194 protein-coding genes, 14 tRNA genes, 1 other RNA gene, 1 pseudogene and 1 riboswitch (2 of these 211 running past the window's edge) are annotated in these 229,592 nt (G+C 71.5%); of the genes and pseudogenes, 110 read left to right on the top strand and 100 right to left on the bottom strand.

All coding sequences use genetic code 11. The annotated features are described in order from the left end of the window. From yidC to OG904_RS14445, 6 genes are all read left to right on the top strand, one after another. Positions 1–589, top strand: the 3' portion of a protein-coding gene (gene yidC / locus OG904_RS14470; protein ID WP_405490948.1) for a membrane protein insertase YidC. 521 nt of this gene lie to the left of the window's left edge; only the last 589 of its 1,110 coding nucleotides appear in the window; its start codon lies beyond the left edge, outside the window; its stop codon occupies positions 587–589. A 15-nt stretch (positions 590–604) separates the two neighbouring features. Then, positions 605–1,114 (top strand): protein jag, encoded by a 510-nt coding sequence (locus OG904_RS14465; protein ID WP_405490946.1) that lies wholly within the window; start codon positions 605–607, stop codon positions 1,112–1,114. A 102-nt stretch (positions 1,115–1,216) separates the two neighbouring features. Next, positions 1,217–1,978, top strand: a complete 762-nt coding sequence (rsmG, locus tag OG904_RS14460) for a 16S rRNA (guanine(527)-N(7))-methyltransferase RsmG (RefSeq protein ID WP_405490944.1) — start codon at positions 1,217–1,219, stop codon at positions 1,976–1,978. Positions 1,979–2,242: 264 nt separating this feature from the next. Next, positions 2,243–3,334 (top strand): ParA family protein, encoded by a 1,092-nt coding sequence (locus OG904_RS14455; RefSeq protein ID WP_405490942.1) that lies wholly within the window; start codon positions 2,243–2,245, stop codon positions 3,332–3,334. Continuing rightward, on the top strand, positions 3,331–4,425 hold the full coding sequence (locus OG904_RS14450) for a ParB/RepB/Spo0J family partition protein (RefSeq protein WP_405490940.1): 1,095 nt from the start codon (positions 3,331–3,333) through the stop codon (positions 4,423–4,425). The genes OG904_RS14455 and OG904_RS14450 overlap by 4 nt, the downstream gene beginning before the upstream one ends. 101 nt (positions 4,426–4,526) lie before the next feature. Next, on the top strand, positions 4,527–5,144 hold the full coding sequence (locus OG904_RS14445) for a GNAT family N-acetyltransferase (RefSeq protein WP_405490938.1): 618 nt from the start codon (positions 4,527–4,529) through the stop codon (positions 5,142–5,144). A 105-nt stretch (positions 5,145–5,249) separates the two neighbouring features. Here the strand turns inward: OG904_RS14445 and trxA are convergent, their stop codons facing one another. The 7 genes from trxA to OG904_RS14410 form a co-directional block, all read right to left on the bottom strand. After that, positions 5,250–5,591 (bottom strand): thioredoxin, encoded by a 342-nt coding sequence (gene trxA / locus OG904_RS14440; RefSeq protein WP_405490936.1) that lies wholly within the window; start codon positions 5,589–5,591, stop codon positions 5,250–5,252. Between the two features lie 53 nt (positions 5,592–5,644). Next, on the bottom strand, positions 5,645–6,604 hold the full coding sequence (gene trxB / locus OG904_RS14435; protein WP_405490934.1) for a thioredoxin-disulfide reductase: 960 nt from the start codon (positions 6,602–6,604) through the stop codon (positions 5,645–5,647). A gap of 125 nt (positions 6,605–6,729) precedes the next feature. After that, a complete protein-coding gene (locus tag OG904_RS14430; protein WP_405490932.1) occupies positions 6,730–7,698 on the bottom strand; it encodes an anti-sigma factor family protein in 969 nt (322 codons plus the stop codon). Then, positions 7,695–8,396: an RNA polymerase sigma factor SigM gene (gene sigM / locus OG904_RS14425; RefSeq protein WP_405490930.1), complete on the bottom strand. Its 702-nt coding sequence runs from the start codon at positions 8,394–8,396 to the stop codon at positions 7,695–7,697. The genes OG904_RS14430 and sigM overlap by 4 nt, the downstream gene beginning before the upstream one ends. Before the next feature lie 25 nt (positions 8,397–8,421). Then, entirely contained in the window at positions 8,422–10,149 is a 1,728-nt protein-coding gene (locus OG904_RS14420) for a protein kinase family protein (RefSeq protein WP_405490928.1), read from the bottom strand. 126 nt (positions 10,150–10,275) lie between these two features. Continuing rightward, on the bottom strand, positions 10,276–12,468 hold the full coding sequence (murJ, locus tag OG904_RS14415) for a murein biosynthesis integral membrane protein MurJ (RefSeq protein WP_405490926.1): 2,193 nt from the start codon (positions 12,466–12,468) through the stop codon (positions 10,276–10,278). A gap of 46 nt (positions 12,469–12,514) precedes the next feature. After that, complete coding sequence (locus OG904_RS14410; protein WP_405490924.1) at positions 12,515–14,785, bottom strand: DUF6049 family protein; 2,271 nt, start codon at positions 14,783–14,785, stop codon at positions 12,515–12,517. A 187-nt stretch (positions 14,786–14,972) separates the two neighbouring features. On the opposite strand from OG904_RS14410, the gene OG904_RS14405 reads away from it, so the two are divergent. Further along, positions 14,973–16,415 (top strand): CCA tRNA nucleotidyltransferase, encoded by a 1,443-nt coding sequence (locus OG904_RS14405; protein ID WP_405490922.1) that lies wholly within the window; start codon positions 14,973–14,975, stop codon positions 16,413–16,415. Positions 16,416–16,459: 44 nt separating this feature from the next. On the opposite strand, the gene OG904_RS14400 is transcribed toward OG904_RS14405, so the two are convergent. From OG904_RS14400 to OG904_RS14390, 3 genes are all read right to left on the bottom strand, one after another. Continuing rightward, a complete protein-coding gene (locus tag OG904_RS14400; RefSeq protein ID WP_405490920.1) occupies positions 16,460–17,740 on the bottom strand; it encodes an MFS transporter in 1,281 nt (426 codons plus the stop codon). Between the two features lie 106 nt (positions 17,741–17,846). Continuing rightward, the gene (locus OG904_RS14395) at positions 17,847–18,929 is read right to left on the bottom strand and encodes an inositol-3-phosphate synthase (RefSeq protein ID WP_274548499.1); all 1,083 of its coding nucleotides are present in this window, start codon (positions 18,927–18,929) and stop codon (positions 17,847–17,849) included. Between the two features lie 49 nt (positions 18,930–18,978). Next, positions 18,979–19,581 carry a PadR family transcriptional regulator gene (locus OG904_RS14390; protein WP_327253820.1) on the bottom strand — a complete coding sequence of 201 codons (603 nt, stop codon included), beginning with the start codon at positions 19,579–19,581 and terminating at the stop codon, positions 18,979–18,981. A 274-nt stretch (positions 19,582–19,855) separates the two neighbouring features. On the opposite strand from OG904_RS14390, the gene OG904_RS14385 reads away from it, so the two are divergent. Beyond that, positions 19,856–22,405, top strand: coding sequence for a transglycosylase domain-containing protein (locus tag OG904_RS14385; RefSeq protein WP_405490918.1), 2,550 nt, complete (start codon positions 19,856–19,858; stop codon positions 22,403–22,405). 91 nt (positions 22,406–22,496) lie between these two features. Beyond that, the gene (locus OG904_RS14380) at positions 22,497–23,957 is read left to right on the top strand and encodes a glycosyltransferase family 87 protein (protein ID WP_405490916.1); all 1,461 of its coding nucleotides are present in this window, start codon (positions 22,497–22,499) and stop codon (positions 23,955–23,957) included. 1 nt (position 23,958) lies between these two features. Here OG904_RS14380 and OG904_RS14375 read toward each other — a convergent pair whose 3' ends face one another. The 3 genes from OG904_RS14375 to OG904_RS14365 all read right to left on the bottom strand — a co-directional run bounded on the left by OG904_RS14375 (position 23,959) and on the right by OG904_RS14365 (position 26,621). Further along, the gene (locus OG904_RS14375) at positions 23,959–24,990 is read right to left on the bottom strand and encodes an alanine racemase (RefSeq protein WP_405490914.1); all 1,032 of its coding nucleotides are present in this window, start codon (positions 24,988–24,990) and stop codon (positions 23,959–23,961) included. 67 nt (positions 24,991–25,057) lie between these two features. Then, the gene (locus OG904_RS14370; protein ID WP_405490912.1) at positions 25,058–26,176 is read right to left on the bottom strand and encodes a lipid II:glycine glycyltransferase FemX; all 1,119 of its coding nucleotides are present in this window, start codon (positions 26,174–26,176) and stop codon (positions 25,058–25,060) included. 130 nt (positions 26,177–26,306) lie between these two features. After that, a complete protein-coding gene (locus OG904_RS14365; protein WP_405490910.1) occupies positions 26,307–26,621 on the bottom strand; it encodes a hypothetical protein in 315 nt (104 codons plus the stop codon). Positions 26,622–26,872: 251 nt separating this feature from the next. On the opposite strand from OG904_RS14365, the gene rpsF reads away from it, so the two are divergent. The 4 genes from rpsF (at position 26,873) to rplI (ending at position 28,586) form a co-directional block, all read left to right on the top strand. Further along, positions 26,873–27,163, top strand: a complete 291-nt coding sequence (rpsF, locus tag OG904_RS14360; protein ID WP_015034882.1) for a 30S ribosomal protein S6 — start codon at positions 26,873–26,875, stop codon at positions 27,161–27,163. Between the two features lie 72 nt (positions 27,164–27,235). After that, positions 27,236–27,841: a single-stranded DNA-binding protein gene (locus OG904_RS14355; protein WP_328299721.1), complete on the top strand. Its 606-nt coding sequence runs from the start codon at positions 27,236–27,238 to the stop codon at positions 27,839–27,841. A 43-nt stretch (positions 27,842–27,884) separates the two neighbouring features. After that, the gene (gene rpsR / locus OG904_RS14350) at positions 27,885–28,121 is read left to right on the top strand and encodes a 30S ribosomal protein S18 (protein WP_003956534.1); all 237 of its coding nucleotides are present in this window, start codon (positions 27,885–27,887) and stop codon (positions 28,119–28,121) included. A gap of 18 nt (positions 28,122–28,139) precedes the next feature. Then, positions 28,140–28,586: a 50S ribosomal protein L9 gene (rplI, locus tag OG904_RS14345; protein WP_243331152.1), complete on the top strand. Its 447-nt coding sequence runs from the start codon at positions 28,140–28,142 to the stop codon at positions 28,584–28,586. A gap of 113 nt (positions 28,587–28,699) precedes the next feature. On the opposite strand, the gene OG904_RS14340 is transcribed toward rplI, so the two are convergent. Further along, on the bottom strand, positions 28,700–30,037 hold the full coding sequence (locus OG904_RS14340) for an MATE family efflux transporter (protein WP_405490906.1): 1,338 nt from the start codon (positions 30,035–30,037) through the stop codon (positions 28,700–28,702). 453 nt (positions 30,038–30,490) lie between these two features. Between OG904_RS14340 and dnaB the strand changes: the two genes are divergently transcribed. Both dnaB and OG904_RS14330 read left to right on the top strand, forming a co-directional pair. Next, positions 30,491–31,954 carry a replicative DNA helicase gene (gene dnaB, locus OG904_RS14335; RefSeq protein ID WP_405498009.1) on the top strand — a complete coding sequence of 488 codons (1,464 nt, stop codon included), beginning with the start codon at positions 30,491–30,493 and terminating at the stop codon, positions 31,952–31,954. A gap of 10 nt (positions 31,955–31,964) precedes the next feature. After that, positions 31,965–33,350, top strand: coding sequence for a serine hydrolase domain-containing protein (locus tag OG904_RS14330; RefSeq protein WP_405490904.1), 1,386 nt, complete (start codon positions 31,965–31,967; stop codon positions 33,348–33,350). 9 nt (positions 33,351–33,359) lie between these two features. On the opposite strand, the gene OG904_RS14325 is transcribed toward OG904_RS14330, so the two are convergent. Genes OG904_RS14325 through OG904_RS14315 form a run of 3 tightly spaced genes read right to left on the bottom strand, consistent with a single transcriptional unit; the run spans position 33,360 to position 35,958 of the window. Next, the gene (locus OG904_RS14325) at positions 33,360–34,535 is read right to left on the bottom strand and encodes a winged helix DNA-binding domain-containing protein (RefSeq protein ID WP_405490902.1); all 1,176 of its coding nucleotides are present in this window, start codon (positions 34,533–34,535) and stop codon (positions 33,360–33,362) included. Between the two features lie 53 nt (positions 34,536–34,588). After that, positions 34,589–35,053, bottom strand: coding sequence for a GNAT family N-acetyltransferase (locus OG904_RS14320; protein ID WP_405490900.1), 465 nt, complete (start codon positions 35,051–35,053; stop codon positions 34,589–34,591). Positions 35,054–35,070: 17 nt separating this feature from the next. Continuing rightward, the gene (locus OG904_RS14315) at positions 35,071–35,958 is read right to left on the bottom strand and encodes a GNAT family N-acetyltransferase (protein WP_405490898.1); all 888 of its coding nucleotides are present in this window, start codon (positions 35,956–35,958) and stop codon (positions 35,071–35,073) included. Positions 35,959–36,091: 133 nt separating this feature from the next. Here OG904_RS14315 and OG904_RS14310 point away from each other — a divergent pair, with 133 nt between their 5' ends. Both OG904_RS14310 and OG904_RS14305 read left to right on the top strand, forming a co-directional pair. Further along, positions 36,092–36,742 carry an HAD family hydrolase gene (locus OG904_RS14310; RefSeq protein WP_405490896.1) on the top strand — a complete coding sequence of 217 codons (651 nt, stop codon included), beginning with the start codon at positions 36,092–36,094 and terminating at the stop codon, positions 36,740–36,742. Beyond that, the gene (locus OG904_RS14305; protein ID WP_405490894.1) at positions 36,729–38,075 is read left to right on the top strand and encodes a globin domain-containing protein; all 1,347 of its coding nucleotides are present in this window, start codon (positions 36,729–36,731) and stop codon (positions 38,073–38,075) included. The genes OG904_RS14310 and OG904_RS14305 overlap by 14 nt, the downstream gene beginning before the upstream one ends. A gap of 27 nt (positions 38,076–38,102) precedes the next feature. Here OG904_RS14305 and OG904_RS14300 read toward each other — a convergent pair whose 3' ends face one another. From OG904_RS14300 to OG904_RS14285, 4 genes are all read right to left on the bottom strand, one after another. Next, the gene (locus tag OG904_RS14300; protein ID WP_405490892.1) at positions 38,103–38,582 is read right to left on the bottom strand and encodes an NUDIX domain-containing protein; all 480 of its coding nucleotides are present in this window, start codon (positions 38,580–38,582) and stop codon (positions 38,103–38,105) included. Between the two features lie 118 nt (positions 38,583–38,700). Beyond that, a complete protein-coding gene (locus OG904_RS14295) occupies positions 38,701–39,939 on the bottom strand; it encodes a cystathionine gamma-lyase (protein WP_405490890.1) in 1,239 nt (412 codons plus the stop codon). Beyond that, positions 39,861–40,352: a low molecular weight protein-tyrosine-phosphatase gene (locus OG904_RS14290; RefSeq protein ID WP_405490888.1), complete on the bottom strand. Its 492-nt coding sequence runs from the start codon at positions 40,350–40,352 to the stop codon at positions 39,861–39,863. Before OG904_RS14290 ends, OG904_RS14295 begins: the two co-directional genes overlap by 79 nt. A 10-nt stretch (positions 40,353–40,362) precedes the next feature. Beyond that, positions 40,363–40,743 (bottom strand): phage holin family protein, encoded by a 381-nt coding sequence (locus OG904_RS14285; protein ID WP_405490886.1) that lies wholly within the window; start codon positions 40,741–40,743, stop codon positions 40,363–40,365. A 90-nt stretch (positions 40,744–40,833) separates the two neighbouring features. Between OG904_RS14285 and OG904_RS14280 the strand changes: the two genes are divergently transcribed. From OG904_RS14280 to OG904_RS14265, 4 genes are all read left to right on the top strand, one after another. Beyond that, the gene (locus OG904_RS14280) at positions 40,834–41,151 is read left to right on the top strand and encodes a cupin domain-containing protein (RefSeq protein ID WP_405490884.1); all 318 of its coding nucleotides are present in this window, start codon (positions 40,834–40,836) and stop codon (positions 41,149–41,151) included. Between the two features lie 146 nt (positions 41,152–41,297). Continuing rightward, the gene (locus OG904_RS14275; RefSeq protein WP_405490882.1) at positions 41,298–41,525 is read left to right on the top strand and encodes a DUF5326 family protein; all 228 of its coding nucleotides are present in this window, start codon (positions 41,298–41,300) and stop codon (positions 41,523–41,525) included. 292 nt (positions 41,526–41,817) lie between these two features. Continuing rightward, entirely contained in the window at positions 41,818–42,555 is a 738-nt protein-coding gene (locus tag OG904_RS14270) for an IclR family transcriptional regulator (protein ID WP_405498007.1), read from the top strand. 97 nt (positions 42,556–42,652) lie between these two features. Then, positions 42,653–43,102 carry an SsgA family sporulation/cell division regulator gene (locus tag OG904_RS14265; protein WP_243331178.1) on the top strand — a complete coding sequence of 150 codons (450 nt, stop codon included), beginning with the start codon at positions 42,653–42,655 and terminating at the stop codon, positions 43,100–43,102. Positions 43,103–43,232: 130 nt separating this feature from the next. On the opposite strand, the gene OG904_RS14260 is transcribed toward OG904_RS14265, so the two are convergent. Further along, entirely contained in the window at positions 43,233–44,549 is a 1,317-nt protein-coding gene (locus OG904_RS14260) for a YibE/F family protein (RefSeq protein WP_405490880.1), read from the bottom strand. A gap of 165 nt (positions 44,550–44,714) precedes the next feature. After that, positions 44,715–44,859, top strand: a riboswitch (TPP riboswitch). On the opposite strand from OG904_RS14260, the gene thiC reads away from it, so the two are divergent. Both thiC and OG904_RS14250 read left to right on the top strand, forming a co-directional pair. Beyond that, the gene (gene thiC / locus OG904_RS14255) at positions 44,854–46,641 is read left to right on the top strand and encodes a phosphomethylpyrimidine synthase ThiC (RefSeq protein WP_405490878.1); all 1,788 of its coding nucleotides are present in this window, start codon (positions 44,854–44,856) and stop codon (positions 46,639–46,641) included. (Overlaps the previous riboswitch by 6 nt.) Positions 46,642–46,837: 196 nt before the next feature. Continuing rightward, entirely contained in the window at positions 46,838–47,161 is a 324-nt protein-coding gene (locus OG904_RS14250; RefSeq protein ID WP_405490876.1) for a hypothetical protein, read from the top strand. Between the two features lie 94 nt (positions 47,162–47,255). Here the strand turns inward: OG904_RS14250 and OG904_RS14245 are convergent, their stop codons facing one another. Beyond that, complete coding sequence (locus OG904_RS14245; RefSeq protein ID WP_405490874.1) at positions 47,256–48,392, bottom strand: glycosyltransferase; 1,137 nt, start codon at positions 48,390–48,392, stop codon at positions 47,256–47,258. 233 nt (positions 48,393–48,625) lie between these two features. Here OG904_RS14245 and OG904_RS14240 point away from each other — a divergent pair, with 233 nt between their 5' ends. Next, the gene (locus OG904_RS14240) at positions 48,626–49,516 is read left to right on the top strand and encodes a collagen-like protein (RefSeq protein WP_405490872.1); all 891 of its coding nucleotides are present in this window, start codon (positions 48,626–48,628) and stop codon (positions 49,514–49,516) included. 7 nt (positions 49,517–49,523) lie between these two features. On the opposite strand, the gene OG904_RS14235 is transcribed toward OG904_RS14240, so the two are convergent. From OG904_RS14235 to OG904_RS14225, 3 genes are all read right to left on the bottom strand, one after another. Continuing rightward, complete coding sequence (locus OG904_RS14235) at positions 49,524–50,342, bottom strand: hypothetical protein (protein ID WP_405490870.1); 819 nt, start codon at positions 50,340–50,342, stop codon at positions 49,524–49,526. Between the two features lie 148 nt (positions 50,343–50,490). Next, entirely contained in the window at positions 50,491–51,714 is a 1,224-nt protein-coding gene (locus tag OG904_RS14230; protein ID WP_405490868.1) for a metallophosphoesterase, read from the bottom strand. A 230-nt stretch (positions 51,715–51,944) separates the two neighbouring features. Next, the gene (locus OG904_RS14225; protein ID WP_405490866.1) at positions 51,945–53,060 is read right to left on the bottom strand and encodes a LacI family DNA-binding transcriptional regulator; all 1,116 of its coding nucleotides are present in this window, start codon (positions 53,058–53,060) and stop codon (positions 51,945–51,947) included. A 362-nt stretch (positions 53,061–53,422) separates the two neighbouring features. Here OG904_RS14225 and hisC point away from each other — a divergent pair, with 362 nt between their 5' ends. Further along, a complete protein-coding gene (gene hisC / locus OG904_RS14220) occupies positions 53,423–54,505 on the top strand; it encodes a histidinol-phosphate transaminase (protein ID WP_405490864.1) in 1,083 nt (360 codons plus the stop codon). A 7-nt stretch (positions 54,506–54,512) separates the two neighbouring features. Here the strand turns inward: hisC and OG904_RS14215 are convergent, their stop codons facing one another. Beyond that, positions 54,513–54,881: a cyclophilin-like fold protein gene (locus tag OG904_RS14215; protein WP_405490862.1), complete on the bottom strand. Its 369-nt coding sequence runs from the start codon at positions 54,879–54,881 to the stop codon at positions 54,513–54,515. 189 nt (positions 54,882–55,070) lie between these two features. Between OG904_RS14215 and OG904_RS14210 the strand changes: the two genes are divergently transcribed. The 4 genes from OG904_RS14210 to OG904_RS14195 are packed head-to-tail and all read left to right on the top strand — an operon-like array spanning position 55,071 to position 62,983. Then, a complete protein-coding gene (locus tag OG904_RS14210) occupies positions 55,071–56,576 on the top strand; it encodes a cytochrome ubiquinol oxidase subunit I (RefSeq protein ID WP_405490860.1) in 1,506 nt (501 codons plus the stop codon). Between the two features lie 18 nt (positions 56,577–56,594). Beyond that, positions 56,595–57,596, top strand: coding sequence for a cytochrome d ubiquinol oxidase subunit II (gene cydB / locus OG904_RS14205; RefSeq protein WP_405490858.1), 1,002 nt, complete (start codon positions 56,595–56,597; stop codon positions 57,594–57,596). Positions 57,597–57,647: 51 nt separating this feature from the next. Further along, positions 57,648–61,220, top strand: coding sequence for a thiol reductant ABC exporter subunit CydD (gene cydD / locus OG904_RS14200; RefSeq protein WP_405490856.1), 3,573 nt, complete (start codon positions 57,648–57,650; stop codon positions 61,218–61,220). A 14-nt stretch (positions 61,221–61,234) separates the two neighbouring features. Beyond that, entirely contained in the window at positions 61,235–62,983 is a 1,749-nt protein-coding gene (locus OG904_RS14195) for a GAF domain-containing sensor histidine kinase (RefSeq protein ID WP_405490854.1), read from the top strand. Between the two features lie 57 nt (positions 62,984–63,040). Here the strand turns inward: OG904_RS14195 and OG904_RS14190 are convergent, their stop codons facing one another. Further along, positions 63,041–63,946: a Cof-type HAD-IIB family hydrolase gene (locus tag OG904_RS14190; RefSeq protein WP_405490852.1), complete on the bottom strand. Its 906-nt coding sequence runs from the start codon at positions 63,944–63,946 to the stop codon at positions 63,041–63,043. A 60-nt stretch (positions 63,947–64,006) separates the two neighbouring features. Between OG904_RS14190 and OG904_RS14185 the strand changes: the two genes are divergently transcribed. After that, on the top strand, positions 64,007–64,909 hold the full coding sequence (locus OG904_RS14185) for an LLM class flavin-dependent oxidoreductase (protein WP_405490850.1): 903 nt from the start codon (positions 64,007–64,009) through the stop codon (positions 64,907–64,909). Positions 64,910–64,989: 80 nt separating this feature from the next. On the opposite strand, the gene OG904_RS14180 is transcribed toward OG904_RS14185, so the two are convergent. The 3 genes from OG904_RS14180 to OG904_RS14170 all read right to left on the bottom strand — a co-directional run bounded on the left by OG904_RS14180 (position 64,990) and on the right by OG904_RS14170 (position 70,604). Next, the gene (locus tag OG904_RS14180; RefSeq protein WP_405490848.1) at positions 64,990–68,067 is read right to left on the bottom strand and encodes a tetratricopeptide repeat protein; all 3,078 of its coding nucleotides are present in this window, start codon (positions 68,065–68,067) and stop codon (positions 64,990–64,992) included. 5 nt (positions 68,068–68,072) lie between these two features. Continuing rightward, positions 68,073–69,923 (bottom strand): HSP90 family protein, encoded by a 1,851-nt coding sequence (locus tag OG904_RS14175; protein WP_405490846.1) that lies wholly within the window; start codon positions 69,921–69,923, stop codon positions 68,073–68,075. Positions 69,924–70,064: 141 nt separating this feature from the next. Next, positions 70,065–70,604: an RNA 2'-phosphotransferase gene (locus OG904_RS14170; RefSeq protein ID WP_405490844.1), complete on the bottom strand. Its 540-nt coding sequence runs from the start codon at positions 70,602–70,604 to the stop codon at positions 70,065–70,067. 135 nt (positions 70,605–70,739) lie between these two features. Here OG904_RS14170 and OG904_RS14165 point away from each other — a divergent pair, with 135 nt between their 5' ends. Further along, the gene (locus tag OG904_RS14165) at positions 70,740–71,498 is read left to right on the top strand and encodes an aquaporin (protein WP_405490842.1); all 759 of its coding nucleotides are present in this window, start codon (positions 70,740–70,742) and stop codon (positions 71,496–71,498) included. Between the two features lie 104 nt (positions 71,499–71,602). Here the strand turns inward: OG904_RS14165 and OG904_RS14160 are convergent, their stop codons facing one another. The 4 genes from OG904_RS14160 to OG904_RS14145 are packed head-to-tail and all read right to left on the bottom strand — an operon-like array spanning position 71,603 to position 76,080. Continuing rightward, positions 71,603–72,517 carry a MerR family transcriptional regulator gene (locus OG904_RS14160; RefSeq protein ID WP_405490840.1) on the bottom strand — a complete coding sequence of 305 codons (915 nt, stop codon included), beginning with the start codon at positions 72,515–72,517 and terminating at the stop codon, positions 71,603–71,605. A 10-nt stretch (positions 72,518–72,527) separates the two neighbouring features. After that, positions 72,528–73,436 carry a metal-dependent hydrolase gene (locus OG904_RS14155; RefSeq protein WP_405490838.1) on the bottom strand — a complete coding sequence of 303 codons (909 nt, stop codon included), beginning with the start codon at positions 73,434–73,436 and terminating at the stop codon, positions 72,528–72,530. Continuing rightward, complete coding sequence (locus tag OG904_RS14150; RefSeq protein ID WP_405498005.1) at positions 73,433–75,205, bottom strand: SDR family oxidoreductase; 1,773 nt, start codon at positions 75,203–75,205, stop codon at positions 73,433–73,435. Before OG904_RS14150 ends, OG904_RS14155 begins: the two co-directional genes overlap by 4 nt. 5 nt (positions 75,206–75,210) lie before the next feature. Beyond that, positions 75,211–76,080 carry a M24 family metallopeptidase gene (locus tag OG904_RS14145; protein ID WP_405490836.1) on the bottom strand — a complete coding sequence of 290 codons (870 nt, stop codon included), beginning with the start codon at positions 76,078–76,080 and terminating at the stop codon, positions 75,211–75,213. A gap of 227 nt (positions 76,081–76,307) precedes the next feature. Between OG904_RS14145 and OG904_RS14140 the strand changes: the two genes are divergently transcribed. The 5 genes from OG904_RS14140 to OG904_RS14120 all read left to right on the top strand — a co-directional run bounded on the left by OG904_RS14140 (position 76,308) and on the right by OG904_RS14120 (position 80,649). Next, the gene (locus OG904_RS14140; RefSeq protein ID WP_405490834.1) at positions 76,308–77,315 is read left to right on the top strand and encodes an ABC transporter ATP-binding protein; all 1,008 of its coding nucleotides are present in this window, start codon (positions 76,308–76,310) and stop codon (positions 77,313–77,315) included. Further along, complete coding sequence (locus OG904_RS14135; RefSeq protein WP_405490832.1) at positions 77,305–78,192, top strand: ABC transporter permease subunit; 888 nt, start codon at positions 77,305–77,307, stop codon at positions 78,190–78,192. The genes OG904_RS14140 and OG904_RS14135 overlap by 11 nt, the downstream gene beginning before the upstream one ends. Continuing rightward, on the top strand, positions 78,189–79,100 hold the full coding sequence (locus OG904_RS14130; RefSeq protein WP_405490830.1) for an ABC transporter ATP-binding protein: 912 nt from the start codon (positions 78,189–78,191) through the stop codon (positions 79,098–79,100). The genes OG904_RS14135 and OG904_RS14130 overlap by 4 nt, the downstream gene beginning before the upstream one ends. A 14-nt stretch (positions 79,101–79,114) precedes the next feature. Further along, positions 79,115–79,834 (top strand): ABC transporter permease, encoded by a 720-nt coding sequence (locus tag OG904_RS14125; RefSeq protein ID WP_405490828.1) that lies wholly within the window; start codon positions 79,115–79,117, stop codon positions 79,832–79,834. 113 nt (positions 79,835–79,947) lie between these two features. Next, positions 79,948–80,649, top strand: coding sequence for a rhomboid-like protein (locus OG904_RS14120; protein ID WP_405490826.1), 702 nt, complete (start codon positions 79,948–79,950; stop codon positions 80,647–80,649). Between the two features lie 95 nt (positions 80,650–80,744). Here OG904_RS14120 and OG904_RS14115 read toward each other — a convergent pair whose 3' ends face one another. The 9 genes from OG904_RS14115 to OG904_RS14075 form a co-directional block, all read right to left on the bottom strand. Continuing rightward, a complete protein-coding gene (locus OG904_RS14115; protein ID WP_405490824.1) occupies positions 80,745–81,557 on the bottom strand; it encodes an HAD family hydrolase in 813 nt (270 codons plus the stop codon). Continuing rightward, a complete protein-coding gene (gene serS / locus OG904_RS14110) occupies positions 81,554–82,831 on the bottom strand; it encodes a serine--tRNA ligase (RefSeq protein WP_405490821.1) in 1,278 nt (425 codons plus the stop codon). Before serS ends, OG904_RS14115 begins: the two co-directional genes overlap by 4 nt. A 527-nt stretch (positions 82,832–83,358) precedes the next feature. Next, positions 83,359–84,294 carry a prephenate dehydratase gene (pheA, locus tag OG904_RS14105; RefSeq protein ID WP_405490819.1) on the bottom strand — a complete coding sequence of 312 codons (936 nt, stop codon included), beginning with the start codon at positions 84,292–84,294 and terminating at the stop codon, positions 83,359–83,361. Between the two features lie 42 nt (positions 84,295–84,336). Further along, complete coding sequence (gene efeB / locus OG904_RS14100) at positions 84,337–85,635, bottom strand: iron uptake transporter deferrochelatase/peroxidase subunit (protein WP_405490817.1); 1,299 nt, start codon at positions 85,633–85,635, stop codon at positions 84,337–84,339. A 5-nt stretch (positions 85,636–85,640) separates the two neighbouring features. Continuing rightward, entirely contained in the window at positions 85,641–87,686 is a 2,046-nt protein-coding gene (locus OG904_RS14095) for a copper resistance CopC/CopD family protein (RefSeq protein WP_405490815.1), read from the bottom strand. 22 nt (positions 87,687–87,708) lie between these two features. After that, positions 87,709–88,200: a copper chaperone PCu(A)C gene (locus OG904_RS14090; RefSeq protein WP_405490813.1), complete on the bottom strand. Its 492-nt coding sequence runs from the start codon at positions 88,198–88,200 to the stop codon at positions 87,709–87,711. Then, positions 88,197–88,850 (bottom strand): SCO family protein, encoded by a 654-nt coding sequence (locus OG904_RS14085; protein WP_405490811.1) that lies wholly within the window; start codon positions 88,848–88,850, stop codon positions 88,197–88,199. The genes OG904_RS14090 and OG904_RS14085 overlap by 4 nt, the downstream gene beginning before the upstream one ends. 89 nt (positions 88,851–88,939) lie before the next feature. Further along, positions 88,940–89,665 (bottom strand): YcnI family protein, encoded by a 726-nt coding sequence (locus OG904_RS14080; protein WP_405490809.1) that lies wholly within the window; start codon positions 89,663–89,665, stop codon positions 88,940–88,942. Positions 89,666–89,775: 110 nt separating this feature from the next. Then, positions 89,776–90,591 (bottom strand): hypothetical protein, encoded by an 816-nt coding sequence (locus tag OG904_RS14075; protein ID WP_405490807.1) that lies wholly within the window; start codon positions 90,589–90,591, stop codon positions 89,776–89,778. 201 nt (positions 90,592–90,792) lie between these two features. On the opposite strand from OG904_RS14075, the gene OG904_RS14070 reads away from it, so the two are divergent. Continuing rightward, complete coding sequence (locus OG904_RS14070; RefSeq protein WP_405490805.1) at positions 90,793–91,266, top strand: ATP-binding protein; 474 nt, start codon at positions 90,793–90,795, stop codon at positions 91,264–91,266. 133 nt (positions 91,267–91,399) lie between these two features. On the opposite strand, the gene OG904_RS14065 is transcribed toward OG904_RS14070, so the two are convergent. Continuing rightward, positions 91,400–92,866, bottom strand: a complete 1,467-nt coding sequence (locus OG904_RS14065; protein WP_405490803.1) for an aminopeptidase P family protein — start codon at positions 92,864–92,866, stop codon at positions 91,400–91,402. Positions 92,867–93,036: 170 nt separating this feature from the next. Beyond that, positions 93,037–94,620 (bottom strand): PP2C family protein-serine/threonine phosphatase, encoded by a 1,584-nt coding sequence (locus OG904_RS14060; protein WP_405490801.1) that lies wholly within the window; start codon positions 94,618–94,620, stop codon positions 93,037–93,039. A gap of 407 nt (positions 94,621–95,027) precedes the next feature. Here OG904_RS14060 and OG904_RS14055 point away from each other — a divergent pair, with 407 nt between their 5' ends. Both OG904_RS14055 and OG904_RS14050 read left to right on the top strand, forming a co-directional pair. Then, on the top strand, positions 95,028–95,726 hold the full coding sequence (locus OG904_RS14055) for a bifunctional DNA primase/polymerase (protein ID WP_405490799.1): 699 nt from the start codon (positions 95,028–95,030) through the stop codon (positions 95,724–95,726). Positions 95,727–95,902: 176 nt separating this feature from the next. Continuing rightward, entirely contained in the window at positions 95,903–96,571 is a 669-nt protein-coding gene (locus tag OG904_RS14050) for a hypothetical protein (RefSeq protein ID WP_405490797.1), read from the top strand. Positions 96,572–96,791: 220 nt separating this feature from the next. Here OG904_RS14050 and OG904_RS14045 read toward each other — a convergent pair whose 3' ends face one another. The 3 genes from OG904_RS14045 to OG904_RS14035 form a co-directional block, all read right to left on the bottom strand. Beyond that, positions 96,792–97,766: a DUF5926 family protein gene (locus OG904_RS14045; protein ID WP_405490795.1), complete on the bottom strand. Its 975-nt coding sequence runs from the start codon at positions 97,764–97,766 to the stop codon at positions 96,792–96,794. 246 nt (positions 97,767–98,012) lie between these two features. Next, entirely contained in the window at positions 98,013–98,519 is a 507-nt protein-coding gene (locus tag OG904_RS14040; protein WP_405498003.1) for an ATP-binding protein, read from the bottom strand. A gap of 180 nt (positions 98,520–98,699) precedes the next feature. Beyond that, positions 98,700–99,500, bottom strand: coding sequence for a glycerophosphodiester phosphodiesterase (locus OG904_RS14035; RefSeq protein WP_405490793.1), 801 nt, complete (start codon positions 99,498–99,500; stop codon positions 98,700–98,702). A 236-nt stretch (positions 99,501–99,736) separates the two neighbouring features. Between OG904_RS14035 and OG904_RS14030 the strand changes: the two genes are divergently transcribed. From OG904_RS14030 to OG904_RS13995, 8 genes are all read left to right on the top strand, one after another. Beyond that, the gene (locus tag OG904_RS14030) at positions 99,737–101,251 is read left to right on the top strand and encodes a S1C family serine protease (RefSeq protein ID WP_405490791.1); all 1,515 of its coding nucleotides are present in this window, start codon (positions 99,737–99,739) and stop codon (positions 101,249–101,251) included. Between the two features lie 79 nt (positions 101,252–101,330). Next, a complete protein-coding gene (locus OG904_RS14025; protein WP_405490789.1) occupies positions 101,331–102,236 on the top strand; it encodes a LysR substrate-binding domain-containing protein in 906 nt (301 codons plus the stop codon). Positions 102,237–102,369: 133 nt separating this feature from the next. Further along, positions 102,370–102,924: a cysteine dioxygenase gene (locus OG904_RS14020; RefSeq protein ID WP_405490787.1), complete on the top strand. Its 555-nt coding sequence runs from the start codon at positions 102,370–102,372 to the stop codon at positions 102,922–102,924. Next, entirely contained in the window at positions 102,924–103,982 is a 1,059-nt protein-coding gene (locus OG904_RS14015) for a YeiH family protein (RefSeq protein ID WP_405490785.1), read from the top strand. Before OG904_RS14020 ends, OG904_RS14015 begins: the two co-directional genes overlap by 1 nt. Positions 103,983–104,102: 120 nt before the next feature. Continuing rightward, the gene (locus OG904_RS14010) at positions 104,103–105,506 is read left to right on the top strand and encodes an IS1380 family transposase (protein WP_405490783.1); all 1,404 of its coding nucleotides are present in this window, start codon (positions 104,103–104,105) and stop codon (positions 105,504–105,506) included. Between the two features lie 276 nt (positions 105,507–105,782). After that, on the top strand, positions 105,783–106,748 hold the full coding sequence (locus OG904_RS14005) for a trypsin-like serine peptidase (protein WP_405490781.1): 966 nt from the start codon (positions 105,783–105,785) through the stop codon (positions 106,746–106,748). A 57-nt stretch (positions 106,749–106,805) separates the two neighbouring features. After that, a tRNA-Ser gene (locus OG904_RS14000) sits at positions 106,806–106,892 on the top strand. A 242-nt stretch (positions 106,893–107,134) separates the two neighbouring features. Next, on the top strand, positions 107,135–108,028 hold the full coding sequence (locus OG904_RS13995) for a hypothetical protein (protein WP_405490779.1): 894 nt from the start codon (positions 107,135–107,137) through the stop codon (positions 108,026–108,028). 124 nt (positions 108,029–108,152) lie between these two features. Here OG904_RS13995 and OG904_RS13990 read toward each other — a convergent pair whose 3' ends face one another. Beyond that, positions 108,153–108,542 (bottom strand): hypothetical protein, encoded by a 390-nt coding sequence (locus tag OG904_RS13990; protein WP_405490777.1) that lies wholly within the window; start codon positions 108,540–108,542, stop codon positions 108,153–108,155. A gap of 586 nt (positions 108,543–109,128) precedes the next feature. Here OG904_RS13990 and OG904_RS13985 point away from each other — a divergent pair. From OG904_RS13985 to OG904_RS13945, 9 genes are all read left to right on the top strand, one after another. Further along, positions 109,129–109,548, top strand: coding sequence for a DUF6344 domain-containing protein (locus OG904_RS13985; protein WP_405490775.1), 420 nt, complete (start codon positions 109,129–109,131; stop codon positions 109,546–109,548). 778 nt (positions 109,549–110,326) lie between these two features. Then, on the top strand, positions 110,327–110,638 hold the full coding sequence (locus OG904_RS13980; RefSeq protein ID WP_405490773.1) for a hypothetical protein: 312 nt from the start codon (positions 110,327–110,329) through the stop codon (positions 110,636–110,638). 192 nt (positions 110,639–110,830) lie between these two features. Continuing rightward, complete coding sequence (locus OG904_RS13975) at positions 110,831–112,093, top strand: acyl-CoA dehydrogenase family protein (RefSeq protein WP_405490771.1); 1,263 nt, start codon at positions 110,831–110,833, stop codon at positions 112,091–112,093. Then, positions 112,090–113,124, top strand: coding sequence for a bifunctional MaoC family dehydratase N-terminal/OB-fold nucleic acid binding domain-containing protein (locus tag OG904_RS13970; RefSeq protein WP_405490769.1), 1,035 nt, complete (start codon positions 112,090–112,092; stop codon positions 113,122–113,124). Before OG904_RS13975 ends, OG904_RS13970 begins: the two co-directional genes overlap by 4 nt. Then, positions 113,124–114,170 (top strand): acyl-CoA dehydrogenase family protein, encoded by a 1,047-nt coding sequence (locus OG904_RS13965; RefSeq protein WP_405490767.1) that lies wholly within the window; start codon positions 113,124–113,126, stop codon positions 114,168–114,170. The genes OG904_RS13970 and OG904_RS13965 overlap by 1 nt, the downstream gene beginning before the upstream one ends. Further along, positions 114,167–114,616, top strand: a complete 450-nt coding sequence (locus OG904_RS13960) for a MaoC family dehydratase (protein ID WP_405490765.1) — start codon at positions 114,167–114,169, stop codon at positions 114,614–114,616. Before OG904_RS13965 ends, OG904_RS13960 begins: the two co-directional genes overlap by 4 nt. Continuing rightward, positions 114,613–115,779: a lipid-transfer protein gene (locus OG904_RS13955; protein WP_405490763.1), complete on the top strand. Its 1,167-nt coding sequence runs from the start codon at positions 114,613–114,615 to the stop codon at positions 115,777–115,779. Before OG904_RS13960 ends, OG904_RS13955 begins: the two co-directional genes overlap by 4 nt. 134 nt (positions 115,780–115,913) lie before the next feature. Further along, positions 115,914–116,447, top strand: coding sequence for a SigE family RNA polymerase sigma factor (locus tag OG904_RS13950; RefSeq protein ID WP_405490761.1), 534 nt, complete (start codon positions 115,914–115,916; stop codon positions 116,445–116,447). 178 nt (positions 116,448–116,625) lie between these two features. Further along, on the top strand, positions 116,626–118,275 hold the full coding sequence (locus OG904_RS13945; protein WP_405490759.1) for a long-chain fatty acid--CoA ligase: 1,650 nt from the start codon (positions 116,626–116,628) through the stop codon (positions 118,273–118,275). 62 nt (positions 118,276–118,337) lie between these two features. Here the strand turns inward: OG904_RS13945 and OG904_RS13940 are convergent, their stop codons facing one another. The 3 genes from OG904_RS13940 to OG904_RS13930 form a co-directional block, all read right to left on the bottom strand. Next, entirely contained in the window at positions 118,338–118,916 is a 579-nt protein-coding gene (locus OG904_RS13940; protein ID WP_405490757.1) for an antibiotic biosynthesis monooxygenase, read from the bottom strand. Positions 118,917–118,929: 13 nt separating this feature from the next. Further along, positions 118,930–122,331, bottom strand: a complete 3,402-nt coding sequence (locus OG904_RS13935; protein ID WP_405490755.1) for a PAS domain-containing protein — start codon at positions 122,329–122,331, stop codon at positions 118,930–118,932. Between the two features lie 119 nt (positions 122,332–122,450). Further along, the gene (locus OG904_RS13930; RefSeq protein WP_405490753.1) at positions 122,451–122,879 is read right to left on the bottom strand and encodes an SSI family serine proteinase inhibitor; all 429 of its coding nucleotides are present in this window, start codon (positions 122,877–122,879) and stop codon (positions 122,451–122,453) included. 185 nt (positions 122,880–123,064) lie between these two features. Here OG904_RS13930 and OG904_RS13925 point away from each other — a divergent pair. The 12 genes from OG904_RS13925 (at position 123,065) to OG904_RS13870 (ending at position 133,883) form a co-directional block, all read left to right on the top strand. Then, positions 123,065–123,155: transfer RNA gene (locus OG904_RS13925), tRNA-Ser, on the top strand. A 272-nt stretch (positions 123,156–123,427) separates the two neighbouring features. Beyond that, a tRNA-Arg gene (locus OG904_RS13920) sits at positions 123,428–123,500 on the top strand. Between the two features lie 343 nt (positions 123,501–123,843). Next, a complete protein-coding gene (locus tag OG904_RS13915; RefSeq protein WP_405490751.1) occupies positions 123,844–124,209 on the top strand; it encodes a PH domain-containing protein in 366 nt (121 codons plus the stop codon). Positions 124,210–124,313: 104 nt separating this feature from the next. Beyond that, positions 124,314–124,748, top strand: coding sequence for an Lrp/AsnC family transcriptional regulator (locus OG904_RS13910; protein ID WP_405490749.1), 435 nt, complete (start codon positions 124,314–124,316; stop codon positions 124,746–124,748). Continuing rightward, positions 124,745–125,638, top strand: a complete 894-nt coding sequence (locus tag OG904_RS13905) for a DUF2797 domain-containing protein (protein ID WP_405490747.1) — start codon at positions 124,745–124,747, stop codon at positions 125,636–125,638. Before OG904_RS13910 ends, OG904_RS13905 begins: the two co-directional genes overlap by 4 nt. Before the next feature lie 147 nt (positions 125,639–125,785). Then, complete coding sequence (locus OG904_RS13900) at positions 125,786–126,127, top strand: antibiotic biosynthesis monooxygenase family protein (protein ID WP_405490745.1); 342 nt, start codon at positions 125,786–125,788, stop codon at positions 126,125–126,127. Beyond that, the gene (locus tag OG904_RS13895; protein ID WP_405498001.1) at positions 126,093–126,989 is read left to right on the top strand and encodes an amidohydrolase family protein; all 897 of its coding nucleotides are present in this window, start codon (positions 126,093–126,095) and stop codon (positions 126,987–126,989) included. Before OG904_RS13900 ends, OG904_RS13895 begins: the two co-directional genes overlap by 35 nt. A gap of 90 nt (positions 126,990–127,079) precedes the next feature. Next, a complete protein-coding gene (locus OG904_RS13890; RefSeq protein ID WP_405490743.1) occupies positions 127,080–127,847 on the top strand; it encodes a response regulator transcription factor in 768 nt (255 codons plus the stop codon). Positions 127,848–128,050: 203 nt separating this feature from the next. Beyond that, positions 128,051–129,637 carry a sensor histidine kinase gene (locus tag OG904_RS13885; protein ID WP_405497999.1) on the top strand — a complete coding sequence of 529 codons (1,587 nt, stop codon included), beginning with the start codon at positions 128,051–128,053 and terminating at the stop codon, positions 129,635–129,637. A 25-nt stretch (positions 129,638–129,662) separates the two neighbouring features. Beyond that, complete coding sequence (locus OG904_RS13880; protein WP_405490741.1) at positions 129,663–130,931, top strand: glycosyltransferase; 1,269 nt, start codon at positions 129,663–129,665, stop codon at positions 130,929–130,931. Beyond that, complete coding sequence (locus OG904_RS13875; protein ID WP_405490739.1) at positions 130,928–133,153, top strand: ArnT family glycosyltransferase; 2,226 nt, start codon at positions 130,928–130,930, stop codon at positions 133,151–133,153. Before OG904_RS13880 ends, OG904_RS13875 begins: the two co-directional genes overlap by 4 nt. A 91-nt stretch (positions 133,154–133,244) precedes the next feature. After that, the gene (locus tag OG904_RS13870) at positions 133,245–133,883 is read left to right on the top strand and encodes a TetR/AcrR family transcriptional regulator (RefSeq protein ID WP_405490737.1); all 639 of its coding nucleotides are present in this window, start codon (positions 133,245–133,247) and stop codon (positions 133,881–133,883) included. Positions 133,884–133,904: 21 nt separating this feature from the next. Here the strand turns inward: OG904_RS13870 and OG904_RS13865 are convergent, their stop codons facing one another. Continuing rightward, positions 133,905–135,560: an MDR family MFS transporter gene (locus OG904_RS13865; RefSeq protein WP_405490735.1), complete on the bottom strand. Its 1,656-nt coding sequence runs from the start codon at positions 135,558–135,560 to the stop codon at positions 133,905–133,907. A 16-nt stretch (positions 135,561–135,576) separates the two neighbouring features. Further along, positions 135,577–136,017, bottom strand: coding sequence for a MarR family winged helix-turn-helix transcriptional regulator (locus OG904_RS13860; protein ID WP_405490733.1), 441 nt, complete (start codon positions 136,015–136,017; stop codon positions 135,577–135,579). A gap of 120 nt (positions 136,018–136,137) precedes the next feature. Between OG904_RS13860 and OG904_RS13855 the strand changes: the two genes are divergently transcribed. Further along, entirely contained in the window at positions 136,138–136,377 is a 240-nt protein-coding gene (locus tag OG904_RS13855; protein WP_405490731.1) for a hypothetical protein, read from the top strand. A gap of 6 nt (positions 136,378–136,383) precedes the next feature. On the opposite strand, the gene OG904_RS13850 is transcribed toward OG904_RS13855, so the two are convergent. From OG904_RS13850 to OG904_RS13805, 10 genes are all read right to left on the bottom strand, one after another. Further along, complete coding sequence (locus OG904_RS13850) at positions 136,384–137,154, bottom strand: hypothetical protein (protein ID WP_405490729.1); 771 nt, start codon at positions 137,152–137,154, stop codon at positions 136,384–136,386. 84 nt (positions 137,155–137,238) lie between these two features. Next, positions 137,239–138,093: an RNA polymerase sigma factor SigF gene (locus tag OG904_RS13845; protein WP_328299637.1), complete on the bottom strand. Its 855-nt coding sequence runs from the start codon at positions 138,091–138,093 to the stop codon at positions 137,239–137,241. Positions 138,094–138,339: 246 nt separating this feature from the next. Beyond that, positions 138,340–139,398: an RNA polymerase sigma factor SigF gene (locus OG904_RS13840; RefSeq protein WP_405490727.1), complete on the bottom strand. Its 1,059-nt coding sequence runs from the start codon at positions 139,396–139,398 to the stop codon at positions 138,340–138,342. 216 nt (positions 139,399–139,614) lie between these two features. Beyond that, positions 139,615–139,776: a hypothetical protein gene (locus OG904_RS13835; RefSeq protein ID WP_214954785.1), complete on the bottom strand. Its 162-nt coding sequence runs from the start codon at positions 139,774–139,776 to the stop codon at positions 139,615–139,617. A gap of 391 nt (positions 139,777–140,167) precedes the next feature. Beyond that, positions 140,168–140,458: a hypothetical protein gene (locus tag OG904_RS13830; RefSeq protein ID WP_405490725.1), complete on the bottom strand. Its 291-nt coding sequence runs from the start codon at positions 140,456–140,458 to the stop codon at positions 140,168–140,170. 167 nt (positions 140,459–140,625) lie between these two features. Continuing rightward, positions 140,626–140,712, bottom strand: a tRNA-Ser gene (locus tag OG904_RS13825). Between the two features lie 80 nt (positions 140,713–140,792). After that, a complete protein-coding gene (tadA, locus tag OG904_RS13820) occupies positions 140,793–141,221 on the bottom strand; it encodes a tRNA adenosine(34) deaminase TadA (protein WP_405497997.1) in 429 nt (142 codons plus the stop codon). 113 nt (positions 141,222–141,334) lie between these two features. Beyond that, positions 141,335–141,898 (bottom strand): hypothetical protein, encoded by a 564-nt coding sequence (locus OG904_RS13815; RefSeq protein WP_405490723.1) that lies wholly within the window; start codon positions 141,896–141,898, stop codon positions 141,335–141,337. A 252-nt stretch (positions 141,899–142,150) separates the two neighbouring features. Then, positions 142,151–142,324 (bottom strand): hypothetical protein, encoded by a 174-nt coding sequence (locus OG904_RS13810; protein ID WP_405490721.1) that lies wholly within the window; start codon positions 142,322–142,324, stop codon positions 142,151–142,153. 200 nt (positions 142,325–142,524) lie between these two features. Further along, on the bottom strand, positions 142,525–143,463 hold the full coding sequence (locus tag OG904_RS13805) for a universal stress protein (protein WP_405490719.1): 939 nt from the start codon (positions 143,461–143,463) through the stop codon (positions 142,525–142,527). A gap of 201 nt (positions 143,464–143,664) precedes the next feature. Between OG904_RS13805 and upp the strand changes: the two genes are divergently transcribed. Beyond that, positions 143,665–144,300 carry a uracil phosphoribosyltransferase gene (gene upp, locus OG904_RS13800; RefSeq protein WP_243341834.1) on the top strand — a complete coding sequence of 212 codons (636 nt, stop codon included), beginning with the start codon at positions 143,665–143,667 and terminating at the stop codon, positions 144,298–144,300. A gap of 63 nt (positions 144,301–144,363) precedes the next feature. Here upp and OG904_RS13795 read toward each other — a convergent pair whose 3' ends face one another. After that, the gene (locus OG904_RS13795) at positions 144,364–144,990 is read right to left on the bottom strand and encodes a LytR C-terminal domain-containing protein (protein ID WP_405497995.1); all 627 of its coding nucleotides are present in this window, start codon (positions 144,988–144,990) and stop codon (positions 144,364–144,366) included. Between the two features lie 178 nt (positions 144,991–145,168). Continuing rightward, positions 145,169–145,465, bottom strand: a complete 297-nt coding sequence (locus tag OG904_RS13790; RefSeq protein WP_112446725.1) for a type II toxin-antitoxin system VapB family antitoxin — start codon at positions 145,463–145,465, stop codon at positions 145,169–145,171. 88 nt (positions 145,466–145,553) lie between these two features. On the opposite strand from OG904_RS13790, the gene OG904_RS13785 reads away from it, so the two are divergent. Both OG904_RS13785 and opcA read left to right on the top strand, forming a co-directional pair. Then, positions 145,554–147,125, top strand: coding sequence for a helicase HerA-like domain-containing protein (locus OG904_RS13785; RefSeq protein WP_405490717.1), 1,572 nt, complete (start codon positions 145,554–145,556; stop codon positions 147,123–147,125). A gap of 129 nt (positions 147,126–147,254) precedes the next feature. Then, on the top strand, positions 147,255–148,190 hold the full coding sequence (gene opcA, locus OG904_RS13780; RefSeq protein WP_405490715.1) for a glucose-6-phosphate dehydrogenase assembly protein OpcA: 936 nt from the start codon (positions 147,255–147,257) through the stop codon (positions 148,188–148,190). Here the strand turns inward: opcA and OG904_RS13775 are convergent. Together OG904_RS13775 and OG904_RS13770 are read right to left on the bottom strand one after the other, a co-directional pair. After that, positions 148,136–148,612 (bottom strand): cupin domain-containing protein, encoded by a 477-nt coding sequence (locus OG904_RS13775; RefSeq protein ID WP_405490713.1) that lies wholly within the window; start codon positions 148,610–148,612, stop codon positions 148,136–148,138. The genes opcA and OG904_RS13775 overlap by 55 nt on opposite strands. A gap of 112 nt (positions 148,613–148,724) precedes the next feature. Next, positions 148,725–149,384 (bottom strand): HhH-GPD-type base excision DNA repair protein, encoded by a 660-nt coding sequence (locus OG904_RS13770; protein WP_405490711.1) that lies wholly within the window; start codon positions 149,382–149,384, stop codon positions 148,725–148,727. 99 nt (positions 149,385–149,483) lie between these two features. Here OG904_RS13770 and OG904_RS13765 point away from each other — a divergent pair, with 99 nt between their 5' ends. Next, on the top strand, positions 149,484–150,296 hold the full coding sequence (locus tag OG904_RS13765; RefSeq protein ID WP_405490709.1) for a VOC family protein: 813 nt from the start codon (positions 149,484–149,486) through the stop codon (positions 150,294–150,296). A gap of 97 nt (positions 150,297–150,393) precedes the next feature. Here the strand turns inward: OG904_RS13765 and OG904_RS13760 are convergent. The 4 genes and pseudogenes from OG904_RS13760 to OG904_RS13745 form a co-directional block, all read right to left on the bottom strand. Beyond that, positions 150,394–150,726: pseudogene (locus tag OG904_RS13760) on the bottom strand (DoxX family protein); the annotation flags it as partial. Between the two features lie 120 nt (positions 150,727–150,846). After that, positions 150,847–151,293 carry a molybdopterin-dependent oxidoreductase gene (locus OG904_RS13755; protein WP_405490707.1) on the bottom strand — a complete coding sequence of 149 codons (447 nt, stop codon included), beginning with the start codon at positions 151,291–151,293 and terminating at the stop codon, positions 150,847–150,849. A 120-nt stretch (positions 151,294–151,413) separates the two neighbouring features. Further along, entirely contained in the window at positions 151,414–154,185 is a 2,772-nt protein-coding gene (locus tag OG904_RS13750; RefSeq protein ID WP_405490705.1) for a molybdopterin-dependent oxidoreductase, read from the bottom strand. After that, complete coding sequence (locus OG904_RS13745) at positions 154,182–155,081, bottom strand: FAD binding domain-containing protein (protein ID WP_405490703.1); 900 nt, start codon at positions 155,079–155,081, stop codon at positions 154,182–154,184. The genes OG904_RS13750 and OG904_RS13745 overlap by 4 nt, the downstream gene beginning before the upstream one ends. A gap of 223 nt (positions 155,082–155,304) precedes the next feature. On the opposite strand from OG904_RS13745, the gene OG904_RS13740 reads away from it, so the two are divergent. Next, entirely contained in the window at positions 155,305–156,774 is a 1,470-nt protein-coding gene (locus OG904_RS13740; RefSeq protein ID WP_405490701.1) for a helix-turn-helix domain-containing protein, read from the top strand. 114 nt (positions 156,775–156,888) lie between these two features. On the opposite strand, the gene OG904_RS13735 is transcribed toward OG904_RS13740, so the two are convergent. Beyond that, the gene (locus OG904_RS13735; RefSeq protein ID WP_405490699.1) at positions 156,889–157,290 is read right to left on the bottom strand and encodes a molybdopterin-binding protein; all 402 of its coding nucleotides are present in this window, start codon (positions 157,288–157,290) and stop codon (positions 156,889–156,891) included. Between the two features lie 184 nt (positions 157,291–157,474). Here OG904_RS13735 and OG904_RS13730 point away from each other — a divergent pair, with 184 nt between their 5' ends. After that, a complete protein-coding gene (locus OG904_RS13730) occupies positions 157,475–158,344 on the top strand; it encodes a universal stress protein (protein WP_405490697.1) in 870 nt (289 codons plus the stop codon). A 34-nt stretch (positions 158,345–158,378) separates the two neighbouring features. Here OG904_RS13730 and aspT read toward each other — a convergent pair whose 3' ends face one another. Beyond that, positions 158,379–160,082, bottom strand: coding sequence for an aspartate-alanine antiporter (gene aspT / locus OG904_RS13725; RefSeq protein WP_405497993.1), 1,704 nt, complete (start codon positions 160,080–160,082; stop codon positions 158,379–158,381). A 395-nt stretch (positions 160,083–160,477) separates the two neighbouring features. After that, a complete protein-coding gene (locus OG904_RS13720; protein WP_405490695.1) occupies positions 160,478–162,904 on the bottom strand; it encodes a helicase-associated domain-containing protein in 2,427 nt (808 codons plus the stop codon). Positions 162,905–163,124: 220 nt separating this feature from the next. On the opposite strand from OG904_RS13720, the gene OG904_RS13715 reads away from it, so the two are divergent. Both OG904_RS13715 and OG904_RS13710 read left to right on the top strand, forming a co-directional pair. Continuing rightward, complete coding sequence (locus tag OG904_RS13715; RefSeq protein WP_405490693.1) at positions 163,125–163,400, top strand: hypothetical protein; 276 nt, start codon at positions 163,125–163,127, stop codon at positions 163,398–163,400. Continuing rightward, positions 163,397–163,825 carry a type II toxin-antitoxin system VapC family toxin gene (locus OG904_RS13710; protein WP_405490691.1) on the top strand — a complete coding sequence of 143 codons (429 nt, stop codon included), beginning with the start codon at positions 163,397–163,399 and terminating at the stop codon, positions 163,823–163,825. Before OG904_RS13715 ends, OG904_RS13710 begins: the two co-directional genes overlap by 4 nt. Positions 163,826–163,958: 133 nt before the next feature. On the opposite strand, the gene OG904_RS13705 is transcribed toward OG904_RS13710, so the two are convergent. Next, positions 163,959–164,046 (bottom strand) — tRNA-Ser (locus OG904_RS13705). Positions 164,047–164,197: 151 nt separating this feature from the next. Here OG904_RS13705 and ffs point away from each other — a divergent pair. From ffs to OG904_RS13675, 6 genes are all read left to right on the top strand, one after another. Beyond that, positions 164,198–164,296: signal recognition particle sRNA small type (ffs, locus tag OG904_RS13700), an RNA gene on the top strand. Positions 164,297–164,360: 64 nt separating this feature from the next. Further along, the gene (locus OG904_RS13695; RefSeq protein WP_405490689.1) at positions 164,361–166,571 is read left to right on the top strand and encodes a DNA polymerase III subunit gamma and tau; all 2,211 of its coding nucleotides are present in this window, start codon (positions 164,361–164,363) and stop codon (positions 166,569–166,571) included. A gap of 60 nt (positions 166,572–166,631) precedes the next feature. After that, the gene (purD, locus tag OG904_RS13690; protein ID WP_405490687.1) at positions 166,632–167,885 is read left to right on the top strand and encodes a phosphoribosylamine--glycine ligase; all 1,254 of its coding nucleotides are present in this window, start codon (positions 166,632–166,634) and stop codon (positions 167,883–167,885) included. Between the two features lie 299 nt (positions 167,886–168,184). After that, positions 168,185–169,807: a hypothetical protein gene (locus OG904_RS13685; protein WP_405490685.1), complete on the top strand. Its 1,623-nt coding sequence runs from the start codon at positions 168,185–168,187 to the stop codon at positions 169,805–169,807. Between the two features lie 136 nt (positions 169,808–169,943). After that, positions 169,944–171,422 carry a N,N-dimethylformamidase beta subunit family domain-containing protein gene (locus OG904_RS13680; RefSeq protein ID WP_405490683.1) on the top strand — a complete coding sequence of 493 codons (1,479 nt, stop codon included), beginning with the start codon at positions 169,944–169,946 and terminating at the stop codon, positions 171,420–171,422. A 77-nt stretch (positions 171,423–171,499) separates the two neighbouring features. Beyond that, the gene (locus OG904_RS13675; protein ID WP_405490681.1) at positions 171,500–172,402 is read left to right on the top strand and encodes a phosphoribosylaminoimidazolesuccinocarboxamide synthase; all 903 of its coding nucleotides are present in this window, start codon (positions 171,500–171,502) and stop codon (positions 172,400–172,402) included. A gap of 123 nt (positions 172,403–172,525) precedes the next feature. Here the strand turns inward: OG904_RS13675 and OG904_RS13670 are convergent. From OG904_RS13670 to OG904_RS13645, 6 genes are all read right to left on the bottom strand, one after another. Next, positions 172,526–172,598, bottom strand: a tRNA-Gly gene (locus tag OG904_RS13670). Positions 172,599–172,620: 22 nt separating this feature from the next. Then, the gene (locus OG904_RS13665; RefSeq protein ID WP_405490679.1) at positions 172,621–173,232 is read right to left on the bottom strand and encodes a response regulator; all 612 of its coding nucleotides are present in this window, start codon (positions 173,230–173,232) and stop codon (positions 172,621–172,623) included. Beyond that, entirely contained in the window at positions 173,229–174,473 is a 1,245-nt protein-coding gene (locus OG904_RS13660) for a sensor histidine kinase (protein ID WP_405490677.1), read from the bottom strand. The genes OG904_RS13665 and OG904_RS13660 overlap by 4 nt, the downstream gene beginning before the upstream one ends. Positions 174,474–174,623: 150 nt before the next feature. Further along, positions 174,624–174,696 (bottom strand) — tRNA-Gly (locus OG904_RS13655). Positions 174,697–174,775: 79 nt separating this feature from the next. Then, positions 174,776–174,847 (bottom strand) — tRNA-Gly (locus tag OG904_RS13650). An 86-nt stretch (positions 174,848–174,933) separates the two neighbouring features. Further along, positions 174,934–175,251, bottom strand: coding sequence for an Lsr2 family protein (locus OG904_RS13645; protein ID WP_405490675.1), 318 nt, complete (start codon positions 175,249–175,251; stop codon positions 174,934–174,936). A gap of 355 nt (positions 175,252–175,606) precedes the next feature. Here OG904_RS13645 and purS point away from each other — a divergent pair, with 355 nt between their 5' ends. The 6 genes from purS to OG904_RS13615 all read left to right on the top strand — a co-directional run bounded on the left by purS (position 175,607) and on the right by OG904_RS13615 (position 180,871). Then, positions 175,607–175,858 (top strand): phosphoribosylformylglycinamidine synthase subunit PurS, encoded by a 252-nt coding sequence (gene purS / locus OG904_RS13640; protein ID WP_008740952.1) that lies wholly within the window; start codon positions 175,607–175,609, stop codon positions 175,856–175,858. 2 nt (positions 175,859–175,860) lie between these two features. Then, positions 175,861–176,541 carry a phosphoribosylformylglycinamidine synthase subunit PurQ gene (gene purQ, locus OG904_RS13635; protein WP_388835379.1) on the top strand — a complete coding sequence of 227 codons (681 nt, stop codon included), beginning with the start codon at positions 175,861–175,863 and terminating at the stop codon, positions 176,539–176,541. Next, complete coding sequence (gene purL / locus OG904_RS13630) at positions 176,538–178,787, top strand: phosphoribosylformylglycinamidine synthase subunit PurL (RefSeq protein WP_405490672.1); 2,250 nt, start codon at positions 176,538–176,540, stop codon at positions 178,785–178,787. Before purQ ends, purL begins: the two co-directional genes overlap by 4 nt. A 111-nt stretch (positions 178,788–178,898) precedes the next feature. Further along, positions 178,899–179,465: a hypothetical protein gene (locus OG904_RS13625; protein WP_405490670.1), complete on the top strand. Its 567-nt coding sequence runs from the start codon at positions 178,899–178,901 to the stop codon at positions 179,463–179,465. Positions 179,466–179,508: 43 nt separating this feature from the next. Beyond that, positions 179,509–180,300 (top strand): sterol carrier family protein, encoded by a 792-nt coding sequence (locus OG904_RS13620; RefSeq protein ID WP_405490668.1) that lies wholly within the window; start codon positions 179,509–179,511, stop codon positions 180,298–180,300. A 58-nt stretch (positions 180,301–180,358) separates the two neighbouring features. Beyond that, positions 180,359–180,871, top strand: a complete 513-nt coding sequence (locus OG904_RS13615) for an META domain-containing protein (RefSeq protein ID WP_405490666.1) — start codon at positions 180,359–180,361, stop codon at positions 180,869–180,871. A 212-nt stretch (positions 180,872–181,083) separates the two neighbouring features. On the opposite strand, the gene OG904_RS13610 is transcribed toward OG904_RS13615, so the two are convergent. Both OG904_RS13610 and OG904_RS13605 read right to left on the bottom strand, forming a co-directional pair. Further along, positions 181,084–182,517, bottom strand: a complete 1,434-nt coding sequence (locus OG904_RS13610) for a sulfatase-like hydrolase/transferase (protein ID WP_405490664.1) — start codon at positions 182,515–182,517, stop codon at positions 181,084–181,086. A 139-nt stretch (positions 182,518–182,656) separates the two neighbouring features. Next, on the bottom strand, positions 182,657–182,752 hold the full coding sequence (locus OG904_RS13605; protein WP_323187867.1) for a putative leader peptide: 96 nt from the start codon (positions 182,750–182,752) through the stop codon (positions 182,657–182,659). A gap of 148 nt (positions 182,753–182,900) precedes the next feature. On the opposite strand from OG904_RS13605, the gene purF reads away from it, so the two are divergent. Both purF and purM read left to right on the top strand, forming a co-directional pair. Then, positions 182,901–184,418 carry an amidophosphoribosyltransferase gene (purF, locus tag OG904_RS13600; RefSeq protein ID WP_385339439.1) on the top strand — a complete coding sequence of 506 codons (1,518 nt, stop codon included), beginning with the start codon at positions 182,901–182,903 and terminating at the stop codon, positions 184,416–184,418. A gap of 187 nt (positions 184,419–184,605) precedes the next feature. Next, positions 184,606–185,676 carry a phosphoribosylformylglycinamidine cyclo-ligase gene (gene purM, locus OG904_RS13595; protein ID WP_405490661.1) on the top strand — a complete coding sequence of 357 codons (1,071 nt, stop codon included), beginning with the start codon at positions 184,606–184,608 and terminating at the stop codon, positions 185,674–185,676. A 155-nt stretch (positions 185,677–185,831) separates the two neighbouring features. Here the strand turns inward: purM and OG904_RS13590 are convergent, their stop codons facing one another. Together OG904_RS13590 and OG904_RS13585 are read right to left on the bottom strand one after the other, a co-directional pair. Further along, a complete protein-coding gene (locus OG904_RS13590) occupies positions 185,832–186,104 on the bottom strand; it encodes a DUF3073 domain-containing protein (RefSeq protein ID WP_214946570.1) in 273 nt (90 codons plus the stop codon). A gap of 312 nt (positions 186,105–186,416) precedes the next feature. Further along, positions 186,417–187,526 carry a Leu/Phe/Val dehydrogenase gene (locus tag OG904_RS13585; protein ID WP_405490659.1) on the bottom strand — a complete coding sequence of 370 codons (1,110 nt, stop codon included), beginning with the start codon at positions 187,524–187,526 and terminating at the stop codon, positions 186,417–186,419. A gap of 239 nt (positions 187,527–187,765) precedes the next feature. Between OG904_RS13585 and OG904_RS13580 the strand changes: the two genes are divergently transcribed. Next, on the top strand, positions 187,766–188,578 hold the full coding sequence (locus tag OG904_RS13580; RefSeq protein ID WP_405497991.1) for a hypothetical protein: 813 nt from the start codon (positions 187,766–187,768) through the stop codon (positions 188,576–188,578). A gap of 588 nt (positions 188,579–189,166) precedes the next feature. Further along, the gene (gene bldC, locus OG904_RS13575; protein WP_003949541.1) at positions 189,167–189,373 is read left to right on the top strand and encodes a developmental transcriptional regulator BldC; all 207 of its coding nucleotides are present in this window, start codon (positions 189,167–189,169) and stop codon (positions 189,371–189,373) included. A gap of 637 nt (positions 189,374–190,010) precedes the next feature. On the opposite strand, the gene OG904_RS13570 is transcribed toward bldC, so the two are convergent. Together OG904_RS13570 and hrpA are read right to left on the bottom strand one after the other, a co-directional pair. Beyond that, a tRNA-Asp gene (locus OG904_RS13570) sits at positions 190,011–190,084 on the bottom strand. Between the two features lie 69 nt (positions 190,085–190,153). Further along, on the bottom strand, positions 190,154–194,089 hold the full coding sequence (hrpA, locus tag OG904_RS13565; protein ID WP_405490657.1) for an ATP-dependent RNA helicase HrpA: 3,936 nt from the start codon (positions 194,087–194,089) through the stop codon (positions 190,154–190,156). Between the two features lie 197 nt (positions 194,090–194,286). Here hrpA and OG904_RS13560 point away from each other — a divergent pair, with 197 nt between their 5' ends. The 3 genes from OG904_RS13560 to OG904_RS13550 all read left to right on the top strand — a co-directional run bounded on the left by OG904_RS13560 (position 194,287) and on the right by OG904_RS13550 (position 196,542). Next, positions 194,287–194,859, top strand: a complete 573-nt coding sequence (locus tag OG904_RS13560) for a hypothetical protein (protein WP_405490655.1) — start codon at positions 194,287–194,289, stop codon at positions 194,857–194,859. Positions 194,860–194,926: 67 nt separating this feature from the next. Beyond that, the gene (locus tag OG904_RS13555; RefSeq protein WP_405490653.1) at positions 194,927–195,706 is read left to right on the top strand and encodes a DsbA family protein; all 780 of its coding nucleotides are present in this window, start codon (positions 194,927–194,929) and stop codon (positions 195,704–195,706) included. Continuing rightward, entirely contained in the window at positions 195,703–196,542 is an 840-nt protein-coding gene (locus OG904_RS13550; protein WP_405490651.1) for a cytochrome c biogenesis CcdA family protein, read from the top strand. The genes OG904_RS13555 and OG904_RS13550 overlap by 4 nt, the downstream gene beginning before the upstream one ends. Before the next feature lie 43 nt (positions 196,543–196,585). On the opposite strand, the gene OG904_RS13545 is transcribed toward OG904_RS13550, so the two are convergent. The 4 genes from OG904_RS13545 to OG904_RS13530 all read right to left on the bottom strand — a co-directional run bounded on the left by OG904_RS13545 (position 196,586) and on the right by OG904_RS13530 (position 197,394). Next, positions 196,586–196,659: transfer RNA gene (locus tag OG904_RS13545), tRNA-Phe, on the bottom strand. 22 nt (positions 196,660–196,681) lie between these two features. Then, positions 196,682–196,755 (bottom strand) — tRNA-Asp (locus tag OG904_RS13540). 38 nt (positions 196,756–196,793) lie between these two features. Further along, positions 196,794–196,866 (bottom strand) — tRNA-Glu (locus tag OG904_RS13535). Positions 196,867–197,043: 177 nt separating this feature from the next. Beyond that, positions 197,044–197,394 (bottom strand): metallopeptidase family protein, encoded by a 351-nt coding sequence (locus OG904_RS13530; protein ID WP_405490649.1) that lies wholly within the window; start codon positions 197,392–197,394, stop codon positions 197,044–197,046. Between the two features lie 137 nt (positions 197,395–197,531). Here OG904_RS13530 and OG904_RS13525 point away from each other — a divergent pair, with 137 nt between their 5' ends. From OG904_RS13525 to OG904_RS13485, 9 genes are all read left to right on the top strand, one after another. Then, the gene (locus tag OG904_RS13525) at positions 197,532–198,047 is read left to right on the top strand and encodes a FluC/FEX family fluoride channel (protein WP_405490647.1); all 516 of its coding nucleotides are present in this window, start codon (positions 197,532–197,534) and stop codon (positions 198,045–198,047) included. Next, positions 198,044–198,418, top strand: coding sequence for a fluoride efflux transporter CrcB (crcB, locus tag OG904_RS13520; RefSeq protein ID WP_405490645.1), 375 nt, complete (start codon positions 198,044–198,046; stop codon positions 198,416–198,418). Before OG904_RS13525 ends, crcB begins: the two co-directional genes overlap by 4 nt. Before the next feature lie 185 nt (positions 198,419–198,603). Further along, a complete protein-coding gene (locus tag OG904_RS13515; RefSeq protein WP_405490643.1) occupies positions 198,604–199,170 on the top strand; it encodes a hypothetical protein in 567 nt (188 codons plus the stop codon). 272 nt (positions 199,171–199,442) lie between these two features. Next, complete coding sequence (locus tag OG904_RS13510; protein ID WP_405490641.1) at positions 199,443–201,878, top strand: DEAD/DEAH box helicase; 2,436 nt, start codon at positions 199,443–199,445, stop codon at positions 201,876–201,878. 166 nt (positions 201,879–202,044) lie between these two features. Beyond that, a complete protein-coding gene (locus OG904_RS13505; protein WP_405490639.1) occupies positions 202,045–205,107 on the top strand; it encodes an FG-GAP-like repeat-containing protein in 3,063 nt (1,020 codons plus the stop codon). Between the two features lie 75 nt (positions 205,108–205,182). Next, a tRNA-Lys gene (locus OG904_RS13500) sits at positions 205,183–205,255 on the top strand. A gap of 226 nt (positions 205,256–205,481) precedes the next feature. Further along, positions 205,482–205,555, top strand: a tRNA-Met gene (locus tag OG904_RS13495). Between the two features lie 186 nt (positions 205,556–205,741). Continuing rightward, positions 205,742–206,914 (top strand): PP2C family protein-serine/threonine phosphatase, encoded by a 1,173-nt coding sequence (locus tag OG904_RS13490; RefSeq protein ID WP_405497989.1) that lies wholly within the window; start codon positions 205,742–205,744, stop codon positions 206,912–206,914. Positions 206,915–207,196: 282 nt separating this feature from the next. Continuing rightward, positions 207,197–208,222 carry a M23 family metallopeptidase gene (locus OG904_RS13485; RefSeq protein WP_405490637.1) on the top strand — a complete coding sequence of 342 codons (1,026 nt, stop codon included), beginning with the start codon at positions 207,197–207,199 and terminating at the stop codon, positions 208,220–208,222. Here the strand turns inward: OG904_RS13485 and OG904_RS13480 are convergent. From OG904_RS13480 to OG904_RS13465, 4 genes are all read right to left on the bottom strand, one after another. After that, entirely contained in the window at positions 208,173–209,516 is a 1,344-nt protein-coding gene (locus tag OG904_RS13480) for a PrsW family intramembrane metalloprotease (RefSeq protein ID WP_405490635.1), read from the bottom strand. The two genes, OG904_RS13485 and OG904_RS13480, sit on opposite strands and share 50 nt — an antisense overlap. A gap of 115 nt (positions 209,517–209,631) precedes the next feature. Next, the gene (gene trmB / locus OG904_RS13475; protein ID WP_405490633.1) at positions 209,632–210,465 is read right to left on the bottom strand and encodes a tRNA (guanosine(46)-N7)-methyltransferase TrmB; all 834 of its coding nucleotides are present in this window, start codon (positions 210,463–210,465) and stop codon (positions 209,632–209,634) included. Positions 210,466–210,933: 468 nt separating this feature from the next. Next, positions 210,934–212,133: an L-2-hydroxyglutarate oxidase gene (lhgO, locus tag OG904_RS13470; protein ID WP_405497987.1), complete on the bottom strand. Its 1,200-nt coding sequence runs from the start codon at positions 212,131–212,133 to the stop codon at positions 210,934–210,936. Between the two features lie 78 nt (positions 212,134–212,211). After that, positions 212,212–213,837, bottom strand: a complete 1,626-nt coding sequence (locus OG904_RS13465) for a sporulation protein (RefSeq protein WP_405490631.1) — start codon at positions 213,835–213,837, stop codon at positions 212,212–212,214. Between the two features lie 613 nt (positions 213,838–214,450). On the opposite strand from OG904_RS13465, the gene OG904_RS13460 reads away from it, so the two are divergent. Together OG904_RS13460 and OG904_RS13455 are read left to right on the top strand one after the other, a co-directional pair. Next, positions 214,451–216,742: an asparagine synthase-related protein gene (locus OG904_RS13460; RefSeq protein WP_405490629.1), complete on the top strand. Its 2,292-nt coding sequence runs from the start codon at positions 214,451–214,453 to the stop codon at positions 216,740–216,742. Between the two features lie 820 nt (positions 216,743–217,562). Beyond that, positions 217,563–221,414 (top strand): AfsR/SARP family transcriptional regulator, encoded by a 3,852-nt coding sequence (locus OG904_RS13455; RefSeq protein WP_405490627.1) that lies wholly within the window; start codon positions 217,563–217,565, stop codon positions 221,412–221,414. On the opposite strand, the gene OG904_RS13450 is transcribed toward OG904_RS13455, so the two are convergent. Then, positions 221,401–223,386, bottom strand: a complete 1,986-nt coding sequence (locus OG904_RS13450) for a sigma-70 family RNA polymerase sigma factor (protein ID WP_405490625.1) — start codon at positions 223,384–223,386, stop codon at positions 221,401–221,403. The two genes, OG904_RS13455 and OG904_RS13450, sit on opposite strands and share 14 nt — an antisense overlap. Before the next feature lie 246 nt (positions 223,387–223,632). Next, positions 223,633–224,424: a TetR/AcrR family transcriptional regulator gene (locus OG904_RS13445; protein WP_405490623.1), complete on the bottom strand. Its 792-nt coding sequence runs from the start codon at positions 224,422–224,424 to the stop codon at positions 223,633–223,635. A gap of 341 nt (positions 224,425–224,765) precedes the next feature. On the opposite strand from OG904_RS13445, the gene OG904_RS13440 reads away from it, so the two are divergent. Together OG904_RS13440 and OG904_RS13435 are read left to right on the top strand one after the other, a co-directional pair. Further along, a complete protein-coding gene (locus tag OG904_RS13440) occupies positions 224,766–226,160 on the top strand; it encodes an NAD(P)/FAD-dependent oxidoreductase (protein ID WP_405490621.1) in 1,395 nt (464 codons plus the stop codon). Between the two features lie 147 nt (positions 226,161–226,307). Further along, positions 226,308–228,101, top strand: coding sequence for a SpoIIE family protein phosphatase (locus OG904_RS13435; RefSeq protein ID WP_405497985.1), 1,794 nt, complete (start codon positions 226,308–226,310; stop codon positions 228,099–228,101). Between the two features lie 79 nt (positions 228,102–228,180). On the opposite strand, the gene OG904_RS13430 is transcribed toward OG904_RS13435, so the two are convergent. Beyond that, entirely contained in the window at positions 228,181–229,464 is a 1,284-nt protein-coding gene (locus tag OG904_RS13430) for an MFS transporter (RefSeq protein ID WP_405497983.1), read from the bottom strand. A 123-nt stretch (positions 229,465–229,587) separates the two neighbouring features. Here OG904_RS13430 and OG904_RS13425 point away from each other — a divergent pair, with 123 nt between their 5' ends. Next, positions 229,588–229,592, top strand: the start of a protein-coding gene (locus tag OG904_RS13425; protein WP_405490619.1) for a MarR family winged helix-turn-helix transcriptional regulator. The gene runs 532 nt beyond the window's last position; only the first 5 of its 537 coding nucleotides appear in the window; it begins with the start codon at positions 229,588–229,590; its stop codon lies beyond the right edge, outside the window.

Raw genomic sequence — 229,592 nt, 5'->3', positions numbered from 1 at the left:
CGTGCGTGTGGTCACCGCCGTCATGATCGTCATGATGTCGCTGTCGCAGTTCTACACCCAGCGTCAGCTGATGCAGAAGAACGTGGACCTCTCGGTCAAGACCCCGTTCATGCAGCAGCAGAAGATGCTGATGTACGTCTTCCCCCTGATCTTCGCGGTCATGGGCATCAACTTCCCCGTCGGTGTCCTCGTCTACTGGCTGACCACGAACCTGTGGACCATGGGTCAGCAGATGTACGTGATCAACCAGAACCCGACCCCGGGAAGCAAGGCCCAGGACCAGTACCTGACGCGCCTGCTGAAGCACGTCAGCTCGCACGGTGAGCTCAAGGGCCGCGGCAAGAAGAAGATCGTCGCGGCGATCGTGGCCAAGGGACCCGACCGCAACGACAACGAGCGCAAGTTCATCACCTCGCTCACCAAGCAGGGCCTGGCCGCTCAGACGGACGGCTCCGTGACGAAGAGCGTGGAAGCGACCGTCGACGCCGACGCGGCCGGCGGTGGCGGTGCCCCGAAGCGGCAGCAGCCCAAGCGGCAGTCGAAGTCGCAGCGCCAGACTCCCCCCAGCAAGCCCTCTCCCAAGAAGTAAGAAGGAGTCCCTCCCGTGACGGAAGGCACCACCACCGCCGCCGCTGAGAGTGGCGACACCCTGACCCGCCTCGAGCAGGAGGGTGAGATCGCGGCCGACTACCTTGAGGGTCTGCTGGACATCACCGACCTGGACGGCGACATCGACATGGACGTCGAGGCGGACCGCGCCTCGGTCTCCATCGTCAGTGAGTCCGCGCGCGACCTGCAGAAGCTCGTGGGCCGTGACGGAGAGGTGCTGGAGGCTCTGCAGGAGCTGACCCGCCTCGCCGTGCACCGCGAGACCGGGGACCGCAGCCGGCTGATGCTGGACATCGGCGGTTTCCGTGCGAAGAAGCGCGAGGAGCTGACGGTGCTCGGCGCCAAGGCCTCGGCGGACGTGAAGTCGTCCGGTGAGCCCCTGAAGCTGGCTCCGATGACCCCCTTCGAGCGGAAGGTCGTCCACGACGCCGTGGCGGCCGCCGGTCTGCGGAGCGAGTCCGAGGGCGAGGAGCCGCAGCGCTTCGTCGTCGTGCTCCCGGCCTGACCGGAAGCCTGAGTGTTCGGCCCCGTCTGTCTCGCAGGCGGGGCCGATGTTTGTCAGCCTGGCAGTGAACAACGTGGCCCGCGGGACGGCAAGGCCACAACCATGCGGTACGGAAGGACGGTCCCCGTGACGGAGGCAGCTGAGCTTCCCCCGATTCCTGAAGAAGCGCCCCCGGCACCTGAAGAGGCGCGCGCGGTGTTCGGGCAGTATTTCCCGGAAGCGGTGCGGTACGCGGAGCTGCTGGCGGACGCGGGGGTCAAGCGGGGCCTGATCGGGCCGCGCGAGGTGCCACGACTGTGGGAGAGGCACCTGCTGAACTGCGCCGTGCTCTCTGAGGTGGTGCCCGAGGGTGTCACCGTGTGCGACGTGGGTTCGGGCGCCGGTCTCCCCGGTATCCCGCTGGCCCTGGTGCGCCGGGACCTGAAGATCACGCTGCTGGAGCCGCTGCTGCGCCGCACGAACTTCCTTCAGGAGGTCGTGGAACTGCTGGGGCTCGACCATGTGACGGTGGTGCGCGGGCGGGCCGAGGAAGTCCTCGGCAAGCTCCAGCCGGTGCACGTGGTGACGGCCCGCGCGGTGGCCCCACTGGACCGGCTCGCCGGGTGGGGAGTGCCCCTGCTGCGTCCGTACGGAGAGATGCTGGCGCTGAAGGGCGACACCGCCGACGAGGAGCTGGTGGCGGCGAAGGCCGCGCTGACCAAGCTCGGTGTGGTGAAGACCTCGGTGCTGCACGTCGGTGAGGGTGTCGTGGACCCTCTGTCGACGGTGGTGCGGGTCGAGGTCGGCGAGAGCCCCGGAGGGGTGCGGTTCGCGGCCAAGCGGGCCAAGGCCGCCCGGGTGAGCCGTACCCGCCGCCGCCGCTGAACCCTTGTTCGGCGGTGCTCGTGGGCGTGACGTAGGTGCATTGAGCCCTATAGGTATGGATTTCGGAGTGTCGTAGCAGCCGGATGACTCCGTCCGGGCATCGTGTTTCACGTGAAACGTCGCTCTCTGCTCCACGGAATCATCAGCCGCGGTCGTGCGGCTACGTCCCCCCGTCTCCGCAAGGACGAAGGGGGGACGGAGTTGTCCACATCGGTGGATTCATCCACAGGAGTACGGGCCCCGCTGGTTCGCAACCCCGGTGACATGGCAGGCTCTGTTCATCGCGAGCCTGATGCCGAGGAGAGTGACACCGTGCGGTCAGACGCCAACCTCGCGGGGCCGATGGCCGATCCGGTCCCCGGTCCCCGCTCTGAATCGCCGGGTGAGGATGTTTCACGTGAAACATCGGCCCCGCCGCTAGTGGACAACGAAGACACACCCATCGGTCGCGCCGCCCAGATCGCGGTCGAGGCCCTGGGCCGTGCGGGTGAGGGCCTGCCCAGGCCACCCGAGACGCGGATCATGGTGGTGGCCAACCAGAAGGGCGGCGTGGGCAAGACCACGTCGACCGTGAACCTGGCCGCCTCCCTGGCCCTGCACGGTGCGCGCGTCCTGGTGGTCGACCTCGACCCGCAGGGCAACGCCTCCACGGCGCTGGGCATCGACCACCACGCGGACGTGCCGTCCATCTACGACGTGCTCGTGGACAGCCGCCCCCTGATGGAGGTCGTCCAGCCGGTGGTCGATGTGGAGGGGCTGTTCTGTGCTCCGGCCACGATCGACCTGGCCGGCGCGGAGATCGAGCTGGTCTCCCTCGTGGCGCGGGAGAGCCGCCTCCAGCGGGCCATCCAGGCCTACGAGCAGCCGCTCGACTACATCCTGATCGACTGCCCGCCCTCGTTGGGCCTGCTGACGGTGAACGCCCTGGTCGCAGGTGCTGAGGTGCTGATCCCGATCCAGTGCGAGTACTACGCGCTGGAGGGGCTGGGCCAGCTGCTGCGCAATGTCGACCTGGTGCGGGCCCACCTGAACCCCACCCTGCACGTGTCCACGATCCTGCTGACGATGTACGACGGCAGGACCCGGCTGGCCTCGCAGGTGGCGGAGGAGGTGCGCACCCACTTCGGCAAGGAGGTGCTGCGCACGAGCATCCCGCGGTCGGTCCGCATCTCCGAGGCCCCGAGCTACGGGCAGACGGTGCTGACCTATGACCCGGGTTCCAGCGGTTCCCTCTCCTATCTGGAGGCGGCGCGGGAGATCGCGCTGCGCGGGGCCGGAATCCAGTACGACGCCCAGCACTCTCATCTGAGTGCGGGCATGAACAACACGCAGAGTGTGGCGGAGGGGATCCAGTGAGTGAGCGACGTAGGGGTCTGGGGCGGGGGCTCGGCGCGCTGATTCCCGCGGCTCCTCAGGAGAAGACGCCGCCGGTGATCGGGGCCGGGTCGACGTCTCCGTCGGCGGTACCGGTACTGCCCTCGGAGCGCGGTATCGCGGCGGCGCGGCTGGCTTCGCTGGCGCAGGCCGATGTTTCACGTGAAACATCGCCGGTGCCCGAGCCGGTGAGAGAGCCGGATCCGGTGGTGGCTCCGGAGGCCGGCGAGGTGGCGGGGGCCACGTTCGCGGAGCTCCCGATGGACTCCATCACGCCGAACCCGCGTCAGCCGCGTGAGGTGTTCGACGAGGACGCGCTGGCCGAGCTGGTGACCTCCATCCAGGAGGTGGGTCTGCTCCAGCCGGTGGTGGTGCGGCAGTCGGGTCCCGGCCGCTATGAGCTGATCATGGGTGAGCGGCGCTGGCGGGCGTGCCGGGAGGCCGGCCTGGACCGTATCCCGGCGATCATCCGCGCCACGGATGACGAGAAGTTGCTGCTGGACGCGCTGCTGGAGAACCTGCACCGGGCTCAGCTGAACCCGCTGGAGGAGGCAGCCGCGTACGACCAGCTGCTCCAGGACTTCAACTGCACGCACGACCAGCTGGCGGACCGGATCGGGCGTTCGCGTCCTCAGGTCTCGAACACGCTGCGCCTGCTGAAGCTGTCTCCGCCCGTGCAGCGGCGGGTGGCGGCGGGTGTGCTGTCGGCGGGCCATGCCCGGGCACTGCTCTCGGTGGACAGCTCCGAAGAGCAGGACCGGCTTGCGCACCGGATCGTGGCCGAGGGGCTCTCGGTGCGTGCGGTCGAGGAGATCGTGGCGCTGATGGGGTCGGAGTCGCCGAGCGCGGTGAAGCCGAAGGGTCCACGGGCAGGCGCGCGGGTCTCCCCCGCGCTGAACGAACTGGCGACGCGGCTGTCGGACCGGTTCGAGACGCGGGTGAAGGTGGACCTGGGCCAGAAGAGGGGCAAGATCACCGTCGAGTTCGCTTCGATGGAGGACCTCGAGCGGATTCTGGGGACGCTCGCACCGGGCGAGGGCCGGGTGCTGGACCAGGGCGCTTCCGCGGAGTAGTCCACGGATCGGGGGCGGGTCGTGCCGGTGTGAGCCGGCAAGATCCGCCCCTTTGCCTTGTTGCGGTTTCGGGTGATTCGAGCTGTGGATACGATGCGGTCATGGGTCGTCGGCTGGTACCGCTCACGCTGGACAACCTTCAAGACCTGCCCCGGCGTTGCCGGTCCTGCGTCTTCTGGGAGCTGGATCCCGTCAGCGGTGAGGCTTCCGTGAAGGCGGGGACTCCTGCGCAGGAGAAGGAGGCGTGGATCTCCGCCGTCCTGCTGGAGTGGGGCTCGTGCGGCAGGGTGGTCTACGTGGACGAGGTCCCCGTGGGGTTCGTCCTGTACGCGCCGCCGGCGTACGTACCGCGCGCGACCGCGTTCCCCACCAGTCCGGTGTCGCCGGACGCCGTCCAGCTCATCACTGCGTGGATCATGCCGGGGTATCAGGGGCAGGGTCTGGGGCGGGTGATGGTCCAGACGGTGGCGAAGGACCTGCTGCGCAGGGGGTTCAGGGCGATCGAGGCGTTCGGTGACGCCCGGTGGGAAGGCCCGGCCTGTCTGCTGCCGGCGGACCATCTGCTGGCCGTGGGCTTCAAGACCGTACGCCCGCATCCGGCGCGGCCTCGGCTGCGGTTGGAGCTGCGGTCCACCCTGTCGTGGAAGGAAGACGTGGAGCTGGCCCTGGACCGGCTGCTGGGTGCCGCCCGGAAGGAACCCGCGCTGCGTCCGCTGTGACGGGGCAACGGTTCGGAACGAGCGTGTCAGCACATGAGAACGGGGCCGCCCCGGCAGGGGGTGGCCCCGTTCTCATGTCTGCGTCCGCTCCGGGACGCGTTCGCGTCAGACGCTCTTGGCCGTGATGAAACCGTCGAGGTCACGCAGGATGGCGGCCTTCGGCTTGGCCCCGACGATGGTCTTGACGACCTCGCCGCCCTGGTAGACGTTCAGGGTCGGGATGGACATGACGCCGTACTTGGCGGCCGTGCCCGGGTTCTCGTCGATGTTCAGCTTGACGATCTCGATCTCGTCGCCGTACTCGGCGGCGATGGCCTCGAGGGAGGGGGCGATCTGGCGGCACGGACCGCACCAGGCGGCCCAGAAGTCCACCAGGACCGGCTTGTCGCTGCTGAGGACCTCGGTGTCGAAGTCTGCATCGGTCACGTTCTTGAGGGTGCCGGCCACAACGGCCTCCTTCTTTTCCTGCGGGGAGTGGGGTGTGGTGCTGCTTGAGGGTGTCAGACCGACGCGTGTGCCTTCTCGGCGTCCGCGAGGGCGGCGAGGAAGCGTTCGGCGTCGAGGGCCGCGGAACAACCGGTGCCCGCGGCGGTGATGGCCTGACGGTAGGTGTGGTCGACGACGTCGCCGGCACCGAACACACCGGTGAGGCTGGTGCGGGTGGAGGGGGCGTCGACCTTGAGGTAGCCCTCCGCGTCGAGGTCGAGCTGGTCCTTGAACAGCTCGGTGCGCGGGTCGTGGCCGACGGCGATGAAGAGGCCGGTCACGGGCAGTTCGGAGGTCTCACCGGTCTTGGTGTTGCGCAGGGTGAGGCCCGTCAGCTTCTGCTCGCCGTGGATCTCGGCGACCTCGCTGTCCCAGGCGAACTTGATCTTCGGGTCGGCGAAGGCGCGGTCCTGCATGGCCTTGGAGGCGCGCAGGGAGTCGCGGCGGTGGACGATCGTGACGGACTTGGCGAACCGGGAGAGGAAGGTGGCTTCCTCGATCGCGGTGTCGCCGCCGCCGACGACGACGATGTCGTGGTCCTTGAAGAAGAAGCCGTCGCAGGTGGCGCACCAGGAGACGCCGCGGCCGGAGAGGGCGTCCTCGTTGGGCAGGCCGAGCTTGCGGTGCTGGGAGCCGGTGGTCACGATCACGGCCTTGGCACGGTGCACGGTGCCGGCGGTGTCGGTGACGGTCTTGATCTCACCGGTGAGGTCCACGGCCACGATGTCGTCCGGAATGAGCTCGGCGCCGAAGCGCTCGGCCTGGCCGCGCATGTTGTCCATGAGGTCCGGCCCCATGATGCCGTCCTGGAAGCCGGGGAAGTTCTCGACCTCGGTGGTGTTCATCAGAGCACCACCAGCGGTGACGGCGCCTTCGAAGACCAGGGGCTTGAGCGAAGCGCGTGCGGTGTACAGGGCGGCGGTGTACCCGGCCGGCCCGGAGCCGATGATGATCACGTTTCGTACGTCGCTCACGGGTTACTTCCTCGTCTCTGCGGACTGCCTGCTGCCTACCGGGGGGCCGGTGTGGACTCTCACCCCACCCAACGGATCCTACGGCGCATGCATTCCCGAGCTTTCACCCCGAGCCCGGTGCTCCCTCAGCTGCGGGGGTAGCTGCTGGTCAGCAGGGGCTTCCCGGGAGGGGCCGAGGGGTCGGTGAGGCAGTTGGAGCCGACCAGATAGGCGTCCACCACGGCTGTGTCGCCGGCGTGCGGCAGGACCACGAGGAAGACGTCCCTCCCCTCGTACGTGCCGCGTTCGAAGGCCAGGGGGCTCTCGGTGCGGCCGGTGGCCTGCTGGACGCAGGCCGGGGGCCGGGCTGCCTCGCCGTCGGCCGGGGCGACGCCGGGGGCGGCCGCAGTGGTGTTGTCCACTCCGAGGGTCTCGTTCCCGGCCCTTGCTGCCTTGTCCCCCTTATCCGCCTTGTCTCCGTTGACCGTGGGCGCGAGGAGCTCCCGTACGGTGCCCGGGAGTCCCTGGGCGGTGTAGGCGTGCCCGCCGGGCCGGCTCAGGGCCGTGACGGGGTCCTTTCCGGCGGACATGTCCTGCCCGGGGCGGGTTCCGGACATCAGGCCGGTGACCAGGATGCCGACGCCGACGGCGCATGCCGCGAGCAGTCCGCCCGCGACGGCGATCCGGCGGCGGGCACGACGCCGGCCGGGGCCCGTTGGGCCGGCCGGGTGACCGGAGGGCCGCAGTGCGCCGGTTTCGGTGAGCGGGGCGGGCGGTGTTTCACGTGAAACACCGGGTCCGGGTCCCCCGTCGGCCGTCCGGGAGCGTCGGGTTGGCCCGGCCTGCCCGGGCGGGGTGGTGGAGTCGAGGAGGGCTTCGGCGGCGAGGGCCGCGTCGATCCGGCCGGAGATGTCGGCGGGCATCCGGGCGGGGCCGGGAAGGGTGCCGAGCAGGGCCCGGATCTCCTCCAGGGAGGCGCGGACGTCGGCGCACAGGGGGCAGGCTCCGAGATGGCTGCGGACCTCCGCCGTGCGCGACGGGGAGAGGAGGCCCTCCGTCAGCTCGGAGATCTCCGAGACGTCGGGGTGCCCGATCGTGCCGGTCGTGGGGCTCACGCTCGTCCACCTCCGCCCTTCACTGCGTTGGTATCCGGGGTTGTCGCCCCGTGGTCTGCCGCCGGTGGGACGGTTGTCCCCGGTGTCCGGTTCCTTCCCCGCTCGGTGTCGGTGTTATCCCCGGTATGTGTGCGCAGATGAGTGAGGAGTGGGGCGAGCTTCGCTCTGCCGCGGGCGCAGCGGCTCTTCACGGTGCCGGTGGGTACGTCGAGCATGCGGGCGGCCTCGGCCACGGGGTAGCCCTGCATGTCGACGAGGACGAGGGCCGCCCGCTGTTCGGCCGGAAGGGTGCTCAGGGCCGCCAGCAGCTGCCTGTGGAGGTCCTGGCGCTCCGCGGGGGCCTCGGCGGACTCGTGGGGCTCCAGGAGGCGCTCCAGGCGGTCCGTGTCATTCAGGGGGGAGGTCCTGCGGGAGGCGGCCTTGCGGGCGCGGTCCAGGCAGGCGTTCACGGTGATGCGGTGGAGCCAGGTGGTGACGGCGGACTCGCCGCGGAAGGTGTGCGCGGCCCGGTAGGCGGAGACGAGGGCGTCCTGCACGGCGTCGGCCGCTTCCTCCCGGTCGCCGAGGGTGCGCAGGGCCACGGCCCACAGGCGGTCGCGGTGCCGGCGGACGAGCTCGCCGAAGGCATCCGGATCTCCGGCGGCGTGCAGCGACAGGAGTTCCTGGTCGCTGCGGCCGCCGGGTGTGGCTTCGTCCAACGGTGAGCCCCTCCCCTGCTGTCCGTCAGCCCGTGAACTTCACATCCGTGATGGCCTGCTTGAACCCGGGCCCGCTGAACGCGTCGGTGCCCGATTCCGGCATCGCGGTGATCCACACGAGGACGTAGCGAGTGGTGGCCGGAGTCTCGGAGCTGAGTTCGAGACTGCTGTCCGAGGTCGTCTTGGTGGCGATCTTCCGCATCGAGGCGACCGGGGTCGACGAGGACATGGAAGGTGCCGCGTAGAGCGTGGCGGTGGTGTGGTCACCCGCGTACTTCAGCGCTATCGAGCCTCCGCTGACCGCCTGCTCCGAGCCGAGATCGTAGATGATGCCGACGCCCGCCTTGAACTCTTCCTTCATGTCGGGGCCGTCCAGGTAGGACTTGGTGTGCCAGTAGGTGGTCACGTCCTTGTCGAAGGTGCTCTTGGCGCCTTCGAGGTCCTGCGGCGTGCCGTCGGGGTAGTACTCGCGGGCGTCCGTGATGGTCAGAAAGGCCGGTTCCTTCTTCTCCGGAGCGTCGTCGGCCTTCGGGTGGGTGCTCTGGCTGCCACCGTTGCTGCCCTGGTGGCGCCGGTCCAGCAGGTTGTCGGCGAGCTGCCAGCTGCCCAGGCCGAGGGCGGCGATCAACAGGGCCGCGACGCCCCACTTGAGGGCGCGGCCGGTACGGCTCTGCAGGGGTGCCGGCGGAGGGACGACGGTCAGCACCTGCGCGGTGGGCAGGCCGGGAGACGGGGGCCTGCCGTAGCTGCCCTGCTGGTAGGTGGTGTGCTGGTACTCCGGAGGCGCCGTGAACGTGGGCTCCGGCGGCCGGATGCGGGGCATCGCGGCCACGGCCTTGGAGAGCTCCTCGGGGGTGGTGCAGGCGGGCTCCTGCCGCGAGGCGGTGGCCCCGTCGTTGGCCAGGGCGCGCATCGCGAGCTCGCCCAGGCCCCGGTGCACGCCGGCGCGGACCTGGTCGGGAGCGATCAGGCCGACGCCCTTGGGCAGGCCCGTGAGGCCGTAGGCGTCGTTCTCGTAGGGCCAGCGCTGGGTCAGCGAGGCGTACAGGAGGGCACCGATGGCCTCGGTGTCCGCGCGCTGCGGGGTCTCGCTGGTGATGCCGCGCAGGGCGGCGTTCACGGCGAGGCCCCGGATGCGGTACTGGCCCGTGGAGGTGCGCAGTATCGCGCTGGGGGTCAGCCTCAGGTGTGCCAGGCCCTCACGGTGCGCTGCGGCCATGGCCTGGGAGACCTGGCTGACGAGCTGGTAGGCCTCGTGCGGCTCCATGGGACCCGCTGCGAGGACCGCGGTGAGCTCCGTGGCGTCGGGGAGCCATTCGTGGACGACGTAGACGAGGTCGTTCTCTTCCACGGCGTCGAGGACCTGGACGAACCGGGGGTCGCCGAGCAGGGCCGAGGAGCGGGCGGCGGCCAGGACGGAGCGGGCCCGGGCGTGGTCGGCGGGCAGCAGGTGCACGCCCACGGCCCGGCGCAGCTTCTCGTCCATCGCACGCCAGCTGCTGAATCCGTCCACACGGGTGACGCACTCTTCGAGCCGGTAGCGTCTGGCCAGCTTGTGGCCGCTGTGCAGCTCGGGTGCGGCCGCCGGGGCCGCTTTCCTGCGATCGGCGTCCTTCTCGGGCATCGTCCCGTCCGAGGCTTGTCCGTTCTGGGTGTCCACCCCGTCGGCCGTTGCCTGGGCCGTCTCCGCGGCCAGTGGCTCGTCGCCACTGTTGTCGGCCACGTCGACGGCAGCCGTGCTACGTTCCGCCACCGTCGTCCCCGCCTCCCCATCCGTTGCGCACTGTCGGCCAGTCTGCGAAGCCATGCCAATTGTGCCCACAGTCCACCGATCTGCACGACACGCCCTTGGCGGTGGATTGCTCCGCGGGTGCGGGCATCAGCGTCCCAGGCGTCCGCGGACCATCCCGACCATGGCGTTGAGTTCTTCGATGCGCATCCGCTTGGCGGCGATCAGGAACACGGCCGCCAGGGCGATGCCACCGGCCACCAGCGCAGTGAGGGAACCGGCCGCTCCGCTGCCGAGGTAGTGCAGGACCGCGTAGGCGACGGCGCCGGCCACGGCGGCGGCCGGGACGCAGGCACCGATGAGCCGGGTGTAGGTGCGCATCACGTGCGCCCCGTCCAGGTCGCCGCCGAGGCGGGTGCGCAGTCGGCGCCAGGCGACGCCGACGCCGACCGCGTAGCCGAGGCCGTAGGCGGCGGCCATGCCGACGACGGCCCAGCGGGCGGGGAGGACGAAGAAGGCGACCGCGGAGATGCCCGCGTTGACGGCGGCGACGATGACCGTGTTGTAGAAGGGCGTCCGGGTGTCCTCGTAGGCGTAGAACCCGCGCAGGACCACGTACTGGACGGAGTACGGGATCAGCCCGAGGCCGAAGGCCATCAGGATGAATCCGATGTTCTGGGCGCTCTGGGCGCCGGAACCGGCGTAGAGCAGGCCGGCCATGGGGACGCCCAGCGCGAGGAACGCGAAGGCGCAGGGCACGATCGCCACGGCCGACGTGCGCAGTCCGTAGGAGATGTCGTCACGGACCGCGGCGGCGTCGCCGTCGTGGGCGGAGCGGGAGATGCGCGGCAGGACCGCGGTCATGACGGAGACGGTGATGATCGCCTGCGGCATCTGCCAGAGGAGCAGGGCGTAGTTGTAGCCGGTGATGCCGGTACCGCCGTGGCCCTGCTTGTCGGCGACCTCGCCGGCCCAGGTGGCGAGCTGGGTGACGACGATCAGGCCGAGCTGGTTGGCGAGGACGAAGAAGAACGTCCACTTGGCCAGACCGGCGGCCTTGCCGAGGCCGTGGCCCTTCCAGTCGAACCGCAGGCGCGGCTTGAAGCCGGCCTCGCGCAGGTAGGGAATCATCGCCAGGGACTGGACGACGAGGCCGAGCAGGGTGCCCAGGCCCAGCAGGCGGACGCCTTCGGGGGTGATGCCGGCCTCGGTGACGCCGGTGGTGGTGAAGCCGCCGAACGCCCAGATGAAGGCGCCGAAGGTGGTGATGACGACGATGTTGTTCAGGACCGGGGTCCACATCATGGCGCCGAACCGGCCGCGGGCGTTGAGGATCTGACCGAGGACCACGTGCACGCCCATGAAGAACATGGTGGGCAGGCAGTAGTGGGCGAAGGCGACGGCGACGTCCAGTCGCTGCGGGTCATTGGCGATCTTCTGCGACATCATGCCGATGAACAGCGGGGCCGCGAGCACGCAGATGGTGGTGACGGCGCCGAGCAGGACCATGACGAGGGTCAGCAGACGGTTGGCGTAGGCCTCTCCGCCGTCCTCGTCGTTCTTCATCGCGCGCACCAGCTGCGGGATGAAGACCGCGTTGAGGGCGCCGCCGCCGACCAGGACGTAGATCATCGTGGGCAGGGTGTTGGCGACCTGGTAGCTGTCGTTGAGGGTGGCGACGCCGATGGCACCGGCGATCACCAGGGTCCGCATGAAGCCGGTGATGCGGGAGACGATCGTGCCGGCGGCCATCAGGGCGCTGGACTTGAGCAGGCTGGATGCGCGCCCGGCGGGCTTGCTCGGAGCCGGGGCGGCCACGGGGGCGTCCTCGGCCGGGGTACGGGGCGCCGCGTCCTGGTCCCGGTAGAGGTGGGCGAAGGCGTCGGGCCGGGGCTCCTCGTCGGTGGCCTTGGTGACGAGGGAGTCCACGCCGACGAACTGGGTGGTGGTCGCGTGGTCTCCGTACGGCAGGTGCCGGGAGGGTCCGTCCGGCTCCGGCGGCGGGGTCTGGGCCCAGACCCGCGGATCCGGGGCGTAGGAGGGGGCCGCCGGGGCCGCGTACAGCGGGCCGGGCTCCTGGAAGGTGCCGGGAGGCGGCGGCGGATGCGAGGCCCGGTCGTAGAGGACCTCCGCCACCGGGTCCTGGGCGGACAGGTCCTGCGACCGGTAAGGGTCGTGGTCGTAGGCGTCCTGGACATAGGGATCGTGGAGATAGGGGTCGTGGTCCGGTGCGGGTGCGGGCGCGGGAACCTGCCCCGGCACCGGGGCGCCGGGGGCAGTGCCCTGGGAGGGCGTGGGCCCGCCAGTGCTCTGCGCCCGGTCACCTTCGTACGGCGCGTTCATCGAAACCCCACCTCATCGTCCCCAGGCCGACCGGCCACGGCATCGCTCAACGGTCCACTGTCTCACCCGTGCCGGACGCGTCCGCGCTTTGCGGTCCGGTGTCCGGGGACTCGTCACTCTGCTGCGTGCTCTCCTCGGCGGCGGCGCGTGCCGCGACGCGCTTGCGGCTGGCGTACATCTTGATGCCGGCCAGGACCAGGAGGAGGACGCCGCCCGCGATGACGAGCATGACGGTGGGGGTCACTTCGGTGGCTTCGACGGTGAACTTGCGTGCCTTGCCGTAGGGCACGCCGTCGGCGGTGAAGAGCTGAGCGGTCACTTCGACCGGGCCGCTCGCGGTGGCGTTGGCGGGGAACTTCACGGTCTGGCTGTGCCCGCCCTGGATCGCGACCTCCTGCTGGGCCTCTCCGCTGTCGCCGAACATCAGGCGGGTCGGGTTGGCGGACTTCAGGCGGAGGACCAGGTTGTGGGTGTCCTGGACCAGGCTGTTCTGGACGCTGACGGGGATGGTCGCGCTGTGTCCGGACAGTGTGGCGTCGGACTTGGGGATGATCTTGACCTTGTCGGTGAGGCCGACCAGGTACTGCTGCACCTGGTCCCGGTAACTCCGTGCCGCGTCGGAGCGGCCGCGCCAGGAGGTGGACATCTCCCGGTTGGTGGTGTTGCCGAAGGGGATCTCGACACGGTCGGGCGCGCTCAGGATCACCTTGAAGTGGTCCAGGGTGGTCTCGGTGGTGCGGATCTTCTCGAAGGCGGAGACCGGCATCTCCTGCTTGCTCAGCGCTTCGGGGTACTGGCCGGCTCCCGGTACCTGGGTCGCGGCCCGCGGGTCGGGCGTCGCGGCGGCCGCGGCCTCCAGGTCGGCGGGCTGGGTCCAGCGGCCCGACTGCAGGCCCCGTACGGCGGCGGCCATCGTCTGGGCCTGGCTGGAGGTGGGCATCCGCTGCGGAGCGACGACGAAGCTGCGCTGGTCTTCGGTCTTCTGCAGGCTCAGGGCCAGGGTGTGGGCGAGGAACTGCTGCACCGCGAGGGTGGAGTTCTCCGCGCTGAGCATGTCGCCCTGGAAGGCGGTGGAGAGCTCGGCGTCGGCGACGACGGCCGTGGTGCCCGCGCCGATCGGCCGGGCGGCCGACGGGGTGTAGCCGAGGGTCCCGTTCTCCTGGAGGCTGTCGCTGCGTGTGAGGACGTTGTGGGCACCGGCCGACGTCGCGACGTTGACGATCGAAGGGTCGATCGCCCCGTCCACGGGCCAGGAGAAGTCGGTGCTCGCGGGGACGTGCAGGACCGTCTCGACTGCCTGCTTCGCCTTGTCGGTGGCCGGCCGGAGCTGTCCGAGCGTGCCGGAGACGTCCTTGCCCCGGTGCGCGAGCGAGGCGATGTCAGGATCCGCGAAGGGCAGCGCGACGACCTTCTTGCCCTGGACGGCGCTCTCGAGCGAGCTCAGCCACTGCTCGGCGATGGCCTTGTTCTTGCCCTGGACCGTCCGCCCGTCGGGGGTGCGGATCCGGTAGCCCTTGGTCATGGCGTCGACGGTGTAGAGCAGATCCGGGTCGATGACCCAGGTGATGGGCAGCTCCTTGCCGAGCGTGACCATCTGCTCCAGGCGCCCGCCGGGCCTCAGCTCGTCGGCGAGGCTGTCGTCGAGGAAGACGGGGGTCTGCAGCTCGTCCGACCCCGTCTCGGCGGTCAGGTGCGTGGTGGAGATCAGCGGCCATGCGTAGGCCAGCTGGGAACGCTTGGCCGCGGCTTCCGGCTGCCAGGGCAGGAAGGTCCGGGTGATGCCGAGGACCTGCTCGTACTGGCGGGCTTCGGTCTCCCCGGACACGGAGACGCCGAGCTGGTAGACCCCGTCCTTGCCCAGGTCCAGCTTGTTCACCGGAACCTTGAGAGTGAAGGGCTGGGCAGCTTTCGAGGGCAGCGAAGCGATCTTGAAGGCGAACTCGTCGCCGACCTCCGCCGGGTCGGTCCCGGCGCGGAAAGCTCCGCGCTCGGCCGCCTCGTCGATGGAGCTCCGGTCCGCCAGAGCGGGGCCGACCCGCAGGCCCACGTGTGCGTCGGTGATCTTCTCGCGGCCGTTGTTGACCACCGTGCCGGAGATGGTGAGGGTGTCGCCCTTGACCGGGGAGGTCGGCGTGAGGCCGTCGAGCTGGACGTCGACGGCCGCGGCCGCCGAGTCGGCGGCCTGGGCTTCGGGGGCGGGCGTGTAGACCAGGCCGGCGAGCACCGGCGTCCCGGCGAGCAGGACGACTGCGCGGCGCAGCCAGCGTCGCCGGGCAGGGGCGACGGGTGCCCCCTGGATGTCTGCCGCCTCGGCCAACGCGCTCGCCCGTCCCTCGAAGTGTCAGTGGTCGTCGTTTGTGCGTCCACGAATGGTAACGAGGCCCGCTGTGCGCGAGTGCCGCGCCTTGCTCCACATGATCGGGTCAGCCCCGGAGCGGCCGTGGGCCGGGGTGCCCGCAAAACACGGGAGCTCCCGGCGGGCTGGGCACGTACCCTTTTCTGTTGTGCCGAACGCCAACGAAGACAGCCCCAGTGTCCTGAATCACGGGCAGACCCGAGCAGTGAGTGAACTGCTGCGGGTCGCCCCTGTCGCCGACGAGCTCGGCCGCCGTTTCCAGGAGGCGGGTTTCCGGCTCGCCCTGGTCGGCGGGTCCGTCCGCGACGCGCTGCTCGGGCGCCTCGGCAACGATCTCGACTTCACCACCGATGCCCGCCCCGAGGAAGTACTCAAGATCGTCAGGCCCTGGGCCGACTCGGTCTGGGACGTCGGTATCGCCTTCGGCACGGTCGGAGCGCAGAAACTGGGCTTCCAGATCGAGGTGACCACGTACCGCTCGGAGTCCTACGACCGGACCTCGCGCAAGCCGGAGGTCTCCTACGGCGACTCGATCGAGGAGGACCTCGTCCGTCGCGACTTCACGGTCAACGCGATGGCCGTCGCGCTCCCCGAGAAGACGTTCGTGGACCCGCACGGCGGCCTGGAGGACCTCAGGGCAGGCGTGCTGCGCACCCCCGGCACCCCGGAGGACTCCTTCTCCGACGACCCGCTGCGGATGCTTCGGGCGGCGCGGTTCGCCGCCCAGCTCGACTTCGAGGTCGCCCCCGAGGTGGTGGCGGCCATGACGGAGATGTCCGGCCGCATCGAGATCGTCTCGGCGGAGCGGGTGCAGGGCGAGCTGAACAAGCTGCTGCTGTCCGCGCACCCGCGCAAGGGCCTGGGCCTCCTCGTGGACACGGGGCTGGCCGACCACGTGCTGCCGGAGCTGCCGGCACTGCGGCTGGAGAGCGATGAGCACCACCGGCACAAGGACGTCTACGACCACTCGCTGATCGTGCTGGAGCAGGCGATCGCGCTGGAGGAGGACGGCCCGGACCTGGTGCTGCGGCTCGCGGCCCTGCTCCACGACATCGGCAAGCCGCGCACCCGCCGGTTCGAGAGCGACGGACGGGTCTCCTTCCACCACCACGAGATGGTGGGCGCGAAGATGACCAAGAAGCGCATGACTGCGTTGAAGTACTCCAACGACATGGTCAAGGACGTGTCCCGGCTGGTGGAGCTGCACCTGCGCTTCCACGGCTACGGGGACGGGGAGTGGACCGACTCGGCCGTGCGGCGCTATGTCCGCGACGCCGGGCCGCTGCTGGAGCGCTTGCACAAGCTGACCCGTTCGGACTGCACCACGCGCAACAAGCGCAAGGCCAACGCGCTCTCCCGCACCTACGACGGGCTGGAGGAGCGCATCGCCCAGCTGCAGGAGAGGGAGGAGCTGGACGCGATCCGGCCCGACCTGGACGGCAACGAGATCATGCAGGTGCTCGACGTGGGCCCCGGCCCGGTGATCGGCAAGGCCTACGCCTTCCTGCTGGAGCTGCGGCTGGAGAACGGTCCGATGGAGCGGGACGCGGCGGTCGCCGCTCTCAAGGAGTGGTGGGCCGCACAGGCCTGATGTTTCACGTGAAACATCAGGGTGGGTAACCGGGCGTGCTCGGGTCAGGGCGATGTTTCACGTGAAACATCGCCCTGACGCATGAGGAGGGCCGCCGTCGCGGCGTAGAGCGCGGCCACGCCGAGGACCAGCGGTACGGAGTGCCCGTCCAGGGGGAGCACGAGCGCCGCCACCCCGGCGGCGCCGACGAAGGCGGCGTTGAAGAGCACGTCGTAGACGGAGAAGACGCGGCCGCGGAAGGCGTCGTCCACCTGGGACTGCACGACGGTGTCGGTGGAGATCTTGGCGCCCTGAGTGGCCAAGCCCAGCACGAAGGCGGCGGCCAGCATTGGTCCGGGAGCGAAGAACAGGCCGAGCGAGGGGACCAGCACCGCGGCGCCGCCCGCGCACAGGGTGATGGTGCCGAGGGCGCCCAGCCGGCCCACCAGCCAGGGCGTGACGACGGCAGCCGCGAAGAACCCCGCCCCGGAGACGCCGACCGTGATCCCGAGCAGGGCCAGACCGTCGGCCTCGTTGTCCGACCAGGCGTAGCGGCAGAGCATGAGCAGCGTGACGAAAAGGGCTCCGTAGCAGAACCGCATGAGGGTCATGGCCGTGAGCGCCCGGGCAGCCTCGCGCCGGGAGGAGAGGTGGCGCAGGCCGTCTGCCATGCCCCGCACGGCCAGCAGGGCTCCCTCGAGGACCGTCGGGTTGATCCGGCCGGGAGGGTGGTCGGGCCCGAGGAGGCTCAGGGCCAGCCGCAGGGAGGCCAGGGCCGCGCACAGGTAGAGGCCGGCACCGAGGAGCACGACGAGGGCGTTGGAGTCGGCGGCCAGCACCCGGACGAGGAAGGCCAGTCCCCCGCCGGCGACCGCGGCGAGCGTTCCGGCGGTCGGTGAGAGCGCGTTCGCGGTGACCAGTTGGCCGGGGGCGACCACGCGCGGCAGGGAGGCGGCGAGCCCGGCCAGGACGAAGCGGTTGACCGCGGTCACGGACAGGGCCGAGGCGTAGAAGAGCCAGTCGGGGACGTGCGCGACGATCAGCATGCCGGTGACGCAGGCGAGGAAGGCCCGCAGCAGGTTCCCGTAGAGGAAGACCTGACGGCGGCGCCAGCGGTCCAGCAGCACTCCGGCGAAGGGGCCGATGACCGAGTAGGGCAGCAGGAGCACCGCCATGGCGGAGGCGATGGCCGCGGGCGAGGCCTGCTTCTCCGGTGAGAAGACGACATACGTGGCCAGTGCGACCTGGTAGACGCCGTCGGCGGCCTGGGAGAGGAGCCGTACGGCGAGCAGGTTGCGGAAGTCCCGCAGACGCAGGAGTACGCGCAGATCACGTACGACACCCATGAGGGAAAGGGTCACATACGCGGAGGGTCCCCGGGCACATTGCCCGGGGACCCTCCGCGAAAGAACAGCCGAAGTCCAGGTGTCGTGAACGACCCCAGGGGTTCGACTAGCGCTCGACCTCGCCCTTGATGAACTTCTCGACGTTCGCGTAGGCCTCGTCGTCGAAGTACTGCACCGGCGGGGACTTCATGAAGTAGCTCGAAGCCGACAGGATCGGGCCACCGATGCCGCGGTCCTTGGCGATCTTCGCGGCGCGCAGGGCGTCGATGATGACACCGGCGGAGTTCGGGGAGTCCCACACCTCGAGCTTGTACTCGAGGTTCAGGGGGACGTCGCCGAACGCGCGGCCCTCGAGGCGGACGTAGGCCCACTTGCGGTCGTCGAGCCACGCGACGTAGTCGGACGGGCCGATGTGGACGTTCTTCTCGCCGAGCTCACGGTCGGGGATCTGCGAGGTGACGGCCTGCGTCTTGGAGATCTTCTTCGACTCGAGGCGGTCACGCTCGAGCATGTTCTTGAAGTCCATGTTGCCGCCGACGTTGAGCTGCATGGTGCGCTCAAGACGGACGCCGCGGTCTTCGAACAGCTTCGCCATCACGCGGTGCGTGATGGTGGCGCCGACCTGGGACTTGATGTCGTCGCCGACGATCGGGACGCCGGCCTCGGTGAACTTGTCGGCCCACTCCTTGGTGCCGGCGATGAAGACCGGGAGGGCGTTGACGAAGGCGACCTTGGCGTCGATGGCGCACTGGGCGTAGAACTTCGCCGCAGCCTCGGAACCGACGGGCAGGTAGCAGATCAGAACGTCGACCTGGCGGTCCTTGAGGGTCTGAACGATGTCGACCGGGGTCTCGGCCGACTCCTCAATGGTCTCGCGGTAGTACTTGCCCAGGCCGTCCAGGGTGTGGCCGCGCTGAACGGTCACACCCGCGCTCGGGACGTCGCAGATCTTGATGGTGTTGTTCTCGCTGGCGCCGATGGCGTCCGAAAGGTCGAGGCCGACCTTCTTCGCGTCGACGTCGAACGCGGCGACGAACTCGATGTCGCTCACGTGGTAGTCGCCGAACTGGACGTGCATCAGACCGGGGACCTTGGCCGCCGGGTCGGCGTCCTTGTAGTACTCGACGCCCTGCACCAGTGAGGCGGCGCAGTTGCCTACGCCGACGATGGCTACGCGAACCGAACCCATTCCGGTTGCTCCCTGTTTGTTCTCGGACGAGGCCTGCGAGATGCAGGCCTCACTTTGCAGTTTCGTCGGACGGACCGGGTCGTCTCTGATCCCGTCCCGCCCGCTCACTCTCGATGAGCTCGTTCAGCCAGCGCACTTCGCGCTCCACGGACTCCATGCCGTGGCGTTGCAGCTCGAGCGTGTAGTCGTCGAGCCGCTCGCGTGTGCGGGCGAGCGAGGCACTCATCTTCTCCAGGCGCTCCTCAAGGCGGCTGCGACGTCCTTCCAGTACCCGCATCCGTACTTCTCGTTCGGTCTGGCCGAAGAAAGCGAAGCGGGCGGCGAAAGATTCGTCCTCCCAGGCATCTGGGCCCGTGTGGGAGAGGAGCTCCTCGAAGTGCTCCTTGCCTGCTGCCGTCAACCGGTACACGATCTTGGCGCGGCGCCCTGCGAGTGAAGCGGCGAGAGCGTCTTCCGGGGCATTGCCCGGCTCTTCGATCAACCAGCCGTTGGTGACGAGCGTCTTGAGGCAGGGGTAGAGCGTCCCGTAGCTGAACGCTCTGAACACCCCCAGTGAGGTGTTGAGCCGCTTGCGCAGCTCGTACCCGTGCATGGGGGATTCGCGAAGCAGGCCGAGAACAGCGAACTCGAGGATGCCTGAGCGCCTGCTCATCCGCCTGCCCTTCCTCCGCCTCGGAGTTTTTATGTCGAGCTGATGTATCGGCTCGATACATCCAGACGATAGAACGGGCAGCCCCCGGCTACAAGTGGCGACACGGTGACCGGTGTCACATCGTGAATTCGCTCGAGGCAAGTTGCCGGTTTTGGGATGAACTTCGGCACTGATGAGCTTTTGGGCGTGCGTAGTCTGTGCGCCATGACACCGGGGGGACCGGAACTCAACTGCCGCTTCCAGGCCACTCGCCTGCCCGAGGAGTAGTCGTTCGATGAGCGAGCACCGCCGCAAACCGCAGCAGCCCCAGAGCGGCGGCCGAGCCGCCGCCCGTAAGGCTGCCCAGCAGCGCCCAGGACGGGGCGCCGGTGCCGGACGTGACGTCCCCACCTCGTCACCCAGTGGGCCGTACCAGGAGCAGCCGGGGCACGGCAGCCGGGCGGACGCCCGGAGATCCACCGGCCGGGGCTCCGCGGGACGGGGCGCCGCCGGCGCCGGACGCGGCAACGGCCGTCCGGACAAGCGGTTCATCAACTACCCGCGCTCGGACAAGGCCGGCTGGAAGCGGTTCGTCCCGTCCTGGAAGCTCGTCAGCGGCACGGCCCTGGGCTTCTTCGCGATCATCATCGCGGGTGCCGGCATCGGTATCGCCTCGGTGAACACCCCCGATGCGAACAAGACGGCCGCGGCCCAGAACAACGTCTTCTACTGGGCCGACGACACCCAGATGGTCGCGACCGGCGGATCCGTGAACCGCCAGATCGTCCCCATCGACAAGATCCCCCGGTCGATGCAGAACGCCGTGATCGCGGCGGAGAACGAGTCGTTCGAGTCGGACAAGGGCGTCGACCCGATGGGTATCGCCCGCGCCGTGTGGAACATGGCCAAGGGCGGATCCACCCAGGGCGGTTCGACGATCACCCAGCAGTACGTGAAGAACACGTACCTGGACTCCGACCAGACGCTCAAGCGCAAGGTGACCGAGCTCTTCATCTCGATAAAGCTGGGTGTGAGCGAGAAGAAGAACACGATCCTCGCGGGCTACCTGAACACCGCCTACTACGGACGCGACGCCTACGGGATCCAGGCAGCCGCCCGCGCCTACTTCGGCAAGGACTGCGACCAGCTGACGCCGTCCGAGAGCGCCTTCCTCGCCGCCGTGCTCAAGGGCCCGAACCTCTACAACCCGGACGGCGGCATCGGCACCTCGGCCACCCCCGAGCTGAACACCGAACGGGCCAAGAAGCGCTGGGCCTGGGTCCTGGACCGTGAGGTCACGGTCGGGCGCATGCAGCAGTCCGAGCGGGACCAGTTCAAGGAGTTCCCCAAGCTCGCCGAGTCCGCGCAGGCCGCCGGCATGTCCGGGCAGATCGGCTACCTGGTCGAGACGGCCAAGCTGTACATGACGAAGACCAAGGGCATCACGATCGACGATCTGGCCAAGGGCGGCTACCAGATCCACACCACCTTCAAGAAGGAAAAGGTGGACGCACTGGTCAAGGCCGTCGAGGAGACCCGTGACGGGCTGATCGACGAGAAGAAGCGGCCCGACACCGACACCTTCGTCCAGTTCGGTGCCTCTTCGGTGGACGTGAAGACCGGAGCCATCGTCGCCCTGTACGGCGGCCCGGGCATGGACAAGAAGTACTTCAACAACAACGCCAACACCTCGGGTGTCCAGGTCGGCTCGACCTGGAAGCCGTTCGTCCTCGCGGCGGCCATGCAGTACGGCACGAAGAACTCGGACGGCGAGGGGATCTCGGCCGACAGCAAGTACATGGCCAACGACCTCACGGTGATCAACAACCGTGATGGCAAGCCGCTGCGCGACGGCTCGGGGAAGCCCTTCCGGCAGAAGAACGAGAGCTCGACCGCCTACGGCTACGTGACCTTGAACGAGGCGATGGAGAAGTCCATCAACGTCCCGTTCGCCCAGCTCGTCTTCGACGTCGGTCACAGCAAGGTCAGGGAGGTCGCCAAGGCCGCGGGCATCCTGCCCGAGACGATGGACAAAGAGGACGTCGCTTCGTTCGCGCTCGGCAACTCGACCCCCAGCGCCATCCGGATGGCCGACGCCTACGCGACCTTCGCGGCCTCCGGCACGCACCACGAGCCCTACTCGGTGCGCGGCGTCCAGAAGAACGGCAAGGACGTCCCCGGGTTCGAGGCGCCCAAGGCGCAGCAGGCCATGGACAACTCCATCGCCGACAACATCACCAAGGTCCTGCGCAACGTCGTCGAGAACGGCACCGGTACCAAGGCGAAGAAGCTGGGCCGGCCCGCCGCGGGCAAGACCGGTACCACCGACGACAACATGTCGGCCTGGTTCGTCGGCTACACCCCCGAGCTGTCCACCTCCGTGACCCTGTTCCGCTCCGACCCCAACGCGGCGAAGAAGGAACTGATCTCGATGAAGGGCGTGGGCAACATCCCGTCCCTCCACGGTGGTGACATCCCGGCCGAGATCTGGACCAAGTACATGAAGGACGCGTTGAAGGGCCTTCCGGAGTCGGACTTCCCGGATCCCGGCAAGATCGGTGTCGTCGCGGACTCCTCCGGTGCCCCCTCGCCGTCGCCCTCGCCGTCCGTCACGCCCTCGCCGTCCGTCACGCCCTCGCCGTCGATCACGCCGTCCCCCTCGCCGTCCCAGTCGCGCGGCGCCAAGCCGTCCTGCAAGCCGTGGGCGATCTGCGACCCGGATCCCAGCCCCAGCGGTTCCGGATCACCGTCGGCCTCCCCCAGCAAGAGCGGCGGGAGACCAGGGGGCGTGACGAACGGCGGCGGCAACGGAGGCTTCCCGATAGGGGGCTCCACCGGAGGCTGACCGGCCGCCCCGGGACACGCGGGGAAGAGGGCCGTCGCACCAAGTGCGGCGGCCCTCTCCCATGCCCGGCGCGGTACGGCAGGATGTGCGCATGACGAAGGTGCACGAGGAAAGCCCTGTACTGCCCACCCAGCAGGACGAGGTGGCCGCGGCGGGGAGCGAGCTCATCGGCGGCCCGCTGGGCCGCTACGCGAGGCTGGGCGGCCACTGGCTGACCCCGGTGCGCGTCGTCGTGCTCGTCGCCCTGGGGATGTTCGCGCTCGGCATGGTGCAGAAGGTGCCCTGCTACGACTGGGCGTGGTTCCGCGGAGCCGGCTCCCAGTACACCCACGCCTGCTACTCGGACATCCCGCACCTCTACGTCGTACGGGGCTTCGCCGACGGCCTCACGCCCTACTTCGACCGGATCCCCGGCGACATGCAGTTCCTGGAGTACCCGGTCCTCACCGGGCTCTTCATGGAGGTCGCCTCCTGGCTGACCCCCGGCAGCGGCTCCATGCAGCACCGGGAGCAGATGTACTGGATGGTCAACGCGGGCATGCTGATGGTCTGCGCCGCCGTGATCGCCGTGTGCGTGGCCCGCACCCACCGCCGCCGGCCGTGGGACGCGCTGCTCTTCGCCCTCGCGCCCGCCTTCGCGCTCACCGCGACCATCAACTGGGACCTGCTGGCCATCGCCCTGACCGCCGCCGCGATGCTCATGTGGTCGCGTGGTCGGGCACTGGCCTTCGGCATCCTGATCGGCCTGGCCACCGCGGCCAAGCTCTACCCCGTGCTGCTCCTCGGAGCCGTGTTCGTTCTCTGCTGGCGGGCCGGGAAGTGGCGCGCGTTCGGCGCGGCGGCCGGCGGCGCCGTCGTCTCCTGGCTCGTGGTGAACCTGCCCGTGATGCTCTTCGCCTGGGAAGGCTGGCAGAAGTTCTACACCTTCAGCCAGGAGCGGCCCATCGACTTCGGTTCCGTATGGCTGCTGATCTCCCAGCGCTCCGGGAACCCGCTGGAAGACGCCAACACCTACGCGACCGGCCTGACCCTGCTGTTCTGCGCGGGCATCGGCCTGCTCGCGCTGACCGCGCCCCGCCGCCCCCGCTTCGCGCAGCTGGCCTTCCTGCTGGTGGCCGCCTTCATCCTGGTCAACAAGGTCTACTCGCCCCAGTACGTGCTGTGGCTCATCCCGCTCGCGGCGCTGGCCCGGCCGCGCTGGCGGGACTTCCTGATCTGGCAGGCCGGCGAGGTCGTCTACTTCCTGGGTATCTGGTTCTACCTCGCCTACACGACCAGCGGGGACAAGCACCAGGGCCTGCCCCTGGAGGGCTACCAGCTGGCGATCGCCGCCCACCTGCTGTGCACGCTCTACCTGTGCGCGGTCGTCGTGCGCGACATCCTGCTGCCCGAGCGGGACGTGGTGCGGCGCGACGGCTCGGACGACCCCTCCGGAGGCGTCCTCGACGGTGCCGAGGACGTCTTCACGCTGGCGCAGACGGCGAAGGCGCCGCAGGACGCGGCGCCTTCGGAGGGACAGCGGGTCGAGTGGGGCCGGGGCCCCACCGACTGACTCAGGCGTCGAGCACCCGGTCGAACTGCGTCGTGGTGTGGCGCAGGTGCGCCACCAGCTCGTCGCCGACCTTGGGTTCGGGAGAGTCCGACGGCACGAACAGGATGGATACCTGCATGTGCGGCGGCTCGGCGAACCAGCGCTGCTTGCCCGCCCATACGAACGGGGACAGGTTCCGGTTGACGGTGGCCAGTCCGGCCCGTGCGACGCCCTTGGCGCGCGGCATCACCCCGTGCAGGGCCTTGGGGGCCTCCAGGCCGACCCCGTGCGAGGTGCCGCCGGCGACGACGACCAGCCAGCCGTCGGAGGCGGCCTTCTGCTGGCGGTAGCCGAAGCGGTCGCCCTTGGCGACACGGGTGACGTCGAGCACCGCGCCGCGGTACTCGGTCGCCTCGTGGTCGCCCAGCCACAGCCGGGTGCCGATGCGGGCCCGGAAGCGGGTCTGCGGGAACTGCTGCTGCAGCCGGGCCAGCTCCGCCGCCTTGAGGTGGCTGACGAACATGGTGTGCAGCGGCAGCCTCGCCGCGCGCAGCCGGTCCATCCAGCCGATGACCTCCTCGACGGCGTCAGAGCCGTCCGGGCGGTCCAGCGGCAGGTGCAGGGCGAAGCCCTCCAGCCTGACGTCCTCGATCGCCGAATGCAGCTGTCCGAGCTCCTGCTCGGAAATGCCGTGCCGGCGCATCGAGCTCATGCACTCGATGACCACGCGCGCGCCGACCAGCCCGCGTACCCCGTCCAGCGAGGACACCGAGCGGATGACCCGGTCCGGCAGCGGCACCGGCTCCTCACCCCGCCGGAACGGGGTGAGGACGAGCAGGTCGCCGCCGAACCAGTCCTTGATGCTGGCGGCCTCGTACGTCGTACCGACGGCGAGGACGTCGGCGCCCATCCGGGTCGCCTCCTCGCAGAGCCGCTCGTGTCCGAAGCCGTAGCCGTTGCCCTTGCAGACGGGGATCATTCCGGGGAACTGGTCCTGGATCTGCTTCTGGTGCGCACGCCAGCGCGCGGTGTCGACGTAGAGCGTGAGCGCCATGCCCGTCCGGAGCCTCTCTCGAAAAGCTGCGTGGTGCAGCGGTGCGGTGTGTGTGGATGGGGCGGGATCAGCGACGCGACATGTAGATGTCGAGCGCCTTGTGCAGCAGCTTGTTGAGCGGGAAGTCCCACTCGCCGACGTACTCGACGGCCTCGCCGCCCGTGCCGACCTTGAACTGGATCAGGCCGAACAGATGGTCGTTCTCGTCCAGGGTGTCACTGATGCCGCGCAGGTCGTAGACGCTTGCGCCGAGCGCGTAGGAGTCGCGCAGCATGCGCCACTGCATCGCGTTCGAGGGGCGGACTTCGCGCTTGTGGTTGGCGGAGGCGCCGTACGAGTACCAGACGTGCTGGCCGACGGTGAGCATCGTGGCGGCGGCCAGCGGCTCCCCCTCGTGCTTGGCGATGTACAGGCGCATCCGGTTGGGGTCCTCGGAGTTGAGGGCCGTCCACTGGCGCTGGAAGTAGCTGAGCGGGCGCGGGCGGAACTTGTCGCGCTCGGCCGTCACCTCGTACAGCTGCTGCCAGACCGGCAGGTCCTCGTAACCGCCCTGGACGACCTCGACACCGGCCTTCTCGGCCTTCTTGATGTTGCGGCGCCACAGCTGGTTGAAGCCCTTGAGGACGTCGTCCAGCGAGCGGTTGGCCAGCGGTACCTGGAAGACGTACCGGGGCTGGACGTCACCGAATCCGGCGCCGCCGTCCTCGGCCTGCTGCCAGCCCATCCGGCGGAGCTTGTCGGAGACTTCGAAGGCGCGGGGCTCGATGACGGAGGCCTCCACGTCGCGCAGGCGCTTGACCTCCGGGTCCTGGATCCCGGCCTTGATGGCGGTGGAGTTCCAGCGCCGGATGACGACGGGCGGGCCCATCTTCACGGTGAAGGCGCCCTGCTGCTTGAGGTGCGCCAGCATCGGCTGGAGCCACTCCTCGAGGTTGGGGGCGTACCAGTTGATGACAGGGCCCTCGGGGAGGTACGCGAGGTACCTCTTCACCTTGGGCAGCTGCCGGTACAACACGAGTGCGGCGCCGACGAGTTCACCGGACTGGTCGAACCATCCGAGGTTCTCGGAACGCCACTCGTTCTTCACGTCGGCCCACGCCGGGACCTGGCAGTGGCTAGCCGAGGGCAGGCTCTGGAGATAGCCCAGATGCTGCTCTCGGCTGATGGTCCTCAGGGACAGGCTCATGCGGGGCGTCTCCTCCGGCGGCTTCGCTGGCTATGGCGCGAAGCCTACTGCGACGGGGGCGCCACCCATCTGGGGGACGGGCCGGGCCCGGGCCGGTGGGAGGCCGGCGCCCCGTCGCGGAGGTACCCGCTCAGCCCAGCCAGCCGCCGAAGAGACCTCCGTGCGCCATGCCGAGGAAGAAGCCGAGGGCAGAGGCACCGAGGCCGAGGATCAGCGCGAAGCGCTCGCGTGTCGTGACCGAGATGAACTGACCGTAGAGGCCGGTGACGATCCCGATCAGCCCGGTCCACGAGGTGAGCAGGTGCAGATTGTGGAAGAAGGCCGTGACGAACGCCACGGCACCGAGGACCAGAGTGATCGCCACCAGGGTGTCCTGGAGGGGATGGGGTTTGCCGTCGGTCGCGAAGAGCGAGATGGAGGACTGAGGACGCATTGCCTGTGCCATCGGAAGGCACCTCCTGGCTGCAGCAGAGCGGTGCTGCGGGGCCTCCTCCGGCAGGGGCCGGGGGCATAGCACCGAGCACACCCGATGAATACAGAGTGTGGCCTCCTGCTGCCGGATTTCAACCGGAAGGAGTCGAGGAGGTAGTCTGTACAGCTGCGCGGTGTCTGCTCTGCAGATGCCGTGCGCACGCATCACGACCCTCCTGCCACGGAACGACCGTGGCCGCTGAGTCCAAAGGAGGTGGGTTCCACATGCGTCACTACGAAGTGATGGTCATCCTCGACCCCGATCTCGAGGAGCGCGCTGTCTCCCCGCTGATCGAGAACTTCCTTTCTGTCGTCCGTGAGGGCAACGGAAAGGTCGAGAAGGTCGACACCTGGGGCCGTCGTCGTCTCGCTTACGAGATCAAGAAGAAGCCCGAGGGCATCTACTCGGTCATCGACCTTCAGGCCGAGCCTGCGGTCGTCAAGGAGCTTGACCGACAGCTGAACCTGAACGAGTCGGTTCTCCGGACCAAGGTCCTCCGCCCCGAGACCCACTGAACTTCGGTTCAGCGGTAATCGGGACCGAGTAGCACAGCAGCCCAGCAGCAATCCCCGCCGAGAGGTTCATCCATGGCAGGCGAGACCGTCATCACGGTCGTCGGCAATCTCGTCGACGACCCCGAGCTGCGCTTCACCCCCTCGGGTGCGGCGGTCGCGAAGTTCCGTGTCGCGTCCACTCCCCGCACCTTCGACAAGCAGACCAATGAGTGGAAGGACGGCGAAAGCCTGTTCCTGACCTGCTCGGTCTGGCGGCAGGCGGCGGAGAACGTCGCCGAGTCCCTTCAGCGAGGCATGCGCGTCATCGTGCAGGGCCGGCTGAAGCAGCGGTCCTACGAGGACCGTGAGGGTGTCAAGCGCACGGTCTACGAGCTGGACGTCGAGGAAGTCGGCCCCAGCCTGAAGAACGCCACGGCCAAGGTCGCCAAGACCACCGGTCGTGGTGGCCAGGGTGGATACGGCGGCGGTGGCGGCGGTCAGCAGCAGGGCGGCGGCGGTGGCAACTGGGGCGGAGCCCCCAGTGGCGGCGCTGCTCCCCAGGGCGGCGGAGCTCCCTCCGACGACCCCTGGGCGTCCAGTGCGCCGGCCGGCGGCCAGCAGCAGGGCGGCGGCGGTGGCGGTTGGGGCGGAAGCTCCGGCGGCTCCGGCGGTGGCTACTCGGACGAGCCGCCCTTCTAGGGCAGCTCGCACCCCCACTTCTTGATTTCACAGGAGAGACACAATGGCGAAGCCGCCTGTGCGCAAGCCTAAGAAGAAGGTCTGCGCGTTCTGCAAGGACAAGACCGTGTACGTGGACTACAAGGACACGAACATGCTGCGGAAGTTCATTTCCGACCGTGGCAAGATCCGTGCCCGCCGCGTAACCGGCAACTGCACGCAGCACCAGCGTGACGTCGCCACGGCAGTCAAGAACAGCCGTGAGATGGCACTGCTGCCCTACACGTCCACCGCGCGATAAGGAAAGGGTGACCGAATAATGAAGATCATCCTGACCCACGAGGTCTCTGGCCTCGGCACCGCCGGCGATGTCGTCGACGTCAAGGACGGTTACGCTCGCAACTACCTGGTCCCGCGTGGTTTCGCGATCCGCTGGACCAAGGGTGGCGAGAAGGACGTGGCGCAGATCCGCCGCGCCCGCAAGATCCACGAGATCGCGACCATCGAGCAGGCCAACGAGTTCAAGGCCAAGCTCGAGAACGTCAAGGTCCGTCTGGCCACCCGCGCGGGTGACGCCGGTCGTCTCTTCGGTTCCGTCACGCCCTCCGACATCGCCACGGCGATCGAGGCGTCCGGTGGCCCGAAGGTCGACAAGCGCCGCGTTGAGCTGGGCTCGCCGATCAAGACCCTCGGTTCGTACCAGGTCTCCGTGCGTCTGCACGCCGACGTGGCCGCGACCGTTGGCATCGAGGTCGTCGCCGCCTAAGGGCTGCGCATGAAGGGCCGCACCCCTGTGGGGGTGCGGCCCTTCGTCGTTGCCGACGGGCGATGTTTCACGTGAAACATCGCCCCGTCCCGATCGCCCTGTCCCGTACGCGTCTACCGCGTGGCTCCCGCGACCAGCCAGCGGCCCGAGCGGGAACGTAGCTGGAGGGTGACCATCCGGACCACCATCATCAGCGTCATGGCGCACCACAGGGCCGTCAGCCCGCCTCCCACGGCCGGTACGAGCAGAGCGGCCGGGGTGAAGACCGCGAGGGTCAGCAGCATGGCCCAGGCCAGGTAGCGCCCGTCCCCCGCGCCCATCAGGACACCGTCGAGGATGAAGACGATGCCGGAGACGGGCTGGGAGAGGGCGACCACGAGCAGGGCGGGCAGCAGGGCGTCTTCGACCGCCGGGTCACTGGTGAAGAGCGGGATGAAGACGGGGCGGGCCGCGATCACCAGGAGGCCCAGGACGATGCCGGAGATGATCCCCCACCGCACCATGCGGCGGCAGACGGCCTCGGCTCCCTCGGTGTCGCCCGCGCCCAGGTAGCGGCCGATGATGGCCTGCCCGGCGATCGCGAGCGCGTCGAGGGCGAAGGCGAGCAGACTCCACAGGGAGAGCAGGATCTGGTGGGCGGCGATGTCGGCGTCGCCGAGGCGCGCGGCCACGGCGGTCGCGATCAGCAGGACGGCGCGCAGGGAAAGGGTGCGGACCAGCAGGGGCGCACCGGCCTGTGCACAGGCCCGGATCCCCTCGGCGTCGGGGCGCAGCGAGGCATGGTGCCGGCGGGCGCCCCGGACGACCACGATCAGGTAGGCGGCCGCCATGGCGCACTGGGCGATCACGGTCCCCCACGCGGAGCCGGCGATGCCCAGCCCGGCGCCGTAGACCAGGGCGACGTTGAGGCCGCCGTTGAGGGCGAAGCCGCCGATCGCGACGTAGAGCGGGGTCCGGGTGTCCTGGAGGCCGCGGATGACCCCGGTGGCGGCGAGCACCACGAGCATCGCGGGGATGCCGAGGGCGGAGATCCGCAGGTAGGTGATCGCGTACGGGGCGACGGTGTCGGAGGCCCCGAAGAGGGAGACCAGGGACGGCGCCGTGGGCAGTACGACCGCGACGACGGCCGCGCCGAGCAGCAGGGCTAGCCAGATACCGTCCATGCCCTGCCGGATGGCGGCCTGGAGGTCGCCCGCGCCGACGCGTCGGGCCACCGCCGCGGTGGTGGCGTAGGCGAGGAAGACGAAGATGCTCACGGCCGTGGTGAGCAGTGCGGCCGCGATGCCGAGACCGGCCAGCTGGGGTGTGCCGAGGTGCCCCACGATGGCGCTGTCGGCCATCACGAAGAGGGGTTCGGCGACGAGGGCGCCGAAGGCGGGGACGGCGAGTGCGAAGATCTCGCGGTCGTGCCGTCTCGGGGCAGCCGTCGGTGCTGTGGGGGCCTGTCTCATGTGCTCAATCTAATCTTCCACAGGTAATAGACGCAAGGGTCTTTAGAGCCTTACGGATGCACCGATTCGAGCGTTCGTCCCACCTCGTTGGAGGCGATCTCGAGGCAGTGGCGAAGAAATTTCTCCCCCGCAGTCCGTGGGGGGAGAAATAGCAGGTCAGAATGGGTGTGTGGGTAGGGCAGGTGATTTTGTCCACAGCGCCGTCCCCCGGTCCGTGCACAGCTTCCGGGGAGTTACCCACAGCATTGGCGCCGTCATCCACAACTCATCCACACAGCCTGTGGATAACAAGATTGGCTGACGTCGCTCCCGGGCCTACCGTTGTGCGTTGGTCCGACTCGCCGAGAGCCGATTCGGGTGCCCCAAATGTCAGAGCCGTGTCGTAGAAAGAGTGACACGGCAAGGTCCGCGTTGCGGACGGGAGGAGGCGGCCCGGTGAGCATGTCCGAGCCCATGGACGACCCCTGGGCCGACAGCGGTCCAGGTGACCGTCTGCCCGCCCGCTCGCGCCGTGGCGGCGAAGGCCGCGGTCGCGGGGACGAAGACAACGACCGGGGCCGCGAGGGCGGCTCCTGGGACGGTGGTGGCGGCGGCTTCGAGCGGGTCCCGCCCCAGGACCTCGACGCCGAGCAGTCCGTCCTCGGCGGCATGCTGCTGTCCAAGGACGCCATCGCCGACGTGGTCGAGGTGCTCAAGGGGCACGACTTCTACCGCCCGTCGCACGAGACGATCTACCAGGCCATCCTCGACCTGTACGCCAAGGGCGAGCCCGCCGACCCGATCACCGTCAGCGCCGAGCTGACCCGGCGCGGCGAAATCAGCAAGGTCGGCGGCGCCCCCTACCTGCACACGCTGGTCCAGTCGGTCCCGACGGCCGCGAACGCCGAGTACTACGCGGAGATCGTCCACGAGCGGGCGGTCCTGCGCCGGCTGGTCGCCGCCGGTACGAAGATCACGCAGATGGGCTATGCCGCCGACGGTGACGTCGACGAGATCGTCAACAGCGCACAGGCCGAGATCTACGCCGTCACCGAGCAGCGCACTTCCGAGGACTACCTGCCGCTCGGCGACATCATGGAGGGCGCCCTCGACGAGATCGAGGCGATCGGCTCGCGCAGCGGCCAGATGTCGGGCGTCCCGACCGGCTTCACGGACCTGGACTCGCTGACCAACGGCCTGCACCCGGGCCAGATGATCGTCATCGCGGCCCGTCCCGCCATGGGCAAGTCCACCCTCGCGCTGGACTTCGCCCGTGCCTGTTCCATCAAGGCCAACCTGCCCAGCGTCATCTTCTCCCTCGAAATGGGGCGCAACGAGATCGCGATGCGCCTGCTCTCGGCAGAGGCCCGGGTGGCCCTGCACCACATGCGCTCCGGCACGATGACGGACGACGACTGGACCCGGCTGGCCCGCCGGATGCCGGACGTCTCCGCCGCCCCGCTCTACATCGACGACTCGCCCAACCTGTCGATGATGGAGATCCGGGCCAAATGCCGTCGGCTCAAGCAGCGCAACGACCTGTCGCTCGTCGTCATCGACTACCTCCAGCTGATGCAGTCGGGCGGCTCGCGCCGGCCCGAGAGCCGCCAGCAGGAGGTCTCGGACATGTCCCGAAACCTCAAGCTCCTGGCGAAGGAGCTGGAGGTCCCGGTGATCGCGCTGTCCCAGCTGAACCGTGGTCCCGAGCAGCGCACCGACAAGAAGCCGATGGTCTCCGACCTGCGTGAGTCCGGATCGATCGAGCAGGACGCCGACATGGTGATCCTGCTGCACCGCGAGGACGCGTACGAGAAGGAATCCCCCCGCGCGGGTGAGGCGGACCTGATCGTGGCGAAGCACCGTAACGGTCCGACGGCGACCATCACCGTGGCCTTCCAGGGCCACTATTCGCGATTCGTGGACATGGCCAACACGTAGCATCCGCCCCATGGATGCCGTATCTGAAGATCTTTCCCTCCTCCCCGCCACCAGGCGTTCGCTCGGTCACCGGATCGCGGTCGCCCAGCGCGAAGGCAGGGCTCCGTCCCTGGTGGCGGCCGTGGTGCGGGGCGGCGAGGTGGTCTGGGAAGGCTCCCGGACCATGGTCGAGGGGCACGGCCCCGACGGGAACGTGCAGTACCGGATCGGGTCGATCACCAAGACCTTCACGGCCGTTCTGGTGATGCGGCTGCGGGACGAAGGACTGCTGGGACTCGGCGACCCGGTCGAGAAGTTCCTGCCGGGCACGGGTGCCGGCGAGGTGACCGTGGGCCAGCTGCTCGCCCACACGGGCGGGTTGGCCGCGGAGACCCCTGGGGAGTGGTGGGAGCGGACCGCGGGCACGCTGCGGCCGGAGCTCTCGGACGTCCTCGGTGAGCACCCCTTCCGCTTCGAGCCCGGACGGCGCCACCACTACTCCAACCCGGGTTACACCCTGCTCGGTTCGATCGTGGAGGCCGTGCGGCAAAGGCCGTGGGAAGAGGTCCTGCGGGCCGAGGTGCTGGAGCCGCTGGGTCTGGAGCGGACGACGGCGCAGCCGCTGGCCCCGCACGCGGGAGGCTGGGCGGTGCACCCGTGGGCGGACGTGATGATGCCGGAACCCCTGGAGGACCTCGGGCTCATGGCCCCGGCCGGACAGCTGTGGTCCACCACCGGCGATCTGGCGAAGTTCGCCGCCTTCCTCGTACGGGGCGACGCGCGCGTGCTCAGCGCCGGGTCCGTACGGGAGATGAGGACGTCCGCCACTCCCCCGGAGCCGGGCCTCGCCGATCTCGGCTACGGGCTCGGGATGCAGCTGACGCAGAGCGGCGGGCGCCGGCTCGCGGGGCACAGCGGATCGCTGCCGGGCTTCGTCGCCGGCCTGTGGCTGAGCGAGGAGGAGGACCTGGCCGCGGTGGTGCTGGCGAACTGCACCTCGGGCCTGCCGGCCTCGACGCTGGCGGCCGACCTGGTGGGCATCGTCGCGGAGGCCGAGCCGCGGATCCCCGAACCGTGGCGGCCGTTGCGCGAGGCCGATCCGGTCGCGCTGGAGCTGTGCGGCCCCTGGTACTGGGGGACGTCGGCCCAGGCCGTACGGCTGACCTACGACGGGTTCCTGGAGCTGGGCCCGGTGGGCGGGAGCGGACGGTCCGCCCGGTTCCGGCCGGAGCCGGACGGCAGTTGGACCGGCCTGAGCGGGTACTACGCGGGCGAGTCGCTCCGGTCGGTACGCCGGCCGGACGGGTCGGTGAGCCACCTCGACCTCGGCTCGTTCGTATTCACCCGTGAACCGTACGAACCCGAGGCCCCGGTGCCGGGCGGGGTCGACCCGCAGGGCTGGCGCGGCATCGGCTAGCGAACCGCTTCACCCCGCCACGAGTTCACGCTCCAGCGGGGTACGGAAGCGCGGGGTGACCCGGGCCTCCCCCAACCAGGTGGCGAGCCGGACCGCCTCGGCGGCGACGGCGCTTCCGGCTTCGCTGCCGGGGTCGCCCAGCAGCCGGTGGACGATCTCGCCGTCGGCCCGCTGGGCCCATCCGCCGACGATCTCTCCGTTCCACCACACGGTGGGGCCGATGTTGCCGGAGTGGTCGAAGAGGGCCGGCCGGTGGGCGGGATCGAGGTGGAAGCCCCGGTCCACCCAGCCCATGGCGCTCGGGTCGAGGGCGGGAAGCAGGGCGGCCCAGGGTTCCTGCTCGGGTTCGGGCCCGGTGTCCGCGGGGTGGACGAGCGCGGTGGAGCCGTCGTCGAGCCGGACCTCGTCAGGGCCGACGACCGCGAGGGCCTTGCGGACGTCGGAGAGCGTCCAGCCGGTCCACCATTTGAAGTCGGCCTCGGTGGCCGGACCGTAGGAGCGGAGCCAGCGCCGGGCGATCTCGGCTCGAGCCTCGGCCGGGGGCACGGCGGGCCAGGGCTCGGTGTGGACCCAGCGGTACTGGCTGGAGGTCCACGATCCCCGGGGCCGGTCCCGGCGGATCCTGCCGTCGGCGGCCAGCAGGCGGATGACACGGGTGGCGACACCGGTCTCGGTCTCGTACTTCTTGCCCCGTCCGTAGACGAACTTCTGGCGCAGGGCGGGGACGGCCGTGGAGAGTTGGGTGCCGGTGGAGGGGCCGTGGGCGTCGAGCGCGTCCAGTACTGCGCTCTCCACCCGGGCCAGCCAGTCCGCGTCGAGGCCCTGACCGTCCTCGTCGAGGTGCTTGAGGAAGGCGCGGCGCTCCTTCAGCGCGATCCCCCGGGCGGTGGAGGAGTCGACGTACGGGGCGAGTTCCGTGGAGACGGCGAAGAGCGTGTTGCGCATGCTGAGCAGCCGTACGAGGCTCACGTCCTCGTACAGGGCCCGCTCGATCGCGACCGGCCCTCCTTCGTTCAGCCGGGCGCGGGCAGAGAGGAAGACGGTCGCGGCGTCGGTTGCGTGCAGGCCGATCACGGCGTCCGCCACCTGGGGCACGTCCGAGGCCCGGGCCGACGGTGCGAGTCGGTGGCGCCGGCCGAGACGGTGGCGACGCTCCGCGGTGGTGATCAGGGGAAGGCTGCTCATCCTCCCGATCGTAGGCCGGGGCGCCGACAGCGACCCGGCCCACGCACGGGGGCTCAGAGCTGGAGTTTGAACCCGACGTGGGAAGCGGTGAAGCCGAGCCGCTCGTAGAAGCGGTGGGCATCGGTACGGGTCGCGTCCGAGGTGAGCTGGACGAGCCGGCAGTTCTCGGTGCGGGACTTCTCGATCGCCCATTCGATGAACTGGGTGCCCAGTCCGCTGCCGCGTTCGTCCGCGTGGACGCGGACACCTTCGATGATCGAGCGCGTGGCCCCCTTGCGGGAGAGCCCGTGGACGATCGTCAGCTGGAGGGTCCCCACGACACGGCCCTCGCGCTCGGCGACGACCACGTGCTGGTGGGGGTCGTCCGTGAGCCGCTTGAGCGCCACCGTGTAGGGGGTGAGGTCGTCCGTGGATTCGCGGGCCGCGCCGAGCGGGTCGTCGGCGAGCATGGCGACGATCGCCGGCAGGTCTCCCTCGACGGCCGGACGGATGAGCAGGTCAGAGCTGGTTTCGATCATGGTCTGAGGTTCCTCGTTCAGCCGGCCGCCACGGTGAGCGGGGCCCAGCGACGGGTCCAGTCACCGGGCAGACCGGGGATGGCTCGGGTCATCACGGCATTGAAGGCCACGGAATCGAGGCCGCGCTCCTTGAGCCAGCCGAGCAGTTCTTCGTGGCGTACGTCGACATCGGTGCGCAGGGGCCGGTCGGTGGCCGCGGCGAGGGCGGCGACGAGGGCCTGGGCCGCGGCTGTGTCCCGGGCCACGAGTGGCCCGATGACATGGGTCTCCATGTTCGGCCAGATGGCTCCGTAGCCGATCAGGCCGCCGGCGGAGTCCTCGGCGACGAGCAGCCGGTCCGTGAAGGCGGGCAGCCGGGTGATCAGGTGCGTCCGGTCGGCGCCGAAGACCTCGGAGTCCAGCCGGAGGATCCCCGCGATGTCCTCGGCGGTTGAGGGCCGGACCCGGACGGAGTCCGGAGCAGCTGCCGCGGCATCCGGGCGGAAGACGCCCCGGAGCATCTCGGCGCGGCCGGTGGTCTCGAAGCCGAGCTCCTCGTAGAGGGGGCGGCCGTACGGGGTGGCGTGCAGGGTGAGCGGGATGCCCTTGAGGACCTCATCGCAGATGTACGCCATCAGCCGTCGGCCCAGGCCCTGGCGGGCATAGCGCTCGGCGACGAGGACCATGCCGATGGCGGCGAGTTCGGGCTCGGCCAGGGGAGGCCCGTACCGGGTGACCACGCAGGCCGTGGCAAGTCCCCGGCCGTCAGGGGCGTCGATGCCGTAACCGTGTCCGGCGGCGAGCAGCAGCCCCCACTTGTGGTCTTCGCGGGGCCAGCCGCGGTCTTCGGAGAGATCGGCGCAGTGGCGGAGGTCGTCCACGGTCAGCGCGCGGATCGGGAGGGCGGTGAGGTGTGGTGGTGTCACGGCCCCAGACTGGTTCATCGGCCGGGGCCCGGTCCAGGGGATTCCGGGTGGATGTTTCACGTGAAACATCCGCTTGCTCCTGCTGGGAGCCCCCACTGTTTCACGTAAAACGAACGTACTAGCCTCGGTGGTTATGACTCTGCTGCACCTCTTCGACCTCGACGGGACCCTGATGTACGGCTCGGCCGCGCCGGTCGAGATCTCCCGGCAGCTCGGGCTGAGCGAGGAGATCGCCGAGCTCGAGCGAGCCTTCGCCGCACGGCAGCTCGAGCCCCACCAGTTCTCGCTGGCGGCCCAGCAGCTCTGGACGGAGCTGACTCCGGATCATGTCCGGGCGGCATTCGACGGGGCTCCGTGGCTGTCGGGAATCCGGGAGGTCTGGCAGGAGATCAGGGAGCGCGGGGACTACTGCGCGGTGATCTCGCTGTCGCCGTCCTTCTTCGTGGAGCTCCTGCTGGAGTGGGGCGCGCACGCCGCGCACGGCTCGGTCTTCCCGGAAGTGCCCTTCACCCGGCTGGTGGACGTGGCGGGGATCCTGACGCCGGAAGGCAAGGTGACGGTCGCCGACCAGCTGTGCGCGCGGTTCGGCGTGACCCGGGCCGACTGTGTCGCGTACGGGGATTCCAGCACCGATGTGGCGCTCTTCGACGCGGTGCCGCTCTCGGTCGCGGTGAACGCACGGCCGTATCTGGTGGAGCGGGCGACGCACGTCTACGAGGGACGCGACCTGCGTGAGGCATACCAGCTGACAGGGGTGGCACGCATGGGAGTTGAGGCATCTTAAGGGGAAAGGGGGTTCGAAACGCGGATTTCCCGCATTTCCCCGCAAGCTCTGGGGCGGACTGGCACGCTGTGAAACCCGGAACCACGGATTCGAAGGCCGTGGCGCGTGCAGACCTACCGAGATGCTCGAAGCGAGGCACCGCATGGACGCTCCGCCCACCAGATCGGCAAGACGGGGAACATCCCGGATACCGTCCGGGGACGGTGCGCCCGAGCCCTCCCCCGATGCCGTGCTCATCCGCCGGACCCTCGCGGAGATCGCACCTGTCGCCGACAAGGTGACCTCCTATTTCTACGCCCTGGTGTTCACGGCGCACCCGGATCTGCGGGGGATGTTCCCGGCCGCGATGGACGTACAGCGCGACCGGTTGCTGAAGGCCCTGCTGACGGCCGCCGAGCACATCGACGATCCGGAGGTGCTCACCGCGTACCTGCGCCGACTGGGCGCCGGGCACCGCAAGTACGGGACCCAGTCCGGGCACTATCCGCCGGTGGGCGAGGCCCTGCTCGGGGCACTGGCCCGGTACGCGCAGGACACCTGGGGGCCCGAGACCGAGGCCGCCTGGGTGCGGACGTACACCGCGATCTCCCAGATCATGATCGACGCCGCGTCCGAGGCCGAGACCAAGGCGCCGCCGTGGTGGCACGCCGAGGTGGTCTCCCACGATCTGCGCACCTCCGACATCGCGGTGCTCACGGTCCGCCCCGACCAGCCGTACCCGTTCCTGGCGGGTCAGTACACGAGCCTGGAGACCCCCTGGTGGCCGCGGGTGTGGCGGCACTACTCGTTCGCCTCGGCCCCGCGTGCGGACGGGCTGCTCTCCTTCCACGTCAAGGCCGTTCCCGCGGGATGGGTGTCCAACGCGCTGGTACGGCACGCCCGGCCCGGTGACGTGCTCCGGCTCGGGCCGCCCGCGGGATCGATGGTGGTCGACCACAGCACCGACAACGGCATGCTGTGTCTGGGCGGCGGTACCGGCATCGCCCCCATCAAGGCGCTGATCGAGGATGTGGCCGAGCACGGCGAACGGCGGCCGGTGGAAGTGTTCTTCGGTGCCCGCAGCGACGACGACCTGTACGACAAGGACACCCTGCTGGGGCTGCAGCGCTCGCACCCCTGGCTGTCGGTGCGCCCGGTGGTCTGCGACGAGGGACTGGCCGGACAGCTGCCGCAGGCCGTCGGCACCCACGGGCCCTGGAGCTCGTACGACGCGTTCGTCTCGGGGCCGGCCGCGATGATCCGCAGCGGGGTGGACGCGCTGAAGAGGATCGGGATCCCCGGGGAACGCATCCGCCACGACGAGGTGGAGGAGCTGGCGGGCGTCGCCGGCTGATCCCGGCCGGCGCCCGCGTCCGGCGGGTCAGCCCAGGTCGGGGGCGTGCATCGCGCGCACGCCCTCGATGTTGCCGTCGAGGTAGTGGCGCAGCGACAGCGGTACGAGGTGCACGGCGGCGATGCCGACGCGGTTGAAGGGCACGCGGACGATCTCGTACTCGCCCAGCGGCTCGTCGATTTCGGGGCCGTGCCGCTGGTTGGGGTCCATGGATTCGAGGCGGCAGACGAAGAAGTGCTGGACCTTGACGCCCGTCACCCCCTTGTCGGCGATGTGCTCGACGGTGTCGACGAAGCAGGGCACGACATCGGTGATCTTCGCGCCGAGTTCTTCGTGGAGCTCTCGGTGGAGGGCGTCGACGACGGTGAGGTCCGAGGACTCCACACCGCCGCCGGGGGTGAGCCAGTACGGGTCGACGCCTGGCTTGGTGCGCTTGATGAGGATCAGGTCGCCACCGTCGAGCAGGATCGCGCGGGCGGTGCGTTTGACCACTGGACGTTCGGTCATGGGAGAAGAGTGGCCCAGACTTCCGCTTCTGAAACGCGTGCCCGCGAAACCCGCGGGGCCGGGCTCCGGGCGGTCCGAGCCGCCGGACAGGGGACTCGGACCGACTCCGGAGCGTGGTTCAGGCGTGTGCGGCCGCCAGGTCGAGGGCCCGCAGTACGTCCGTGACCAGGTCCTCCGTGTCCTCGGCGCCGGCGGAGAAGCGGATGAAGCCCTCCGGGACGGCGTCCCCGCCCCAGCGCCGGCGGCGCTCCGCGGTGGACCGTACTCCGCCGAAACTGGTGGCGTCCTCGACCAGGCGCAGGGCGGCCATGAACCGTTCCGCGTGCGCGCGGTCGGCCAGGGTGAAGGAGACCACCGAGCCGAAGCCCCGCATCTGACGTGCGGCCGTCTTGTGGGAGGGGTCGGCCGGCAGGCCGGGGTAGCGCAGCGCGGTGACGTCGGCGCGGTCGGCGAGCGCCTCGGCGACGGCGAGCGCGTTGGCCCACTGGCGCTGGGCCCGCAGCTGCATGGTGGACAGGGAACGATGGGCGAGCCAGGCCTCCATGGGGCCGGGGATGGCGCCGACCACCTTGCGCCAGCGGCGGATGCCCGCGGCGAGCTCCGCGTCGCGGCAGACGACGTAGCCGAGCAGGAGGTCTCCGTGGCCGGTGAGGCCCTTGGTGCCGCTGGCCACCGAGAAGTCGGCGCCCAGTTCGATGGGGCGTTGGCCGAGCGGGGTCGCGAGGGTGTTGTCGACGGCGACCAGGGCTCCGCCGGCGTGCGCGGCCTCCACGAGGCGGCGCACGTCGCAGACGTCGAGCCCGGGGTTGGAGGGGGTTTCCAGCCACAGCAGCCGGGCCCCGTCGAGAACGGAGAGCTGGGCGTCCTCGCCGGTGGGAGCGGTGCGCACGTGGACCCCGTACGCCTCCAGCTGTTCCCGCACCAGCGGCAGGACCTGGTAGCCGTCGTCGGGCAGGACGACGGTGTCGCCGGCGCGTGCCTGGGAGAGCAGGACGGCGGACACGGCGGCCATGCCGGAGGCGAAGACGACGGTGTCCACCCCCTCCAGGCCGGGGGCCTCCAACTCCCCGATGGCCCGCTCGAGCAGCGTCCAGGTGGGGTTGGTGTCGCGGCCGTAGGCGTACGGCCCTTCGACGTCGCCGGGGAGGTGGAAGTGCGCGGCGAAGACGGGGCCGGGCAGCGGTGGTTCGTTCTTGACGGGATCGGGCAGACCGGCGCGGACGGCGACGGTGCCGTCGCCGAGCCGCTCGGCCCCCGGGGCCGCGTTGTCGGGTGCGCTCACGGGGTGTGCTCCTTCAGGGCTTCGCGTACGGCGTCCAGCAGGCCGGGGCTCGCCGCCTCGACCAGGTCCAGGCATTCCTCGAATCCCTCGAAGGGGCCGTAGTAGGGATCGGGTACGTCGGTCTCCGCGGTGGTGGCCGCCGGGTCGTAGGACCGCAGCAGCCGGACCTTGGCGGCGTCCTCGGAGGTGGGGGCGAGCGCCCTCAGATCGCGGAGGTGACCGGCGTCGAGCGCGATGACCAGGTCGAGACCGGCGAACCAGGAGGCCCGGAACCGGCGGGCCCGGTGGTCCGGGTCGTAGCCGGCGGCCTCCAGGACTGCGACGGTGCGCGGGTCCGCCCCGTCACCCTCGTGCCAGCCGCCGGTCCCGGCGCTGTCGACCGAGACCAGCTCCGCGAGCCCGGCGCCGGCCACGTGGGACCGGAAGACGGACTCGGCCATGGGCGAGCGGCAGATGTTGCCGGTGCAGACGAAGCACACGCGGTACATGGGCGCCGGTTCAGTTCTTGTCGGGCAGGACCATGTTCACGGCCCAGGAGACGATGGAGATGATCAGGGCGCCGACGACGGCGGTCCAGAAGTTGTCGACGTGGAAGCTGAGGTCGAACTGCTTCGCCAGCCACGAGGTCAGCAGCAGCATCAGCGCGTTCACCACGAGGGTGAACAGACCGAGGGTCAGGATGAACAGGGGCAGCGAGAACAGCTTCACCACGGGCTTGACGATGAAGTTGACCAGGCCGAAGATCAGCGCGACCAGGATCAGCGTGAGCGTGCGGCGGCCCATGCTGCTGCCGTCGTCGAGGGTGATGCCCGCGAGGAGCCAGATGGCGACGGCCAGGGCCGCCGCGTTGGCGAGAGTCTTGACTACGAAATTCGTCATGTGTCCGATCGTTGCAGAGATGATCCCGGTGGAACATCAGCTGATCTGCGGATGCTCGCGGCACGAGAGAGCACAAGGGGTACAAAGACGATGAAGGCCTTCAGGCTGGACGAGCTCGAGGCCGAGCGGGCCGAGAACGAGGGTGCGTACCTGCAGTTCCTGCGCGAGCGGAACATGTCGGTCGGCTTGTACGCGCTGGACGCGGGGCAGAGCGACCCCCAGCAGCCGCACGGCCAGGACGAGGTGTACTTCGTCGTGAGCGGCCGGGCCTCGATCACCGTCGGGGAGGAGACGACGATGGTCGCGAACGGGAGCGTCGTCTACGTGCCGGCCGGGGTGCCGCACAAGTTCCACCACATCACCGAGAACCTCAAGGTGATGGTGGTCTTCTCTCCGCCGGAAGGGTGAAGGGACCGGGCGGCTGAGGGTTCGGGGCCCGCTCCCCCTAGGGGTCGGATCAGGGGACTCCGGGGGCTCACGGGCCCCCGCCGGGGGCCGTGGCCTCCTAGCATCGAGAGCAGGAAGTCACGGACTAGGAAGAAGAGGTCGAGGACATGGAAGGCATCCGAGGGATATTCGAGGGCATGCCGTGGTGGGTCAAGTGGGTCGCCGTTCCGCTGCTGGTGCTCCTCGTCTTCGGCGGTGTGATCACCAGCATCCTGGCCGCACTGATCGGCTTCGTCTTCAAGGCGTTGCTCCTCGTGGCCCTCGTCGGTGGCCTGATCTTCATCGTCAAGAAGTTCACCGGCCGCGGGTCGAAGTCCTCCGCCGGAGAGTGGTAGAACTGGCGCAACCCGGGCAAGAGCGTGATTAACCCAGCTGAGGGAACGTGAGGCGCTAAACCGCTCACAGCCCGGGAATCGGCGGATAGAGTGGCAATCTGTGCCGTTCCCTGGGCACCGAAAGCCGGTACTGCCGCCCTGACCTGCGGTTCTCTCAAACAGCCGCCGAGCACGACCCCCAGGATTCACGGCACACGCGGGGGCGGCCCCCGCAGGGCGGGCCCCCCCAAGGCTCGCCGCCACGCCTGGGGGTGAGCTTTTGTCTTCGGTTCACAACGCCGGTGTGCCGACGCTGATCGGCTCGGTGCAGCGGGCGCTGAGGCTGCTCGAAGCGGTGGGTTCACATAGTGAGGGAGCCCCGGCGAAACAACTGGCGCGCGAGGCCGGGCTCCCGCTTCCCACCGCGTACCACCTGCTCCGCACCCTGACGCACGAGGGCTATCTGCGACGGGAGAGCGGGGTCTTCGTCCTGGGGGACGCCGCGGGCCGGCTGGCCGGTGGGGGGCTTCAGCAGAAACGTCGCAGCATGATCCTCGACTCCCTCGCGCACTTCCGCGACGCGGTCGGGGCCCCCGTCTACTTCGCCGTCTACCGCGAGGGTGAAATCGAGGTCGTGGGTGTCTCGGACACTCCGGCCAATCCGGCCTGCGAGGAGTGGGCCGATTTCCGCGAGACCGGCCACGCGCACGCCATCGGGCAGTGCCTGCTCGGCCAGCTCGACGAGAAGACGCGCAGGGACTACTACGACCGTCATCCGGTCGAGTCCATCACCGCCTACACCGTGACGGATCAGCGGGCTCTGGAGCAGCGGATCGGCTCCATGGAGCGGATGCAGCCGGTGACCGAGCGGCAGGAATACGCTCTGGGAACGGTGTGCGCGGCCATCCCCATCACCGCCGGCGACACCGCCGCGACGATGGCGATTTCTCTCCCCCTGCACCAGGAAAACCGATTGCTGTATGCGGTCGATCGGCTACGGAGTGAAGTAGGCGCGCTGTTGAGCACCCTCTCGTTCTCTATCAGTATCTGAAAACTCACTCCTTGTGATCTGCAAGCGCTTCCACCACTCTTGTCAAGAGGGCCTTGGGGGATCATTCCTGGCCACTTCCACTACAGCGGGGTAGGCAATGCGCGAGTCGGTACAGGCAGAGGTCATGATGAGCTTCCTCGTTTCCGAGGAGCTCTCGTTCCGGATCCCGGTGGAACTCCGGTACGACGCTCGTGACCCCTACGCAGTCCGCCTGACCTTCCACCTTCCCGGAGATGCGCCCGTGACCTGGGCGTTCGGCCGGGAACTCCTTCTGGACGGCATCAACAAGCCGTGCGGAGACGGTGATGTCCACATCGCCCCGACCGATCCGGAGGAGCTGTCCGATGTCCACATCCGGCTGCAAGTAGGCGCAGACCGGGCTCTCTTCCGCGCGAGCGCGGCGCCGCTCGTCGCGTTCCTCGACCGTACCGACCGGATCGTTCCGCTCGGCCAGGAGCGCAACCTCGGAGACTTCGAGGAGAACCTCGACGAGGCGCTCGACAAGATCCTCGCCGAATCGCAGCAGAACGAGCAGAACGCGGGCTGAGCGAAGTCCGGCCACCGCACCGGACGTACGCACCACGGCTCAGCGTGCCGACGCGCTGAGCGCTCCACTTTGCCCCCTTCACGACCGGCCGTGCGCGCGCCCTGACCAGTCGCGCCCGCCGGTCGGCCGTTCAGCGCTTGCGCCGCCGGCCCCGGCCGCCACGGAGCGGCCCCGCGGCCGGGGTGGCCGCCGGGGAATCCGTACGGTCGGCGGAGACCACCAGCGCGGCCAGCGCCGTCGTCACGGGTACCGAGGCGACCAGTCCGATCGATCCCACGAGGGTCCGTACGATCTCCTCCGCGACCAGCTCGCTGTTGGCCACCGAACCCATGCTGCTGTTGGCGATCGAGAACAGCAGGAGGAGCGGCAGCGCGGCGCCCGCGTAGGCCAGTACCAGGGTGTTCACCACCGAGGCGATGTGGTCGCGCCCGATGCGGATGCCCGCCCGGTACAGGCCGCGCGGTCCCATCGTCGGGTCGGCCTGGTGGAGTTCCCATACCGCTGAGGTCTGAGTGACGGTCACATCGTCGAGTACGCCCAGCGATCCGATGATCACACCTGCAAGCAGCAAACCGCTCATGTCGATGTTCGGGTAGAGCCCGTGGATCAGCCCGGTGTTGTCGTCCGTGTTGCCGCTGAGGAAGGCCCAGCCGATGAACAGCGAGCCCAGCAGGCCGATCAGCAGCAGCGAGACGAGCGTGCCGAGGACCGCGACCGAGGTGCGGGCCGTCAGCCCGTGGCACATGTAGAGGGCGATCAGCATGATCGCGCTGGCCCCGACCACGGCGACGACCAGCGGATTCGACCCCTGCAGGATGGCGGGGAGGATGAAGAGGGTCAGTACGGCGAAGCTGACGGCGAGGGCGATGAGCGCGAACAGCCCGCGCATCCGCCCGACGAGGACGACCGCGAGGGCGAAGATCCCGGCCAGCAGGGCCATCGGCAGCTTGCGGTTCACGTCGATCACGGAGTACTGGAGGTCCCGGGGCGCGTCCGGCGCGTAGGCCACCACCACTTCCTGGCCGTTCGTCAACTGCCGTGGTGCGCCCGGCTGGACGATCTCGGTGAACTTGCGGCCCTTGTCGGGTCCGGTGCCGACCTCGATGGTGGCCTTCTTGCACTCGCCGGTCTGCGAGGCCACGGCCTCGCGCCCTTCGGGCGTGGAGGTGTCGCCGGTGGCCGGCACCTGCGCGGCGTTCACGGATTTGCAGTCGACCTGCTGGAGCGCGACGACCTTTCCCTGCTGGGTCTGGCGGTCGAAGCCCACCCCGGTGCGCTCGTGGGCCGGGGCGCCACCGGGCCAGAGCACCGCCATGCCGATCACGACGGCGGCGGCGAAGGGGATCAGTACCGCCGCGATCACCTTCCGCAGGTGCTTCGAGACCGGGGCGGCCGGGCCGTGGCTGTGCGAATGCCCGTGGGAGTGCCCGGGAGACTGGCCGGGCAAGTGCTCTGGCGAGTGCCCGGGGTCCGTGTGTGCGTGGCCGGTGTGACCAGCGTGATCCGTGGGTTCGGTGGGGGGCTGCGGCGAGGACGTCACCGGCCGATCATCGCAACAGATGAGGGGGCCCACTGTTCAGCACGCCACAGATGACGCTAGCGTGGGGGCTACTTTGCACAACGCGGGAGCTCGGAGCACCGGGCTGAGAGGGCGCTGATCACCGTTCGCATTCGAATATGCGTACGGGAGGAGGCTGCGTCGACCGCCGAACCTGTTACCGGGTAATGCCGGCGTAGGGAGATTAGGTCTCATGACCATTCAGGATGCACGCACGCCTGCCGTCAGCCAGGACGCCGATGGCCAGACCGAGCGCCAGCCCGGCTGGCACAAGGGGTACGTGGCAGGCTCCCGCCCCGACATCCGGGTGCCGGTTCGCCAGGTCCACCTCACCAACGGCAAGGACGTGACGCTGTACGACACGTCCGGTCCGTACACCGACCCGCAGATCGAGACCGACGTCCGCCGGGGCCTGCCGCCGCTGCGCGAGAACTGGATCATCAGCCGCGGTGACACCGAGGAGTACGCGGGCCGTCCCGCGCGCCCCGAGGACGACGGCATCAAGCACACCTCGCCGCGCGGCGGCCTCAAGAACCTCGACGCCGTCTTCCCGGGCCGTCCGCGCCAGCCCCGCCGGGGCCGTGGCGGCGCCGCCGTCACGCAGCTCGCGTACGCCCGCCGGGGCGAGATCACCCCGGAGATGGAGTACGTCGCGATCCGCGAGAACGTCTCCCCCGAGGTCGTCCGCGAGGAGATCGCCGCAGGTCGCGCGGTCATGCCGGTGAACGTGAACCACCCCGAGATCGAGCCGATGATCATCGGCAAGCGGTTCCTGGTGAAGGTCAACGCCAACATCGGCAACTCCGCCGTCACCTCCTCGATCGAGGAGGAGGTGGACAAGATGACCTGGGCGACCAAGTGGGGTGCCGACACGGTCATGGACCTCTCGACCGGCCGCAACATCCACACCACCCGCGAGTGGGTGCTGCGCAACTCCCCCGTGCCGATCGGCACCGTGCCGCTGTACCAGGCGCTGGAGAAGGTCGACGGCCGCGCCGAGGACCTGACCTGGGAGATCTACAAGGACACGGTCATCGAGCAGGCCGAGCAGGGCGTGGACTACATGACGGTCCACGCCGGCGTGCTGCTGTCGTACGTGCCGCTGACTGCGCGCCGCAAGACGGGCATCGTCTCTCGCGGTGGCTCGATCATGGCCGCCTGGTGCCTGGCGCACCACAAGGAGAACTTCCTCTACACGAACTTCGAGGAGCTCTGCGAGATCCTCGCGACGTACGACGTCACGTACTCGCTGGGCGACGGCCTGCGCCCCGGCTCCATCGCGGACGCCAACGACGCGGCGCAGTTCGCGGAGCTGAAGACGCTGGGCGAGCTGAACACGATCGCCAAGCGGTACAACGTGCAGACGATGATCGAGGGCCCCGGGCACGTCCCGATGCACAAGATCAAGGAGAACATCGACCTCCAGCAGGAGATCTGCGAGGAGGCGCCGTTCTACACGCTCGGCCCGCTGACCACGGACGTCGCGCCCGCGTACGACCACATCACCTCGGGCATCGGCGCCGCGATGATCGCCTGGTGGGGCACCGCGATGCTCTGCTACGTCACGCCCAAGGAGCACCTGGGCCTGCCGAACCGCGACGACGTGAAGACCGGCGTCATCACGTACAAGATCGCGGCCCACGCGGCGGACCTGGCCAAGGGTCACCCCGGCGCCCAGGAGTGGGACGACGCCCTGTCGGACGCGCGCTTCGAGTTCCGCTGGGAGGACCAGTTCAACCTGGCCCTCGATCCGGACACGGCCCGTGAGTTCCACGACGAGACGCTCCCGGCCGAGCCGGCCAAGACGGCGCACTTCTGCTCGATGTGCGGTCCGAAGTTCTGCTCGATGAAGATCTCCCAGGACATCCGCCGCCAGCACGGCGGTGACCTGAAGGCGGAGGAGATCGAGGCGGGCATGGCGGAGAAGTCCGCCGAGTTCGCGGCCGCGGGCAACCGCGTGTACCTGCCGCTCGCCGACTGAGGCCGAAGTGAAGGCGTGAACGGCGACTCCCCCGTCCGGGAGCGCCGTTCACGCCGCTTTCACGCCTTCCGGGCGATTTGCGATCCGGATCGGGCGGAAAAGGCGGCAGAAATCTGCAGACAGGGTGGCGTGCGGTCAAGTACTGTGCGCGATCGGCCCCATGGCCGTTTATCTCATCCTTACGCGGGGGAACACCTTGAATCTTGACTTCAGCGCCGAGCCGCTCTTCTCGTGGTACGTCCTGCTGCTGCTCGTCAGCGGCATCCTCATGGTGGCCATCGGCGCCGTCAACTTCGGCGGGCTGAGCGGGGGCTGGCGCGCGTTCAACGTCATAGCCGGTCTGGCCTTCGTGGGCTACGGCATCTACCTCGGCTTCATCTTCGAGGGAGGCTCGTACCTCATCCTCTTCAAGGCGTTCATCCTGCCGGTGGCGATGATCTTCAACTTCGTCCGCTCCCTCGTCGGGCGCTCCCGGACGCAGCCGGCGCAGGCGCCCGCTCAGCAGAACCAGGTCGGCTGACCCCGCCCCGATTTCCTGGATGCCCGAACGCCCGGCCGCTCCCGATGGAGCGGCCGGGCGTTTGCGTGGGCGTCGCAGTACACCGGTTCGCCGGCTAGACGGGCGAGTGCTCCGATGTTTCACGTGAAACAGGGACGGACGTTTCACGTGAAACATGACTCGCCGCAAAGCCGCGGTTGGCCTCGGTCTGGCGGCGGTAGGACTCGGGCAGGTCGGGCAGGGAGAGCAGCCGGTCGCAGGCGCGCAGCGAGGCCTCCATGTCCCCTACCCAGTACGCGGTGATGGAGTGCTCGAAGAGCAGCCCCCACCGGTACACCCACGGCTGGACGAAGAGCAGGTCCTCCGGGACCGGCCGGCCCAGAACCGCACCGGTGATGGCGTGGGCGGTGTGGTGGCGTCCCAGCAGGCGGAGCCTGGCGGCGAGTTCGTAACAGGCCTCCAGGCGGCCGGGCCGGGACTCCCAGGCGCGGGAGAGCGCGTCGAGGGCTGCGGGATGGTCTCCGGACTCTCCGTTCAGGATGCCGGCTTGGAGCAGGGCGTAGTAGACCTCTTCATTCCATCCGCCCATGGACGCGCGGCGCTCGTAGAGCCGGATGGCCGCGGCCGTATCGCCCATGTCGCGCATGGTCTGCGCCAGGTAGAAGACGGTGCGGGGGTTCGAAGGGTCCCGTTGCAGTTCGGTGCCGAGCAGGCGGGCGTCCCGCTCGAACTTGTCGTGCCGGGAGCCGCCGTCGGCATAGTCCTCGATCACCAGTGCGTCCAGGTTCTCCTGGATTCCCGGGCGCTGGTCGTTCTCGTCGCGTCGGTCACAGGTGAGGTACTCGTGGGTGACGCCCTCGTATCGCCAGGGGAGATCGGCGCGGACCAGGCGTTTGATCCGGTACTCGGTCGTGCCCTCATGGCGCAGCATGTACGAATCCGCGGTGAGCGGGGGCAGTGGGCCGTTGCGGCGCAGGACGAGATCGGCGTCGAGGAGCAACAGGTAGTCGGCTTTTCCGTGGGCGTGCGCGAGGTTGAGGCTGCGGTTGTGTCCGAAGTTGATCCAGGGCTCCTCGTGGAGCTCTCCGGGGATCCCGCGCAGCGCTTCGCGGATGAGGTCCTGGGTGCCGTCGGTGGAACCCGTGTCGGAGATGACCCAGGTGTCGATGAGGTCCCGTACGGAGTCGAGGCAGCGCTCGATGACGGCGGCCTCGTTCTTCACGATCATGCAGAGGAAAATGGTCGGCTTCACGGCGGCTGACCCTAGGGACGGCCTCCGGACGGGCGGGTGCGGCACGCCGGTACGCCGACCCCTGTGGCGGCGCGGCGGACAGCCAAGTGGCGGTGCGGGCTGCGCCGTTCCGCTGACTGATGGGCGCGCCGGTCCGTCTCGTGGGGCCGGGGTCTTCAGGATGGCCCGCGGAGTCCGGTCTCGTTTTCGGACTTCGAAGTTCCATTCGATCCGGTGTGTGCGAGGAGCGGTACATGAGTTCTGAGAACAAGACCCGTGCGTACTTGGGGCCGCTGCCCCGACGGGCCGGCTGGCTGACAGGAGGCACGCTAGCCTCGGTGGCCCTGGTACTGGCGGGTATGGCGTCCCCGGTGGTCGCGCTGGCCGCGGCGCCGGGTAATCCGGACCGCTGCTCGTCCGAACACCACAGACCGGACGCCCGGACCCAGAGGGCGGCGGACCTGGTCGCGCAGACGTCCCGCGACGACGACGAGTGCAGGGTGGGTCCGACCGGCCCGCGGGGTCCGCGCGGACCCAAGGGGCATACGGGCCACACGGGCGCGACGGGGCCCACCGGCCCGCGGGGCCACACCGGCCCGACGGGTCCGCGAGGTCACACCGGCCCGACGGGTGCGACCGGTGCCACCGGAGCGACGGGTGCCCAGGGCGCCAGCGGTGCCACGGGGGCGACGGGTGCGACCGGTGCCACCGGAGCGACGGGTGCTCAGGGCGCCAGCGGTGCGTGTTACGACGTGGACGCCCACCGGCCCTCGGCGGCCCGCGAGATCAAGGCGGTGCTCTCGGCCGGAGTCACCTACGCCGCCATCCGCGACCTGCAGCCCAACGTGACCCCCTGGCGCTGGTACGACCTGTCCACCAGCGTGGCCACGTACCCCGAGGACGCGTGCGCGGTATCGATCTCCGAGCAGGCCAACATCGTCAACGTCGAGGTGCTGACCACGGGCGGGGTCGTCTACGAGACCCCGTGTGCCCTCAACCCCGGCAATCCGGACGCCCTCAACTGCACCAAGGTGTGGACGGCGTCCACCCCTCAGCCCACCCCGGGTGCGAACGGTCTGGTCAGGTTCGCACACAAGGCGCTGACCAGGCAGGACCGCTACATCAAGCCCGAGGAGACCAAGTAGCGGGTGGTCACTGCGGCTCGCTCTCCGGGCCGCCGAAGTCCGGGCTGGTGAAGTCCGGGGATGTGTATCCGGGCCTGGGCCCCTCGGCCGGGGCCCCGGGGCTGGTGAAATCGGGCCGGGTGTATCCCAGGTTGGGGATGCGCCCGGTCCCCGGCTTTCGCGGGGCCGGGAGTCCGGCCCCGGCACTGGGATCGGCCAGGGCATCCCGAAGGAACGGCATGATGCCGCGCTCCAGCAGGGCGTTGCGCCAGGCCTCCCGGGCCCGTGACACCTCGTCGGGTATCGCTTCGGTCTCGTCCGCCACCACCTCGGTGGAGCTGTTGCGGACGGCCGTCACCAGCAGTCCGATCACGGCGAAGAGCAGCGCTGCGACCGTGAGCGCGCCGAAGAGCCAGCCCGCCGTCAGCATCGTGTCGGCGAAGGCCGGTTCGGGTTCGATCATCTTCAGGATGTAGCCCACCAGCAGGAAGATCAGCATGGCGGTGCCGGCCAGGACCGGCGCGAGGACCGCGACCACGGCGCTGACACCCGCGCCGCCGCCCGCACCCTGCCCGTCGCCCTCCTCCCCCGTCGTTCCGGGGGTGGACAGGATCTCGTTCTGCCGCTCCTTGCGGATCTTCACGTAGTGGTCGTACTCGGCCGCGGCCGCGGCCGTGAGCAGCGCGGTGGCCCCCATGGCCATGGTGCGCAGCTGTTCGGCGTTCAGCCGTTCGCCGATGGTGGCGAGCTCGGGCCGGTCGTTCGCTGTGCGCAGCGCCTCGTCGAGGAGCCGATCGAACTCCGGTCGGTCTTCGGTGAGCAGGTGCGGAGCGCTGGTCATGTGCATCCCCCGATGCTCCGTAGAGGCCGGTATGCCCGCGTAGAACGGGGCACCGGCACAAACGGAGGAGAGCCTGCTACGGATAGAGCGATGGTAGAGCGCCCACGCCGTACGTCGACAGGGGCTTTCCGGAAATACCCAGCTCCGGGAAGCCTCAGTCGTTCAGCGGGAGGTGCACGACGAGCAGCTTGCCCGCCATCGTCACGCCGCCGTCCATGGCGATGGCCAGGCCTTCCGCGTAGACGTGCGGACCGACCACGGCTTCCGGGCCCCGTGAATCGTCGCCGTCCTCGGTGCCCACCTCGCCCAGCAAGTACGGGATGGGGCTGTGCCCGTGCACCACGCGGCTGCCGCCGTAGGTGCCGAGGAGTTCGCGGACGGCCTCGGGGCCGCTGCCCTCGTCACGGAAGGCGAAGCGCTTGGTGAACTTGCGGAACAGGTCCCAGGTGATGTCGGCGTCGTTGCGGTTGAGCAGCTCGTGGATGGTGTCGTTGACGTCCTCGACGGAGTCGCCGTAGTCGAGGTAGGCGGTGGTGTCGGAGTGCAGCAGCAGGTGGTCCTCCACCAGGACCGCCGCGTCCAGCCGGGACATCCACTGCAGGTGGACGTCCTGCAGGCGGTCCATGTCGGTGCGCTGGCCGCCGTTGAGGAGCCAGGCGGCCTGGAAGGTGGCGGTGCCGGCGCCGGAGGCGACGGGGGTGTCGCCGAACCGCTTGGCGCCGATGAGCAGCAGCTCGTGGTTGCCCATGAGGGCCTTGCAGTAGCCCCCCGCGGCGGCGGCCTCGGCGGAGAGCCGCATGACGAGGTCGATGACCCCGATGCCGTCGGGACCGCGGTCGGTGAAGTCGCCGAGGAACCAGAGCCGGGCGTTGCCGGCGGACCAGTTGTGCTCGGCGTCGATGAGGCCCTGGAACTGCAGTTCGGCGACGAGTTCGTCGATGTAGCCGTGGACGTCGCCGACGACGTAGAGCGGGCCGGGGCCGTCGCTCGCCGCGTCCTGGGGGACGTACTGGACCTGGACGGTGTCACCGGGTCCGCCGAGCGCACCGCGCCCGATGACGGGGAGGTCCCGCTGCGTCGGGGTGTACCCCTCGGGGTCGCTCTCCTCGGGTTCGTGGCCCATCGCGTGCGCGGGTCGGCCCGGGGAACTGCCGCCGTACGGTGCTTCGTAGCCGTACCCGTGCTGCGCGGGGACGGCGGCCGGGGGCACGTCGTAGTACACGGGGTACTCGCCGTAGACGGGAGCTTCGCCGGGAAGCGCTGCGGCTGCTGCGGCCCCGGTGGGTACGGCGTGCGAGGCGGGATCTGCGACCGGCAACCGGAAGTCCCGCTCGGTGTCCGTCCGCACCGCGGGTCCCTGACCGGCCCCCTGAGTCATCGACCCCTCCACCACCGTCGCGCTGCCGTACACCTGCGGACCCTCCAGCCTCCGGGGCGGAGGGTCCGTGATGTCGTGCGCCCATCATAGGAATGCAGCTCGCGCTCTGTGACGCACCAGGGGTGGTGAATCCTGGCCGGAGCTGTTCCTTCCTACCGGTTTCTCCCGATATCGGTGTTGCGGAAATCCTCGGCGGGTCCGATGGCCCCGCCGATGGGGCTGCGCGGTGGTCAGTCCTGCGCCGGGGACCGGGGCGGGCTGACGGTCGTACGGGGCTGCCTGCGCTGGGACGAGGTACGGATGATCAGCTCGGTCGGGACGACTTGTTCGATGGGTCCGCCCGTGTCGACGCCCTCGATGGCGTCGATGAGCAGCTGGACGACGGCGGTGCCGATGCGGCGCGGTTTGAGGGACAGGGTGGTGATGGGCGGTTCGGTGTTGGCGTAGACGGTGGATTCGCTGCAGCAGACGAGCAGCAGGTCCTCGGGGACGCGCAGGCCGTAGCGGCGCGCGGCGGCGAGCAGGTCGGTGCCGTTGGGGTCGAACAGCCCGTAGACGGCATCGGGCCGGTCGGGCCGGGCGAGCAGCCGGTCGGCCGCGACGGCTCCGGCGCACGGATCGTGGGCGGGGTAGGACTCGTAGACGGGATCCTGGCCCACGCGCTCGCACCAGCGCAGGTAGGCCGTGGTGGAGAGCCGGGTGTAGGTGTCGGTGGTGGTGCCGGTCAGCAGCCCGATGCGGCGGGCGCCGGCGGCTGCGAGGTGGTCCAGGAGGCCCAGTACGGCGGCTTCGTGATCGTTGTCGACCCAGGCGGTGACGGGGAGTGAACCGGCCGGTCGTCCGTCGGAGACGACGGGCAGGCCCTGGCGGACCAGTTCGGTGACGACGGGATCGTGGTCGGAGGGGTCGATGACGACGGTGCCGTCCAGGGCCACGTTGGACCAGACGTCGTGTCGGGAGGTGGCGGGGAGGATGACGAGGGCGTAGCCGCGGGCGAGCGCGGCGGAGGTGGCGGCCCTGGCCATCTCGGCGAAGTACGCGAATTCGGTGAAGGTGAAAGGTTCATCCCCGTACGTCGTCACGGTCAGGCCGATGAGGCCCGACTTGCCGGTACGGAGGGTGCGGGCGGCCGCGGAGGGGCGATAGCCCAGCCGGTCGGCGACCTCGCGAACGTGGCGGCGGGTGGCGTCCGGCAGCCGCCCCTTGCCATTGAGGGCGTCGGAGACGGTCGTGATCGAGACGCCCGCCGCGGCGGCCACGTCCCTGATGCCCGCGCGGCCTTGTCGGCCGGCGGCCCGCCGGGTGGTCTCGGTCCGGCTCACCTGATGCTTCCCTGCTGCTGTCATGGCGAGCCGATAGTAGGGCTCGGCGGGCCGGGTGGTCCGGGTGCATATGCAGGCGTTGACAGGCACGATTCTGCACGGTTCGCCACCCCCAATGACCTTGGAAATGAAGGTGTTTGGTCACGAAGGGTGTCCGGTGCGCTTGTCGGCGGGACCGGGCATGCCAAAACGGTGCGCTCACGGGCCGGTCTCAACTCACCTGTACGAGGGACGCGCGCCACGGCGCAGGCCACCGGCGCACGCATATATGCGTGCGCTCTCCCGCATTCCTGGCGCCCGCCGTTCTCGGATGGACGGAATCCTCATAAGGTGAGGAGTATTGAGTCGACGGCGACGTCGTACGGGATGGTCGAGGAGGACCTGCGGTGAGCGAGAAGAGCCCGAAGCTGCGCGCCGAGCTGGATGGCATCCCCACCTACAAGCCCGGGAAGCCCGCGGCCGCGGGTGGTCCCGTCGCGTTCAAGCTGTCCTCGAACGAGAACCCGTACCCGCCCCTGCCTGGGGTGCTGGAGAGCGCGGTCGCGGCGGCCGGCCACTTCAACCGGTACCCGGACATGGCATGCACGGGTCTGGTGAACGAGCTCGCCGATCGGTTCGGGGTCCCGGTCGAACACATCGCCACCGGCACCGGCTCGGTCGGGGTCGCCCAGTCGCTGATCCAGTCGACGGCGGGCCCGGGCGACGAGGTCATCTACGCCTGGCGGTCTTTCGAGGCTTATCCGATCATCGTTCAGATCTCGGGTGCGACGTCGGTTCAGGTCCCCCTGACCGATGGCGACGTGCACGACCTGGACGCGATGTTCGAGGCGATCACCGAGCGGACCCGCCTGATCTTCGTCTGCAACCCCAACAACCCCACCGGCACCGCCGTGCGCCGTGCCGAGCTGGAGCGGTTCCTGGACCGGGTGCCCTCCGACATCCTCATCGTCCTCGACGAGGCGTACAAGGAGTTCGTCCGCGACGTCGAGGTGCCGGACGGCATCGAGCTCTACCGCGACCGCCCGAACGTCGCCGTGCTGCGCACGTTCTCCAAGGCGTACGGGCTCGCGGGCCTGCGGGTCGGCTTCGCCGTGGCACACGAGCCGGTGGCGGCGGCACTGCGCAAGACCGCGGTGCCCTTCGGCGTCAGCCAGCTCGCCCAGGACGCGGCGGTCGCCTCGCTGCGGGCCGAGGACGAGCTGATGGGCCGGGTCGGGTCGCTGGTGAGCGAGCGCGCCCGGGTCTACGGGACGCTGCTGGCCCAGGGCTGGACGGTGGTGCCCGAGACGCAGGCCAACTTCGTGTGGATGCGACTCGGGGAGCGGACCGCCGACTTCGCGGCGGCCTGCGAGAAGGCCGGTGTGGTGGTCCGGCCCTTCGCGGGCGAGGGCCTGCGGGTCACGATCGGCGAGCCCGAGGCGAACGACCTCTTCCTGCACACGGCCGAGGCGTTCTTCAAGGAGTTCTAGGAACCGGCTACGCCAGTTCCACGCGGATGGAGTCGCCGTCGCGGACGGTGGCCAGCAGGCGGGGGTCGCCGTCGAACGAGCCGAGGACGTTGCACGGGCTCGCCAGGCGGCTCTCGCCCCCGCGGGAGATCGGGGTGGGGCCGTAGGGCAGCGCGAGTGCGTCGCCCTCGGTCCAGAACGCGACCGTGCCGGGCTCTACGACCTGCCGGGCATCGTGCTCCAGGGCCACGGAGACGCCGGTGTCGAAGTAGACCTCCTCGCCCCAGGTGTTCGCCGAGGCGGAGATGGGCAGCGCGGCGGCGAGGGCCTTGGCGGTGGGGGTCTCGTCGAGGGTCGCGGTGAGGTGGCCGGCGGGCCAGAGGATTCGAATCTTCATGCCCCGCATTCAACAATCTGTTGAATGTATTCGCCAGGGGGGACCCCCCTGAAACATGCCGACAGCAGTACGACATAATGCTTGTGAATGTGAACGCGTTCACAAGCGTGTCCTGCTTCCTCCCGGATTGGGTGGGATAGAACAGGCAAACTGCGGCTGTGACCACGGCGAAACGAAGGAGACGACGACGTGGACCTAGCTTTGGCGCCAGAGACCCTGGCGCGATGGCAGTTCGGTATTACCACCGTCTATCACTTCCTCTTCGTTCCCTTGACGATCTCGCTGGCCGCGCTCGTCGCGATCCTGCAGACCGCCTGGGTGCGTTCGGAAAACGAGAAGTACCTCAAGGCCACGAAGTTCTGGGGCAAGCTCTTCCTGATCAACATCGCGATGGGTGTCGTCACCGGCATCGTCCAGGAGTTCCAGTTCGGCATGAACTGGTCCGACTACTCGCGGTTCGTCGGTGACATCTTCGGAGCCCCGCTCGCCTTCGAGGCGCTCATCGCCTTCTTCTTCGAGTCCACCTTCATCGGTCTGTGGATCTTCGGCTGGGACAAGCTGCCGAAGAAGATCCACCTGGCCTGCATCTGGATGGTCTCGATCGGCACCGTCCTGTCCGCGTACTTCATCCTCGCGGCGAACTCCTGGATGCAGCACCCGGTCGGCTACCGGATGAACCCCGAGCGCGGCCGGGCCGAGCTCACCGACTTCTGGCGGGTGCTCACCCAGAACACCGCGCTGACCCAGTTCTTCCACACGATGACGGCGGCCTTCCTGGTCGGCGGCGCGTTCATGGTCGGTATCGCGGCCTTCCACCTCGCCCGCAAGAAGCACATCCCCGTCATGCGGACCTCGCTGCGGCTCGGCCTGGTCGTCATGATCATCGCCGGTCTGGGAACCGCGATCAGCGGAGACCTCCTCGGCAAGGTGATGTTCAAGCAGCAGCCGATGAAGATGGCCGCGGCCGAGGCGCTCTGGGACGGCGAGGCGCCGGCGCCCTTCTCCGTCTTCGCCTACGGAGACGTCGAGAAGGGCCACAACACGGTGGCCATAGAGATCCCGGGACTGCTGTCCTTCCTGGCGAACGACGACTTCTCCTCCTTCGTCCCGGGCATCAACGACGTCAACAAGTCCGAGCAGGAGAAGTTCGGGCCCGGTGACTACCGGCCCAACATCCCGGTCGCCTACTGGGGCTTCCGCTGGATGATCGGCTTCGGCATGGCCTCGCTCGGCGTGGGTGTGCTGGGGCTGTGGCTCACCCGCAAGAAGTTCTTGCTGCCGCCGGGGCTGCGCACGAACGAGAACGAGGTCCCGCACCTGGTCCTCTTCAAGAAGGCGCTGAGCCCGAAGTTCGCCAAGCTGTACTGGATCGTCGCGCTCTGGACGATGGGCTTCCCGCTCATCGCCAGCTCCTGGGGCTGGATCTTCACCGAGATGGGCCGCCAGCCCTGGGTGGTCTACGGCGTCCTGCGCACGCGGGACGCGGTTTCGCCGAACGTCTCCCAGGGCGAGGTGCTCACCTCGATGATCGGCTTCACGCTGCTCTACGCCGTGCTCGCCGTGATCGAGGTCAAGCTCCTCGTGAAGTACGTCAAGGCCGGCCCGACCGAGCTCACCGAGGCCGACCTCAACCCGCCCACCAAGATCGGCGGGGACGACAAGAACCCCGACCGGCCGATGGCCTTCTCGTACTGAGGCTGGGGAGACCACACCATGCAACTCCACGACGTCTGGTTCGTGCTCATCGCCGTCCTGTGGATCGGCTACTTCTTCCTCGAGGGCTTCGACTTCGGAGTCGGCGTACTGACCAAGCTGCTGGCCCGCGACCGCAAGGAGAAGCGGGTCCTGATCAACACGATCGGGCCCGTGTGGGACGGGAACGAGGTCTGGCTCCTCACGGCCGGCGGTGCGACCTTCGCGGCCTTCCCCGACTGGTACGCCACCCTCTTCTCAGGCTTCTACCTGCCGCTGCTGATCATCCTGATCTGCCTCATCGTCCGCGGAGTCGCCTTCGAGTACCGGCACAAGCGGCCCGAGGACAAGTGGCAGACGAACTGGGAACACGCGATCTTCTGGACCTCGCTGATCCCCGCGTTCCTGTGGGGCGTGGCGTTCGCCAACATCGTGCGCGGCGTGAAGATCGACCAGCACAAGGAGTACGTCGGAAACTTCTTCGACCTGCTCAACGTCTACTCGATCCTCGGTGGCCTGGTCACCCTCACCCTGTTCACCTTCCACGGCGCGGTGTTCACCTCGCTCAAGACGGTCGGTGACATCCGGGACCGCTCGCGCGCGCTGGCCTTGAAGCTCGGGGTGGTGACCGCCGTCCTGGCGCTCGCCTTCCTGATCTGGACCCAGCTCTCGCGCGGCGACGGCTGGAGCCTCATCGCGATGACCGTCGCCGTGCTCGCGCTGGTCGGGGCCCTCGGCTTCAACTTCAAGGGCCGGGAAGGCTGGGCGTTCGCCCTGTCGGGGGTCACCATCGCGGCCGCCGTCGCGATGCTCTTCCTGACGCTGTTCCCGAACGTCATGCCCTCCTCGCTGGACGACGCCTGGAACCTCACGGTCACCAACGCCTCGTCCAGCCCGTACACCCTGAAGATCATGACCTGGTGCGCGGGGGTGGCGACCCCGCTGGTCCTGCTCTACCAGGGCTGGACGTACTGGGTGTTCCGCAAGCGCATCGGCACTCAGCACATCGCCGACGCGCACTGAGCCCGATCCGTCCGTCCCGCCCCGCCTGATCCTGCCTGGGGGATGTTTCACGTGAAACCGATCGACCCGCGCCTGCTTCGGTACGCCCGTTCCACCCGCCTCTTCCTGGGAGCGGTGGTGGCCCTCGGGCTCGCCGGGGCCGGACTGGTCGTCGGCCAGGCGATGCTGATCGCCGAGATCGTGGTCGGGGCCTTCGAGGACGGACTGGACGGCGGGGCCCTGCGGACCCCCCTGCTGCTGCTCGCCGCGGTGGCGCTCGGCCGGGGTCTGGTCGCGTGGCTGACGGAGCTGGCCGCGCACCGGGCGAGCGCGGCGGTCAAGTCCGAACTGCGGGGCCGGCTCCTGGAGCGGGCCGCGGACCTCGGACCGGGGTGGCTGAGCGGTCAGCGGACGGGATCGCTGGTGGCCCTGGCCACACGGGGAGTGGACGCGCTCGACGACTACTTCTCGCGCTACCTGCCCCAGCTGGGGCTGGCGATCGTCGTACCCGTGGCCGTACTCGCCCGGATCGTCACCGAGGACTGGGTGTCGGCGGCCATCATCGTGGTCACGCTGCCGCTGATCCCGTTGTTCATGATCCTGATCGGCATGGCCACCCAGTCCAGGATGGACCGCCAGTGGCGGCTGCTGTCCCGGCTTTCGGGGCACTTCCTGGACGTGGTGGCGGGCCTGCCGACGCTCAAGGTGTTCGGCCGGGCGAAGGCGCAGGCGGAGTCCATCCGCAAGATCACCGACGACTACCGGCAGGCGACCATGCGCACGCTGCGCATCGCGTTCCTGTCGTCGTTCGCCCTCGAACTGCTCGCGACCCTGTCGGTGGCCCTGGTCGCCGTGACCATCGGCATGCGGCTGGTCCACGGAGAGCTGGACCTGTACACCGGGCTGGTCATCCTGGTCCTGGCGCCCGAGGCGTACCTGCCGCTGCGTCAGGTCGGGGCGCAGTACCACGCGGCGGCGGAGGGACTGGCCGCCGCGGAAGAGATCTTCGAAGTGCTGGAGACCCCCGTCCCCGTGTCGGGAGGAACGGCCGCCGTACCCCTCTCGGACCTGCGGATCGAGCTCGACGGGGTGGCGGTCCGGTACGAGGGCCGGGGCGAGGACTCCCCCGGGCCGGTCTCGCTGACCGTCGGACCGGGGGAATGCGTGGCTCTCACCGGGCCGAGCGGAGCGGGCAAGTCCACGCTGCTGCAGGTGCTGCTCGGCTTCGTGACGCCGAGCGCGGGGCGGGTCCGGATCGCCGGCGCGGACCTGGCCGGGCTCTCGCCCGAGCAGTGGCGGGAGCGGATCGCGTGGGTGCCGCAGCGGCCGCACCTGTTCGCCGGGACGATCGCCGAGAACGTCCGGCTGGCGCGGCCCGGCGCGGCCGACGACGAGGTGACCGCCGCGCTGCGGGACGCCGGGGCGTGGGAGTTCGTACGGACCCTGCCGCGGGGCGCGGACACCCTGCTCGGCGAGGGCGGTGTCGGACTGTCCGCCGGGCAGCGGCAGCGGCTGGCACTGGCGCGGGCGTTCCTCGCGGACCGGCCGGTGCTGCTGCTCGACGAGCCGACCGCGGCGCTGGACGGTGAGACCGAGGCGGCCGTGGTGGAGGCCGTACGCAGGCTCGCGGTCGGGCGGACCGTACTGCTGGTGGTGCACCGGCCGGCGCTGCTGGCGGTGGCCGACCGGGTCGTGCGCGTCGGGACCGGTCCCGAGGGGCTCTCCCCCGCCGGGCCCCTTCCCGGCACCGGCACCGGCACCGGCGCGCGTGCAGCGGCGGGAGCGGCCCCGCGCGATCCCGGCGAATGGATCCTCGGCGGCGCCGCGGAGCGGGCCCGCGGGACGGGCGGGGCCGACGCGGGCGGCGGCGATCCGCTCAGGCGGGTGCGCGCGGTGGCCAGGGCCTGGCAGGGGCGGTTCAGGCTCGGGCTGCTGCTCGGAGCACTGGCCGTCGGATGCAGCGTCGGGCTGATGGCCGTCTCCGGATGGCTGATCTCGCGGGCCTCCGAACAGCCGCCCGTGCTGTACCTGATGGTGGCCGTCACCGCGACGCGGGCGTTCGGCATGGGGCGGGCCGTCTTCCGTTACGCGGAGCGGCTCGTGTCCCACGACGCCGTCCTTCGGATCCTCGCCGATCTGCGCGTTTCCGTGTTCCAGAGGCTGGAGCGCATCGCACCCGCCGGGCTGCGCACGCAGCGGCGCGGTGATCTGCTGACCCGGCTGGTGGCTGACTCCGACGCCCTGCAGGACTACTGGCTGCGCTGGCTGCTGCCCGTCGGCACCGCACTGCTCGTCGGCACCGGCTCGGTGACCTTCATGGGCTGGCTGCTGCCCGGGGCCGGGGCCGTGCTCGCCGTCGGGCTGCTCGCCGCCGGGGTCGGCGTACCGCTGCTCAGCGCGGTCTGCGCCCGCCGTACGGAGCGCCGGCTCGCGCCGGCCAGGGGGGAGCTCGCCACTCGTGTGGCCGATCTGCTCACCGGAACCGCGGAGCTCACCGTCGCCGGAGCGCTGGGCGGGCGCAAGGCCGCCGCGAAGGAGGGCGACCGCACGCTGACCGGGATCGCGGCCCGCGCGGCCGCCGTCACCGGGCTCGGCAGCGGGCTGTCCGCCCTCGTGTGCGGACTGACCGTGGTGTGCGCCGCGGCCGTCGGGGCGGACGCCGTCGCCGGGGGCCGGCTGTCCGGGGTCGCGATGGCCGTGGTCGTACTGACCCCGCTCGCCGCGTTCGAGGCCGTCAGCGGGCTTCCGCAGGCCGTCCAGTACCGCCAGCGGGTCCGCCGCAGCGCCGAGCGGGTCTACGAGGTCATCGACGCGCCCGTGCCGGTCACCGAGCCGGAGCGGCCCGGAGCGCTGCCCGCCTCACCCTTCCCGCTCCGGCTGACCGGGCTCGCCGCCCGCCACCCCGGGCAGGAGGGCGACGCGCTGAGCGGGCTGGACCTGACCCTGGAGGCGGGCCGCCGGATCGCGGTCGTCGGGCACTCGGGTGCCGGCAAGACCACGCTGGCGCAGGTCCTGCTGCGCTTCCTGGACCAGCACGAAGGCTCGTACACCCTGGGCGGGACCGACGCGCGCGCGCTCGACGGCGATGAGGTGCGCCGGGTCGTGGGCCTGTGCGCCCAGGACGCGCACATCTTCGACAGTTCGGTACGGGAGAACCTTCGCCTGGCCCGCCCGGGGGCGAGCGAGGCCCAGCTGCGGGACGCGCTCGCCGCGGCCCGGCTGCTGGAGTGGGCCCAGGGACTCCCGGACGGGCTGGACACACTGGTCGGCGAGCACGGCGAGCGGATCTCCGGCGGTCAGCGCCAGCGCCTCGCCCTGGCCCGGGCGTTGCTCGCGGACTTCCCCGTGCTGGTCCTGGACGAGCCGGCCGAGCACCTGGACCTGGCGACCGCCGACGCACTGACCGCGGATCTGCTGGCCGCGACCGAGGGCCGGACCACCGTGCTGATCACGCACCGGCTGGCCGGTCTGGAAGAGGTCGACGAGGTGCTCGTACTGGACCGCGGAACGGTGGTCCAGCGCGGTGCCTACGCGGAGCTGGCCGCGACCCCGGGCCCGCTGCGGAGGCTTCTGGAACGGGAGCGGGAAGCGGACGGAACGGCGGCCGGCTTCGCAGGCTCGACTTTCCTCGCTAAAGGGGACTAACTAGGCTCAAGGGCATGTCAGCGCAGGAGTCCCAGGAATCGCCCGAGTCACTTCCGGAGCCGTCCCCGGAATCGCCCGACCCGCTGGAGGCCGCCACGGCTGCCACCCGGAGTCTCCAGGGGCTGTCCACCGAGCTCACGGCCCGGGTGCCGCAACTGCTGGAAGCCATGCGGTCGGTCGGTACCGGCCTCGAACTGCACTCCACGCTGGACCGGATCTGCGAGACGGCGGCCGAGCTCGCCGACGCCCGCTACGCGGCCATCGGCGTCGTCGACACCGAGGGCCGGGGGCTCTCGGACTTCGTCACCTTCGGGATCAGCGACGCGCTGGCGAGGAAGATCGGGCACCGCCCGGACGGGAAGCGCGGCCTGCTCGGCGCGCTGATCTCGCACCCCGACACGGTGCACCTCGCCGATCTGACCCAGGACCCGCGCTCGGCGGGCTTCCCCGTGAACCACCCGCCCATGAAGACCTTCCTCGGAGTCCCGATCCGGGTCCAGGGAGAGATCTTCGGAAACCTCTACCTCGCGGAGAAGAACGGGGGCGGAGAGTTCAACGACTACGACGTCCACATGGTCCGGGTACTGGCCACCGAGGCGGGCATCGCCATCGGCAACGCCCGCCTCTACGAAGCCGCGACGCAGCGGGAGCGCTGGATCGACGGCTCGGTCGCCGTCACCACCGCCCTGCTGTCGGGCGGGGACGCGGACGACGCGCTCGCGGTCGTCGCCGAGCAGGCCCGCCGCCTCGCCGATTCGGCCGCCGGGATCGTGATGCTTCCGGCCGAGGACGGCGGGATGGAGATCGTCGCCGTCTCCGCCGAGAACCCGGCCACCTCGCTCGGAGTCGTCATCCCGGCCGAGAGCCCGGTGGTCGCCAGGCTCCTCGAGGGCGAGCCGGTTTTCGTGGACGACGCCGCCTCGGACCCGCGCATGATCAGCCGCCTGACCAGCCAGTACGGGGCCTGCATGATGCTGCCGCTGCAGAGCGGCGGGCGGGTGCTGGGCGCGCTCGTCACGCCCCGGGCGCGCGGCAAGCGGCCGTTCAGCGAGGCCGAGCGGACCCTGGCGACGCAATTCGCCTCACAGGCGGCGCTGGCCCTGATGATGGCGGAGGCGCAGCGGGACCGGGAACGCCTCGCGGTCTTCGAGGACCGCGACCGGATCGCCCGCGACCTGCACGACCTGGTCATCCAGCGGCTCTTCGCCACCGGGATGATGCTGGAGGGGGCCCAGCGCCGGTCCATCGTGCCGGAGGTCCAGGAGGGTGTCGGCAAGGCGGTGGACGAGCTCGACGTGACGATCCAGGAGATCCGCACCGCGATCTTCGCGCTCCAGCAGGGCCCCGCGGAAGCACCCTCGGGGCTGCGCACCCGGGTACTGCGGGAGATCAACATGGCGGCCGTGCCGCTGGGCTTCAAGCCCGCGCACCGGTTCCTCGGACCGATCGACGCGGTCGTCGGCGAGCTCGTCGGCAAGAACCTGATCGCCGCCCTGCGCGAGGCGCTGTCGAACGCGTTCCGGCACGCCGAGGCGTCCCGGATCGAGGTGGTCCTCGACTCCACGGTCAGCCTGGCGGACGGGCGGCCGGGGGTCCGGCTGGAGGTGGCCGACGACGGGGTGGGCATCCCCGAGGGCGGGCGGCGCAGCGGGCTGCGGAACCTGCGCCGGCGGGCCGAGTCGCTCGGCGGCTCCAGCTCGTACGGCCCCGGCCTAGGCGACGGCGGCGGCGGGACCACCCTGGTGTGGGAGGCCCCGCTGTAGCCGTCACGGCGCCCCGCGGCTGGGTTTCCTTCGGCCGGGTTTTCCACAGCTGGGTTTCTACAGCTGGGCGCGGGCGGTCCGTTCGGCCAGGATGCGCTCGATGACGAGGGCGACGCCGTCCTCGTTGTTGGCGACCGTACGGCCCGACGCGGCCGCGATCACGTCCGGATGGGCGTTGCCCATCGCGTACGAGGTCCCGGCCCAGCCGAGCATCTCCACGTCGTTCGGCATGTCACCGAAGGCGACCACCTCTGCCGGGGAGATGCCGCGCTCCTCGCAGCACCGCGCCAGGGTGCTGGCCTTGGAGACACCGGGGCCGCTGATCTCCAGCAGGGAAGTCGGGCTGGACCGGGTGATCGAGGCGTACGCGCCGGCGGCGGAGCGGGCCAGGGCCAGGAACTCGTCCGGAGCCAGCTCGGCGTGGTGCGCGAGCACCTTCAGGACGGGGGCCGAATTTTCGTCCGTGGCCTCGTGGAGCAGCTTCTCGGCGGTGGCGACATTGGCGCCCGGGTCCTGGAAGAACGGCGGGTACGCCGGCTCGTAGTTGATGCCGGTGGTCAGCTCCACGGCGAAGGAGGTACCGGGGGCGGCGGCCCGCAGGGCGTCCACCACCTTGAGCGCGGTGATCCGGGGCAGTGGCCTGACCTGGACGAACTCCCGGCCCGTGGGCTTCGATTCGATGGCGTGCAGATCGACGACGGCGGCGCCGTTGGCGCAGATCGCCAGGCCGTGGCCCTGGACGTGGTCGCTGACCACCCCCATCCAGCGCGCTGGTCGGCCGGTCACGAAGAACACCGCGATGCCGGCCTCCTCGGCGGCGGCGAGTGCGGCGACGGTGCGCTGCGAGACGGATTTGTCGTCGCGCAGCAGGGTGCCGTCAAGGTCGGTGGCGATGAGCCGGGGTGCGGGGGTTGGCCCGTCCGGGCGCTGGGGAGCCGAGGTCACGGCTCCATCTTCGTCCATGACGCCGGTATCGATGTTTCACGTGAAACATCGCCGAGGTGACGGTCGTAGGCTCTGAGCATGACTCTGCGCCTGAGCACCGTGATCCTTCCCGTCAACCGGTGGCACGAAGGGGGCCGTGAGCGCTGGCAGCGGGCCGAGGAACTGGGCTTCCACGCCGCCTACACCTACGACCACCTGTCCTGGCGGACCTTCCGCACCGGGCCGTGGTTCGGTGCGCTGCCGACGCTCACCGCCGCGGCGACGGCGACGGAACGGCTGCGGTTGGGCACGCTCGTCACCTCACCGAACTTCCGGCACCCGGTGACGCTCGCCAAGGAGCTGATCTCCCTCGACGACATCTCGGGCGGCCGGATCACCCTCGGCATCGGCGCCGGTGGCAATGGTTTCGACGCCACCGTGCTCGGCCAGGAGCCGTGGACCCCCAAGGAGCGGGCCGACCGGTTCGGAGAGTTCCTGCCGCTGCTGGACCGGCTGCTCACGGAGGACTCCGTCTCGCAGCGCGGCACGTTCTACTCGGCGGAGGAGGCGTTCAACATCCCCGGGTGCGCACAGCGGCCCCGGCTGCCCTTCGCCGTCGCCGCGACCGGGCCGCGCGGCCTGAAGCTGGCCGCGCGCCACGGACAGGCGTGGGTGACGACCGGCGATCCGAAGATCTTCGACGAGGGCACGCCGGAGCAGTCGGTGCAGGCCCTCCGCGGCCAGGTCGAGAAGCTCGGCAAGGCGTGCGCGGAAGTCGGCCGGGAGGTGGCCGATCTGGACAAGGTCCTGCTCACGGGGTTCACGCCGGACCGGGGGCGCCCGCTGGAGTCCGTCGATGCCTTCGTCGACTTCGCCGGCCGCCACCGGGAGCTCGGTTTCACCGAGGTGGTGATCCACTGGCCGATCCCGGACTCGGACTTCGCCGCCGACCAGGGCGTCTTCGAGCAGATCGCCACCGAGGGGCTCGCCCAGCTCGGCTGACCTGGCCCCACCGGTCCAGAGTCCCCGCCCCGCCACTGCTCCGTGAAGCGGTGGCGGGGGCGGGGGCGGAGGCGCCGGTGTCAGGACGCGGCGCGCAGCAGGTGTTCCGCGGTGCGTTCGGCGCTCTGCAGCAGCCACTGCGGGGCCGTGCCCTCGGGCAGCTCACGGACCTCGTCCGCCAGCGCCGAGACCCGGGCGGCGCCGGCTTCGGGACGGCCCAGCTCGCGCTCGGTCCAGGCGGCGTTGTTCACGCACTGGTACCGGGCCTCCAGATGGTCCGGGCCGAGCTCCGCGTGGAGGGCCGCGGCCCGCTCCCAGAGCCGGACCTCCTCCAGCCGCAGCGCCTCCAGCTCCGCCGCGCTCAGCGGCTCGACGGGACCGGAGCCCGGCGTCGCCCCCGACTCCGTGCCTGCTTCCGCGTCCGGTTCCTCCTCCGCCTCCTCGTGGGCGCAGACCCGCCGGTCGAGGACCTGGGCCAGCTGGTTCCAGGTCTCGGCGAGCTCGGCGCGGGCCTCCAGGTCCCCGGGGGCATCGGCCAGTGCGGCGGTCAGTACCCCGGCCGCCGCGTCCATGCGGGCCCGGGCCCCCGCCACCGTCGCGTTGGTGACCTCCGCACGCAGCCCCAGCCAGGCCAGTGAGCGCAGGATCCGGACCTCCGCGATCGGCGCGTCCTTCGAGCGCCTGCGCAGTTCGAGGGCCCGCTCGTACGCGGCGACCGCCTCCGGCACCAGCTGCGCCTCGGAGAGCTGATCACCGGCCGCCTGGGCGAAGCCCGCCTGCGGACGCGGATCCTCCCAGCCCTCGGTCACCTCCGCCGCCAGCAGGTACTGCTCCGCCGCGCCCCGGGCGTCCTTCAGCTCGCGCAGCAGATCGCCCAGGAACTCCCGTACGGAAACGGCCTGGCCCTCGCCGTGCCCCAGCAGGTCCGGCAGCGTCGACTGCAGTACCTCGGCCGCCTCGGCGGTGTGGCCCGCGCGGGCGTGGCACCGGGCGAGCAACAGCCGGGCCTGGGCCCCGCCGTCGGAGGTGAGCCCGGCCTGGTCGAACCAGTGCGCCGCCTCCAGGGCGTGCTCGGCGGCCTCCGCGTCCGTCTCGTCGCGCCGCAGCAGGATGTCGGCCAGGGTGAGGCGTACGACGCCCTGCGCTTCGGCGTCGGTCACCTCGGCGGCGTGCAGCAGCCCCGCCCGGGCCGCCTCCTCCGCCTCCGCGGGGCGGTCCAGCGACATCAGCACACCGGCCCGCAGCACCAGCGGGTCCACGGCGAGCCACGGCCGGCCCGCCGCGACCGACCGGTCGGCGGACACGGCGAGCAGCGCCACCGCACGCTCCGGGTCGCCCTGCGACAGGGCGAGCCGGCCGAGCATCTCCTCGGCCTCCGCCGCGACATCGGGCAGGGCGGGCGCGTAGGACTCGGCGAAGGCACCCAGCTCCGCGGCCAGTTCACCGTGCCCGTGCCCGTCCTGCCGGTCGTGCCCGTGTTCCCCGGCGGCCTCGACCGAGCGCAGGTAGGACTCCACCCGGATCCCGGTCAGTTCCGCGAAGGCGATCCGCCGTACGCGGAGCGGCTCGTCCGGGTCCAGTCCCTCGGCCGCCCGCAGGGCCACGGACAGCAGCCTCCGCAGCTCCTGCGCCCCGGCCCCGGACTGCGCCGCCACGGTCGCCAGCCGCAGCTCGGACAGGGCGGCCCGCTCCGCGATCCCCAGGTCCCGGTAGCCGTCGCGTACGGCGGCCAGCAGGCGCGCGGCCTCGTCGTCCCCGGACCGTGCGGCCGCCAGTGCCCGGTGGTCCGCGACATCGGCGGCGATCAGCGGATCGGCCCCGGCCCCGGGGTGCCGCGCCACCTCGTCCCACAGCGCGTCCGCGCCGGGGTGTCCGAGGTCCCGCGCCGCCCGGGCCCGCTCGACCAGCCGCGCGAAGCTCCCGGCCGAAGCAGAAGCCGAAGCCGAAGCCGAGCCCGAAGCCGAGCCCGAAGCTGAGCCCGAAGCCGAAGCCGAGCCGGAGCCCGAAGCCGCCGTGGGCACCCCCTGCGCGGAGGCGGACGCCGCCTGCGGCAGGGCCGTGCTGCGCACGCCCAGCGGCAGCGAGCCGAGCAGCGGGGCCCGCCCGATGCGTTCCAGGAGCCGGTCGGAGACGCGGGTGGTGCCGTTGCGCTCGTCGAAGCGCCGGGCGATCGCCAGGGCGTCCTCGCGCAGGATCCCGTGGAGCTCGTCCACCGTGCGCGCGGTGCCCTCGTAGGGGACGGACGGGGCCGCCCCGTGGCCGAGTTCGCCGAGGCGGCGCAGCAGCACGAGGACGCCGCCGTAGAACTGCATCTGCGCCTCGACGTCCACGAGCGGCCCCAGGCGGGCGGCGTGGTCGGCCAGGATTTCCAGCCCGCGGGCCTCGTTGCCGGTCAGCGCGCAGAACTCGATGTGCTCACCGATGGAGCGCAGCAGGCTCTCGTTGCCGCGCGCCATGCGGTAGCCCCGCAGGTGGTGGGAGCGGGCCTCGGCGCCGCGGCCGAGCCGGACCAGGGGGAGCAGGGAGCGGGCGAGGACCCGGTGGGGTTCCTCCAGGCAGCTCTGCTTGCCCGCGAGCACGGGCTCCCAGATGCCGACGGCCTTCGCGTCGTCGCCGCGGCCGGCCCAGAACCAGCCCTGGGAGTTGGTCTCGCACGCGTGGCAGTCGCTCATCGGGTCGCGGTCGGCGGACTGCCAGAGGCTGACGGCCCGCTCCGCCCGCTCGTCGTCGCCGGTGGCGTCGGCGAGGTAGAACTCGGACTGGCGCACCGCGCGCTCGGTGTATCCGGCGAGCCGGTAGCGCCGCTCCATGTCCTCCAGCCAGCCGGTGACCGAGGACAGGGGGATCTCGGGGGAGCTGACGAGCTGGCCGGAGACCCACTTGAACCGCCAGAACAACGAGTGGGCGTCGCCGCCGTCGAAGCCGGCCGGATCGCGGTCGTACTCCTGGAGCAGCCGGGCGAAGGGGACGACCATGCGGGTCCGCTCGGAGCTGTACTCGTAGGCGTCGATCTGGTTGAGCAGCACCTTGCGGAACATGCCCCTGTCCCCGCAGCCCTCGGCGGCGTTGGCCAGTGCCTCCGCCTGCGCGTTGCGCGCGGTTCCGTTGGGGAGGCACTGGTTCTCGTAGAGCGCCTGCCGGATTTCCTCGGCGGTCATCGGGCTCACTTCTGGTCCTCCTGGGTGGCGGTGCTGTCACCGGGATGCGTTGCCCATTCCAGGAGCCCGAGGAAGGCCCGGTTGAGCAGGGTGGTGTCGGCCGCGCGCAGCGGCCGCTGGGACATCAGCAGGGCCTGGCCGTAGAGCGATTCCACGGCGGTGGCGGTCAGCGCCTCGTCGGGGAGGGCGCCGATCCGGCGGATCAGCGGGTTGTTGTGGTTGAGGACCAGGCGGGCGCGCGGAGCCGAACCGCGCAGCGAGCCGAGGATTCCGCTCCACAGGGAGTCGGCGCTGTCGAGGGCCGCGGTGCGGTCGCGTTCCTGACGGGCCTGGCGGTCGTCGAGGTAGAGCGCGGGGACGGCGACCGGCTGGAAGGCGCGCAGGACGACGTCGCAGCTCTGGGGTTCCAGCCGGGTTCGGGCCGTGGCCAGGAACGGGGCCAGGGCCAGTTCGGCGGAGGTGGGTACCGGGTCCAGGCGCTCGGTGACGGCTCCCGCGTCGAGCTCGGTGACCTTGATCTCCGGCCGTACGGAGGGCAGCAGGGCCAGCAGGTCCGCGTCGTAGGTGTAGCCGGCGTTGATGATTCCGAGGCCGTGGGCCGCCGCGATCGGCGCGATCTGGCGGAACTCCTCCACGGTGCGGGTGAAGTGGATCTCGGTGTGCGCGGACGCGAACTCCTCCAGGCTCATCGAACCATCGCTGGTCTCGAACGGCAGCCAGGGCAGCATCAGGCCGAGCAGCTCGGCGTCGTGCCGGGCCAGTGATTTCACCCCGAGGTGGTGGACGCTCAGGAAGGCGGCCAGGCGATCGGGTTCGCTCGCGGCGAGCTCGGCGAGCCAGGCGCGGACGCGGGCGCCGAGGGCCTCGCGCACGGCGGCCAGGGTCTCGTCGTCGTACAGGTTCTCGCGGGAGGCGGTGGGCCGCAGGGTGTCGGTGTCGAGCACGGCGCGGACGAAGAACGCCCAGTCGGGCAGCAGGTTGTCGGCCTTGTCGGTCAGCAGCATGCCCTTGAGGTGGACGCGGTGTCCGGACCGGTGGGCGGGGCTGGTCGGCTGGGGCAGGACGTACGCGACTCCGCGCACTCCGGCGACGGGCAGGTCGAGGTCGATGGTGTCGAGCGGGGTGAAACCGAAGAGCTGCGCGCAGTGCCCGGCGAGAGCGACTCGGCGGGCCGAGGGGGTGGGGAAGGCCCGGTCCCATACGGCGGGCCGGTCGGTGACCGGGCGGGGTCCGGAGCCGGAGCCGTCGTCGAAGGTGATGTCGTAGGGGAGCAGGGAGCCGTAGTCGCGGGCCAGCTGTTCGACCCTGGCCGGGACGATCCACTCCTCGGCGCCGGGTCGGGCCTCCAGGACGACGGTCGTACCGGGCTCCGGGCGGGCGTCGGCGGGCAGTTCGCGGACGGTGTACGAGCCGTCGTCCGTGGCCAGCCATTCGACGGGTGCGGCCAGGGGGTCGCGGGCGGATCGGGTGACCACGCGGATCTGGCGGGCCACGACGAAGCAGGCGAGCAGGCCGATGCCGAACTGGCCCAGGAACTCCTGGCGGGTGGTCTCCAGGCCGTGCGCGCCGCCGCGCTTGGAGCTGCGGCCGATGGTGGCGAGGAGGGAGTGGGCCTCGGCGGCGGTCAGGCCGATGCCGCTGTCCTCGATGGTGACGCGGTTCCCGGCGGCCGACAGGCGGATGCGGATCTCGGCGTCGGGGTCCAGGGCGTGGCGGGCGGTGACCGCGTCGACCGCGTTCTGGAGCAGCTCGCGGACGTATACGCGCGGGCTGGAGTAGAGGTGGTGGGAGAGCAGGTCGACCAGTCCGCGCAGATCGACCTGGAAGGTGTTCGGATGGGGCTCTACGGACGTCATGGGGTGTCACCTCGTGTGCTGGTACGGGTTGTTCGGCGACCGCGAGGTACCCCCCTCACAGATCCCGGAGTGAGGAACAGAGTAGGAGGATGATCTGACAATCCTCCCGTGAATTCCGTGCCTGTCGTTCCGTTTGTGTTCTCACTGGAACCGCAGGAATTGCGGGGGCACGGAGTCCGCGAGCCAGACCCCGTTGGCGCTGATCCGGAAGACGTGTCCGGCGGCGCGCATCGCCGCCGCGTCCACGCTGAGGACGACCGGCCGGCCGCGCCGTGCGCCGACGCGGGTCGCGGTCTCCCGGTCGGGGGACAGGTGTACGTGGTGGCGGGCCATCGGGCGCAGTCCCTCGGCGCGGATGGAGTCCAGGGCCGCGGCGACGGTGCCGTGGTAGAGGTACGCGGGCGGTTCGGCCTCCGGCAGGTCCAGGTCCACGGGGACGGTGTGGCCCTGGCTGGCGCGGATCCGGCTGCCGTCGACGGCGAACCGCTGCTTGTCGTTGGCGGCGACCACGTGGTCGAGCTCGGCCCGGCTGATGGGGAAGCCGTGGCCGGCCGCCGCGTTCAGAAGATCGTCGATCTCCACCCAGCCCTGCGGGTCGAGCACCAGTCCGATGCGTTCCGGCTGATGGCGGAGGTGTTTCGAGACGTATTTGGACACCTTGACGGTGCGTCTGTCATCCATTCGCCCAGCGTGCAGGGTCGGCGGGGTCCGGCGCAGCGATTTTTCGCCGTTCCTCCGAACCTGGACTCCCTCTATCGCGTTTCCAAGATACGGAATACATTTTCCGCTGAACTGCCACTCAAGGGGAAGAAAAGTATGACAAATAGTGCGTCTCTGTCGCGGCGCGCGGCCGCCGAACTCATAGGCACCGCCGCCCTCCTCGTGGTCGTCATCGGATCCGGAATCCAGGCCGCCGCGCTCACCGCGGACACGGCCGTTGCCCTCGTCGCCAACTCGCTCGCCTCCGCCATCGGCCTCGGGCTGATCATCACGCTCTTCGGGCCGCTCTCGGGCGCCCACCTCAACCCGGTGGTCACCCTCACCTCCTGGTGGGGCCGGCGAACCGGCGGCGAGGGACTCGACGGGCGCGAGGCCCTGATCTACGCCGCGGCCCAGACCGCCGGGGCGATCGGCGGCGCCGTCCTCGCGGAGACGATGTTCGGCCGAGTCCCGGGCACCTTCTCCACCCAGATCCGCGACGGCGGACACCTGCTCATCGGCGAGGTCGTGGCCACCGCCGGACTGGTCCTCGTGATCCAGGGCCTCGGCCGCATCGGCCGTCCCAAGCTGATCCCGGCCGCGGTCGCCGCTTACATCGCCGCCGCGATCTGGTTCACCTCCTCCGGCTCCTTCGCGAACCCGGCCGGCACCATCGGCCGCAGCTTCAGCGATTCCTTCACCGGCATCGCCCCGCAGTCGCTGCCGGGGTTCGTCGCCGCCCAGCTGGTCGGCGGGATCCTCGGCCTGGTCCTCGCCGCCCTGCTCTACGGAAACACCCGCGCGGCCGCTGCCGGCGCCGTCGGCCCGGTGGCCGAAAGCAGCACCGCCGAACCGGTCTACCAGACCGTCAGCTGACCCGTGGGCACGGTTCCCCACAGGGAGGCCGGAGTTGTCCACAGCCCTTTGCGCCGGTTTCGGCGGCAAAAGCGTGATCCGGCCTGTGGACTACTGATCGAGCACTACCGGCCGCCGCGACTCGCCAGATCGTTCATCGTCCGGGCCTGGAGCTCCCGCTCCGTGGCGGCCCGGACGAACTCCGCCACATGGTCGGCGCCCACCAACTCCTGCACGGCCCGCACCGTTTCGGCGGGCAGCGCCACCGGGGCCGGGCCGGACGGCTGCGGAGTTCCGACGGCCCCCAGATGCCGCTGCAGGTGCCGGGTCGCGAAGAGCCGCATCGCCCGTGCCAGCTCGGCGTCCACCGTCTGCTGCGCCAGCGGCCGCAGCCTTCGTACCATCGTCGCCGCCTCGGCCGCATCGGAGTCGGTCGGGGGAACGGCCCCCAGGTAGCGGGCGAAGACGTGCTCCGTGGTGAACTCCAGGAAACGCGAAGCGATGTACTCCACCTGGCCGCGCAACTCCCGCAGATGACCGGTGATCGCGGGCAGCGGAACGCCGGCGGCATACAGCTCGGCGGCCACCGCCAGCTCCTGCGGGGACGGGACGAGGAACTGGTCCGGTCGGCCCGGGATCCGCTCCAGCACACCCAGCTCGCAGGCCTCGCCGACCGCGTCGTCGTCCGGCTTGCCGCCGAACCGGTCGTTCAGCTCGTCCCGGCTGATCCGGGCCGCTTCCTCGTCCGTCCACGGCCCGTGCACCTCGGCGACCAGCCCCAGGACACCGCCGAGCCCGCGGCCCGCGTCCCAGGCCTCCAGCAGTTCCTTGATGGAGGCCAGGGTGTAGCCGCGGTCCAGCAGGTCGGCGATCTGGCGCAGCCGCGCCAGATGCGTGTCCCGGTAGACATTGGAACGGCCCCGCCGCTCCGGCTTCGGCAGCAGACCGCGGTCCTGGTACGCCCGGATCGTGCGGACCGTCGCACCGCTGTGGTGCGCCAGATCCTCGATCCGGTACTCGGCTACTGCCTGATCGGACAATCCCGGCTCCCTACGACATGGCGGCTCGGCCGACCGCGCCCGCCGCTGACCGGGCGGCAGGCGAAGCCGCAAGGTACTCGACCGCCCTGCGCAGCGAGCCCTCCTGCGAGGGATGGTACGACCGACGCAGGTAGCGGGGTATGGCCGTGCCGAGCTCTCTCCAAGTGGGCAGCAGACCCTTGGCCACGGCCCGGTTGTGCTCGCGCAGCGAATAGCGCAGCCGCCCGCGCAGTTCCGGGTCGTTGCGCAGGAGGTACGAGGCCCCCAGGATCCACAGCCAGCCCAGTACCGGAGCCACCACGACCATGCCCGCTACGCGGCGCGCGTAGCGGGGCAGGCCCGCGCCCCCGCAGTGCTGGTACATGTCGAAGGCGACCGAGCGGTGCTCCACCTCCTCCGCTCCGTGCCAGCGCAGCAGATCGAGCATGACCTCGTCCGCACCGGCCCGGTCCAGCCCCTCGGCGCAGAGCACCCAGTCTCCGAGGACCGCGGTGAACTGCTCGATCGCGGCGACCAGCGACAGCCGGAAGCGCAGCCACTCCTGGGCCGTCACCGGAGCCCCGAACGGCGGGCTCTCCCCCAGCAGCTTCTCGAACAGGAAGTCCACGTGCTTCGTGTACGCCTCGGTGGGAAGCCGCTGTTCGGCGAGGTGGTCCAGGACGTAGGAGTGCTGCACGCTGTGCGTGGCCTCCTGGCCCATGAACCCCTTCACCTGGCTCCGCAGCCCGGGGTCGGTGACCAGCGGCAGGCCCTCCTTGAGGACCTTCACGAACCACCGCTCACCGGCGGGCAGCAGCAGGTGCAGCACATTGATGACGTGGGTGGCGGTGGGCTCGTCCGGTATCCAGTGCAGCGGGGTGGTCTTCCAGGTGAAGGCCACCCGACGCGGGGCGATCGCGTACGGGGCCGCCCCGCTCACAGTTTGGGGTCCAGTTTCGCGAACCGCCGCAGGGTGCCCGGCGCGAACCGGGACATCCACAGGGCGCCCTTGGACTCGGGGGTCACCGGGACCACGGCCTGGTTCCTCACGACCGCGAGCAGGATCGCGTCGGCGACCTTCTCCGGCGGGAAGTTGCGCAGCCCGTAGAGCCGGGAGGACTTCTGCTGGCGCCGCTTCTCCTCGGCCTCGCCCACCCCGGCGAACCGGGAGGTGGCCGTGATGTTGGTGTTGACGATGCCCGGGCAGATCGCCGAGACCCCGATCGACTTCGACGCCAGCTCGGCCCGCAGGCACTCGCTGAGCATCAGCACCGCGGCCTTGGACGTGCTGTACGCCGGCAGCGTCTTGGACGGCAGATAGGCGGCGGCGGAGGCCGTGTTGACGATGTGCCCGCCCTGCCCGCGCTCGGCCATCTGCTTGCCGAAGAGCCGGCAGCCGTGGATGACGCCCCACAGATTGACGTCGAGGACCTTCTTCCAGTCCTCGGCGCTCGTCTCCATGAAGGGACCCGACAGACCGATGCCGGCGTTGTTGACCAGGACGTCCACGATCCCGTATTCGGCGGCGACCTTCGCGGCGAGCTTCTCCATCGCCTGCTCGTCGCTGACGTCGACGCACTCGCCCCAGGCCTGCGGCGAGCCGACCAGGCGGGCCATGTCGGCGGTGCGCGCAGCGCCGTCGGCATCCCGGTCCACGCACACCACCCGGGCTCCGGCCTCGGCGAACGCGAAGGCAGTGGCCCTGCCGATGCCGCTGGCGGCTCCGGTGACCAGGACCAGCTGACCGCCGAAGCGGTCGGCGTACTTGCCCGGCGCCTTCTGCTCGGGCGCCCGCGTGGCGGGCTCCTCCCGGGCCGTGACGAATTCGGTGATCCACGAGGCCAGCTGGTCGGGCCGGGTCCGGGGCACCCAGTGCTTGGTCGGCAGGGTGCGCCGGACCAGGTCGGGAGCCCACAGCTCCAGCTCGTCGTAGAGCCGCTCGGAGAGGAAGGCGTCCCCGGTGGGGGTGATCAGCTGGACCGGTACGTGGGCGTACGCGTCGGCGCGCGGACGGCGCAGCCGGGGCCGGACGTTGTCCCGGTAGAGCCAGGCTCCGTGCGCGGCGTCGGAAGGCAGCGAGGCCGTGGGGTAGTCCCCGGCCGGGACCTTCTCCACCCGCTGGAGGATCTTCGGCCACTGCTTGCCGAGCGGACCGCGCCAGGCGAGCTCCGGCAGCACGGGCGTGTGGAGCATGTACACGTACCAGGACTTGGCGCCCTGGTTCAGCAGCTGGGCGGCCCGGCGCGGGGTGGGCCGCGCCATCCTCTTCTTGATCCAGTGCCCGAAGTGGTCGAGGGAGGGCCCCGACATCGAGGTGAAGGAGGCGATCCGGCCCTCGGTACGTGCGACCGTCGCGAACTCCCAGCCCTGCACGGATCCCCAGTCGTGGCCGACCAGGTGGACCGGGCGGTCCGGGCTGACCGCGTCCGCGACCGCGAGGAAGTCGTCGGTCAGCTTCTCCAGGGTGAAGCCGCCGCGCAGCGGCTGCGGGGCCGTGGAGCGCCCGTGGCCCCGGACGTCGTAGAGCACCACGTGGAAGTGGGAGGCCAGCCGCTCGGCGACCTGCGACCAGACCTCCTTGCTGTCCGGGTACCCGTGCACCAGGATCACGGTCGGCCGGTCCGTGTCACCGAGCTCGACGACGCACAGCTCGACCCCGCCGGTGCTCACCCAGCGCTCGCGCCCGCTCGCCGCACCCGCGCCCGTCATTGTGCTCATGCCGCCTTCTCCTCAGCCCAGCGCCGCACGTGCGGCAGATCGTCGTCCAGCCAGTACGCGCTCTCCTCGGGGTCCCGGGAGTCGGTGACGACCAGGATCTCCTCGAACTTCGCGCCGGTGCCCCGGAAACCCAGGTGCGGCTCCACCGCCCACAGGCCGGGCTGCGGCGGATGGTCGGAGAAGCGGTAGGGGCTCCACAGCGGGGACCAGCCTTCGCGGTGGCCGCGCAGGGCGTCCGAGGCAAGCCCCTTCAGGGCCTGGGTGCCGAACCCGAACGCGGTCGGCGACCAGCTCCGCCCCTTGACCCGGTCTATCTTGTGGGCGATGACGCCGAAGGGGTAGGCGCGGTGCCGGTTCGTGTACCCCTGGCTGATCATCAGCCGTTCCACTGCCTCGTAGATGTCGCGCAGGGAGCGGCGCTCTCGCACCTGCTCCAGGATCAGCACGCGGTGCGCCTGCAGATCGGACATGAGCCGGTCCTGCACCGGATTGAGGCCGAGACTGCCCGAATACCCGATGTCGGCGGTGTGGCCCTTGTAGACCGGGGCCATGTCGAGGATGAACGGCATGCCCGGCTCCAGGGCCCGGTTCGTCGGGAAGAACTGCAGGGGGATCTTGAAGTTCGTGAAGGCGGTGCGGTCGCCGAACCACGCGAACGGCATGTGGAACCAGTCCCGCACCCCGCGCTCGCGCAGCCAGTCGCGCTGCATGCGGGCCGCCTCGCGCTCGGTCACGCCGGGGCGTAGCTGCGCCGCGACGGCCTCCGCGCACTCGTAGGAGAGGCGCTGCACTTCCCTGAACCCGCGCAGTTCGGCGGAGAGCCCGGTCGTGTGCCGCTTGGTGCGTTGCTTGGTGTCCCCAGCCATGCCAGCCGTCCGTCCATATAGCCGTACGCGCCCGTAACTTGACACTGATGAATGTGACAATGACCGGAGATCACGTCAAGGCCCGTGCACGGACCTGTGGACAAACTTGTCCGGGACGCATCAGCCAGGAGTCAGCCTCACGTCAGGGGCCGTAGTCCTGAAGGCGGAGAAAGGATCAAGCTCCAGGTCTGACGATCCGGGCGCGGCACGCCACTAACGTCGTCCACGTGACAGTCATCGCGACCGAAAGCCTGAGCAAGCGGTACCCCCGAGTGACCGCCCTCGACCGGCTCTCCCTGGACATCGGCCCCGGAGTGACCGGGCTCGTGGGCGCCAACGGAGCCGGCAAGTCCACGCTGATCAAGATTCTGCTGGGACTCTCCCCCGCCACCGAGGGCACCGCCGCGGTGCTCGGACTCGACGTCGCCACCCACGGCAGCGCGATCCGCGAACGCGTCGGCTACATGCCCGAACACGACTGCCTGCCCCCCGACGTCTCGGCCACCGAGTTCGTCGTGCACATGGCGCGCATGTCCGGGCTCCCGCCGACCGCGGCGCGCGAGCGCACCGCGGACACCCTGCGCCACGTGGGGCTGTACGAGGAGCGCTACCGCCCCATCGGCGGCTACTCCACCGGCATGAAGCAGCGCGTCAAGCTCGCCCAGGCGCTGGTCCACGACCCCCAGCTGGTCCTCCTCGACGAGCCCACCAACGGTCTCGACCCGGTCGGCCGCGACGAGATGCTGGGCCTGATCCGCCGCGTCTACACCGACTTCGGCATCTCGGTCCTGGTCACCTCCCACCTGCTCGGAGAGTTGGAGCGGACCTGCGACCACGTCGTGGTCGTCGACGGCGGCAAGCTGCTGCGCTCCAGCTCCACCAGCGACTTCACGCAGACCACGACGACCCTCGCGGTCGAGGTCACCGACTCCGACGCCCACCCGGACGGCACCGCCGCCCTGCGCAAGGCGCTCACCGAGGCGGGCGTCACGCTGCACGCGGGAGAGGAGCAGGGCCTGCCCGGCGCCGGCCACATCCTCCTGGTCGAGGCCACCGGCGAGGCCACGTACGACACCGTCCGCGACACCGTGGCCGACCTCGGCATCGGCCTGGTCCGCATGGAGCAGCGACGCCACCACATCGCGGAGGTCTTCCGCGACAGCGACAACGCGGCCGCCGCGGCCGCAGCCCAGTACGCCACCCAGCAGAAGGGAGCCGGTTCCGATGGCGCCTGACACCTCGACCCAGATCCACAACATCGGCTACCGGTCCTACGACGGCTCCCGGCTCGGCCGCGCCTACGCCCGCAAGTCGCTGTTCTCGCAGTCCCTGCGCGGCGCCTACGGACTGGGCCGCTCGGCCAAGTCCAAGGTGCTCCCGATGCTGCTCTTCGCGGTGATGTGCGTGCCCGCGCTGATCCTCGTAGCGGTCGCGATCGCCGTGCCCGGCTCCACCGAACTGCCGATCAAGTACACGACGTACGCCCTGACCACGCAGGTGATCATCGGCCTCTACCTCGCCTCGCAGGCGCCCCAGTCGGTCTCCCGCGACCTGCGCTTCAAGACGGTGCCGCTGTACTTCTCGCGGCCGATCGAGCGCGTCGACTACGTGGTCGCCAAGTTCGCGGCGATGGCCTCGGCGCTGTTCATCCTCACCGCCAGCCCGCTGGTGATCATGTACATCGGCTCGTTGCTGGCGAAGTTCGACTTCGGCGACCAGACCAAGGGATTCGGGCAGGCACTCGTGTCGGTACTCCTGCTGTCGCTCCTCTTCTCCGGCCTCGGCCTGGTCATGGCCGCGCTCACCCCGCGCCGAGGCTTCGGCGTCGCCGCCATCATCGCCGTGCTCCTGATCCCCTTCGGCGCGGTCACGGCCGTCCAGGGCATCGCCAACAGCACCGGCTCGCCCGACGTCGTCCAGTGGCTGGGGCTGTTCTCCCCGATCACGCTCATCGACGGGCTCCAGGCCTCGTTCCTCGGCGCCACCTCCGCCTTCCCCGGCCAGGAGCCCCCCTCCACCGCCGTCGGCGTCCTCTACCTGCTCGTCATCCTCGGCCTCATCGCCGGCTCCTACGCCGCCCTGATGGCCCGCTACCGGAAGGCCGGGCTGTGACCATCATCGACATCGACCACACTTCCCGCTGGTTCGGGAACGTCGTCGCCGTCAACGACGTGACCATGCGCATCGGTCCCGGAGTCACCGGCCTGCTGGGCCCCAACGGCGCGGGCAAGTCCACCCTCATCAACATGATGGGCGGCTTCCTCGCCCCATCCACGGGCACCGTCACCCTCGACGGCACGGCGATCTGGCGCAACGAGCAGGTCTACAAGCAGATCGGCGTCGTGCCCGAGCGCGAGGCCATGTACGACTTCCTCACCGGACGCGAGTTCGTCGTGGCCAACGCCGAACTGCACGGGCTCGACGATGCGGCCGCCCAGCGCGCCCTGGCCACGGTCGAGATGGAGTACGCGCAGGACCGCAAGATCTCCACGTACTCCAAGGGCATGCGCCAGCGCGTGAAGATGGCCTCCGCCCTGGTCCACGACCCGTCGGTGCTCCTGCTCGACGAGCCGTTCAACGGCATGGACCCGCGCCAGCGCATGCAGCTCATGGACCTGCTGCGGCGTATGGGCGACGACGGCCGCACCGTGCTGTTCTCCTCGCACATCCTGGAGGAGGTCGAACAGCTCGCCTCCCACATCGAGGTGGTCGTCGCCGGCCGGCACGCCGCCTCCGGCGACTTCCGCAAGATCCGCCGCCTGATGACGGACCGCCCGCACCGCTACCTCGTCCGCTCCTCCGACGACCGGGTCCTCGCAGCGGCCCTGATCGCCGACCCGTCCACCGCCGGGATCGAGGTCGACCTGAAGGAAGGCGCCCTGCGCATCCAGGCCGTCGACTTCGGGCGCTTCACCGAGCTGCTGCCGCGGGTCGCCCGCGAGCACGGCATCCGGCTGCTGACGGTCTCGCCCTCCGACGAGTCCCTCGAGTCGGTCTTCTCCTACCTCGTCACGGCCTGAAGGAGCTGGCACCCATGTACAACCCCACCGTCGCCCGGCTCACCTACCGGGCCCTGCTCGGCCGGCGCCGCGCGCTGATCCTCTTCGCGCTGCCCGCCCTGCTGATCGTCATCTCCATCGTCGTCCGCGCCTTCACCGGCATGGACGACCGGGTCGCCGCCGATCTCCTCGGCGGCTTCGCCCTGGCCACGATGGTCCCCCTGATCGGCGTCATCGCCGGCACCGGCGCCATCGGCCCGGAGATCGACGACGGCTCGATCGTCTACCTGCTCTCCAAGCCGGTGAAGCGCCCGACGATCATCATGACGAAGCTGATCGTCGCGATCGCCGTCACCATGGTCTTCTCCGCGATCCCCACCCTGATCGCCGGCTACATCCTCAACGGCAACGGCCAGCAGATCGCCGTCGCCTACACCGTCGCCGCCCTCATCGCCTCGATCGCCTACAGCGCGCTGTTCCTGCTGCTGGGCACCGTCAGCCGCCACGCGGTCGTCTTCGGCCTGGTCTACGCGCTGATCTGGGAGTCGCTGTTCGGCAGCCTCGTCGACGGGGCCAAGACCCTCAGCGTCCAGCAGTGGGCGCTGGCCCTCGCGCAGAAGGTCGCCGGCGAGGGGTACGTGGACGCCACCGTCGGGCTGCCCACCGCGGTGGTCCTGCTCGTCGCCGTCACCGTGGGCGCCACCTTCTACGCCGGGCAGAAGCTCCGCCGCCTCACCCTGGCGGGCGAGGAGTAGAACCCACGGCAGACTCCGCGCCACGGCGTCCCTCTGGGATGTTTCACGTGAAACAGTGCCCCGCCCGGCCCACCGGCCAGGCGGGGCACAGCTTCGCGCGGGATCATCGGGGCATGATCGAGCACCACGAGCCCGAGCCGTCCAGGCCAGTACGGTCCTGGATACGGTCCGCGCCCGGCACTCACATCTGGCTGCTGATCATCGCCGTCACCAGCATCGTGGTCGTGATCGTGCCCGACCACCTCGAACACGTCCTGCTCCACCGCAACAGCAGCAATATCCACGAGCTCGCGCGGCACCCCATGCGCGCACTGCTCAGCAGCGCCTTCTGGATCGAGGATCCGGCCTCGCTCCCCCTGTACGCGGTGCTCTTCGAGGTCTTCCACGCCAACGTCGAACGCTGGCTCGGCACCCTGCGCTGGCTGGTGATCGTGGCGACCGGCCACATCACGGCCACCCTGGTGAGCCAGAGGGTGGTCCTGATGGCCATCCAGGACAACCGAGCCCCGCGCAGCATGGTCCACGTCGTGGACATCGGCGTGAGCTACGGTCTGGCGGCCGCCGTCGGGGTGCTCACCTACCGCCTCCCCGGCCTCTGGCGCTTCCTCTACCTCGCCGGTTCCCTGGCCTTCTTCGGGCTCCCGCTCATCACCGACGGCACTTTCACCGACCTCGGCCACGTCATCGCGCTCGCCGTCGGTCTGCTCGCCTGGCCGCTGACCCGGCATCCCCACCCCAGGCTCCCGAAGCCGCCGAAGCCACGGCCGTCACACGGAAATTCACTGGTACGAGGCGTGCGGCGGGGGGCAGAGTGAGCCGTGCGGGGAACAACAAGAAGGTCCGGAACAGCCACTTCGAGCGCGCTTCGCGGCGCGGGCCGTTCCGGACCTTCCCTGTACGGTGCGTCCGGCTACGCGGCGCCCAGCAGACGCTCCAGGACCACGGCGATGCCGTCCTCCTCGTTGGAGGTGGTCACCTCGTCGGCCACCGACTTGAGCTCCGCGTGGGCGTTGGCCATGGCCACCCCGTGAGCGGCCCAGCCGAACATCGGGATGTCGTTGGGCATGTCGCCGAAGGCGATCGTCTCGGCCGCCTTCACTCCCAGCCGGCGTGCGGCCAGCGAGAGACCGGTGGCCTTGCTCAGCCCCAGCGGCAGGATCTCCACGATGCCCGGACCGGCCATGACGACGCCGACCAGACTGCCCACGGTCTGCTGGGCCGCCTGGACGAGGGCGTCCTCGTCCAGCTCGGGGTGCTGGATGTACAGCTTGTTCAGCGGAGCCGCCCACACCTCGGAGGTGTCCTCCAGGTAGAGCGCGGGAAGCCCCTCCTGGACCTGGTAGCCGGGGCCGAAGAGCACCTCGCCCTCGACTCCGTCCCGGCTGGCGGCCAGCGCCAGCGGGCCCACCTCGGCCTCGAGCTTCTCCAGCGCCAGCGCGGCCAGTTTCCGGTCCAGGGTCACCGAGGTCAGCAGCCGGTGCGCGCCCGCGTCGTAGACCTGTGCGCCCTGGCCGCAGACCGCGATGCCCTTGTAGCCGAGGTCGTCGAGGACGTGCCGGGTCCACGGCACGGCGCGGCCGGTGACGATGATGTGCGCGGCGCCCGCCGCGGTGGCCGCGACGAGCGCCTCACGGGTGCGTTCCGAGACGGTGTCGTCGCCGCGCAGCAGCGTCCCGTCGAGGTCGGTCGCGACGAGCTTGTACGGGAACGGGGCCGTGCTCACTTGGTGATCGGCTCCAGGATTTCGCGACCGCCCAGGTAGGGACGGAGCACCGGGGGGACCCGGACCGTACCGTCGGCCTGCTGGTGGTTCTCCAGGATCGCGACGATCGTGCGCGGCACGGCGCACAGCGTTCCGTTCAGGGTGGACAGGGGTGCGGTCTTCTTGCCGTCGCGGTAGCGGATCGACAGGCGGCGGGCCTGGAATCCGTCACAGTTCGAGGCGGAGGTCAGCTCGCGGTACTTGCCCTGGGTGGGGATCCACGCCTCGCAGTCGAACTTGCGGGAGGCGGAGGAGCCCAGGTCGCCGGTGGCGACGTCGATCACCTGGAACGGCAGTTCCAGGCTGGTCAGCCACTGCTTCTCCCAGTCCAGGAGCCGCTGGTGCTCGGCCTCGGCCTCCTCCGGTGCGACGTAGGAGAACATCTCGACCTTGTCGAACTGGTGGACGCGGAAGATGCCGCGGGTGTCCTTGCCGTACGTGCCGGCCTCGCGGCGGAAGCACGGGGAGAAGCCGGCGTAGCGCAGCGGCAGCTTGTCCGCGTCGATGATCTCGTCCATGTGGTACGCGGCGAGCGGGACCTCGGAGGTGCCGACCAGGTAGTAGTCGTCCTTCTCCAGGTGGTACACGTTCTCCGCGGCCTGGCCGAGGAAGCCGGTGCCCTCCATGGCGCGCGGGCGGACCAGCGCGGGGGTGAGCATCGGGATGAAGCCGGCCTCGGTGGCCTGTGCGATGGCCGCGTTGACGAGCGCGAGCTCGAGCAGGGCGCCGACACCGGTGAGGTAGTAGAAGCGCGAGCCGGACACCTTGGCGCCGCGCTCGACGTCGATGGCGCCCAGGGACTCGCCCAGCTCCAGGTGGTCCTTGGGCTCGAAGCCCTCGGCGCCGAAGTCGCGGATGGTGCCGTGCGTCTCGAGGACGACGAAGTCCTCCTCGCCGCCGACGGGCACATCGGTGTGGACGATGTTGCCGAGCCGCAGGAGCAGCTGCCTGGCGGCTTCGTCCGCCTCGTTCTGCTCGGCCTCGGCGGCCTTGACGTCCTGCTTGAGCTGATCGGCCTTCTTCAGCAGCTCCGCCCGCTCCTCCGGAGAGGCCTTGGGGATGAGCTTGCCGAGAGACTTCTGCTCGTTGCGGAGTTCGTCGAATCGCATGCCGGAGGACCTGCGGCGCTCGTCGGCGGAGAGCAGTGCGTCGACGAGCGCGACGTCCTCTCCACGGGCGCGCTGCGAGGCGCGGACACGGTCAGGGTCTTCACGGAGCAGCCGGAGGTCAATCACCCCTCCAGGCTACCGGGCCGGGCTTCCCGGGAGCGCACCGATATCACGCTGCGTGTCACTTTGTCCCAATTGCCGCGAATGGAAAACTGCCGGGGGGCGGCTGGAACCGACCCTTCCGCAAGGGTCGATAAAAGAGGTCCCATTCCCCGAAAAGGGGCACACCCCCAGCGAACGGGCGGCCTCTGAGCAGGGCTGGAGGGTCTTCCTTGTCCACAGGAATTCCCGGCGGCACCGGCTTATCCACAGGCTGTGCGCCGCATCTGTGGACACAGGAATAGATCAATCCCGACTATGGAGCGAGCGGGCTCAATCAGGGTTCAAACCACCCTCACACACTCATTCGGGTGGGAATGGCTCGCCCCAAAGGGTTGATCGGTGATGCGGGGGTGACGCCGTTCACCTCCCGCTCGCCAGCGCGAAACCTGCGCCACCCGACCGATTTATCGACCTTGTCGTGTTGCTGTGTCGACTTGTCCCCAGGTCTGCATCTGCGCCTGTGGATAACTCTGTGGACAGTGGACGGAGCGTTACGGACGCCCGTCGAGGCAGCGCGTCAGCCAGTCCGAGGCCGCCGTGAAGTCGCCGTCCGAGGTCCCGGGCCGTGCGGCCTGGACGTCACCCTGAGCGACACCGGCGCGCGGGTACGAGCCGAGGAACCGGACCTGGGGGCAGGTGCGCTTGAGGCCCATGAGCGCCTCGCCCACCCGGCGGTCGGAGATGTGCCCCTCGGCGTCCACGGCGAAGCAGTAGTTGCCGATCCCCTCGCCCGTCGGCCGGGACTGGATCAGCATCAGGTTCACCCCGCGGACGGCGAACTCCTGGAGCAGCTCCAGCAGCGCGCCGGGACGGTCGTCGCCGAGCCACAGCACGACCGAGGTCTTGTCGGCGCCGGTGGGTGCGGCCGGCCGGGCGGGCCGGCCCACGAGCACGAAGCGGGTCTCCGCGTTCTGCGCGTCGTGGATCTCGGTGACCAGCGGGACCAGCCCGTACGTGGCAGCCGCGAACTCCCCCGCGAACGCGGCGTCGAAGCGGCCCTCCTGGACCAGCCGGGCCCCGTCGGCGTTGGAGGCGGCCGACTCCCACAGCGCGTCGGGCAGGTTCGCCCGCAGCCAGTTGCGGACCTGCGGCTGCGCGACCGGGTGTCCGGTGACGGTCTTGACGTCCGACAGCGCGGTCCCCGGTCGCACCAGCAGCGCGAAGGCGATCGGGAGCAGTACCTCGCGGTAGATCATCAGCGGTACGCCGGACGCCAGCTCGTCGAGGGTCGAGGTGACCCCGCCCTCCACCGAGTTCTCGATCGGGACCAGGGCGGCCGCGGCCTCGCCGTTGCGCACGGCATCCAGGGCGGCCGGGACCGAGACCATCGGGACGAGCTCCCGGGTGGCGGCTTCGGGCAGTGTGCGGAGGGCGGCTTCGGTGAACGTGCCCTCGGGACCGAGATAGGTGAAGCGGGTGGCCGACATGCGATCAGCCTAATGCCGGGGCCCTGGGGCCACCTGAGCTGTTCATCCCTCGAGCAGCCGCTGCCCCACGTACTCCCCGGCCTGCGCCCCGGGGGGTACCGCGTACAGGCCGCTGGACTCGTGCCGGATGAACTCCGACAGGGCGTCGCCACGGTCGAGCTTGCGCTGGACGGGGACGAAACCGCGCGCCGGATCGGCCTGCCAGCAGATGAAGAGGAGCCCCGCGTCGGGGGTTCCGTCAGCCGCGATCCCGTCGTGGAAGGAGAAGGGGCGCCGGAGCATGGCGGCCCCGCCGTTCTGCGCGGGCGCGGAGATCCGGGCGTGGGCGTTGGCGGGGATGACCGGCTTGCCGTCCGCGCCGATCTTGTCGAGGGCCATGGCGGTGGTCTCGTCGCCACCGGTCAGCGGGGCGCCCGTGGCCTTCGTACGGCCGATGACCTGCTCCTGCTGGGCCAGTGACTGCTGGTCCCAGTGGTCGAGCAGCATGCGGATGCGGCGGACGACGGCGTACGAGCCCCCGGCCATCCAGGCGTGCTCCGGGGGCACCGTGCCCGGGACGAAGATCCGCTTGTCGAAGTCGGCCTCGGCGGGCTTGGGATTGTTGGTGCCGTCGACCTGACCCATGAGGTTGCGGGCGGTGACGGCCCCGGCGGTGGCACCGGGAGACCTGTTGAAGCCGTTCATCTGCCAGCGGAGCTTCGCCGCCTCCCCGGCGTCCTTCTGCAGGGCGCGCAACGCGTGGAAGGCGACCAGCGCGTCGTCGGCGCCGATCTGGACCCAGAGATCGCCGTTGCTGCGCTGGGGGTCCAGCCGGTCGGAGGAGAAGTCCGGCAGCGGGTCGAGGGCGGCGGGACGGCGGGTGGTGAGCCCGGTGCGCTCGAAGAAGGAGTGGCCGAAGCCGAAGGTGACGGTGAGGGACGACGGCCCGGCGTCGAGGGCGATCCCGCTGTCGGCGACCGGCGCGGTCTCGCCGGCCGTCAGCCGCCGGGCCGTATCGGACCAGCGGCGCATCAGGGCGGCGGCCTCGGTACGGCCCGCGCCGGGTGCCAGGTCGAAGGCGAGGACGTGGCCCTTGGCCTGGAGGGGCGTGGTGATCCCGCCCTGGTGGTCCCCGTGGAAGGCGACCCGCGTGGCGCCGAGGGCGGCCGGGGCACCGGCGGAACCGGCCGCCCCGGAACCGGACACCGCGGAGTGCACCAGGGCGCCGCCCGTGGCGCCGAGGGCGAGCCCGGTGGCGCCCGCGGCGCCGACGGTGCCGAGGAGCCGGCGCCGGGAGATCTCGATGCCGGGGTGGCCCGTGGTGCCCCCGGCGGTGTCGGTGGTCTCGTGGTTCTGGGTCACGCTGGTCAGCCGATCTTCACGTTCTTCTGGACGGTCGTCTGGTCGATGTCGGAGGTGCGGACGGTCACGTCGATCCGCCAGTCGCCGGGCAGCGGGAGCTGGACGCCCGACGCGCTCCAGTGGCCGCGGGCGGCTTGCTCGGGGACGACCGGCAGCGGGCCGATCTCCTTGGCCTCCAGGGTGAACGAGACCTTGATCTCGGGGAGCTCGAGGGGATTCCCCTCGGGACTCTCGGCCCACACGTGGAGCGAGTTCGCGCCGACGCGGCCCGGGTCCAGCTGGAGCCGGATCAAGCCCTTGCCGTTCTGGCCGCCGGTGTCGAAGGGCAGCGTGATCTTGACCGCGCGATCGGGAACGGCGGCGGCGTTGGAGCCGCGACCGGTCTCCAGCTCCGCGGCGCGTCCGGGCTCGGTGCTGGTGAGGACGGTGGTGACGGCCAGCAGGACCACGGCGACACCCGCCTCGGCGAGTACGGACCGGCGCAGGCCCGCGCGGTCCGGGTCCGCGTCGCGCGCCTGCTTCTCCCGCGCGTTGCGCCGGGCGGCACTCTGGCGGGCGAGCTGCGCCGCGCGCCGGGGGTCGGCGGCCTCGGCTCCGCTCCCGGCGACGGCCGTGGTGGTGGCACTGGCGGCGGACACGTCCGATGTTTCACGTGAAACATCGGAGTCCTCCTCGCCTTCGGCGGCCTTCGCGTCCGGACCCGCTCCGAGGCGGGAGGTCCACTTCCGGGAGACGTAGGCGATGGCGACGACGATCCCGACGAGGCCGATCTTGACGAGCAACAGCCGCCCGTAGTCGGTCCCGGTCAGGGCGGACCAGCTGCCGACCTGACGCCAGGACTGGTAGGTGCCGGTGGCCGCCAGTACCAGAACGCTGGTGAAGGCGACGGTGGAGAAGCGCCGGATGGCCCCGCGCTCGATCCCGGGGACCTTGTGGAGCGCGACGAGCAGTGCGGTGAGTCCGCCGAGCCAGGTGGCGACGGCCAGCAGGTGCAGGATGTCGGCGGGCATGGCGATGGCCGGCTGGATGCCGGTGGAGGCGTGCTCCGACAGCGCCCAGGTGGCGGCGATGCCGGCGGCCACGACGGTCCCGCCGATGCCGAGCCCGAAGACGAGGTCGCTCTCCTCCTTGGCGTCCGCAGAGTCAGAGGCGTCAGAGGCGTCAGAGGAGCCCGAGGTATCAGACGAGCCCGAAGCGGCCGAGGCCTCCGAGGCCTCCGCGCTCCGGTGGCGCCGGGCGTAGGACCCGAACAGGACGGTGATGAACAGCGCGGCCGCGCCGAGCAGGAGCAGCCGCGAGACGAGCGAGGCGCCGGACTTGGTCTCCAGGACGCTCTTCAGCCCGGCGAGGTCGAAGGCGTCGGCGAAGTTCCCGGACCCGGTGTACGGGTTGCGGAGCATCAGCATCGCGAGGGTGGCCACGGTGAGCGCGACCCAGGCCCGTACGACCAGCCTCTGCATCGACCGCTCGGCCGCGCCCCGGCGCCAGCACAGCAGGATGAACGCCGCGGCGCCGACGAGCACCGCGAACCCGGCGTAGGCCACGTAGCGCGCGATGCCGTAGGCGATGGCGACGGGCCCGTCGCCCGCGGCCCGCGAGGGCAGCGTGACGGCGGTCTCCGAGGGAGATCCGACGGAGAAGGTGAAGGCGCCGGAAACCGGGTGGCTGTCGGCGGATATGGCCTGCCAGGCGACCGTGTACGTGCCGTCGGGCAGCCCCGGACGCAGGGCGGTGCCGTAGCGGATGGTGTTCCCGCTGCAGAGGTTGCGCAGTTCACCGGTGTCGACGCGGGTGCCCCGGGGGTCCAGGACGCGGATGGAGTCGCCGTTCATGGCGACCCCCTCCGAGAAGGAGAGCGAGACCTGGGCGGGTGCCGTGGCGACCACCTCCCCGTCCGCGGGGTCACTCGCGGTGAGCGCGGCGTGCGCCGCGGCCGGGGTGGCCGTGGCGAAGAAGGCCGCCAGCAGGGCCGCGAGGACCAGCGAGAGCCGCGGCAGAAGTGCCGTGGCGCGGACGCGGGCCGTGGATGGGGTCGGGGCGGTGGCCGTCATGGCGTGTCAGTCCCTCGGTCCGTCAGTGGGCGGTGGAGTTGTCGGCCTTGTACGTCCGCTCCTTGACGTCCAGCTCGACCTTGATCGGGGAGGACTTCTCGAAGCGCAGCTCGACGGTGACCTTCTCGCCGACCTTGGGGGTGTTCTTGAGCCCCATGAACATGACGTGGCTGCCACCGCGTTCCAGCTTGAGCTCGCCGTTCGCGGGCACGTCCATGGACCGCACCTGCTGCATCTTCTGATCCTTGGTCTCGTGGATCTGCAGATCGTCGGAGAGCGGGCTCGTGACACCGGTCAGCTTGTCGGCCGTCTTGGAGCCGTTCTTGATGACCATGAACGCACCGGCCATCTTGTCGTTGACGGGCTCCGGCATGTAGCCGCCGCTGACCGTCAGTTCCGGCTTGGCGTCGGCGGCGTCGGCGTCGGCGCCGGAGTCCGAGGAACACCCGGATATGGCGAGTGCGGCCGTCAGGGAGAGGGCGGCGGCGAGGGTGCGGGTGGTGCGGGCGTTCACGGGTTCTCCCCCTTGACGATCTTCGGCAGGTCCTTGGTGTAGTCATCGACGGTGGCGCCCTCGCCGTAGAGGAGGTATCCCTCGTCGGTCCTGGGCGAGAAAGCGATGACCTGGGCGCCGTGCATGGAGACGACGTTGCCGTCGGCGTCCTTCTTGGCGGCCTCGATACCGATGCCGAGCGTGCGCGCGGTGGCCTGGATGGTGGCGAAGTCCCCGGTCAGCCCGGTGAATGCCGGGTCCTGGGCCTTGAGCCACGCGCCGAGGGATTCGGGAGTGTCCCGTTCGGGGTCGGTGGTGACGAAGACGACCTGGAGCTTGTCCTGGTCGGCCTTGGGAAGTGCCTTCTTGGCGACGGCGATGTTGCTCATCGTCAGGGGGCACACGTCGGGGCAGTTGGTGTAGCCGAAGTAGATGAGCGTCGGCTTGCCCTTGGTCTGCTCGCGCAGGTTCCACGGCTTGCCGGTGGTGTCCGTGAGGACGACGTCCGGCTTGTCGAAGGGGCGGTCGAGCACGGTCGCGGCGCCGGCTTTCGCCTGGCCCTCGCTGATCTGGGTGACCTTGCCGGTGTTGGCCGGTTCACCGCCGCAGGCGGTGAGGGCGAGGGCGCCCGCCGTCACGAGGGCGGCGAGCGTCACACGTGTGGTGCGCATGGGAATGTCCCTGAGTTTCGGGGGTGGTACGGGTGGATCCGCGGCCCCGGCCGGCCACGGCGGCCGGCCGGACGCGCGGGATCGGCAGGTCAGGAAGTGCGACGGCGCGAGGCGACGCCGAAGGCCACGCCACCGAGTCCGATGACGATGCCGGCGATGCCCAGGGCACGCGCGGTCGTGTCGGAACCGCTCTTGGCGGCCTCGGCGTGGCCTTCGTGGCCGGCGGCGCCGTTCTTGTCGCCGTCCGTCGTCGTCGCGTCGTCGTCGTGGTGGTCGTCACCCGCGGCCGGAGCCGCGGTCAGCTTCAGGACGGGCGCCGGGTTCTGCGGTTCCGCGGCGCCTTCCTTGGTCTCTTCGATCCAGCGGACGACCTCGCCGTTGTCGTAGGTCTGGATCGCCTTGAAGACCATCTTGTCGGCGTTGTCGGGCAGCTTGCCGAGGGAGAGCGGGAACTGCTGGAACTTGCCGGGCTCGATCTTGCCGCCCGACCAGGTCACCTTGGTGACGGCCTCGTTGATCTGCTTGCCGTGCACGGTGAGCGGCTTGTCGAGCTTGGTCTTCTCCACGTTCACGGTCCAGCCGGGGATGTCCTGCGGCATGACGGAGGACAGCGGCTGGTCGACCGGGAAGTTGACCTCGAGCTGGGTGGTCGAGGCGGCGTCGCGCTCGTTGGGGACCTTGAAGTTGATGGTCGCGTAGCTGCCCTTGGCGGCTTCGCCGGGCTGCACGCCGACGTGGGCGAAGGCGGTGCCGGAGAGGAGGAGGACGGAACCGGCGGCGAGGGCGGCGGCGAGGGAGACGCGAGAGGTCTTCATGGCAGAAACTCCACGGAAGCTGTGGTGACGGTGGCTCCGCGCGCGGCGCGCACGGAGTTCGCGGCACCGGTGCTCCCGTCGTATGTCCCGGGGGAGGGAAAGGTGCCGCTTCAGGCTGCGAGGGCGAACGCCGTGGGCGGCCCGCGCCTGATCACCGTGTGCTGGAGCGCGTCCCGCCCCGTGGAGGCCGCGGAGCCCGCGCAGTTCCCGGCCGCACGCGGGGTACGGACCGGTGTACGCGGCAGACCCGCGCCGAGGGCCCGTACGTAGGCCAGCGCGGCACGCAGCGGGCGTACCGGGCCGGCTTCGGAGGAGAGCCTGGACAGTTCGAGGAGACGGAACAGCGCGGCGTCGCCGCGACCGAGCAGCCAGCCGGCGGTGAGCGCGGCCAGCAGGTGCCCGATGAGCATCGCGGGGCTGAGCAGGCCGACCAGCTCGCCGGCCGGCTCCACGAGGCCCTGCCCCATGTGGGCGTGGACCGGATGCCCCGGTGCCCCGGCCTGCGCGGCCACGGCGTCCGGGTCCAGTCCGGCGCTCTCCAGGATCCGCCGGGCATCCGCCGGACCGAGTGGAACGGAGTTGCCCCCGCACACCAGCTTGGCGGCCAGCGCCGCGAGCGAGGTGTCCGGGGAGGCGCCGCCGTGCGCCGGGGCGGCGTGCTGGCCGAGGCCGAACAGCGTGTGCAGGGCGAGCTGTCCGCCCGCCAGCGCGGCGGCGATGCCGGGGAGCGAACGGCGGCGTCCCGCGAGGGGGGCCGCGACCGCGAAGACGGCGAGGAATCCGGCGCAGAGGGACCACCAGGGCACCGTCGCGCAGGAGGCCAGCGCGTGCCCGACCGCGGACAGCACGACACAGACCGCGGTGAACACCGCGGCCCGGATCAGCCTGAGGCCGGATCCGGCCTGCATCGCGTGGGGGGCAGTCATGGCCCGGTCATCATCGCACTGGACCCGGACGCCCCATACGGCAGGTGCGACAGACGCTTTGCGTTCCCGCGCACGGACTGCCCGCCCGCGGCACCCGTACGGCCGCATACACCCCCGCCCGGGAGTGTCACATCGGCCGAATGAGGGCTCTGTGCGCCCTCGGGGGCTTACTCACCGCCATGAGCGGCAATAGGTAACCGTATGAGCATCTGGTGGTCTCTCCACTTGAGGCGCGAAGCAGCGAGTGTGCCCCTGGCCAGGCGGCTGCTGCTGGGAACGATGGAGACCGCGGGGGTGGACCCGGACATCTCCTTCGATCTGTCGGTGGCGCTGAGCGAGGCGTGCGCGAACGCGGTGGAACACGGTGGCTGCGAGGCCCTCCCCCGCGGCGGAGTCCCGGACGGAAGACCTCCGGAAGGGACCGGGGCGTACCACGTCACGGCCTATCTGGACGGTGACCGCTGCCGCATCGAGGTGAGCGATTCGGGTCCCGGGTTCCCGCCCGCGACGGTGGCCCGCCGCAGACCGTCCCTGGCCGAGCACGGCCGGGGCCTGCACCTGATCGAGGAGCTCGCCGACCACGTCCGCTTCCGCAACCGGCCGGGCCGCGGCGCGGTGGTCAGCTTCGACAAGATGCTGAAGTGGCGGGACGACTCGCTCCTGAAGGTCTCCTAGACGCGCCGATGGGCGGAACCCCTCGAGGGGTTCCGCCCATCGGCGTTGGCGTCCGTTGGCGTCCGTTGGCGTCCGTTGGCGTCCGTTGGGGTGCCTTGGCGTGCGTCAGCGAGCGCTGGCCTGAGCCGGGCCGTCAGCCCTTGAGGCGCGCCATCCACGCCTCGACGTCGTCCGAGGTGCGGGGCAGCCCGTCCGACAGGTTCCGGTTGCCGTCCTCGGTGACCAGGATGTCGTCCTCGATCCGGACGCCGATGCCGCGGTACTCCTGCGGCACGGTCAGGTCGTCGGCCTGGAAGTACAGACCGGGCTCGACGGTGAGGCACATGCCCGGCTCCAGCGTGCCGTCGACGTACGCCTCGGTGCGCGCGGCGGCGCAGTCGTGGACGTCCATGCCGAGCATGTGGCCGGTGCCGTGCAGGGTCCAGCGGCGCTGCAGGCCGAGCTCCAGTACGCGCTCGACCGGGCCCTCCAGCAGGCCCCACTCGACGAGCTTCTCGGCGAGCACGTGCTGCGAGGCGTCGTGGAAGTCGCGGAACTTCGCGCCCGGCTTGACGGCGGCGATGCCGGCTTCCTGGGACTCGTACACCGCGTCGTAGATCTTGCGCTGGATGTCGGTGTACGTGCCGCTGATCGGCAGCGTGCGCGTGACGTCGGCGGTGTAGAGGGAGTGGGTCTCCACACCGGCGTCCAGCAGCAGCAGGTCGCCGGAACGGACGTCGCCGTCGTTGCGGACCCAGTGCAGGGTGCAGGCGTGCGGGCCGGCGGCGCAGATGGAGCCGTAGCCGACGTCGTTGCCCTCGACGCGGGCGCGCAGGAAGAAAGTGCCCTCGATGTAGCGCTCGGAGGTGGCCTCGGCCTTGTCGAGCACCTTCACGACGTCCTCGAAGCCGCGGACGGTGGAGTCGACGGCCTTCTGCAGCTCGCCGATCTCGAACGCGTCCTTCACGGCGCGGGCCTCGGAGAGGTAGACGCGCAGTTCCTCGTCGCGCTCCTTGGTGACCTTGTCGGTCAGGGCGGTCTCGATGACGGAGTCGTGACCACGGACGTGACGGACCGGGCCCTCGGCCTCGGCCAGCTCCTCGGCGAGCTTGCGCACGTCCTTGGCGGGCAGGCCCAGCAGCTGCTCGGCCTCGGCGAGGGAGTGGCGGCGGCCGACCCACAGCTCGCCGCTGCCGGAGAGCCAGAACTCGCCGTTCTCGCGGTCGGAGCGGGGCAGCAGGTAGACGCTGGCGGTGTGGCCGGTCTCCCCCGCGGGCTCCAGGACCAGGACGCCGTTCTCGGTCTGGTCACCGGTGAGGTAGGCGTACTCGGTCGAGGCGCGGAAGGGGTACTCCGTGTCGTTCGAGCGGGTCTTCAGCCGGCCGGCGGGCACGACGAGGCGCTCGCCAGGGAAGTGCCTGGACAGCGCGGAGCGGCGGGCGGCGGTGTGCGCGGCCTGGGCGATCGGCTCCAGTCCGTGCAGCTCGGTGTCGGCCCAGCCGGTGCGCATGCTCTGCGCGAGCTCCTCGCTGACACCCGGGTACAGCCCGTTCTTGCGCTGCTTGTGCTTCTTCTTGGGCTGCTCTTCTTCCGGGGTCTCCGGGGTGAGCTCGTCAGCCACGTCTTCTCCTCAGTACGACGGACACGGACCGGGTATGGACCTCATCCATCGTATGTGTGAGCGGACGTCCCCCGGCGGGTCGTGTGACAAATACGCCAAACCGGGTCACCCGGCCCGTGTCATTCGGCCCGCGCCGTGACTCGCCCCGCGCCGTCACTCGCCCCGCGCCGTCATTCGAACCGTGCCGCGAGCAGCACGATGTCCTCGGAGGCGTCCGCGGGCGAGGCCGAAGCGGCCCCGTCGCCCTCGGGCAGCACCGTCCGCAGGATGTGGTCGCAGATGGCGGCCGGGTCCTCGCGGGCGCTACGGGGGACTCCCGCGGCGGCGGCGTGCAGCCGCGCGTACGCCCGGTCCATCGGGTCCCCGGTCCGCCTGAGCAGGCCGTCCGTGTAGAGCAGCACCGTTTCTCCGGGTGCGGGCTCGATCTCCACGCTCGGCGCCTCCCAGCAGGACAGCATTCCCAGCGGCGCGGAGAGGGTGGTCTCCACGTACTCGGTGCGCCGCTCCCCGATCAGCAGCGGCGGGGTGTGCCCCGCCCCGGCCAGGATGATCTTCCGCCCCGGGCCGCCCGAGCCCCCGACGGGCTCGCAGTAGGCGAAGAGCGCGGTCGCCGAGCGCGCGGGCTCGGTCAGGCGCAGCAGCAGCTCCAGGTCGGACAGGACGGCGACGGGGTCCTCGCCCTCCATGACGGCGTACGCGCGCAGCGAGGCCCGCAGCCGGCCCATCGCGGCGACGGCGCTGGGGCCGGAGCCGGTGACGGAGCCGACGGCCAGCCCGAGGGCGCCCTCGGGCAGCGGCAGCGCGTCGTACCAGTCGCCGCCGCCGTGCGGGCCGGTGTGGTGCCGGGCGGCGAGCTGGACCCCGGGGATCCGGGGAAGCCGGCTGGGCAGCAGTTCCTCGGCGACGGTGGCCAGGCTGGAGCGTGAGCGCTCCACCTCCAGCATCCGGGCCAGGTGCTCGGCGGCGTGCCGGACGTACAGCCCGGCCAGGTCGCGCTGGCGGTCGCTGGGCTCGGCCTGCTCGTCGTAGAGCCAGACGGCCGCGCCGAGCCTGCCGGTGGCCTCCGCGGTCAGCGGCAGCGCGTAGCTGGCGGCGTAGCCGAGCCGGGCGGCGACCTCCCGGTGACGGGGGTCCACGGGAGTGGCGTACCCGGCGGTGCCGGCGGGGGTGCCGGGTTCGGGGAGGACCTCGGAGCCGCCGTGGGCGTCGGGCAGTCCGTCGAGGATGCGGCCGTACGAGGTGGCGCTGCGCGGCACCGTCTCGATGTGGCCCAGGTCGGCGTGGCCGAGGCCGAGGCCGATCGTGGTGGTGGGACCGAGCCCGTCGGAGGGCTCCAGGACGATCAGGCCGCGCCGTGCGCCGACGAGGGCCGCTCCGGCGCGCAGGAATTCCTGGAGGGAGGAGGTCAGGTCACTGGCGCGGGCGAGCCGCTCGGTGAGTTCGTGGAGGGTCGTGAGGTCGGAGACCATGCCCGCGAGGCGGTCCTGGATGACCGAGCTCGCGGCGGGGGCCTGCGCCGGAGCGTGGGCCGGGCGTGCGGGTGTGGCCGTGGGCACCGTTGTGGGCGCCACAGTGTGCGGGGACGCTGTGACAGCTGGATCGATTCCAGCCACTTTCGGCAGATGCGGGGCGCTCATGGCGTCCGCCTTTCCAGCTGGTGCGATTCGCCATATAGCATCGCAAACCCCCAGATCGTGCTGCGCCGCTATCAATGAATCCACATCTACACGCACACGAGGAGCGATGTCCAGCATTGCCCAGGTGGGAATCCTGGTGTCCGTGGGACGGCAACTCACTGTCCGGTCAGGGCTAGAACTTGGCCGGAAAAAGCGGGAAGCGGACGGTTTTTGCGGTCGACTGGGCGAGTCCAGCAGCCGGTCCGGGTACGTAATCGGTTGCACCCGGGGACAGTTGGGGCAGCCCGGCGCCCGTCGGGAACCGCCCGGCACGGCCCGTCGTCCCCATCGACGACAGCCGTCCCCCTCGCGGTCCCGGGTCGCGTACCGCCCTCGCCGGACGTTTCATGGACCCGTAAGAAAACTGCACGAACCGTGTGAACCTGCTTCAGGCGGACAGTGACGCGAAACGTGTACGTGTGGTGAAACACCGCTTACATGGTGTGATGTGGCCCTCGGCGTTCAACGGAAAGGAACGAGCGCTCATGCGCGAGATCCTCGGAAGGCGTCTCCAGCGGCTCCGCAATCGCTTGCAATCCCTGCGCCCCGCCCCGCCGCAGGGCGACGCGCAGGCTCTCCTCGACGCGGCCCTCACCTGCGCGACCACCTGGGGCTGGCCCGTTCTGCCGGGTGTCGGGCGCTCCCACGCCGACAGTGCCCGGTGCGCCTGCCCCGACCCCGACTGCGTCGTACCCGGCGCGCACCCCTTCGACCCAGGGCTGCTCGCGGCCACCACCGACCCGCGGATGGTGGCCTGGTGGTGGACCAACCGGGCGGCGGCCCCGGTGCTGCTGGCCACCGGCGGGACCGCGCCCTGCGCGGTGAGCCTGCCCGCCGCGGCGGCCGCGCGTGCCGTCGTACGGCTGGACGCGCAGGGGCTACGGCTCGGGCCGGTCGTGGCCACGCCCACGCGGTGGTCGCTGCTGGTGGCGCCGTACTCGCTGGAGCGGCTCGGCGAACTCCTCTACGCCAAGGACCACGTGCCCTCCTCGCTGCGGTTCCACGGCGAGGGCGGGTACTTGCTGCTGCCGCCCTCCGCCGCGATCGGCGGCGGTCACGTCCGCTGGGAGCGCGAGCCGGCGGCGACCGGGGAGGTCTGGCTGCCGGAGGTGGAGGCGGTCGTGGACGCATTGGTGGAGGCGAGCAGCGGGGCGTCCGGCGGCGGGAGCCGGCTCGCGTACTGAGGGTGCTGAGGGCTCTCGCGGGCGGTCTCACGCGCTGGGGGGCTCTCCCGTGCGGGGTCCGGTGCGGGGTCCGGTGCGCTGACAGATCACTCGTACGGGTGCCAGCAAGACGGGTTTCCAAGGGAATTGGGCGCGGGGATCTCCGCGCCCCATTCCCGCGTCGCTATGTTCGGCGAATGAATCTCCGCCTGATCGGTATCGGCGCCGGTGTGCTGATCATCTTGTCGCTCCCGCTGGCCGGAGCGATCGCCGGGCCGGATTTCGCCGGTCAGAGCGATGGAAAGGGCGGCGGGCTGCTCTCCACCTTGGGCCTCGGCCACTCGTCCGCCGGCTCTCCGCTCCCCTCGGGTTCCTCGGACTCTTCCGGGTCTTCGGACTCCTCCGGTTCCTCCGGTTCATCCGACTCCGCCGGTCCGGGAGGGAGTTCCGGCTCGGACGGGTCCCGTACGCCGGCATCCGCCGGGGAGTCCGCCCAGCGGGGTCCGGCCGAGCAGCCCCGTACGGACGCGCGCTGCGGGCCCGAACTGTCTTCCCCGCAAGGGGTGGAGGCGCAGACCTGCGTCCTGTCCGGCGAGGGCTGGACATGGGGGCGCAGCTACTACCGCAACACCAGCGGACGCGCGCTGGAAGCGGTGCTCACGGTGATGGGCCCGGCGGGCCGGACGGTGCAGATCCACTGCGCGGTCGGTGCGGGCGACGAGCCGGGATTGTGCGAGACGCCGGCGGACGCATCGGTCGGGAAGCCGGACGGATACTCGGCCGTAGCGGAATTTGCAGTTCCGGATGATGAAGGGGCGCTGCTCCTGCGGTCCGGGAGCAACTCACCGGCACCGGGTGACCGTTGAACGTCACCGGAAAAACAAGGGCCCGGTCGCTGGCGACGGGGGATGCACCAGCGACCGGGCTACAAGAACCGTAACAAGAGATCGCCTGTTCGCAAATTCGATCTCTGATATTCGGACACCGATTTGCAGGCGATTAGCGGGAGTTGTGACACCGGTCACCGATGACAGGTCACCGGTGACCCACCCCGGAGGGGCCCGCGAACGGGCCCCGGGGGTCGTGTCAGCTGAGCGTCACCTGGCGGTTGGTGAGACCGCCGCGGGCCCGGCGCTCCTCCGTGGTCAGCGGCGCGTCCGTTGCGAGCGCCGTGGCCAGCCGCTCCGCGAGCTCGGCGGCGGGCTTCTCCACGTCCTCCGCGGAGACCCCGGTGGGCAGGTCCCAGACGGGGACCATCAGGCCGTGCGCACGGAAGGAGCCGACGAGCTTGGTGCCCTCGCCGAGCGAGGAGGTACCCGCCGCGTGCAGCCGGGCGAGCGCGTCGAGCAGCTTCTCCTCGGGGTGCGGCATGACCCAGCGCAGGTGGTTCTTGTCCGGGGTCTCGCACCAGTAGGCGGCGTCCACGCCGGTCAGCTTGACGGTCGGGATGGCGGCCGCGTTGGCACGCTCCAGGGAGGCGGAGATCTCCGGCGAGGCGTTCTGGGCGCTCTCCGCGTCCGGAATCCAGAATTCGAACCCGCTGTGCACAACCGGCTCGAAACCGTCGTCGGCGGACAGGAGATCCTGAAGTCGGGGACCCTCGGCCGGAACCCGGCGGGCGGAGACGACGGTGCCCGGCTCGGCGGCGAGCGCACGCTCCAGGGTGTCGGCCATGTCCCGGGCGAGGTCACCGGTGGTCGAGTCGTTCTGCAGGCCGAGCAGGACGGAGCCGTCCTCGCGGCGCAGCGCCGGCGAGGCCAGCGGGAGTACGGTCACCAGCGTGACGGAGGGGACGCCCTCGGGCAGTCCGCCCTTGAGGGTGAGCGGGACGGTGGCGGCGGGGACGAGCTCGCGCAGCGCGACCCAGTCGCACTCGCCGGGCAGTCCTTCGAACGGGCGGGCCACGTGCTCGGTGACGGCGTGTGCCGCGGCCGCGCCGTGACAGGCCTTGTACCGGCGCCCGGAGCCGCAGGGGCAGGGCTCGCGAGCGCCCACCACCGGGATCTCCCCGCTGTTGAGCTGCGGCTTTGCGGACTTCGCGGCGGGGCGCTTCTTGGCCATCGTGGGTGTCTCCCGGTTGCGGCGGTACGGCGTCGGTCTGGGCGCGAGCCTAGCCGTTCGTGCCGCCACAACCGGTGGGGTGCGGCCGGGAGCACGGTCGGCGTGCGCTCCCGGACGGCCGCCATCTGTCTTCTCGCGGTCGGGGATCGTGGTCAGTGATCGAAGTGATCGAAGAGCAGTGATCGAAGACCAGTGATCGGGGACCAGTGATCAGTGATCGGCGATTTGGTGATCGGGGACGGACGATCAGGGATCCAGATCGTCGAAGGCCGTGCTGAAGTCGATCGCCGGGGGCGCGACGCGCGTAGCGAAATCCTCGTGCCGGGGCCCACAGGCCACGATCACCCAGACGGTGACCTCACCCGCCGCTCCGTCCCGGACACCCCAGTCCTGGGCCAGGGCGCTGATGATGTTCAGCCCCCGTCCGCCCCGCGCGGTGACCGAGGGCTTGGCCGGGATCGGGCGGGTCGGCCCGCCGCCGTCCGTGACCTCGACCGTCAGTCGCCCCGCCTTGTCGACGCGCCACGACGCGTGTATCCCGCCGTCGCCGAACTCCCGCGAGCCCAGTGGCCTGCCGTGTCGACAGGCGTTGCTGAGCAGTTCGGAAAGGATCAGTACTGCGTCATCCACGATCGATTCGGACACTCCGCTGACACGCAATTGCTCGCGCATCCGGTGCCTCGCCTCGCCCACGCCCGCAGGACCATGGGACACGTCCATGCACGACGACGTGGGCACTTCTTGTGCCACCATCAACGCCACCCCCGGAACCTCCTTAGCCCCACGCATGATCTGGATGCCCCAATGGCCTGGACCGGAAACCGCCGGAGCGGGGCCCTCTGACGCATTCATGACGACCGAACGCGGAGCGGATGCGCCGGTGCACACCCCGTAACGGATGATTCGCGTGTGACGGATGCGCAAAACGGGACGTCAGCGCCCCAGCTGTGACAGAACCTGTCGGGGTCTGTTCGTGATGATCGCTTCCACGCCCAGATCAGCGCAGAGCTGAACATCTTCCGGATCGTTCACGGTCCACACGTGTACGGAGTGCCCGGCGGCCTGAAGTTTGCGGATGAAGCCCGGGTGGCCGCGAACGATCCGCATCCCCGGCCCCGCGATCCGTACCCCGGCCGGCAGCCGACCGTCCCGCATCCGCGGCGAGATGAACTGCATCAGGTACACGGTCGGGATCGTCGGCGCGGCCGCCCGGATCCGGTGCAGGGAGCGCGCGGAGAAGCTCATCACCCGGACCGGGTGCGGTCCCTCGGCGGGCGGGGCGTCCAGTCCGAAGCGCTTGAGGAGGAAGAGGAGCCGGTCCTCCACCTGTCCGGCCCAGCGGGTCGGATGCTTCGTCTCGATCGCCAGCTGTACCGGCCGCCCGGCGTCCGCGACCAGCTCCAGCAGCCGCTCCAGGGTGAGCACGGAGGTCCGCTCGGGGTCCGCGTCCCAGTCGGGGGACTCCTCCCGGTCCTTCCACGACCCGAAGTCGAGGGCGGCGAGATCGGCGAGCTCCAGGGCGGAGACGGCGCCGCGGCCGTTGGAGGTGCGGTTCACCCGCCGGTCGTGGACCAGGACCAGATGGCCGTCGGCCGTGAGCCGGACATCGCATTCGAGGGCGTCGGCACCGTCCTCGATGGCCTTGCGGTAGGCGGCCAGGGTGTGCTCGGGAGCATCCTCCGAGGCGCCTCGGTGGGCGACGACCTGGATGGGGCGCGGCGTTGCGTGGGTCACCGGCTCATGGTGCCACCGAGAGGGCTCCGGATGTCGGGGAGAGTCCTGTGCCCGCTTCTGGAGATGCGCCGGAAATGTCGCGGATAAAGGATGGGGGAGACTCACAGGTCCGGCTTACAGTGCTCTGACGGGTCATGGGAAAGGCTTTGCCCAGGAACTTGTACGGCACGTCGAACGTTCAGTCGGACCGATATCGCCCGTATTTCTGAAGCCGTGTGTGACGAGGAGAGAGCGCTGTGAGCACCGAGAACGAGGGCACCGCGGCCCCGACACCCCCCGCGGCTCCGCCCGTACCCCCGGTGGCCGCGCCAGTCGACGCCGCGCCGGCCGCGCCCGTGGAGCCGGCGACCCAGCAGCTGCCGCCGACACCGGCGCCCGGTGCCGAGCCGACCCAGCGGCTCCCCCAGACCCCGGCGGCCGGGCCCGCGGCTCCCGCTCCGGCCTACGCCGAGAACCCGGCCCCGCCGGTCACCCCGGCCTACTCCGACGGCCCCGCTCCCGGCCCGCAGGCGACGGGCGCCGAGGGCTGGCCTCCCGCGCCGCCCGCCGCACCCGCGTACGGGGCCGGCGGCGGCCAGGGTGATGGCGGCTGGGGCGTTCCCCTGGCCACCGGCGGCGCACCGCAGCCCAAGCCGAAGGGCAGGGGCGGCCTGATCGCGGGCGTCCTCGCGGCGGCGCTCCTCGCGGGCGGCGTCGGCGGCGGCGTCGGCTACTGGGCCGCGGACCGCAGTGGCCACGGCTCCGGCTCGACCACGGTCAGCGCCGGCAACACCCCCAAGGACCTCAAGCGGGACTCGGGCTCCGTGGCGGGCCTGGCCGCCGGAGCGCTGCCCAGCGTCGTCACCATCGAGGCCTCGGCCGGCGACGGCGAGGGCGGCACCGGCACCGGCTTCGTCTACGACCAGCAGGGCCACATCCTCACCAACAACCACGTGGTCGCCTCCGCGGCCAACGGTGGCAAGCTCACCGCGACGTTCTCCGACGGCAAGAAGTACGAGGCCGAGGTCATCGGCCGCGCCCAGGGATACGACGTCGCCGTCCTCAAGCTGAAGAACCCGCCGTCGGGCCTCAAGCCGCTGCCGCTCGGCGACTCGGACAAGGTCGCCGTCGGCGACTCGACCATCGCGATCGGCGCCCCGTTCGGCCTGTCCAACACGGTCACCACCGGCATCGTCAGCGCCAAGAACCGCCCGGTCGCCTCCGGTGACGGCTCCGGCGCCAAGAATTCGTACATGAGCGCGCTGCAGACGGACGCCTCGATCAACCCCGGCAACTCCGGCGGCCCGCTGCTCGACGGCCGTGGCGCCGTGATCGGCATCAACTCCGCGATCCAGTCGGCGGGCAACGGCGGCTTCGGCGGCGGCCAGGCCGGCTCCATCGGCCTCGGTTTCGCCATCCCGATCAACCAGGCGAAGAACGTCGCCGAGTCGCTGATCAAGACCGGCAAGCCGGTCTACCCGGTGATCTCGGTCTCGGTGGACCTCGCGGCCAAGACCGATGGCGCCAAGATCTCCGATTCGGGCGCATCGGCCAACGAGCTGGTCGACCCGAACGGTCCGGCGGGCAAGGCGGGCCTGAAGCCCGGTGACATCATCACCGAGTTCGGCGGCAAGCCGATCGACAGCGGCCCGACCCTCATCAGTGAGATCTGGACGTACAAGCCGGGTGACACGGTGAAGCTGACCTACCTGCGCGGTGGCAAGCCCACCACGGTGGACATCACGCTCGGCTCGCGGGTCGGCGACAAGTAGACCCGGCTGGCCTGATGGTGAGGGGCCGTAGGCGCGAATGTGCCTGCGGCCCCTCCCAACGTCCGCTTATGCTTCAGGCGTGTTCGATTCGCGGCACATACGGACGTTCCACGAGGTGGTCGCCTCGGGGTCCTACTCGGCCGCCGCCCGTGTCCTGGGGTACACCCAGCCCGCGATCACCCAGCAGATGAAGGCGCTCGAACGCGCCGTCGGCACACCGCTGTTCACCCGTGTCGGGCGCCGGATGCAGCTCACCGAGGCCGGGGAATCCATGGCCCGGCACGCCGAGTCCATCCTCGGCAGTCTCTCCGCCGCGGAAACCCAGCTGAAGGCGTACGCCCGGCTGCGCACCGGCCGCGTCCGACTGTGCGGCTTCCCCAGCGCCAACGTCACCCTCGTCCCGGAAGCCCTGAGCTCCCTGGCCAAGGAACACCCGGGCATCCAGGTCGAGTTGCTGGAGGGCGAGCCTCCGGACTCCCTGCGCCGCCTGGAGCGGGGCGAGTGCGACATCACCCTGGCCTTCACCTATCCCGGCCTGCACGAGGAGGTTCCGGAGGAGGTCGCCGAGGTCAGGCTGATGGAGGACCAGCTGACGGTCCTGCTGCCGACCGGACACCCGCTGGCCCGCCGGCGGGCCGTGCACCTCGCGGACCTCTCCGAGGAGCGGTGGATCGCGGGCTGCCCGCGCTGCCGGGCGAACCTCCTGCACGAATGCGCGGGGCTGGGCTTCGTCCCCGACATCCGGTTCGCCACCGATGACAACCTGGTGGTGCAGAGCCTGGTCGCCCAGGGCCTGGGTGTGGCCATGATGCCCGCACTGGTGCTGCCCTCCCTCTCGCTGAGCAAGGTGTGCGGGCGGGCCCTGCAGCCGGCCGCCCGCCGCCACATCGCCGCGCACGTGTACCGCGACCATCTGCGGGTCCCGGCGACAGCGGTGGTGCTGGAAGCCCTGAAGCAGGCGGCCTCGAACCGGGTCGGCTGCTGAGCCGCTCCGGCAGAGACCGTCCGCCCGCCGGCCTTGCGCACCCGGCTCGCACCGCCAATCCATAAGCGGGGCTTGGGATTTCAGCTCAGAACTGTCGTTGGACGTGATGGGTGGGCTCCTCGACGCTCCCCCTATGACCACCACCACGCCGGCCCGCACGACCGCGAGGACGGCCGCCCTCGTCAGTGAGATACGTACGGTCGTGGACCGGGGGCTGGCCCCCGATCTGACCGCCTACCTGGTCGGTGAACGCCTCGCCCCGCATCTGGGGGCACCCGGTCTGCTCGCCGCGGAGCAGCGTGCGGGGCACCCCGACCGCTACCGGCAGCACATCCTGCACGCGGAGCCGGACGGCAGTTTCTCCATCGTGGCGCTGGTGTGGCTGCCGGGTCAGGAGACCGCCATCCACGACCACGTCTCCTGGTGCGTGGCCGGGGTGCACGAGGGCGAGGAGAGCGAGCTCCGCTACCGACTGGCCCCCGCCACGGCGACCGAGGGTGCCCGGCTGGTGGCGACGGAGCATGTGGTCAACGGAGTCGGCGACGTCTGCGGCTTCGCCCCGCCCGGGGACATCCACAAGGTCCGCAACTCCTGTTCCACGAAGGCGATATCCCTTCATGTGTACGGAGCCGACGTCGTCCGCCTGGGCAGCAGTGTCCGCCGCGTCTACACGCTGCCGGCCGACTGATGGCCCTGCTGAACCGCCCGGTGAGCGGGGCGGCATCGCCGGGCCGGGCCGATGTTTCACGTGAAACATCGTCACCGTGGCCCGGGTTGGGCCTCGCGGCGGGTGGAGTACTCGTCGCCTGGTCGGTGCACCGGCTGGCGCCCTGGGCGCCGATGCTGACGGTGTCGGTGGTGCTCGGCATCACGGCGGCGCACCTCCCGGGCCTACGGGGCTTCGTACGGGGCCCCGCGCGCCCCGGCCTCTCCCTGGCCGGGCGGCGCCTGATGCGGATCGGCATCGTCCTGCTGGGCCTGGCGCTGGGCCTGGACCAGGTACTCCGGCTGGGCTGGGCCACGGTGGCGATGGTGACCGGGGTGGTGGCCGCCACCTTCTTCGGCACCCTCTGGCTCGGCCGCAGGCTCGGACTCCCCGGAGACCAGCCGCTGCTGATCGCCACCGGGTACTCGATCTGCGGGGCCTCGGCCATCGGCGCCGTCAGCCAGGTGTCCGGCAGCGACGAGGAGGACGTCGCCTCCTCGGTGGCCCTGGTCACCCTGTGCGGCACCCTGGCCATCGCCGTACTTCCGCTGCTCCAGGCGCCGCTGGGACTCTCCGATCCGGACTTCGGTCGCTGGGTGGGCGCGAGCGTCCACGACGTCGGCCAGGTGGTGGCCACGGCCCAGACGGCCGGTCCCGGAGCGCTCGGAGACGCGGTACTGGTCAAGCTGATGCGCGTGGCGATGCTGGCGCCGCTGGTGGCGGCGGTGGCCTTCTCGGCGCGGGCCCGCAAGCGCGGGGTGCGCACGCCCTCGGGCCGCCGGCCGGCCCCCGTGCCGCTGTTCGTCGCCGGGTTCCTCGCGGCGGCCGCGCTGCGCGCCACCGGGATACTGCCCGACACGGCCCTGGAAGGAGCGCACACCGCCCAGGAACTGCTGCTGGCGGCCGCCCTGTTCGGCCTGGGCAGCGCGGTTCACCTGCCCACCCTGTCCCGTACCGGCGGCCGGGCCGCACTGCTCGGCCTCGCGGCCTGGCTGGTGGTGGCCGGGGTCTCGTACGCGGGCGTCCTGCTCACCGCCTAGCCTCGGGCTTTCACTTGGGGTCCGTCCGGATCATGGGCGTGAACGCGAAAGTGCCTTCTGAGCTGGGACGATGAACCTTGTCGAGGGGTTCTGTCGGTCCAGGTGGAAGGCACTTTCTGCGTGCAGGGTATCGGTTCGCGCCCCAGGCTCCACGTCTCCGCTGACGGTGCGGGGGTGGTTGGTCACGCAGGAGCACGGCTACTGGCTGATCTTGCCGATGCCACCGGGCTGACCAGCGCGTACTCCACCGCGTTGGGACCGCTTCGGCCACGCGGCACTGGTCATGACCCGGGCCGGATCGCCACCGACCTCGCGGTGATGGTGGCTGATGGCGGCGAGGCCATCACGGATCTGGCCGTGCTGCGCGACCAGGGCGAGGTGTTCGGCCCGGTCGCCTCGACACCGACTGCCTGGCGGCTGCTGGCCGCCGTCGACGAACGCGTACTGGACCGTCTGCGCTCAGCCCGCGCTCAGGCCCGGGAAGTGGCCTGGCTGCAGGCATCCGAGACCCGCTCCGGCATACCGGCGGCGAAAGCCGGCGGACGGGAAGTGCCCGGCCTGGTCCTGGACATCGACGCCACGCTGATCACCTGCCATTCCGAGAAGGACCAGGCCGCACCCACCTACAAAGGCGGCTTCGGGTTCCACCCCCTGCTGTGTTTCCTGGCCAACACCGGCGAGGGCATGTCCGGGCGCCTTCGGCCCGGGAACGCCGGAGCCAATACCGCCGCGGATCACATCGCGGTGCTGGACGACGCTCTCGCACAGATCCCCGACGCCCACCGGCACGGCACCGACATCCTGGTCCGCACCGACAGCGCCGGATCCGCAAAGTCCTTCCTCACCCACGTCCGAAGCCTGCGAACACGGGGAATCCGCACCTTCTTCTCGGTCGGATACGCGGTCACAGCGCCGGTCCGCCGCGCGATCCGGGCCCTGCCCGAGCAGGTCTGGCACCCCGCCTTGGACCAGGACGGCACCCTCCGCGAGTCCGCAGAGGTCGCCGAGCTGACCGGCATGGCCGACCTTGCCGGCTACCCGGCCGGCACCCGCGTCATCGTCCGCCGCGAACGTCCCCACCCCGGAGCCCAGCTCTCGCTGTTCGACCAGGACGAGGACATGCGGCACCAGGTCTTTCTCACCGACACCCCATTCACCTCAGGCTCGGCCCAGTTCCTGGAGGTCCGCCACCGCGGACACGCCACCGTCGAGGACCACATCCGGTGCGGCAAGACCACCGGCTTCGGACGCTTCCCCTCCCGCCACTTCACGGTCAACGCCGCCTGGCTCGAACTCAGCCTCGCGGCGATCGACCTCCTCGCCTGGACCCGCGTCCTCCTGCTGGACGGCGAACTCGCGGCTGCCGAACCCAAGAAACTCCGCTACCGGCTCCTGCACGTCGCCGCCCGGATCACCCGGGGCGGCCGCCGCCTCCACCTTCGGATATCGGCGACCTGGCCCTGGCGACACGAACTCGCGGCCGCATTCCACCGCCTGGCCGCACTGCCCCGCCCCGCCAGCTGACCCGCAGTCCCCGCCCACCCTCTACTCAAGGACCTTGGAGAACCCGACCCCGCGTCGGGCCCTCACCATGTCCACCAACCGGCACGGCCTCAAACAACCTCGCTCAGCCGCCCAGCAGCCCCAACTGAAACGGCGAGGCTAGCCAGAGTTGGCCATTTCCTGGCCGGAACCGACCGAACGTTCCGACTGGTGCCTGACATCTCGTCCCCGGCATGCCACTCTGCCCCCGATCCGCACCGACAACTCTTCATCCGGACACGGCATAAGGAGTCAGGCGTGAATCGTCATCGGACAGCCATACCGGTCTTACTCGCGGCGGGTGCCCTGCTCGTGGGCGCCCTGACGGCGGCCTCCCCCTCGGTCGCGGCGGAGCGTCCCACCCAGGGCTTCTGGTCGGCCGAGCGGATGCGGGCCGCCACCCCGCTGGACATCACGGCCGCCCCGGGCACCGCCGCCCGCACGGCACCCACCACCGCACTCCACGCCACGACGATCGCACCGACGGCCCCGAGCGCGCTCGCCCTCGCCCCGTCCGTCGCCCCCGCGGCCGCACCCACGGCCTTCCCGCAGCCGGGCGGCCCCTGGACATCGGGCGGCGCGGTGGTGAAGACCTCGGGCCGGGTCTTCTTCACCTTCAATGGAAAGAACGCCTCCTGTTCCGGCGACTCGATCACCAGCGCCAACGGCAGCACGGTGATCACCGCCGGCCACTGCGTGAAGTACCAGGGCGCCTGGCACACCAACTGGATCTTCGTCCCCGGGTACGAGAACGGGAACGCGCCCTACGGGCAGTGGGCGGCCACCAAGACCTTCGCGACCGACCAGTGGGTGGCGAGCGAGGACATGAACATGGACGTCGGCCTCGCGGTCGTCGCCCCGATCGACGGCCGCACGCTCAGCCAGACCGTCGGAGCCCAGGGCATCGTGTTCAACGGTGGCTACAACAAGAAGATGTACGCCTTCGGCTTCCCGGCGGCCGCCCCGTACGACGGCACGAAGCTCGTCTACTGCAGCGGCAACACCGGCAAGGACTTCCTGCTGACCAAGGACCACAGCCTGCCGTGCAACATGACCGGCGGGTCCAGCGGCGGCCCCTGGTTCCAGGACTTCAACGAGGCGACCGGTCTGGGCACCCAGGTCTCCGTGAACAGCTTCGGCTACAACTTCCTGCCGAACCGGATGTTCGGCCCGTACTTCGGCAACGAAGCGAAGGCCGCCTACGACAAGGCCCAGACCGCCTGACCCGCCAGGAATCCCCAGCGCCGCACACCCCCACCGCCCGGTACTCTGTACCCGCCAGGTGGGTTGCCCGAGCGGCCTAAGGGAACGGTCTTGAAAACCGTCGTGGCAGCGATGTCACCGTGGGTTCAAATCCCACACCCACCGCAGATCAGAGAAGCAGCACGTCAGACGGGGTGTCCTGGAACGGGGCACCCCGTCCGCGTTCCCCCTGTCTCCCCCTGATCCGGACCCGTACCGGCGCTGACCAGCGGGTCTGCGTCCCCCGGCACGGCGTGCGATTGGGGGAAGGGCGGGACGGGGCCGCCGCCCTAGGCTCTCCGGTCGAGGAAGCCGTGACGCAGCGGGCGGTGGGGCTCCCGCTGAGAGGAGGCACAATGGAGACATCCTTGGTGTCGACGGAGCAATTCACGTCGTGGGTGGAGGACCAGGATGTGGCCGACGTGCTGATTCCCGCGATCTACGACGGGACGTCGGACAAGTTCGAGATCGGGAAGCTCGACACGGACGACCTGATGACGGCGCTGCTCATGTCCGGCCTGCCGCAGAACCAGCGGGTGACCGGGGAACTCCTGACCCCGCAGAATTGGCTCGCCCTGCTCACGCTTCACTTCCCGGAGAAGTTCGACAAACTGCCCCAGGCGCCGGCGTGGCAGCAGGGCGGTCTCACGTTCACCTCTCCCAGCACGACAGACGGGATCGGTGGAACCACGAGCCTGGGCGAGGCCCTGAGTGGCGATGCACACCGCCCCGAACAGATGGACCTCGATCCCCACGTGTCCATCACGTCGGTGGACCCGGTGGATGCCGAGAAGTTCCTGGGAGTCGTACGCGACGGGTGCCTCCACACCCACGACGGCCTCTACCCCATCGACAGCAACGGTGCCAAGCTGCGCTATCTGTTGCGGATCGACGACGTGGGCCCGCGCCTCTACGTCGACCAGTGCCTCGGTGCCCAGGACGCCGCCACCGCGGGTGGCCTCGGAATAGTCCAGTACCCCACGCTCTCCTCGCATGCCCAGATCGACGGGCAGATCGCCTGCGCGGGTGACGTGATCGTCGCCGCCGGCAAGGTGACGTTCATCGACAACCACAGCGGCACCTACCAGCCCACGGGCAAGAACCTGGGTGCCGTCCTCAAGTTCGCCAAGACGCTCGGAATCCTCACCGACCGGACAGAGTTCGAGCAGTTCGTCAGCCAGCCCAACGGCAAGGTCGACAAGGGGCTGTCGGTCCTCCTGAACCGGGCGGCGGTATGGGAAAGGCTGAACGCGGAATTCTGACCGCGCAACAGTTGCACCCCTGCTGCGTCCGGGCTCCTGCTGGATTCAGGTCCGCGGACGGGTCAGTAGTCCTTGAGGGTGATCGAGTTCGCGGCCTTCTGGATCGGCTCCATGACCTCGGCCGTCATCCGCTCCTTGCCGGGCAGGCGGCCCAGGACGGAGAGGACGGCCAGCTGGAGGACTCACCGGCATACGCGTCCACCAGCAGCTTCTTCTGCTGTGAGACGTCGTGACGGTCGTAGTCCAGCGGGCCGGAGGCGAAGAGGAACATCGCCTTCGCGCCGGTGTCCTTCGCCGTGCTGTACGTAAGGGCCGTGCGCAGGGGGGAGACGTAGGTCAGTTCCCAGCGGTCGAGGTCGAGGTGGTTGGGGACGCTGTAGATCGAGACGTAGTAGCCGGGGTCACGGATGAACCGCCCCTCGGGGCCGAAGACCAGCGCGCGGGTGTTGGAGTGCAGCCCGTCGGCGCCGACGACCAGGTCGAAGGCGCGGTGCGCGCCGCTGTCGAACAGCACCTCGATGTCGTCCTCGGTCTCCGTGGCGGACGTGATGGAGTCGCCGAAGAGGTACTCGACGCCGTCCGCCCCGTCGACGCTGCGGTCGTGGAGGATCCGGTTGAGGTCGCCGCGCAGGATCTCGGCGTCGTGGCGAGCGCGGCACCCCGGATGCCGATCTTGTAGCCGCCCTCCCGGAGCGCGGCGGCGCGCTCGACGACCGTCGATCGGAAGCCGTGGCGGCGCAGCCCGTAGGCCAAGGCGGTGCCCGCGATGCCGGCACCGGATTTCAGTACGTTCTGGTTCCGCATGGAAATCAGGTCCCCCGACCATGAGAAGAAGATCCGTCGCGCTGCTCGTGGGCCAGGCTGCGAGCGCCGACGCAATGTCAACATCCAGCCAGAGATGGGCAGATGGAGATCTGCCGTCAGGAACTCGATCAGGTTGCGGGCGCTGATTCGGCTGGTGCGAATCGTGTGATTAGCCCCTTTGAGTGGTGTTTGTCGGAAGATCGGCGCGGGGCGTCGCGGCGCTCCGGTTGCGCTCGCATCATGACGAATGTATTCAGATCCGCCCGTCGGAACATTCGTGGAATGAGGGAACCGTCATGGCTCACCGCAGCACCATCACGTCGATCTGGACCACCGTCCTCGCAGCGCTCGTGGCGCTCTTCACCTCCCTCGGCTTCGGTGGCAAGGCCGCCCCGGCCGCCGCCGCCTCGCTCTCCTCCCCCGCCACCGCCCCGGCGGCCGCCGCGGCGCACCGGCCGGCCCTCATGGCCCGGCGGACCTGGCGGGCGATGATGCGGGGTGGTTCGCTCCCGCCCACCATCAAGCAGCGCATCCGCGCCGAGGCGCACGGCAAGACCCCGTCCGTCCGCCGCTCGACCACCGCCCTCGCCGCCGCCTCCGGATCGGGTTCCGGTTCCGCTTACGAGGCCGGCGTCGACGACGGCGTCCGTACGGCCGCGATCGCCGCGGCGGTCCGTGTCGGAGCCGCCCGCCGGGGGCTGGCGCTCGCCGCGTAGCCGGACCGCCGTACGGGATGCGGGTGGACCGCCGTAAGGGATACGGGCGGACAGCCGCGGCGCACGGCAAGCAGGGACTGCAGACGGCAAGCGGGGAACCGCACGCAGCACGCAGTACGCAGGAGAAGGCGCAAGGCAGCAGGCAGCAGGCAGCGGGCAGCAGGCGCGCAGGACATGGCGGTCAGTACGTCGGAGACCGACGCCGGCCGGCCCGCAGGAGACGGCAGGTAGCAGGTGGCAGGCAACAGGTACTAGGAAGCAGGCGGCGAGCCGTAAGCAGCAGGCGATGCGCGGCACGTACGAGTACGTCAGCAGGCGCTGGAGCCCGGTCGGTCGGTGTGAGCAGGCCGCGACCGCGGATCGCGCCGTGAAGGTGCCCCGGACCGGGGCGCAGTGGGGTTGCCCCGGCGGACGCCGGGGGCGCGCAGGGGGCGTGAAGCTTGGCAGGGCAGGGCCGCAGGCCCGGGAGACGGTGGGGTTCCCGGACGGCGCGGCTCCTTTCGGCATGTCCGGGGAGCGGCGGTTTGAGGGAACGCTTCACCCCTTGCGCGGCAGGGGTTTCAGCGGTTCTCGAGGCCCTGACCTGGGCTGCCGGGGCGCGAATGAGGTTTATCCGATGTTGGTCATGCTTGCGGGGGAATCGAGGACTCCGGGGTGGTTCGCCGGGGATTCGGTGGGCAACTCTGGTTCCGCGACGTCGTCACCACACGGAACGACTGAGGCGGTCGGCCAACTGCCTTGGAGCACACCCCACTTCGGTTTTCTGGAGGATTCAGACATGGCAAGCATCCGTACCGCCCGCGTCATCGCCGCCGTCGCCGCTCTCCCCCTCGCCGTCGCCCTCTTCGGCGGTGTCGCGTCGGCCGACAACGGCTCCTTCGCGAACGACGGATCGAATGCGAGCGTCGCCAGCATCATCGGCAGCGGCGTGGGTGGCAGCAACCACGGCAACTCCTCCACCTCACAGCAGGTGGCCACCGGATCCGGCGCGTCCAACCAGAACAACACCGCGCAGGTCAACGGCTCGGCCTTCACCGCGATCGAGCAGCACAACTCCACTGTCGCGGTGAACTTCTACCCCTGGTGGTAGACGCGGCTTGAGCCGCGCTGACTGTTGAGGGCGCCTGTGCGACCGGACCGGCTGGGGTCCGGTAGCGCGGGTGCCCTCGGGCGTTGCGGGCCGCGGGCCCGCTCCTCGCCGCCGTTCCCGGCCTTGACATCCACCTGGAATCTGACGGACAGTCAGGTCCACTTGATGATGTGATGCCGGGAGGCCAGCGCCGTGCACCTCGCCCCGACCGAAGGCCAGTTGCGGCTCCGCGCCGAACTGCGTGAGTACTTCGGAAACCTGCTGCCGGACGGGGTGCCCGAGGACCCCGCCGAGCGGCGCACCCTACTGCGCCGGATAGGCGCCGACGGACTCCTGGGCCTCGGCTGGCCCGTCGAGTACGGAGGCCAGGGCCGCGGTCCCGACGAACAGTTCGTGTTCTTCGACGAGGCCTACCGGGCCGGCGCCCCCGTCTCCATGGTCACCTTGAACACCGTCGGCCCGACCTTGATGAAGTACGGGACGCAGGAGCAGAAGGACTACTTCCTGCCCCGGATCCTCAAGGGCGAGATCGTCTTCGCCATCGGCTACTCCGAGCCCGAGGCCGGCACCGACCTCGCCTCCCTGCGGACCAGGGCCGTACGAGTCGCCCGCGAGGCCGGCGGTGAGAGCAGCGCCGCCGCCACCGCGAACGCCATCACCGCGAACGCCGCCACCGCGAACGTCACCGCCACCACCGACGGCACGGACGGCCCCGGGGACTGGCTGATCGACGGGCAGAAGATCTTCACCTCCAACGCCCAGAACGCCGACTGGATCTGGCTCGCCTGCCGCACCGACCCGGAGGCCCCCAAGCACAAGGGCATCTCCATCATCCTGGTGCCCACCGACGATCCCGGCTTCGCCTGGACCCCGATCGACACCGTCGGCGGCCTGACCACGACCGCCACGTACTACGACTCCGTCCGCGTGCCCGCCGGCAACCTCGTCGGCCCCGAACACGGCGGCTGGGGCCTGATCACCAACCAGCTCAACCACGAACGCGTCGCCCTCGCCGCCATCGGCATGCAGGCCGAGGACTTCTACCGGGGCGCCCTCGATCACGCCCGCACCCCCGACCCGGTCACCGGCGAGCGCCCGGCCGACCGGCCCTGGGTGCAGGCACGCCTCGCCGAAGCCCACGCGCGCCTCGCCGCCGTACGCCTGCTCAACTGGCGCCTCGTCCAGGACGTGGGCGCCGGCACCCTGGCCCCGGGCGACGCGAGCGGCGTGAAGTTCCTGGGTACCGAGTCCACCGTCGAGGTGTACCGGATCTGCCAGGAGGTGGTGGGGGAGGAGGCCCTGGTCCGGGGATCCGGGCCCGGGTTCTTCGCGGGCGGCGAGCTGGAGCGGATGAACCGGGCCGCCCAGATCAACACCTTCGGGGGCGGCGTCAGCGAGGTCCAACGGGAGATCGTCGCCATGATGCGGCTCGGGATGAAGGGGAGGAAGCGATGACCGCCACGGCCGACAGGGGTGAAGCGGGAGCCGGACCGGCCGCCGCAACAACGCCGGGAGCAGAGCCCGGAACAGACCCCGAAGCCGCCCGCTTCCACGAGTTGCTCAAGGCCTTCGAAGGCCAGCCGGCAGCCACCGCCGCACAGGGCAAGGACGCCGTCAACGAGCCGATGATCCGCCACTGGTGCGAGGCGATGGGCGACACCAACCCCACCTACGCCGGGCCGGACCCCATCGCCCCGCCCACCATGCTCCAGGCCTGGACGATGGGCGGACTGTCAGGACACGGCGACCGCGCCTCGGCCTACGACGACCTCCTCGCGCTGCTCGACGGCGCGGGCTGCACCTCCGTGGTCGCCACCGACTGCGAGCAGGAGTACCTGCGGTCGCTGCGCCCCGGCGACGCGATCACCTTCGACGCCGTCATCGAGTCGGTGTCGGCGCGGAAGGCCACCAAGCTGGGCACCGGCCACTTCGTGACCACCCGCATGGACGTCCACGCGAACGGCGAACCCGCCGGGACCCACCGCTTCCGGATCCTCAAGTACGCCCCCGCGGCGAAGAACCCCTCGAATCCGTCGAAGCCCGCCACGCCCGCGGACCCCGCCCGGTCCGCCCGGTCCGCACCACCCGCCCGGCGCCCCCGCCCCGTGATCAACCGCGACAACCAGGGCTTCTGGGACGGTGTCCGCGAGCACAAGCTGCTGATCCAGCGCTGCACCGCCTGCGCGACGCTCCGCTTCCCCTGGCTCCCCGGCTGCAACGGCTGCGCGAGCCCGGACTGGGACACCGTCGAGGCGTCCGGCGAAGGCACGGTCTTCAGCTACGTCGTCATGCACCACCCGGCCTTCCCGGCCTTCGCCCCGCCCTACGCGGTGGCCCTGGTCGAGCTCGCCGAGGGCGTCCGCATGGTCAGCAACATCACCGGGGTCCCGTACGACAAGGTCCGCATCGGGCTGCCCGTGCGACTGGAGTTCCTGCGCGTGGACGAGGAACTGGAACTGCCCGTCTTCCGGGGGAGTGAGGGCTGATGGACTTCCACCCCACCGAGGAACAGGCCGCGGCGGCCGGTCTCGCCGCCCGGATATTCCGCGACCTCGCCACCCACGACCGCCTGGCCGCCGCCGGCACCGGCGGCGACGCCGAGCTGTGGAAGGCCCTCACCGCCGCCGGACTGACCGCCGCCGTCGAGGACGTCGGCCTGCTCGGCCTGGTGCTCCTGCTGGAGGAACAGGGCCGCACGACCGCGCAGGTCCCGTACGCCGCCACGTGCGTCTACGGGATCCTCGCCCTGGCCCGCCACGGCAGCGCCGGGCAGCGCGCCCGGCTGCTGCCCGCACTGGGCTCCGGAGACGCGGTGGCCACCGGGGCCTTCCCGGACCGTGGCCGCATCACCGCCTCCCCGGACGGCCGCCTCACCGGCACGGCACCCGCCGTGCCCTGGCTGCGCGAGGCCACGCACGTCCTCGTTCCGGACGCGGCGGGCGATCTGTGGCTCGTACGGACGGACGCGCCCGGAGTGCGCACCGCGGCGGTGGAGACCACCGCGCCCTGGTCGGCCGGGAGCCTGACGCTGACCGGTGCCCAGGCGGAACGGGTCGGCGCGGAGGGTGCCTACGCGGACGTGCTGGCCATCGCCCGAATCGCCTTCGCGGGTCTCCAGGCAGGCGTCTGCGCGGGCTCGCTGGCCCGCGCCGTGGAGTACACCTCCACCCGCGAACAGTTCGGCCGGCCGCTCTCCACGAACCAGGGGGTCATGCTGCGCGCGGCCGACGCGTACATGGACACCGAGGCGATACGGGTCACCGCGTACGAAGCGGCCTGGCGCGTCGACGAGGGGTTCCCGGTCGGCGAGCACGCGCTGACGGCGGCCTGGTGGGCCTCGGAAGCGGGCAAGCGGGTCGTCCACGCGGGCCAGCACCTGCACGGCGGGATGGGCGCCGACCTCGACCACCCCGTCCACCGGCACTTCCTGTGGGGGCGCCAGCTCGACGCGTACCTGGGCTGCGGCAGCGAACTGCTGGCCGAGCTGGGCGCGCTCCTGTCCGAAGACGCGCCCGAGGGGGACGACGCATGAACATCGGCGACACGCTGGCGCCGCTGGAGATACCGGTGAGCCGCACGCTGATCGTCTCGGGTGCGATCGCCTCCCGCGACTACCAGGACGTGCACCACGACGCGGAGCTCGCCCGGGAGAAGGGCTCCCCGGACATCTTCATGAACATCCTCACGACCAACGGTCTGGTCGGCCGGTACATCACCGACCGCCTCGGCCCGGGCGCGGTCCTGCGCAAGGTCGCGATCCGCCTCGGCGCACCCAACTACCCCGGCGACACCATGACGCTCACCGGCACCGTCACCGCCCTCGACGGGAACACCGCCGAGATCCGCGTCCTCGGCGCCAACGGCATCGGCCACCACGTCACGGGCACCGTCACCGTCACCCTGGACACCGCGCCGGACGGCCCCGCCGCCGGCACCGTGCCCGACAGCACCCTCGACAGCCCGGAGGGCACGCCATGAGCGTCCGTACCCGTGACGAGCTCGGCGGCCGCGCAGCCATCGCCGGCATCGGCGCGACCGAATTCTCCAAGGACTCCGGCCGCAGCGAGCTCAAGCTGGCCGTCGAGGCCGTGCACGCCGCCCTGGACGACGCCGGGCTCACCCCGGCCGACGTCGACGGCATGGTCACCTTCACGATGGACACCAGCCCCGAGATCACCGTCGCCCAGGCGGCCGGCATCGGGGACCTCTCCTTCTTCTCCCGCATCCACTACGGCGGCGGCGCCGCCTGCGCCACCGTCCAGCAGGCCGCCCTCGCCGTCGCCACCGGGGTCGCGGAGGTCGTGGTCTGCTACCGCGCCTTCAACGAGCGCTCGGGGCGCCGCTTCGGCTCCGGCGTCCAGCAGCGCGAACCCTCGGCGGAGGGCGCGGCGCTCGGCTGGTCGCTGCCGTGGGGGCTGCTCACCCCGGCCTCCTGGGTGGCCATGACGGCCCAGCGCTACCTGCACACCTACAACCTGACCCCGGAGGCCTTCGGCCACGTCGCGGTCACCGACCGGCGGCACGCCGCGAACAACCCGGCCGCCTACTTCCACGGCAAGCCCATCACCCTGGCCGATCACGCCGCGTCGCGCTGGATCGTCGAGCCGCTGCGGCTGCTGGACTGCTGCCAGGAGACGGACGGCGGCCAGGCCATCGTCGTCACCACCGCCGATCGGGCCCGCGACCTGCGGCAGAAGCCCGCCCTGATCACGGCGGCCGCACAGGGCGCGGGCCGCCGCCAGGAGGCCATGACCTCCTTCTACCGCGACGGCCTCACCGGGCTGCCGGAGATGGACGTGGTCGCCCGCCAGCTGTGGAGGACCAGCGGACTGCGCCCCTCGGACATCGACGTCGGCATCCTCTACGACCACTTCACGCCGTTCGTGCTGATGCAGCTGGAGGAGTTCGGCTTCTGCGCCCCGGGGGAGGCGGCCGATTTCGTCGCCGCGGACGCGCTGCCGCTCAACACCCACGGCGGCCAGCTGGGGGAGGCGTACCTGCACGGCATGAACGGCATCGCCGAGGCCGTCCGCCAGCTGCGCGGAACCTCTGTCAACCAGGTCCCAGGCGCCGCGCACGCCCTGGTCACGGCCGGTACCGGGGTCCCGACCTCCGGCCTGATCCTCGGCGCGGACGCCTGACCACCCGTGAGGGGAAGCCCCGCCTCCTCCACCTTCAGGAGGTGGGGCGAGCCCCACCCCTACAACCTGAGGGGGATCCCCCTTCGGGACTTCCGGCCGATCCCAGGGGCCCGCGCCGCTCCTAGCGTGGAGCCATGACCACGCCTGTGTGCACGCTCGCCTCGAATCCGACGCCGTACCCGTCGTTCTCGGCGTACGTCCGGACCCGCGGCACGGTCCTGATGCGGACCGCGCGCTCGCTCACCGCCAACCCCTGCGACGCCGAGGACCTCCTCCAGACCGCCCTGGCCAAGACCTACGTCGCGTGGGACCGCATCGAGGACCATCGCGCCCTGGACGGCTATGTCCGCCGGGCCCTGGTCAACACCCGCACCAGCCAGTGGCGCAAGCGCAAGGTCGACGAGTTCGCCTGCGACGAGCTCCCCGAGGCCGACGAGCCGCCGGCCGCCGACCCCGCCGAGGCACAGGCGCTGCGCGACGCGATGTGGCGCGCGGTGACCCGGCTGCCCGACCGGCAGCGGGCGATGGTCGTCCTGCGCTACTACGAGGACATGAGCGAGGCCCAGACCGCCGAGCTGCTCGGCGTCTCGGTCGGTACCGTCAAGAGCGCCGTCTCCCGGGCACTGGGCAAGCTCCGCGAGGACCCGGAACTGACCCCGGTCCGCTGAGCCGCGTGCCCTCCGAGCGATGTTTCACGTGAAACATCGGCAGGGTTCCTGCAACAGTTCCTCCCCTGGTTCCTCCAGTAGTTTCTACCGCTGGGTAGTGACATGCCGACCGGTACGTGCGCAGAATCGGCAGCATCCGTAGCCGCCGCAGCGCCGCAGCGCTCACCGGGAGGACGCTTTGCTGAGCACCATGCAGGACGTACCACTCCTCGTCACCCGAATCCTCCAGCACGGGATGACGATCCACGGGAAGTCCCAGGTCACGACCTGGACAGGAGAGGCCGAGCCGCACCGCCGGAGCTTCGCCGAAATAGGCCTCCGTGCCACCCGCCTGGCCAACGCCCTGCGCGACGAGCTCGGCGTCCAGCAGGACGACCGCGTCGCGACCCTCATGTGGAACAACGCCGAGCACGTCGAGGCGTACTTCGCGATCCCCTCCATGGGCGCCGTCCTGCACACGCTGAACCTGCGGCTCCCTCCCGAGCAGCTGGTCTTCGTCGTCAACCACGCCGCCGACCGGGTCGTCCTGGTCAACGGCACCCTGCTGCCGCTGCTCGCACCGCTGCTGCCGCACCTGCCCACGGTCGAGCACGTCGTGGTCGCGGGCATCGGCGACCGCTCCGCACTGGCCGGCCTCGACGTGCGCGTGCACGAGTACGAGGAGCTCCTGGCGGGCCGCCCGGACACCTACGCCTGGCCCGAGCTGGACGAGCGCCAGGCCGCGGCCATGTGCTACACCTCCGGCACCACCGGAGACCCCAAGGGCGTCATCTACTCCCACCGCTCGATCTACCTGCACTCCATGCAGGTCAACATGACCGAGTCGATGGGCCTGACCGACAAGGACACCAGCCTCGTCGTCGTCCCGCAGTTCCACGTCAACGCCTGGGGTCTGCCGCACGCCACCTTCATGACCGGCATCAACATGCTGATGCCGGACCGCTTCCTGCAGCCCGCCCCGCTCGCCGAGATGATCGAGCGGGAGAAGCCCTCGCACGCCGCGGCCGTCCCCACCATCTGGCAGGGACTGCTCGCCGAGGTCACCGCGAACCCGCGCGACATCAGCTCGATGAAGCAGGTCACCATCGGCGGCTCCGCCTGTCCGCCCTCCCTCATGGAGGCGTACGACAAGCTGGGCGTCCGCGTCTGCCACGCCTGGGGCATGACCGAGACCTCCCCGCTGGGCACCATGGCGCACCCGCCGGCCGGGCTGAGCGCGGAGGAGGAGTGGCCGTACCGCCTCACCCAGGGCCGGTTCCCGGCGGGCGTCGAGCCGCGGCTGGTCGGCCCGGCGGGCGAGGTGCTGCCCTGGGACGGCGAGTCCGCGGGTGAGCTGGAGGTCCGCGGCGGCTGGATCGCGGGCGCCTACTACAACGGCGTGTCCGGCGAACCGCTGCGCCCCGAGGACAAGTTCAGTGCGGACGGCTGGCTCAAGACCGGTGACGTCGGCGTGATCAGCCCCGACGGCTACCTCACCCTCACCGACCGGGCCAAGGACGTCATCAAGTCCGGCGGCGAGTGGATCTCCAGCGTGGAGCTGGAGAACGCGCTGATGGCCCACCCCGAGGTCGCCGAGGCGGCGGTCGTCGCCGTCCCGGACGACAAGTGGGGCGAGCGCCCGCTGGCCACGGTCGTCCTCAAGGAGGGCGCCACCGTCGACTGCGCGGGACTGCGCGCCTTCCTCGGCCAGTCGATCGCCAAGTGGCAGCTGCCCGAGCGCTGGGCGTTCATCGAGGCGGTGCCGAAGACGAGCGTCGGCAAGTTCGACAAGAAGGTGATCCGCAAGCAGTACGCGGAGGACGCCCTCGAGGTCACGAAGCTCGACTGACCTCCGCAAGGGCTCACAGGGGTTCACAGGGGCTCACGGGGGCCCGCGGGAGCCCGCCGGGGCTACTGGCCCCGCGTGAGCCAGGGCCGCAGCAGCTTGCTGATCGCGGGCATGGCCACGTAGGTCATCAGGGTGCTGAAGACGACGGCGAACGCGGCCGTCCGCAGCACGAAGTGCAGGTTCACCAGGTACGGCCCGAGCAGCGCGTTGCCCGCGAGCGAGATCGGGAAGATGGCCAGCCCCGAGCTGATCGCCATCTTCCACCGCGGCGGCGCGGGCCGGGCCGTACCCGGCTTCGCGAACCAGGTCTCCATGCCGTGCAGTTCGCGCCGGGCTATCTCGGTGTGGTGGTGGCCGAGGCAGTTCGAGAACCACGCGGCGCGCTCGGCGGAATCCTGCCACCGCTGGAAGGCCGCGTGGTTGCGGAACCGGTGCACGAGGAACCACGGCCCGCCCTCCACGGCCGGGCGGAACAGCCCGTACCCGAGGTGGTCGGGGAAGGCCGAGGCCGTCTCCAGGATCCCGTGGGCCCAGGCCTCGAAGTTCTCCTCGTGGCCGGGGTCCACCTGCCGGGCTATGAGCAGGCTGACCTCCCCGTTGTCGGCGGGGACGGTCTGCTCGCTCGTGTCGGTGATGGCCATGCGGCCAGGATGGCTAGTTGGTGCCGATCTTGGCCAGCAGGTCCACGATGCGGCCCTGCACGTCGGCCGTGGTGGACCGCTCGGCGAGGAACAGCACGCTCTCGCCCGAGGCCAGCCGCGGCAGTTCGGCCTCGTCGATCCCGGTCGCCGTGTAGACCACCAGCGGGGTGTGGTTCAGCTGCCCGTTGGCACGGAGCCAGTCCACGATCCCGGCCCGGCGGCGGCGTACCTGCATCAGGTCCATCACCACCAGGTTCGGCCGCATCCGCGTCGCCAGCTCCACCGCGTCCGTGTCGGCGTCGGCCCGCGCGACCTGCATCCCGCGCCGCTCCAGGGCTGCGGTCAGCGCGGTCGCGATCTCGTCGTGCTCCTCGATCAGCAGCACCCGGGAGGGGTGCTGCTCGCTGTCGCGCGGCGCGAGCGCCTTGAGCAGGACGGCCGGATCGGCGCCGTACGCGGCTTCGCGCGTGGCGTGCCCCAGCCCCGCCGTGACCAGTACGGGCACCTCGGCGGCCACCGCGGCCTGGCGCAGGGACTGCAGGGCGGTCCGGGTGATCGGCCCGGTCAGCGGGTCCACGAACAGCGCGGCGGGGAACGCAGCGATCTGCGCGTCGACCTCCTCGCGGGAGTGCACGATCACCGGGCGGTAGCCGCGGTCGCTCAGGGCCGCCTGGGTCTGCGCGTCGGGCGCGGGCCACACCAGGAGCCGGCGCGGGTTGTCCAGCGGCTCCGGCGGCAGCTCGTCGTCCACGGGACGCGGCACGGGCCGGTTGACCACCTCGACGGCGCCCCCGGGGCCGTCCAGCGGCTCGGGACCCTCGTCGGATCCCGCCTCGGGGGCCCCTATGGCGAAGGCACGGCCCTGGGGCGCGGGCTCCGCGAGCCGGCGCCGCCGCCCGGAGCCGTTGGTGTCGGTGGAGAGGCCCCGGCCGAGGGTCCCCAGCGCCCGGACGCTGATCGGCGCCCCGGCGGCCTCCGCCGGGGTGTCCTGCGGCTGGCGCGCCCCGGGCAGGGCGATCTGACCGGAGCCGTCCTCGTCCTCGGGGGCGGTACGGGCCGCCGGAACCGGCCAGGCCGGGGTGGCGGGCAGCGCGCGCCGCCGCCCGGTCGGATGCGTCTCGGAGGCTACGGGGCCCTGCGCGCCCGCGTCCGGCAGCCCGGCACCGGCTTCGGGGTCGGCGGGGGGCGAGCCCAGCACCCGGCGCCCACGCCGCCCGCCCGCGGCTTCGGAGTCGGCCTCGGCGGGAGCACCGCCGGAGCCGGCCATGACGGAACCCTGCGGCGGCTGCGCGGCCGCCGTCGGACCGGGGGGCAGCGCGAAGCCGCCCTCGGGGGCGATGGGCCGCGGCACCGCGGGAGCCGCCAGCCCGGTCGCCGGCACGGGGCCGCCCGGCTGCGCCGGTCCCACGGTGCCGAGGGCCCGGCGCCGCCCGGCGGGATGCTCGGTCAGCGGCACGGGGGGCAGGGGAACCGGGGGCACCGGCATGGGACCCACCGGCATCGGCGGGAGCGCGGGCAGCGCCGTCCCCTGCGGGGGCACGGGCCGCCCGGGGCCACCCTGGCCGCCGCCGTCGGGCTCACCGCTGCCGCTGCCGTCGCCGTTCTGGCCACGGCGCCGCCCGGTGCCGCTGCCACCCAGGCCCGCCGGGTTCACCGGGGACTGCGCGAGCTCCGCGGGAGCGCCGTCGCCGGGCCGCTCCCCGGCGCCCGCCACGGCCTCGCCGCCGCGGCGCCGCCCGGACGGCAGCGCGAGCGCACCCCCGCCCTCGGCGGCCTGGCCCGCGCCCTTCGCCGTACCGGTGGACCCCGGTCCGGCACCCTGGTCGGAGCCCTGATCGGAGTCGTCCAGGAACGCGTCCACGCCGCGCCGGGCCCGCCGGCCACCGGAGACCTGCCCCGGGCCGCCCTCGGCCCCTGGCGCCGCCGGGGGAGCCGGCTCCGGCTCAGGCAGGGTGACCGTCCCGGCTCCCGCACCCAGCGGCAGCTCCAGCACGTAGGCCCCGCCGGGCGCGCCCGGTACCTTCACCGTCTGCAGCACGCCGCCGTGCGCGGCCACGATGCCCCGCACGATCGGCTCGTGCACCGGGTTGCCGCCCTCGTACGGCCCGCGCACCTCGATCCGTACGACCTCGCCGCGCTGCGCGGCGGCCACCACGATCGTCGAGTCCATGTACCCGCTGCCCTGGCGGGTCTTGCCGGTGGCGTCCACCCCGGCGACGTCCGCGACCAGGTGCGCGAGGGCGGTCGCGATCCGCTCCGCGTCCACCTCGGCCTCGATGGTCGGGGCGTGCACGGCGAACTGCGCGCGCCCGGGGCCGATCAGCTCGACCGCGCCGTCGACACCGGCCGCGACGACCCCGTCGATCAGCACCTTCTTCTTGCGGAGCTTGTCGCTCCCCGCGTCGAGGCGCTGGAAGCCGAGCACGTTGTCGACCAGCGTGGTCATCCGGGAGTAGCCGGCGGCCAGGTGGTGCAGGAGCTGGTTGGCCTCCGGCCACAGCTGCCCCGCGTCGTCGGCGGCCAGCGTGGCCAGCTCCCCGCGCAGCTCCTCCAGAGGTCCGCGCAGGGAGTCGCCGAGTACGGACAGCAGCTGGGCGTGGCGCGCGGCCAGCGCGTCGTAGGAGCGCCGGTCGGTGAAGGTCATGACGGCGCCGACGAGCTGCTCCCCGTCCCGGACGGGCGAGGTGGTCAGGTCCACGGCGACGGGCTGTCCGGCCTTGTTCCACAGCACCTGGCCGCGGACCCGGTGCTTGCGCCCGCTGCGCAGGGTGTCGGCGAGCGGGGACTCCTCGAAGGGGAACGGCGAACCGTCGGCGCGCGAGTGCTGGACCAGCCCGTGCAGTTCGCGGTTGCCGAGGTCGGTGGCGCGGTAGCCGAGGATCTGGGCGGCGGCCGGATTGACCAGCACGACCCGGCCGTCGGTGTCCGTGCCGACGACGCCCTCGGCGGCGGCCCGCAGGATCATCTCGGTCTGGCGCTGGGAGCGGGCCAGCTCGGCCTCGGTGTCCACGGTCTGCGAGAGGTCCCGCACGACGAGCATCAGCAGCTCGTCACCGGTGTACGAGGGCTGCGGCTCGCGGTAGGCGTCACGGCCGTCCAGATGGGCGGCGGTGACCTCCACGGGGAACTCGCTGCCGTCGGTGCGGCGCGCGGTCATCCGTTTGGGGCGGGCGCGGCCGCCCTCGTCCTCGCCGGGCCGGCGCATGGAGCCGGGGATCAGCTTGGAGTCGAAGTCGGGCAGGAGGTCGAGCACGCCGCGGCCGACGAGCCCGGTTCCGGGACTCTCCATGACCTCGAGGGCGATCGAATTCGCGTTGACGACCGTGCCGTTGGCGTTGACGAGCAACAGCGCGTCCGGAAGAGCGTCGAGTATTGCTGCGAGGCGAGCAGCGCCTCGGGATGGCCTGCTGCTCACGACGAGCTTCCTCCCTGACCACAACTACCGGCATGTCACGGGAGGAGTCTAAGGGCACCGGCTCCCGGCGAGGGGGCGGATGTGCCGTGGACACCGCCCCGGCGGCACATCGTCCCAGGTCAGGAACGCCCACGTGGAAGGACAGGTTCCAAGTCGTTCCAACGGTGGATCTCACATCCGTTCGTCCGGCTGAACTCCGACTGCACCCTGTGGCCGTGCCAGGTCCCGCTGATCCGGGCGGTGGCCCGGCCGCCGTCCTGCATGGTGCAGAGCTCGTCCTTGTCCTGGGGAGCGAAGGGGTCCTTGCCCGCGCGCGCGAGGGCGTCGAGGCGGGCGCAGGCGTCCTCGCCCCGGGGGTGGTTGCCGCCGACCGGGTCGCACTCCAGCCGGTACTCGCCGTCGGCCCGGGGGTTGCCGGTGCCGGAGACGGCGATGGTGAGCCGGTCGGGAGCCGCCAGCAGCCGCCCCAGGGGCGGCAACGGGGGAAGGGGCCCCACCGCCGCCGTGGCCAGAGCGGAGGTGACGGCGAAAGCGGCGAGACGCAGCATGGGGCACTCCAGGTCGTCCGTACGTCGTACGACAGACCAACGACGGGCCACCTCCGACGTTCCGCGGGAAGGGGGCTTAAGGCTTTGCCCTGCGGGCCGCCCTCCTTGTACCGTGGGAGCGGATTGGTGACGGGCCCCTGGCCTGTGTCATCATCTGCACGCACCTTCGTACGCGAGGGTGTGCTGGAGGCGTCGCCTAGTCCGGTCTATGGCGCCGCACTGCTAATGCGGTTTGGGGCTTACCCCCCATCGAGGGTTCAAATCCCTCCGCCTCCGCACTTCACGAAGCCCCGGTCCTTGCGGACCGGGGCTTCGGTGCGTTCGGGGTCCGGGCGGGTGGCCTTCGAGGTCCCTACGGGTGATCTTCCGGCTCCCGGCCGGCGGCGTCCGGGGCTCGGCCACCCGTGCCGCGGCCCCAGCTGGATGATCTTCTTCTGGCCCGTTTCCGCAGGTCAGGCCGGGTGGGGCTAATGGATTTCGCGTCCCGGCGAGGTCCATGTATTGTTGTTCTCGCAAGGCCAACGGGGCGCAAAACCCCGGCCAGCCAAGCACTCGTAGCTTAACGGATAGAGCATCTGACTACGGATCAGAAGGTTGCAGGTTCGAATCCTGCCGAGTGCACATAGATCGAAGGCCCCCTGGACATCGTCCAGGGGGCCTTCGGCGTCAGTGGGTGACATCGAGGTTCTCGGCCTGCCCCTCGGGCGCACCGGATGCGGGTCCACGATCGACCCGAACCCCTCGACCGGACCCCGCCTTTGATGCAGCTGACAGGGGCCTCTTGGGTTGTCCTCCTCAGTGATGAGGCCTGGCTCCGGGGAGCTACGGGGACAGATGGCTCCGCCGGGTGACGCGGGGCCGGGAACCGTCCCGATACGGTTCTTGGAGATCGACTCGGCGGGGATCGGCTCACCGGAGGTCGACCCACGGAAGACCGGCTCACCGGGAAAGCAGGGGGACTCTCATGGGACTGTTCGGGAACGCGCACGCCGTGGATCCGGCGTCGGCGCACCGCGAGTACGCGCGGCTGCTGGGGCAGGGGGAGCAGGTGCACGCCGCCTATCTGCTGATCCGCGACACGATCCTGTTCACCGACCGGCGGCTCGTGCTCATCGACAAGCAGGGGCTCACGGGGAAGAAGGTGGAGTACCACTCGATCCCGTACCGGAGCATCACGCACTTCTCGGTGGAGACCGCCGGTCACTTCGACCTGGACGCGGAGCTGAAGATATGGCTCTCCGGGAGCTCGGAGCCGATATCGAAGACCTTCACCAAGGGCGTCAACATCTACGAGGTCCAGGCGATCCTGACGCAGTTCGTCGCTCGGTAGCCGGGGCGGATCGGGGGGAGTCGAACTCTGTTCGGCCTGGGGGAGGAATCTCCATATCAGGTACCGTCTCCCGAGGGTTTTCGGGGACGTGGGAGGAAGTTCGCGTGGACGACATCGACCGGGTGCTGCTCCAGCGCCTCCAGGAGGACGCGAGTCAGCCGTACGCGGCGCTGGCCGCCGCCGTGGGGCTCTCCGCGGGAGCCACCCACGAGCGCGTACGCAAACTGCGCGAGCGCGGGGTCATCCGGCGGACCACGGTCGAGGTGGATCCGGCGGCCGTCGGCAGCGGGGTGCTGGCCTACGTGATGGTCGACTCCTCCGCCTGGATGGGTGACTCCCGGGCCGCCTTCGAGGGGATCGCCGAGATCCAGGAGGCACACATCATCGCCGGCAGCGCCTCCCTCATGGTCAAGGTCCGCACGGGCACCACCGAGCAACTGCAGGACGTCCTGCGCCGGCTCTACGCCATCGACGGTGTCAGCGGGACGCAGGCCACCGTCGTTCTGGAGACCTTCTTCGAGCGACCCCTCCCCCTGTGACCTGGTGGTGCACCGGCATCCGGTGGATCGACGGCCGCCCCGCCATCGGCTGGTACGGGCGGGGAGCGGGACGGGGGGAGCGCAGCAGTCCCCTCGGGTACGGGCAGACGCTCGCCTTCGCCGCGCGGGGGGAGCGGCGCTGCCTCGGCGTCCGGCGGGCCGGGCGGTGGACGCCGTGCCCGACGGAGCGGACCGTGCCCGGACGGGCCGGGAGCGCCCAGTGCCCCGAGTGCGCCCGTCTGGACCGGTCCTTCTCGGTGGCCGCGGACACCAACGCCGCTGATCCGCGTACCTATCGGGTGTACCTCGCCTGGTTCGGGCCCGGGCTGGTCAAGGTCGGCATCACCGCCGAGGAGCGCGGGTCCGCCCGGCTGCTGGAGCAGGGCGCGGTGGCGTGGGCCTGGCTGGGGCGCGGGCCGCTGATGGCCACCCGCCGGACGGAAGAGCTGCTGCGGTCCGCGCTCGCCGTGCCCGACCGGATCGCCTACGCCCGCAAGCGGTCCGTACGGGCCGGTCTGCCGCCGGAGCCCGAGCGGGCGGCGGAGGTCGCGGCCCTGCACGCGCGCGCGTCCGCGCTGGAGGGGTGGCCGGAGTCGCTGGAGCGGCTGGTGTGCGAGGTGACCGACCACGCCGGGGCGTTCGGGCTCGGGGCGCTGCCCGCTCCCGCCCGGGTGGTCACCGAGATGGTGTCCGGCGGGAGCGTCGCGGGGCGGCTGGCCGGCGCGGCCGGACCCGATCTGCACTTCGCGGACGGGCTGGTCCTGGACACCCGGCTGCTCGCGGGATGGGAGCTGGTGGCACCCGGAGAGGGCGGCGCCACCGATGTTCCGGTGGCCGTGATCCCGCCCGTCGCGCAGGCGGGCCCCGCAGCGCAGGCGGGGCTGTTCTGACCTCTCGGGGCAGAGCGCTGGGGAGCGCTGGGGAGCGGTGGCGCGCGGTGGGGAGAGGTGGGACCAAGGTCAAAACTTGGATCCCTTTGGCCGCCCGCGCCCAATTCTGGTGGACATGCCAGGGCCGGGCCACAGAGGGTGGTGGGCATGACCATTCAGCCGGTGCGGGCGTTCGAACCGCCGTATGTGATCAGCGTTTTCACCAGTGTCCGGACCGCCGAGGACGAGGGATACCCCGAGACCCTCGAGCGGATGAGCGAGCTCGTCGGTGCCAACCCGGGCTTCCTCGGCTACGAGTCCGCGCGCACCCCCGGTGGACTCGGCATCACCGTGGCCTACTTCCGCGACCACGAGTCCATGGCCCTGTGGCGCAAGGACATGGAGCACCAGGCGGCCATGAAGCGGGGCCGCACCGACTGGTACGAGAGCTACACGCTGCACGTCGCGACGGTCGATCGGAGCCACGGCTTTGTCCGCGACGACGGCTGAGGCCGTCCGCGCCTTCCGGGAACGGACCGGGGTGCCCGGGCTGGTCGACGTACACACCCACTTCATGCCCGAGCGGGTCCTGGACAAGGTGTGGGACTACTTCGACGCGTTCGGCCCGCTGACCGGCGTCGAGTGGCCCATCACCTACCGGCACGAGGAGGAGCAGCGGGTGGCGCTGCTGCGGGAATTCGGGGTCCGGGCCTTCACGTCCATGCTCTACCCGCACAAGCCAGACATGGCCGCCTGGCTCAACTCCTGGTCCGCGGAGTTCGCCGCCCGCACCCCCGACTGCCTGCACACCGCGACCTTCTTCCCGGAGGACGGAGTGACGCGGTACGTCCGCCAGGCCGTCGAATCGGGGGCCCGAGTCTTCAAGGCACACCTCCAGGTGGGTGGGTACGACCCCAACGACGACCGGCTCGACCCGGTCTGGGGGCTGCTCGCGGAGGCCGGGATCCCGACGGTCGTCCACTGCGGTTCGGGCCCCGTCCCGGGCAAGCACACCGGACCCGAGCCGATCGCCCGGCTGCTGGCCCGCCACCCCCGGCTGCCGCTGATCGTCGCGCACATGGGGATGCCCGAGTACGCCGACTTCCTCGACCTCGCCGACCGCCACAGCGAGGTCCACCTCGACACCACCATGGCCTTCACCGACTTCTCCGAGCGGCTCAGCGCCTTCCCTCCCGGGGACCGGGGCCGGCTCGCCGCCCTCGGGGACCGGATCCTGCTGGGCACCGATTTCCCGAACATCCCCTACCCATACGAGCACCAGCTCGAGGCCCTCGAACGGCTCGGCCTCGGTGACGCCTGGCTGCGCGCCGTCTGCCACGACAACGGAGCCCGGCTGTTCCACCTGGGCTGAGGGGAGGGACGCCTTCCGCGGGTGGGGTTTCTCAGGCAATTCACAGGTTCAGGCAAGATCGCTCTCACGGGCGGCGGCCAGCGTGTACGCATGACTGCGACGACCACCTCCCACGCGTCCACGTCCACCAGCAACCCCACGGCTCTCGTCCGTCCCGACGGCGGCCCGTGCCGGGTCCTCGTCGTGGACGACGAGGCCGCCCTCTCCGAGCTGCTCTCCATGGCCCTGCGCTACGAAGGCTGCGAGGTCCGCAGCGCGGGCGACGGGGCGGGCGCGGTCCGCGCGGCACGGGAGTTCCGGCCGGACGTGGTCCTGCTCGACATCATGCTGCCCGACATGGACGGGCTGGCCGTCCTCGGCCGCCTGCGCCGGGAGCTCCCGCAGGTCCCGGTGCTGTTCCTGACCGCGAAGGACTCGGTCGAGGACCGCATCGCGGGGCTGACGGCGGGCGGCGACGACTACGTCACCAAGCCCTTCAGCCTGGAGGAGGTCGTGGCCCGGCTGCGCGGCCTGGTCCGGCGCTCCGGTGCGGCGCAGGCCGCGCGCGGCGGCTCGGTGCTGGAGGTCGGCGACCTGCGGCTCGACGAGGACAGCCACGAGGTGGTCCGGGGCGGGCAGGAGGTCCACCTCACCGCGACCGAGTTCGAGCTGCTGCGCTACCTGATGCGCAACCCGCGCCGGGTTCTGAGCAAGGCCCAGATCCTGGACCGCGTGTGGTCCTACGACTTCGGCGGCCAGGCCAACGTCGTCGAGCTGTACATCTCCTACCTGCGGCGGAAGCTGGAGGGCGGTACCGGTCTCCCGCCGATGATCCACACCCGTCGGGGCGCCGGCTACCTGATCAAGCCGGCCGACTAGTGGTGCTCGGCTCGTCCCGGTCGCTCCGGTCGCTCCGGTCGTCCCAGCCCGCCCGATCGTCCGGGCCGACCCAGCGGTCCCGCCATGCCGTACGGCGTGCGGACGAGGCCGCTGATCCGGGTGTACGAGGGCCCGCGGCCTCCCGGCGTCCCCGCCGGCCCGGCCGCCCCGGGCGCCCGGCCGGTCCCCGGCGCCCCCGCCGGATCCGTCGGCCCTGGTCGCTGCGGACCCGGCTCGTCGTCTCGGCGGTGGCCCTCATCGCCGTCGTGGGCGCGGCCATCAGCACCGTCACCACCCTCGCGCTGCGCTCGTACCTCGTCGACAAGGTCGACGAACAGCTGCGGGTCGTCGTCGAGATGGCGAGCCGTCCGGGCGCGGGCAAGCCCGGCCGGGAGAACTACCTCGGCGTCGTCCTGTCTCCCGGCTCCCCGCTGGGGTCCGCCGGGGTCCGCCTCGACGCCTCGGGGAAGGTCCTCGACAGCGTCCGCAGCGAACGCAGCGCCGCCGTCGGCGGGTCCGGCCCCGGAGGCCACACGCCCCTCACCGAGGACCAGGCCGCCGCCCTCGCCGGGGCCGCCCGCAAGGCCGCCGACGGCCGTCCCGGCAGTCCGGTCGAGCTGTACCTGCCCCGTCTCGGGAGCTACCGGGTGCTGACCGCGCCCGACGGGAGCATCGTCCTCGGCTTCCCGCTCACCGAGGTCGACTCCACGGTGCACACCCTCATCGCGGTGGAGGTCTTCGTGACCCTCGCCGGACTGATCGCGGCCTCCCTCGCCGGACAGGCCCTGGTCGGCGTGGCCCTGCGCCCGCTGAGCCGGGTCGCCGCCACCGCCACCCGCGTCTCCGAACTGCCGCTGCACAGCGGCGAACCCGACCTCCACGAGCGGGTCCCCGACGCCGAGGCCGATCCGCGTACCGAGGTCGGGCAGGTCGGCGCCGCCATCAACCGGATGCTGGGGCACGTCTCCTCCGCCCTGACCGCACGCCAGCAGAGCGAGACCCGGGTCCGGCAGTTCGTCGCCGACGCGAGCCATGAGCTGCGCACCCCGCTGGCCTCGATCCGCGGCTACGCCGAACTGACCCGCCGGGGCCGGGAGGAGCCGGGCCCCGACACCCGGCACGCGCTGGGCCGGATCGAATCCGAAGCCACCCGGATGACGGGTCTGGTGGAGGACCTGCTGCTGCTGGCCCGGCTCGACGCGGGCCGCCCGCTGTCCAGCTGCGACACCGACCTGGCCCCGCTGGTCGTGGACGCCGTCAGTGACGCCAGGGCCGCCGGCCACGACCACCACTGGCGCCTGGAACTCCCCGACGAGCCCGCGCCCGTCCACGCCGACCCGGCCCGGATCCAGCAGGTGCTGGTCAACCTGCTGGCCAACGCCCGCACCCACACCCCGCCCGGCACCACCGTCACGGCGCGTGTTTCACGTGAAACATCCGCCATCCGGCTCCGGATCGAGGACGACGGCCCGGGCATCCCGCCCGAGCTGCTGCCCCACGTCTTCGAGCGCTTCGCCCGAGGCGACGCCTCCCGCTCCCGGTCCGCCGGCTCCACGGGCCTCGGCCTGGCCATCGTCCAGGCCGTGGTCTCGGCCCACGGCGGCCGCGTCGGCGTGAGCAGCACCCCCGGCCACACCTCCTTCGAGGTCCTGCTCCCCCTCGCCGACACGGCAGCCGACACCGCAGCCGACACGGCAGGCGACACTGCCACGGCCACCGCAGCCGCCACCGCAGCCGCCACCGCGCAGCCCGACTCACAGACGGGCCACAGGGTCACCACACAGCGGTGACAGCCCGGCCCGGGAGAGTCGGTGCATGCCAACCGACACCTCTCCCGGAGCGCTCCCGGTACGGGCGCCCCTCGCGCCCGTACCGGGTGAACCCGTCCTCGACGTGGTGATTCCGGTCTTCAACGAGGAGACGGACCTCGGCCCCTGCGTGCGCAGGCTGCACGAGCACCTCACCCGGACCTTCCCGTACCCCTTCCGCATCACCATCGCCGACAACGCGAGCACCGACCGCACACCCGAGGTCGCGGCCGCCCTCGCCGGATCCATCGACGGGGTGCGCAGCACCCGGCTGGAGCAGAAGGGCCGCGGCCGGGCCCTGCGCACCGTCTGGGGCGACTCGGACGCGCCCGTCCTCGCGTACATGGACGTGGACCTCTCCACCGACCTCAACGCCCTGCTGCCGCTGGTCGCCCCGCTGATCTCCGGTCATTCCGACCTCGCCATCGGCACCCGCCTCGCCCGCTCCTCGCGGGTGGTCCGGGGAGCGAAGCGGGAGTTCATCTCCCGCGCCTACAACCTGCTCCTGCGCTCCTCGCTGTCCGCCCGTTTCAGCGACGCCCAGTGCGGTTTCAAGGCCATCCGCCGCGAGGTCGCGACCCGGCTGCTGCCGCTCGTGGAGGACTCCGGCTGGTTCTTCGACACCGAACTGCTGGTCCTCGCCGAGCGGGCCGGCCTGCGGATCCACGAGGTGCCGGTGGACTGGGTCGACGACCCCGACTCCACGGTCCACATCGCCCGCACCGCCGCCGAGGACATCAAGGGGGTCTGGCGGGTGGGCCGGGCGCTGGCCGTCGGCGCGCTTCCGCTGGACCGGCTCGCCCGCCCCTTCGGGGACGACCCGCGCGATCGCACCGTCCTGCCCGGGGTGCCGCAGGGCCTGGCCCGCCAGCTGCTGGGCTTCTGCGTGGTCGGGGTCCTGTCCACCCTCCTCTACCTGCTCCTCTACTCCGCCGCCCGGAGCTCCGCCGGACCCCAGCTCGCCAATGCCGCCGCGCTGCTGTTCTCCGCCGTCGCCAACACCGCCGCCAACCGCCGGCTCACCTTCGGCGTCCGGGGCCCGGTCCGCGCGGTGCGCCACCAGGCGCAGGGGCTCGTGGTGTTCGCCATCGGTCTGGCCCTGACCAGCGGATCGCTCGCCGCCCTCGGGGCCGCGAACGCCCGGCCGGGGCACAGCACCGAACTGGCCGTCCTGGTCACCGCCAACCTCGCCGCCACCGTGCTGCGGTTCCTGCTCTTCCGCGCCTGGGTCTTCCCCGAACGGCGCACCACTCCCGCGAAGGACGATCCCCGATGACCACGGCAGCACTACCGCTCCATCCGCCCGTCCCGTCCTCTCCGCACCCCGCGGTGGCCGGGGCGCAGACCGTGCGGCCGCGCTGGGAACGCCCGGCCTTCGCCGTCCTGCTGCTCGCCACCGCCGCCCTGCTGCTGTGGGACCTGGGCGCCTCCGGCTACGCCAACTCCTTCTACTCCGCGGCCGTCCAGGCGGGCAGCGAGAGCTGGAAGGCCTTCTTCTTCGGCTCCTCCGACGCCGGGAACTCCATCACCGTCGACAAGCCCCCTGCGGCCCTGTGGCCGATGATGCTGTCCGTCCGGCTCTTCGGGCTGGGTGCCTGGCAGATCCTCGTGCCCCAGGCGCTCATGGGCGTCGCCACCGCCGCGGTCCTCTACGCCTCCGTACGCCGCCACTTCGGTCCGGTGGCCGCCCTGATCAGCGGGGCCGTCTTCGCGCTCACTCCCGTCGCCGCGCTGATGTTCCGCTTCAACAACCCCGACGCGCTGCTGACCCTGCTGATGACCGCGACCGTGTACTGCGTGCTGCGGGCCCTCGAAGGGGCGCGCACCAAGTGGCTCGTCTGGGCCGGTGTCGCGGTCGGCTTCGCCTTCCTGACCAAGACCCTGCAGGCGTTCGTCATCCTGCCGCCGCTGGCCCTGCTGTACGCGGTCTGCGCGCCGACCGGGCTGCGCAGGCGTCTGGGGCAGCTGCTGCTCTCGGCGCTGGCCATGGTGGCGTCCGCCGGCTGGTGGGTGGCGATCGTCGAGCTGTGGCCCGCCGCCTCCCGCCCGTACATCGGGGGCTCGCAGACCAACTCCTTCCTGGAACTGACCCTCGGCTACAACGGCCTCGGCCGGATCAACGGCGAGGAGACCGGCAGCGTGGGCGGAGGCGGCCGCGCGGCCGTCGAAGGCATGGGCGGCGCCGGTGGCGGCGGTGGCGGCGGCGGGATGAGCTGGGGGGAGACCGGCATCGACCGGCTCTTCGCGTCCAACATCGGCGGTCAGATCGCCTGGCTGCTGCCGGCCGCCCTGATCCTGCTCGTCGCGGGCCTGGTGGTGACCTGGCGGGCCCCCCGGGCCACCGACGCGCTGGAGAGCACGGCCCGTGCGGCGTTCCTCGCCTGGGGCGGGTCGCTGCTGATCACCGGTCTGGTCTTCAGCTACATGCAGGGCATCTTCCACGAGTACTACACCGTCGCCCTGGCGCCCTATGTCGCCGCCCTCGTCGGCATGGGCATTGCCGTCCTCTGGGAGGAGCGCGGCAGCCGGGCCGCGTCCCTCACCCTGGCCGGGACCCTCGCTCTCACGTCGTACTGGGCCTTCGTGCTGCTCGGCCGCGCTGCGGAGTACGTGCCGTGGTTGCGCTGGCTGGTGCTCGCCGTCGGACTCGGCACGGCGCTGCTGCTGCCGTTCGCCGCGCGGCTGGGCCGCCGCGCCGCACTCGGTGTGGCGGCAGCCGGCCTGATGGCGGCCCTGGCCGGGCCGCTCGCGTACTCCCTGACCACGGTCACCACCGCCCACTCGGGTTCGATCATCACGGCGGGTCCCGCGGTCGCGGGCGGCCGGGGCGGCCCCGGCGGCGGGATGCGCGGCTTCGAGATGCCCGGCGGGGGCGGGATGCCGGGTGGCGGCGGCGCACCGCAGGGCATGCCCCAGGGCGCAGGCGCCCCGGGCGGCCAGGCCCCGGGCGGCCAGGCCCCGGGCGGTCAGGGCGGCCAAGGCGGCCAAGGCGGCCAAGGCGGCCAGCGCGCCGACGGCGGCCGGACCGGGCGCCCCGGCGGCATGGGCGGTGGCATGGGCGGCGGCATGGGCGGTCTGCTCGGCGGCACGAAGACCAGCGCCGAAGCCACGGCCGCCCTGCGCGCCGACGCGGACCGGTACACATGGGCGGCGGCGGCCATCGGCTCGCAGAACGCGGCCAGTTACCAGCTGGCTTCGCAGCAGCCGGTGATGCCGATCGGGGGCTTCAACGGCAGCGACCCGTCACCCACGCTGGAGCAGTTCAAGGCGTACGTGAAGGCCGGGAAGATCCACTACTTCATCGGCCAGAGCAGCGCGGGCACCGGCGGCGCGGACGGGGAGACCGGTACCGCGGCCCGGGGCGGTGGCGGCCCCGGAGGCGGCACGAGCAGCGCGATCGAGAGCTGGGTCAAGGCCACGTTCACGGAGTCCACGATCGGCGGAGCCACCTTCTACGACCTCACGGCGCCGACGTCCCAGGCGTCCGTGACGTCCTGAAACCCACCGAAACCCCGAGCCCACCCCCTAGCATCAAGGGGGCGGACCGGGCATAACGGGCTGGTCCTGCTCTCGTGAGGAGGATGCCTCCATGGCCAGCTCGGCCGATCCCGGCAAGGACCGGACCAGCGTCTGGCTGGCCGCACGGCCCGCCGCACCCGCCAGGCGGCGCAGCGAGGCTCCCTCCGGCCTCGACCGGGACCGGATCACGGTGGCGGCGGTGCGGCTGCTGGACGCCGAGGGACTGGCGCGGTTCTCCATGCGCAGGCTGGCCGCCGGGCTCGGGGTCACCGCGATGTCCCTGTACTGGTACGTGGACACCAAGCACGATCTGCTCGAACTCGCCCTGGACAGTGTCCTGGGCGAGTTGGAAGAGCCGGCCGGGCCGCCCCCGGAGGGCTGGCCCGGCCGGCTCCGGTCGTTGGCCCGCGGCTACCGCCGGCTGATCGTGGAGCACCCATGGGTGGCCCCGCTGACCGCCGCGTATCCCAACATCGGCCCGCACGCGCGGGCCTTCGACGCGGCCCTGCACCGGCTGCTGGACACCACCGGCCTGACGGACGCCGCCCGGACCGGAGCCCATCTCGCCGTCTCGCAGTTCCTGCACGGCTGTGGCGGCTCGGTCCGGCGGCCGCCCGACGGGGAGTTCTGCCTCGCGCTCGACGTCCTGATCGCCGGGATCGAGGCCCACGCCGCTCCCGCCGGGCGCACCGCGCCCGCAGCCCCGTAGGACCGGAGACCGGACCGTCCGCTACTCCGCCGGAGCGGCGGCCGGAGCCGGAGCCGCGGCGGGAGCGGCGGCCGGGGCCGTCGAGGAGGCTGCCGGGTCATGTGCGGCCGGCTTCGACCTCAGGGCGACCTCCTTGATGAACACCACCAGCACCAGGGCGAGCAGCGCGGTGGGGGCGGCGTAGAGGAAGACGTCGCCGACGCCGTGCCCGTACGCCGACTCGATGACCGCGCGGAACGGCGCGGGCAACTTGTCGAGGTCGGGGATCCCGCCTCCGCCGGTGCCGCCGTGGCCCATGGCCGCGGCCTTCGGGCCGAGGGCGGCCAGTCCGTCCTGGACGTAGTGGGTCACACGGTTGGCCATGACCGCGCCGAGGGCGGAGACGCCCATCGCGCCGCCGAGGGAGCGGAAGAAGGTGACGACGGAGCTGGCGGCGCCCAGGTCCTCGGGGGCCACCTGGTTCTGGGCGGCGAGGACGAGGTTCTGCATCATCATGCCGAGACCCAGGCCGGTCAGCGCCATGAAGATCGCGATGTGCCAGTACGCGGTGTCGTAGCGCAGGGTGCCCAGCAGGCCGAGGCCGGAGGTCAGGAGCACGCCGCCGGAGACGAGCCAGGCCTTCCACTTGCCGGTCTTGGTGATCACCTGACCGGAAACCGTGGAGGAGACGAAGAGTCCGCCGATCATCGGAATCGTGAGGATTCCGGACATCGTGGGGGACTCGCCACGGGCCAACTGGAAGAACTGGCTGAAAAAGACCGTGCCCGAGAACATCGCGATGCCGACGAAGAGCGAGGCGCCCGAGGCCAGGCTGATGGTCTTGTTGCGGAAGAGGCGCAGCGGGATGATCGGGTCGCTCGCCCTCGACTCGACGAGGACGAAGAGCAGGCCGAGGGCGAGTGCCCCGCCGGTCATCGCCCAGGTCTGCCAGGAGATCCACTCGTAGGAGCTGCCGGCCTGGGTCACCCAGATCAGCAGGAGCGAGACGGCGCCGCTGATCAGGAAGGCGCCGAGCCAGTCGACCTTGACGTCGCGGCGGACGACGGGCAGGTGCAGGGTGCGCTGGAGCACGATCAGGGCGATGACGGCGAACGGGACGCCGACGTAGAAGCACCAGCGCCAGCCGAGCCAGCTGGTGTCGGTGATGACCCCACCGAGCAGCGGGCCGCCGACGGTGGCTACGGCGAAGACGGCGCCGAGGTAGCCGCTGTAACGGCCGCGCTCGCGCGGGGAGATCATCGCGGCCATCACGATCTGCGCGAGGGCGGAGAGGCCGCCGACGCCGATGCCCTGGACCACGCGGCAGGCGATGAGCATCCCGGTGTTCTGGGACATGCCCGCGACCATCGAACCGAGGACGTAGATCACCAGGGATATCTGGACCAGCAGCTTCTTGCTGAAGAGGTCGGACAGCTTGCCCCACAGCGGGGTCGCCGCCGTCATCGAGAGCAGGGCCGCCGTCACCACCCAGGTGTACGAGGACTGCGTGCCGCCGAGGTCGCTGATGATCTGGGGCAGGGCGTTGGAGACGATCGTGGAGGACAGGATCGCCACGAACATGCCGAGCATCAGCCCGGAGAGCGCCTTCATGATCTGTGCGTGGGTCATGGGCGCGCTGGCGGACCCGGTCTCCGACCGGCCGTCTCCCCGCACACCGGTGGGTGTGGTCGTAGCCATGTGTTTCCTTCTGTTGCTAGAAGCTCGATCGGAGTCGGGCCAGCAGGGTGTTGAGGTGGTCGATGTCCGCGTCGGACCAGTCGGCGAGGGCCTTCTCCAGCGCGCCGCTGTGGCGGGCGCCGAGCTCGGTGAGGAGCGTGCGGCCCGCCGGGGTCAGGCGCAGGATCCGGCAGCGGGCGTCGCCGGGGTCGGTGTCGCGGGTGATCCAGCCGCGGTCGGCGGTGTGCGCGACGTGCCGGCTGGTCACGGAGATGTCGACGGCCATGAGCTCGGAGAGACGGCTGAGCCGCATCTCTCCGTGGCGGTCGAGCACCGTGAGGACGGCGGCCGAGCCGGGCGGGCAGTCGGGGGGCAGGATGCGTGCGAGGTCGCGTTTGACGGCGCCGATGCCGGTGAGCTGGCGGGCCAGCTCCGCGTAGCGCGCGGTGGGCGCGGTGGGCGCGGGCGGTGCGGTCACCGGTGGCCTCCCCTCGAATGTCGTTGCTTCGGGCAACCATAGAAGCAGATGGTTGTTACAGGCAAATGAATCGGGGGGTGGGGCGGTAAAGGAATGGGAAAACCCGCTAGGGTCCTGCGCATGGCTGCGAATCACGACTCGAACCACAACTCACCGGCCCCCGAGGGTGACTACGATCCCGCGGGCAGCACCCAGATGTTCCGGGCGTTCGTCGACGAGCCGGTACCGGCTCCCGCCGTCCCGGGCTCCCGGATGCAGAACCGCGCCGCGCGCAAGTCCGGACCGGGCGCGGGCCTGTGGGTCGGCGTCGGCCTCGCCGCGGTCGTCCTGATCGCCGTGGTGGCCTGGCTCGCGCTCTGACGCGCGTCAGCTCCAGGTGGCCGTGACCTTCCTGGTCTCCACGCGCATGCCCAGGGGGACACGCCAGGAATCGACGCAGACCCGGTAGGTCTGCGTCTTCGTCGTGCTGCCCGCGATCGGGGCCGGCAGCGGCTGGGCCGAGGTGATGGTGGCCCAGTCGACGCCGAGGGCCCCGATGATGTGCGTCGCGAAGCTGACCGTGCCCGAACGGGCCGGGGTGCCCCCGGTGTTGGTGAACGCCACCGTGACCAGCTCGCACCAGCGCTCCGCCGCGGCGGTACGGGTGGGCGCGCCGATGCTCAGCTTCGCCGCCGTGGCCGGAGACGGCGCGGGCAGGGTGGTGCCCGGCTTCGCGGGCGGGCTCGCCGGGGTCCCGGAGCCCGTGCCCGGGCCGGTGGGGGGCGTCGCACCGGGTGCGGTGCCCGGTCCGCTGCCGGAGCCCTGGGGCGGGGTGGCACCGGCTCCGCCCGGGGCGGAGCCGCCGGGGGGCTGGGATCCCGGGGCGCCGGGCGGCGTACCGGTCGAGGGGCCTGCGGACCCGGCGGACACCGGGGACTCCGCGGACGCGGAGGAGCCGCCCGCGGCCTGCGGGAGCGGCTGGAACTCGACTCCGCCCTTCGGCGCGACGTTGTCGCCGGCGCCCCGCTCCGGGCCCGGGGCGGCCGCGCCCAGGGCCACGTAACCCTCGCGCGCCGGGCCGCCGCAGCCGGTCAGGGCGGCGGCGGCAGCCGTGGCGCACAGGGCGAGGAGGGCGGCTGACTGGGATGCCTTTCGCATCCCGGCAGTTTTCCTGACGCACCGTCAATTGGGAAGCCGGTGCGGAGGATTGCCGCAGGGCTCCGCGCCGGGCGGGCGCGGAGGCTACTCGCCGATCAGGCCGACCCGGAGCTGTGCGAGCGTGCGGGTGAGCAGCCGGGAGACGTGCATCTGGGAGATGCCGACCTCCTCGCCGATCTGCGACTGCGTCATGTTCGCGAAGAACCGCAGCATGATGATCTGCCGTTCCCGGGGAGGGAGTTTGGCCAGCAGCGGCTTGAGCGACTCGCGGTACTCGACGCCCTCCAGCGCGGTGTCCTCGTACCCGAGCCGGTCCGCGAGGGAGCCCTCGCCGCCCTCGTCCTCGGGGGAGGGCGAGTCGAGCGAGGAGGCGGTGTACGCGTTGCCCACGGCGAGGCCGTCGACGACGTCCTCCTCCGAGACGCCGAGCACGGCGGCGAGCTCCGGCACGGTCGGGGAGCGGTCGAGCTTCTGGGCGAGCTCGTCGCTGGCCTTGGTGAGGGCCAGACGAAGCTCCTGGAGCCGGCGCGGGACGCGCACGGACCAGGAGGTGTCCCGGAAGAACCGTTTGATCTCACCGACGACCGTCGGCATCGCGAAGGTCGGGAACTCCACGCCGCGTTCGCAGTCGAAGCGGTCGATGGCCTTGATCAGACCGATCGTGCCGACCTGGACGATGTCCTCCATCGGCTCGTTGCGGCTGCGGAAGCGGGCCGCGGCGTAGCGCACGAGGGGGAGGTTCAGCTCGATCAGGGTGTCGCGTACGTACGTCCGCTCGGGACTGTCCGCGTCGAGGCCGGCGAGCCGGTGGAAGAGGGAGCGGGAGAGGGTGCGGGTGTCGATCCGGGTGTCGATGGCTTCCGAGCGGTGGGACACTGCCGGCACCTCACGCTGCTTGACGAGCGTGAGCACCTGTGAGCTGCCCTGGTCTACGGACATGCCACCCCCTTGAGGTCGCGGACGGTCGCGCTTCATCTGCGCGCCCGTCGGAGGAACGCAGCCTCCACCTGAATACCGGAGGCGGGGCTGCGGCAAACGCGGTTCCAGCAGAATGTCACATGTCGGCAACACGCTGTAGCGCCATGTCGACATGTATCTCCAGCGACAGAACACGATAGGCCTGCTCTAGGGCGGAAAACTGCCGTTCTGTCAGGAAACGCGGAGATTGATCTCCACTCGATCCGGCTAAGCCTCGATCCTGTTTGCGGATCTCAGCCGGGCGAAGCTGCGTGCCAGGAGCCGGGAGACGTGCATCTGGGAGACGCCGAGCTCGGCGCTGATCTGCGACTGGGTCAGATTGTTGTAGTACCGCAGGAGGAGGATCCGCTGTTCGCGCTCGGGCAGTTGTACGAGGAGGTGGCGGACCAGGTCGCGGTGCTCGACCCCGGCCAGCTCGGGGTCCTCGTAGCCGAGGCGGTCGAGCAGCCCGGGGAGTCCGTCGCCCTCCTGGGCGGCCTCCAGGGAGGTCGCGTGGTAGCTGCGGCCGGCCTCGATGCAGGAGAGGACCTCGTCCTCGCCGATGCGCAGCCGTTCGGCGATCTCGGGGGTGGTCGGGGTGCGGCCGTGGAGGGTGGTGAGGTCCTCGGTGGCGGCGTTGACCTGGACCCAGAGCTCGTGGAGGCGGCGCGGTACGTGGACGGTGCGGACGTTGTCGCGGAAGTACCGCTTGATCTCGCCCACCACCGTCGGCATCGCGAAGGTCGGGAACTGCACCCCGCGCTCGGGGTCGAACCGGTCGATCGCGTTGATCAGCCCGATCGTGCCGACCTGGATCACGTCCTCCATCGGCTCGTTGCGGCTGCGGAAGCGGGCGGCCGCGTACCGGACGAGCGGGATGTTGGCCTCGATGAGGGCGCTGCGGACCCGGGTGTGCTCGCTGGTGCCCGGCTGGAGGTCCTTCAGCTGCCCGAACAGGACCTGGGTGAGGGCCCGGGTGTCGGCCCCCCGGCTCGGCGGTCTCGGGGGGGCCGGGAGCTCTTCCGGGGCCTCCTGCTGGGGCGGTACGTGGGACTCCGGCTGCGGGGTCTGCTGCGGTGGGTGCTGCGGTGGGTGCTGCGGTGGGTGCTGAGGGGTCTGCTGGGAGGCCGGCTGTGCGGCCTGCTGCGGGGTCTGGAGGAGGGCTTGCTGCGGGTCCCGGAGCGGGTCTCGGTGCAGGTCTCGGTGCGGGTCCCGGTGGGGGTCCCGCGGGTGCTCCTGCTGCGGGTCCTGCTGGGGTGGTACCTCAGGCGCAGTACTGGCCGGCACGGTCACGCCACCCCTTCACGTCACGTCATCAACTATCCGTCAAAAGCGGTCATAGCATCACAAGACATGTGCACTGTGTGCAAGCACCGTATATCGCCGTGTTGAGGGCAAGTTGGGCATATCGGGGCATTATGCCCCGTGTGCGGGAACGCAAAAGGCCCCCCACCCGTCGGAGTGGGGGGCCGGGAAGTCCGGAAACCGCTTCAGCGTACGGGTTCAGCGCACCAGTTCGGTCATGAACTCACCGATCGCCGTTGCGGCATCCGAGATCCCTTGGAAGCCTATTTGCACCATATCGGCGGCTTTTTTGGGCTGAGTGATGATGACGAAGAGGACGAAGACGACGAGGGCGCCCGAGATCAGCTTCTTGGTTTCCACGTGCGCTGTCGGCCTCCCCAACCGGTCCTGCAAGGTCGGGTGAGTCTAGCCGGTCGTGTTCGAACACTCACCTTTCCTTTAAGGACCAATGACCCGGTGGTCCAGGCCCTTTGCCGGTGTGGTGGCGGCCCGGGAAGGCGCAGGATTGAACACGAGCCCACCGGTTCTGGCAGGAAATCGGTGAGCGAGGGACAGGACCTCACTGCGGGGTCCGAGCCGCAAGCTTCCCCCCTGACTGCGGCTTGGACTGGCAGGTTCCGTCCTCATCGGGGGAAGTGGCTTGTCCCCCCGATGCCACTTCCCCCGTCCCAACCGTCGAAGGTCCCGACTCCGGTCGGGGCCTTCTTCGCGTTTTCCGCCGGACGGTGCCCGGGCCGGTGCCCGCTCCTGGCTACTCCAGGCCGCCGGCCAGGTCGGCGATCGGCTGGACCGGGGCGATCACGGGCGCCAGCTGGTTCGGCAGCTCCATCAGCTGGTTGAGCTGGTTCAGCCCGCCGCTGACCTGCCCGCCGATCTCCTGCACCGAGGACGGAGTGGCCCCCTGCGGCATGCCCGGGGCCGCCGACGGCAGGTCCGGGAGGGTGAGCGGGGAGATCGGGGCGGCGGAGGCGGCGGGTGCCGCGAGGCCCGCGGCGGCCCCCGCGAGGGCGAAGGCGGCGAGGATGCGCTGGGTCTTGGTCATGCCGTGACAACGGCCGAAAGGGCGGGCGGTCACGCGGGTGTCCCCCGGAAGCCGGAAGACGGATGCCGGAAACCGGAGTCCCGGTCCAGAGTCCCGGACCGGACCCGAAGGCCGGACCGAAAACGACGAGAGCCCCGACCCTTGCGGGGCGGGGCTCTCGATCAGAGCGGTAGCGGTGGGATTTGAACCCACGGATAGCTTGCACCATCACACGCTTTCGAGGCGTGCTCCTTCGGCCGCTCGGACACGCTACCGAGAGAGAGCTTAGCCCAAGGTGACCCGTGCTCTGAAATCCATGCCCACGGACGGGGAGGGCGGGGCTCGGGCCGGGTCGTCAGAGCTCGCGGAAGAAGTCCGTCAGCTGCCGGGCGCACTCCCCCGCGAGCACGCCCCGGATCACTTCGGGCCGGTGGTTGAGCCTGCGGTCCCGTACGAGGTCCCACAGCGATCCGGCCGCGCCGGCCTTCTCGTCGGACGCCCCGTAGACGACCCGGGCCACCCGTGACTGCACGAGCGCGCCCGCGCACATGACGCACGGCTCCAGTGTCACCACGAGGGTGCACCCCGGAAGCCGCCATTCCCCGAGCGCGGCGGCCGCCCGGCGCAGCGCCAGTACCTCGGCGTGCGCCGTGGGGTCGCCGGTGGCCTCGCGCTCGTTGTGCCCGGTGGCGAGGATCGCCCCGTCCGGGCCGAGCACGACGGCGCCGACCGGCACGTCGCCGGCCGGCACCGCCCGGGCGGCCTCCTGGAGCGCCAGGCGCATGGAGTCCCGCCACGGGTCCCGTACGGGATCGGGTGCGTACGAGGTGTCGTGCGTGGTGTCGTGCGTCGGATCGTGCGAGGTGTGGTGCGTGGTGTGGTGGTGCGCGGGGACCACTAGCGGACGGCCTCCAGCACCTCGGTGGCGCCGAGCGAGTCGGCGATCTCCGAGAGCGCGTCCCCGTCCAGGGTCATCAGTTGTTTGTGGCTCACCCCGAGGTCGTCGAGCAGCCGGGGGTCGCCGAGCGGGCCGGAGGGGGCCGGTTCGGCACCGGCGCGGACACCTTCGTCCGTGTCTTCGTCCTCCTCGGTGTCTTCGTCGTCCGAGTAAGAGGCGATGGCCTCGTCCTCGCCGTCCTCGGTGCCGTCGAGGTCCAGCTCGTCGAGTTCGTCGTCCTCCTCGTCCTTGCCGAGCAGCTCGTCGGTCAGCATCGAGCCGTACGAGCTGCGAGAGGCGGCGGAGGCGTTGGACACGTAGTAGCGCGGGTCCTCCTCGCCGTCCACGCGGACGACCCCGAACCAGGTGTCCTCCTGTTCGATGAGGGCTACCACCGTGTCGTCGTCGACAGCGGCGGAGCGGGCGAGATCGATCAGATCACTCAGAGACTCGACGTCGTCGAGTTCCATGTCGCTCGCTTCCCACCCGTCTTCGGTGCGCGCGAGCAGTGCGGCGAAATACACCGTGACTCTCCCACTGGTCATAGGCGTGCCGGTTGGAGTTCCCCCCGGCCGGAGGTGGGCGGGGCCCGGAACGGCCGTCGTGCTCGCCGTTTCTCACCCCTCCCAATCGGCATCGTGGCAGAAACGGAGCCGATGCGAGAGGTCTTCCGCGCCGTGGCGCTGGCCGCGCGTGTTGTACGGGGGCTCGTGCCGGGGGCTGCGCGGGGGCGAGGCGGGGCCTTCGGACGGCTCATCGCGGGGTCCCGGGACGGCTCACCAGCGGAAGGTGCGCATGCGCATCTGCTGGCGCATCCGGGCGGCGCGGGCACGTCTGGGCTGGACACGGTCGCGCAGTTCCCGGGCCTCGTTCAGGTCGCGGAGGAACTGCGCGCGGCGTGCTCTTCGCTGCGCGGTCGTCTCCAGTGGTTCGTGGTCGTCATCGGGCATGGGTCACCGCCCCTGGCTGGTCCGGTACGGTCCGTCCCCCCGAAACCCACCTTCCCTCGGACCGGCCGTTTGATGCCAGCCTCCGACACGACTCTGTGTGAATTCAGTCAGATTCCGACATACATCGAGAATCCTTACAATCCTCATAATCCGCACTGCCGCGACTGTGACTGCGACTGCGACCGCGACTACGACTACGACTACGACTCCAGCAGGGTCGGGACGACCGCCACCGGGCCGTGCGCGTGCTGCAGCACGGCGTTCGCGACCGAGCCGATCATCAGGGACCGGATGTGCCGGCGCGGGTGGTGGCGGCCGACCACGACCAGGGCCGCCGAGTTCGAGGTGTCGACCAGACGGCCGGCCGCGTCCCCGGGCACCGCGGCCTGCTCGACGGGCACCCCGGGGTACCTGGCGCGGAACGGTGCGAGCCGCTCCGTCTGGGAGCGCAGCATCTCCCGCTCGGCCGGCACCGCGTCCTCGTCCTCCCCCACCAGCGCCTCCGGCGGGATCACCGCGAACGGGCTGTCGATCACCAGCGTCGGCACCGGCGGCACGCTGTACGCCGAGACCACCTGGAGGGTCGTCGCCCGTGCGAGGGCCTCGGTGAACGCGAACTCCAGCACGTTGTCGGGCGTCTCCGCGGCGTGCAGTCCGAGCACCACCCGGCCCGCCGAGGGCTGGGAGGCCGCCTCCACGCCGCGCGCCTCGTGCGCGACCACGACCACCGGGCACGCCGCGCTGGTGGCCACGGCACGGCTGTTCGACCCGAGCAGCAGCGCGGCGAAGCCGCCGCGGCCCCGGGATCCCATCACCAGCATCCGGGCCCCCTCGCCGGCCTCCCGCAGCGCCTCCGGGACCGAGCCCTCCATGGACTCGTAGCGGACTTCGGAGGGCAGCGGGCCCGCGGTGGCCAGCAGGGCCCGTATGCGGTCGCTGACGGGGTCCTCGAAGTGCTCCGGCTCGGTGCCGTCCTGCAAGGACGAACGGCGTGCAGCGTACAGCTGGGCACTGTCGGACAGCACGTGGGCGACGACGAGCCCCGTGCCGTGGCGCACCGCTGCGGCCCTTGCCCACTCCAGGGCCTTGAGGCTGTGTTCGGATCCGTCGACGGCAGCGATCACCATTGCGTTGGTCATCACCCCAGCGTGCTGGGGGTCCGGGCGGGTCGCATCTCCTGGGCTTTCCGGGCCCGGCCGCCGCTTCGGGAGCGAAGGGGTGGGCACAGCGCGTAGCCTTTTGGGTGTGGGTCGCGTGTTTGCGACCATTTTCGCAGGTAGCGGCGTCGCCGACCGTAGGCGGAGCCCGGCAGCTGAGTCAGCTGAGTCTTGGAGGATGTTGTGCGTTTGCAGGTCGTGGATCACCCCTTGGTGGCGCACAAACTCACCACGCTGCGCGACAAGCGCACCGACTCCCCCACCTTCCGGCGCCTCGCCGACGAGCTGGTGACCCTGCTCGCCTACGAGGCCACCCGGGACGTGCGCACCGAGCAGGCCGACATCGTCACCCCGGTCGGCCCGACCACCGGTGTGAAGCTCTCCTACCCGCGCCCGCTGGTCGTGCCGATCCTGCGCGCCGGTCTCGGCATGCTCGACGGCATGGTGCGGCTGCTCCCGACCGCCGAGGTGGGCTTCCTCGGCATGGTCCGCAACGAGGAGACCCTGGAGGCCTCCACGTACGCCACGCGCATGCCGGAGGACCTCTCGGGCCGCCAGGTCTACGTGGTGGACCCGATGCTCGCCACCGGCGGCACGCTCGTGGCGGCGATCAAGGAGCTCATCAAGCGCGGCGCGGACGACGTGACCGCCGTGGTGCTGCTGGCCGCGCCCGAGGGCGTCGAGGTCATGGAGCGCGAGCTGGCGGGCACGCCGGTGACGGTGGTGACGGCCGCGGTGGACGAGCGGCTCAACGAGCACGGCTACATCGTGCCGGGGCTGGGCGACGCGGGCGACCGCATGTACGGCTCGGCCGAGTAACCGAGCACCCGGTAGCGAAGAACCGAGTACCGAGTACCGAGTACCGAGTAGCCCCTTACGGGTTCAGCACTTGGAAGCGGGCGCGGGCTGGGGGTTGGCCAGGACGGCCAGCGCCTTGTCCGCGTCGGCCTGCGGAGTGAGCTCCTTGAAGGCGTCGCCCAGGATCAGGTCGATGTCCGCGGTCGTCCGGGTGTCGGTCTGCTGGGTGGCGCCGGCCAGGCTGGTGCCCAGTACGGAGAAGGCGGCCTTGTCCGTCTGCGGCGAGCCGACCAGTATCCCGGCACCCGGGACCTTCTTGTCGAAGTCGGCGGGGGCGTTGCCGACCTTGCCGACGGTGTACCCGCGCTTCTTGAGCTCGTCGCCGACCGCCTTGGCGAGGCCAGAGCGCGGGGTCGCGTTGTAGACGTTGACCGTGATCTCACCGGGCGGCGGGAGCGCGGCCTGCGTCGCCGCGGAGGGTGCCGCGGCACTGCCCGCCTTGGGGGCGGGAGTGGGGCAGTCCTTGGCCGCTGCGGCGGATTTGGGTTTGTCCCCGTCGTCGTCGAAGACGTCGATGAGCTGGAGCGCCCCGTAACCGACCAGGGCGAGTCCGAGGATCGCTCCGAGCACGAGAAGGACGATCCGGCGGCGGCGTCGCGGTCGGGACATGCGGGGGAAAGCCGCTCCCGTCACGCGGTACTTTCCGCCCATGCCAGGGGGAGTGAGCATGCTCATGTGCGCAGCGTAATGCCGTCCGTCGCGGATGCCCACTGAATCATCTGTTGATAGGGCAAGGGTGACCCGAAAGGCGCAACCGGGACGCAACCGGCACCCCGAACCGACCGCTCAGGGCTCGTGCGGACCCCGCGGCAGTGCCGTGCCGGGCGGATCAGCCCAGTTCGAGGACGCGCGCGTGCAGGACCTGGCGCTGCTGGAGCGCGGCGCGGACGGCGCGGTGCAGACCGTCCTCCAGGTAGAGGTCGCCCTGCCACTTCACGACGTGGGCGAAGAGGTCGCCGTAGAAGGTCGAGTCCTCGGCGAGCAGCGTTTCGAGGTCGAGCTGGCCCTTGGTCGTCACAAGCTGGTCGAGTCGAACCGGGCGCGGGGCGACATCCGCCCACTGCCGGGTGGTTTCCCTGCCGTGGTCGGGGTACGGCCGCCTGTTTCCGATGCGCTTGAAGATCACACGGAAAGCCTACCGGGCCGGTGCCTGCGGGCGCAGCCTTGCGATGACGGTGCAAAGGTGGCGAATAGCGCTATTTCGGGAGTGATAAATGAGCGAGAGTACCGACCCCGCGTCCCCGGCCGGCCAGATCGCCGCCGGGTACGCCTTCACCGGACCCGCGCTCGACCTGGGGGCCCTGCTCTGGGACGGGACCTGCCTGCCGGACCGCCAGATCCGCATCCCGCTGTCGATGCTCAACCGGCACGGACTGGTCGCCGGAGCCACCGGCACCGGCAAGACCAAGACGCTGCAGCTCATCGCCGAGCAGCTGTCGGCCAACGGCGTCCCGGTCTTCCTCGCGGACATCAAGGGCGACGTCTCGGGCATCTCCGCACCCGGCACCCCGAACGAGAAGATCGCGGAACGGGCCAAGGACGTGGCCCAGGAATGGGAGGCCACCGGATTTCCCAGCGAGTTCTATTCGCTGGGCGGCATCGGACCCGGGATCCCGCTCCGGTCCACCGTGACGAGTTTCGGTCCCGTCCTGATGTCCAAGGTGCTCCAGCTGAACCAGACGCAGGAGCAGTCCCTGGGGCTGATCTTCCACTACGCCGATACCAAGGGTCTGGAACTGATCGACCTCAAGGACCTGCGGGCCGTCGTCGCGTTCCTCGTCTCCGACAAGGGGAAGCCCGAGCTCAAGGGCATCGGCGGACTGTCCACGGTGACCGCCGGCGTGATCCTGCGGGCGCTCACCGCCTTCGAACAGCAGGGCGCCGCCGAATTCTTCGGCGAGCCCGAATTCGACACCAGCGAATTCCTCCGGACCGCGGCGGACGGGCGCGGACTGGTGTCCGTACTGGAGCTCCCGGCGGTGCAGGACAAACCGCAGCTCTTCTCCACCTTCCTGATGTGGCTGCTGGCGGACCTGTACGGCGATCTGCCGGAAGTCGGCGATCTGGAGAAGCCCAAACTGGTCTTCTTCTTCGACGAGGCGCACCTGCTGTTCAACGGGGCCTCGAAGGCCTTCCTCGAAGCCATCACGCAGACGGTCCGGCTGATCCGCTCCAAGGGCATCGGCGTCTTCTTCGTCACCCAGACCCCCAAGGACGTACCGGCCGACGTGCTGGCGCAGCTGGGCAACCGGGTGCAGCACGCGCTGCGCGCCTTCACCCCGGACGACGCGAAGGCGCTGAAGGCGACGGTGAAGACCTTCCCGAACTCCGCGTACGACCTGGAGGAGCTGCTGACCCAGCTGGGCACGGGTGAGGCGGTGATCACGGTGCTCAGCGAGAACGGTGCGCCGACGCCGGTGGCGGCGACCCGGCTGCGGGCTCCGCAGTCGCTGATGGGACCGGTCGACGCGGCCGAGCTCGACCGGGCGGTGAAGTCCTCGCTGCTCTACTCGCGGTACGCGGAGCCGATCGACCGCGAGTCGGCGTACGAGAAGATCAGCGCCGAGCAGGCGGCGGCGGAGGCCGAAGCGGAGGCGGCGGCGGCCGCGGCGGAGGCCGAGAAGCAGGCGAAGGCCGCGGCGAAGGCGGCGCCGAAGCCGGATCCCTCGCTGGCGGAGCAGGTGGTGGGCAGCGGACTCTTCCGCTCCCTGGCCAGGTCGATCGGTACGCAGCTGGGCCGCGAGATCTCCCGGTCCATCTTCGGCACGGCCCGGCGGCGCCGCTGAGGGAGCGCGGGGCCGAAGGAGCGCGGGACCCAGGGAGCAGGGCTGAGGGAGTGCAGGGCTGAGGGAGCGCGGGGCCGAGGGAGCGCGAAACCGTACCGGCCGGGCCCGATCGGCTGCGAGACTCGGGGTATGCGGACCGAACTCACCGATACCACTTCCAGCAAGGTCAACCGGGCCCTGCTCGACGCGCGACGGGCCGTCGGCAGCCCCACCATGGGGCTGGTGCTCAATCTCCTCGTCGCCACGGACGAGGAGAACGCGTACGACGCCGTCCGCGCGGCCTCCGAGGCCTCGCGGGAGCACCCCTGCCGGATCATCGCGGTGATACGGCGCACAGCGCGCGGCTCGCACCGGCTGCGGCCCAACCGGCTCGACGCCGAGCTGCGCGTCGGCTCCGACGCCGGGTCCGGGGAGATCGTGCTGCTGCGGCTGCACGGGACCCTGAACGAGCACGCGGGCTCCGTGGTGCTCCCGCTGCTGGTGCCGGACGCGCCCGTGGTGGCCTGGTGGCCCGCCGACGCCCCGGACGCGCCCGGCCGGGACCCGGTGGGCGCCCTCGCGCAGCGCCGGATCACGGATGCCGAGGCGGCCGCGGATCCGGTCGGCGCTCTGGACGTGCGGTCCGGCGCCTACGAGCCCGGTGACACCGACCTCGCCTGGACCCGGCTCACCCCGTGGCGCTCCCTCCTGGCCGCCGCCCTGGACCAGAAGCCGCTCCCGGTGACGGGCGCGGCCGTGGAGAGCGAGCCCGGCAACGCGAGCGCCGAGCTGCTGGCCCGCTGGCTGGAGGACCGCCTCGGCGTACCGGTGGCGCGGGTGGCCACCGCGGGCCCGGTCATCACCCGGGTCCGGCTGACGACCACCGGCGGGGAGATCCGCGTGGACCGCCCGGACGGGGTGCTGGCCACCCTGCTCCTGCCGGGCAGCCCCGACCGCAAGGTGGCCCTGAAGATCCGCAGCAGCGCCGAGCTCATCGCGGAGGAACTGCGCAGGCTCGACGCCGACGAGATCTACGCTTCGGCGCTGCGCTTCAGGCGGCCGGCCCAGGCGTCGCTCTCCGCGTAGTGGTTGTCGTAGACCGGCTGGCTGTCGATGATGTCCTGCACCGTGGCCTCGCCGGCCCGGACCCGGCCGAGGAGCCGGTAGTAGTCGAAGCGGCCCATGCCCGGGGTGAAGCCGACGAAGACCTCGGCGGTGCTGTCGGCCGCGGGGGCGAAGGCGTGCTTCACGCCGGGCGGGACGGCGAGGAAGTCGCCCTTGACGAGGGTGTGTATCTCCTCACCGACCAGGACGTCGAGCCGGCCTTCGGTGACGTGGAAGAACTCGGTCGCCTTGGTGTGGAAGTGCACCGGGGCCCCGGCCGCGCCGACCTCGAAGCTCGCCGTGTTGCAGGTGAGCTCGGCGGTGTCGGTGAGCAGCGTGATGAAGCTGCCGGGGCCGTCGGAGATGGTCTCGGCGCTGTCGCCGCGAGTCAGGTTCTCGGTCATGATCACGAGCTTAGGGGGAGGGTCTGACATCGCGCGGGGCACACGCCCGAGCGGTCAATTCCGTTTAGCGGAAGCCTCTTTGGGGGATCTTCGCGGGCGCCATCGCGCAGCCTTAGGTCGCCTTCGCGGCCTTCGCGGCGGCCTTCGCCTCCTGCTTGTGCGCGCGCACCTTCGCCAGCGACTCCGGCCCGGTGATGTCGGCGGCCGACCGGTAGACGTTCGCCGCCCCGTACCCGCCCGCCGCCTCCCGCCAGCCGCGCGGGCGCACTCCGAACCGCTTGCCCAGCAGCGCCAGGAAGATCTGGGCCTTCTGCTCCCCGAAGCCGGGCAGCGCCCGCAGCCGCTCCAGCAGCTCGGCGCCGGTCCCCACGTCGGTCCACACCGCCGCCGCGTCCCCTTCGTAGTGCTCCACCAGGTACGCGCACAGCTGCTGCACCCGCTTCGCCATCGATCCGGGGTAGCGGTGCACGGCCGGCTTTTCGGAGAGCAGCGCGGCGAAGGCCTCCGGGTCGTACGCGGCGATCAGGTGCGCGTCGAGGTCGTCGGAACCGAGCCGCCGGGCGATCGTGTAGGGCCCCGAGAAGGCCCACTCCATGGGTACCTGCTGGTCCAGCAGCATCCCGACCAGTGCGGCGAGCGGGCTGCGGCCGAGCAGCTCGTCGGCCTCCGGCTGCTGGGCGAGGCGGATGGTGACCGCGCCGCCTGCGGCCCCGCCGCCCGCGACCCTGCCGCCCGTGACCCCGCCGCCCGTGTCCGTGTCATCCGTGTCCATGGGATCCAGGGTCCCGCGTGGCGGCGCTCCCCGCGCGGTTGTCAGACCCCGCGCCTAGCGTGGGAACGACAGATACGGCGACACGGGAGTCGATCGATCATGGCTGAGTTCTCCGAAGGCACACCCTGCTGGGTGGACGCGATGTTCTCCGACCTGGAGGGCGCGAAGACCTTCTACGCCGATGTGCTGGGGTGGACCTTCGGCGAGTCCAACAGCGAGCACGGCAACTACACCCAGGCCTACCACGACGGCAAGGCCGTCGCGGCCGTCGTCCCGCCGATGCCGGGGCAGGAGGGCCATTCGCAGTGGTGCCTCTACCTCGCCTCACCCGACGCGAAGGCCACCGCGGAGAAGATCAAGTCGGCCGGAGGCGAGCTGCTGATGGAGCCGATGCAGGTCGGCGACTTCGGCACGATGGCCATCGCGAAGGAGCCGAGCGGCGCGGTCTTCGGCGTCTGGCAGCCGGGCAAGCACAAGGGCTTCGAGAAGCACGGCAAGCCGGGTGCGTTCGCGTGGGCCGAGTTCTTCTCGCGCGACGTGGCCAAGGCGGACGCGTTCCTTCCGCAGGTCTTCCCGTACGGCGCCCAGCAGATGGACCTCGGAGACTCCCCGGAGGCGGAGGGGATGGACTTCAAGGTCTTCAGCGTGGGCGGGGCGGAGAACCCGGTGCTGGGCCGGATGAACATGGGCGACGACTTCCCGCCGGAGATCCCCTCGTACGTCCAGGTCTACTTCGCCGTCCAGGACTGCGACGAGGCGGTGCGGAAGACCAAGGCCCACGGCGGCAAGCTCCACTTCGGCCCGATGGACAGCCCCTTCGGCCGGTTCGCCGCGGTGGCCGATCCGCAGGGCGCGGCCTTCGCCGTGATCGACCCGGCGAAGACGGTCGGCGAGATGCCGAAGTTCGCCTGAGGCCCGCCTGACGGGAGCCCGGCCGGGGGTCCGGCCGGGCGGCGGGCGGGGTTCCGGCCGGCCCTTGCGGAACCCCGCCCGCCGTTACGGCGAGGCCGAGCGCCAAGGCGGCCACGACCGGGGCCATGTAGACCACCGGGAAGGGGACGTGCGCGTAAGCGCGGGCCCGGATCACGGTGACCGCGGCGCCGGTGTAGTAGAGGACCAGGCCGATGCCGGCGGCGATGCCGATGACCGGGACGAAGAGACCCACGAGCAGGCCCAGCGCCCCGGCGGCCTTCGCCGCGCCGAGCGGGGTCCACCAGGCCCCGGGTACCCCGTACTGCTCCATGGCCGCCACGACGAACGGGGCGCGGGCCAGGAGCGAGTAGCCCGAGAACCCCGACATGGCGGCGGCGAGGACGGTGACGACGGTGGCGGCGATGTTCATGAGTGGCTCCTCGGGGGCGGTGCGGGCGGTGTTTTCGTTCCTCACCCCCATGACCCGCGCCACCGCGCGAGTGTGACCGGAACCCCGGGATTTCTTTTTCCGGTGTACCGGACGGCCGTCCTACAGGCCCAGGTTCGGCGGCGAGAGCGCGCCGAACCACACGTGGGTGACCGCGCTGACGTAGCGCGCCCCGCACCGGTCGTTCGGGACCACCAGTTGCGCGCCCGTTCCGTCGAGGTCCTCCCCGTCGAGGCGGGTCGCCAGCAGGACCGGGCTCCCGCCGAAGTCGGCGTCCAACTCGGCCCAGGACAGCACCGAATGGTGGCCGTCCCCGCCGCTGACCGCGAGCAGGAAGCGCGAACGGTCCTTGCGGCGGCGGGCGTCGAAGGCCGGACCGGCGTCCGCGACGACCTCGCGGAGCAGCGGGCCCTCGAACACGTGGTGCTGCGGACCGTTCGTCGCGCAGTCGAACGTGACCGCGGCCCGGTGCTGTGCCCAGTCCCGCAGGTCCGCGACGCTGAGCGTCGCCGGGTGGTCCAGGTCTCCGTGCAGCATGAGTTTGGCCATGGCTGACTCATGCCCGGCGGTGTGCTTTCCGGAACCTCATGTGCAAGGTTGAGAGCTTGATATGAGCCGCACCTGTATGGGCAATGGTCGTTTCCACCTGGCGTACGCCGCCTTGTGGCCTCACTGCCCGGCGGCCTCCTGGATCCGCTGCCAGACGACGTCCCGCGTCACCGGCATCTCCGTGAAGCGGACGCCCGTCGCGTCCCGCAGCGCGTTCGCGAACGCCGGGCCCACCGGGTTGAAGGGGCTCTCGCTCATCGACTTGGCGCCGAGCGGGCCGATCGCGTCCGAGGTCTCCATGAAGTGGACCTCGGTGCGCGGGACATCGGCGTACTGCGGGAGCCGGTAGCGGCGGAAGGCCGCCGTGGTCACCTCCCCGCGCTCGTCCACCCGTACCGTCTCGAAGAGGGTGGCGCCCAGCGCCTGGGCGACCCCGCCCTCGACCTGGCCGCGGCACTGGAGCGGGTTCATGACCTTGCCCGCGTCCGCCGCGTGGACGCTGCGCAGGATCTTCATCTCCCCCGTGTCCGGGTCCACGGCGAGCCGGAACCACTGGGCGTTGAAGGCCACCGAGCGCGGGGAGCCGCCCCAGTGCCCGTCCGCCGCGATCTCCTCCAGCTTGCCCTTGTCGTACGCGGCCTCGTACAGCTCCTTCAGGGTTACGGTCCGGCCGGCGCAGTCGAAGGCCTCGGCCTGCAGCCTGCACAGGTGCCGGGCGACGCCCGTGTGCCGGGCCGCGAAGGTCAGGAGGCGTTCCGCGAGCGAATTGGCCGCCAGCATCACGGCCTTGCCGGCCACCACCGTGCCGGCCGAGCCGAAGGCGCCGGTGTCGTGGCGGACGACGTCCGTGTCCGACTGGCGGACCGCGATCCGGTCGACCGTGGTGTTCAGCGCGCCGGCGGTGATCTGCTTGTGGACGGTGGTGGTGCCGTTGCCGAACTCCGCCGTGCCCACCGCGATGTCGTACGTGCCGTCGCGCAGCAGGCTGACCCGTGCGTCGGCGAAGTGGCCGCCCGGGGGGCCGGTCGCGATCATCGCGACCGCCGAGCCGGTGCCGGTGAGCCAGCCCTCGGGCACGTCCTCGTGGCTGCGGTCCTCGGCGATGGCCCTGCGGACGACGTCCATGCACTGCTTCATCCCGTACGAGGCGATGAAGAGGTCCTCCTCGTGGCCGATCGGGGTCACCATGTGGTCGCCGGCGCCGATGACGTTCTTCTCGCGCAGGACGAGCGGGTCCATGCCGAGCTTGATGGCGAGCTCGTCCATCACCGATTCGAGGGCGAAGAGGACCTGGCCCAGGCCGTAGCCGCGGAAGGCGCCGGCCGGGACGCCGTTGGTATAGACGGAGTACGCCTCGACCTGCTTGTTCGGCGCCTTGTAGACGGCGAAGGACTCGCCGACGCTGTGGAACATGACGGCCGGGCCGTGGTTGCCGTAGGCCCCGGTGTTGGAGACCACGCGGATGCGCAGGGCGGTGAGGGTGCCGTCGGCCTTGGCGCCGATCTTGATGGTGATCTTGAAGGGGTGGCGGGTGGTGGCCCCGTAGAACTGCTCGGCCCGGGTGAATTCGAGTTTCACCGGGCGGCGCAGCTTCAGGGCGGCGAGGACCACGATGTCCTCGGTCAGCATTTCCTGCTTGCCACCGAACCCGCCGCCCACGCGGCCCGCGACGACTCGGACCTCGTCCTCGTTCAGGTCGTAGAGGGCGCACAGCGCCCGCCGGGTCAGGAAGGGGGCCTGGGTGGAGGAGCGGACGGTGATGCGCTCGCCGTCGCCCTCCTCCTTGGGCTCGAAGTACGCGACGCTGCCGTGGGTCTCCAGGCTGGCGTGCTGCACGCGCTGGGTCCGGAAGGTCTCCTCGTACACGACGTCCGCCTCCGCGTACCCCTTCTCCATGTCGCCGAGCGTGTTGTGGACCTCGCCGCACACGTTGTTCTCTGCGCGGAAGATCCCCGACTCGGGACCCTTGCGGTGGATGACGGGGGCGCCCGGGAGCATGGCCTCCTCCGGGTCGATCACGTACGGGAGCTCCTCGTACGTGACGACCACGCGGCGGCAGCCCTCCTCGGCGGCCTGCTCGGAGTCGGCGACCACGGCGGCCACGCGCTGGCCGACGAAGCGGACCACGTCGTCCAGGACGCGGGTGTCCATCGGGTCTTCCGTGGGGTGCTCGTGACGGGCGCTGGAGTAGAGGCGCTCGGGGGCGTCGTGGTGGGTGAGGACCGCGTGCACGCCCGGGACCTGGAGGGCGTCGGTGGTGTCGATGGAGACGATCCGGGCGTGCGGGTGCGGGGAGCGCAGCAGCTTCATGTGCAGCAGCCCGGGCACCTCGACGTCGAAGGTGTAGCGGGCGGTGCCGGTGACGACCTGGGGACCGGCGGGGGCTCCGAGGCTCTTGCCGACGGCCTGGCCCGCCTCGGGGGTTTCGGTGTGCTTCACTCCGCGTACGGCGTCCTCGATGGCGCGGTAGCCCGTGCAGCGGCAGATGTTGCCCTTGAAGGCGCGGGGCAGGTCCTCGAGCTTGCCGTCGTCGTGGGCGGTGCCCTGCTCTGCCTGGAGGGCGGTGGTGGTCATCAGGAACCCGGCGGTGCAGAAGCCGCACTGGAAGCCCTGGGCGTCGAGGAACTTCTGCTGGACGGGGTGCAGTTCGCCGCCGGGCGAGCACAGGCCCTCGACCGTGGTGACGGCGCGGCCCTCGGCGCGGACCGCCGGGTAGAGGCAGCTGTGGACCGGCTGCCCGTCCACGTGGACCGTGCAGGCTCCGCAGTCGCCCTGGTCACAGCCCTTCTTCACGCCGAACCAGCCGCGCTCGCGGAGGTAGGTGCGCAGGCACTGGCCGGCGCGGGGCTCCTCGGTGAAACGCTGCTTGTTGATGTCGATCTCGTAGGTCATCGGGATCCTTCCGAGTCCGGGTCCGGGTCCGGGTCCGAAGCGGAGTCCGAAGCCGAGTTCAGGTGGGCGTCCGGGTCCCCGTCCCGCGGGGCGAGCTCGCGGCGGACCTCCTCCGCCAGGCGCAGGCCCATGTGGCGCCGCCAGGCCGGCAGGCCGTGGATGTCGTCGTACCACTCCTCCGGGCGGACGGCGGAGTCGATCGCCGCCCGCAGTTCGGCCGCGCCGGGCGGCAGCGCGAACCAGAAGCGGAAGGGCCGGGTGGTGGCGGCCGAGACCGTGACGGCGAGCGAGCCGTCCTGGGGGTCGCTGGTCCCGATGACGAGGGCGCCGGAGCGGCCGAGCCCGTAGAGGGAGGCCTGGCGGAAGGCCGTACGGGAGTCCAGGGCGCGGGCGGGCAGGCGCACCGAGCGGAGCAGCTCGCCGTCGCGGAGGTCCTTGACCCCCGCTCCGAGGACGAACTCGCAGACGGGCAGCCGGCGGGTGGCGCCGTCCTGGCCCTGGAGGAGGACGGTGCCGTCCAGGGCGGCGGCCAGGGAGATCATCGGGCCGGCGGGGAGGCCGTTGCAGAGGTTGCCGCCGACGGTCGCCGTGTTCCAGATCTTGAAGCTGGCGAGGAAGGCCCGGCAGCACTGCTCGAAGAGCGGCGCGGCCGTGGTCGGCAGGGTCCGGGCGAAGCGGGACAGCTCGGTGATGGTGCAGGTGGCGGCGATGTCGAGGGAGCCGTCGGGCTGCCAGGACAGGGGCGGCCAGCCCATGCGGGAGAGGTCGACGAGCCGGCGGATGTGGGGCTGGGGCTCGGAGAAGAGGTAGGTGCCGCCGCCGAGCCAGGCGTCTCCGGGACGCCATGGTTCGCGGCGGCGGGCATCGCGCACGTCGAGCACCGTATTGAGGTCCATTTCCCGCCACCCTCTCCATCCTCGTGTCGTCCTCCCGTCAGTGAAACAACGGGGCGGGGGTGGGGACGACTGGTCCCGGGCACGGAAAAGCACGAGGGCCGCCGGGGTGGCACTGGTTGATCATCCAAAAGGCTGTTCGCAGGGTTGCCCTTGCATTTACCATGACAACCCTCATATTCGCCTCGCGATTGTGGGCTGCCACCCGCCGCAAGGAGTCCCCGTCATGCACGTCCTCGACCTGCTCCAGTCCGACAGCCTCGGCCTCACCCTCCTGTGGGGCGAGGAGTCCCTTCTCGGCCAGGAGGTCAGCGGGGTGACCGCCACCGACCTGGAGGACCCGGGCCGCTTCCTGGGACCGGGGGAGCTGGTGCTCAGCGGCCTCGTGTGGTGGAGCCCGGGGGCCGCTGCCGCCGCCAAGACCGACCGCTTCGTCGCCGCCCTCGCGGACGCCGGGGCGCGGGCGCTGCTGGCCGGCGAGGAGACCCACGGAGGAGTGCCCGAGGAGCTCGTCGCCGCCTGCCGGGCCCACCGGATGCCCCTGGTGGCCGTGCCCGCGCAGACCAGCTTCCGGGCCGTGACCGAGGCGGTGTACCTGCGCCAGTGGGGCGATCTCAGCCGCCGCCCGACCCGGCACTTCGCGCTCCCCGAGAACGTGCGCAGCGAGCTCAGCCGGCTCCTGGAGGGCGGGGCCGGGCCGGCGGAGCTGCTGGACCGGGCCTGCGCGCACCTGGGCCGGGTGCCCTGCTACCTGCTGACCGCGAGCGGCCGCACGGTGGCCCGTACGCCGTCCGCGCCCGAGCTCCCGGCGCAGCGCGTGGGCGCCGCCGGGAAGGGCGGGGTCAGCCTGGGCGTCGAGGCCGAGAGCTCCCCGTACGACGCCTGGCGGCTGTACGTCCCGGACCCGGACGCGGCGCCGCCGAGGGTGCTCCACGAGATCGCCGAGATCTTCGCCCAGTACCGCGACGGGGAGGCCCGCCGGGGAGCCGCGCGACGGGCGGCCGGGCGGGAACTGCTCGCGCTGGTCGCCGCGGACGCCGAGGCGGAGCTCCTCGGCGCCGCCCTGCAGGCGGCCGGACTGCCCGCGCGGGGTCCGTACCGGGTGGTGACGGCGACCGACGGGGACGCGCTGGTGGAGGCGCTGGGGCACCTGGAGGGGGTGCGCTGGGCGGCGGGGCCGACGGGGGCCGTCCTGTACGAGGGTCCGGGCTCCGAAACGGCGCACGGCGCCTGCGCGGACGTCGCCGACCGGCTGCGCGCCGTGTGGCCGCTGCTCCAGGCCTGCGGCGCCCCGGAGGCGGCCCTGCGGCTCGGGGTGGGCGCGCGGGCGGCTTCGGCGGAGGGGCTACGCGCGTCACTCTGTCAGGCGGACTTCGCGCTGACGGCGGCGGACGCAGAGGTTCCGGTACGCGGGGTCGAGCAGCTGGAGACCCTGACCGAACTGCTGGCGGGGGTCCCGCCGGAGGTGCGCGGGGTGTTCGGGACGCGGACGCTGGGGGCCCTCGGGGACGGGATGCTGCGCGAGACGCTGGAGGTGTTCCTCGCGAACAACTGCTCGTGGACGCGGACGGCGGAGGCGTTGCACCTGCACGTGAACACGGTGCACTACCGGATCGAGCGGGTGGAGGCGCTGACCGGCCGCGACCTGTCGCGCCTCGACCACAAGCTGGACCTGTACGCGGCACTGCGCTGCTGACGGCCGGTCCCCTGGAGGGCGAGGCCGGTGCGCAGGTCTGGAAGCGGGACCGGTGCGCACGTCTGGAAGGCGGGGCCGGTGCGCACGTCTGGAGGGCGGGGCCGGTGCGCACGTCTAGAAGGCGAGGTCGATGTGCACGTCCGTGGACTTCACCCGGGCCGTCACGGTGACGCCCACGGCGATGCCGAGCTCCTCGACGGACTCCCGGGTCACCACGGAGACCAGGCGGTGCGGACCCGACTGGATCTCGACCTGGGCCGCCACGTCGTCGAGCCGGACGGCGGTGACGATCCCCGCGAAGGAGTTGCGCACGGAGGTGACCGTGGCCGTCCGGGGCACCGGATGCAGCCCGGTGGCCCGCTCCTTGGCGAAGGCGGCGAGGACCGCCCCGTCGACGGTCCGCACCCCGTCGGGGGAGCGGTGCGCGGGCAGCCGCCCGCCGTCGGTCCAGCGGCGGACGGTCTCGGGGCTCACGCACAGCAGGCCGGCGGCCTGCCCGATGGAGTACGACGGCACGCCCGCAGCCTAGGCGACCCGGGGGCGGCGGCGCAGGGCCCGGACCGGCCCGCCGGGGCCCGCTCCCCCGGGAGACGGCGAAGGGCCCACGCAAAGCCGATCAATACGACAAAAGGGGCAGTTGGCGTAGCGTCGTAGGAGCGACCAGGAATTGGCCGCGGCATGTGGAAGAAGGGTGCCGCCGATGTCCGTCCCGCCTGCTGAACCCCTCCAGCCCTCCGGGCCCTCGGGGCCCTCCGCCCCCTCCCGGCCGGCCCTCCCCTTCCTCGTCGGGTTCGACGGGTCCGCCCACAGCCTCGCCGCCACCCGCTGGGCGGCCCGTGAGGCCTCGGCGGCGGGCGCCCCGCTCCGGCTGCTCCACATCGGCCACGCCTGGCCGGTCATCCAGCCGATCTCCCCCGAGTTCCAGCCCGTGCTCGGCGAGAGCGAGCTCGCGGCCGCGACCGCGCTGTCGGCGGTCGCCGGGGAGCTCCGCGCCGCGCACGAGGGGCTGACCGTCGAGACGGCCACCGCCGAGGGCGGAGCGGGCAACGAGATCCCGCGCGCGGCCCTCCGCGCCGGCGCCGGGCTGATCGTCCTCGGCGCGAGCGGCCACCACCACGTGGTCCCGCTGCTCGGCTCCACCGCGCTGCACGTGGCGGGGCGCGCCGAAGTACCCGTCGTCCTGGTCCGGGAGCCGACCGGTCAGGCGCCGGGCGGGCGCGGGGTCGTCGTCGGCGTGGACCCGGCGGGCGACTACGGCGACGTCCTCGACTTCGGCTACTCCTGGGCGGCGGCGCACGGACTGCCGCTGCGCGCGGTGCACGCGGGACCGCCCGGGCAGGCGGCGCTCGAAGCCGCGGTGGCCGGGGCCGCCGCGCGCCATCCGGAGGTGGCGACCGAGTGCGTCAGCCGCCCGGGCGACGCCGCGCACGTCCTGGTCGACGAGTCCGCCACGGCCGACCTCCTGGTCGTCGGCCGCCGCCACCACCGCCCCCTCCACGGCCTGGGCCCCACGGACCACGCGGTGGCCCACTACGCCCGCGGCCCGGTGGCCCTGGTCCCGCACGGATAGCGGAGGGCGCACAGCGGAGGGCGGACAGCGGCCCCTACCTCCGCAGGAGGACGATCACCGAGCCCCACATCGTCAGCAGGACGTTCCCCAGGGCGTACGGGACCGTCGTGCCCAGGGCCGGGATCTGGCTGCGGGCACGTTCCGTCAGGGCGCCGAGCGCGGCCGTCGTGGTCTGGGCGCCGGCCAGGGCGCCGAGGAGGATCGGGAGGGGGAGGCGCTGCACGAAGTGCCCGTAGGCGAATCCGGCCAGCAGCGGCACGCTCGTCACGGCCGCGCCCCAGAGCAGCAGCGGCCAGCCGGCCTCGCGCAGGCCGGGGACGAAGCTCGGCCCGGCGTTCAGGCCGACGACGGTGACGAACACGCACAGCCCGAGCGTGCCCATCAGCCACTGCGCCGCCGACGGCAGGTTCCCGTACGTGGGGTACTTGCTCCGGATCCACCCGAAGACCAGCCCCATCAGCAGCGCCCCGGTGGAGGTGGACAGCGACAGCGGCGCGCCGGCCGCGTGCAGGGCCGGGATGCCGAGGCACCCGCCGAGGAAGAGCCCGAGCGCGATCCACACCATGTCCGTCGCGAAGCTGGTCGGCACCGGCTTGCCCAGCTCCGCCGCGGCCCGCTCCACGCGACGGCGCGGCCCGGTGATGACCAGGGTGTCGCCGCGCTCCACGGAGTTGTCGAGCCGGACCCGCAGGTCGGCCCCGGCCCGCCAGTGCTCTTCCACGAAGACTCCGGGCATGAATTCCTCGTGGCGCAGGGTGCGGACGGTACGGCCGCTGAGGTTCCGGTCGGTGATGACCACGTGCAGGGTTTCCGTGCGGTAGGCGAGGAGTTCGAAGTCGTCCGTCTCCATCCCGATGTGCGTGCGCGCGTCGTACGCGACGAGGTCGCCGCGGACCGCGCTGACGGCCAGGACGTCGCCGAGCTCGATCCGGGTGCCGGAGCTGTGCTCCAGGATCTCCCCGGCCCGCCGCAGCCGGGTGATGTAGAGGCGCCGTCCGGCGGCCTTCTGCTCCGCTTCGAAGTCCCCGATCGTGCGCCCGGCGAAGGCCGCCACGTCGACGGCGTACGCGCGCAGCACGTGCTTGTAGTAGCCCTCCCCGGCATCGGGGTCGTCCTCGGCGGCCTCCAGGTCGGCGGCCAGTACGGCGCTCTCGGCCGCCAGGTCCCGGCGCAGCAGGCGGGGCAGGATCCCGGCGAGGAGCAGGGCGGGGAGGACCGTGCCCAGGGGGTACGTGACCGCGTAGGCGACGGCGATCAGGTGGGACTGGTCGCGCGCCTCGGCCGCGCTGACGCCGGGCAGGTGGGAGATGGCGTCGGAGCCGACGCCGATGACGGCGGACTGGGTGAGGCCGCCGCCGAGCAGTCCGGCGGAGAGCCCGGGGCCGTAACCGGCGAGGGAGGCGAAGGCCCAGGCGGCGGCCAGCCCGGTGACGCAGACGATGAGGGCGAGGAGGACCTGGGGGAGGCCGTCCTTGCGCAGGGCGCGGAAGAACTGCGGGCCGACGTCGTAGCCGAGGGCGAAGAGGAACATCAGGAAGAAGACGGACTTGATCGGCCCGTCGATCTCGACCTTGGCCTGGGAGCCGATGACCAGACCGGCGACGAGGCATCCGGTGACGGCGCCGAGGGCGAGGGACTTGTACCGGACGCGGCCGAGGAGGAAGCCGACGGCGATGGTCAGGAAGATCAGCAGTTCGGGATAGGGCCGGAAGATCTCCGTCCTGAGCCAGTCCGTCAACGAGCCCACCGCCACTCACCCGCTTCCCGCCCGCGCGGCCGCCCCGGCTGGGCCCGACCACCTCAGGAAACGTTATGTGCGGGTATGCCCGCCCGCATGTGCAGCGCCCCACGGGGCAACGCGGGGCAACGCGGGGCAACGCAAAGAGCCCCACCGCAAGCGGTGGGGCTCTTCAACGTATTGCCCGGTGAGAGCAATGGCGGAGGATACGAGATTCGAACTCGTGAGGGGTTGCCCCCAACACGCTTTCCAAATGTTCGTATGCCTGTCCGGATGGGGTCGTACCCGTCCTGGCCTGGGGTGGAAGCTAACCCAGAGGGTTCGCCGGATGGCCCTGGACGAGTACGAATGAGACCGGAACTGAGACCGGTCTCCGGTCCCTGAGCGCGTTCGGCCTACTGGGGCATGACGCTGTGGATGCGGGAGAGCGTGAAGACGCGTTCGGCTTCGCGCAGGTGGCACCAGGCTTCCAGGTAGGGCGGGTCGAGTTCCAGGCTGCTCAGGGTGCGTACGGTGCGACTGCCCGAGGTCGCGACGTACTCGACGGTGATGGCGGTGCCGGTGTCGATGGCTTGGGCGAGCTGGCGGACATCGCTGTACGACAGGTGCTTCGTGTATCCGGCGACGATCTCCTCGGTGTCCGTTCCGAAGGGGACTCCGCTGCCGAAGGGGTCGGGTTCCGGCGCGGTCGGTGGTGCGGCCAGCAGTCGGACAGCCAGATCATCAATGTTGGCGCCGCCCGGGACCTTCGACGTGCGGATGGACGTGTTTCGGGTGCCGTGCTTGTCGCCGGTCTGCCGAGGGGCCGGAACAGGAGCGGCCGCCCGCTGGGGCCGGACCTTCTCGACGCGTACGGTTCCCCCGGCCGTTTCGGCGACGGGGGCGTAGCCCTCGGCGCGGAGCGCTGCGAGGGTTGTGTCGAGCGAGCTACGACTGACCAGAACAGTCGGCGCGAGCCGGCGCAAGCCGAGCTTGGAGAGCCCCCGGTGGGCGGCGAGTTCGGCCAGGAGCGCCGGCTCCTCGCCGTGGAGGACGCAGGCGGCCGGGGCGATGCGCACGCGTCCGTGGCCCCGCGCGGTGTCGGCGATGAGATAGGACAGCGGCTGGGGCAGGGGCCCGGCTGCGATGGCGGCCAGATCGGCTGCGATGTCCCCCGGGGCGCGGCCGGCGTCCAGGGCCCGTCGGATGCTCGCGGAGCTGAACCGCCACACCGAGGCCGTGCCACTGGTTTCCCTGTCCGCGGTGGCATCGAGGACCATGGCGACCCGCGCGGCCGGTGTGCCGGCGACGACGGCGGTGAGGTCGCCGCCGATCCGGGCGGTTTCGGCGGCCGGGGGCAGCAGTCGGCGGCAGGTGGCGGTCAGTCCTTCCGCGTCGTAGGAGAGCAGATGGACGCCCAGAGCCGACAGAGCGCCTCGGGCGATCACTCCGAACATTTCGGCCTCGCGGATCACCGTGGCGAACGGGGTGATGTCCGTAGGCGAGGCGTCGGCGAGCGGGCGATGCCAGGCCACCATCGGTCCGAGATCGGAAGCGTTCTTCACCCCCTGACCGGCTGGGAGCTGTGCCGCCGCGGCAAACAGCCCGTGGCGGGCCTGGCGGCAGCCGTTACAGGGCGGTGCTCCCGCGAGGGCAGGTAGCGCCTTGTTGTCCTCGTCGCGCGCCCGGGTAGAGGTGAGTGGCAGTTCGCGCCATGCCTGGAGCAGCGTGGACAGCCGCTCTGCGGGCTCCTGCTCCGCCCAGACGTCATAGGCCTCGGTCGGCGCCACGCGGTCGCCGTCCCGGGCCAGCAGCCCGGCCGTGTACGCGGTCTCCAAGGTGATGCGGACCACGGCATCGTCGGCTTGGGCGGCTTTGCCGATCCGGGCCAGCTCACGTGCACCGATCCCACCGGACTTGAGCCTGGCCGGCGGAGCCGAGGAACATGCCGAGAGAACCGAGGCGGCGTGGGCCGCGAACGCCGTGGCCGCGGCTGCAGCCTCCCGCTCCACGTCGGCGGGGGTGATGGACACCAGCTGAGGAGACGGTGCGAGCGGGTCGAAGGGGGCGTGCCAGGTGGGCCCGCGCAACGCCAGCGCGACTTCGACGGGCATGCGCGCGGGACCGTATCGGCGGCGGTCCTGGATCAGGAGGCCCCGGTCGAGTGCCCATCGCGCCCCCGGTGCGAGGACCGGGCCAGGGGTCCCGAACACGAGGGCCTGCGGCGGCCTCGGCGCAGACCCTGCCCGGTGGGTCAGCAGCTTCTGTGTGACCGCGGGCGCTCGTGCCACCACTTCGGCAACGACTTTGGGGTCGCTGAGGTGAGCGACGAGCGCCGTCATACGCTGCTGCTTGGTGCCGGGAGGCTTGATGCCCAGCGCCGCCAACATGCCGCGCAGCTCGTCGGAGGTCATGTCCGCCAGCAGCTCGGCAAGTGGTGCGTCCAGCCCGAGCGGCGCGTCCCACGCTCGCCGCAACGGTGCCGCCGTGTGGAGCCTTCCGCTGTGGTCCGACCAGACCAGCGCGTGCCCGGCGAGAGTCTCCAGGACCGCTTCCAGCGCGAGGCCGGCCTGGCCTGCCGTCGCCCCCAGCAGTTTTGCCAGGGCCTCGCGCGACGCGTTCGTACCGAGCGCCGCCACGGCTTCGGCCACCTGCAAGTCGGGCAGGGTGAGCAGGGGCAGCGCGAGTGCCACCGACCCCGGCCGCTGAAGGCGGTCCGCCAGCTCCCCCACCGAGCGGGGCTCGGGAGGGGACGCGGTGTCGGTCCGTGTCGCGAGCACGCGTGCCAGGCGCGGGCCGTCGAGACCGCTCAGCCAGGCTGTCAGCGTTGATCCGGACGCCATGGAAACCCCTCCTCCGGCCAGGAAACGGGCCGTGGCCGGACCTCGGCCAGTCCGGCACCGGGCTCAAGGATGGCCCATCCGGTGGGTGTGGATGTCTCGCACGGCGAAAGATCCCCGCCCACGGGTCGGAGTCGGGTCGTTCTCGGCCCTCTCCGGGGTTGTCCGGCCTAGGGTGGTCTTCAGGCATGGGCCCGTGGACCACAGCGTGGAGGAGCCGATCATGAGCACTGCCCCGAATCTGCCGCTCCCGCCGCGCAGACCTGAGGAGCCTCATCCGCTCCGGACGATCCGGGAGATCCGGGAGTCTCTGCCCGAGCAGCAGCTCGGGCACTTCGATGCCGAGCTCGCCGACACCGACATCGATGCCCTGCCCGACATGCTTCACCGCTGGGCGACCCTGGGCAGCGACGGGTTTCTCGAACGGCTCACGGCGGCCCCGTTCGAGGGGCTGGAGTTCGGGCAGCGGTCCTACGACGACGAGGCGGATGGCGAGTGATCTATCTGCTCGACACCAATGTGGTCGCCGAGATCACCACCCGGCCGAAGCCTGCCCCGGCCGTCTTGGCATGGGCTCGGTCTGTTCCAGCTCCTGCCCTCTATCTGAGCGTCCTCACGATCGCGGAGATCGAGGCAGGCATCCAGGGGGCGCCTGATCTGGTCCGGCGTACCGCTTTCGAGCAGGCGCTCACGGACATCCGTGATCAGTACCGCGACCGGATCGCCGCAGTCGGCGAGCGGGAGGCACTCGCCTACCTCGCTCTTCACCGGAGGCTCAAGAGTGCCGGAACCAGCATCGATCCACCCGATGCGCTGATCGCCGCCACCGCCCTGGCGAACGGCTGGACGCTGGTGAGCCGCAACATCAAGCATCTGGCGCGATCGGGCGCACTCCTGCTGAACCCTTGGGAGCACGAGGGATAGACCATCGAAGTCGAAATATGGCGGATCATCCGGTTGTGCGGCAAATAACTGAGACTGCAACTGAGACCACGGAACGAAGAAGAGCCCCACCGCAAGCGGTGGGGCTCTTCAACGTATTGCCCGGTGAGAGCAATGGCGGAGGATACGAGATTCGAACTCGTGAGGGGTTGCCCCCAACACGCTTTCCAAGCGTGCGCCCTAGGCCACTAGGCGAATCCTCCGCGGCAAACAATACAAGACGTTGAGGGGTGCTCGCGAACGTGATCGTCGGCCGCCGTCCTGGTCGGGGTCCGGGCGAGGTCCGGTCGGGGGTCGGTCGGGGTCGGGTCGGGGTCCGGCTCGATTCCGGGGCCCTCCATCCGCTAGGGTGGGGCCAGCCCCTCACGTGGCGCTATCTCACCCAACTCCCCCAGGGCCGGAAGGCAGCAAGGGTAAGTGGGCTCTGGTGGGTGCGTGGGGGGCGCTTTGCGTTCCGGGACGGGTCGCGGGCCGGACCGGGCCGCCGTTGTCGGTGGGCCCGGATAACCTCGTAGACGTGTCGTCCCTTGCGCTGTACCGCCGCTACCGCCCCGAGTCGTTCGCCGAGGTCATCGGGCAGGAGCATGTCACTGCCCCGCTGATGCAGGCCCTGCGCAACAACCGGGTCAATCACGCGTACCTGTTCAGTGGTCCGCGAGGCTGCGGCAAGACCACCAGCGCGCGCATCCTCGCCCGGTGCCTCAACTGCGAGCAGGGCCCCACGCCCACGCCCTGCGGGGAGTGCCAGTCCTGCAAGGACCTCGCGCGCAACGGGCCGGGTTCGATCGACGTCATCGAGATCGACGCCGCCTCGCACGGTGGTGTGGACGATGCCCGTGACCTGCGCGAGAAGGCCTTCTTCGGGCCCGCCTCCAGCCGGTACAAGATCTACATCATCGACGAGGCGCACATGGTCACCCCGGCGGGCTTCAACGCCCTGCTGAAGGTGGTCGAGGAGCCCCCGGAGCACCTCAAGTTCATCTTCGCCACGACCGAGCCCGAGAAGGTCATCGGGACCATCCGGTCCCGGACGCACCACTACCCCTTCCGGCTCGTGCCCCCCGGCACCCTGCGCGACTACCTCGGCGAGGTCTGCGGCCGCGAGGGCGCCCACGTGGAGGACGGGGTGCTGCCGCTGGTCGTGCGGGCCGGAGCCGGGTCCGTCCGTGACTCCATGTCCGTCATGGACCAGCTGCTGGCCGGCGCCGCCGAGCAGGGTGTGACGTACGCCATGGCCACCTCGCTCCTCGGGTACACCGACGGGACCCTGCTGGACGCCGTCGTGGACGCCTTCGCCGCCGGTGACGGAGCCGCCGCCTTCGAGATCGTCGACCGGGTGGTCGAGGGCGGCAACGACCCGCGCCGCTTCGTCGCCGACCTGCTGGAGCGGCTGCGCGACCTGGTGATCCTGGCCGCCGTGCCCGACGCCCGGGAGAAGGGGCTCATCGACGCCCCGGCCGACGTCGTCGAGCGGATGCAGGCCCAGGCCTCCGTCTTCGGCGCCGCCGAGCTGTCCCGGGCCGCCGACCTCGTCAACACGGGGCTCACGGAGATGCGCGGAGCGACCTCGCCCCGGCTGCAGCTGGAGCTGATCTGCGCCCGCGTGCTGCTGCCCGCCGCCTTCGACGACGAGCGGTCCGTGCAGGCGCGGCTCGACCGCCTGGAGCGCAGCGGAGTCGCCCAGGCCGCCGCCTTCGCCCCCGCCCCGGCCATGGGCTACGTACCCGGGCCGGAGGCCCACGCCGTGGCCCCCGCGGTCGTACGGCCCCCCGCGCAGCAGGCCCCCGCCCCGGCTCCGGTGGCGCCGCCCGAGCCGGTGCCCGCCGCGGCCGCGGCTCCCGCGGCCCAGCCGGCGCCCCCGGCCGCGGCCCCCGCCGCCGCGCCCGGTGCGTGGCCCGGCGCCGCGCAGCCCGGCGGCGGCACCCCCGGCGCCTGGCCGGGAGCCGCCGTACCCGGAGCTCCCGCGACCCCGGCACCCGCCCCGACCCCGGCTCCGACCCCGGCTCAGCCCCCGGCCGCTCCCGCCGCCGGTGCCTGGCCCAGCGCCACCGCTCCGGGCTCCGCCCCGGCCTCCCAGGCGGCCCCCGCCGCGGCCCCCGCACAGGCCCCGGCCCCGGCGGCGCCCGCCGCTCCGTCTCCCGGCATGGCCGCCGGCGCCGGGCAGGTCCAGGCGATGTGGCCGGCCGTCCTGGAGGCCGTCAAGAACCGCCGGCGCTTCACCTGGATCCTGCTCAGCCAGAACGCCCAGGTCGCCGGCTTCGACGGCACCACCCTCCAGCTCGGCTTCCCGAACGCCGGCGCCCGCGACAACTTCGCGAGCAGCGGCAGCGAGGACGTCCTCAAGGCGGTCCTCGCCGAGCAGTTCCAGGTCAACTGGAAGATCGAGGCCGTGCTCGGCGGCGGCGCCCAGCCGCTGTCCCCCGTCTCCGCGTCCTCCTACGGAGCTCCGCCCGCGCCCGCCTACAACCCGCCGCCCCAGCAGGCCCCGGCCCCGCAGCAGCAGGCGCAGCAGCCGTACCAGCAGCAGCCCCAACAGCCCCAGCAAGCGCAGCAGTCGTATCAGCAGCAGCCCCCGCCGCCCGTCCACCAGGCGCCCCCGCCGGTCGCCCCCGAGGACGACGTGCCGGAGGACGACGACCCCGACCTCGTCGACACCGCGCTGAGCGGACACGACCTGATCGTGCGCGAGCTCGGAGCCACCGTTGTGGAGGAATACACGAACGACTAGGGCCCCCGACTTGGGTGCCCGCACGAAGGGCACCGGGGAACCCGGGCTAGTCTTCATGGCGTGAAGGTCCTCGTCATCGGCGGCGGCGCCCGCGAACATGCCCTGTGCCGCTCTCTGTCCCTCGATCCCGACGTCAACGCGCTGTACTGCGCTCCAGGCAACGCCGGCATCGCCGAGGTGGCCGAGCTCCGCCCCGTCGACGCCCTCGACGGCGAAGCCGTCGCCCGCCTGGCCACCGAGCTCCGCGCCGACCTGGTCGTCGTCGGCCCGGAGGCCCCGCTCGTCGCGGGCGTCGCCGACGCCGTGCGCGCGGCCGGCATCCCCGTCTTCGGCCCGTCCGGCGAGGCGGCCCAGCTGGAGGGCTCCAAGGCCTTCGCCAAGGACGTGATGGCCGCGGCCGGCGTTCCGACGGCCCGCAGCTACGTGTGCACCACCCCGGAAGAGGTGGACGAGGCCCTCGACGCCTTCGGCGCCCCCTACGTGGTCAAGGACGACGGCCTCGCCGCCGGCAAGGGCGTCGTGGTCACCGAAGACCGTGCCGCCGCCCGCGCCCACGCGCTCGGCTGCGACCGCGTCGTCATCGAGGAGTTCCTCGACGGCCCCGAGGTCTCCCTCTTCGCCATCACCGACGGCGTGACCGTGCTGCCGCTCCAGCCCGCGCAGGACTTCAAGCGCGCGCTCGACGGCGACGAGGGCCCCAACACCGGCGGCATGGGCGCGTACTCGCCCCTCCCCTGGGCCGACCCGAAGCTCGTCGACGAGGTCATGGCGAGCGTCCTGCAGCCGACCGTGGACGAGCTGCGCCACCGCGGCACCCCCTTCTCCGGGCTGCTCTACGCGGGCCTCGCGATCACCTCGCGCGGGGTGCGGGTCATCGAGTTCAACGCCCGTTTCGGCGACCCCGAGACCCAGGTGGTCCTGGCGCGGCTGCGCACCCCGCTCGCGGGCGTGCTGCTGAGCTCCGCCAACGGCACCCTGGATGCCGAGCCCCCGCTCAGCTGGCGCGAGGACGCGGCCGTCACCGTGGTCATCGCCTCCCACAACTACCCGGAGACCCCGCGCACCGGGGACCCGATCACGGGCCTGGCCGAGGTGGCCGAGCAGGACGCCCCGGAGGCGTACGTGCTGCACGCCGGGACCCGGCGCGAGGGCGACGCGGTGGTCAGCGCGGGCGGTCGCGTGCTGTCGGTGACGGCGACCGGTTCCGATCTGGCGGAGGCCCGGACAAGGGCGTATAAGGCCGTCGCCCGGATCGGGCTCGACGGCTCGCAGTACCGCACGGACATCGCGGCGAAGGCCGCGGAACGCGGCTGACCAGCGGGATTTCACGGACGCGGGCCCGGTGCGCACTCGGTGCGGCCGGGCCCGCGCGCATGCTCGCGTGCGAGTGCATCCAGCCGCGTTCGAACGCACCCAGCTTTACCCAAAGCCATTCCATCGGGTGATCGTCACCCGGTCTGCCTGACGACCGCCCGCGCCCCAACTATGGTGCGGCGCAAGCATTCCGGCGCTCGTTCCGGCACATGGCCCACCGGCATTGCGATGTCAGTGGCTGGTGTCACAGTGGGGGAGTGAGCAACGCCGCCGCAGGGCAGAGGGGGTGAGGTCCGGTCGTGTCCAGAACCGGTTCGATCGCTGAAGTGGGCACGCCGTCCGCGCGTTCCCGAGCCTTGGCCGTGCTGCGCGTGCGCAGCAGGGCACTGGCCGTCGGGCTGCTGCCCGCCGCCCTCGCCGTGGTGCTGGTGAGCGCCCGGATGACGGGCCGGCTCGCCGGTGACCCCTGGCGGGCCGTGACCCTCACCGTGTGCGCCGTCGCCGTGCTCGTCCTCCTCGTCGGCGGGATCTTCGCCGCCGTCGTCCTGCGGGCGAGCCCCGCCATGACCCCGACCGTGCCGCTGTCGGAGGCCGCCGCCCCCGATCTCTACCGGCTCGTGCGGGACCTGGCGGACCGGATGGACGTCCCGGCGCCCTCCGCGATAGCCCTGACCCCCGACTGCGACAGCTGGCTGGAGGACCGCACCCACGCGGCCCACCGCCGTGCCCGTACGCGCTCGCGCATATCCGGTGGGGTCGGTGGGGCCGCCGCGTCCACCGCTCCCGAGTCCGAGCCGGGCGCCGCCCCGGTGCTGGTGATCGGCTCGCCGTTCCTGTGGTGGATGCGCGTCGCGGAGCTGCGCGCGGTGCTCGCCCCGGTCGTCGCCGGTACGGGCCCTTCCGCGCACCCGGACATAGCCGACGCGCGCGGATTCGTACGGGGCCTCGACGCCGCCGTGGACGTGGGCAACCGGCGCTTCCTCGGCTGGATCGCCGTCCCCGCCCGGCTGCTGCTGCGGCTGTGCCGGGTCGACGCCGCCGAGATGGAGCGCGGGGTCGCCGCCGCCGCGTCGGACCGTGCACAGGGTGTGGACTACGGGCTGCGCATCGTGGCCCAGGAACAGGTCGGGCTGGCCTACGCCGGCTGGGACCGGCTGCTGACCCGCGTCGCACTGCCCGCCTGGCGGATGGGCCGCTGGCCCGCCCACCTCGACGCGGGCGTGGTCTCCGCGCTGACCGAGCTGTCCCGGCGCGACCGGCTGGCCGACGGGTTCACCTCGAGGCTCGGCGAGCGCCCGGCGTGCGATCTGCTGGAGCAGCCGGGGGCGGTGGACGAGGCCGCCTCACTGCTGGCCGCGCGGCTGTTCCACGGCGGACCGGCCGAGGCCGGGCCGGACTGGTCCCCGGTGGACTGGGCGGCCTATCCGGAGGAGGTCGTCGACCGCAAGTGGCGGACGGAGGCGGCCCGGCTGCTGACCGCGCTGGACGCGCTGTCCGCCGTGTCGGCGCCCGCCGCCTCCACGGTGGAGCGGGTGCTGACGTACCTCACGGACGCCGACGCCGACGCGCTGTCCGGCCGGCTGAGCGGTGACCTGGCCCGGGAGGCCGTGCCCGCCGCGGCCCCGGCCGGTGCCGGGGGAGCCGACGCGCTGCCGCTGTTCCCGCTGGAGGCCCCGCGCAGCGGTCGGGACCTGCTCGCCGATCACGTGGTGGCGCTGGTGTGCTGCGCGGCGGTCGACTCCGCGGGCGGCGAGCCCGGGCTGGACTGGCTGGACGGGCCCGTGCTGCTGGTGGCCGGGGTACGGCGGGCGGATCTCGCGGGCCGGGTGCTCTCGCTCGTGGAGGACGGGGACTCCGGGCCGCTGCGCGACTGGCTCGCGGAGGTCGGCGTACGCCCCGAGAAGCCGGTCCGGCTCGTATAGCGCCCGGGGCAGCGCACCCGTCCCGCCGCCCGGGGCACCGGTTGAAATATTCGCGACGAACGGTGACGGACTGCGTGCGTTATGTGATGTGCTGGGACCGGTCGTGGCGTTCGGGGGAGCGAGGGAGGGGAACGGTATGGGTGCGGAGCAGATCCGGCGCTGGGAGTCAGGTGCGCTGGCGCACGCGGTGACCGACCCCTTCGGACAGGGTCCCCTGCCGTGGTTCCGGGGCAGCGAGCTCTACTACGACGACAGCGGACAGGTCGTGCCCTGGTACGTGGATCCGGCCGTCGCCGCCGGTCAGATCCCCCGCGCCCGCGGCAACGGCGGCCCCCGCACCGCCGACGACGTGCACCGGCAGATCAAGGGGTTCACCTCCACCGGAGCCGTCGCGCCCGGTGAGGCCATCGACTTCCACATCACCGTGGACCCGCCGCAGCAGTTCTCGGTCGACGTGTACCGCATCGGGCACTACGGCGGCGACGGCGCCTCCAAGATCACCACCAGTCCGCGGCTCTCCGGCATCGTCCAGCCCGCGCCCCTGGCAGCCGACCGCACCGTCTCCTGCCACCACTGGTGGCTGTCCTGGCGGCTCCAGGTCCCCTCGTACTGGAGCGTCGGCGCGTACGTGGCGGTCCTGACGACCGCCGACGGCTACCGCTCGCACATCCCCTTCACGGTGCGGGACGACCACCCGGCCGATCTGCTGCTCCTGCTGCCCGACATCACCTGGCAGGCCTACAACCTCTACCCGGAGGACGGCCGCACGGGCGCGAGCCTCTACCACGCCTGGGACGAGGAGGGACGGCTGCTCGGCGAGCGCGACGCCGCGATCACCGTCTCCTTCGACCGTCCCTACGCCGGCGCCGGCCTGCCCCTGCACGTCGGTCACGCCTACGACTTCATCCGCTGGGCCGAGCGCTACGGCTACGACCTCGCCTACGCCGACGCCCGCGACCTGCACGCCGGCCGCGTCGATCCCACCCGCTACCGCGGCCTGGTCTTCCCCGGCCACGACGAGTACTGGTCGGCCCCCATGCGCCGCACCGTCGAGCGGGCCCGTGACCACGGCACCTCGCTCGTCTTCCTCTCCGCGAACACCATGTACTGGCAGGTCGAGCTCTCCCCCTCGCCCTCCGGGGTCGACGACCGGCTCCTCACCTGCCGAAAACGCCGCGGCCCCGGCCGCCCCAGCCTCTGGCGCGAGGTCGACCGCCCGGAGCAGCAGCTGCTCGGCATCCAGTACGCGGGACGGGTCCCCGAGCCCGCGCCCCTGGTCGTGCGCAATGCCACGCACTGGCTCTGGGACTCCACCGGAGCCCGCGAGAACGACGAACTGCCCGGCCTGGTCGCGGGCGAGGCCGACCGGTACTTCCCGCGCACCCAGCTCCCCGAGCACCAGAGCCGGATGCTGCTCGCGCACTCCCCGTACGAGGACGGCGAAGGCCACCTCCGCCACCAGGAGACCTCGCTCTACCGGGCCCCCAGCGGGGCGCTCGTCTTCGCCTCCGGCACCTTCGCCTGGTCCCCCGCCCTCGACCGCCCCGGCCATGTGGACGAGCGGGTCCAGCGGGCCACCGCCAACCTCCTCGACCGGATCTGCAAGAGGGACTGACCCGGACCCGTTGTCCGGGTTCGCGGGCGGGTACGGGAGAATGGCCCTGCGCTCGTACAGAACCACAGGGAGACCCCGTGTCCGGATTCGTCGAAAAGCCCGAGCCGGTCCAGGTGCCCGGCCTCGTCCACCTCCACACCGGCAAGGTGCGCGACCTCTACCGCGACGAGGACGGCCGGCTGGTCATGGTCGCCAGCGACCGCATGTCCGCCTTCGACTGGGTGCTGCCCACCGGGATCCCGGACAAGGGCCGCGTGCTCACCCGGCTGTCGCTGTGGTGGTTCGACCAGCTCCAGGACCTCGTGCCGAACCACGTGATCAGCACCGAGCTGCCCGCGGGCGCCCCCGCCGACTGGGCCGGCCGCACGCTGATCTGCCAGAACCTCGACATGGTCCCCGTCGAGTGCGTGGCGCGCGGCTACCTCACCGGCTCCGGGCTCGCCGAGTACGAGCAGACCCGTACGGTCTGCGGCCTCGCCCTCCCCGAGGGGCTCGTCGACGGCTCCGAGCTGCCCGCCCCGATCTTCACCCCGGCCGCCAAGGCCGCGGTCGGCGAGCACGACGAGAACATCTCCTACGAGGAGGTCGCGCGCACGACCGGCCCCGAGACGGCCGCGCTGCTGCGCCAGGCCACCCTGGCCGTGTACGGGCGCGCCCGCGACATCGCCCGCGAGCGCGGGATCATCCTCGCGGACACCAAGTTCGAGTTCGGGTTCGACAAGGACGGCAACCTGGTGGCCGCCGACGAGGTGCTCACCCCGGACTCCTCCCGCTTCTGGCCGGCCGACCTGTGGGAGCCGGGCCGCGCGCAGCCCTCCTTCGACAAGCAGTACGTCCGCGACTGGCTGAAGTCCCCGGTCTCCGGCTGGGACCCCAAGGGCGAACTCCCGCCGCCGGCCCTCCCGCAGGAGGTCGTGGACCAGACCCGGGCCAAGTACGTCGAGGCCTACGAGCGGCTCACCGGCCACTCCTGGTCCTGAGGCTCCCCGGACGCGGGCCCGCCCCCCCCGGGGCCGGGCCCGCGTCCGGGCTGCCGGGCCCCCGGCCCGTCCCGACAACGGAAGAAGCCCCCGGTCCGAGGACCGGGGGCTTCTTCACTGCTGAGCGGACAACGCGACTCGAACGCGCGACATCCACCTTGGCAAGGTGGTGCTCTACCAACTGAGCTATGTCCGCATGCGCCGTAGCGCGAGAACCACTATACCCAACCCCGCTCGCGTGCGAGACGCACTGCCGTGTGCCGGTTCTCGGCACCCAGTTTCGACGCGGCCGAGGACAGGTAGTTCCGTACCGTCCCCGGGGAGAGCGAGGCCCGCTCCGCGATCTCCGCGATGGGCGCCCCGTCCCCGGCCAGTTCCAGCACCTCGGCCTCGCGGGCGGTCAGCGGGGAGTCCCCCGCGCTGATCGCGTCGGCCGCCAACTCCGGGTCCACGTAGCGGCCTCCGGCGTGCACGGTCCGGATCAGCTCGGCCAGCCGCTGCGCCGAGACGGTCTTCGGCGCGAAGGCCCGCACGCCTGCGGCGAGGGCCCGCTTCAGGTGCCCCGGGCGGCCGTGGCTGGTCACGATCATGGTCTTGCAGCCGGGGAGTTCGGCCCGCAGCGATGTGGCCACGCTCACACCGTCGGCCCCCGGCATCTGCAGGTCCAGTACGGCCACGTCCGGCCGGTGGGCCCGCGCCATCGCGAGCGCCTCCGGCCCCGAGGCGGCCTCGGCGACGACCAGCAGATCGTCCTCCAGGCCCAGCAGCGCGGCCAGCGCGCCCCGGATCAGGTGCTCGTCGTCGGCCAGCAGTACGCGTACGGGGGTCATGCCCGTGCCTCCAGTTCTCGTACCGGTCCGGCCGCCGGGCCGGGGATTTCGGCGCGCAGCCTGAACCGGCCGCCGTCCACCGGGCCGGCCTCCAGCGTGCCGTCCAGCACCGCGAGCCGTTCCCGCAGGCCCGCGAGCCCCGAGCCCGGCGGTCCGGCCGGGACCCTGGGGGCCCCGTCGTTCTCCACCACCAGCGTGAGCGCGCCCGAGGGCTCCGCCGTCAGCCGGATCACGCAGCTGCGGGCGTCGCCGTGCCGCAGTACGTTCGTGGTCGCCTCGCGCACCACCCAGCCGAGCGCCGACTGGGCCTCGGCGGGCAGCTCGCGGGCCTTCTCGTACTCGACCAGGCAGTCCATCCCGGCGGCGCGCAGCACTCCGCGCGCACCTTCCAGTTCCACCGAGAGGTTCGCCTCGCGGTAGCCGCGGACCACGTCTCGGACCTCCTTCTGGGATTCCCGGGCGATCCGCTGCACCTCGATCATCTGGTCCACGGCTTCGGGGCGTTCGCGCCGGGCCAGCTGGACCGCCAGCTCGCTCTTGAGGGCGATCACCGCGAGGTTGCGGCCCATCACGTCGTGCAGGTCCCGGCCGAAGCGCAGCCGCTCCTCGGCCACCGCGAGCTGTGCCTGGACCTCGCGGGCCCGGTCCAGCTCGTAGACGGTGTCGAGCAGCCAGCCGGAGAACCCGCAGGCCGCGCAGAGCAGGGCGCTGGTCAGCAGCAGCCCGACCGCCAGGCCGGTGGACTCGCCGGCCGGGACGCCGAAGGCGAGCGCCGCCAGACCGACGAAGGCAGCCGAGGCCGGGGGTACGTAGCGCATCTGCCGGAGCTCGCGCAGGCACAGGACGAGCGTGCCGCCGGTGAAGCAGGTCATGCCCACGGCCAGGGGTGCGGCCACCGAGGGATCACCGAAGAGGCCGGTCGCGCGCAGGGCGAGGACGCCCAGCACGGCGGCCGCGGTCAGGGCGGTGGTGACGAGGGCGAGCCGCACGGGCCGCTCGCGCCGGCCCAGGATCCAGTCCAGGGCCCGCGAGGAGAGGAAGCCGACGAGCACGGCGTGCGCGCACACCACCAGGAAGAGCGGGACCGCGACGGCCGGCGAGGTCTTTCCGGCCATGCTGCCCAGCGCGGCCAGTCCGATCGACACGATCTCGATGACCACGAAGAAGTGGAACGACCAGCGCGTGTACAGCTCGACCTTCCCCGCGCTGCTGCGGTTCTTCCACCAGCCGCTGAGTTTCATGGCCCCAGTCTCGCGGCCGCCGGGCCGGGCCGGCCATGACACATGTCATCGACCTGGGATATCCGGGGATACCGGTTGCTTCCGGAGATACCGGGGCTGCCGGACATACGAAGAAGGCCCCGATCAAAAGATCGGGGCCTTCATACGCTGAGCGGACGACGCGACTCGAACGCGCGACATCCACCTTGGCAAGGTGGTGCTCTACCAACTGAGCTACGTCCGCATGCTTCCCACGACAAAACTGCCGTGCGATGCGTGCATCACTCTACCTGATCCACAACTGTGATCGGTAAAGCGTGCAGAGCGGGTGACAGGGATCGCACACTGCGCCTTCCCCCTGGAAGGAGGATGTTCTGCTACTGAACTACACCCGCACGACTTCGGGGTCTGACCTGCGGCCTCGCCCCTTGGCGTGATCCACACACTAGCGGATCGATGGGGGTGGATGGCAAATCCGCCCTCAGTGGGCCGCGTTGTACTCCTCGTAGACCTTCTTGGGGATCCGGCCGCGCGGCGGGACGTCGAGCTGGTTGGAGCGGGCCCAGGCCCGGACGACCGCGGGGTCGGGGGCGATGGCGGTGTGCTTGAACGCCTTCCCGGAGCGGGCCTGCCGGCGGCCGGCCGCCACGAACGGGGCGAGGCTCTTCCTCAGCTTCTTTGCGTTGGCCAGATTGAGGTCGATCTCGTACGACTTACCGTCCAGCCCGAAGACGACCGTTTCCGCTGCTTCTCCGCCATCGATGTCATCGGAGATCGTGACTACTACGCGCTGCGCCACGGATATCGGTCCCTTCGTGCGACGCCGCTCCCCGCCGACGTGCGCGGACGGAGCAGTGATGTCGCCTGTGTGGATGTTTCGGAAGAATGCATCTTTCTGCCCCCGTCGCGCAGCCGAAAATGCCGGCGCATCGGAGGAATCCTTTGTACCCCGATTCTCATTGCATTGCGAAGCCCAGTTAATTCTCTCCGCGTGTCCCGCCGCAATCCTGGGCGCGTGGTTTTCCGGCGGATTTTGCGAAGCGTTGGTGAAGCCGAAACGGGCGGGCCGCGCCCCGGGGGCGATATCTACCCGCGTAGAAATTTCGGCCGGGTACGCTGAGGGAACCGCCTTCGCACCAACCACCTCATCGGGAGTGCCAGTGGCACGCGTCGTAGTCGACGTCATGCTCAAGCCGGAGATCCTCGACCCCCAGGGCCAGGCGGTGCAGCGTGCACTGCCGCGCCTGGGCTTCGAAGGGATCGCCGACGTCCGCCAGGGGAAGCGCTTCGAACTGGAGGTGGAGGGCCCGGTCGACCAGGCCGCCCTCGACCGCATCCACAAGATGGCCGAAACCTTCCTCGCCAACACCGTCATCGAAGACTTCACCGTGAAGGTCGAGGCCTGACGGTGACCACTCGCATCGGAGTCGTCACGTTCCCCGGAACGCTCGACGACCGTGACTCGCTGCGCGCCGTGCGCCTCGCGGGGGCGGAGCCGGTCTCGCTCTGGCACCGCGACAAGGACCTCCACCAGGTCGACGCGGTCGTCCTCGCGGGCGGCTTCTCCTACGGCGACTACCTGCGCGCCGGAGCCATCTCCCGGTTCTCGCCGGTGATGGAGACCATCATCGAGCAGGCCAGGGGCGGCATGCCCGTCCTCGGCATCTGCAACGGCTTCCAGGTCCTCACCGAGGCCCACCTGCTGCCGGGAGCGATGCTCCGCAACAACCACCTGCACTTCATCTGCCGCGACCAGAAGCTGCGGGTGGAGAACGCGGAGACCGCGTGGACCGGCGACTACACCGCCGGCCAGGAGATCTCCGTACCGCTCAAGAACATGGACGGCCGCTACGTGGCCGACGAGCGGGTGCTGGACGAACTGGAGGCCGAAGGCCGAGTGGCCTTCCGGTACGTCGACGTGAACCCGAACGGGTCGCTGCGCGACATCGCCGGCATCACCAACGCCGCGGGCAACGTCGTCGGCCTCATGCCGCACCCCGAGCACGCGGTCGAACCGCTGATCGGGACGGGCCGCACCGACGGCCTCCCGTTCTTCACCTCGGTCCTGAAGAAGCTGGTCAGCGCATGAGCCTCGACACCGTCAAGAACGCCGCCGGTACCCCGGACGCCTCCCAGCCCTGGAAGGAACTCGGCCTCAAGGAGGACGAGTACGCCCGGATCCGGGAGATCCTCGGCCGCCGCCCCACCGGCGCCGAGCTCGCCATGTACTCGGTCATGTGGTCCGAGCACTGCTCGTACAAGAGCAGCAAGGTCCACCTGAAGCAGTTCGGCGAGAAGGTCCCCCAGAACGACGCCATGCTCGTCGGCATCGGCGAGAACGCCGGCGTCGTCGACGTGGGCCAGGGCTACGCGGTCACCTTCAAGGTCGAGTCGCACAACCACCCCAGCTACATCGAGCCCTACCAGGGCGCGGCCACGGGCATCGGCGGCATCGTCCGCGACATCCTGGCCATGGGCGCCCGCCCGATCGCCGTCGTGGACCCGCTGCGCTTCGGCGCGGCCGACCACCCCGACACCAAGCGCGTCCTGCCGGGCGTCGTCGCGGGCATCGGCGGCTACGGCAACTGCCTGGGCCTGCCGAACATCGGCGGCGAGGTCGTCTTCGACGCCTGCTACCAGGGCAACCCGCTGGTCAACGCCGGCTGCATCGGCGTGATGAAGCACGAGGACATCCACCTCGCCAAGGCCTCCGGCCCCGGCAACAAGGTCATCCTCTACGGCGCCCGCACCGGCGGCGACGGCATCGGCGGCGTCTCGGTCCTCGCGTCCGAGACCTTCGACGACACCAAGCCCACCAAGCGCCCCGCCGTCCAGGTCGGCGACCCCTTCCAGGAGAAGCTCCTCATCGAGTGCACCCTGGAGATCTTCAAGGAGAAGCTGGTCGCGGGCATCCAGGACCTCGGCGGCGCCGGGCTCTCCTGCGCCACCTCCGAGCTGGCCTCCGCCGGTTCCGGCGGCATGCGCGTGGACCTGGACACCGTTCCGCTGCGCGACGCGACGCTCTCGCCCGAGGAAATCCTCATGAGCGAGTCGCAGGAGCGCATGTGCGCGATCGTCGAACCGCAGTACGTGGACCGCTTCATGGAGATCTGCGAGAAGTGGGACGTCATCGCCACCGTCATCGGTGAGGTCACCGAGGGCGAGCAGCTGGAGATCTTCTGGCACGGCGAGCTGATCGTGGACGTGCCCCCGGGCACCGTCGCCCACGAGGGCCCGACCTACCACCGCCCCTACGCCCGCCCCTCCTGGCAGGACGCCCTGCAGGCCGACGACGCGGGCAAGCTGCCCCGCCCGGCGACCTCCGAGGAGCTGCGCGCACAGGTCCTGGCCCTGGTCTCCTCCCCGAACCAGGCCTCGAAGTCCTGGATCACCGACCAGTACGACCGCTTCGTGCAGGGCAACACGGTGCTCTCGCAGCCCGAGGACGCCGGCATGGTCCGCATCGACGAGGAGACCAACCTCGGCGTCGCGATGGCCACCGACGGCAACGGCCGCTTCGCCAAGCTCGACCCCTACACGGGCGCGCAGCTGGCGCTGGCCGAGGCGTACCGCAACGTGGCCGCGACCGGCGCCAAGCCGCTCGCGATCTCCGACTGCCTGAACTTCGGCTCCCCCGAGGACCCGGACGTCATGTGGCAGTTCGCGGAGGCCACCCGCGGTCTCGCGGACGGCTGCCTGGAGCTGGGCACCCCGGTGACCGGCGGCAACGTCTCCCTCTACAACCAGACCGGTGACATCGCGATCCACCCGACCCCGGTCGTGGCGGTCCTCGGTGTGATCGACGACGTCAACCGCCGTACGCCGATGGCGTTCGCGGAGGCCGGCCAGCTCCTGTACCTGCTCGGTGACACCGCCGGGGAGTTCGGCGGCTCGGCCTGGTCCGAGGTCGTCCACCAGCACCTGGGCGGCATGCCGCCCAAGGTCGACCTGGGCCGCGAGAAGCTCCTCGGCGAGATCCTGATCTCGGCCTCGCGCGACGGCATGATCGACGCCGCGCACGACCTGTCCGACGGCGGCGTGATCCAGGCGCTCACCGAGTCCTGCCTGCGCGGCGGCAACGGTGCGCGGATCGTGGTGCCCGAGGCGCTGGACGCGTTCACCTTCCTGTTCTCCGAGTCCGCGGGCCGGGCCATCGTGGCCGTCCCGCGCAGCGAGGAACTCCGCTTCACCGACATGTGCGGCGCGCGGGGCCTGCCGGCCACCCGGATCGGTGTGGTCGACGGCGATGAGATCGAGGTCCAGGGCGAGTTCGCCCTCCCCCTGGCCGAGCTCCGCACCGCCCACGAGGGCACGATCCCGGCGCTGCTCGCCTGAGCCGCCGCCCGTCGCGACGCGAGCCCCCGCCCGGAACCGTTCCGGGCGGGGGCTCGTCCGTTCCGGCAGGACGTCCGCACCGGATGCGGACGCGGGGGGAAGGGGCCACGGATGGCACGGACGTCCGGGAACAGGGCCCATAGGCCCAGTAGGGCCGGGGTGGTGCTGGTCGTCGCCGCACTGGGACTGAGCAGCTGGTACGTGTACAGCATGAACCGGACCCATCAGGTCCGTGAGCACAGCCGGGCGGCGATCACCGAGGCCTGTCAGGGGCTGGTGGACCCGGACGCGGTGATGCGGTTCGGCGGCCCCGCGCGCGAGGTGGCGGGGAGTCCCGCGGGGGACCACCTGTGCGTGCTGAGCCGGGCGGGGACCTTCGAGGGGCAGGAGCAGATGGAGGAGTACTTCTCCCTCACGGTGGTCACCTCGAAGGAGGCGGCGCCGGGTGGGAGCCGGGTCGAGGCGGCCGGCCCCGACGCCGTCACGGTCACCGTGAACTGCGCCGGTCCGGCCGGGTCCGCCGGGGTGACCTCCCTCCGGGTGACGGCGGCCTCCGAGTACGACCGCTCGGGCCGCGGCGAGCCCGGGGCGCTGGACGAGCTGGCCCGCGAGGCGGCCCGGCGGGCGGCGGCGAAGGCGGGCTGCGAGACCGTCCTGCCCACGACCGCGCGCGGCTGAGGAGGCGGGGTCTCCCGGTCGGGCCGCGGCGTAGGGTCGGGGCATGCCGCCCGCCAAGAAGAAGCCGCGCACCTACGACCACGCCAGGACCCGCGCGGCCGTCATCGCGCAGTTCGGCCATGTCAGTGATGCCGTCCGGGAGTTGGACGAGGAGCAGCTCGCCCGGCCCAGCGGGGTCGGGGAGTGGCCCGTCGCCGAACTCGCCGCGCACATCGCGTGGATCGCCGACTCGCTGGCGGGCGGCCTCGCCCGGCCGCCGGCCGCGGTCGCCGAACTGTCCGCCGCCGAATGGCCCTTCGCGACCGCCTCCCTCGCCGGGAAGATCGCCGAGGCGGCCAAGGAGACCCTGGAGGGCGCACCGCTCCGCGAGCTCTACGACCGGGCCGGCGCCCGCCTGGCCGAGGCACTCGAAGCGAACCCCGGCAGCCGGGTGCTGGACCTGTGGATCGGGGCCATGACCCTGGCCGACTTCCTGGTCACCCGTACCGTCGAGCTCGTCGTCCACACCGACGACCTGCGCCGCGCCACCGGAGTGGACGTACCCGTGGACCGCCAGGCCCTGGCGGCCTGCACCCGGCTGCTCGCCGACGCCCTCGCGCTGAAGGCACCGGGCGGCGCGGTGGAGTTCCGCGTCCCGCCGTTCGCGGTGGTCCAGTGCGTCGAGGGACCCCGGCACACCCGCGGAACCCCGCCGAACGTGGTGGAGACCGACCCGCTGACCTGGATCCGGCTCGCCACCGGCCGCACGGGCTGGGCCGAAGAGCTGGACGGGGCCCGGGTCCGGGCCAGCGGGGAGCGCGCCGACCTCTCGGCCCTGCTCCCCCTGATGAGCTGACCCGTGAGCTGACCTGGAACCGCTCCGGCGCGGGCCGCGTCCCACCGGCATGCGTACGATGCCGCTCCTTGCCGCAGCCCTGATCGCCGTACTCGCGCTGTCCGCCACCGCCACCGCCTGCGGTGACGGTGGCGCGACCCCGGGCGGGCGCCCGGACGGCGGTCTCACCGGCCTGAGCACGGAGCCCCCCGCCCCCGCATCGCCGCTCGTGGACACCGTGTGGACGGTGGACTCCCTGCGCAGCGGGGGTACCGCGAGCTCCCTGCCGGCCGGTGCCGAGGGACGGGCCCGCTTCGCCCTGGCCGCGGACGGCACCGCGAGCGGCAGCCTCGGCTGCAACCGGTTCGACGCGAAGGCCACCGTCGAGGGGAACCGGCTCACCTTCGGCCCCCTCACCACCACCCGGATGGCCTGCGAGGGCGGACCCGGAGAGGTGGAGCGGGCCCTCACCGAGCTCTTCGGCAGCGGCCCGCTCGACTGGAAGATCCAGGGCGACGCCCTCACCCTCGCGGCGACCGCTTCGGGCACCGCGACCGCCATCACCGCGAAGGCGGCCTCGGCCGTCGAGTGACCTCCGGCCTCAGACGTGGGCGGTCCCACCGTCCTTCGCCATCGCCCCGGCGATCAGGCGAGGAAGCCCGAGTCCGGCCGGGCGCAGGAGCGACGGCTCTCCGGCCCGGCCGCACCGTTGCGGGGCGGTTCGGGCAGTACCGGCTCCTCCAGCACCTTGATCCGCAGCTTTCCACAGGCTGTGGATCACATCGCCGGCCCCGGGACGGGTGATCAGCCCGGGTAGGGCAGCAGGCCCGCGTTCGTCTTCTCCCAGGCCGCCCGCAGTTCGGCCAGCCGGGCCGGCTCCAGGGCCGCCTTGTCGGCCTGCTCCCGGATGTCCCCGGCCAGGTTGAACAGCTGGTCGGCGCCCGCCTTGCCGCGGTAGTACTTCCAGTCCCCGCGGCGCAGCGCCCGCTCCCCGCGCACCCGCCAGAAGAGGCTGCGCTCGGCGACCTTCTCCCCGCGCAGCAGGTACCCGGCGAGGCTGACCCCGTCCAGCGGGTACGCCGGGTTCGCGCGGGTGCCCGTCAGCTCCAGCAGGGTCGCCGTCCAGTCCGGGGTGAAGACCGGGACGTGGCTGACCTGGCCGCCGTCGAGCCGGGCGGGCCAGCGCACGATGTTGGGGACGCGGATCCCGCCCTCCTGGAGGGAGGCCTTGTTGCCGGAGAGCGGCCAGTTGTGGGAGAAGCGCTCGCCGCCGTTGTCGCTGGAGAAGAAGACCAGGGTGTCCTCCTCCTGGCCGGAGCGCTTCAACGCCTTCAGCACCTCGCCGACCGAGCGGTCGAGGTCCTCCACCATCTCCTTGTACTTCTCGATCGAGCCGCCGTCCTGGTGCCACAGCGCGCGCCCGTCGCCGGCCTTGATCCGCCGCTCCACCTCGGCGCTCTCCTCCGTGTCCCCGTCGGCGATCCACGGCCAGTGCGGGGTGGTGAAGTTGAGGTTCAGCAGCCACGGCTTGTCGCCGTGGTCGCGGGAGACGTACTCGGCCGCGCGCTCGGTCAGGATCCGCGTGTAGTAGCGCAGGTCCTTGTACTCGGCGTCGCCCTCGTAGAGGTCGTACTCGCCGCCCAGACCGAGCTTGGAGTAGTACTCCAGCGCCCCGCCGAAGTTGCCGAAGAACTCGTCCCAGCCGGACTTGGTCGGGCTGTAGTCGGGCAGGTAGCCGCAGTGCCACTTGCCTATCAGCGCGGTCGCGTAGCCGGAGCCGCGCAGCAGCGAGGCCAGCGTCGGGTGGGTCGGCTCCAGGCCCGCGGACTTGTCGGCGATGGGCTCGGCGAGGCCGCCCTTGGTGCGCCCCGGGTAGCGGCCGGTGTACAGGCTGAAGCGGGTCGGGGAGCAGGTCGCGGAGCCCGAGTAGGCGTCGGTGAAGCGGACTCCCTGGCGGGCGAGCCGGTCCAGGTTCGGGGTCTTGATGTTCGGGGAGCCGTAGGAGGACAGGTCGGCCCAGCCGAGGTCGTCCCCGAGGATGAACAGGATGTTCGGGCGGCGGGAGCGGCGCCCCCGGTCGGCCCGGAACTCCCGCTCCCCGGCACCCGCGGGCTGGGCTTCGGCGGGCGCCGCCTGGGCCGGGGCGGCGGCTCCCAGCCCCACCGCGGCGGCGGCCGCGGTCACGCCGACCGCGCCGCCGAAGGCGCGCCGGGACAGGTTGGGTTCGTACGAGGTCACGGGTACTCCAAAGCACGGCCCGCCGGCCGGTTCCGGGGCGGCGCGGGACGGCGCACGGCACGGCGGAGCGGCTCGGACGGGAAGAAGGCAGGAAGAGGCAGGAAAAGCAGGAAAGGGAAAGGGAAAAGCAGGCGTGTGACTACGCAGAACAGCGACAGATGGCGCTGGCGACACGGACGAGGTCCACGTGTCGGCGCGCGACGAGGGTGACGGTGCGGTCACCGAGAGGCTGCATGGGCCGGAGCTTGTACGAAACGACAGGTGACTGTCAACCAGGGCAATCCGGATATTGAGACGAACAGGTTCCGTCACCCTGCGTGCTGTGACATTTCCCGGCCATCCCCAATTCGGACCAGTGGTCGATCTCGCCTACACTCGGGGGCGTGCCTCGTGGTGATGGACGACTCAACCACGACCTGCTCCCCGGCGAAAAGGGCCCCCAGGACGCTTGCGGCGTCTTCGGTGTCTGGGCTCCGGGTGAAGAGGTCGCCAAGCTCACCTACTTCGGACTGTATGCATTGCAGCACCGCGGACAAGAGTCCGCGGGCATCGCTGTGAGCAACGGTTCCCAGATCCTCGTCTTCAAGGACATGGGACTCGTTTCCCAAGTCTTCGACGAAACCTCTCTCGGCTCGCTCCAAGGTCATATCGCGGTCGGTCACGCCCGCTACTCGACCACCGGAGCCTCCGTCTGGGAGAACGCGCAGCCCACCTTCCGCGCGACCGCCCACGGCTCCATTGCCCTGGGTCACAACGGCAACCTGGTGAACACCGCCGAGTTGGCCGAGATGGTCGCCGACCTCCCCCGTCAGGACGGCCGCGCCACCCAGGTGGCGGCCACCAATGACACCGACCTGGTCACCGCCCTGCTGGCCGGCCAGACGGACGACGACGGCAAGCCCCTGACCATCGAGGAGTCGGCCACCAAGGTCCTCCCGAAGGTGAAGGGCGCCTTCTCGCTCGTCTTCATGGACGAGGGAACGCTCTACACCGCCCGTGACCCGCAGGGCATCCGCCCGCTGGTCCTCGGCCGCCTCGAGCGCGGCTGGGTGGTGGCGAGCGAGACCGCCGCCCTGGACATCTGCGGCGCCAGCTTCGTCCGCGAGGTCGAGCCGGGCGAGCTCATCGCGATCGACGAGAACGGTCTTCGGACCTCGCGATTCGCGGAAGCGAAGCCCAAGGGCTGTGTCTTCGAGTACGTCTACCTGGCGCGCCCGGACACCGACATCGCCGGCCGCAACGTCTACCTCTCGCGTGTCGAGATGGGCCGGCGGCTGGCCAAGGAAGCCCCGGCCGACGCCGACCTGGTGATATCGACACCGGAGTCCGGCACGCCCGCCGCCGTCGGATACGCCGAAGCCAGCGGGATCCCGTACGGCGTCGGCCTGGTCAAGAACGCCTACGTGGGCCGGACCTTCATCCAGCCCTCGCAGACGATCCGCCAGCTCGGCATCCGCCTCAAGCTCAACCCTCTCAAGGAAGTCATCCGGGGCAAGCGCCTGGTGGTCGTGGACGACTCGATCGTCCGCGGCAACACCCAGCGCGCCCTGGTCAAGATGCTCCGCGAGGCCGGCGCGGCGGAGGTCCACATCCGGATCTCCTCACCGCCGGTGAAGTGGCCGTGCTTCTTCGGCATCGACTTCGCCACCCGGGCCGAGCTGATCGCCAACGGCATGACGGTCGACGAGATCGCCACGTCGCTGGGCGCGGACTCGCTCTCGTACATCTCGCTCGACGCGATGGTCGAGGCGACCACCATCCAGAAGCCCAACCTGTGCCGTGCCTGCTTCGACGGCGTGTACCCCATGGAGCTGCCCGACCCGCAGCTCCTGGGCAAGCAGCTCCTGGAGACCGAGCTGGCCGGCGGCACCGACGCCGCCGACGCGCTCCGGCGCCCGTAGGGCCCGAGGCAACGCAGCGGTCCGCGGGCTCACCCGAGCCCGCGGACCCGCAGGCCCGCTCACCGGCCCGATCCGGCCGGTCCGCCCCATCAGCCCCATCCGCTCAATCTGCGCGGGGGCCTGTCTTTCAGGCTTTTCCCGGGTCCCCGCACCACACGCAGCAACGACACGAAAGCTCTCTCCTGTCATGACAGAGAAGACCACCGGTGCCAGCTACGCAGCCGCGGGCGTGGACATCGACGCGGGCGACCGCGCCGTCGAGCTGATGAAGGAGTGGGTGAAGAAGACGCAGCGCCCCGAGGTCCTCGGCGGCCTCGGCGGTTTCGCCGGCCTCTTCGACGCCTCCGCCCTCAAGCGCTACGAGCGTCCCCTGCTCGCCTCCGCCACCGACGGGGTCGGCACCAAGGTGGACATCGCCCGCCGCCTGGGCGTGTACGACACCATCGGCCACGACCTCGTCGCGATGGTCATGGACGACATCGTCGTCTGCGGTGCCGAGCCGCTCTTCATGACCGACTACATCTGCGTCGGCAAGGTGCACCCCGAGCGCGTCGCGGCCATCGTCAAGGGCATCGCCGAGGGCTGCGTCCTGGCCGGCTGCGCCCTGGTCGGCGGCGAGACCGCCGAGCACCCGGGCCTGCTGGGTCCGGACGACTTCGACGTGGCGGGCGCAGGCACCGGTGTCGTCGAGTTCGACCGGCTGCTGGGCGCGGATCTTATCCGTACGGGCGACGCCGTGATCGCGATGGCCTCCTCCGGCCTTCACTCGAACGGGTACTCGCTGGTCCGTCACGTCCTCTTCGACCGGGCCGGAATGGCCCTGGAGCAGCACGTGGAGGAGCTCGGCCGGACCCTCGGCGAGGAGCTGCTGGAGCCCACCAAGATCTATTCGCTGGACTGCATGGCCCTCACCCGTACGGCCGAGGTGCACGCGTACTCCCACATCACGGGCGGCGGCCTCGCGGCCAATCTCGCCCGGGTGATCCCGGACCACCTGCACGCCACGGTCGACCGCTCGACCTGGGCCCCCGGGGCGATCTTCGACCTGGTCGGCAAGGCCGGGCAGGTGGAGCGCCTGGAGCTGGAGAAGACCCTGAACATGGGCGTCGGCATGATGGCCGTGGTCCCGCAGGAGTCGGTGGACGTGGCCCTGACCGCGCTGTCCGACCGGGGCGTCGACGCCTGGGTCGCCGGCGAGATCCTCGACCGGGGCGACCACGCCGAAGGCGCGACCCTCACCGGGGACTACGCGAACTGATGAACCGATCCGCGCGGACCGCAAGGTCCGCGCGGACCGCGCGGCCGGACCACCGGACCGTCGCAGTACGCGAGCAGCACGGAAACCCGGCCCTGGGCGATGCCCTGGACCGGGTTTCCGTGCTTCATGCCTGGCGTGCAGACACCGCTAGAGCGTCAAGCGCCGCGACGATGGGCCGACGGACCGGACTCCTCGTCCTCGTCCTCGTCGTCATCGTCGTTGTAAAGAGCCGCGTACTTGGCGTACGGGTCGTCTTCATCTTGATCGTCATCGTCATCGACTTCGACCGGCACGCTGACAGGCAGCGGCGGATCCGTCGGCGATGCGCCCAGCTCATTGGCCAGACGCGACAAGTCAGTCCCGCCGCTGCTGTACTTCAGCTGGCGGGCGACCTTCGTCTGCTTGGCCTTTGCCCGGCCGCGCCCCATGGCTCGACCCCCTCGGTGACGGGGCTCGACGGCCCCAGAGTCTGACACGCGTTCATGGTTCGGAGCGGGCTCTCCGTGGAGAGACCGTCCGTAGGGGTTTAACGGTACCTGCTTCCGGCGCCATACGGTACGCCGCCCGCATGACGCGCCCCGGTGCAGTACCAGCAAGGCGCCCCGTCCTCGCTGGTCAGCTGCGATTTTAGCCCTTTCCTGACGGACGACCCGCCGAAGCGCAGTGAGTTCCGTCTCGCTGCGCCCCGGCGGGGCCGTCCAGAAGCCCCCGTAAGGGCCCCGTCAGGATCGGGCGGGGGGTCAGACGGTGCGCGCGGTGCGGGCGTCCGCCATGCGCTGCTCGGCGATCCGGTCGGCGGCCGCGGCCGGCGGAATACCGTCCGCCTTCGCACGTGCGAAGATCTCCAGCGTGGTGTCGAAGATCTTCGCGGCCTTGGCCTTGCAGCGGTCGAAGTCGAAGCCGCGCAGCTCGTCGGCGACCTGGATGACCCCGCCCGCGTTGACCACGTAGTCAGGTGCGTAGAGGATCCCGCGGTCCGCGAGGTCCTTCTCCACGCCCGGGTGGGCGAGCTGGTTGTTGGCCGCCCCGCACACCACCTTCGCGGTCAGAACCGGTACGGACCTGTCGTTCAGGGCCCCGCCGAGCGCGCAGGGGGCGTAGATGTCCAGGCCCTCCACGCGGATCAGCGCCTCGGTGTCGGCGACGGCCGTCACCCGGCCCGCGTACTTGTCCAGGCTGTGCTTCTCGAGGATCTGCTGCACGGATTCCGTGCGGACGTCCGTGATCACGACCTCGGCGCCGTCCTCGAGCAGGTGCTCGACCAAGTGGTGGCCGACCTTGCCGACGCCCGCGACGCCGACCTTGCGGCCGCGCAGGGTCGGGTCGCCCCACAGGTGCTGGGCGCTGGCGCGCATGCCCTGGAAGACGCCGAAGGCGGTGAGGACCGAGGAGTCGCCGGCGCCGCCGTTCTCGGGGGAGCGGCCGGTCGCCCAGCGGGTCTCGCGGGCCACGACGTCCATGTCGGCCACGTAGGTGCCGACGTCGCAGGCGGTGACGTAGCGGCCGCCGAGGGACTCCACGAAGCGGCCGTAGGCCAGCAGCAGTTCCTCGGACTTCAGTACGTCCGGGTCGCCGATGATGACGGCCTTGCCGCCGCCGAGGTCGAGCCCGGCCAGCGCGTTCTTGTACGACATGCCGCGCGCGAGGTTCAGCGCGTCGTGGACGGCTTCCTCGTCCGAGGCGTACGCGTGGAAGCGGGTGCCGCCGAGGGCCGGGCCCAGGGCGGTGGAGTGGATCGCGATGACGGCCTTGAGGCCGGAGGCACGGTCCTGGCACAGCACGACTTGCTCGTGGCCGCCCTGTTCACTGCGGAACAGGGTGTGCAGGACGCCGTCGGTCATTTCGGTCACGGTGGTGACTCCCATGGAAGAGATGCGGCGGGAAAGACGCCCGCCCTGCGGGTGGGGGAGGGCGTGCTGGGAGCAGCGTAAGACCTGTGGGGCCCGGTGTTCCGCTCTGTCCGGAGATCGGGACGCCCAGGGGTTAGGAGGCGACCGGGCGGCGGGGCTTCGGAGTAGCCCCGGCCGGTGCGGGGGAGTACGAGAGCGTGAGCGAATCCCCCGATCCCCGGCTGCCCTCCGCCCGCTCGATGCCCGCGGTCCCGTACGCCTCCTACCTGCGCGTCTACGAACCGCTGGCCGCCTTCCCGGAGCCGGAGCGCACCCACTGGGCCGACTACGCCCGGCGCGGGGTGACGGCGACCGCCCAGGACGAACTGCGCCGCTCGCTGGTGGATTTGGTACGGGTCCCCGTGGTGGGGGTCCCGGCGCACGAGAGCGCCGACGCCTTCACCGCCGAGGTGGGCGGGGTGCTGCTGGTCTGCCCGTGGCGCACCAGGCTGCGCGGCTGGCTGGCGCTCCAGGAGCTGGTGGCCGAGTTCCCGCTGCCGGTCCTGGACGCCGCCCTGCCGGCGGCGGCCCGCCGTCGGGCGGCCGAGGAGTACGAGGCCTGGCGCGGGCGCAATCCCGATGCGCGGCCGTGGATCCGTACCGGGGTCTGGCAGGTGCCGCTGCGCTGGTTCGTCCTGGTGGCCGACGAGGAGCGGGAGTACGCGGCGGGCGAGCGGCTGCGCTACCGGACGCCGATGGTGCAGGCCCGGCGCCGGCTCGCGCGGGCGCTGCGGACCCTGCGCGAGGCGGAGGGGTACGGAATGCTCGCCGAGGGGCTGGTGGAGGTCGGGAGCTGGCTGGAGGAGTTCCACCCCCGCTCGATGGTGGAGCTGGACTACGGGGGGCTGCTGCACGCGCTGCCGGCGGAGCGGCTGGAGGCAGACCGCTCGGCCGGGGACCTCGCGGCGGGGATCGCGGCGCTGCGGGCCGGTGACCGGGAGGGGGCGGCGCAGACGTACGAGGTGCTGGCCGACCGGTGGCGGGCGGTCCGGGAGAGGCTCTTCGCGAACTAGGCCGTCTCTTTCGGATCCGGCCGGCAAATCCGGCGCGGGGGTGGGTAGCGGCTCCGGAGGCCGTTGTCCATCCGCCGACCGGCCGACCACGGGAGGGAACGGCCAGCTCAAGGCCGTGATGCCCTCTTTTGGGTCTTTGTTCCGGGACCTACGTCCCGATACGGGCCATTGGCCCAAGCGTGACGGACCGCACTATCTACACCCTTGCGCCCTTCCCCTACCCTCGTGCCAAAATAGGACAAGGAGTCCGGGGAGGGTTCCTTCCGCCCAACTAAGGGCGGATTGCTCGGTATTGCACTCTACGGGGGGTCTGACGACTCCTGATCGCTCTGTGACTGATCGTCACAGTGGGGTGACTGTCCGTTATGGGACGGTCCATCGGCTTCCGCCGCTGATGAACACCTCGGAGGGCAATTCCATCGGTTTGGCCGTCGAGGCTGGACGGATGGTGTAGTTGTAGTGCCGAGGACAAGCCGTTCGTCCTATAACCGACTCGGCCCGCGTATGTCCATTTCGGGCAACGTGGGCCAAGGTGCAGAATTTAGAGGAAAGAACCGAGATGGTTCGGTTCTCCCGAGGAGGCCGCTCATGACCGCTCGCACCCCTGATGCCGAGCCGCTGCTGACCCCGGCTGAGGTTGCCACGATGTTCCGCGTGGACCCGAAGACGGTCACCCGCTGGGCCAAGGCTGGCAAGCTCACGTCCATCCGCACCCTGGGTGGACATCGCCGTTACCGCGAGGCTGAGGTCCGCGCACTGCTTGCGGGAATTCCGCAGCAGCGCAGCGAGGCCTGAGGTTCCGCAGCACCACTTATTGACGGGTCTATATCGGGTCCCCCAATCCGATGAGCCCCACATGGCTTCAAACGACTGGACCTGCCCCAACAGGTTCATCAGTCGTTCGATCGCGCTGGACTCCGCCGGGTCCAGCGCGATCTTTTTTTATGCCTGGTCAGGGGGTTGTCGGACTGGTGTGCGGAGCTGGCCGGGGAGGGTGCAATTGCACATATTAAATTGAGGGTGCGTAGGGGTGCGATAAAAGGGTGCGTCTCAAAAACACATGTGGTGACTCCCGTCACAGATGATCACTCTTGTGGATCAGGCAATGCACCCCGTAAGGGGACGTGTGCCGCAGAGCGCATCATGCGGACGGGCGATTTTCCCGGACCCCGGACCCGGACCCCGGACCCGGGCCGCTTCCGCCGTGATCCCCGGCCCGGCCCGCCGCGGCGGGCCCCCAGGTGGCCCCTGGGGGCGCCGGCGCGCGTCAGGTGGGGTTCTGGCGGCTCCCGAACCCAATCGGGGCCGTGGGGCGGGTTCGTGGCCCGGGGGCCGCTCCGGAGTCCGTCCTGGAGCCCTGCCATCGGGCGGCCCCGGAGCCGGGAACGCGTCAGGGCCCGCATCCCTGGGGATGCGGGCCCTGACGATCTTGCGAACCTGACGGGACTTGAACCCGCGACCTCCACCTTGACAGGGTGGCGAGCTAACCAACTGCTCCACAGGTCCTTGATTTGCCTCCGCTGGGCGGCTGCGAATCAGACTGTACCGCAGCTCAGGGGGTGCAGTCGAACCCGATCACCGAGCCGGTCCCGGGGCGGCCGCGTCCACGGCCTTCACGATGCGTTTGTCGGAGATCGGATACGCCGTTCCGAGGGCGTGCGCGAAGTAGCTGACCCGCAGTTCCTCGATCATCCAGCGGATCTCGGTGACCTCCGCCGGAACCGGGCGCCCCTTGGGCAACTGCTCCAGCAGCCAGAGGTATTCGTCCCGCATCTCGTGGACCTTCTCCATGCGCGTGGTGTCGCGCTGGACGCCCGTGGGCATCTGCTGGAGCCGCCGGTCGGCCGCCACCAGGTAGCGCATCAGGTCCGGCAGCCGGCGCAGTCCCGCGAGCGTGACGAACCCGGCCGGCACGAGGGCCGCCAGCTGGCCGCGTACGTCCTGGACGTTGGCCATCAGGGCCAGGCTGCCGGTGGCCTTCAGCCGCCGCTCACAGGCCTGCCAGGCCGCCAGGACCTGCTGCACCTGCGTGATCGTCCGCACGGTCGAGTCCACCAGGTCGGCCCGCACGGCCTCGTAGAGCTTGCGGAAGCCCGCCTCGTCCCACGCCGGGCCGCCGTGGTCCGCGATCAGCTTGTCGGCCGCCGCGGTCGCGCAGTCGTCGAACAGCGCCTGGATGGAGCCGTGCGGATTGCGCGACAGCGCCAGCTTCTGCTGGTTGCTGAGGTGGTCGGAGGCGAACTTCGCCGGGTTCACCGGGATGTTGAGCAGGATCAGCCGCCGGGTGCCGAGCCGCATCGCCTGCCGCTGCTCGGCCTCGGTGTCGAAGAGGCGTACGGAGACGCTCGTACCGGCGTCCACGAGCGCCGGGTACGCCTTCACGGGCTGGCCGGCCCGGCGGGTCTCGAAGACCTGGGTCAGGGTGCCGATCGTCCAGTCCGTCAGCCCGGTCTTCTCCACCGACTCCCCGCCCTCGCGCTCGGCGCTGGCCGCCGCGGCCTGGGAGAGGGCCTGGCGGGCCTTGGGCTTGAGCCGGAGCCGCAGGGCCTCCAGGTCCTTGGCCTCGGCGAGGTTCTTGCGGCGCTCGTCGACGATCCGGAAGGTGATCTTCAGGTGGTCGGGGATGCGGCTGAGGTCGAAGTCCTCGGCGGTGACCGGGACCCCGACCATCCGGTGCAGCTCCCGGGCCAGCGTCACGTGCAGGGGCTCCTGCAGCGGGTGCGCGGTGGCCAGGAACCGGGTCGCGAAGTTCGGTGCGGGCACGTAGTGCCGGCGGATCGGCTTCGGGAGGGACCGGATCAGCTCGGTGACCACCTCTTCGCGCAGGCCCGGGATCTGCCAGTCGAAGCCCTCGTCCGTGACCTGGTTCAGCACCTGGAGCGGGATGTGTACGGTCACGCCGTCCGCGTCCGCGCCGGGCTCGAACTGGTAGGTCACCCGGAACTTCAGGCGGCCCTGGACCCAGGAGTCCGGATAGTCGGCCTTGGTGACCCCGGCCGCCTTCTCCGTCAGCAGCATCTCGCGTTCGAAGTCGAGCAGTTCGGGCTCGTCGCGCTTCTTGTGCTTCCACCACGAGTCGAAGTGCGCCCCCGAGACCACGTGCTCGGGGATCCGCTGGTCGTAGAAGTCGAAGAGGGTCTCGTCGTCGACCACGATGTCGCGGCGCCGGGCGCGGTTCTCCAGCTCCTCCACCTCGGTGAGGAGCTTGCGGTTGTCGGCGTAGAACTTGTGGTGGGTCCGCCAGTCGCCCTCCACCAGCGCGTTGCGGATGAAGAGCTCGCGGGAGACCTCGGCGTCGATCCGGCCGTAGTTGATCTTCCGCTGGGCGACGATCGGCACGCCGTACAGCGTGACCTTCTCGAAGGCCATCACGGCCGCCTGGTCCTTCTCCCAGTGCGGCTCGCTGTAGGTGCGCTTGATCAGGTGCTGGGCGAGCGGCTCCACCCACTCCGGCTCCACCTTGGCGTTCACCCGGGCCCACAGCCGCGAGGTCTCCACCAGCTCGGCCGACATCAGGAACTTCGGCTGCTTCTTGAACAGCGAGGAGCCCGGGAAGATCGCGAACTTGGCGGACCGGGCCCCCAGGTACTCGTTCTTGTCGGTGTCCTTGAGCCCGATGTGCGACAGCAGACCGGCGAGCAGGGAGATGTGCACGCTCGTCTCCGGGGCGTCGGCCTCGTTGACGTGGATGCCCATGGTCTTGGCGACCGTACGCAGCTGCGAATAGATGTCCTGCCACTCGCGGATCCGCAGGAAGTTCAGGTACTCCTGCTTGCACATCCGGCGGAAGGAGGACGAACCGCGTTCCTTCTGCTGCTCGCGGACGTAGCGCCACATGTTCAGGAACGACAGGAAGTCGCTGGTCTCGTCCTTGAAGCGGGCGTGGTTCTGGTCGGCCTGCGTCTGCTTGTCCGAGGGCCGCTCGCGCGGGTCCTGGATGGACAGGGCCGCCGCGATGACCATGACCTCGCGGACGCAGTTGTTCTTGTCCGCCTCCACCACCATCCGGGCCAGCCGGGGGTCCACGGGCAGCTGGGAGAGCTGGCGGCCCATCGGGGTGAGCCGCTTCTTGTGATCCTTCTCGGCCGGGTCCAGCGCGCCGAGCTCCTGGAGGAGCTGCACGCCGTCGCGGATGTTGCGGTGGTCCGGCGGGTCGATGAAGGGGAACTTCTCGATCTCACCGAGGCCGGCCGCGGTCATCTGGAGGATGACGGAGGCGAGGTTCGTGCGCAGGATCTCGGCGTCCGTGAACTCCGGACGGGTGGTGAAGTCGTCCTCGGAGTAGAGGCGGATGCAGATGCCGTCCGAGGTGCGGCCGCAGCGGCCCTTGCGCTGGTTGGCGCTGGCCTGCGAGATCCGCTCGATGGGCAGGCGCTGGACCTTGGTGCGGTGGCTGTAGCGCGAGATGCGGGCGGTGCCCGGGTCGATCACGTACTTGATGCCCGGAACGGTCAGCGAGGTCTCGGCTACGTTCGTGGCCAGGACGATCCGGCGGCCGGTGTGCTGCTGGAAGACCCGGTGCTGCTCGGCGTGCGAGAGCCGTGCGTAGAGGGGCAGGACCTCGGTGAACCGCAGATTCCGTTTATTCAGCGCGTCCGCCGTGTCGCGGATCTCGCGCTCGCCGGAGAGGAAGACCAGGACGTCGCCCGGCCCCTCCGCCTGGAGCTCGTCGACGGCCTCGCAGATCGCGGTGATCTGGTCGCGGTCGCTGTCGTCGCCCTCCTCCTCCAGGAGCGGGCGGTAGCGGACCTCGACGGGGTACGTCCGGCCGCTGACCTCGACGATCGGGGCGTCGCCGAAGTGCCGGGAGAAGCGCTGCGGGTCGATCGTGGCCGAGGTGATGATCACCTTGAGATCGGGGCGCTTGGGCAGCAGCGTGGCGAGGTAGCCGAGCAGGAAGTCGATGTTGAGCGATCGCTCGTGGGCCTCGTCGATGATGATCGTGTCGTACGCGCGCAGCTCGCGGTCCGTCTGGATCTCGGCCAGCAGGATGCCGTCCGTCATCAGCTTCACGAAGGTCGCGTCCTGGTCCACCTGGTCGGTGAAGCGGACCTTCCAGCCGACGGTCTGACCGATCCCGGACTTCAGCTCCTCCGCGATGCGCTCCGCGACCGTGCGGGCCGCGATCCGGCGGGGCTGGGTGTGGCCGATCATGCCCCGGACCCCGCGCCCCAGCTCCATGCAGATCTTGGGGATCTGCGTGGTCTTGCCGGAGCCGGTCTCGCCCGCGACGATCACGACCTGGTGGTCGCGTATCGCCTCGGCGATCTCGTCCTTCTTCTGGCTGACGGGCAGGTTCTCGGGATACGTGACCTCCGGCATCCGCGAGGCGCGCCCGGCCAGTCGCGCGGCGGCCTTTTCGGCCTCCGTGGCGATCTCGTCGAGAACGGCCTGCTTGGCCTCGGGCTTGCGGATGCGGCGGGCGCCTTCGAGGCGGCGGCCGAGGCGGTGCGCGTCACGGAGGGAGATCTCACCGAGAAGCGTCTGCAGGGCGGCGAAGGAAGTAGACATACCTGGTCGAGGATCTCACCCGTGGGCGCCGGGTGGCGAACGCATTTGTGGGGCGGACCCGTACCATTTCGGGACGAGTCCCCCGAGTCCGCCCGAGTGGCGCCTGAACTGCACCCCGAACCGTCACCCGGACCACCGTCGCCCGAACCGTGACCCGACCCGTCACTCCGAAAAGTCCCAGTGAGAGGCTGCCCGCGATGTCCCGCCCCCGCCGCCTCCGCCTCCGGTGCGTGTTCGCGGTGCTGCTGGGCTGGGCCCTGCTGGCCGGGGCCTTCGCGGGCGGGACCGCCGCGGGGTCGGCGGCGGGGTCGGCCTCCGCCGGGTCGGCCTCCGTGGGGTCGGCCTCCGTGGGGTCGGCCTCCGCCGGGTCGGCCGCGGCGGCCGCCGGACCGCGTGCCGTGGGGGACCCCGCGCTCGGGGCGCCTGCGCCTGCGCCGGCTCCCCTCCCGGCCGAGGTCCGGGAGGCCGAAGCGGCGCCCGGGGTCGCCGCTGCCGGGCCGGGTGCCGTGCGGGCCGCCGGCGTCGGGGAGGCGGCCGCTGCCTTCGCACGGGCCGGCTCTCCCGGGCCCGCCTGCGCCCCCGGCTCCCCCGGGCACGACGGCGTGCCCGCCCTGCCGGGGCGTTCCGGCTCCGACCAGGCGCAGGCCCCGCCCGCGGGGTCGCCGTCCGGGGTGGCGGCCCGGCCGCAGGTGATACCCGTACGGGTTCCCGTACGCGCGCCCGGTCAGCCGGCGCCGTCGCCGCTGGAGCTGTCCGTGATGCGGGTCTAGGAGGACCGGCCGCATCCGCCCGGTCCGCCCCGCCCGCTTCCCGTACGTACAGCTCTGGAGCACCCGTATGTCCTCTTCCCCTTCCCGACCCCCGAAGCGCAAGCCCTCGAACCGCAAGCCCCTGCTGATCTCCGCCGGTGTCGCCGTCGCCGCCGTCACCCTCGGCCTCGTCTCCTGGCAGGCCACCGCGCCCGCGAAGAACCCCGCCCGGTCCTCCGGCTCCGGCTCCGCCTCCGCGCCCGAGGCCGGTGCCGGTGCCGGATCCTCCGCGGACCCCGCCGCGCAGCTGAAGGCGCTGGCCCGGCGCGAGCCCGGCGACAAGCTCGCCGCGGGCCGGGCCGACGCGCCCGTCGTCCTGATCGAGTACTCCGACTTCAAGTGCGGCTACTGCGGGAAGTTCGCCCGGGACACCGAGCCCGAGCTGGTGAAGAAGTACGTGCAGGACGGCACCCTGCGCATCGAGTGGCGCAACTTCCCGATCTTCGGCGCCGAATCCGAGGCCGCCGCCAAGGCCGCCTGGGCGGCGGGGCAGCAGGACCGTTTCGCGCAGTTCCACGCGGCCGCGTACGCCGAGGGCTCCAAGGAGAAGGGCTTCGGCGAGGACCGGCTGACGGAGCTCGCGCGCCAGGCCGGGGTCCCGGACCTGGAGCGCTTCGCGAAGGACATGGCGGGGGAGCAGGCCACCGCCGCGCTCCGCAAGGACCAGGAGGAGGGCTACCGCATCGGCGTCGCCTCCACCCCGTCCTTCCTGCTCAACGGCCGGCCCGTGGCCGGAGCCCAGCCCCTCGACACCTTCACCGAGGCCGTCGAGAAGGCCCGCGCCCAGGCGCAGGCGGCCGCGAAGTGACCGACGTCGGATACCTGGCCGCCCTGCTTGGCGGCCTCCTCGCCCTGCTCAGCCCGTGCAGCGCGCTGCTGCTGCCCGCCTTCTTCGCCTACTCGATCGACTCCACCTCGCGGCTGCTGGCCCGCACCGGGATCTTCTACGCGGGCCTCGCGAGCACCCTCGTACCGCTGGGGGCGGCCGGTTCGTACGCCGGGCGGTTCTTCCACGGCAACCGCGACGGGCTCGTGCTGTTCGGCGGCTGGCTGATCATCGCGCTCGGGCTCGCCCAGATCCTGGGCCTGGGCTTCGCCCCGAAGCGGATCTCGGAGCTGTCGGGGCGGATCCGGCCGACCACCGCCCTGTCGGTGTACGCCCTGGGCGCGGTCTACGGCCTGGCCGGCTTCTGCGCCGGGCCCATCCTCGGCAGCGTCCTGACGGTGGCGGCGGTCAGCGGCAGCCCGGTCTACGGAGGCCTGCTGCTGGCGGTGTACGCGCTGGGCATGGCGGTGCCGCTGTTCGTGCTGGCGCTGCTCTGGGAGCGCTTCGACCTGGGACGGCGGCGCTGGCTGCGCGGGCGCGCCCTGACGGTCGGCCGCTTCGAAGTGCACACGACGACGCTCGCCTCGGGTCTGTTCTTCATCGTGCTCGGCGCGCTGTTCCTGATCTACGACGGGGCCAGTGCGCTGCCGGGGCTGCTGGACGTGGACGATTCGTTCGCGGTGGAGCAGCGGGTCCAGGCCGTCGCGGACGCGGTCCCGGACGGGGCACTGCTCGGGCTGGTCGCCGCGGTGGCGGTGGGCGTGGGCCTGGTGCAGTGGCGCCGGCGGGCGCGGGCGGCGGAGGCCGGAGGGGAATGACGAAGAAGGCCCCGTCCGATGGACGGGGCCTTCTCGTATCCGGTGGCTGGGGCCGGGGTCGAACCGGCGACCTATCGCTTTTCAGGCGATCGCTCGTACCAACTGAGCTACCCAGCCACGAAACCGTTTCCGGCTTCAGCGAACCTGACGGGACTTGAACCCGCGACCTCCACCTTGACAGGGTGGCGAGCTAACCAACTGCTCCACAGGTCCTTGCAATGTGCGAGACGAGTCTCGCACACGGTAATGCGTACCCCCAACGGGATTCGAACCCGTGCTACCGCCTTGAAAGGGCGGCGTCCTGGGCCACTAGACGATGAGGGCTAAAGGCCCGCCGGGCACTTTCCAGCGCGTCGGGGACGTGAGAAGCATATGGGATCCCGGCGGCGATCGCCAAAACGGTTTCGGCGCGGCCGGTCGCGGGTGTTCCGCGGGGTGATCTGCGGGGCTGTTCGGCGGGGCTGTTCGGCGGGGGTGTTCGGCGGGGGTGATCCGGGGAGGTCAGCCCCAGCCGAGTTCGTGGAGCCGTTCGTCGTCGATGCCGAAGTGGTGCGCGATCTCGTGGACCACCGTCACGGCGACCTCGTGGACCACTTCCTCCGTGCTCCCGCACATCCGCAGGGTCGGACCCATGTAGATCGAGATCCGGTCGGGCAGGACCCCGGCGTACCACTCGCCGCGCTCCGTGAGCGGGGTCCCCTCGTAGAGGCCCAGCAGTTCGGGGTCGTCGGCGGCGGGCTCGTCCTCCACGAAGACGGCCACGTTGTCCATGACCCGGGTCAGCTCCTCGGGGATCGAGTCCAGCGCTTCGGCCACCAGCTCTTCGAACGCGTCTCGCGTCATCTCCAGCACGAGGCCATTCTCCCGCGTCCGCGGCCGATCGAGCCGATCCGGGCGGGCCGGGACGCGGCGCGCGAGAATGGCCCGGTGCCGACAGTGCTGGAAGGTCTGGAAGTGGTGACGACCGCGGTGGGCGAAGCGGGGCGCGGATGACCCGCCCGGTGGAGGGCGCCGAGCCCATCGACCCGGACGTCGACCTGCACGTCCCGGCGCAGCGAGCCGAACCGGGGCCCCGGGTGCTCGCGGCCGTGGCGGCCGGCGGAGCCGTGGGCGCCTCGGCGCGGTACGGGGTCGCGCTGCTGTGGCCGGCCGCGCCGGGGGCCTTCCCATGGGGGACCTTCTGGGTCAACGTGTCGGGCTGCGCGCTCATCGGCGTACTCATGGTGCTGATCAGCGAGGGCGGCCGCTCGGCGCACCCCCTCGTACGGCCCTTCCTGGGGGTCGGGGTGCTCGGCGGGTTCACCACCTTCTCCACCTACGCCGTGGACTTCGCGCGCCTGCTGGACGCCGGTGAGACGGTGACCGCGCTGGCGTACGCCGGGCTCACGGTGGTGGCCGCGCTCGGCGCGGTGTGGGCGGCGGCCCGGCTGACGCGCCGTGCGGTCGGCGACGGCGACGGCGACGGTGCCGGTGCCGGAGCGGCCGGGGCCGGGGCGGGCCGGTGAACTGGCTCGTGGTGATCCTGGGCGCCGCCGTGGGGGCACCGCTGCGCTACCTGACCGACCGCGCGGTGCAGGCGCGGCACGATTCGGTCTTCCCGTGGGGGACCTTCGTGGTGAACGCGGCCGCCTGCCTCGTGCTGGGGGCCCTGACCGGGGCGGTGCTGGACGGCGCGGCCTCCTCGCGGCTGAGCCTGCTGCTCGGGACCGGGCTGTGCGGGGCGCTGAGCACGTACTCGACGTTCTCCTACGAGACGCTGCGCCTGGCCGAGCGCGGCTGGAGGTTCCTCGCGGCGGCGAACGTGGCGGCCTCGGTGCTGGTGGGGCTGGGCGGGGTGACGCTCGGGTCGCAGGTGGCGCGGCAGCTGTTCGCCTGACGGACCGGCGGATGCCGGCGGGCGCCGGCGGGTGGGCGATGCCGGCGGGTGGGGCGGATGTCGGCCGGTGGGGCGGAGCCCTTCTCCCCTTTGGAGCGTGTCTCTTACGGGGCAGAGGGAGTTGGGCACATTGACCCGCTCACCGCGGACCTTTGCCTGTGTTCCGGAGGTGCCCCGTGCGCCAGTTGACCGCTTCCCTCCGCCCCCTCGGCTCCCTTCGCCCCCTGCGACTGGCGGTCGCCGCGCTCGCGGTGGCGGCGACGGCGGGCTGCATGAGCGTCGGGGAGGACGCCGCGAAGCCCGGGCCCTCCTCGCCGGCGGGGATCCAGGGCGGGAAGTCCGGCGGTGGCTCCTCGTCCGGCAAGGGCGCCGGGGCGCACGGCGGCGGCCACGGCTCGAAGGACGGTACGGGGAACCAGGACGGCAAGGCCGGAGGCCCCGGGAGCACCCCCGGCGCGCCCGGCGCCTCCCCCAGCCCGGGTGCCCCGGCCGGTCCGCCCGGAGCTCCCTCGCCCTCGGCCGGCCCGGGCGGCGGCGCGGGCGGCCAGGGTCCGCAGCAGCCCCCGACGGGCGGCGGTTCCGGCTCGGGCTCCGGCGGCGCGGGCGGCTCCGGGGGCGGCCAGCAGTCCGCCTCCCCGGCCCCGCCGTCGCCGTCCGCGGTCCCCCCGGTCTCACCGCCGCCCGTGACCGAAACCACACCGAGTCCGGCGCCCTCGCAGCCGGATCCCAGCAGCGGGTCGGGGGGCCAGTAGGGGGCGGTGGACGGAGGCCGCGGGATGGTCCGCCCGCCTTGGGCGGATCGGCATCTCCGCAGGTCAGAGCCTTCTTTGGGGGAGCGACTTGCCAGACCCCGGGGAGGGTGCGTATGGTTATAGATCGTTTGATCCCATTGCCCGGCGCCGACTCCGAAGAGCGCCGCGTGGCGCGTACTCTCCCCAACCGTGGCTGACCGCATTGAGGCGGTCGATTTGCGATTCACGGAGTTTGGGCGCGTGCCGAGACTCCGGAAGGTTTCGCATTTCGCATGTCCATTTCCAGTTCTGACCGTTCCGTCATGCCCGAGAACGACTCCAACGAGATCGTCGACGCCGAGACCCTCGCGGTCACCGAGGCCCTTGAGGCCGTAGTCGCCGACGAGATCATCGAGGCCCTCGAGGCCGACGTGACGACCGGCGAGTCCCTCGAGGACTCCACCGACGCTTTCGACGACGACGCCGCCGAGGCGGACGACGCCGACGCCGAGCCCACCCTGACCTTCGGCGACCTCGGTCTGCCGGACGGGATCGTGCGCAAGCTCGCCCAGAACGGCGTCACCGCGCCCTTCCCGATCCAGGCCGCGACCATCCCGGACGCCCTGGCCGGCAAGGACATCCTCGGCCGCGGCCGCACCGGCTCCGGCAAGACCCTCTCCTTCGGTCTGCCGACCCTGGCCTCGCTGGCCGGCGGCCACACCGAGAAGAAGAAGCCCCGCGCGATCATCCTGACGCCGACGCGTGAGCTCGCGATGCAGGTCGCGGACGCCCTGCAGCCCTACGGCGACGTGCTCGGCCTCAAGATGAAGGTCGTCTGCGGCGGTACCTCCATGAGCAACCAGATCTTCGCTCTGGAGCGCGGTGTCGACGTCCTCGTCGCCACCCCGGGCCGTCTGCGCGACATCATCAACCGCGGCGCCTGCTCCCTGGCGAACGTCCAGGTCGCGGTCCTCGACGAGGCCGACCAGATGGCCGACCTGGGCTTCCTGCCCGAGGTCACCGAGCTGCTCGACCAGATCCCCGGCGGCGGCCAGCGCATGCTCTTCTCCGCCACCATGGAGAACGAGATCGGCACCCTGGTCAAGCGCTACCTGACGAACCCCGTCACGCACGAGGTCGACAGCGCGCAGGGCAACGTCACGACCATGACGCACCACGTCCTCGTCGTGAAGCCGAAGGACAAGGCGCCGGTCACGGCCGCCATCGCCGCCCGCAAGGGCCGCACCATCATCTTCGTCCGCACCCAGCTGGGCGCCGACCGCATCGCCGAGCAGCTCATCGAGGCCGGCGTGAAGGCCGACGCGCTGCACGGCGGCATGACGCAGGGTGCCCGTACCCGCGTCCTCGCGGACTTCAAGGACGGCTACGTCAACGCGCTCGTCGCCACCGACGTCGCCGCCCGAGGCATCCACGTCGACGGCATCGACCTGGTCCTGAACGTGGACCCGGCCGGCGACCACAAGGACTACCTGCACCGCTCGGGCCGTACCGCCCGCGCCGGCAAGTCCGGTGTCGTGGTCTCCCTGGCCCTGCCGCACCAGCGCCGCCAGATCTTCCGCCTGATGGAGGACGCGGGCGTCGACGCCTCGCGCCACATCGTCCAGGGCGTCGGCGCCTTCGACCCCGAGGTCGCCGAGATCACCGGTGCCCGTTCGCTGACGCAGGTCCAGGCCGACTCCGCGAACAACGCCGCGAAGCAGGCCGAGCGCGAGGTCGCCGACCTCACCAAGCAGCTGGAGCGCCTGTCGCGCCGTGCCGTCGAGCTGCGCGAGGAGGCCGACCGCCTGGTCGCCCGCTCCGCGCGTGAGCGCGGCGAGGACCCGGAGGCCGCTGTCGCCGAGGTGGCCGAGGCCGCCGAGGCCGAGGTCGCGGCTGCCGCCGCGGCCGCGCCGGTCGCCGAGGAGCGCCCCGCGTTCCAGAGCCGTGACGACCGCGGCAACTACGAGCGCCGTGACAACCGTCGCGACGACCGTGGTGACCGTGGCGGCGACCGTGGTGGCTTCCGCCGCGACGACCGTCCCTCCGGTGGCTTCCGCTCCGGTGGCGACCGTCCGACCGGTGGCGGCTTCCGCTCCGGTGGCGACCGTCCTTCCGGTGGTGGCTTCCGTCGTGACGACCGCCCCTCGGGTGGTTTCAACCGTGACGACCGCGGTGGCGACCGTCCTTCCGGTGGTGGCTTCCGCCGCGATGACCGCCCCTCCGGTGGCTTCCGCTCCGGTGGCGACCGTCCGACCGGTGGCGGCTTCCGCTCCGGTGGCGACCGTCCCTCCGGTGGTGGCTTCCGTCGTGACGACCGCCCCTCGGGTGGTTTCAACCGTGACGACCGCGGTGGCGACCGTCCTTCCGGTGGTGGCTTCCGTCGTGACGACCGCCCCTCGGGTGGTTTCAACCGTGACGACCGCGGTGGCGACCGTCCCTCCGGTGGTGGCTTCCGCCGCGATGACCGTCCCTCCGGTGGCTTCCGCTCCGGTGGCGACCGTCCGACCGGTGGCGGCTTCCGCTCCGGTGGCGACCGCCCGGCCGGCGGCGGCTTCCGCTCCGGTGGCGACCGTCCCTCCGGTGGTGGCTTCCGCCGCGACGACCGCCCCTCGGGCGGCGACCGCCCGTACGGCCGTCGTGACGACAACCGCCCCTCCGGCTCCGGTTCGACCGGCGGCTCCTCCTTCGGCCGCCGCGACGACAAGCCGCGCTGGAAGCGCAACGACTGATAGCAAGCCGCAGCGCTGAACTGACTGCCTGACAGGGCCCCCACGAAACCGTCGTGGGGGCCCTGTCGGCTTTTGTTAAGCTCTGCTGACTTTTTGCCGGGGGGCAAGGCAGGCGAACCGATTCCGATCGTCGCCACGGCCCCTCGGCCTTCCCGGGGGGAACACAATGAAGTACATACGCGCGCTGAGCGCGGGCGGACTCGCACTGGCCTTGGCCTTCGCAGGGGCGGGCACCGTACCGGCGGCCGCGGCGACGGCACCGGGGGGCGAGGCCACCCTCGCGGCGCCGCCGCACCAGACGCCGCACTACACGAGTCTCCAAGCAGCCGGCAGCGGTTTGCAGTTCCCCCGTGGTTTCGACGGGACCATCTGGTGGCGGAGCCCGGACGGCCGCGAAACGAGCTGGAACGGCTGCGACGGACGAACCAAGTGGTCGGCTCGTTACGGCGACTCGACCGGCTGCGAGCTCTCCCTCGACGGTGGCAGTGACACACCGGGCCCCCTCAGGATCCACGACTTCGCCACGGACAAGACGGAGACCCTGGCCTCCCAGGCGAACCGGGTGTGGACGTCGGCCTCCAGCCCCACCCAGGTGCTGACGTACGAGATCCGTACGGACGGCTGGCTCGATCTCCACCTGCTCGGCCGCGAGGGCGATCCGCGCAAGGACGTCCCGGTCAAGGCGACGGAGAAGATCGCCCGCCCGTTCAAGGTCGAGTCGCAGGACACGAACAGCGCGCTGGTCAGCTACATGGCTGCCGACGCGTCGGACCAGCTCGCGGTGGTCGACTTCGCGGCGGGCACGATGCGCACCGTGGCCAAGCCGGCCGGCGTGACGGACCTCGACCACGTCAAGGTCGCCCTGGGCGCGCGCTGGATCGCGCTGCAGTACGACTGGAAGGCGACCCTGATCTCCAGGGCGAACCCCGCCGTCACCCACACGCTGGACCTCCACCCGAACACCCTGGAAGTCCGGCCCGTCGGTGACTGGCTGGTCAGCCGCCGCCAGTACCTGACGGCCGACGCGGTGGTCGCCGCGCCGATCAACGGTGGCGCGCAGCGCACCCTGCTGCCCCGGGCCGGTGAGGCACCGCTGGTGTCCGGCTCCGACGGGGCCGTGTACGCCGACGGGGGCACCGACTCCACCCACTGGGGCGTCCAGCGCATCGTGCCCGACGCCCTGGGCGTGCCGCAGGTGACGGAGGCGCTGCACACCCCGCCCAACCCCGCGGACCGCAAGGGCCTGGCGTTCGCCCAGGGGCAGCTCGCCGTCGGGCAGGACGATCCGAACAGGAGCATCCAGGGATACCAGGCGTCGGTGTCGGGTCCGGTCTCGGTGTCCCGGACACCGGGTTGGAGCTGGAACTGCGACGCCGAAGCGACCGAGTCGGTCTGTGCGGGCAAGGTGGCGGGCGACCAGTTCGCGGCGACCGGGGACGGGCGGCTGGTCGGGCTGGCGACCCAGGACGGCCTCGGGTGCTACTCCTGTGTGGTCGTGGCACGGGTGAAGGAGGCCCGCACGGGCGGTGCCGTCCGCTTCGTGCGCCTGGAGAGCGCGAACCCGATGCAGGCCACTTCCATCGTGGCCGCCTCGGGCCGGTACCTCCTCTTCGTCGCGTCCGAGAACTCCGCCCAGCGGCTTCTCGTGGCCGACATCGAGACGGGCAAGGTCCTCGGCAGCGGCCTGCCGTGGGCTTCGGCCCTGTGGGGCTCCATGCTCTGGCAGCCCGAGGGCGACAAGGGCGTCGTGGCCGGGACGGATCTGCGGACCGGGCAGGTGACCCGGCGCCTCGACCTGGGATCGGGTTGCCGCCCGTACGAACTGGCGGTCAGCGGAGACTGGTTCTACTCGACCTGTTCCTCCTACGGGGACGCGGCGGCCGCCTACCACGTGCCGGACAAGAAGCGGATCCCGATGCCCTTCACCCCGGAGGCGGGGTCGGTGCGGCTCGGCGACGGGTACGTCGCCCGAAACGCCGAGGTGTACAACCTCCGGTCCGGCACCGCTGTCCGGGAGTTCGCGCCGGAGCAGCCGCCCCTCGCTTTCGGCGTCGACTGGACCATCGACCGGTTCGGCGGCCCGCTGGCCTACATCGACCCGGCGGAGACCGTCCACGTCGTCGGGATCACGGGCGCCGCCTCCGCGCTGGCCGTCATCGACCAGAGCGCCCCCGCCACCTGGGACGCCGGGAACCCGGGTGCCACGCAGCCGCGCTGGTGGCTGTCGAAGCCCGCCGGGTCCTGGCAGCTGAGCGTCCGTGACAAGGCGACCGGCATCACGACCCCCGTGCGGAGCGGCGCCGAAGCGCGCGGGCTCGTCGCCCCGGGCTGGGACGGCCGGGACGCCGCCGGGAAGCTCCTGGAGAACGGCGCGTACGACTGGACGCTCACCGCGAAGCCCGCCGACGGGCAGGGCGGTGACCTCACCGTCTCCGGGGCCGTCACGCTCTCCGGGGGCGCGGCCGGGCCGCGGGACCACGTCGGGGACGGGTTCGGGGACCTGCTCGGGTTCAAGGCCGACGGGACGGCCGAGTTCCGTCCCGGTGGCGGGGGCGCCTTCGGTGCCGCCGTCCCGGGCAGCGGCTGGACCGGTGAGAACACGATCACCGCGGTGGTGCCGTTCGCCGACGTGGACGGCGACGGCTGCAACGACGTGCTCGCGCGGACCAAGGCCGGTGCGCTCCGGGCCTACCGCCCCGGCTGCGGGAAGCCGCTGACGCCGGCCTCGCCGTACTCGGTGATCGGGAGCGGCGGCTGGAACGCGTACGACACGCTCGTCTCCCCGGGAGACATCACGGGGGACGGCCGGCCGGATCTGCTGGCCAGGAACAACACCACGGGTCAGCTGTACTCGTACGAACTCAAGGGCACCGCCCTGCTGCCCAAGAAGCTGGTCGCCGAGGGCATGCAGGGCTACCTGCTGGCCGGCGCGCGCGACCTGAACGGCGACGGCCGCGGCGACATGGTGGGCCGCGACCCCGCCGGCAAGCTGTGGTTCTACCCGGGGCAGTCCGACGGCAAGCTGGCTCCCCGCGTGGAGATCGGCGGGGGCTGGCAGGTCTTCGACTCCCTCGTCGGCGTCGGTGACATCACCGGTGACGGCAGGGCCGATCTGGTGGCGCGCGACAAGGCGGGCGTCCTGTGGCGCTACAACGGCCGGGGCAACGGCAAGTTCGACAAGGCCGCCAGGATCGGCGACGGCTGGGGGGCGTACGCGACCCTGAGCTGATGACACGGGCCGGATAGCCGATACCCGATCGGCTGTCCGGCCCTCTCGGGCTATGCTCTGGGGTGAGCAAGCCGAGGGCCATTAGCTCAATTGGCAGAGCAGCGGACTTTTAATCCGTTGGTTGTCGGTTCGAGTCCGACATGGCCTACTGCTCACAGCGCCCCATCCGGTCCGCCGGGTGGGGCGCTTCGCGTGTTGACGGCGGGTCAGGCATGCGGCGGGGACCGGCCGTGCCGGACCGGCGCGGGCACCGGGAGACGGGCACACCCACCGTGTTTTACCTGCCTGACCTGCGGTGATGTCCAGTCCAGGGGTGCTGCGGACGTTAATTGGCGGAGGCCTCCCCCCGGATGGCGTAGAGTTGTGTTTACCGACGCGGGGTGGAGCAGCTCGGTAGCTCGCTGGGCTCATAACCCAGAGGTCGTAGGTTCAAATCCTGCCCCCGCTACTCAGTACGAAGGCCCGGTTCCCCTTGGGGAACCGGGCCTTCGTCGTGTGCCGGTGTCAGCGCCCCATCACCCGAACGGTCCCGTCCGGGTCGCCGTACGGGGCCTCCTGCGGCCAGCCTTGGGGGGCGAGGCGGCGGCCCGCACCCGTGCGAGGGACCGGGCGGCAGGAGAGCAGCGTGGCGGGGCTGGGCCGGCGGGGCAGGGTCGAGCGGGTGTTCGGCGCGGTCGCCGGCAGCACGGTGGTCCGGCGGATCATCAAGGCGCTCCCGGCCACCCTGATCGTCGTGGGCCTCCTGTTCGACGTGCTGACCCCGCCGAGCTTCACCGGCTCCCCCTTCTTCTCCGCCGCCCCGCTCGTCGCCGCCCCGCTGTTCACGCTCCGGGCCACCGTCCTGACCGGGTTCGTGGCCACCCTCGCCGTGGTGCTGCTGCACATCTACAACGGCACCACCTGGAAGGTGGAGGCCCTGACCGAGCTGGCCACCGTCCTGACCGTCTCCGGGCTGGCCATGCTGATCAACATCGTCGTGCGGCGCGGTACGGAGCAGCTCGCCTCGGCGCGCGGGATCGCCGAGGCCGCGCAGCGCGCCGTGCTGCCGACGCCCGCCGAGCGCATCGCGGGCCTGCACGTCTCCGCCTCGTACGAGGCCGCGCAGGCGGACGCGTTCATCGGGGGCGACCTCTACGCCGTCCAGGACACCCCGTACGGGGTCCGCCTCGCGGTGGGTGACGTGCGCGGGAAGGGGATCGGGGCGGTCGAGGCGGTCGCCGTGGTCCTCGGGGCGTTCCGGGAGGCGGCCGAGAGCGAGCCCTCGCTGGAGGGCGTGGCGCGGCGGCTGGAGCGGGCGCTGGCCCGTGAGGGCAACCGGCGCGACAGCCTGGACGCGGTGGAGGGCTTCACCACTTGCGTGCTCGGGGAGATCCCGCCGGGCGCGGGCCTGCTGCGGCTCGTCAACCGGGGCCACCCCGAGCCGCTGCTGCTGTACGCGGACGGGGGCCTGGCGGTACTGGCCCCCGCCGAGCCGGCGCTGCCGCTGGGGATGGGAGACCTGGCCAGCTGGCCGGACCGGGTGCAGGAGTGGCCCTTCCCGCCCGGAGCCACGCTGCTCCTGTACACGGACGGGCTGACCGAGGCCCGGGACGGTGCGGGGGCCTTCTACGATCCGGCGGACCGGCTGCGCGGGCGGGTCTTCCCGGGGCCCGACGAGCTGCTGAGCGCGCTCGGCAGCGATGTGCGCCGCCATACGGGCGGCGCCGCGACGGACGACATGGCCCTGCTGGCGGTGGCGAGGCCGGGGGAGCGGCAGCCGGAGCGGCGGCGGACGGTGCCGGTGGTCCCGAAAGGGGACGGAGCGTAACCGTAGGGGCGCGCTCAGCGAGATGCCTGACGAACCGTCAATGTGAAGATGTGGCGGAAGTGGTGGGGGAGTCAGCCGATTTTTGCCCGAGTTGATCCGCGACTATGGCGAAAAGTCCTGGCCAGAGCCGTGCGTTGGGTGGCTGATTGTGGTTAACGATCAATCGCAACTGCTTGGAATCACTCCCCTTCTTCTATTACCGTTCGATAACGCAGAGCGGTTGTCCCAGCCGTCGCAAGAGACGGCGCCGTGCGCGTGCTCGCCCATGAGGAGTGTGCCCCGGTGGCCTCCAACTCGCCTGCCCCTGAAGGCATCGAAGTCCAGGAGCAGCCCACCGCCGGAGCCTGGGGCGAGTGGAACCCCACCGAGGACTCGGCGCGCCCACCGCGCGGCAAGCACCGCGTGCTCAAGCAGCGCGGCGGACTGGCCCGCTCCTCCACCGTCCTCGGCGTCGGCGTCATCGCGGCGGTCGGGGCGGGCGGCATCGCCACCGCGCAGGACCGGCCCCAGGTCGCCATCACCCTGCCCTCCCTGCCGGAACTGCCGGAGGTACTGGGGGGCGCGGGCGCCGCCGGGCACGACGCCGGCGCCGCACGGACCGCGGAGACGGCGCGGACCGGGATCTTCCCGCAGCAGGCCGACCGGCGCTCCGACGCGGGGGAGCTGCTGCGCAGCCGCATCCTCCAGCAGGCCGAGTCCCAGCAGGACGCCGCCGCGGCCCGGGAACGGGCCGAAACGGAGCGGGCGGCGCAGGAGGCCGCGGCCAAGGAGGCGCGCGAGGCCCAGGAGACCGCGCGCAAGGCGGCCGAGACGGCGGCGGCCGAGGCGGCCGCCAAGGAGAAGCGCGAGGCGCAGGAGGCCAAGGAGGCGGCCGAGGCCAAGGCGAAGGCGGAGAGCATCGCCAAGTCCGCCGGCGGCTTCGCCCTGCCCACCTCGGCCTACACCCTGACCTCCCACTACGGCGACGCCGGCTCGATGTGGTCCTCCGGGCACCACACCGGCCTCGACTTCGCCGCCCCGACCGGCACCCCCGTCAAGGCCGTCGCCAACGGCAGGATCACCTCGGCCGGCTGGTCCGGTGCGTACGGCTACCGGATCGTCCTGGAGCTCCCCGACGGCACCGAGGTCTGGTACTGCCACCTGTCGTCGATGTCGGTGACCAGCGGCTCGGTCGCGGCGGGCGACACCATCGGCCGGGTCGGCGCCACCGGCAACGTCACCGGCCCCCACCTCCACCTGGAAGTGCGCGAAGGCGGCTCTACGGTGGACCCCCTGACATGGCTGACGGCGCGGGGTCTGAACGTGTAGCACCGGGCGCGGCGGCCGCGGTGGGTGCGGCGGCGGCGGTGGACCCGGTGGGTGCGGCGGATCCGCGGGGAGCGGACCTGCGGGGAGCCGGCAGGCCGGGGAGCAGGCCGGCCAGTACGGGCGCCCGGTCCAGGGGGTCGAACCAGGGCGGGAGCAGCTCCTCCAGCACCGCCGCCCGGGACAGCGCCGGGCCCGCCGTCGCGCGGCGCAGCCAGAGCCGGTGCAGCAACTCCCTTTCCCGGCCCGCGAAGTCCGGCTCCCGGACCGGGCCCGGGCCGTGCGCCCGGTGACGTAGCAGGGCCAGGGCCATCGCATCGGCCTCGTACAGGGCGACCGCCCGTCCCGCGGCGCGGCCCCCCGTGCTCCGCGCCAGGGCGCGGGCCAGCGAACGCGCCGGTATCGACACCAGCGCGGGCACCTCGGCGGGGCTCAGCCAGCCGGCGGCCGCGTACACCGCGAGCTGCCCGGCGACGGCCCGCAGGCGGCGCCGCCGCATCCACACGGCCAGCCAGGTCAGCAGCCCGAACAGCGGGACCATCACGCAGCCGTAGACCACGTAGAAACCGGACTCGCCCAGATCCGAGGAGCTGTTCCACAGCGCGTGCAGGCCCATGGCCGACGCCAGGGCGAGCAACGGCAGTCCGATCCGGCGGGTACGGCGCACGGCGAGGGCGGCCGCACCGAAACCGAGGCCGGTGACGACGGTGAACAGCGGATGCGCGAAGGGGGACATGATGCCCCGGACGAAGAAGGTCGCCGCCGTCACGGAGTTCAGTACCGCGGTGCCGTTCGCGGCGTCCTCGTCGAAGGCGTTGCCGAGGTAGAGGATGTTCTCGGTGAAGGCGAAGCCGGTGGCGGTGAAACCGGCCACCACGAAACCGTCGGCGGGGCCGGTGAACTGCCGTCTGCGGAACAGGAACACCAGCAGCAGGGCGGCCGCCTTGGCGCTTTCCTCGACCACCGGCGCGATCGCCACCGAGCCGAGCTGGTCGGCGTCGGAGGGGTCGGCGGTGGCCGCGGCTATCCACTGGGTGGCGAAACTGTTGGCCAGTATGGCGATCAGCGCCGCGGCGCAGGCCCCCCAGCCGAAGCAGAACAGCAGCTGCGCCCACGGATGCGGCGCGGCCCGGCCCACCCACCGGAACGCCGTGACCAGGGGCGCCACCGGCAGCAGGGCCAGACCGAGGCCGACGAAGAACCCGGGCGTACCGGTCTGTTCGCGTACGAGCTCCAGGATCGCGGCACCGCAGGCGACGAGCAGCGCGACGAGGGCGTAGGTGCGCGCACTGGACATACGGAACAGGCGGGAAGGTCGGAACAGCCGGAACAGCCGGAACAGCCGGGACGGTCGGGTCGCTCGGGACACGCGATGACTCTACCGAGCCGACCCGACACACGGAGTGACGTTGTCAGTTCTCCGCGTTACCCGTGCGCCGGAACAGAAGGTCGTGTACGACGTGTCCCTTGTCGAGGCCCTGGCCCTCGAAACGGGTGAGCGGCCGGAAGCCGGGCCGGGGCGCGTACCCGCCGTCCTCCTGCGTGTTCTCGAACTCGGGCTGGGCCGTGAGCACTTCGAGCATCTGCTCGGCGTACGGCTCCCAGTCGGTCGCGCAGTGCAGGATCGCCCCGGGTGCCATGCGGGTGGCGGCCAGCGCGAGGAACTCGGGCTGGATGAGGCGCCGCTTGTTGTGGCGGGCCTTGGGCCAGGGGTCGGGGAAGTACACGCGGATCCCGGCGAGGGAGTCCGGGGGCAGCATCTCGCGGAGCAGGATGATGGCATCGCCGTTCGCGACACGGACGTTGCTGAGCCCGTTGCGTTCGGCGAGGGCCAGCAGATTGCCCTGCCCGGGGGTGTGCACGTCGGCGGCGAGGATGCCCGTCTCCGGGTCGGCGGCGGCCATCTGCGCGGTGGCCTCGCCCATGCCGAAGCCGATCTCCAGCACGACCGGAAGCCCGTCGAACATCTTCTTCAGGTCGATGACGTCGTGCCCGTCGATGTCGAGACCCCAGGTCCCCCACAGCCGCTTCAGGGCCTCGCCCTGCCCGGTGGTCACCCGGCTGCGCCGGGGCTGGAAGCTCCGGATCCGCCGCTCGTGGTGCGACCCGGCCGGATCGGGCGCGGGCCCGTCCGGGAACCGGGGCTCGGTACGCCACTTCGGGGGCACGTAGGTGGAGGTCGCCTCCGGCGCGGGCGCGGGCTCGGGCTCGGCGGCGGGATTCTGGGGGCTCAGTGACTCAGACACAATCCCCGGATTCTACGCGCGCCCCACCCCCGGGGGCTGAGCAGCGACCCCGCACTGCGGCGCCGCTCCCGGGAACCAGCCCCCGGACCCCCGCTCCTCAAACGCCGGACGGGCTGGATGGGCCTGGCGTGAGCCCGCACGTGGACGCCGGGGGCCGGAAGATCCAGCCCCGCCAGGGGGCACCGCCCAGCGGTAGCTGGGGGAGTTTGAGCCCCAGGGGCCCTTCAGCCCGTCCGGCGTTTGAGGACCGGGTCCGGGCAGAGCCCGGGGAACGGGCGAAGGGCGGGTAGGGCACTCCGCCCCGCAGGGCCCACCACGCGCGCCCGCGCCCGGCGGACGGGGCGGCTCCGCCCGGCGGCGATGCTTGGCCCCACTCCCGGCGTGTGGGGTGGCCCCGCGGCCGGCGGACGGGGCGGCTCCGCCCAGTGGCCCCCCCGGCGCCGCGCAGCGAGCAGGCGGGTCCGAGGGCTACGCCGAGCGGAGGGTCTTGAGGGCCCGGGCGGCGATCTCCCGCCCGATCGGCAGCGAAGCGGTGGCCGCAGGCGACGGCGCGTTCAGCACGTGCACCGCCCGCTCCCCCTCCCGGATCAGGAAGTCGTCCACCAGCGTCCCGTCCCGCAGCACCGCCTGCGCCCGGACCCCGGCAGCCGCGGGCACCAGGTCCTGCGCAGACACCGCCGGCAGCAGCCGCCGTACCGCCTCGACGAACGCCCCCTTCGACAGGGACCGCCGCACCTCGCCCGCCCCGTACCGCCAGTGCCGCGCGGCCATCCGCCAGGAGCCCGGCCAGGCCAGTTCGTCCGCGAGGTCCCGCGGCCGGACCACGCCCCACCCGTACCCCTCGCGCGCCAGCGCCGGCACGGCGTTCGGCCCGACGTGGACCCCGCCGCCGATGCCCCGCGTCAGGTGCACGCCGAGGAAGGGGAACGCCGGGTCCGGCACCGGATAGACCAGCCCGCGCACCAGACCGGGCCGGGCCAGGTCGTAGTACTCGCCCCGGAACGGCAGGATCCGCATCCCCGGGTCGTCCCCGGCCAGCCGCGCGATCCGGTCGCACTGGAGCCCCGCGCAGTTCACCAGCACCCGGGAGCGCACCACCAGGCCGGTGCTCGTGCGCACCGCGACCCCGGACGCGCGCCGCGAGATCAGCTCCACCGCCCCGCCGTAGACGATCTCCGCCCCGGAGGACTCCGCCAGCTGCCGCGCGACCAGCCCGTAGTCCACGATCCCGGTGGTCCCCACGTGGATCGCCGCGAGACCGCGCACCTCCGGCTCGTACTCCGAGATCTGCGTCGGCCCGAGCTCGCGCACCGGAATGCCGTTCTCCCGGCCCCGCTGGACGAGCGCGTGCAGCCGCGGCAGCTCGTCGCGCCCGGTGGCGACGATGAGCTTGCCCGTGACCTCGTGCGGAATGCCGTGCTCCGCGCAGAACTTGACCATCTCGGCCGCACCGCGCACCGCGAAGCGCGCCTTGAGCGAGCCCGGCTTGTAGTAGATGCCGCTGTGGATCACGCCGCTGTTGCGGCCCGTCTGGTGCCGCGCCGGGCCGGCCTCCTTCTCCAGGACGACCACCCGGGTCCCCGGAGCCAGCCCGGCCAGGGCATGCGCCGTCGACAGGCCGACGATTCCCCCGCCGATCACCAGCACGTCGCAGTCCACCCTGCCCATGCTGCTTACGCCGCCCACACTGACACCTCCCACCCCTGCATAGTGCACCCCGCCACTGACAACGAGGCCACGCGGGGCCTATGCCGGGGTCACCAGCAGAGGCCTCGCCCGCTCGCGCAGTTCGGCGACGCGCGGTTCGTCCCCGTACGGTTCCAGCCGGTGCAGGAGGTCCCGTACGTATTCGGTCGTCCGCGCCGACGAGATCCGTCCCGCGACCTCCACCGCCCGGGTCCCGGCCGCGCACGCCGCGTCGAGGTTCCCGGACTCCAGCTCGGCCACCGCGCTCACCACGAGCCGCAGCCCGTGCGATCGTACGTACTCCTCGGTCGGACGGGACAGTGCCTGTTCCGTGAAACGCCTTACCTGGCGCGGGAGTTTGAGGTCGCGGTAGCACTCGGCCGCGTCCGCCGCGAAGCGGTCGTACGAGTAGAAGCCCAGCCAGGTCGGATCCGCGTCGCCGTCCCGGGACCGCTCCAGCCAGCCCTCGGAGGCCCGCAGCGCCGCCCCGGCCGCCACCGAATCGCCCGCCTTCGCGTGGGCCCGGGCCTCGACCAGGCGGAAGAAGCTCATGGTGCGGGCGGTGGCCAGGCCCCGGTTGCGCTCCACCGCGGCCTGCGCGAGGTCCACGCCCTCGTCCGGGAAGTCCCGGTACGTCGCCTGCAGCGACATCGACGCCAGCACGTACCCGCCGAGCGGTACGTCGGCGGCGGCGCGGGCCAGGCGCAGCGCCTGGATGTAGTAGCGCTGGGCCGCTTCCTGCTGCCCGGTGTCGAAGGCCATCCACCCGGCCAGCCGGGTCAGTTCGGCGGTCGCGCCGAAGAGCGCACGGCCCACCTCGTCGGTGTAGGAGCCGAGCAGCAGCGGCGCCGCGTCCACCCGCAGGCACTCCGGCACCATCGAGGAACGCCAGTCGCCGCCCCCGTACTTGGAGTCCCAGCGGCGGGCGTCCTCGGCGGCCTCGCGCAGCTTGGTCACATCGCTGTGGCCCACGCGCTGCGGGCCGGCGTCGGGCGCGGCGGGAGCGGGCGTTTCGCCCGGAGGCTGGGCGGGCACACCCCCGACGAGGGTGCCGGGCGGCGCCGGAAGGCCTTCTGGCGGGGCCGCGCCCGGTACCGGTTCACGTGATCCCGGGGTCGCGTGGGACGGCGCTCCACGGCGCGGGCCCGGCCCGCCGCCGCTCTTGGGCTGCCCCGGCCCATGTCCCTGCCCCTGCCCGTGTCCCTGTCCCGGCTCGCGGGCCACGGAGCTGTCGGCGGGAGATATCAGCCAGCGCGAGGCCGGCGTCGCGTACGCCGACACGGAGAAGGAGCCGGCGAGCGACTGCCAGATCCCGCCACCACCGCGCCGCCCGGCGAGGTCGAGCCGGTACAGGTCGGTGGCCGAGCGGACGGCGGCGCCCACGTCGCGCGGGAAGGCCAGGCCCACCTCGGGCGCCGGATCCGCGTCCGCGAGGCCGATCTCGTGCAGCGGCACGGGCCGGCCGAGCTTCGCGCCGATGGCGGCCGCGATCAGGTGCGGGGCGGCGCCCTGCGGCACCATCCCCTTCGACACCCACCGGGCCACCGAGGTCTTGTCGTACCGAAGCGTCAGGCCGCGCTGCGCACCGAGGTCGTTGACCCGGCGGGCCAGCCCGGCGTTGCTGATGCCCGCGAGGGCGAGGACGGCGCCGAGCTTCTCATTGGGCTCGCGGAGCTCCCTGGACATGCGCCACCCCTCGTCACACGCGGAACGCATACGCCGCCGGGGCATAGGCGCCCGGCATTTCGTAAACCCAGCGTAGTTCCCCGCCTCCCAAGCGTTAAGGCCCCCTGTTCCGTATGGCGGGATTGTTGTCCGTATGCACAGTCGGGCAGGGGCCCGCGGCCGGGGCGCACGTGTCAGCGCGTGCTCCGCCCGTGTGGCCGTGCGCCCGCCCGTGCGCTCTGGCCGCTCCGGGGGCCCGGCGATTCGATGTGCGGTGCGTGGGTCGGCCCGCTGCGTGGATCCGGCGGGCCGGGGGATGCCGCTGCCTCAATCCCCGCGGGTGGCGGAACGGTCCGGGGGGCGGATCCCGCCTCCCGGGCCGCGCACCGCCGGGCGGGCCCTCAGTACGGCCGAAGAATGGCCGAAACCGACCTATGGGGCGGTCGGAACGGAACGCCAAATACCGCATGGTCGGGGCGTGTTCGTTTGTACGTGCGCCCCCCATAACCACTCTCGCACGCCTGTCTCGTGGCAGCATGGACCCCGAGCCACCCGGGGTCCCGCCGGTCGCGCCCAGAGCGCTGACCGTGCCGTTCGTGCCCCGGTCATGTGCCCACAGGCTGTGGAGGCGGCGGTGCGCTGGTTGGTGGGTTGGAGCAGTATCGCCGCGAGCTTCGGCACGGCCGGACGGGTCGCGGGCCAGAACGCCGCGCACGCCTCCCACCAGGGCGCATACGCCTCGGGCAACGGCCGGGAGTACGGCAACGGCCATGGCAACGGCAACAGCTCCGGATACGACTCCGGATACGGCTCCGGCCACGGCGCGGGCCCCGACGCGTGGGGAGACGGCCCGGTCCGCGGCGGACTCGCCGACGCCGCCCACCCCGACGACCCGGGCGCCGCCGAAGCCGACCGCACCGTCGTCCCCGTGGGCGCCCAGCTCCTGTGGGGCGACCCCGACCCGCTCTGGGCCGTCGGCGACTGGCGCCCGGACGAGATCCGCACCCTCACCGCCGACCCCGCCGACCCCTTCACCCGGCTCACCGTCCTCGGCTGCTGCGGCGCCACCGACGAGGAACTGCGCCGGGCCCTCTACGCCGCCCGCGGCGGCGCGCTGCGCCACCTCACCCAGTGGCCCGGCAGCTACACCGCCGTCGTCCAGGCCGGCCGCCGCATCACCGTGGTCGGCGACCTCGCGGGTGCCCGGCCCGTCTTCTACACGCCCTGGGCGAGCGGCACCGCGTACGCCACCGCCGCCCTCCCGCTCGCCGACCTGATCGAGGCGCAGCTCGACATCGGCCATCTCGCCGCCCTGCTGGCCTGCCCCGACAGCCCGGAGGCGCTGGGCGACGGCACACCGTACGTCGGCGTACGCCGCATCCCGCCCGGCCACGCGCTGATCCTGCGCGAGGGCTCGCGGGAGATCACCGGGTACGAGCCGGTGGCCTCCCTCGCGGTGGCCGCCCCCGTGGCCGACCCCGAGCGCGCGGTGGAGGGCGTACGGGAAGCTTTGGTCGACGCGGTGCGCGCCCGGCTCACGGCTCCCCGGCATGCCCCCGACACGCTGCCCTACGACCCCGGACCCGTCCCCGGGATGGGCCCCGCCGACCGGCGCGCGGCCCGCGGCGCCCCCGCACCCGTCGCCGGAGTCGGCGCCGACCTCTCCGGAGGCAGCGCCTCCGCGACCCTCGCCCTGCTGGCCGCCGGACTCCCCGGGGCGCCGGGCGCGCTCCTCGGACGCACCGGCGAACGCCTCCTCGCGGTCACCTTCAACGACCTCGCCACCCCCGAGGGCCGCGAGGGCGAACTGGAACGCGCCCACGCCATCGCCGCCAACCCCCGGCTGCACCACGTGGTCGTGGCCGGCGCCGCGGAAGCCCTCCCCTACGCGGACCTCGACGGACCCCTCACCGACGAACCGGGCCCCTCCCTCATCTCCGCAGCCCGTGAGCGGCGCCGCCTGTCGGCCGGCTCGGCGGACCACTTCACCGGCCACGGCGCCCGCCAGGTCCTCGACGCCCACCCCGCCCGGCTCGCCGACCTCCTGCTCGACCGGCGCCGGCGCCACCTGCTGCGCCCGGTCGCCGCCCTGGCCCGCTCCTCCCCCGGCGACTCCCTCCTGGTCCCCCTCACCGTCTACTCGGCCGCCCGCCGCCTGGCCCGTACGCCGTACCGCGCGGGCATGGAGGCGGCGGCGGCCCGGCTGCGCGAAGGCTCCCTGGCCGCGGGACCCTCCTCCCCGGTGGACGCCTCGCTCGCGGCCCTGACCTGGTCCCGGCCGGGACCGGCGGCGGCCTGGCTGACGGGCGAAGCCCTGGCCGAGGTATCGATCCGCCTCACCACTGCCGCGGGCCGCCCGCCCCTCTCCCTGCGCCCGGGGGAGGCCCGGGCCCGCGCCGTCCTGGCCCGCCACGCCGCCGACCACCGGGTCTTCGAGCAGGCCGTGGAGGTCCGCAGCCAGCGCCTGCACGCCCCGTTCCTGGACAACCAGGTCGTACGGGCCGCCCGCGCGCTGCCCGAGTCCCTGCGCGTCCAGCCCGGCGCACGGGCGGCGATCCTGCGCAGCGTCCTGTCCTCGGCCGGCGTCCGCGAACTGCCCCCGGGGTGGGGCGCCTCGGCCCACGCCCCGAACGAGTCGGCAACCCGCCTGGGCCTGCGCGCGGCCCTCCCCGACCTCCTCGCGCTCTTCTCCGCCCCCCTCCTGGCGGACGCGGGCCTGATCGAAGCCCGCGTCGTCCGCCAGGCCCTCGCCCAGGCCGCGGACGGCCACCCGGTCCCGCTGGACGGCCTCGCCGAACTCGTCTCGATGGAACTGTGGCTGGGCCGCCTCCTGGCCCGCCGCGGCACCTGCTGGACCGGCACCTCCACCCTCCGCCGCCGAGCCGTCCCCACAGGAGTCCCCCTCCGCCGCCCGGCCCTGTCCTGAGCAGGCCCACTCCGAGCGGGCCCCACCCCGGGTAGCCGGGCTTGCTTTGAGCCGGGCTTGCTCTGAGCCGGGCTTGCTTTGAGCCGGCCTCGCTCTGAGCTGGGCTTGCTTTGATCCGGGCTTGCTTTGAGCGGCCCTTGGCCTGAGCGGCCCTTGGCCTGAGCGGCCCTTGGCCTGAGCCGGGCCTGGCCCTGAGCCGGGCCTGGCCCTGAGCCGGGCCTGGCCCTGAGCCGGGCCTGGCCCTGAGCTAGGCCTTGTCCTGACGCGGGCGCTGCTGACCCGAGCCTCGTCTTGCCCTGGCTCCCGGCTGCGCTGCTCGACTCCCTGGTTTCCCGTCCGTCCTGGGCCCTGCGGCCCTGCGGCCCTGCGGCCCCGGGGCTCCCGGAGCCCCGGCTTCCGAGGCCGTGCTGCTGGGGGATCCACCCTGGGTTCTCCGTCCCTCCCCCCCGGGGATTGCTGACGCGCCTGAGCCCCAGGCGCCGGGGTCCCCCCCCGAGCCCGGCTGAGGGTGTTCGGCCCAGCGGGGCGGGTTCCGCTCTGTCCCTTCCCCCAGACTCCGTCCGGGGAGACCCCCCGCTTCCCCAGGCTCTGCCCGGACCCGTCGGCTCCGGGCGGGACTTCGGCCCGAAGCCGACGAGCTCCCGCCAACGTTGCGGCCGCCCCCAGCCCCGCTGACCTCCGAGGCGTCGGCCACCGGGCCGCAGGTGGTGGCGTTGCAGCACCGCGACCGGGCCCCGTCGGTGCTCGAGAAGCCCGGGACCTTGGGGCGGTAAGCCCCACGCCCCGGCGGAGCCACCCCGCACCCGGCAGAATTGCCCCCGTGCTGTACCGAATCCTCGGCATCACCGAGGCCCGCGACGAGACCGACACTCCCCTCCCCATCGGCGGCCCCCGCCTCCGCGCGCTGCTCACCGCCCTCGCCCTGCGCGCCGACACCCGCACCCCCGTCACCGTCGCCACCCTCGTCGACGAGGTCTGGGGCGACCACCCGCCCCTGGACGCCCCCGCCGCCCTCCAGGCCCTCGTGGCCCGCCTGCGCCGCGCCCTCGGCGGCCGGGACACCGTCCACGCCGACGTTGCCGGCGGCTACCGCCTCGCCGTCGGCTCCGGGGAGGACGTCGACCTCCACCGCTTCACCCGGCTCGCCGGCCAGGGCGCCCGCGAGCTGGCCTCCGGCCAGGACCTCGCCGCCGCCGCGACCCTCCGCGCAGCCCTCGGCCTCTGGCGCGGCCCGGCCTTCGCCGATCTCCCGGAACCGGCCCGTACCGCTCACGCGGCCGTCGTCGAAGCCCGCCGTACCATCGCGCTCCGCGACCGCGTCGAGGCCGACCTGCGCTCCGGTGCCACGGACCCGGCAGCGCTCCTGCCCGAGCTCGAGGCGCTGATCCACGAGCGCCCGTACGACGAACCCCTGCGGGCCCAGCAGCTTCGAGCCCTCCGCGCGGCCGGCCGCCACGCCGAGGCCCTCGCCGCGTACGACCGCATCCGCCGCACCCTCGCCGACGGCCTCGGCGCGGACCCCGGCCCCGAACTCGCAGCCCTGCACACCGAACTCCTCCACCCCCCACACCCCCCGTCTCCGGCCAAGACCCCAACTGCCCCCCGAAGCCGGGCCCTGTCCCCGACACAACCCCCGGCGGAAGGCCAGGCCCCCGCCCCGACCCAGGCCCCCGCCCCGACCCAGGCCCCCGCCCCGACCCCACCTCCGGCCGCGACCCCACCTCCGGCCGCGACCCCGACTCCGGCTCCGGCTCCGGGCCTGGCTCCGGCTCCGGGCCTGGCTCCGGCTCCGGGCCTGGCTCCGTCCCCGAGCCCGTCCCCGAGCCCGTCCCCGAGCCTGGCTTCGGCCCCCGATCTAGCCCCGGCCCTGGCCTCGGAGCCAGACCCGACTCCGGCCCCTTCCTCTGCCCTGGCCTCCGCTTCGGCGTCGGCTCCTGCCCCGGCATCGTCCCTGGGTCCGTGCCCGGCTCCGGGCTCGGCCCCGGCCCCCTCCTCAGCTCCGGGCCTGGCTCCGGCCTCGGCTCCGGTGTTGTCTCAGGCTCCGAGCGTGGACCCCGCCCGGGCTCCGGCCTCGGCTCCGGCCCCGGCGTCGGCCCCGGCCCCGGCCCCCGCCCCGGCCCCCGCCCCAGCCCAAGCCGAAGTCCCGGCCCCGCCCAAGGGTCCGGTCCCGGCTCCGCAGGGGAACCTTCGGCCCCGGCTCACCTCCTTCGTCGGGCGGGAGCCCGAGCTCGCCTCCCTGCACGCCGATCTGGCCCGCCTGCGGCTCGTCACCCTCACCGGCCCCGGCGGTTCCGGCAAGACCCGCCTCGCCGAGCACGCCGCCGCCGGCCACGCCGAACCGGTCTGGCTCGTGGAGCTGGCCCGCCTGGACCACCCCGCCGCCGTACCCGGCGCCGTCCTCAGCGCCCTCGGCCTGCGCGAGAGCACCCTCGTGGGCCGTGAGAAGGGCCCGGCCGACGACCCCGCCGCCCTCCTCGTCGAGCACTGCGCCAACCGCCGCCTGCTCCTCGTCCTCGACAACTGCGAACACGTCATCGACGCCGCCGCCACCCTCGCCGAGCGCCTCCTCACGCACTGCCCCGGCGTACGGATCCTCGCCACCAGCCGCGAACCCCTCGGTGTCCCTGGCGAAACGCTTCGCCCCGTCGAACCGCTCCCGCCCGCCCCCGCGCACCGCCTCTTCGGCGAGCGGGGTTCCGCCGCCCGCCCCGGTTTCACCCCCGCCGACGACCCGGCCGCCGTCGCCGAGATCTGCGCCCGCCTGGACGGTCTGCCGCTCGCCATCGAGCTGGCCGCCGCCCGGCTGAGGCTGCTCACCCCGCGCCAGATCGCCGACCGCCTCGACGACCGCTTCCGGCTCCTGACCAGCGGTTCCCGCACGCTCCTGCCCCGCCAGCAGACCCTGCGCGCCGTGGTCGACTGGTCCTGGGACCTCCTCTCGGAGCCCGAACGCACCGTGCTGCGCCGCCTGTCCGTCTTCGCCGGCGGCTGCGACCTCGAAGCCGCCGAAGCGGTCTGCGCCGACGGGGAATACCTCGAGGTCGCCGAGGTCGCCGACCTCCTCGGCTCCCTCGTGGACAAGTCCCTCGTCCTGGCCGACCCGGCCGGCCCGGCCGGCATGCGCTACCGCCTGCTCGAAACCATCCACGAGTACGCCGCCGAACGCGCCACGGAAGCCACCGAACACACCGACCTCACCGCCACCACCCACCGCCACGCCGCCCACTTCACCGCCCTCGCCGAAGAGGCCGAGCCCCACCTCCGCTCAGCCGCCCAGCTCTCCTGGATCCGCCGGATCGAGACCGAGCTCGACAACCTCCGCGCCGCCCTCCACACCGCGGTCGCCCGCCGCGACAGCGACACCGCCCGCCGCCTCGTCCTCGCCCTCGGCTGGTTCTGGTGGCTGCGCAACTACCGCGACGAGGGCGCCGAGTGGACCGCCCTGACCCTCTCCGTCACCCCGCCCGACCCGCCCGGGGGTTCCGTCGCGTACTGGGGCTTCATGCGCCTCCAGGTGCTCCACGTCTTCCTCCTCGCCGAGGGCCGCGCGAAGGAGGAGTTCCACACCCCGGAGTACCAGGCCCTCTCCACCCGCATCACGGAGGCCTTCCGGCACGGCGCCGCCGAGGCCGCCCGATTCCCCGGCATGCTCTGGCCGATGGCCGCCTACCTCACCGGCAACCCCCGCGCCTTCCACGCCCACCTCGACGAGACCGTCGAGAACTGCCGCCGCCACGGCGGCGACTGGGAACTGGGGGTCACCCTCATGCTCCGCACCCACGTAGCCATCGACATCACCGGCGGCCTGCCCACCGTCGACCCGGACATCGCCGAACTGCACGAGATCGCCGGCCGCGTCGGCGACCGCTGGACCCGCTCCCAGGTGGCGAGCGCGGCCGGCGAGCTCGCCCTCTCGCGCGGCCGGTACGACGAGGCCCGCACGGAGTACGAGGAGTGCCTGCGCCTCGCCCGCGAGGTGGGGGCGCACGTGGAGGCGCCCTTCGCCCTCGTCCGGATCGCGGAGACCGCCTTCTGCGCCGGGGACTTCGACACCGCCGAGCGGCTGCTGGCGCAGGCGGACCGGGAGGCGCAGGAGTACGGCGGGGTGTACGACGTGCAGGTCTACAGCCTGCTGATCTCCTCGCTGCTCGCCCTCTTCCGGGGCGACCTGGCCCGGTCCCGCGCCGAGTGCGAGCAGGCCCGTACCGAGGCGGCCAGGATCACCGTGCCCCCGCAGCTCACCGCCGGGCTAAGCAACATCGACGGCATCCTCACCGCCCGCGAGGAGGGCCCGGCGGCCGGCCTGGCCAAGATCGCGCCCGCCCTGGCCGCCGCCGTCGCCGGACAGTGCGCGGAACGGGTCCTCGCCTCCCTCGCCGAGTGCGCGGCCGTTCTGCTGGCCGGGGCCGGCCACCCCGCCGAGGCCGTACGGGTCTTCGCGGCCGCCACCGCCTGGCGCGCGGGCAACCCGCGCTCGGTCCCGGAGACGGTGGCGCTGGCGGAGTTCCCGGAGCGGACGCGCGCTGCGCTCGGCGGCCCGGAGGGCTACGCCCGCGAGGAAGCGGCGGGCGCCGTGCTCACCCCGGCCCGGGCGGCGGCACTGGTCACGGACACCACGGCCACGGCAGCAGCCACGGCCGCAGCCGCCGCCAGCTCCCTCAGCGGCAGCTGATGACGGCGTCGGCCCAGCTGGCCAGGGTCGGCAGGTGGCCCTCCCCGGCGCGCTCCACGACCAGGCGCAGCGTCTTGGGTCCCGAGAGGGGGACGGACACGCTCACCGCAGGATCCCCGTGGCCCAGGGCACGCGACTGCCACAGGCGCTGGCCGTCCGCGTACACGGAGAAGCGCACCTCGCCGTCCGTGTACATCGACAGCCCGTCCACCCCGGCCCGCGCGGAGAAGCTCACGCACTGCCGGTTGAGGGTGATCTCCACGGAGGAACGGGAGTTGACGGTGATCCCGTGCGAGAAGCGCTGGTCGCCGACCGTCAGTCCCCAGCGCTGCCACACCCAGCTGCTCCGCCAGGTCTCGATCTCGGGGCCGTCGTGGTCCCCGTAGACGGAGTGGTCCAGCGAGGACAGCCGGAACCCCTGCGGGTCCCGCGGCGGCGGTGAGGGGCGCGTCGGCCGGGGAGTCGGCGTGGGCGTGGGGGTCGGCTTCGGAGCGGGCTTCGAGCTCGGCACGGGCGAAGGCCGCTCCCGGCTCCGCGAGGGCTCCGGCACGACCGGCGCGGCGGACGGCGCCGACGGGGCCGTCGTCCCCCTCGGGGGCGGTACGGGTCCTCGCGCGGGCGGCGGCTGCACCTGCGACGGGCTCGGCTCCTGCGCGGCGGGGGCCGAAGCGCGCGGCACCGGCGCGACCGGCGCGGCCATGGTCGGTGCGGGGTTCGCCCGGGCGGGCGGGTCGGTGTCGTCACCGGCCAGCGCGAACACCACCCCGGCGGCCGCGGCGACCACGACCCCGGCGGCGATGGCGGCCTTGGCTGGCAGCCCCAGCCCCTCCGAAGCCACGGCTCCGCCGACCCCACCGGACCCGGCCCCACCAGCGGCACCCCCGACCCCCGCAGCCCCGGCCCCCGCAGCCCCGGCACCCGTCCCCGCAGCCCCGGCACCCGCGGTCGACCCGCCGACGGCGGCCGCAGCCGCCCCGGCACCGCCCGCGGCGACGGCTCCGCCGGCCACCACTCCGGCCGCCTTCGCCGCGTACCCGGCGGCGAACCACCCGATGACGGCGACCGGCAGCAGCGCGGGAATGCCCGCGTTGACGTCCTTGAGTTCCCCGGCGGCGAGCCGGCACCGGGCGCACTCCTCCAGGTGCTTGCGCAGCCCCCGCTCGGCCCGCATCCGCAGACCCCCGCGGGCATACGCCCCGAGCCGGTCGGCGTACCGGGCGCAGTCCCCGCCCGAACTCAGCGCGGTGCTCACGTGTGCCTGGAGGTAGGCCTGCTTGAGGCCTTCGCGGGCCCGGCTGGCCAGTACCGCTGTGGCGTTGGCGCTCAGCCCGAAGAGCGGGGCGATCGCGCTCGGCGAAGCCTCCTCGACGGTGGTGTGCCACAGCACGGCCTGCCACCGCTCGGGCAGGCTCCGGAAGGCCTGCATGGCGAGGGTCTGCTCGGCCTCGTGCATCGCCCGTACATCGGCGCCCAGTTCCAGCGTGTCGTCCCCGGTCAGCCCGACCGCTCCGTCGCCGGCCCCGACGGCCTGCTCCGCGAACAGCGCGAAGTCCTCGACGAGATGCTCCCGCTTGGCCGTCTTCGCCCAGGCGGCGGCCACCCGGCGCACGGTGGTCAGCAGATAGGCGCGCACCGACTGGTCCGGACCCGCCCCGCCCCGTACGGCCTGGAGGGTCCGCGCGAACACCTCGGCCGTCAGATCGTCGGCGGTGTGCCCGTCGCGGCAGCAGGTCCGGGCATAGCGGCGCACGGCATCGGCGTGCCGACGGAACAGCTGCTCGTACGCGCCGTCGTCACCCCCGCGCATCCGGGCGATCAAATCACCGTCGGACGGGGGCAGTTCACCACTCGAACCGGCGGCGTGGCGTCCGCCCGGCTCGCGCTGCGCCGGTACCTGCCGCGCGGGCAGGCTGCCCGCCCCGACCTCGGCGCCGGTGCCACCGTGCGGCTCTTCCCGCCCGTCAACGCTCATCGCGGAAGCCCCCGCAGGACACACTCGAACCGGTACACCGATCCAGCGTGTCACATGGCGGACGCGCGCCGGACCGCTCTCCACACCATCCACTCATCCGGGCAAGGTCCGGCGAATCGCCGTACCAAGCCTCACCCGTTCGAGCGAGCGGTCATGTATGAGAACAGGTTGACACCCGCCACCACGCCACCCCAGGCCGTGCCGCCCGCGAGCCCCACGGGCCCGCGAGCCGCACCGCCTGCGGCACTACGCCGTCCGGGACCGCAGCCCTTCGAGCAGGATGTCCAGCAGCCGGGCGGAAGCCGCCGCCTGCTGCGCCGCGTCCGGCAGCGCGGGCGCGGCCGTCGCTATCACCAGCAGCACATCGGCCACCGTGACATCGGTGCGGAGCTGACCGGCCTCCCGTGCACGGTCCACCAGGCGGCCGACGACCTCCAGGAGCTCACCCGCGCCCGCGTCGTCCGAGGGCTCGTCCTCCAGTCCGGTCCGCGCGGTACCGACGACCCGCAGGTCGGGCACCCCGCCGGTCGCGACGGCCTGGCGCTGGTGCGGAACCCGCGCGGCCTCCTCTTCGGCCCCGTCCTCGCCGGGGCCGCCGACCCGCAGCACCTGCGGCGGCAGCAGCCGTCCGGCGCCGGAGGCCACGGAGGTGCGCAGGAAGCACGACAGTGCCTGCCAGGGCTCCTCCTCCTGGCCGAGCGCGGTACGGGCCTGCTCGGTCAGCCGGGAGGTTTCCTCCTCGGCTATCCGCCGGACCAGGACGTCCTTGCTCGGGAACCGCCGGTAGACGGTGCCGACGCCGACCCGTGCGCGCCGTGCGACGTCCTCCATCGGAGCCCCGTAGCCGAGCTCGCCGAAGACCTCGCGGGCCGCGCGCAGTACGTGTTCGAGATTGCGCTGCGCGTCGACGCGCAGCGGCGTGGAGCGGCCCACGCCGTGCGTGGTGGCGCCGCCCGCCATCAGTCGGCCGTGGCTGTCCGTCGCGGCCGAGGCCGACGACAGAGCGGTGGCAGAAGCATGGAAATCGGAAATGTGCATATGTTTCCCCCGGTAATCATTTGTCTCCCCCCGGAGACACTCCCCGCCTTCATGTCGAGGGGGGCCACGGTCATGTGGGCCCTGGTCCTACTCTCGACGAGATACGAACATAGTTGAGCCAGAGTCAATTCAGAAGAGGCAGCCCCGGACGGACCACCGCCCGATCGGAGCATTCACCCACACTTTTCCGTTCCAAGCCCCCGGAATCACCCACTCCGCACCACTTGACCTGCGCACCTTCACCTCCATCAGCACCCCCGGACAACCCCGCCCCGCCGCCATCTCCGGTCACACAATTTGTCGGGGCTGTGGACAAACTCCCGGCCACGTTGCGTCATGGGATGGTGAAGGCTGCTAACTCCCGGGGCACGGCCCCCGGTACCCCGCCCCGCACGCGGATCCTGATCGTCGGCGGCGGCTACGTAGGCATGTACACGGCGCTCCGGCTCCAGCGAAAGCTGAGAGCCGGCGAGGCCGAGGTCACGGTGGTCACTCCCGAGCCCTACATGACGTATCAGCCCTTCCTCCCCGAAGCGGCGGCCGGCTCCATTTCCCCGCGCCACGTCGTGGTCCCGCTCCGCCGCGTCCTCTCCAAGTGCCGCATCGTCATCGGCGAAGCGAGACACATCGACCACGCGAAACGGACGGCGACCGTCTCCACCCTCGCCACCTCCGAGGAAGGCGGAATCCCCGTCGAGATCGAGTACGACGAACTCGTCCTCGCCCCCGGCTCCGTCTCCCGCACCCTCCCCATTCCGGGACTCGCCGACTACGCCATCGGGTTCAAGACCGTGGAAGAGGCCATCGGCCTGCGCAACCACGTCATCGAACAGATGGACATCGCCTCCTCCACCCGCGATCCCGGCCTGCGCGACGCCGCCCTCACCTTCGTCTTCGTCGGCGGCGGCTACGCCGGCGTCGAAGCCCTCGGCGAGCTGGAGGACATGGCGCGCTACGCCGCCCGCTACTACCACAACGTCAAACCCGAGGACATGAAGTGGGTGCTGGTCGAGGCCAGCGACCGGATCCTCCCCGAGGTCGGCCCCGAGATGGGCACCTACACGATCCGCGAACTGCGCCGCCGCGGCATCGACCTGCGCCTGGAGACCCGGCTCGAATCCTGCGAGAACCGCGTCGCCGTCCTCAGCGACGGCTCCCGCTTCCCCACCCGCACCGTCGTGTGGACCGCCGGCGTCAAACCGCACCCGATCCTCGCCGCCAGCGACCTGCCCAAGAACGACCGCGGCCGGCTCGCCTGCACCTCCTTCCTCACGGTCGAGGGCGTCGAACACGCCTGGGCCGCCGGGGACGCGGCCTCCGTCCCCGACATCACGGCCCCGGAGAAGGGGGTCGCCTGCGCGCCCAACGCCCAGCACGCCCTCCGCCAGGCCAAGGTGCTCGCCGACAACCTCGTATCGTCCCTGCGCGGCGGACTCCTCACCGAGTACGCCCACAAGTACGCCGGATCCGTCGCCTCCCTAGGCCTCCACAAGGGCGTCGCGCACGTCTACGGCCGCAAGCTCAAGGGCTACCCGGCCTGGCTCATGCACCGCGCCTACCACCTCAGCCGCGTCCCCACCCTCAACCGCAAGACGCGCGTGCTCGCCGAGTGGACGCTCTCCGGTCTCTTCAAACGCGAGATCGTCTCCCTGGGATCCCTCGAACACCCCAGAGCAGAATTCGAACTCGCCGCGGGCGGAGTCCCCAAGGACCCCCCGAAGAAGAGCGAGGGCTGATCCTGTCAGTGCCGTCCGCCACACTGGACGTGTGACCATAGGTGGGCTCACACCTGCACAGAGTGACATCAGCGTGACATCCGAGTGCCACCCGAGTGCCACCGAGTGACACAGCGACCACGAGCGACACCACGAGGCTTGAACGCAGTGAACTTCACGCGCTGGAGCGCCCGGTTTCCCGGAACGCAGCGTCGCGCCGCCGCCCGGTCCGAACACGCCGCCGCCCAGGCCAAACGGGGCGAAGGCTCGGTCCCGGCCGCCCGCGGCGCCGCCGGCCATTCGGCGACCGGGCCGGACGGCGGCCCCGCCGACCCCACGGTCCGCGGCACCGGCTCGGCCACCGCCACCACGGCCGCCACCGCCGCCGCGGACGGTCGCGGGGGCCCCGCCGCGCCCGTCCCCGCCGCGCCCGTCCCCTCCCTGGACGAGCTCTCCGTACGCGAGGTCCTCGGCCGCCTCCCGGCCCTCGTCGCCCTCGTGCACGGCCCCGAACACCGCGTCGCCTACGTCAACGACGCCTACACCTCCGGCTTCGGCGCCCGCCTCCCCGGAGCCCCCGCACACCTGGTCCTCCCCGAGCTCGGCGAGCTCGGCCTGCTCCCGCTCCTCGACCAGGTCCAGCGCAGCGGCAAGCCCCGTACCGCCAAGAACCGCACCGCGCCCGGCGGCACCAGCTCGTACACGGTCACCTGCACACCGGTCGAGTTCCCCAAGACGGAAGCGGCGAGCGACGTCGGGGTCCACACCGGGGTCCTGATCCACCTCGCCGACGTCACCGACCACGCCGAGGCCGTCGAACGGCTGCGCGCCAGCGAGCGCCGCCAGCGCGAGGCCGCCGTCACCCTCCAGCGCTCCCTGCTCCCGCAGGAGCTGGAGCAGCCCGACGACCTGCGCGTCGCCGCGACCTACCAGCCCGGCGGCACCGAGGCCGCGGTCGGCGGCGACTGGTACGACGTCATCACCCTCGGCGCGGGCCGCACCGCCCTCGTCATCGGCGACGTCATGGGCCGCGGGGTCCGCGCCGCCGCCGTCATGGGCCAGCTCCGCACCGCCGTCCGCGCGTACGCCCGCCTCGACCTCCCGCCCCACGAGGTGCTCCAGCTCCTCGACGGCCTCGCGGCCGAGATCGACGCCAGCCAGATCGCCACCTGCGTCTACGCCGTACACGACCCCAACGAGGGCCTCCTCGCGTACGCCTCCGCAGGCCACCTCCCGATCCTGGTCCGCGACGAGGACGGCACCGTCCGCCGCGCCGCCGACCCCACCGGCCCGCCGCTCGGCACCGGCGGCTGGCTCCACACCTCCGGCACCATCGCGCTGGGCCCCGGCTCCACCGCCGTCCTCTACACCGACGGCCTGGTCGAACGCCGCGGCGAGGACATCGACGAAGGCGTCGCCGCCCTGGAACGCGCCCTCTCCGGCGCCCAGGGCACCCCCGCCGTCATCTGCGACCGCCTGATGCGCGCCCTGGGGGTCGATGCCGACCACGACGACGACGTCGCCGTGATGGTCCTCCAGCAGCCCGCCCGCACCGGCGCCGACGCCGAGCTCTTCCACAACGCCGCCCTGGAGCTCCTCGGCGGCATCGAGGCCGCCCCGCGCGCCCGCGCCTTCGCCCAGGGCGTCCTCGCCTCCTGGCGCTTCCCGGTGGAGCTGTGCGACCTGGGGGTCCTGGCCGCCAGCGAGCTCGTCGCGAACTCCCTCCAGCACGGCACCCCGCCCATGCGCCTGCGACTGCGCCGCACCGACCGCCGCCTGATCATCGAGGTCACCGACGGGGACGACCACCTCCCGCGCCGGCGCCGAGCCGAACCGGCCGACGAGACCGGCCGCGGCATCTCCATCGTCGCGACGATCGCCTCGGCCTGGGGCTCCCGCCGCACCCCGGGCGGCGGCAAGGCCGTCTGGTGCGAGTTCGCCCTCCCGGACAAGGACAAGTAGTCCGGACACGAAGAAGGCCCCGGTCCACCGGACCGGGGCCTTCTGACGTGCGCGTGTACCCCTATACCTACGCCTTTGCCTACGCGGTCACGGGCTCGGCGGCCCTGGCCGGCTCCGCCGACCCGGCCACGACCGTGCTCCGGGCCAGCGACGGGTTGTCCTGCAGCGGAGTCAGCTGCTTGCCGAGACGCAGCGCCAGCCCGGCGATGCCCAGCGAGACCACGACGAAGACACCGATGTAGAGCATCGGCAGCCCCGCGGCCAGCGGCACACCGAGCGGCCCCAGCGCCAGAGCCATCTGCTTGACCAGGGCGAAGGCCGAGTTGTACTGACCCACGGAACCCTCCGGCGCCAGATCGGCCACCAGCGGCGCCAGGGTCGGCGACAGCATGGCCTCGCCGATGCCGAAGAGCGCGTACGTGGTCACGAACGCGGCCGCGGCCATGACCGCGCTGCCGTGTCCCAGACCGGAGAAGGCGGCGATGATCCACGCACCGGTCCAGATCAGGCCGACGAGCGCGATCACCCGGGACCGGCGCCGGTTCTCGACCAGCCGCAGCACGACGAACTGGGCGAGCACGATCGCACCGGTGTTGGCGGCGAGCGCGAAACCGAGGGTGGACGGCGTGATCCCGGCGGCCTCGGTACCGAAGGCGGCCAGACCCGACTCGAACTGTCCGTAGCAGGCGAAGAAGAGGACGAAGCCGAGGACGCAGAACTGGACCATGGCCTTGTGCTCCATCAGCCGCTTCCAGCCGCCACCGCGCTGCGCGGCGTCCTTGGCCAGCGCGTTGCTGATGGCCGGCACCTGCGGCATCCGCACGGTGGCGATGACCCCGGCCAGGACCAGGAACATCACGGCCTCGATGCCGAAGAGCAGGGTGAAGCTGCCGGGACGGCTCTCGTCGACGATGAGCCCGCCGATGAGACCACCGATGCCCAGACCCAGGTTCTGCATGAAGAACTGGAGGGCGAAGGCACGGGTCCGGGTGGAGGGCGTGGAACACCGCACGATCATCGTGGCCAGCGCGGGCTGCATGACGGCCTGACCGGCGCCCAGCGCGAGAGCCGAGAGCAGGATCGCGACCACGCCCGTGGAGAGCCCGAGGGACAGCGCACCGAACGACGCGACGACGGCCGCACCGATGACGACGGGGACCGGACCGCGCCGGTCGATCACCCGCCCGGTGAAGGGCAGCGCGAGAAGCGCACCGAGGGCGAACGCCATGAACGCACCCGTCGCCCACATGGGGTCCAGTTCTCGCACCTTCGCCGCGTAGACGTAGAGGAACGGAACCGTGAAGCCGATACCGAACGCGGTCAACGCGTTCCCGGCCTGGATCCTCCGCATCGCAGCGCCCATCACCTTGGTCACTTCTCACCACCTTGATTGCTGAAGCTTGAAGACTTCATACCTAAAGTTCGATCCTTAACTCTACACATCGAAGGAGTTAGATGCCAACGGGCTCGTGCGATACTTCGAACCATGGG

Source organism: Streptomyces sp. NBC_00096 (assembly GCF_045041305.1).
Taxonomy (GTDB): domain Bacteria; phylum Actinomycetota; class Actinomycetes; order Streptomycetales; family Streptomycetaceae; genus Streptomyces.
The sequence above is the reverse complement of the archived record's forward strand: the minus strand, read 5'-3'. Positions and strand labels throughout refer to the sequence as shown.

Bases quoted from the DNA above. Each gene is read 5' to 3' on its own strand.
- OG904_RS14060 (WP_405490801.1), bottom strand. From the start codon at position 94,620: ATGCTGGACATCGCTCCTCGTGTGCGTGTAGATGTGGATTCATTGATA.
- OG904_RS14275 (WP_405490882.1), top strand. From the start codon at position 41,298: ATGGAAGGCATCCGAGGGATATTCGAGGGCATGCCGTGGTGGGTCAAG.
- OG904_RS13430 (WP_405497983.1), bottom strand. From the start codon at position 229,464: ATGGGCGCTGCGATGCGGAGGATCCAGGCCGGGAACGCGTTGACCGCG.
- OG904_RS14145 (WP_405490836.1), bottom strand. From the start codon at position 76,080: ATGGCTGGGGACACCAAGCAACGCACCAAGCGGCACACGACCGGGCTC.
- OG904_RS13660 (WP_405490677.1), bottom strand. From the start codon at position 174,473: ATGAAACTCAGCGGCTGGTGGAAGAACCGCAGCAGCGCGGGGAAGGTC.
- OG904_RS13960 (WP_405490765.1), top strand. From the start codon at position 114,167: ATGAACATCGGCGACACGCTGGCGCCGCTGGAGATACCGGTGAGCCGC.
- purM (WP_405490661.1), top strand. From the start codon at position 184,606: ATGACAGAGAAGACCACCGGTGCCAGCTACGCAGCCGCGGGCGTGGAC.
- OG904_RS14135 (WP_405490832.1), top strand. From the start codon at position 77,305: ATGGCGCCTGACACCTCGACCCAGATCCACAACATCGGCTACCGGTCC.
- tadA (WP_405497997.1), bottom strand. From the start codon at position 141,221: ATGCGCCTGGCGCTCCAGGAGGCCGCCCGGGCGGTGCCGGCCGGCGAC.
- OG904_RS14400 (WP_405490920.1), bottom strand. From the start codon at position 17,740: ATGGGTGTCGTACGTGATCTGCGCGTACTCCTGCGTCTGCGGGACTTC.
- OG904_RS14080 (WP_405490809.1), bottom strand. From the start codon at position 89,665: ATGAAGACCTCTCGCGTCTCCCTCGCCGCCGCCCTCGCCGCCGGTTCC.
- OG904_RS14340 (WP_405490906.1), bottom strand. From the start codon at position 30,037: ATGAGACAGGCCCCCACAGCACCGACGGCTGCCCCGAGACGGCACGAC.
- OG904_RS13440 (WP_405490621.1), top strand. From the start codon at position 224,766: ATGGTGAAGGCTGCTAACTCCCGGGGCACGGCCCCCGGTACCCCGCCC.
- OG904_RS13900 (WP_405490745.1), top strand. From the start codon at position 125,786: ATGACCATTCAGCCGGTGCGGGCGTTCGAACCGCCGTATGTGATCAGC.
- dnaB (WP_405498009.1), top strand. From the start codon at position 30,491: ATGGACGACCCCTGGGCCGACAGCGGTCCAGGTGACCGTCTGCCCGCC.
- OG904_RS13795 (WP_405497995.1), bottom strand. From the start codon at position 144,990: ATGGGCGGAAAGTACCGCGTGACGGGAGCGGCTTTCCCCCGCATGTCC.
- hrpA (WP_405490657.1), bottom strand. From the start codon at position 194,089: ATGTCTACTTCCTTCGCCGCCCTGCAGACGCTTCTCGGTGAGATCTCC.
- OG904_RS14095 (WP_405490815.1), bottom strand. From the start codon at position 87,686: ATGACGGCCACCGCCCCGACCCCATCCACGGCCCGCGTCCGCGCCACG.
- OG904_RS14040 (WP_405498003.1), bottom strand. From the start codon at position 98,519: ATGGTGGCACAAGAAGTGCCCACGTCGTCGTGCATGGACGTGTCCCAT.
- OG904_RS13580 (WP_405497991.1), top strand. From the start codon at position 187,766: ATGCCCGCGGTCCCGTACGCCTCCTACCTGCGCGTCTACGAACCGCTG.
- OG904_RS14180 (WP_405490848.1), bottom strand. From the start codon at position 68,067: ATGACCGCCGAGGAAATCCGGCAGGCGCTCTACGAGAACCAGTGCCTC.
- OG904_RS13450 (WP_405490625.1), bottom strand. From the start codon at position 223,386: ATGAGCGTTGACGGGCGGGAAGAGCCGCACGGTGGCACCGGCGCCGAG.
- thiC (WP_405490878.1), top strand. From the start codon at position 44,854: ATGACCATTCAGGATGCACGCACGCCTGCCGTCAGCCAGGACGCCGAT.
- OG904_RS14455 (WP_405490942.1), top strand. From the start codon at position 2,243: ATGGCAGGCTCTGTTCATCGCGAGCCTGATGCCGAGGAGAGTGACACC.
- OG904_RS13845 (WP_328299637.1), bottom strand. From the start codon at position 138,093: ATGTCCGTAGACCAGGGCAGCTCACAGGTGCTCACGCTCGTCAAGCAG.
- OG904_RS13665 (WP_405490679.1), bottom strand. From the start codon at position 173,232: ATGACCCCCGTACGCGTACTGCTGGCCGACGACGAGCACCTGATCCGG.
- OG904_RS13480 (WP_405490635.1), bottom strand. From the start codon at position 209,516: ATGTCCAGTGCGCGCACCTACGCCCTCGTCGCGCTGCTCGTCGCCTGC.
- OG904_RS13870 (WP_405490737.1), top strand. From the start codon at position 133,245: ATGGCCAGCTCGGCCGATCCCGGCAAGGACCGGACCAGCGTCTGGCTG.
- OG904_RS13880 (WP_405490741.1), top strand. From the start codon at position 129,663: ATGCCAACCGACACCTCTCCCGGAGCGCTCCCGGTACGGGCGCCCCTC.
- OG904_RS13940 (WP_405490757.1), bottom strand. From the start codon at position 118,916: ATGGCCATCACCGACACGAGCGAGCAGACCGTCCCCGCCGACAACGGG.
- bldC (WP_003949541.1), top strand. From the start codon at position 189,167: ATGACCGCTCGCACCCCTGATGCCGAGCCGCTGCTGACCCCGGCTGAG.
- OG904_RS14395 (WP_274548499.1), bottom strand. From the start codon at position 18,929: ATGGGTTCGGTTCGCGTAGCCATCGTCGGCGTAGGCAACTGCGCCGCC.
- OG904_RS13510 (WP_405490641.1), top strand. From the start codon at position 199,443: ATGTCCATTTCCAGTTCTGACCGTTCCGTCATGCCCGAGAACGACTCC.
- OG904_RS13830 (WP_405490725.1), bottom strand. From the start codon at position 140,458: ATGACCAAGACCCAGCGCATCCTCGCCGCCTTCGCCCTCGCGGGGGCC.
- OG904_RS14170 (WP_405490844.1), bottom strand. From the start codon at position 70,604: ATGGATGACAGACGCACCGTCAAGGTGTCCAAATACGTCTCGAAACAC.
- OG904_RS14120 (WP_405490826.1), top strand. From the start codon at position 79,948: ATGATCGAGCACCACGAGCCCGAGCCGTCCAGGCCAGTACGGTCCTGG.
- OG904_RS13955 (WP_405490763.1), top strand. From the start codon at position 114,613: ATGAGCGTCCGTACCCGTGACGAGCTCGGCGGCCGCGCAGCCATCGCC.
- cydB (WP_405490858.1), top strand. From the start codon at position 56,595: ATGCAACTCCACGACGTCTGGTTCGTGCTCATCGCCGTCCTGTGGATC.
- OG904_RS14290 (WP_405490888.1), bottom strand. From the start codon at position 40,352: ATGTACCGCGTGTGCTTCGTCTGCACCGGCAACATCTGCCGCTCGCCC.
- OG904_RS14355 (WP_328299721.1), top strand. From the start codon at position 27,236: ATGGCAGGCGAGACCGTCATCACGGTCGTCGGCAATCTCGTCGACGAC.
- OG904_RS14390 (WP_327253820.1), bottom strand. From the start codon at position 19,581: ATGAGCAGGCGCTCAGGCATCCTCGAGTTCGCTGTTCTCGGCCTGCTT.
- OG904_RS13525 (WP_405490647.1), top strand. From the start codon at position 197,532: ATGACCCGCCCGGTGGAGGGCGCCGAGCCCATCGACCCGGACGTCGAC.
- OG904_RS14190 (WP_405490852.1), bottom strand. From the start codon at position 63,946: ATGGACGAAGATGGAGCCGTGACCTCGGCTCCCCAGCGCCCGGACGGG.
- rplI (WP_243331152.1), top strand. From the start codon at position 28,140: ATGAAGATCATCCTGACCCACGAGGTCTCTGGCCTCGGCACCGCCGGC.
- OG904_RS13590 (WP_214946570.1), bottom strand. From the start codon at position 186,104: ATGGGGCGCGGCCGGGCAAAGGCCAAGCAGACGAAGGTCGCCCGCCAG.
- OG904_RS14370 (WP_405490912.1), bottom strand. From the start codon at position 26,176: ATGAGCCTGTCCCTGAGGACCATCAGCCGAGAGCAGCATCTGGGCTAT.
- OG904_RS14375 (WP_405490914.1), bottom strand. From the start codon at position 24,990: ATGGCGCTCACGCTCTACGTCGACACCGCGCGCTGGCGTGCGCACCAG.
- OG904_RS13745 (WP_405490703.1), bottom strand. From the start codon at position 155,081: ATGGACCTCAATACGGTGCTCGACGTGCGCGATGCCCGCCGCCGCGAA.
- OG904_RS14195 (WP_405490854.1), top strand. From the start codon at position 61,235: ATGTCAGCGCAGGAGTCCCAGGAATCGCCCGAGTCACTTCCGGAGCCG.
- OG904_RS13950 (WP_405490761.1), top strand. From the start codon at position 115,914: ATGACCACGCCTGTGTGCACGCTCGCCTCGAATCCGACGCCGTACCCG.
- OG904_RS13505 (WP_405490639.1), top strand. From the start codon at position 202,045: ATGAAGTACATACGCGCGCTGAGCGCGGGCGGACTCGCACTGGCCTTG.
- OG904_RS14320 (WP_405490900.1), bottom strand. From the start codon at position 35,053: ATGATCGAAACCAGCTCTGACCTGCTCATCCGTCCGGCCGTCGAGGGA.
- OG904_RS14165 (WP_405490842.1), top strand. From the start codon at position 70,740: ATGACAAATAGTGCGTCTCTGTCGCGGCGCGCGGCCGCCGAACTCATA.
- OG904_RS13740 (WP_405490701.1), top strand. From the start codon at position 155,305: ATGCACGTCCTCGACCTGCTCCAGTCCGACAGCCTCGGCCTCACCCTC.
- OG904_RS14310 (WP_405490896.1), top strand. From the start codon at position 36,092: ATGACTCTGCTGCACCTCTTCGACCTCGACGGGACCCTGATGTACGGC.
- OG904_RS14075 (WP_405490807.1), bottom strand. From the start codon at position 90,591: ATGACTGCCCCCCACGCGATGCAGGCCGGATCCGGCCTCAGGCTGATC.
- OG904_RS13445 (WP_405490623.1), bottom strand. From the start codon at position 224,424: ATGCACATTTCCGATTTCCATGCTTCTGCCACCGCTCTGTCGTCGGCC.
- OG904_RS13625 (WP_405490670.1), top strand. From the start codon at position 178,899: ATGGCACGGACGTCCGGGAACAGGGCCCATAGGCCCAGTAGGGCCGGG.
- OG904_RS14280 (WP_405490884.1), top strand. From the start codon at position 40,834: ATGAAGGCCTTCAGGCTGGACGAGCTCGAGGCCGAGCGGGCCGAGAAC.
- OG904_RS13915 (WP_405490751.1), top strand. From the start codon at position 123,844: ATGGGACTGTTCGGGAACGCGCACGCCGTGGATCCGGCGTCGGCGCAC.
- OG904_RS13850 (WP_405490729.1), bottom strand. From the start codon at position 137,154: ATGCGAAAGGCATCCCAGTCAGCCGCCCTCCTCGCCCTGTGCGCCACG.
- OG904_RS13715 (WP_405490693.1), top strand. From the start codon at position 163,125: ATGAGCACTGCCCCGAATCTGCCGCTCCCGCCGCGCAGACCTGAGGAG.
- OG904_RS14045 (WP_405490795.1), bottom strand. From the start codon at position 97,766: ATGGCCAAGAAGCGCCCCGCCGCGAAGTCCGCAAAGCCGCAGCTCAAC.
- pheA (WP_405490819.1), bottom strand. From the start codon at position 84,294: ATGTCGGCCACCCGCTTCACCTATCTCGGTCCCGAGGGCACGTTCACC.
- OG904_RS13890 (WP_405490743.1), top strand. From the start codon at position 127,080: ATGACTGCGACGACCACCTCCCACGCGTCCACGTCCACCAGCAACCCC.
- OG904_RS14330 (WP_405490904.1), top strand. From the start codon at position 31,965: ATGGATGCCGTATCTGAAGATCTTTCCCTCCTCCCCGCCACCAGGCGT.
- OG904_RS14175 (WP_405490846.1), bottom strand. From the start codon at position 69,923: ATGACGTCCGTAGAGCCCCATCCGAACACCTTCCAGGTCGATCTGCGC.
- OG904_RS13785 (WP_405490717.1), top strand. From the start codon at position 145,554: ATGAGCGAGAGTACCGACCCCGCGTCCCCGGCCGGCCAGATCGCCGCC.
- OG904_RS13965 (WP_405490767.1), top strand. From the start codon at position 113,124: ATGGACTTCCACCCCACCGAGGAACAGGCCGCGGCGGCCGGTCTCGCC.
- OG904_RS13875 (WP_405490739.1), top strand. From the start codon at position 130,928: ATGACCACGGCAGCACTACCGCTCCATCCGCCCGTCCCGTCCTCTCCG.
- OG904_RS13615 (WP_405490666.1), top strand. From the start codon at position 180,359: ATGCCGCTCCTTGCCGCAGCCCTGATCGCCGTACTCGCGCTGTCCGCC.
- OG904_RS13775 (WP_405490713.1), bottom strand. From the start codon at position 148,612: ATGACCGAGAACCTGACTCGCGGCGACAGCGCCGAGACCATCTCCGAC.
- opcA (WP_405490715.1), top strand. From the start codon at position 147,255: ATGCGGACCGAACTCACCGATACCACTTCCAGCAAGGTCAACCGGGCC.
- OG904_RS14225 (WP_405490866.1), bottom strand. From the start codon at position 53,060: ATGACAGCAGCAGGGAAGCATCAGGTGAGCCGGACCGAGACCACCCGG.
- rpsR (WP_003956534.1), top strand. From the start codon at position 27,885: ATGGCGAAGCCGCCTGTGCGCAAGCCTAAGAAGAAGGTCTGCGCGTTC.
- OG904_RS14380 (WP_405490916.1), top strand. From the start codon at position 22,497: ATGACGAAGGTGCACGAGGAAAGCCCTGTACTGCCCACCCAGCAGGAC.
- OG904_RS14070 (WP_405490805.1), top strand. From the start codon at position 90,793: ATGAGCATCTGGTGGTCTCTCCACTTGAGGCGCGAAGCAGCGAGTGTG.
- OG904_RS13605 (WP_323187867.1), bottom strand. From the start codon at position 182,752: ATGCAGCCTCTCGGTGACCGCACCGTCACCCTCGTCGCGCGCCGACAC.
- OG904_RS14385 (WP_405490918.1), top strand. From the start codon at position 19,856: ATGAGCGAGCACCGCCGCAAACCGCAGCAGCCCCAGAGCGGCGGCCGA.
- OG904_RS14150 (WP_405498005.1), bottom strand. From the start codon at position 75,205: ATGACGGGCGCGGGTGCGGCGAGCGGGCGCGAGCGCTGGGTGAGCACC.
- OG904_RS14230 (WP_405490868.1), bottom strand. From the start codon at position 51,714: ATGACTCAGGGGGCCGGTCAGGGACCCGCGGTGCGGACGGACACCGAG.
- OG904_RS14055 (WP_405490799.1), top strand. From the start codon at position 95,028: ATGCGCGAGATCCTCGGAAGGCGTCTCCAGCGGCTCCGCAATCGCTTG.
- OG904_RS13560 (WP_405490655.1), top strand. From the start codon at position 194,287: ATGTCCCGCCCCCGCCGCCTCCGCCTCCGGTGCGTGTTCGCGGTGCTG.
- OG904_RS14285 (WP_405490886.1), bottom strand. From the start codon at position 40,743: ATGACGAATTTCGTAGTCAAGACTCTCGCCAACGCGGCGGCCCTGGCC.
- OG904_RS14325 (WP_405490902.1), bottom strand. From the start codon at position 34,535: ATGAGCAGCCTTCCCCTGATCACCACCGCGGAGCGTCGCCACCGTCTC.
- OG904_RS13805 (WP_405490719.1), bottom strand. From the start codon at position 143,463: ATGACCAACGCAATGGTGATCGCTGCCGTCGACGGATCCGAACACAGC.
- OG904_RS13755 (WP_405490707.1), bottom strand. From the start codon at position 151,293: ATGGCCAAACTCATGCTGCACGGAGACCTGGACCACCCGGCGACGCTC.
- rsmG (WP_405490944.1), top strand. From the start codon at position 1,217: ATGCGGTACGGAAGGACGGTCCCCGTGACGGAGGCAGCTGAGCTTCCC.
- OG904_RS13750 (WP_405490705.1), bottom strand. From the start codon at position 154,185: ATGACCTACGAGATCGACATCAACAAGCAGCGTTTCACCGAGGAGCCC.
- OG904_RS13620 (WP_405490668.1), top strand. From the start codon at position 179,509: ATGCCGCCCGCCAAGAAGAAGCCGCGCACCTACGACCACGCCAGGACC.
- OG904_RS13930 (WP_405490753.1), bottom strand. From the start codon at position 122,879: ATGCTGCGTCTCGCCGCTTTCGCCGTCACCTCCGCTCTGGCCACGGCG.
- OG904_RS13980 (WP_405490773.1), top strand. From the start codon at position 110,327: ATGGCAAGCATCCGTACCGCCCGCGTCATCGCCGCCGTCGCCGCTCTC.
- OG904_RS13680 (WP_405490683.1), top strand. From the start codon at position 169,944: ATGGGTGCGGAGCAGATCCGGCGCTGGGAGTCAGGTGCGCTGGCGCAC.
- OG904_RS13855 (WP_405490731.1), top strand. From the start codon at position 136,138: ATGGCTGCGAATCACGACTCGAACCACAACTCACCGGCCCCCGAGGGT.
- purL (WP_405490672.1), top strand. From the start codon at position 176,538: ATGAGCCTCGACACCGTCAAGAACGCCGCCGGTACCCCGGACGCCTCC.
- OG904_RS14265 (WP_243331178.1), top strand. From the start codon at position 42,653: ATGCGCGAGTCGGTACAGGCAGAGGTCATGATGAGCTTCCTCGTTTCC.
- lhgO (WP_405497987.1), bottom strand. From the start codon at position 212,133: ATGGGCAGGGTGGACTGCGACGTGCTGGTGATCGGCGGGGGAATCGTC.
- rpsF (WP_015034882.1), top strand. From the start codon at position 26,873: ATGCGTCACTACGAAGTGATGGTCATCCTCGACCCCGATCTCGAGGAG.
- OG904_RS14085 (WP_405490811.1), bottom strand. From the start codon at position 88,850: ATGCGCACCACACGTGTGACGCTCGCCGCCCTCGTGACGGCGGGCGCC.
- OG904_RS14015 (WP_405490785.1), top strand. From the start codon at position 102,924: ATGGCCCTGCTGAACCGCCCGGTGAGCGGGGCGGCATCGCCGGGCCGG.
- murJ (WP_405490926.1), bottom strand. From the start codon at position 12,468: ATGAACGCGCCGTACGAAGGTGACCGGGCGCAGAGCACTGGCGGGCCC.
- OG904_RS14050 (WP_405490797.1), top strand. From the start codon at position 95,903: ATGAATCTCCGCCTGATCGGTATCGGCGCCGGTGTGCTGATCATCTTG.
- OG904_RS13865 (WP_405490735.1), bottom strand. From the start codon at position 135,560: ATGGCTACGACCACACCCACCGGTGTGCGGGGAGACGGCCGGTCGGAG.
- OG904_RS13985 (WP_405490775.1), top strand. From the start codon at position 109,129: ATGGCTCACCGCAGCACCATCACGTCGATCTGGACCACCGTCCTCGCA.
- OG904_RS13720 (WP_405490695.1), bottom strand. From the start codon at position 162,904: ATGGCGTCCGGATCAACGCTGACAGCCTGGCTGAGCGGTCTCGACGGC.
- OG904_RS13970 (WP_405490769.1), top strand. From the start codon at position 112,090: ATGACCGCCACGGCCGACAGGGGTGAAGCGGGAGCCGGACCGGCCGCC.
- OG904_RS14295 (WP_405490890.1), bottom strand. From the start codon at position 39,939: ATGCCTGGACCTGGTCGAGGCGGCGAGCCCCGGCCTGCTGGACGCCGT.
- OG904_RS14185 (WP_405490850.1), top strand. From the start codon at position 64,007: ATGACTCTGCGCCTGAGCACCGTGATCCTTCCCGTCAACCGGTGGCAC.
- OG904_RS14125 (WP_405490828.1), top strand. From the start codon at position 79,115: ATGTACAACCCCACCGTCGCCCGGCTCACCTACCGGGCCCTGCTCGGC.
- OG904_RS13465 (WP_405490631.1), bottom strand. From the start codon at position 213,837: ATGTCCAGGGAGCTCCGCGAGCCCAATGAGAAGCTCGGCGCCGTCCTC.
- OG904_RS13810 (WP_405490721.1), bottom strand. From the start codon at position 142,324: ATGCCCGATGACGACCACGAACCACTGGAGACGACCGCGCAGCGAAGA.
- OG904_RS14020 (WP_405490787.1), top strand. From the start codon at position 102,370: ATGACCACCACCACGCCGGCCCGCACGACCGCGAGGACGGCCGCCCTC.
- OG904_RS14445 (WP_405490938.1), top strand. From the start codon at position 4,527: ATGGGTCGTCGGCTGGTACCGCTCACGCTGGACAACCTTCAAGACCTG.
- OG904_RS13770 (WP_405490711.1), bottom strand. From the start codon at position 149,384: ATGGACACGGATGACACGGACACGGGCGGCGGGGTCACGGGCGGCAGG.
- OG904_RS14235 (WP_405490870.1), bottom strand. From the start codon at position 50,342: ATGCACATGACCAGCGCTCCGCACCTGCTCACCGAAGACCGACCGGAG.
- OG904_RS14300 (WP_405490892.1), bottom strand. From the start codon at position 38,582: ATGACCGAACGTCCAGTGGTCAAACGCACCGCCCGCGCGATCCTGCTC.
- OG904_RS14240 (WP_405490872.1), top strand. From the start codon at position 48,626: ATGAGTTCTGAGAACAAGACCCGTGCGTACTTGGGGCCGCTGCCCCGA.
- OG904_RS13765 (WP_405490709.1), top strand. From the start codon at position 149,484: ATGGCTGAGTTCTCCGAAGGCACACCCTGCTGGGTGGACGCGATGTTC.
- OG904_RS14365 (WP_405490910.1), bottom strand. From the start codon at position 26,621: ATGGCACAGGCAATGCGTCCTCAGTCCTCCATCTCGCTCTTCGCGACC.
- OG904_RS13730 (WP_405490697.1), top strand. From the start codon at position 157,475: ATGTCCGTCCCGCCTGCTGAACCCCTCCAGCCCTCCGGGCCCTCGGGG.
- OG904_RS13555 (WP_405490653.1), top strand. From the start codon at position 194,927: ATGTCCTCTTCCCCTTCCCGACCCCCGAAGCGCAAGCCCTCGAACCGC.
- OG904_RS14215 (WP_405490862.1), bottom strand. From the start codon at position 54,881: ATGAAGATTCGAATCCTCTGGCCCGCCGGCCACCTCACCGCGACCCTC.